At 73.3% G+C, this 213816-nt stretch carries 197 protein-coding genes and 4 tRNA genes (1 of these 201 cut by a window edge); 77 read left to right on the forward strand and 124 right to left on the reverse strand.

Translation table 11 applies throughout. The features are described from left to right. From ygfZ to E7Z53_RS11420, 3 genes are all read right to left on the reverse strand, one after another. Positions 1-1052, reverse strand: partial view of a CAF17-like 4Fe-4S cluster assembly/insertion protein YgfZ gene (gene ygfZ / locus E7Z53_RS11410; RefSeq protein ID WP_017834234.1) — the 5' portion only. The gene continues 37 nt to the left of window position 1, outside the view; the window shows 1052 of its 1089 coding nt (coding positions 1-1052); the start codon lies at positions 1050-1052; its stop codon lies off the left edge, out of view. A 5-nt stretch (positions 1053-1057) separates the two neighbouring features. Further along, positions 1058-1657, reverse strand: coding sequence for an FABP family protein (locus E7Z53_RS11415; RefSeq protein ID WP_017834235.1), 600 nt, complete (start codon positions 1655-1657; stop codon positions 1058-1060). 116 nt (positions 1658-1773) lie between these two features. Continuing rightward, a complete protein-coding gene (locus E7Z53_RS11420; protein ID WP_251355408.1) occupies positions 1774-2379 on the reverse strand; it encodes a hypothetical protein in 606 nt (201 codons plus the stop codon). 242 nt (positions 2380-2621) lie between these two features. Between E7Z53_RS11420 and E7Z53_RS11425 the strand changes: the two genes are divergently transcribed. From E7Z53_RS11425 to E7Z53_RS11465, 9 genes are all read left to right on the forward strand, one after another. After that, complete coding sequence (locus tag E7Z53_RS11425; RefSeq protein WP_017834238.1) at positions 2622-3305, forward strand: response regulator transcription factor; 684 nt, start codon at positions 2622-2624, stop codon at positions 3303-3305. A gap of 51 nt (positions 3306-3356) precedes the next feature. Beyond that, positions 3357-4289, forward strand: a complete 933-nt coding sequence (gene mshD / locus E7Z53_RS11430; RefSeq protein WP_176337779.1) for a mycothiol synthase — start codon at positions 3357-3359, stop codon at positions 4287-4289. A gap of 61 nt (positions 4290-4350) precedes the next feature. After that, positions 4351-6630 (forward strand): RNA degradosome polyphosphate kinase, encoded by a 2280-nt coding sequence (locus E7Z53_RS11435; protein WP_176337780.1) that lies wholly within the window; start codon positions 4351-4353, stop codon positions 6628-6630. A gap of 108 nt (positions 6631-6738) precedes the next feature. Then, on the forward strand, positions 6739-7764 hold the full coding sequence (locus E7Z53_RS11440) for an NUDIX hydrolase (protein WP_017834241.1): 1026 nt from the start codon (positions 6739-6741) through the stop codon (positions 7762-7764). Between the two features lie 129 nt (positions 7765-7893). Next, the gene (locus E7Z53_RS11445; protein WP_017834242.1) at positions 7894-8736 is read left to right on the forward strand and encodes a thymidylate synthase; all 843 of its coding nucleotides are present in this window, start codon (positions 7894-7896) and stop codon (positions 8734-8736) included. Then, positions 8733-9332: a dihydrofolate reductase gene (locus tag E7Z53_RS11450; RefSeq protein WP_017834243.1), complete on the forward strand. Its 600-nt coding sequence runs from the start codon at positions 8733-8735 to the stop codon at positions 9330-9332. The genes E7Z53_RS11445 and E7Z53_RS11450 overlap by 4 nt, the downstream gene beginning before the upstream one ends. A gap of 26 nt (positions 9333-9358) precedes the next feature. Further along, positions 9359-9751: a GNAT family N-acetyltransferase gene (locus E7Z53_RS11455; protein WP_017834244.1), complete on the forward strand. Its 393-nt coding sequence runs from the start codon at positions 9359-9361 to the stop codon at positions 9749-9751. A 10-nt stretch (positions 9752-9761) separates the two neighbouring features. Continuing rightward, the gene (gene asd, locus E7Z53_RS11460) at positions 9762-10904 is read left to right on the forward strand and encodes an aspartate-semialdehyde dehydrogenase (RefSeq protein WP_031283394.1); all 1143 of its coding nucleotides are present in this window, start codon (positions 9762-9764) and stop codon (positions 10902-10904) included. 3 nt (positions 10905-10907) lie between these two features. Beyond that, complete coding sequence (locus E7Z53_RS11465) at positions 10908-11288, forward strand: GntR family transcriptional regulator (RefSeq protein ID WP_017834246.1); 381 nt, start codon at positions 10908-10910, stop codon at positions 11286-11288. Between the two features lie 95 nt (positions 11289-11383). On the opposite strand, the gene E7Z53_RS11470 is transcribed toward E7Z53_RS11465, so the two are convergent. From E7Z53_RS11470 to E7Z53_RS11485, 4 genes are read right to left on the reverse strand one after another with little or no spacing between them, the layout of a single operon-like run. After that, a complete protein-coding gene (locus tag E7Z53_RS11470; RefSeq protein ID WP_176337781.1) occupies positions 11384-11779 on the reverse strand; it encodes a PGPGW domain-containing protein in 396 nt (131 codons plus the stop codon). 10 nt (positions 11780-11789) lie between these two features. Next, complete coding sequence (locus E7Z53_RS11475; RefSeq protein ID WP_017834248.1) at positions 11790-12905, reverse strand: UDP-N-acetylmuramate dehydrogenase; 1116 nt, start codon at positions 12903-12905, stop codon at positions 11790-11792. 43 nt (positions 12906-12948) lie between these two features. Continuing rightward, on the reverse strand, positions 12949-13428 hold the full coding sequence (locus E7Z53_RS11480; protein WP_133409311.1) for a MaoC family dehydratase: 480 nt from the start codon (positions 13426-13428) through the stop codon (positions 12949-12951). 2 nt (positions 13429-13430) lie between these two features. After that, complete coding sequence (locus tag E7Z53_RS11485; RefSeq protein WP_176337782.1) at positions 13431-13880, reverse strand: MaoC family dehydratase N-terminal domain-containing protein; 450 nt, start codon at positions 13878-13880, stop codon at positions 13431-13433. A 110-nt stretch (positions 13881-13990) separates the two neighbouring features. Here E7Z53_RS11485 and E7Z53_RS11490 point away from each other — a divergent pair, with 110 nt between their 5' ends. Beyond that, positions 13991-15136, forward strand: a complete 1146-nt coding sequence (locus tag E7Z53_RS11490) for a calcium/sodium antiporter (RefSeq protein WP_035924927.1) — start codon at positions 13991-13993, stop codon at positions 15134-15136. A 116-nt stretch (positions 15137-15252) separates the two neighbouring features. Here the strand turns inward: E7Z53_RS11490 and E7Z53_RS11495 are convergent. From E7Z53_RS11495 to E7Z53_RS11555, 13 genes are all read right to left on the reverse strand, one after another. After that, positions 15253-15326: transfer RNA gene (locus E7Z53_RS11495), tRNA-Met, on the reverse strand. Between the two features lie 61 nt (positions 15327-15387). Continuing rightward, a tRNA-Thr gene (locus tag E7Z53_RS11500) sits at positions 15388-15459 on the reverse strand. 182 nt (positions 15460-15641) lie between these two features. Then, the gene (locus E7Z53_RS11505) at positions 15642-16058 is read right to left on the reverse strand and encodes a hypothetical protein (RefSeq protein ID WP_176337783.1); all 417 of its coding nucleotides are present in this window, start codon (positions 16056-16058) and stop codon (positions 15642-15644) included. Positions 16059-16112: 54 nt separating this feature from the next. After that, positions 16113-18647 (reverse strand): aminoglycoside phosphotransferase family protein, encoded by a 2535-nt coding sequence (locus tag E7Z53_RS11510; RefSeq protein WP_176337784.1) that lies wholly within the window; start codon positions 18645-18647, stop codon positions 16113-16115. After that, positions 18644-20473, reverse strand: a complete 1830-nt coding sequence (locus E7Z53_RS11515; RefSeq protein ID WP_176337785.1) for an ABC transporter ATP-binding protein — start codon at positions 20471-20473, stop codon at positions 18644-18646. Before E7Z53_RS11515 ends, E7Z53_RS11510 begins: the two co-directional genes overlap by 4 nt. Further along, positions 20470-21741 carry a glycosyltransferase family 4 protein gene (locus E7Z53_RS11520; RefSeq protein WP_176337786.1) on the reverse strand — a complete coding sequence of 424 codons (1272 nt, stop codon included), beginning with the start codon at positions 21739-21741 and terminating at the stop codon, positions 20470-20472. Before E7Z53_RS11520 ends, E7Z53_RS11515 begins: the two co-directional genes overlap by 4 nt. Beyond that, a complete protein-coding gene (locus E7Z53_RS11525; protein WP_017834254.1) occupies positions 21741-23132 on the reverse strand; it encodes a glycosyltransferase in 1392 nt (463 codons plus the stop codon). Before E7Z53_RS11525 ends, E7Z53_RS11520 begins: the two co-directional genes overlap by 1 nt. Next, a complete protein-coding gene (locus E7Z53_RS11530; RefSeq protein WP_176337787.1) occupies positions 23129-24340 on the reverse strand; it encodes a glycosyltransferase family protein in 1212 nt (403 codons plus the stop codon). Before E7Z53_RS11530 ends, E7Z53_RS11525 begins: the two co-directional genes overlap by 4 nt. Positions 24341-24531: 191 nt before the next feature. Beyond that, the gene (locus E7Z53_RS11535) at positions 24532-25833 is read right to left on the reverse strand and encodes an Nramp family divalent metal transporter (protein WP_017834256.1); all 1302 of its coding nucleotides are present in this window, start codon (positions 25831-25833) and stop codon (positions 24532-24534) included. Between the two features lie 74 nt (positions 25834-25907). Then, entirely contained in the window at positions 25908-26576 is a 669-nt protein-coding gene (locus E7Z53_RS11540; protein ID WP_017834257.1) for a response regulator transcription factor, read from the reverse strand. A gap of 9 nt (positions 26577-26585) precedes the next feature. Further along, positions 26586-28190 carry a sensor histidine kinase gene (locus tag E7Z53_RS11545; protein WP_081994267.1) on the reverse strand — a complete coding sequence of 535 codons (1605 nt, stop codon included), beginning with the start codon at positions 28188-28190 and terminating at the stop codon, positions 26586-26588. 96 nt (positions 28191-28286) lie between these two features. Beyond that, the gene (locus E7Z53_RS11550; RefSeq protein ID WP_035924945.1) at positions 28287-30164 is read right to left on the reverse strand and encodes a DEAD/DEAH box helicase; all 1878 of its coding nucleotides are present in this window, start codon (positions 30162-30164) and stop codon (positions 28287-28289) included. A 241-nt stretch (positions 30165-30405) separates the two neighbouring features. Then, the gene (locus E7Z53_RS11555) at positions 30406-31848 is read right to left on the reverse strand and encodes a DUF2079 domain-containing protein (RefSeq protein ID WP_176337788.1); all 1443 of its coding nucleotides are present in this window, start codon (positions 31846-31848) and stop codon (positions 30406-30408) included. A 52-nt stretch (positions 31849-31900) separates the two neighbouring features. Between E7Z53_RS11555 and E7Z53_RS11560 the strand changes: the two genes are divergently transcribed. Both E7Z53_RS11560 and E7Z53_RS11565 read left to right on the forward strand, forming a co-directional pair. Then, positions 31901-32890: a DNA-3-methyladenine glycosylase family protein gene (locus tag E7Z53_RS11560; RefSeq protein WP_017834261.1), complete on the forward strand. Its 990-nt coding sequence runs from the start codon at positions 31901-31903 to the stop codon at positions 32888-32890. Between the two features lie 83 nt (positions 32891-32973). Further along, positions 32974-33693 carry a VIT1/CCC1 transporter family protein gene (locus E7Z53_RS11565; RefSeq protein WP_109221997.1) on the forward strand — a complete coding sequence of 240 codons (720 nt, stop codon included), beginning with the start codon at positions 32974-32976 and terminating at the stop codon, positions 33691-33693. A gap of 115 nt (positions 33694-33808) precedes the next feature. Here E7Z53_RS11565 and trxA read toward each other — a convergent pair whose 3' ends face one another. Next, positions 33809-34186 carry a thioredoxin gene (trxA, locus tag E7Z53_RS11570; RefSeq protein WP_035924949.1) on the reverse strand — a complete coding sequence of 126 codons (378 nt, stop codon included), beginning with the start codon at positions 34184-34186 and terminating at the stop codon, positions 33809-33811. A 168-nt stretch (positions 34187-34354) separates the two neighbouring features. Here trxA and E7Z53_RS11575 point away from each other — a divergent pair, with 168 nt between their 5' ends. Further along, complete coding sequence (locus E7Z53_RS11575) at positions 34355-35392, forward strand: LLM class flavin-dependent oxidoreductase (RefSeq protein WP_109221996.1); 1038 nt, start codon at positions 34355-34357, stop codon at positions 35390-35392. Between the two features lie 43 nt (positions 35393-35435). On the opposite strand, the gene E7Z53_RS11580 is transcribed toward E7Z53_RS11575, so the two are convergent. The 4 genes from E7Z53_RS11580 to E7Z53_RS11595 form a co-directional block, all read right to left on the reverse strand. Continuing rightward, on the reverse strand, positions 35436-36119 hold the full coding sequence (locus E7Z53_RS11580) for a class F sortase (protein ID WP_176337789.1): 684 nt from the start codon (positions 36117-36119) through the stop codon (positions 35436-35438). Between the two features lie 86 nt (positions 36120-36205). Further along, complete coding sequence (locus E7Z53_RS11585; RefSeq protein ID WP_146193867.1) at positions 36206-36889, reverse strand: hypothetical protein; 684 nt, start codon at positions 36887-36889, stop codon at positions 36206-36208. A gap of 470 nt (positions 36890-37359) precedes the next feature. Then, positions 37360-37441: transfer RNA gene (locus E7Z53_RS11590), tRNA-Tyr, on the reverse strand. A gap of 106 nt (positions 37442-37547) precedes the next feature. Further along, a complete protein-coding gene (locus E7Z53_RS11595; protein WP_176337790.1) occupies positions 37548-37868 on the reverse strand; it encodes a hypothetical protein in 321 nt (106 codons plus the stop codon). Positions 37869-38006: 138 nt separating this feature from the next. Between E7Z53_RS11595 and E7Z53_RS11600 the strand changes: the two genes are divergently transcribed. Further along, complete coding sequence (locus tag E7Z53_RS11600; RefSeq protein WP_017832435.1) at positions 38007-38498, forward strand: YajQ family cyclic di-GMP-binding protein; 492 nt, start codon at positions 38007-38009, stop codon at positions 38496-38498. A 30-nt stretch (positions 38499-38528) separates the two neighbouring features. On the opposite strand, the gene E7Z53_RS11605 is transcribed toward E7Z53_RS11600, so the two are convergent. Together E7Z53_RS11605 and E7Z53_RS11610 are read right to left on the reverse strand one after the other, a co-directional pair. Beyond that, on the reverse strand, positions 38529-39626 hold the full coding sequence (locus E7Z53_RS11605) for a tyrosine-type recombinase/integrase (protein ID WP_176337791.1): 1098 nt from the start codon (positions 39624-39626) through the stop codon (positions 38529-38531). Next, the gene (locus E7Z53_RS11610; RefSeq protein WP_176337792.1) at positions 39626-40183 is read right to left on the reverse strand and encodes a helix-turn-helix domain-containing protein; all 558 of its coding nucleotides are present in this window, start codon (positions 40181-40183) and stop codon (positions 39626-39628) included. The genes E7Z53_RS11605 and E7Z53_RS11610 overlap by 1 nt, the downstream gene beginning before the upstream one ends. A 63-nt stretch (positions 40184-40246) precedes the next feature. On the opposite strand from E7Z53_RS11610, the gene E7Z53_RS11615 reads away from it, so the two are divergent. The 16 genes from E7Z53_RS11615 to E7Z53_RS11690 all read left to right on the forward strand — a co-directional run bounded on the left by E7Z53_RS11615 (position 40247) and on the right by E7Z53_RS11690 (position 49773). After that, positions 40247-40435, forward strand: coding sequence for a helix-turn-helix transcriptional regulator (locus tag E7Z53_RS11615; RefSeq protein WP_255219539.1), 189 nt, complete (start codon positions 40247-40249; stop codon positions 40433-40435). Between the two features lie 72 nt (positions 40436-40507). Next, on the forward strand, positions 40508-40801 hold the full coding sequence (locus E7Z53_RS11620; RefSeq protein WP_176337794.1) for a hypothetical protein: 294 nt from the start codon (positions 40508-40510) through the stop codon (positions 40799-40801). A 115-nt stretch (positions 40802-40916) separates the two neighbouring features. Continuing rightward, on the forward strand, positions 40917-41156 hold the full coding sequence (locus tag E7Z53_RS11625) for a hypothetical protein (RefSeq protein ID WP_176337795.1): 240 nt from the start codon (positions 40917-40919) through the stop codon (positions 41154-41156). Continuing rightward, positions 41153-42121 (forward strand): hypothetical protein, encoded by a 969-nt coding sequence (locus tag E7Z53_RS11630; protein WP_176337796.1) that lies wholly within the window; start codon positions 41153-41155, stop codon positions 42119-42121. Before E7Z53_RS11625 ends, E7Z53_RS11630 begins: the two co-directional genes overlap by 4 nt. Further along, entirely contained in the window at positions 42118-42285 is a 168-nt protein-coding gene (locus E7Z53_RS11635; RefSeq protein WP_176337797.1) for a hypothetical protein, read from the forward strand. The genes E7Z53_RS11630 and E7Z53_RS11635 overlap by 4 nt, the downstream gene beginning before the upstream one ends. Next, positions 42282-42599 (forward strand): WhiB family transcriptional regulator, encoded by a 318-nt coding sequence (locus E7Z53_RS11640; RefSeq protein ID WP_176337798.1) that lies wholly within the window; start codon positions 42282-42284, stop codon positions 42597-42599. Before E7Z53_RS11635 ends, E7Z53_RS11640 begins: the two co-directional genes overlap by 4 nt. 126 nt (positions 42600-42725) lie before the next feature. Beyond that, on the forward strand, positions 42726-43322 hold the full coding sequence (locus tag E7Z53_RS11645) for a hypothetical protein (RefSeq protein ID WP_176337799.1): 597 nt from the start codon (positions 42726-42728) through the stop codon (positions 43320-43322). Further along, on the forward strand, positions 43319-43762 hold the full coding sequence (locus tag E7Z53_RS11650) for a helix-turn-helix domain-containing protein (RefSeq protein WP_176337800.1): 444 nt from the start codon (positions 43319-43321) through the stop codon (positions 43760-43762). Before E7Z53_RS11645 ends, E7Z53_RS11650 begins: the two co-directional genes overlap by 4 nt. Positions 43763-43853: 91 nt before the next feature. Then, positions 43854-44783, forward strand: a complete 930-nt coding sequence (locus tag E7Z53_RS11655) for a hypothetical protein (RefSeq protein ID WP_176337801.1) — start codon at positions 43854-43856, stop codon at positions 44781-44783. Beyond that, the gene (locus E7Z53_RS11660) at positions 44783-45664 is read left to right on the forward strand and encodes a hypothetical protein (protein WP_176337802.1); all 882 of its coding nucleotides are present in this window, start codon (positions 44783-44785) and stop codon (positions 45662-45664) included. Before E7Z53_RS11655 ends, E7Z53_RS11660 begins: the two co-directional genes overlap by 1 nt. Positions 45665-45842: 178 nt before the next feature. Beyond that, on the forward strand, positions 45843-46253 hold the full coding sequence (locus E7Z53_RS11665; protein ID WP_176337803.1) for a hypothetical protein: 411 nt from the start codon (positions 45843-45845) through the stop codon (positions 46251-46253). A 2-nt stretch (positions 46254-46255) separates the two neighbouring features. Beyond that, complete coding sequence (locus tag E7Z53_RS11670) at positions 46256-47002, forward strand: hypothetical protein (protein ID WP_176337804.1); 747 nt, start codon at positions 46256-46258, stop codon at positions 47000-47002. Then, positions 46999-47232, forward strand: a complete 234-nt coding sequence (locus tag E7Z53_RS11675; RefSeq protein ID WP_176337805.1) for a hypothetical protein — start codon at positions 46999-47001, stop codon at positions 47230-47232. The genes E7Z53_RS11670 and E7Z53_RS11675 overlap by 4 nt, the downstream gene beginning before the upstream one ends. After that, positions 47223-48302 carry a phage minor head protein gene (locus E7Z53_RS20800; protein ID WP_176337806.1) on the forward strand — a complete coding sequence of 360 codons (1080 nt, stop codon included), beginning with the start codon at positions 47223-47225 and terminating at the stop codon, positions 48300-48302. The genes E7Z53_RS11675 and E7Z53_RS20800 overlap by 10 nt, the downstream gene beginning before the upstream one ends. Continuing rightward, on the forward strand, positions 48299-49327 hold the full coding sequence (locus tag E7Z53_RS11685) for a hypothetical protein (protein WP_176337807.1): 1029 nt from the start codon (positions 48299-48301) through the stop codon (positions 49325-49327). The genes E7Z53_RS20800 and E7Z53_RS11685 overlap by 4 nt, the downstream gene beginning before the upstream one ends. After that, a complete protein-coding gene (locus tag E7Z53_RS11690) occupies positions 49324-49773 on the forward strand; it encodes a GNAT family N-acetyltransferase (RefSeq protein WP_176337808.1) in 450 nt (149 codons plus the stop codon). The genes E7Z53_RS11685 and E7Z53_RS11690 overlap by 4 nt, the downstream gene beginning before the upstream one ends. 60 nt (positions 49774-49833) lie before the next feature. Here the strand turns inward: E7Z53_RS11690 and E7Z53_RS11695 are convergent, their stop codons facing one another. Together E7Z53_RS11695 and E7Z53_RS11700 are read right to left on the reverse strand one after the other, a co-directional pair. Further along, complete coding sequence (locus E7Z53_RS11695) at positions 49834-50031, reverse strand: hypothetical protein (protein WP_176337809.1); 198 nt, start codon at positions 50029-50031, stop codon at positions 49834-49836. 80 nt (positions 50032-50111) lie between these two features. After that, positions 50112-50660 (reverse strand): hypothetical protein, encoded by a 549-nt coding sequence (locus E7Z53_RS11700; RefSeq protein ID WP_176337810.1) that lies wholly within the window; start codon positions 50658-50660, stop codon positions 50112-50114. Between the two features lie 123 nt (positions 50661-50783). Here E7Z53_RS11700 and E7Z53_RS11705 point away from each other — a divergent pair, with 123 nt between their 5' ends. Continuing rightward, complete coding sequence (locus tag E7Z53_RS11705; RefSeq protein ID WP_176337811.1) at positions 50784-51917, forward strand: hypothetical protein; 1134 nt, start codon at positions 50784-50786, stop codon at positions 51915-51917. Between the two features lie 20 nt (positions 51918-51937). Here the strand turns inward: E7Z53_RS11705 and E7Z53_RS11710 are convergent, their stop codons facing one another. From E7Z53_RS11710 to E7Z53_RS11730, 5 genes are all read right to left on the reverse strand, one after another. Continuing rightward, entirely contained in the window at positions 51938-52168 is a 231-nt protein-coding gene (locus E7Z53_RS11710) for a helix-turn-helix domain-containing protein (RefSeq protein WP_176337812.1), read from the reverse strand. 220 nt (positions 52169-52388) lie between these two features. Further along, complete coding sequence (locus E7Z53_RS11715; protein ID WP_176337813.1) at positions 52389-52943, reverse strand: hypothetical protein; 555 nt, start codon at positions 52941-52943, stop codon at positions 52389-52391. A gap of 374 nt (positions 52944-53317) precedes the next feature. Further along, positions 53318-54202, reverse strand: coding sequence for a zinc metalloprotease HtpX (gene htpX / locus E7Z53_RS11720; RefSeq protein WP_017832436.1), 885 nt, complete (start codon positions 54200-54202; stop codon positions 53318-53320). Positions 54203-54352: 150 nt separating this feature from the next. Further along, positions 54353-56089: a zf-HC2 domain-containing protein gene (locus tag E7Z53_RS11725; protein ID WP_176337814.1), complete on the reverse strand. Its 1737-nt coding sequence runs from the start codon at positions 56087-56089 to the stop codon at positions 54353-54355. 289 nt (positions 56090-56378) lie between these two features. Next, positions 56379-58316, reverse strand: coding sequence for a zf-HC2 domain-containing protein (locus E7Z53_RS11730; protein WP_176337815.1), 1938 nt, complete (start codon positions 58314-58316; stop codon positions 56379-56381). 260 nt (positions 58317-58576) lie between these two features. Here E7Z53_RS11730 and E7Z53_RS11735 point away from each other — a divergent pair, with 260 nt between their 5' ends. Beyond that, positions 58577-59095 carry a Fur family transcriptional regulator gene (locus E7Z53_RS11735; protein WP_095651590.1) on the forward strand — a complete coding sequence of 173 codons (519 nt, stop codon included), beginning with the start codon at positions 58577-58579 and terminating at the stop codon, positions 59093-59095. 15 nt (positions 59096-59110) lie between these two features. Here the strand turns inward: E7Z53_RS11735 and E7Z53_RS11740 are convergent, their stop codons facing one another. Further along, positions 59111-60502, reverse strand: a complete 1392-nt coding sequence (locus E7Z53_RS11740; protein ID WP_115162918.1) for an SseB family protein — start codon at positions 60500-60502, stop codon at positions 59111-59113. Between the two features lie 226 nt (positions 60503-60728). Here E7Z53_RS11740 and E7Z53_RS11745 point away from each other — a divergent pair, with 226 nt between their 5' ends. Together E7Z53_RS11745 and rarD are read left to right on the forward strand one after the other, a co-directional pair. Then, positions 60729-62000: a DUF6882 domain-containing protein gene (locus E7Z53_RS11745; protein ID WP_176337816.1), complete on the forward strand. Its 1272-nt coding sequence runs from the start codon at positions 60729-60731 to the stop codon at positions 61998-62000. Positions 62001-62021: 21 nt separating this feature from the next. After that, a complete protein-coding gene (gene rarD / locus E7Z53_RS11750; protein ID WP_241975596.1) occupies positions 62022-62954 on the forward strand; it encodes an EamA family transporter RarD in 933 nt (310 codons plus the stop codon). 77 nt (positions 62955-63031) lie between these two features. Here rarD and E7Z53_RS11755 read toward each other — a convergent pair whose 3' ends face one another. The 5 genes from E7Z53_RS11755 to E7Z53_RS11775 form a co-directional block, all read right to left on the reverse strand. Then, complete coding sequence (locus E7Z53_RS11755) at positions 63032-63181, reverse strand: methionine/alanine import family NSS transporter small subunit (RefSeq protein ID WP_017832443.1); 150 nt, start codon at positions 63179-63181, stop codon at positions 63032-63034. Then, entirely contained in the window at positions 63178-64953 is a 1776-nt protein-coding gene (locus E7Z53_RS11760; protein WP_176337817.1) for a sodium-dependent transporter, read from the reverse strand. The genes E7Z53_RS11755 and E7Z53_RS11760 overlap by 4 nt, the downstream gene beginning before the upstream one ends. Positions 64954-65062: 109 nt before the next feature. Beyond that, positions 65063-66130 (reverse strand): polyprenyl synthetase family protein, encoded by a 1068-nt coding sequence (locus tag E7Z53_RS11765; protein ID WP_440941483.1) that lies wholly within the window; start codon positions 66128-66130, stop codon positions 65063-65065. An 11-nt stretch (positions 66131-66141) separates the two neighbouring features. Continuing rightward, a complete protein-coding gene (locus E7Z53_RS11770) occupies positions 66142-67437 on the reverse strand; it encodes a geranylgeranyl reductase family protein (RefSeq protein WP_176337818.1) in 1296 nt (431 codons plus the stop codon). Further along, a complete protein-coding gene (locus tag E7Z53_RS11775; RefSeq protein WP_176337819.1) occupies positions 67434-68147 on the reverse strand; it encodes a demethylmenaquinone methyltransferase in 714 nt (237 codons plus the stop codon). The genes E7Z53_RS11770 and E7Z53_RS11775 overlap by 4 nt, the downstream gene beginning before the upstream one ends. Before the next feature lie 150 nt (positions 68148-68297). Between E7Z53_RS11775 and E7Z53_RS11780 the strand changes: the two genes are divergently transcribed. The 5 genes from E7Z53_RS11780 (at position 68298) to E7Z53_RS11800 (ending at position 74080) form a co-directional block, all read left to right on the forward strand. Next, the gene (locus tag E7Z53_RS11780; protein WP_176337820.1) at positions 68298-69779 is read left to right on the forward strand and encodes an isochorismate synthase; all 1482 of its coding nucleotides are present in this window, start codon (positions 68298-68300) and stop codon (positions 69777-69779) included. A 124-nt stretch (positions 69780-69903) separates the two neighbouring features. Continuing rightward, positions 69904-70749 (forward strand): ABC transporter substrate-binding protein, encoded by an 846-nt coding sequence (locus tag E7Z53_RS11785; protein ID WP_017832449.1) that lies wholly within the window; start codon positions 69904-69906, stop codon positions 70747-70749. Positions 70750-70825: 76 nt separating this feature from the next. Then, the gene (locus E7Z53_RS11790) at positions 70826-71620 is read left to right on the forward strand and encodes an amino acid ABC transporter permease (RefSeq protein WP_017832450.1); all 795 of its coding nucleotides are present in this window, start codon (positions 70826-70828) and stop codon (positions 71618-71620) included. A 10-nt stretch (positions 71621-71630) separates the two neighbouring features. After that, complete coding sequence (locus E7Z53_RS11795) at positions 71631-72452, forward strand: amino acid ABC transporter ATP-binding protein (protein ID WP_017832451.1); 822 nt, start codon at positions 71631-71633, stop codon at positions 72450-72452. A gap of 239 nt (positions 72453-72691) precedes the next feature. Further along, positions 72692-74080: an MFS transporter gene (locus tag E7Z53_RS11800; protein ID WP_035924983.1), complete on the forward strand. Its 1389-nt coding sequence runs from the start codon at positions 72692-72694 to the stop codon at positions 74078-74080. 113 nt (positions 74081-74193) lie between these two features. Here E7Z53_RS11800 and menD read toward each other — a convergent pair whose 3' ends face one another. Then, positions 74194-75990 carry a 2-succinyl-5-enolpyruvyl-6-hydroxy-3-cyclohexene-1-carboxylic-acid synthase gene (menD, locus tag E7Z53_RS11805; protein ID WP_176337821.1) on the reverse strand — a complete coding sequence of 599 codons (1797 nt, stop codon included), beginning with the start codon at positions 75988-75990 and terminating at the stop codon, positions 74194-74196. A 94-nt stretch (positions 75991-76084) separates the two neighbouring features. Next, positions 76085-78283 carry a PhoX family protein gene (locus E7Z53_RS11810; protein WP_176337822.1) on the reverse strand — a complete coding sequence of 733 codons (2199 nt, stop codon included), beginning with the start codon at positions 78281-78283 and terminating at the stop codon, positions 76085-76087. Between the two features lie 376 nt (positions 78284-78659). On the opposite strand from E7Z53_RS11810, the gene E7Z53_RS11815 reads away from it, so the two are divergent. After that, positions 78660-79070, forward strand: coding sequence for a hypothetical protein (locus E7Z53_RS11815; RefSeq protein WP_035924992.1), 411 nt, complete (start codon positions 78660-78662; stop codon positions 79068-79070). On the opposite strand, the gene E7Z53_RS11820 is transcribed toward E7Z53_RS11815, so the two are convergent. Then, positions 79061-80074, reverse strand: coding sequence for an o-succinylbenzoate synthase (locus tag E7Z53_RS11820; protein ID WP_109243605.1), 1014 nt, complete (start codon positions 80072-80074; stop codon positions 79061-79063). The two genes, E7Z53_RS11815 and E7Z53_RS11820, sit on opposite strands and share 10 nt — an antisense overlap. A 130-nt stretch (positions 80075-80204) precedes the next feature. Between E7Z53_RS11820 and E7Z53_RS11825 the strand changes: the two genes are divergently transcribed. Next, on the forward strand, positions 80205-81053 hold the full coding sequence (locus tag E7Z53_RS11825; protein ID WP_052132806.1) for a phosphatase PAP2 family protein: 849 nt from the start codon (positions 80205-80207) through the stop codon (positions 81051-81053). Here E7Z53_RS11825 and E7Z53_RS11830 read toward each other — a convergent pair. Then, positions 80986-81879, reverse strand: a complete 894-nt coding sequence (locus tag E7Z53_RS11830) for an MBL fold metallo-hydrolase (RefSeq protein ID WP_017832458.1) — start codon at positions 81877-81879, stop codon at positions 80986-80988. The genes E7Z53_RS11825 and E7Z53_RS11830 overlap by 68 nt on opposite strands. A gap of 40 nt (positions 81880-81919) precedes the next feature. Here E7Z53_RS11830 and gluQRS point away from each other — a divergent pair, with 40 nt between their 5' ends. Then, positions 81920-82921, forward strand: a complete 1002-nt coding sequence (gene gluQRS, locus E7Z53_RS11835) for a tRNA glutamyl-Q(34) synthetase GluQRS (RefSeq protein ID WP_176337823.1) — start codon at positions 81920-81922, stop codon at positions 82919-82921. On the opposite strand, the gene aceB is transcribed toward gluQRS, so the two are convergent. Then, positions 82843-84516 (reverse strand): malate synthase A, encoded by a 1674-nt coding sequence (gene aceB, locus E7Z53_RS11840; RefSeq protein ID WP_052132819.1) that lies wholly within the window; start codon positions 84514-84516, stop codon positions 82843-82845. The genes gluQRS and aceB overlap by 79 nt on opposite strands. A gap of 152 nt (positions 84517-84668) precedes the next feature. Then, positions 84669-85952: an isocitrate lyase gene (gene aceA, locus E7Z53_RS11845; RefSeq protein WP_176337824.1), complete on the reverse strand. Its 1284-nt coding sequence runs from the start codon at positions 85950-85952 to the stop codon at positions 84669-84671. 161 nt (positions 85953-86113) lie between these two features. On the opposite strand from aceA, the gene E7Z53_RS11850 reads away from it, so the two are divergent. Next, positions 86114-87595 (forward strand): helix-turn-helix domain-containing protein, encoded by a 1482-nt coding sequence (locus E7Z53_RS11850; RefSeq protein WP_017832462.1) that lies wholly within the window; start codon positions 86114-86116, stop codon positions 87593-87595. Between the two features lie 173 nt (positions 87596-87768). Continuing rightward, positions 87769-89265: a sodium/proline symporter PutP gene (gene putP / locus E7Z53_RS11855; RefSeq protein ID WP_017832463.1), complete on the forward strand. Its 1497-nt coding sequence runs from the start codon at positions 87769-87771 to the stop codon at positions 89263-89265. 64 nt (positions 89266-89329) lie between these two features. Here the strand turns inward: putP and E7Z53_RS11860 are convergent, their stop codons facing one another. The 5 genes from E7Z53_RS11860 to E7Z53_RS11880 all read right to left on the reverse strand — a co-directional run bounded on the left by E7Z53_RS11860 (position 89330) and on the right by E7Z53_RS11880 (position 97294). Next, positions 89330-90298, reverse strand: a complete 969-nt coding sequence (locus tag E7Z53_RS11860) for an L-lactate dehydrogenase (RefSeq protein WP_035924999.1) — start codon at positions 90296-90298, stop codon at positions 89330-89332. Between the two features lie 104 nt (positions 90299-90402). Beyond that, complete coding sequence (locus tag E7Z53_RS11865) at positions 90403-92376, reverse strand: penicillin-binding transpeptidase domain-containing protein (RefSeq protein ID WP_176337825.1); 1974 nt, start codon at positions 92374-92376, stop codon at positions 90403-90405. Between the two features lie 176 nt (positions 92377-92552). Further along, on the reverse strand, positions 92553-93515 hold the full coding sequence (locus tag E7Z53_RS11870) for an HpcH/HpaI aldolase/citrate lyase family protein (RefSeq protein ID WP_255219540.1): 963 nt from the start codon (positions 93513-93515) through the stop codon (positions 92553-92555). A gap of 289 nt (positions 93516-93804) precedes the next feature. Next, on the reverse strand, positions 93805-96381 hold the full coding sequence (gene hrpB, locus E7Z53_RS11875; protein WP_176337826.1) for an ATP-dependent helicase HrpB: 2577 nt from the start codon (positions 96379-96381) through the stop codon (positions 93805-93807). Positions 96382-96484: 103 nt separating this feature from the next. After that, on the reverse strand, positions 96485-97294 hold the full coding sequence (locus E7Z53_RS11880) for an alpha/beta fold hydrolase (protein WP_176337827.1): 810 nt from the start codon (positions 97292-97294) through the stop codon (positions 96485-96487). A gap of 122 nt (positions 97295-97416) precedes the next feature. Between E7Z53_RS11880 and dhaK the strand changes: the two genes are divergently transcribed. The 6 genes from dhaK (at position 97417) to E7Z53_RS11910 (ending at position 104854) form a co-directional block, all read left to right on the forward strand. Continuing rightward, complete coding sequence (gene dhaK, locus E7Z53_RS11885; RefSeq protein WP_031282496.1) at positions 97417-98418, forward strand: dihydroxyacetone kinase subunit DhaK; 1002 nt, start codon at positions 97417-97419, stop codon at positions 98416-98418. Beyond that, positions 98418-99050 (forward strand): dihydroxyacetone kinase subunit DhaL, encoded by a 633-nt coding sequence (gene dhaL / locus E7Z53_RS11890; RefSeq protein ID WP_176337828.1) that lies wholly within the window; start codon positions 98418-98420, stop codon positions 99048-99050. The genes dhaK and dhaL overlap by 1 nt, the downstream gene beginning before the upstream one ends. After that, positions 99047-101524: a phosphoenolpyruvate--protein phosphotransferase gene (gene ptsP, locus E7Z53_RS11895; RefSeq protein WP_176337829.1), complete on the forward strand. Its 2478-nt coding sequence runs from the start codon at positions 99047-99049 to the stop codon at positions 101522-101524. Before dhaL ends, ptsP begins: the two co-directional genes overlap by 4 nt. A gap of 110 nt (positions 101525-101634) precedes the next feature. Further along, positions 101635-102612: a 1,4-dihydroxy-2-naphthoyl-CoA synthase gene (locus E7Z53_RS11900; RefSeq protein WP_176337830.1), complete on the forward strand. Its 978-nt coding sequence runs from the start codon at positions 101635-101637 to the stop codon at positions 102610-102612. Between the two features lie 71 nt (positions 102613-102683). Next, entirely contained in the window at positions 102684-103850 is a 1167-nt protein-coding gene (locus E7Z53_RS11905; RefSeq protein WP_176337831.1) for an AMP-binding protein, read from the forward strand. A gap of 122 nt (positions 103851-103972) precedes the next feature. After that, positions 103973-104854 (forward strand): 1,4-dihydroxy-2-naphthoate polyprenyltransferase, encoded by an 882-nt coding sequence (locus E7Z53_RS11910; RefSeq protein WP_017832474.1) that lies wholly within the window; start codon positions 103973-103975, stop codon positions 104852-104854. A gap of 30 nt (positions 104855-104884) precedes the next feature. Here E7Z53_RS11910 and E7Z53_RS11915 read toward each other — a convergent pair whose 3' ends face one another. Then, positions 104885-105172 carry a DUF4229 domain-containing protein gene (locus E7Z53_RS11915; RefSeq protein WP_017832475.1) on the reverse strand — a complete coding sequence of 96 codons (288 nt, stop codon included), beginning with the start codon at positions 105170-105172 and terminating at the stop codon, positions 104885-104887. Positions 105173-105282: 110 nt separating this feature from the next. Here E7Z53_RS11915 and E7Z53_RS11920 point away from each other — a divergent pair, with 110 nt between their 5' ends. After that, a complete protein-coding gene (locus tag E7Z53_RS11920) occupies positions 105283-105756 on the forward strand; it encodes a PLDc N-terminal domain-containing protein (protein ID WP_017832476.1) in 474 nt (157 codons plus the stop codon). 215 nt (positions 105757-105971) lie between these two features. Here the strand turns inward: E7Z53_RS11920 and ccsB are convergent, their stop codons facing one another. The 13 genes from ccsB to E7Z53_RS11985 all read right to left on the reverse strand — a co-directional run bounded on the left by ccsB (position 105972) and on the right by E7Z53_RS11985 (position 118155). Next, positions 105972-107051, reverse strand: a complete 1080-nt coding sequence (ccsB, locus tag E7Z53_RS11925) for a c-type cytochrome biogenesis protein CcsB (protein WP_176337832.1) — start codon at positions 107049-107051, stop codon at positions 105972-105974. Between the two features lie 13 nt (positions 107052-107064). Further along, positions 107065-108897, reverse strand: a complete 1833-nt coding sequence (resB, locus tag E7Z53_RS11930; RefSeq protein WP_176337833.1) for a cytochrome c biogenesis protein ResB — start codon at positions 108895-108897, stop codon at positions 107065-107067. Between the two features lie 44 nt (positions 108898-108941). Then, positions 108942-109703 (reverse strand): cytochrome c biogenesis CcdA family protein, encoded by a 762-nt coding sequence (locus tag E7Z53_RS11935; RefSeq protein WP_017832479.1) that lies wholly within the window; start codon positions 109701-109703, stop codon positions 108942-108944. Further along, the gene (locus E7Z53_RS11940; protein ID WP_035925018.1) at positions 109700-110320 is read right to left on the reverse strand and encodes a TlpA family protein disulfide reductase; all 621 of its coding nucleotides are present in this window, start codon (positions 110318-110320) and stop codon (positions 109700-109702) included. Before E7Z53_RS11940 ends, E7Z53_RS11935 begins: the two co-directional genes overlap by 4 nt. Positions 110321-110374: 54 nt before the next feature. Further along, positions 110375-111046, reverse strand: a complete 672-nt coding sequence (locus E7Z53_RS11945; RefSeq protein WP_095651134.1) for a histidine phosphatase family protein — start codon at positions 111044-111046, stop codon at positions 110375-110377. A gap of 49 nt (positions 111047-111095) precedes the next feature. Next, complete coding sequence (locus E7Z53_RS11950; RefSeq protein ID WP_031282502.1) at positions 111096-111359, reverse strand: glutaredoxin family protein; 264 nt, start codon at positions 111357-111359, stop codon at positions 111096-111098. Positions 111360-111465: 106 nt separating this feature from the next. Beyond that, the gene (locus E7Z53_RS11955; protein ID WP_005504750.1) at positions 111466-111564 is read right to left on the reverse strand and encodes a 30S ribosomal protein bS22; all 99 of its coding nucleotides are present in this window, start codon (positions 111562-111564) and stop codon (positions 111466-111468) included. Positions 111565-111729: 165 nt separating this feature from the next. Next, positions 111730-112572 carry a FadR/GntR family transcriptional regulator gene (locus E7Z53_RS11960; protein WP_017832484.1) on the reverse strand — a complete coding sequence of 281 codons (843 nt, stop codon included), beginning with the start codon at positions 112570-112572 and terminating at the stop codon, positions 111730-111732. 113 nt (positions 112573-112685) lie between these two features. Beyond that, positions 112686-114026, reverse strand: coding sequence for an NADP-specific glutamate dehydrogenase (gdhA, locus tag E7Z53_RS11965; RefSeq protein WP_017832485.1), 1341 nt, complete (start codon positions 114024-114026; stop codon positions 112686-112688). A gap of 35 nt (positions 114027-114061) precedes the next feature. Beyond that, entirely contained in the window at positions 114062-114655 is a 594-nt protein-coding gene (locus E7Z53_RS19995) for an ArsR/SmtB family transcription factor (protein WP_217905701.1), read from the reverse strand. 101 nt (positions 114656-114756) lie between these two features. Continuing rightward, on the reverse strand, positions 114757-115968 hold the full coding sequence (locus E7Z53_RS11975; RefSeq protein WP_035925024.1) for an acetoin utilization protein AcuC: 1212 nt from the start codon (positions 115966-115968) through the stop codon (positions 114757-114759). 79 nt (positions 115969-116047) lie between these two features. Next, the gene (locus tag E7Z53_RS11980) at positions 116048-116752 is read right to left on the reverse strand and encodes a potassium channel family protein (protein ID WP_217905702.1); all 705 of its coding nucleotides are present in this window, start codon (positions 116750-116752) and stop codon (positions 116048-116050) included. 74 nt (positions 116753-116826) lie between these two features. Then, positions 116827-118155 carry a TrkH family potassium uptake protein gene (locus E7Z53_RS11985; RefSeq protein WP_035925030.1) on the reverse strand — a complete coding sequence of 443 codons (1329 nt, stop codon included), beginning with the start codon at positions 118153-118155 and terminating at the stop codon, positions 116827-116829. Positions 118156-118404: 249 nt separating this feature from the next. Here E7Z53_RS11985 and E7Z53_RS11990 point away from each other — a divergent pair, with 249 nt between their 5' ends. Together E7Z53_RS11990 and E7Z53_RS11995 are read left to right on the forward strand one after the other, a co-directional pair. Beyond that, entirely contained in the window at positions 118405-119808 is a 1404-nt protein-coding gene (locus tag E7Z53_RS11990; RefSeq protein ID WP_217905737.1) for a TrkH family potassium uptake protein, read from the forward strand. Further along, positions 119801-120469 carry a potassium channel family protein gene (locus tag E7Z53_RS11995; RefSeq protein ID WP_017832491.1) on the forward strand — a complete coding sequence of 223 codons (669 nt, stop codon included), beginning with the start codon at positions 119801-119803 and terminating at the stop codon, positions 120467-120469. The genes E7Z53_RS11990 and E7Z53_RS11995 overlap by 8 nt, the downstream gene beginning before the upstream one ends. A gap of 24 nt (positions 120470-120493) precedes the next feature. Here E7Z53_RS11995 and proC read toward each other — a convergent pair whose 3' ends face one another. From proC to E7Z53_RS12055, 12 genes are all read right to left on the reverse strand, one after another. Beyond that, on the reverse strand, positions 120494-121330 hold the full coding sequence (gene proC / locus E7Z53_RS12000) for a pyrroline-5-carboxylate reductase (protein ID WP_035925034.1): 837 nt from the start codon (positions 121328-121330) through the stop codon (positions 120494-120496). Between the two features lie 101 nt (positions 121331-121431). After that, entirely contained in the window at positions 121432-122307 is an 876-nt protein-coding gene (locus E7Z53_RS12005) for a sugar phosphate isomerase/epimerase family protein (RefSeq protein ID WP_176337835.1), read from the reverse strand. Beyond that, positions 122304-123281, reverse strand: coding sequence for a Ppx/GppA phosphatase family protein (locus E7Z53_RS12010; RefSeq protein WP_017832493.1), 978 nt, complete (start codon positions 123279-123281; stop codon positions 122304-122306). Before E7Z53_RS12010 ends, E7Z53_RS12005 begins: the two co-directional genes overlap by 4 nt. A 50-nt stretch (positions 123282-123331) precedes the next feature. After that, positions 123332-126187 (reverse strand): type I DNA topoisomerase, encoded by a 2856-nt coding sequence (gene topA / locus E7Z53_RS12015; protein ID WP_176337836.1) that lies wholly within the window; start codon positions 126185-126187, stop codon positions 123332-123334. Between the two features lie 199 nt (positions 126188-126386). Beyond that, entirely contained in the window at positions 126387-126824 is a 438-nt protein-coding gene (locus E7Z53_RS12020; RefSeq protein ID WP_176337837.1) for a pyridoxamine 5'-phosphate oxidase family protein, read from the reverse strand. 60 nt (positions 126825-126884) lie between these two features. Further along, positions 126885-128543, reverse strand: coding sequence for a DUF7059 domain-containing protein (locus E7Z53_RS12025; protein WP_217905703.1), 1659 nt, complete (start codon positions 128541-128543; stop codon positions 126885-126887). Further along, positions 128540-129514 (reverse strand): oxygen-dependent tRNA uridine(34) hydroxylase TrhO, encoded by a 975-nt coding sequence (trhO, locus tag E7Z53_RS12030; RefSeq protein WP_109221959.1) that lies wholly within the window; start codon positions 129512-129514, stop codon positions 128540-128542. Before trhO ends, E7Z53_RS12025 begins: the two co-directional genes overlap by 4 nt. A 56-nt stretch (positions 129515-129570) precedes the next feature. Continuing rightward, positions 129571-130023: a pyridoxamine 5'-phosphate oxidase family protein gene (locus tag E7Z53_RS12035; protein WP_232035265.1), complete on the reverse strand. Its 453-nt coding sequence runs from the start codon at positions 130021-130023 to the stop codon at positions 129571-129573. Between the two features lie 136 nt (positions 130024-130159). After that, positions 130160-131557: an MFS transporter gene (locus tag E7Z53_RS12040; protein ID WP_176337839.1), complete on the reverse strand. Its 1398-nt coding sequence runs from the start codon at positions 131555-131557 to the stop codon at positions 130160-130162. Between the two features lie 282 nt (positions 131558-131839). Further along, entirely contained in the window at positions 131840-133099 is a 1260-nt protein-coding gene (galK, locus tag E7Z53_RS12045; protein ID WP_176337840.1) for a galactokinase, read from the reverse strand. Continuing rightward, a complete protein-coding gene (gene galT, locus E7Z53_RS12050; protein ID WP_176337841.1) occupies positions 133096-134238 on the reverse strand; it encodes a galactose-1-phosphate uridylyltransferase in 1143 nt (380 codons plus the stop codon). The genes galK and galT overlap by 4 nt, the downstream gene beginning before the upstream one ends. Next, positions 134235-135020, reverse strand: a complete 786-nt coding sequence (locus E7Z53_RS12055; protein ID WP_176337842.1) for a DeoR/GlpR family DNA-binding transcription regulator — start codon at positions 135018-135020, stop codon at positions 134235-134237. Before E7Z53_RS12055 ends, galT begins: the two co-directional genes overlap by 4 nt. A 261-nt stretch (positions 135021-135281) precedes the next feature. On the opposite strand from E7Z53_RS12055, the gene E7Z53_RS12060 reads away from it, so the two are divergent. The 6 genes from E7Z53_RS12060 to E7Z53_RS12085 all read left to right on the forward strand — a co-directional run bounded on the left by E7Z53_RS12060 (position 135282) and on the right by E7Z53_RS12085 (position 145290). After that, positions 135282-137492 (forward strand): alpha-galactosidase, encoded by a 2211-nt coding sequence (locus E7Z53_RS12060; protein WP_176337897.1) that lies wholly within the window; start codon positions 135282-135284, stop codon positions 137490-137492. 8 nt (positions 137493-137500) lie between these two features. Further along, positions 137501-138430 carry a carbohydrate ABC transporter permease gene (locus E7Z53_RS12065; RefSeq protein WP_176337843.1) on the forward strand — a complete coding sequence of 310 codons (930 nt, stop codon included), beginning with the start codon at positions 137501-137503 and terminating at the stop codon, positions 138428-138430. A gap of 15 nt (positions 138431-138445) precedes the next feature. Next, positions 138446-139441, forward strand: a complete 996-nt coding sequence (locus tag E7Z53_RS12070; RefSeq protein ID WP_176337844.1) for a carbohydrate ABC transporter permease — start codon at positions 138446-138448, stop codon at positions 139439-139441. Between the two features lie 9 nt (positions 139442-139450). Then, positions 139451-140863: an ABC transporter substrate-binding protein gene (locus E7Z53_RS12075; RefSeq protein ID WP_176337845.1), complete on the forward strand. Its 1413-nt coding sequence runs from the start codon at positions 139451-139453 to the stop codon at positions 140861-140863. A 117-nt stretch (positions 140864-140980) separates the two neighbouring features. Next, positions 140981-142117 carry an ABC transporter ATP-binding protein gene (locus E7Z53_RS12080; RefSeq protein ID WP_176337846.1) on the forward strand — a complete coding sequence of 379 codons (1137 nt, stop codon included), beginning with the start codon at positions 140981-140983 and terminating at the stop codon, positions 142115-142117. 92 nt (positions 142118-142209) lie between these two features. Next, entirely contained in the window at positions 142210-145290 is a 3081-nt protein-coding gene (locus E7Z53_RS12085) for a glycoside hydrolase family 2 TIM barrel-domain containing protein (protein ID WP_176337847.1), read from the forward strand. Between the two features lie 70 nt (positions 145291-145360). On the opposite strand, the gene E7Z53_RS12090 is transcribed toward E7Z53_RS12085, so the two are convergent. Next, positions 145361-146551: an ROK family protein gene (locus E7Z53_RS12090; RefSeq protein WP_368826764.1), complete on the reverse strand. Its 1191-nt coding sequence runs from the start codon at positions 146549-146551 to the stop codon at positions 145361-145363. Between the two features lie 82 nt (positions 146552-146633). Here E7Z53_RS12090 and E7Z53_RS12095 point away from each other — a divergent pair, with 82 nt between their 5' ends. The 5 genes from E7Z53_RS12095 (at position 146634) to E7Z53_RS12115 (ending at position 154124) form a co-directional block, all read left to right on the forward strand. After that, positions 146634-148004, forward strand: coding sequence for an ABC transporter substrate-binding protein (locus tag E7Z53_RS12095; RefSeq protein WP_176337849.1), 1371 nt, complete (start codon positions 146634-146636; stop codon positions 148002-148004). Continuing rightward, complete coding sequence (locus E7Z53_RS12100; RefSeq protein ID WP_176337850.1) at positions 148001-148936, forward strand: carbohydrate ABC transporter permease; 936 nt, start codon at positions 148001-148003, stop codon at positions 148934-148936. The genes E7Z53_RS12095 and E7Z53_RS12100 overlap by 4 nt, the downstream gene beginning before the upstream one ends. After that, positions 148936-149844 (forward strand): carbohydrate ABC transporter permease, encoded by a 909-nt coding sequence (locus E7Z53_RS12105; RefSeq protein ID WP_176337851.1) that lies wholly within the window; start codon positions 148936-148938, stop codon positions 149842-149844. Before E7Z53_RS12100 ends, E7Z53_RS12105 begins: the two co-directional genes overlap by 1 nt. Then, on the forward strand, positions 149841-151640 hold the full coding sequence (locus E7Z53_RS12110) for a glycoside hydrolase family 13 protein (RefSeq protein ID WP_176337852.1): 1800 nt from the start codon (positions 149841-149843) through the stop codon (positions 151638-151640). The genes E7Z53_RS12105 and E7Z53_RS12110 overlap by 4 nt, the downstream gene beginning before the upstream one ends. A gap of 141 nt (positions 151641-151781) precedes the next feature. Further along, positions 151782-154124 carry a DEAD/DEAH box helicase gene (locus E7Z53_RS12115; protein ID WP_176337853.1) on the forward strand — a complete coding sequence of 781 codons (2343 nt, stop codon included), beginning with the start codon at positions 151782-151784 and terminating at the stop codon, positions 154122-154124. 4 nt (positions 154125-154128) lie between these two features. Here the strand turns inward: E7Z53_RS12115 and E7Z53_RS12120 are convergent, their stop codons facing one another. The 7 genes from E7Z53_RS12120 to ssd all read right to left on the reverse strand — a co-directional run bounded on the left by E7Z53_RS12120 (position 154129) and on the right by ssd (position 159387). Beyond that, positions 154129-154473, reverse strand: coding sequence for an Rv3654c family TadE-like protein (locus E7Z53_RS12120; protein ID WP_035925175.1), 345 nt, complete (start codon positions 154471-154473; stop codon positions 154129-154131). Positions 154474-154546: 73 nt separating this feature from the next. After that, positions 154547-154912 carry a TadE family type IV pilus minor pilin gene (locus E7Z53_RS20645; protein ID WP_017832506.1) on the reverse strand — a complete coding sequence of 122 codons (366 nt, stop codon included), beginning with the start codon at positions 154910-154912 and terminating at the stop codon, positions 154547-154549. Between the two features lie 279 nt (positions 154913-155191). Next, on the reverse strand, positions 155192-155491 hold the full coding sequence (locus tag E7Z53_RS20000; protein ID WP_017832507.1) for a DUF4244 domain-containing protein: 300 nt from the start codon (positions 155489-155491) through the stop codon (positions 155192-155194). A 251-nt stretch (positions 155492-155742) separates the two neighbouring features. Next, positions 155743-156309 carry a type II secretion system F family protein gene (locus E7Z53_RS12135; RefSeq protein ID WP_176337855.1) on the reverse strand — a complete coding sequence of 189 codons (567 nt, stop codon included), beginning with the start codon at positions 156307-156309 and terminating at the stop codon, positions 155743-155745. Next, on the reverse strand, positions 156306-157067 hold the full coding sequence (locus E7Z53_RS12140; RefSeq protein ID WP_017832509.1) for a type II secretion system F family protein: 762 nt from the start codon (positions 157065-157067) through the stop codon (positions 156306-156308). Before E7Z53_RS12140 ends, E7Z53_RS12135 begins: the two co-directional genes overlap by 4 nt. Then, entirely contained in the window at positions 157064-158296 is a 1233-nt protein-coding gene (locus tag E7Z53_RS12145) for a TadA family conjugal transfer-associated ATPase (protein WP_017832510.1), read from the reverse strand. The genes E7Z53_RS12140 and E7Z53_RS12145 overlap by 4 nt, the downstream gene beginning before the upstream one ends. Continuing rightward, positions 158293-159387: a septum site-determining protein Ssd gene (gene ssd, locus E7Z53_RS12150; protein WP_017832511.1), complete on the reverse strand. Its 1095-nt coding sequence runs from the start codon at positions 159385-159387 to the stop codon at positions 158293-158295. The genes E7Z53_RS12145 and ssd overlap by 4 nt, the downstream gene beginning before the upstream one ends. A 143-nt stretch (positions 159388-159530) precedes the next feature. Here ssd and E7Z53_RS12155 point away from each other — a divergent pair, with 143 nt between their 5' ends. Continuing rightward, a complete protein-coding gene (locus tag E7Z53_RS12155; protein WP_176337856.1) occupies positions 159531-161279 on the forward strand; it encodes a bifunctional 3'-5' exonuclease/DNA polymerase in 1749 nt (582 codons plus the stop codon). Between the two features lie 30 nt (positions 161280-161309). Here E7Z53_RS12155 and E7Z53_RS20650 read toward each other — a convergent pair whose 3' ends face one another. The 3 genes from E7Z53_RS20650 to nth form a co-directional block, all read right to left on the reverse strand. Next, positions 161310-165017, reverse strand: a complete 3708-nt coding sequence (locus tag E7Z53_RS20650; RefSeq protein WP_176337857.1) for an nSTAND1 domain-containing NTPase — start codon at positions 165015-165017, stop codon at positions 161310-161312. A gap of 109 nt (positions 165018-165126) precedes the next feature. After that, complete coding sequence (locus E7Z53_RS12165; RefSeq protein WP_176337858.1) at positions 165127-165873, reverse strand: NUDIX hydrolase; 747 nt, start codon at positions 165871-165873, stop codon at positions 165127-165129. Positions 165874-165917: 44 nt separating this feature from the next. Further along, positions 165918-166793: an endonuclease III gene (gene nth, locus E7Z53_RS12170; RefSeq protein WP_176337859.1), complete on the reverse strand. Its 876-nt coding sequence runs from the start codon at positions 166791-166793 to the stop codon at positions 165918-165920. A 174-nt stretch (positions 166794-166967) separates the two neighbouring features. On the opposite strand from nth, the gene acs reads away from it, so the two are divergent. Then, positions 166968-168917, forward strand: coding sequence for an acetate--CoA ligase (acs, locus tag E7Z53_RS12175; protein ID WP_017832516.1), 1950 nt, complete (start codon positions 166968-166970; stop codon positions 168915-168917). Between the two features lie 109 nt (positions 168918-169026). Then, positions 169027-169476, forward strand: a complete 450-nt coding sequence (gene aroQ / locus E7Z53_RS12180; protein ID WP_017832517.1) for a type II 3-dehydroquinate dehydratase — start codon at positions 169027-169029, stop codon at positions 169474-169476. Positions 169477-169480: 4 nt separating this feature from the next. Here the strand turns inward: aroQ and E7Z53_RS12185 are convergent, their stop codons facing one another. Beyond that, entirely contained in the window at positions 169481-170644 is a 1164-nt protein-coding gene (locus E7Z53_RS12185) for a MarP family serine protease (protein ID WP_095651151.1), read from the reverse strand. 251 nt (positions 170645-170895) lie between these two features. Between E7Z53_RS12185 and E7Z53_RS12190 the strand changes: the two genes are divergently transcribed. After that, positions 170896-171573 carry a Crp/Fnr family transcriptional regulator gene (locus tag E7Z53_RS12190; RefSeq protein WP_017832519.1) on the forward strand — a complete coding sequence of 226 codons (678 nt, stop codon included), beginning with the start codon at positions 170896-170898 and terminating at the stop codon, positions 171571-171573. 77 nt (positions 171574-171650) lie between these two features. Here the strand turns inward: E7Z53_RS12190 and E7Z53_RS12195 are convergent, their stop codons facing one another. The 3 genes from E7Z53_RS12195 to E7Z53_RS12205 are packed head-to-tail and all read right to left on the reverse strand — an operon-like array spanning position 171651 to position 173274. Further along, on the reverse strand, positions 171651-172571 hold the full coding sequence (locus tag E7Z53_RS12195; protein ID WP_217905704.1) for an NUDIX hydrolase: 921 nt from the start codon (positions 172569-172571) through the stop codon (positions 171651-171653). Next, positions 172555-173040, reverse strand: coding sequence for a RidA family protein (locus tag E7Z53_RS12200; RefSeq protein ID WP_109243634.1), 486 nt, complete (start codon positions 173038-173040; stop codon positions 172555-172557). The genes E7Z53_RS12195 and E7Z53_RS12200 overlap by 17 nt, the downstream gene beginning before the upstream one ends. A 39-nt stretch (positions 173041-173079) precedes the next feature. Then, positions 173080-173274, reverse strand: a complete 195-nt coding sequence (locus E7Z53_RS12205; protein ID WP_109243635.1) for a hypothetical protein — start codon at positions 173272-173274, stop codon at positions 173080-173082. Between the two features lie 91 nt (positions 173275-173365). On the opposite strand from E7Z53_RS12205, the gene E7Z53_RS12210 reads away from it, so the two are divergent. Beyond that, positions 173366-175522: a transglycosylase domain-containing protein gene (locus tag E7Z53_RS12210; protein WP_176337860.1), complete on the forward strand. Its 2157-nt coding sequence runs from the start codon at positions 173366-173368 to the stop codon at positions 175520-175522. 23 nt (positions 175523-175545) lie between these two features. Next, positions 175546-176460 (forward strand): metallophosphoesterase, encoded by a 915-nt coding sequence (locus E7Z53_RS12215; RefSeq protein ID WP_017832524.1) that lies wholly within the window; start codon positions 175546-175548, stop codon positions 176458-176460. Between the two features lie 38 nt (positions 176461-176498). On the opposite strand, the gene E7Z53_RS12220 is transcribed toward E7Z53_RS12215, so the two are convergent. Together E7Z53_RS12220 and E7Z53_RS12225 are read right to left on the reverse strand one after the other, a co-directional pair. Further along, positions 176499-177077, reverse strand: coding sequence for an RBBP9/YdeN family alpha/beta hydrolase (locus tag E7Z53_RS12220; protein ID WP_176337861.1), 579 nt, complete (start codon positions 177075-177077; stop codon positions 176499-176501). Beyond that, positions 177074-177232 carry a hypothetical protein gene (locus E7Z53_RS12225; RefSeq protein WP_017832526.1) on the reverse strand — a complete coding sequence of 53 codons (159 nt, stop codon included), beginning with the start codon at positions 177230-177232 and terminating at the stop codon, positions 177074-177076. Before E7Z53_RS12225 ends, E7Z53_RS12220 begins: the two co-directional genes overlap by 4 nt. A gap of 237 nt (positions 177233-177469) precedes the next feature. Between E7Z53_RS12225 and E7Z53_RS12230 the strand changes: the two genes are divergently transcribed. The 4 genes from E7Z53_RS12230 to E7Z53_RS12245 all read left to right on the forward strand — a co-directional run bounded on the left by E7Z53_RS12230 (position 177470) and on the right by E7Z53_RS12245 (position 182362). After that, a complete protein-coding gene (locus tag E7Z53_RS12230; protein ID WP_176337862.1) occupies positions 177470-180319 on the forward strand; it encodes an FAD-binding and (Fe-S)-binding domain-containing protein in 2850 nt (949 codons plus the stop codon). 68 nt (positions 180320-180387) lie between these two features. After that, on the forward strand, positions 180388-180882 hold the full coding sequence (locus tag E7Z53_RS12235) for a MarR family winged helix-turn-helix transcriptional regulator (RefSeq protein WP_109221944.1): 495 nt from the start codon (positions 180388-180390) through the stop codon (positions 180880-180882). A 5-nt stretch (positions 180883-180887) separates the two neighbouring features. Next, the gene (locus E7Z53_RS12240; RefSeq protein WP_176337863.1) at positions 180888-181310 is read left to right on the forward strand and encodes an organic hydroperoxide resistance protein; all 423 of its coding nucleotides are present in this window, start codon (positions 180888-180890) and stop codon (positions 181308-181310) included. Between the two features lie 44 nt (positions 181311-181354). Continuing rightward, a complete protein-coding gene (locus E7Z53_RS12245; RefSeq protein ID WP_176337864.1) occupies positions 181355-182362 on the forward strand; it encodes an NADP-dependent oxidoreductase in 1008 nt (335 codons plus the stop codon). A gap of 9 nt (positions 182363-182371) precedes the next feature. Here E7Z53_RS12245 and E7Z53_RS12250 read toward each other — a convergent pair whose 3' ends face one another. From E7Z53_RS12250 to E7Z53_RS12275, 6 genes are all read right to left on the reverse strand, one after another. After that, positions 182372-183070: a haloacid dehalogenase type II gene (locus E7Z53_RS12250; RefSeq protein ID WP_176337865.1), complete on the reverse strand. Its 699-nt coding sequence runs from the start codon at positions 183068-183070 to the stop codon at positions 182372-182374. Positions 183071-183132: 62 nt separating this feature from the next. After that, positions 183133-183843, reverse strand: a complete 711-nt coding sequence (locus E7Z53_RS12255) for an HAD family hydrolase (protein ID WP_176337866.1) — start codon at positions 183841-183843, stop codon at positions 183133-183135. A gap of 64 nt (positions 183844-183907) precedes the next feature. Continuing rightward, positions 183908-185512, reverse strand: coding sequence for a M20/M25/M40 family metallo-hydrolase (locus E7Z53_RS12260; RefSeq protein ID WP_176337867.1), 1605 nt, complete (start codon positions 185510-185512; stop codon positions 183908-183910). Between the two features lie 163 nt (positions 185513-185675). After that, positions 185676-187130 carry a M28 family peptidase gene (locus E7Z53_RS12265; RefSeq protein ID WP_176337868.1) on the reverse strand — a complete coding sequence of 485 codons (1455 nt, stop codon included), beginning with the start codon at positions 187128-187130 and terminating at the stop codon, positions 185676-185678. A 251-nt stretch (positions 187131-187381) separates the two neighbouring features. After that, positions 187382-188971 carry a M20/M25/M40 family metallo-hydrolase gene (locus E7Z53_RS12270; RefSeq protein ID WP_176337869.1) on the reverse strand — a complete coding sequence of 530 codons (1590 nt, stop codon included), beginning with the start codon at positions 188969-188971 and terminating at the stop codon, positions 187382-187384. A 157-nt stretch (positions 188972-189128) separates the two neighbouring features. Then, a complete protein-coding gene (locus E7Z53_RS12275) occupies positions 189129-190382 on the reverse strand; it encodes a M28 family peptidase (protein ID WP_176337870.1) in 1254 nt (417 codons plus the stop codon). A 231-nt stretch (positions 190383-190613) separates the two neighbouring features. On the opposite strand from E7Z53_RS12275, the gene E7Z53_RS12280 reads away from it, so the two are divergent. Both E7Z53_RS12280 and E7Z53_RS12285 read left to right on the forward strand, forming a co-directional pair. Beyond that, positions 190614-190690, forward strand: a tRNA-Pro gene (locus E7Z53_RS12280). A 286-nt stretch (positions 190691-190976) separates the two neighbouring features. Continuing rightward, complete coding sequence (locus E7Z53_RS12285) at positions 190977-191210, forward strand: hypothetical protein (protein ID WP_109221937.1); 234 nt, start codon at positions 190977-190979, stop codon at positions 191208-191210. A 109-nt stretch (positions 191211-191319) separates the two neighbouring features. On the opposite strand, the gene E7Z53_RS12290 is transcribed toward E7Z53_RS12285, so the two are convergent. From E7Z53_RS12290 to E7Z53_RS12365, 16 genes are all read right to left on the reverse strand, one after another. Continuing rightward, positions 191320-192015, reverse strand: a complete 696-nt coding sequence (locus E7Z53_RS12290) for a hypothetical protein (protein ID WP_176337871.1) — start codon at positions 192013-192015, stop codon at positions 191320-191322. Positions 192016-192050: 35 nt separating this feature from the next. Continuing rightward, positions 192051-193481, reverse strand: coding sequence for a hypothetical protein (locus E7Z53_RS12295; protein ID WP_176337872.1), 1431 nt, complete (start codon positions 193479-193481; stop codon positions 192051-192053). Positions 193482-193631: 150 nt separating this feature from the next. Then, positions 193632-194201, reverse strand: coding sequence for a class F sortase (locus tag E7Z53_RS12300; protein WP_176337873.1), 570 nt, complete (start codon positions 194199-194201; stop codon positions 193632-193634). 268 nt (positions 194202-194469) lie between these two features. Continuing rightward, positions 194470-195405 (reverse strand): glycosyltransferase family 87 protein, encoded by a 936-nt coding sequence (locus E7Z53_RS12305; protein WP_176337874.1) that lies wholly within the window; start codon positions 195403-195405, stop codon positions 194470-194472. A gap of 112 nt (positions 195406-195517) precedes the next feature. Continuing rightward, entirely contained in the window at positions 195518-196384 is an 867-nt protein-coding gene (locus E7Z53_RS12310; protein WP_176337875.1) for a type II secretion system F family protein, read from the reverse strand. Between the two features lie 27 nt (positions 196385-196411). Further along, complete coding sequence (locus tag E7Z53_RS12315; protein WP_176337876.1) at positions 196412-197359, reverse strand: type II secretion system F family protein; 948 nt, start codon at positions 197357-197359, stop codon at positions 196412-196414. Then, positions 197359-198876, reverse strand: a complete 1518-nt coding sequence (locus tag E7Z53_RS12320; RefSeq protein WP_176337877.1) for an ATPase, T2SS/T4P/T4SS family — start codon at positions 198874-198876, stop codon at positions 197359-197361. The genes E7Z53_RS12315 and E7Z53_RS12320 overlap by 1 nt, the downstream gene beginning before the upstream one ends. Continuing rightward, complete coding sequence (locus tag E7Z53_RS12325; RefSeq protein WP_176337878.1) at positions 198873-200102, reverse strand: AAA family ATPase; 1230 nt, start codon at positions 200100-200102, stop codon at positions 198873-198875. Before E7Z53_RS12325 ends, E7Z53_RS12320 begins: the two co-directional genes overlap by 4 nt. Further along, positions 200099-200815 (reverse strand): Flp pilus assembly protein CpaB, encoded by a 717-nt coding sequence (cpaB, locus tag E7Z53_RS12330; protein ID WP_217905705.1) that lies wholly within the window; start codon positions 200813-200815, stop codon positions 200099-200101. Before cpaB ends, E7Z53_RS12325 begins: the two co-directional genes overlap by 4 nt. An 87-nt stretch (positions 200816-200902) precedes the next feature. Continuing rightward, positions 200903-201937 (reverse strand): pilus assembly protein TadG-related protein, encoded by a 1035-nt coding sequence (locus E7Z53_RS12335; protein ID WP_176337880.1) that lies wholly within the window; start codon positions 201935-201937, stop codon positions 200903-200905. Further along, the gene (locus E7Z53_RS12340) at positions 201925-202224 is read right to left on the reverse strand and encodes a TadE family protein (protein WP_440941484.1); all 300 of its coding nucleotides are present in this window, start codon (positions 202222-202224) and stop codon (positions 201925-201927) included. Before E7Z53_RS12340 ends, E7Z53_RS12335 begins: the two co-directional genes overlap by 13 nt. A 206-nt stretch (positions 202225-202430) precedes the next feature. Then, a complete protein-coding gene (locus E7Z53_RS12345; RefSeq protein WP_176337882.1) occupies positions 202431-202652 on the reverse strand; it encodes a Flp family type IVb pilin in 222 nt (73 codons plus the stop codon). Between the two features lie 249 nt (positions 202653-202901). Then, entirely contained in the window at positions 202902-203588 is a 687-nt protein-coding gene (locus E7Z53_RS12350; protein ID WP_217905749.1) for a prepilin peptidase, read from the reverse strand. Between the two features lie 264 nt (positions 203589-203852). Beyond that, entirely contained in the window at positions 203853-205052 is a 1200-nt protein-coding gene (locus E7Z53_RS12355) for a glycosyltransferase (RefSeq protein WP_255219541.1), read from the reverse strand. A gap of 40 nt (positions 205053-205092) precedes the next feature. Further along, positions 205093-206292, reverse strand: a complete 1200-nt coding sequence (locus E7Z53_RS12360) for a glycoside hydrolase family 26 protein (protein ID WP_176337884.1) — start codon at positions 206290-206292, stop codon at positions 205093-205095. Between the two features lie 117 nt (positions 206293-206409). Continuing rightward, positions 206410-206967: a CGNR zinc finger domain-containing protein gene (locus E7Z53_RS12365; protein WP_369597980.1), complete on the reverse strand. Its 558-nt coding sequence runs from the start codon at positions 206965-206967 to the stop codon at positions 206410-206412. 114 nt (positions 206968-207081) lie between these two features. Here E7Z53_RS12365 and E7Z53_RS12370 point away from each other — a divergent pair, with 114 nt between their 5' ends. Beyond that, positions 207082-207297, forward strand: a complete 216-nt coding sequence (locus tag E7Z53_RS12370) for a hypothetical protein (RefSeq protein ID WP_109243660.1) — start codon at positions 207082-207084, stop codon at positions 207295-207297. A gap of 108 nt (positions 207298-207405) precedes the next feature. Here the strand turns inward: E7Z53_RS12370 and E7Z53_RS12375 are convergent, their stop codons facing one another. The 8 genes from E7Z53_RS12375 to E7Z53_RS12410 form a co-directional block, all read right to left on the reverse strand. Further along, positions 207406-208572, reverse strand: a complete 1167-nt coding sequence (locus E7Z53_RS12375) for a thiolase family protein (RefSeq protein ID WP_176337885.1) — start codon at positions 208570-208572, stop codon at positions 207406-207408. Beyond that, positions 208553-209962: a class I adenylate-forming enzyme family protein gene (locus E7Z53_RS12380; protein WP_176337886.1), complete on the reverse strand. Its 1410-nt coding sequence runs from the start codon at positions 209960-209962 to the stop codon at positions 208553-208555. The genes E7Z53_RS12375 and E7Z53_RS12380 overlap by 20 nt, the downstream gene beginning before the upstream one ends. 85 nt (positions 209963-210047) lie before the next feature. After that, the gene (locus E7Z53_RS12385) at positions 210048-210659 is read right to left on the reverse strand and encodes a biotin transporter BioY (RefSeq protein ID WP_176337887.1); all 612 of its coding nucleotides are present in this window, start codon (positions 210657-210659) and stop codon (positions 210048-210050) included. Between the two features lie 79 nt (positions 210660-210738). Further along, on the reverse strand, positions 210739-211431 hold the full coding sequence (locus E7Z53_RS12390; RefSeq protein ID WP_176337888.1) for an energy-coupling factor transporter transmembrane component T family protein: 693 nt from the start codon (positions 211429-211431) through the stop codon (positions 210739-210741). Then, entirely contained in the window at positions 211431-212189 is a 759-nt protein-coding gene (locus tag E7Z53_RS12395; protein WP_369597981.1) for an energy-coupling factor ABC transporter ATP-binding protein, read from the reverse strand. Before E7Z53_RS12395 ends, E7Z53_RS12390 begins: the two co-directional genes overlap by 1 nt. Positions 212190-212300: 111 nt before the next feature. After that, entirely contained in the window at positions 212301-212582 is a 282-nt protein-coding gene (locus tag E7Z53_RS12400; protein ID WP_369597982.1) for a CHY zinc finger protein, read from the reverse strand. Between the two features lie 184 nt (positions 212583-212766). Continuing rightward, positions 212767-213408 carry a LutC/YkgG family protein gene (locus E7Z53_RS12405; RefSeq protein ID WP_109243667.1) on the reverse strand — a complete coding sequence of 214 codons (642 nt, stop codon included), beginning with the start codon at positions 213406-213408 and terminating at the stop codon, positions 212767-212769. Further along, the coding region (locus tag E7Z53_RS12410) for a lactate utilisation protein LutB domain-containing protein (RefSeq protein WP_176337890.1) at positions 213405-213816 on the reverse strand (412 nt) is incomplete at its 5' end. The genes E7Z53_RS12405 and E7Z53_RS12410, both read right to left, overlap by 4 nt.

The raw sequence follows: 213816 nt of genomic DNA on the forward strand, positions 1-213816 counted from the left end.
CCGACCACCTGCCCGGCGTCCGGCGGCACGACGACCTGCTGCGCCGCGGCCCACCGCTGCTCGCCGTCGGTGACGACGAGCTCGGCGGCGGGATCGACGGTGCGCTTGAGCACGGCCAGGGCGATGGGACCCTGCTCGTGGTGGAGCTGCACGGAGGTGACGCGCCCCACCGTGCGCTCCCCCGCGACCACCTCGGCCCCGGCGGCGGGCAGCGTGTGCTCCGACCCGTCGAGGTCGAGCAGCACCAGCCGGCGGGGCGGGTGCCCGAGGTTGTGCACCCGTGCGACGGTCTCCTGGCCCTTGTAGCAGCCCTTGGCCAGGTGCACGGCGGTGCGCAGGAGGTCGAGCTCGTGCGGGATCGTCCGTTCGTCCGTCTCGGCGCCCAGGCGGGGGCGCCACGCGGCGATCCGCAGCGCCTCGGCGGCCCACGCGCCGGCGAGGGGGAGGTCGAGGGTCAGGGCGTCGAGCTCGTCGCGGGGCACGAGGTGCTCCCACCAGGTGCGCTCCTCGCCGGGGTGGGGCCCGTCGAGGACGGCGTAGCTCCACCCGCCGGGGGCGACGTGGGGCCAGGGGTCCCGCCACACGACCGTGGCGGGCAGGCCGGGCACGGGGCCCGTGGCGCCGAGCACGGCCCACTGCCCGGTGCGGTCCTCGATCTCGACGCGCAGCGCGAAGCGCATGCGCTCGAGCCACGCCACCAGGGCCGCGGTCTCGTCGGCCTCGGTGATCAGCCAGGTGCTGGTGCCGTCGTCCACCACGTGGGGGGCGTGCTCGATCCGCCCCTGCACGGACAGGAAGAGGGTCTCGGTGCTGCGCCCGGGCTCGAGCCCGGTGAGCACCTGGGAGGAGAGGGTGGTGAGCCAGCTGAGCCGGTCGGGCCCGGTGACGGTCACGACGCCCTTGTGGGAGAGGTCCACCACGGTGCCGGGGGTGCGCACGAGGGAGCGCTGCTCGCGCAGTGGGTCGCCGTAGTGGGCGGCCACCCCGCGGTCCAGGCCCTCGGCCTCGACGGCGCCCGGCCGGTGGAGCAGGGGGGAACGGTGCTCGGTCACGGAACTCAGCCGATCTTCCGCAGCTGCGCGGAGGCGTGGGTGGTCAGGGGCTCGCCGAGGGCGGCCATGTCCCAGGCCCAGAACAGGTCGCCGTGGACCAGGCCGTACATGCGGGTCGAGGAGCTGTACTCCTTGGCCCCGCGGGCGCGGATCACGGCGTCCGTGGCGAGATCGATCCGCGGGCCCTTGATCTGCCCGGCGTAGAGCTCGGCGACGCCGCCGGGGTGGGTCAGGGTCACGAGGACGTCGAAGCCGCCGTCCGCGTTGCGCATCCGCTCCACGTCCTCGGCGCCCTGGAGCACGGGCACGAGGTCCGGCGGGAGCATCCCGGGGCCCACGTCACCGTCCTCGAGGGTGCGGTCGAGCTGCCAGAAGCCCTGTTCCACGGTGGCCGGGCGCATCGGCTGCCCCTCGTCGTCGAGGAGCGTGGTCTGTGCCCGGTAGTCGAGGAACGGCAGCCCGTTCTGCTCGAAGGTCACGCGCTGCCGGAACGGCCGCTGCTCGACCTCGCCGTAGCCCATGAAGCCGTCGCCCTCCCAGGTGCCCAGCAGCCAGGCGAAGGGGACGAGCTCGGGCAGCAGATCCGAAGGGATCTCGATCGGCACGGGACTAGTGCTGTCCCTTGAACAGTCCGAGGACCACCTTCAGGGAGATCCCGGCGATGAACAGGCCCGAGATGCCGAGCAGGGCGAGGTAGAAGATTTCGAGTGCAAGCATGGCCCTAAACTACCACGGTGCTCACCAGCCGGGCAGTGAACACGGCCCCCACCCCGAGGAACGCCACGGGGGTCACGCCGAGGGCCACGACGCCCCGCTTGGGCGAGCTCTTCGGGGCCGCCGCGATGACGCGCCCGCCCACGAGGGCCACCAGCGCGGCCAGGACGGCGCCGACCACCACGAGCAGGGCGGGGTCCGGGCCCGTGGCCCGGTAGTCGCCGGCCAGGGCGATCCAGCCGGAGGAGCTGACCGCCGCCAGCACGCCCGCCGTGGAGGCGATCGCGGACTCGAGCCGGTGCTCGGCGCCCTCGCCGCGCACCAGCTCCGCCGCGAACACCGTCATGAGGGCCACGCCGACGACGGCGGGCAGCCACACGAGCTGCTGGCCGGGCAGGAACTGCACGAGCAGGGCCGCGACGACGCCGGCGGCGGTCATGATCACGTTGTGGCGGTGCCTCGCCGCGATGCCGGTGGCCGCCGGCCAGCCGAAGCCGATGACCACGGACATGCCCAGCGCCAGCACCAGCGGCGCGGGCCCGGCGACCGCGACCGCCACGAGGGCCGCCACCAGCCCGGCCACGCTGCACGCGGCGATCATGGCATATCTCATGGTGATCGGGTTCCTGCACTGTCGGGGGTCGGGACCTGCGCCCGGGCGGACACGAGCAACGATAGCGGCTCGCCGCGGGGCGCGGGCGGAGCGCCGGGACCGGGTGCAGGACCGGGAACCGGGCGCGGGGTGCGGGCGGGCACGGGCCGCGGGACGCTCCGGGCCGGCTAGGTCGCGGAGCCGGTCGCCCGCCCGGACCTATACTGACAGCTCAGTCCGTACGCCAGAGTGGAGAAGCACGAGTGTTCCAGATCCTGATGCTGACCGACGCGGACGGACCTTCGGCATCGGTGCTCCCGGCCCTCGACCTGCTCAACCACAAGGTCTCGGTCGCCCCGACGCGGACCGTGTCCGGCAGCCTCGACGGCCGGTCCCCGGACGTGGTCCTGCTGGACGGGCGCACCGACCTGATCACCGCCCGCAACCTCGCGCAGCTGCTCACCGCCAAGGGCCTGGCCGCGCCGCTGCTGATGGTCCTCACCGAGGGCGGGATGGCGGCCGTGGCCGCGAACTGGATGGTCGACGACGTCGTGCTCGACACCGCCGGCCCCGCGGAGGTCGAGGCGCGGCTGCGCCTGGCCTCCTCCCGCACGGCCGAGGTCCCCGAGGACGACACCCGCATCCGTGCGGGCTCCGTGGTCATCGACGACGCCGCGTACTCCGCGCACGTCAACGGCCAGCCCCTGAACCTCACCTACAAGGAGTTCGAGCTGCTGAAGTACCTGGCCCAGCACTCGGGGCGGGTCTTCACCCGCGCCCAGCTGCTCAGCGAGGTCTGGGGCTACGACTACTACGGCGGCACCCGCACCGTGGACGTGCACGTGCGGCGCCTGCGCGCCAAGCTGGGCGCGGACCACGAGCACCTGATCACCACGGTGCGTAACGTGGGCTACAGCTTCGCCACGACGCGGGCCCGGGAGGGCTGAGCACCTCCCGACCCGGTCCGTGCGCCCCATCCCGTTCCGCAGGAGGTCCCCATGTCCCGTTCCGTGCCGTACGACCTCGACCGCCCGGACGTCCCGCCGGCCGAGGAGATCGTGGCGCTCGCGTCCCGCGCCGCCGCCGCGGACGGCGACCCGCCGTTCTCCGACCAGACCCTGGTGGACCTGCGCTCGGCGCGCGACGGCCGGGTCCGCACCGTCCTGGCGCGCTCGCGCGAGGGGGAGCTCCTCGGCGCCGCCGTGCGCGTGCCCGAGCCCGACGGCGCCCACCTCGTGGAGCTCGTGGTCGGCCCCGCCCACCGCGGCGCCGGGATCGGCGCGGCGCTGGCCGGCGCCGTGGCCGCCGGGACCACCGGCACGGTGCGCGCCTGGGCGCACGGCGGGCACCCCGCCGCCGCCGCGCTCGCCGCCCGGCACGGCCTGGCCCCCGTGCGGGACCTGCACCGGCTGCTGCGCCCGCTGCGCGGCGCGGCGGACCTGCCCCTCCCGGAGGCGATGCCCGAGGGCTTCCGCCTGCGGGCGTTCGAGCCCGGCCGCGACGAGCAGGAGTGGCTGCGGGTCAACGCGGACGCCTTCGCCGAGCACCCGGAGCAGGGCAGGATGACCCTCGACGACCTCCGGCAGCGGGAGGCCGAGCCGTGGTTCGACGCCGCCGGCTTCCTGCTCGCCGTCCGGGAGGACGAGCCCGGGACCGTGGCCGGCTTCCACTGGACCAAGGTGCACGCCGCCGACGCCGAGCGCGGTCCCCTCGGCGAGGTGTACGCCGTGGGCGTGGCCCCCGGGCACCAGGGCACGGGGCTGGGCCGGGCGCTGACCGCCGCCGGCGTCAACCACCTCGCCCGGCAGGGGCTCGACGAGGTCATGCTCTACGTGGACGGGGACAACGCCGCCGCGATGCGGCTGTACGAGGCGCTGGGGTTCCGGCCCTGGCACCTCGACGTGATGTACGCCGGCACCCTCCCCGGCTGACCCGCCACCCGATCCTCCCGCGCCCGGACCGCCGGGGCGGGCACGACGAGACAGGACCGTGATGACCACCCACCAGCAGGACAGCCCGCAGTCCGCGCCGGCCCCGGGCGCCCCCGGGGCCCCGGCCGCCGGGTCCGGCACCGCACCCCCCGGGGGCCCCGACGAGCTCCCCGACTCCGCCCGGAGCCACGGGGACCGGGACCGGATCGACGACCCCGTGCCCGCGGCCCGGCAGGTGCTGGAGGGCCGGCACGGGCCCGAGCGCTTCCTGGACCGCGAGGCCAGCTGGGTGGCGTTCAACTCCCGGGTCCTGGAGCTCGCGGAGGACCCGGACCTCTTCCTCCTGGAGCGGGTGCACTTCCTGTCCATCGTGGCCTCCAACCTGGACGAGTTCTTCATGGTCCGGGTGGCCGGGCTCAAGCGGCGCATCGCCACGGGCATCGCCCGGCCGGCCGCCTCCGGGCACTCCCCCGCGGAGCAGATGGCCACCATCGCCGCGCGCGCCCACGAGCTGCAGGAGCGGCACGCGCGGGCCTTCCACGACCTGGTGCGGCCCGAGCTGACCCGGCAGAACATCCACCTGGTCGGCTGGGAGGACCTGGACGCCGCCACCCGGGAGCGGCTCACCGGGGACTTCCACCGGCAGGTGTTCCCCATCCTCACGCCGCTGGCCGTGGACCCGGCCCACCCGTTCCCCTACATCTCCGGGCTGAGCCTCAACCTGGCCGTGATGGTCCGCAACCCGCAGTCGGGCAAGCGGCTGTTCGCCCGCGTGAAGGTCCCGGACCAGCTGCCCCGGCTGCTGTCGGTGGACGGGTCCCGGGCCTCGCGCCTGCCGAACGGCCAGGCCCGGTTCATCCCGCTCGAGGACGTCATCGCCCAGCACCTGGACGACCTGTTCCCCGGGATGGAGGTCGAGGAGCACCAGGTGTTCCGCGTGACCCGCAACGAGGACCTGGAGGTCGAGGAGGACGACGCCGAGAACCTCCTGCAGGCCCTGGAGAAGGAGCTGCTGCGCCGCCGCTTCGGTCCCGCGGTGCGCCTGGAGGTCACGGACAGCATCAGCACGGAGGTGCTCGAGCTGCTCGTCTCCGAGCTGGGCATCGACGAGTCCGAGATCTACCGGCTGCCCGCCCCGCTGGACCTGCGCGGGCTGGGGGTCATCGCCGGCATCGACCGCCCGGAGCTGCACTACGCCCGCCACGTGGCCCACACCTCCCGCTACCTCAACGCCGCGGAGACCGCCAAGGCGGCGGACGTCTTCGCCGCGACCCGGGCCCGGGACGTGCTGCTGCACCACCCCTACGACTCGTTCGCCACGAGCGTCCAGGCCTTCCTGGAGCAGGCCGCCGCGGACCCGAAGGTCCAGGCCATCAAGCAGACCCTGTACCGGACCTCTGGCGACTCCCCCATCGTGGACGCACTCATCGACGCCGCCGAGGCCGGCAAGCAGGTGCTGGCGCTGGTGGAGATCAAGGCCCGCTTCGACGAGCAGGCCAACATCTCCTGGGCCCGCAAGCTCGAGCAGGCCGGGGTGCACGTGGTCTACGGCATCGTGGGGCTGAAGACCCACTGCAAGCTCTCCCTCGTGGTCCGCCAGGAGGAGCACGGGCTGCGCCGGTACGTGCACATCGGCACCGGCAACTACCATCCCTCCACCGCGCGCTTCTACGAGGACCTGGGGCTGCTCACGTGCGACCCGGAGGTCGGGGAGGACGTCTCCCGGCTCTTCAACCAGCTCTCCGGCTACGCGCCCAAGACCACCTTCCAGCGCCTGCTCGTGGCGCCCCGCTCCGTGCGCTCCGGGCTCGTCGACCTCGTGGAGGCCGAGATCCGCCACCACCGGGCCGGCCGCCCGGCCCGGATCCAGGTCAAGTGCAACTCGATCGTGGACGAGGCCGTGATCGACGCCCTCTACCGGGCCTCGCAGGCCGGGGTGCCCGTGGACGTGGTGGTCCGCGGGATCTGCGCCCTGCGCCCCGGGGTGCCGGGGCTGAGCGAGAACATCCGGGTCCGCTCGGTGCTGGGCCGGTTCCTGGAGCACTCCCGGGTCTTCGCGTTCTGCAACGCCGGCGATCCCCTCGTCTACATCGGCTCGGCGGACATGATGCACCGCAACCTCGACCGCCGGGTGGAGACCCTGGTGCGGATCACGGACCCCCAGCAGGCGGCCGCGCTCGTGCGGCTGCTCGCCCGCTACGTCTCGGACGCCACGGCCAGCTGGCACCTGGACGCCGAGGGCGTGTGGACCCGCCACCACCGGGACGCCGAGGGGAACCCGCTCGTGGACGTCCAGGAGCACCTGCTGCGCAGCCGGGCCCTCGGCCGGCCGACGATCTAGTCGGCGGTGGAACGGGTCAGCGGTAGCATCGTGGGGGTGCCGCCCGACGGTCCGGACCGCGGGCCCCGGCACGCCCGTGCACCACGGACAGGGGACGAAAGAGGGGCCATGCCCAGGACCGCAGAGAAGACCACCGAGCAGCGCCCGGCCGAGAGCCCCGGCCGGGCGGGCGGCAGGACCGGCACGAGCGGCGCGGCCGGGAGCGGGCGGCCCGCCGACGTGCTCGCGGCCGGGTGCCTGTGCTGGCGCCGGACGGGCGGCGGGCTCGAGGTGCTGGTCATCCATCGGCCGCGCTACGACGACTGGTCCTTCCCCAAGGGCAAGCAGGACGACGGCGAGACGCTGCCCGAGACCGCCCACCGGGAGGTCAGCGAGGAGATCGGCCTGCTGCCGCGCCTGGGCGTGCCCCTGCCCACGATCCGCTACGACGTCAAGGACGGGTGCAAGGACGTGCACTACTGGGCCGCGGAGTTCGGCCCCGGCGCACGGCCCGAGCCCGATGGCAAGGAGGTGGACGCCGTCCGCTGGGTCTCGCCCGAGGACGCGCACCGGATGCTGACCAACCCCTCCGACCGGGAGCCGCTGGCGGCCCTGGTGGACCTGCACGAGCGCGGGGACCTCGCCACGCGCCCGGCGATCGTGGTGCGCCACGCCAAGGCGAAGCCGCGCTCGGCCTGGTCCCGGGCCGAGGGCGACCGGCCGCTGGCCGCGACCGGCAAGCGCCAGGCCCTCGCCGTGACCCGGCTGCTCCGGGCGTGGTCCCCCGAGCGGGTCCTCACTTCCCCCTGGCTGCGCTGCCTGTCCACCGTGGTGCCGTACGCGCGCAAGGCCGGGGTCTCCGTGCGGGAGCGCCCGCAGCTCACGGAGGCCTCGCACAAGCGCCACCCCAAGAAGGCGGCCGCCGTGGCCCAGACCATGTTCGACAAGGACACGCCGGTGGCGCTGTGCACGCACCGCCCGGTGCTGCCCACGGTCCTCAAGGTCATCGCCCGGCACGCGAGCCCAGAGCTCGCCGCGCAGCTGCCGGCCAAGGACCCGTACCTCTCCCCCGGCGAGATGATCGTGCTGCAGGTCTCCCGCCGGCACCGCCGGCGGGTGGTCTCCGTGGAGCTCGTGAAGCCCTTCGACGACTGACCCCCGGCCCGGCGCCGCAGGACCCGCGGCGCACCGTCCCGCAACCGCCGGGACCGCAGCGCACCACCCGCCACGAGCCACCCGCCACGGACCGCCCGGCCCGCCCCGACTTCCCCCGAGGAGACCCGCATGACCGCCCCCGACCCCGTGCCCGCCCCGGTGCCGACGCCCTACGAGGACCTCCTGCGCGAGGTCCTGGAGCAGGGGGTGCACAAGTCCGACCGCACGGGCACCGGGACGCGCAGCGTCTTCGGGCGCCAGATCCGCTTCGACCTGGCGGAGTCCTTCCCGCTGCTGACCACCAAGCGGGTGCACTTCCGGTCGGTGGCCCTCGAGCTGCTGTGGTTCCTGCGCGGGGACTCGAACGTGCGGTGGCTGCAGGAGCGCGGTGTGACCATCTGGGACGAGTGGGCGGACCGGGACGGGGAGCTCGGACCCGTCTACGGCGTGCAGTGGAGGTCCTGGCCCACCCCCGGCGGCGGGTCGATCGACCAGATCGCCAAGGTAGTGGAGCAGATCCGCACGAACCCCGACTCCCGGCGCCACGTGGTGACCGCGTGGAACCCCGCCGAGGTGGACGAGATGGCCCTGCCGCCGTGCCACGCCCTGTTCCAGTTCTACGTCGAGCCCCGGAAGGACGGGCCGGGGCGGCTGTCCTGCCAGCTCTACCAGCGCTCCGCGGACATGTTCCTGGGCGTGCCCTTCAACATCGCCTCCTACGCGCTGCTCACCGTCATGATCGCCCAGCAGACCGGCCTGGAGCCCGGGGAGTTCGTCTGGACCGGCGGGGACTGCCACGTCTACGACAACCACGTGGCGCAGGTCCGCGAGCAGCTCTCCCGGGACCCCTACCCCTATCCGCAGCTGCGGCTCGCCCGGCGGCCCGCCACCGTCTTCGACTACGAGCTCGAGGACTTCGAGGTCCTCGACTACCGCCACCACCCCGCGATCAAGGCCCCGGTGGCCGTATGACCGCCGGGACGACCGGGGCGATCGGGGCGATCTGGGCGCAGACCGCCGACGGCGTCATCGGCCGCGCCGGGGCGATGCCCTGGTCGCTGCCGGAGGACATGGCGTTCTTCCGGCGCACGACGACCGGCCACCCCGTGATCATGGGCCGGCGCACGTGGGAGTCCTTCCCGGAGCGCTTCCGGCCCCTGCCCGGACGGACCAACATCGTCATCACCTCCTCCCCCGGCCGGGTGGCCCGGGGCGAGGATCCCGGCGCGGTGCTGACGGCACCCTCGTACGCCGAGGCCGTGCGCCTGGCTCGGACGAGCCCCGGCGCGGAGCGCATCTGGGTGATCGGCGGCGGCGAGGTCTACCGGCAGGCCCTGGCCGACGCCGAGCACCCCGTGACGGAGGCGCTCGTGACCGTCATCGACCTCGACGCGGACGGGGACACACACGCCCCGGTGCTCGACGACGGGTGGGCCACGGAGCCGGTCCTCGGCCCGTCGGTGTCCCGCACGGGCCTGGGCTACCGGATCGAGCGGCGCACGCGCGGCCGGCGGGGACCGGGCGGAGGGACGCCCGGTTCCGGTAGCCCGGCGGCTCCGGTAGCGTGAGCTGCACCACGACCAGGAGGAACACCGTGACCGACCGGCACCCCGACCCCGCGATCCGGGACGACGAGCAGCTGCGCGTCGTGAAGAACACGGACCTCGACCGCTATGAGCTGTGGCGGGGGGAGCAGTTCATCGGCTTCGAGGGCTTCCAGGACCACGAGGACGGCACGGTCGAGCTCCAGCACACCATCATCGGCGAGCAGTTCGGCCGGCAGGGCTACGCGCGCACCCTCGTCACGCTCCTGCTGGACGGCTTCCGGGAGCAGGGCGTCGCGGTGCGCCCCACGTGCACCTACGTCCAGGACTACCTCCACCGCTTCCCGCAGTACGGGGACCTGGTGGTGCCCGGCCTCGAGCTCCCGCCGGCGCAGAAGGTGAAGGAGAAGCGCCGGCGCTGGGCCCTGCACCGCGCCCACTAGACTGGGGGCCATGACTTTTAGCTCTGGTGATTCGGTAGGGTTCGTCGGCTGGCGGGGCATGGTGGGTTCCGTGCTCATGCAGCGCATGCAGGAGGAGGGGGACTTCGGGGGCATCACCCCGGTGTTCTTCTCCACCTCCAGCGCCGGCCGGCCCGCCCCGTCCTTCGCCGGGGACGCCGGCACGCTGCAGGACGCCTACGACCTCGAGACCCTGGCGAAGCTCCCGATCGTCGTCACCGCCCAGGGCGGGGACTACACCAAGGACGTGCACGGGAGGTTGCGCGCCGCCGGCTGGGACGGTCTGTGGATCGACGCGGCGTCGACCCTGCGGATGAACGACGACGCGATCATCGTCCTGGACCCCGTCAACCGGGACGTCATCGACCGCGGTCTCGCGAGCGGCGTCAAGGACTTCGTGGGCGGCAACTGCACGGTCTCCTGCCTGCTCGTGGGTCTCGGCGGGCTGTTCCGCAACGACCTCGTGGAGTGGGCCACGTCGATGACCTACCAGGCCGCCTCCGGCGGCGGGGCCCGGCACATGCGCGAGGTGCTGGCGCAGTTCGGCGCCCTCCACGGCGTCGTCGCGGACGAGCTGGCCGATCCCGCCTCGGCGATCCTGGACATCGACCGCAAGGTGCTCGCCGCCCAGCGCGGCGACGCCCTCGACACCTCGATGTTCGGCGCGCCCCTGTCCGGCTCCCTCATCCCCTGGATCGACGCCGACCTCGGCAACGGACAGTCCCGCGAGGAGTGGAAGTCCGCGGCCGAGACCAACAAGATCCTCGGCCGCACGGACCGGTACGCCCAGGACTGGGTGCCCATGGACGGGCTGTGCGTGCGGATCGCCACGATGCGCTCGCACTCCCAGGCCCTCACGATCAAGCTGCGGGAGGACCTGCCCGTGGACGAGATCGAGCGGATCGTCGACGCCGACAACGAGTGGGCCACCGTGGTGCCCAACACCAAGGAGGACTCGATGCGGGACCTCACCCCCGTGGCGACCTCCGGCACCCTGGACATCCCCGTGGGCCGGATCCGCAAGCTCGCCATGGGGCCGGGCTACATCAGCGCCTTCACGATCGGCGACCAGCTGCTGTGGGGCGCGGCCGAGCCGCTGCGCCGCATGCTGCGCATCGCCACCGGCACCCTGTAGCCGGTGGAGGAGATCTCGATCCCGCCGGGGCTGTCGCTCGACGCGGGCGACGACCGCCCGCCCTCCGAGCAGCTCAGGCACCGCGTCCAGCAGGGCCGCGCGGACGGCACCCTGCCGGCGGGCACCCGGCTCCCACCGGTGCGCCGGCTCGCCGAGGCGCTCGGCCTCGCGGCCGGGACCGTGGCCAAGGCCTACCGCGAGCTCGAGGCCGCCGGCGTGATCGAGACCCGGGGCCGCCGGGGCAGCTTCGTGCGCGCCGCCGACCGGACCGAGGACCTGGCGGTGCAGGCCGCCCGGCGCTTCGCCGACGAGATCGCGGACCTCGGGATCCCGGCCGAGCACGCGCTGGAGCTGGTGGCCGCGCAGCTCGGCCGCTCCCGCTGACCGGGAGGGCCCGTCCGGAGGCGTCATCGCGCGCACCGGCGCGGGCCCGTGCGACCGCGGCCGCGGGGGGCTCCCCGGCAGGAGGCCGTCCCGGCTCAGGCTCCCGGGGACCGCAGGTGCCGGGGGCCCGGCACGAGGTTGCCCGTCCCGGCGAGGGCCCGGCGGTGCCGCCCCTCGGCGGTGCGCGCCAGCCACCACCGCCAGCCGCGCATCACCTGGCCCTTCGCCCACTGGTTGAGCCGGTGCGCCCAGTGGAACTCGGTGCCCCAGATGCCGAGCCCCAGGAAGATGGCGAGCCACCCCGGGCCGGGCGTCACGAGCATGATCAGGCCCGCCAGCACGAAGACGCCCCCGAGGACCGTCACGAGCGTCCGGTAGGCCACGAACAGCAGGGGGTGGCCGCGGGACCAGCGGCGCAGCCGGACGAGGGCCTGCCGCACACGGCTGTCGGAGCTCTCCCCCTGGGCGATCTCCTCCTCGAGGCTGCTCACGGCCGCCGCCTCAGACCGCCGTGCCCACGATGACGGGCTCGGCGACGAGGTCCACCCCGTAGACGGACGCGACGCCGTCGCGCACCGTCCGGGCCAGCGCCATGAGGTCCTGGGCGGAGGCGCCGCCGCGGTTGGTGAGGGCGAGCGTGTGCTTGGTGGACAGTGAGGCGCGGCCCCCGGCGACGGCGGCGCCGTCGAGGTCCAGGAGCTCGTTGCGGGTCCCGGGCAGGCCGAAGCCCTTGCCGAAGCCGGCGTGGTCGATGAGCCACGCGGCGGAGAGCTTGACCCGGTCCTCGAGCGGGCGCCCCGCGGCGTCCACCACGGGGAAGCGGGGGGCGTCGGCGGGCAGCCGCTCCCCCAGGGCGTCGGCCGGGAGGATGGGGTTCGTGAAGAAGGACCCGGTGCTGTAGGTGTCGCGGTCCTCCGGGTCGAGGACCATGCCCTTGCCCGCGCGCAGGGCCAGGACCGTCTCCCGCACCCGCTCCAGCGGGGCGCGCTCCCCCACCTGGACGCCGAGCCGGCGGGCGAGCTCGCCGTAGCGCACCGGGGCGCTCTCGGTGCCGCGCTCGAGCCGGAACCGCACGGCGAGCACCACGTGGCGCGGGGAGCCGGCCACCGTGCTGCGCTTGAGGGCCGAGTCCCGGTAGGAGAACGCCAGGTCGGCCGGGGCGAAGTCCCGCACGCGCCGCTCCCGGCGGTCCCAGACCCGCACCAGCTCGACGGTCTGGGCCACCTCCTGGCCGTAGGCCCCCACGTTCTGCACCGGGGTGGCACCCGTGGTGCCGGGGATCCCGGCCAGGGCCTCGATGCCGACCAGCCCCTCGGCCACGGCCTGCGCCACGAGCTCGTCCCACGGGTGGCCGGCCTGGACCTCGAGGAGGGCGCCGGCGGGATCCTCGGCGAGGACCTCGACGCCGCGCGAGAGCACGTGCACCACGGTGCCCGCGAACCCGGCGTCGGCCGCGATGAGGTTGGAGCCGCCGCCGACCACGAGCACGTCCCGCCCGGCGGCGTCGGCCGCCGCCACGGCGTCGACGACCGCCTGCTCGGACTCCGCCCGCACGTAGTCGCGGGCGGGCCCGCCCACGGCGGCGGTCGTGAGGTCTGCGATGCGAGGGGACGTCATGGCGACCACCCTATCGGGCGGCCCGCGGTGCCCCGGCCCGGACTCACGCCAGCCGCACCACGGCCTGGGCCTTGACCAGCACCTTCAGCGCCGCGGCGGTCGCCGGGTCGGCTCCCGCCGCGGAGAGGTCGGGGGCGGTCACGGTGAGGTCGACGCGCACGGTGCGGGCGGCGTCGTCGAGGGCGCCGATCTTCCCGGACACCGTGAGGGCCGTGGAGGCCTCGACCGCGGTCCCGAACCGGTTGGGGACGACCACCGGCTTGGTGAAGCGCGTCTGGTAGTCGACCACGGCGCCGGGGTCACCGGCCCAGTCGGTCACGAGCTGCACGGCCGCGCCCATCGTGAGCATCCCGTGGGCGATGACGTCGGGCAGGTCCACGGAGCGGGCGAACTCCTCGTTCCAGTGGATGGGGTTGAGGTCCCCGGAGGCCCCCGCGTACCGGACCAGGTCCGCGCGGGAGAGCTCGATCCGGCGCTGCCCGATCTCCTGGCCCTTCTCGAGGCTGTCGAAGGCGATGCTCACGGTCACTGGTCCTCTCCGCGCATGAGCAGGGACGAGACGGTGGTGGCGACGTGCTCGCCGTCCGCGGCGCGGATCTCGGCGCGGGACGTCACCATCGCCCCGGAGCCCATGGCCCGGACCTGGTCGACGTGCAGCTCGGCCACGAGCTCGTCCCCGGCGACGATCGGGCGGTAGTGGGTGAAGCGCTGGTCGGCGTGGACCACGCGGGAGAAGTCGATGCCGGCCTCGGGGTCGGCGATCAGGGCGGCGTCGGCGCGCTGGGCCACCACGATGGCGAAGGTGGGGGGCGCCACGAGGTCGGGGTGGCCGAGGGACCGGGCCGCCTCGACGTCGTGGTGGGCGGGGTGGGCGGCCTGGACGGCGCGGGCGAAGTCGCGGATCGCCTCCCGTCCGACGCTGTAGGGCTCGGCCGGCGGGTAGGTCCGCCCGACGAGATCGGGGTTCACGGGCATGGCAGCTCCTCGCTGGACGGGCCGCGCGCGGGCGGCGGGACCCGTCCAGTCTACGGCGGCGCGCCCCGCCCCGCCGGGCGCCGCCGTCCGGGGCATGTACACTCCTGCCCATGGATCTCCTGGACGTCGGCCGGATCGTCGCAGGACTGGCGCTGCTGGTCCTCGGCGGAGAACTCCTGGTGCGGGGGGCGTCCGCGCTCGCCCGGCGGGTGGGGATCTCCTCCCTCGTGGTCGGGCTCACCGTGGTCTCGGCCGCCACGTCGGCGCCGGAGCTCGCCGTCACCGTCGGCGCCGTGCTGCGCGACGAGCCGGGCCTGGCCGTCGGGAACGTGGTCGGCAGCAACATCGTCAACGTCCTGCTCATCCTCGGGCTCTCCGCCCTCGTCGTTCCCCTCGCGGTGAAGCAGCGGCTGGTGCGCTTCGACCTCCCCTGGATGGTCGTGCTGTCGATCGGGCTGCTGCTCGTGTCCCTCGACGGGCGGATCGGCGCGGTGGACGGAGTGGTCCTCCTCGCCGCCGTGGTGCTGCACACGGTGCTGACCGTCGTGATCGGCCGCCGCGGTGCCCCCGTCCCCGCGGCGGCGCCGTCCGGGGACCGCGGAGCCGGCGGCGGCACCGGCGGTGCCGAGGACGTCAGGACCGAGGAGGAGCCGCCCCCGGCCTCGGTCCCCCGGTCCGTGCTGCTCGTGGTGCTGGGGATCGCCCTGCTGGTCGCCGGCGCGACCCTGCTCGTCGAGGGGGCGGTGAGCATCGCCACGTCGCTGGGGGTCAGCAGCCTGGTGGTCGGGCTGACCGTGGTGGCCGTCGGGACATCGCTGCCCGAGCTGGCGACCTCCGTCATCGCGGTGCGCCGCGGTGAGCGCGACCTGGCCGTGGGCAACGTGGTGGGCAGCAACATCTTCAACATCGGGGTGGTGCTCGGCCTGCCGGCGCTGATCTCCCCCGGGGGCATCCCGGTGTCCGGTGCCGCGGTGGCCCTCGACATCCCGGTGATGCTGGCCGCCGCGGTCGCCCTGCTCCCCATCGCGTTCACCGGGTTCGCGGTGGCCCGCTGGGAGGGCGCCCTGTTCGTGGCCCTGTACGCCGCCTACACCGGCTATGTGGTGCTCGCGGCCACCGAGCACGACGCCCTGGAGGGGTTCACGTGGACCATGGCGTGGTTCGTCCTGCCGCTGGTCGCGCTGACGCTCGCCGTCTTCACCGCCTACGAGATCGGCCTGCGCCGGGGCCGCCGGGATCCGCTGCGCTCGCCGTGACCGGTCCGCCCGGACCTGCGTCGGGTCCTGGACGGGGTGCCGGATCGAGGGGCCGGTGCCGGACCGGCCCGGGGACGACAAAAGCCCGTGACCGGAGGGTCACGGGCTTTTCGCCGTAGCGGTGGACGGGCTCGATCCGTCGACCTCACGATTATGAGTCGTGCGCTCTAACCAGCTGAGCTACACCGCCAGAGGGATGGGACACCGCGGCTGACGGCCTTGACGGCCGGGCCACGGGATCTCATCACGAGAGCCCCGACCGGGAATCGATCCCGGGACCTCCATCTTACCAAGATGGCGCTCTACCACTGAGCTATCGGGGCAACGACGAAGACTCTACCAGCACGTTTCGGGAGAACCAAAATCGCCGGGCACCCCTCTCCAGCACCTCCGGAGCCGTCCTGCCGGCCCTGGATCGGACAGGGTTCTCCGGCCCATCGGTGCCGTCCCGCCCGCCCGGGCCGGGGCGCCCCGACACGGCCGGCAGGCGCCCCGGACCCGGCGCTCAGTCGTCCACGTCGTCGTCCCGGTCGTCGTCCCGGTCGTCGTCCCAGTCGTCGTCGAGCGGGGCGGGCTGCACGGGCAGCGGGACCTGGGCCGGGGGTGCGGGGGCGGCCGGCGGGGCAGGCGGGGCCGGCGGCGGCTCGACCGGAGGGACCGGCACCGCGGAGCCCCCCGCGTCCCCGCGGTCCGGTCCCGGGGCGTCTCCCCCGTCCTGCGCGGGGCCGGTGGGGGACGGCGACGACGACGGGTCCCCGGCCGGCGGCGCCGTGCCGGCCGACGGTCCCGGAGGGGGGCTGCCGCTCACGGAGACACCGCCGCGCACGACCTCCACGCGGTCCGTGCCGCTCGCCGCGTTCCACAGCAGGAGCGCCAGGCCCGCGACGACCAGGAGGGAGACTGCCGACCAGAGGATCCTCATGCCCACCAGTGTCCCGGAACCGGTTGAGGGGGGCATGAGAACATGAGAGCCCTCTCAGGAACGCAGCCCGTCGAGCAGGTCCTGCGCCACACCGCGCCACCGCGGGCGGAACGCGTAGACGCAGGCGAGCCGCAGCCGGGTCGCCTCGGCGTGCACGGCGAGACGGCCGGGGTCGGCGCCCAGCACCCGGGCCACCGCGGTCACGGCCTCCTGTCCCGCCGCCCGGAGCGCAGGCTCGAGCAGGCCCTGCGCCGCGCGCAGCTCCAGGTGCACGGAGAGGTTCGCGAGGTCGAGCTCGGGCTCGCCGAGGGCCGCGGTGTCGAAGTCCAGGAGCCCCAGCCGTGCGCCGTCGAAGAGCAGCTGCTGGTCGTGCAGGTCCCGGTGCAGCACGACCCGGCCCCGCCGGTCGGCGGGCAGGGCCGAGAGCTCCGCCCCGATCCGCCGTGCCCGTGCGGCGACCGCCCCCGGCGGGGCCTCGAGCAGACCCGGGAACGCCTCGAGCCGGCCGGCCCAGCGGGCCAGCGTGCGGGCCTCGTCCTCGGCCGTGTGCGCGGGCAGCGGCTCCGTGCCCGGCGCGGCGGTGGCCAGGGCCGGCCAGCACCGCGCCCACTCCGCCCAGGCGGCACGGTAGGCGTCGTTCCGTCCCGCGGCCCCCAGCTCGTGCAGGCTCCGGCCGGGCAGGACGGAGAACTCGACCCGGTCCTCGGCCCGGGCCAGGACGGCGGGCACGGCGAAGCCCGCCGCCGTGCCCAGCGCGTGGAGCCGGTCGGACAGCTCGGCGACCCGGGCGGCCCGGCCGCGGGCCAGGAACTTGACGAAGCGGTCCGGGGTGCCGACCACCGCCCGCCGGCGGTGCCGGTGCACGACCACCCGGCCGCCGGCCGCGGCAGCCGCGGCGAGTCCCGGGAGGCGGGGGTCCTCGCCGTGGGGCAGGACGCGGACGGCCCACGGCCGTCCCGCGCCGGGGGCCGCCTCGCCCGCGCGGACGCGTCCGTGCTCGTCCTCGAGCTCGAGCACGAGCCGGGTGCCGTCCGCCGGCCAGGCGCGGCGCACCCGCAGCGGCCGCCCGTCGGCGTCCGGCACGGTCTCCGGCACGCGCACGGGGCGGGTCCGCGGGACGTGCCCACTGCCGGAGTCCACGACGTGCACCGGATCCCCGCCGGCGGGCACGGGGCCGGCGGGCACACGGTCGGCGGGCACGGCGCCGCGCGGCACGGACGGCGGGGCGCCCGGCGCGGACGGCACGGGCTCCGGCGCGAGTGTGGGGGTCACCGGCGCCCGCTGCGCCTGATCCACCAGCCGCTGCGCGAGCTCGATCCGCCGGTCCGTGCGCTCCCGCCAGTCGGCGGCGGCCGAGCGGAAGGGCTCCATGCTCCGGGCGAGGACGTGGAACGCGGCCCAGGCCAGGATCTCGGGCCACGGCGGCAGCGCCGCCCCGGACCCGTACCCGCGCAGCAGGGCGCCCGTCAGGGACAGCTCCTCGGCTGCGGCGGGGGGCTGTTCGGCGCCCGGGCCGAGGAGCTCCACGGCGAGGAAGCTGCCGAGGTCGTCGGCCGCCGTGCCGGTGCGGATCCGGTCGAGGTCGGCGAGCCGGAGCTCCGGCGCCCCCGGGCCCCCGTCGCCGCGCACGAGCACCTGGTCCGCGGAGAAGTCCCCGTGCAGCAGCCGCTCGGGGGCCCCGGTGCGGTCCGCCAGGGCCTCGGCCACGGCCCGGCCGGTCCGGGCGCAGCGGACGCCCGACCGCCGGTCGAGGGCGGACAGGTCGGCGGCCAGCGAGCGCAGCTTCCGGCCTGCGTCCAGGGGGGCGCCGACCCGTGCGGAGCCGAGGAGCGCCGGTCCGCGCTCGTGCAGCTGCGCCAGTGCGGCGCCCGCGGCGGCGGCCTGGAGCACGGGCCCTCCGGGTCCGGTGCCGGGGCCTGGGCCGTCCGGGGCCGCGGCGCGGGCTGCGAGGTCGCCGTCCCCGAACCAGGGGTAGTGCAGCACGTGCGGTGACACGGGGAGGCCGGGGACGGGCACCGGGGCGAGCACCGGGATCCCGGCGGCGGCGAGCCGGGTCAGCAGCACCGGGTCCGCGGGGGCGGGGCCGGCGGTGAGCTTCGTGACCCGGCCGGCCCCGCCGCTGTCGGCGCCCGTGAGGACCGCGCGGCGGCGGGGGTTGTAGCGCAGCAGCCGGGCGGGGTCCCCCGGCTGCCCGAGCCGCCGGGCCCGGTCCGGCCCGAGCACGGCGAGCGCGCGCCGCAGCTCGGGGTCCGTGCCGATCGTCCCCACGGCCAGACGGTGACCGGGGCGTCCCGGCACGTCCGCGACCAGCACGGGCGCCGGCCGGCCGTCCCGCGCGGCGCGGGCCAGGACCTTCTCGAGCTTGTCCCGCCCGTCCCCGGCGGGGGCGTAGGCGGCGACCCAGTGCACCGCGCCCGTGGTCCCGGCGTCCACGCGGGCCACGACCGAGACGCCGGGCTTGTAGCGCAGGTGGCTGGTGCGCAGCGGGCCGCCGAGCTGGTGGCCGAAGAGCTCGGTGAGCCGGCCGGGGTCGAGGACCGCGGCGAGCGCGGGCAGGCTCTCCCAGGAGTCGGGCAGGTGCCGCGTCACGAGCGGACCTCCCGGCGGTCCTGCGCCCGCTGCTGCTCGACCCACGCGGCGAACACGCCGTCCGGCCGGGCGAGCAGCTCCTCGGGGGCGCCGTCGAGCAGGATGCGCCCGTCCTGGACCCACAGCACGCGGTCGGCGGCGAGCGCGAGGGCGGCGTCGTGGGTCACCGCCAGGGACGTGCGGCCGCGGACCAGGCGCCCGAGGGCGTCCAGCACGTCCCGGGCGGACCGGGGGTCGAGTCCGGTGGTGGCCTCGTCGAGCAGCACGACGGGTGCGTCGCGCAGCAGGGCGCGCGCGATGGCCAGCCGCTGGCGCTGCCCGCCCGAGACGGTCGAGCCGCGCTCCCCCACCGGGGTGTCGTAGCCCTGCGGGAACGCCGTCACGAACTCGTGGGCCTGGGCGGCGGACGCGGCGGCCTCGACCTCGGCGTCGGTGGCCCCCGGGCGGCCGAGCCGGATGTTCTCCCGCACGGTGCCGTGGAAGAGGACGGAGTCCTGCAGCAGCAGGGCGGTGCTGCCGCGCACCGTGCCGAGGCTCAGGGCGCGCAGGTCGTGGCCGTCGAGGGTCACGGACCCGGCGACCGGGTCCATCATCCGCACCAGCAGGGAGACGAGGGTCGACTTCCCGGAGCCGGACGGGCCGACGACGGCGACGTGCTGGCCCGCCGGGATCACGAGGTCGACGTCGCGCAGCACGGTGCGCCCGCCGTGCTCCGGGTCCCCGTACGCGGCGTCCACGTGGTGGAGGGCGATCTCCCCGCGCACCCCGGGCAGGACCAGGGCGCCCGGGGCCTCCCGCACGTCCACGGGCTCCGCCACGAGGTCGGCCACCCGCTCCCCGGAGGCCGCGGCGCGGGCGATGCGCCCGGTGTACTTGGCCATGTCCCGCAGGGGCTTCATGCACGTCTTGAGATAGGTCGTGAACAGGACCAGGTCGCCCAGGCTCATGGCGCCCTCGAGCACCCGCAGGCCGCCGCCGAAGATCACGGCCGCGGTGGCCACGCCCACGATCACGTCCGTGGCCCGCTCGAGCGCGGCGGCCAGACGGCGGGACTGCACGCCCTGGGTGAGAGCCTGCCGGTTGGCGCGGCCGAAGGAGCCGGCCATGTGCTCCTCCAGCCCGTAGGCCTGGACGGTGCGGATCGCGCCGAGGGACTCGTGGGCGGTGTTCGCCAGCGCGCCCTCCCCCTGCCGGGTCCGGCGCGAGGCCTCGGTGATCCGCCCGGAGGACCCTCGGCCCACCAGCAGGAAGGCCAGGATCGCCACGACCACCACGAGGGCCAGGAGCCAGTCGAGGAAGAGCATCACCGTGCACATGACCACGAGGGTGATGACGTTGGCCAGCAGCGGCAGGCCCGCGGTGACGGCCACCTCCTGGAGCTTGCCGATGTCCGAGACGAGGCGCTGGACCGTGTCCCCGGCCCGGGAGACCGAGTGGTAGCGGTCCGACAGCGCCTGGACGTGCGCGAACACCCGTTCGCGCAGGGCGGTGGAGACCCGGGAGCCGACGAGGGCGAACGCGACCGTGGCGAGGTAGTTGGCGAGCGCGCGGAACCCCACCACCGCGACCGTGGCCAGCCCGGCGGCCGCGAGCAGCTGCCACGAGGCCTCCGGGATCCACGGGTCGACGTTGTCGGCGCCGAGGGAGAGGGACACGGCGTCGACGACGATCTTCAGCGGCCACGGCTCGAGCACGCGGAAGGCCACCTCGGCCAGGAGCACCACGACGCCGCCCGCGGCGAGCAGCCGGTGCTCGCGCAGGTGCGGGGTGAGCAGCCCGAGGGTGCGCCGGAGGGCCCTGCGGTCGAGCCGCCTGCCCCCGCTCACCGCGGCGCTCCCTGCAGTGCTCCCGGTGCGGCCGGGCGCGGTGCGGCGCCGCTGCGGGGTCGCGTTCCGGTGGGATCCGGAGGGGCGAGGTCCGTGCCGGCGAGGATGCCGTCGAGCACCGCGGTCCAGGAGCGCCGGGCGACCGCGTCGCGGCGGCCGGCGCGTCCCAGGGCACGCCGCCGGCCGGGATCGGCCACCAGCGCGTCGACGGCGCCGGCCAGCGCGGTGGGGTCCGAGGGCGCCACGAGCAGCCCGGTCACCCCGTCCTCGACCGCGGCCGGCACCTGGCCCACGCGGGACGCGACGACCGGCAGGGCCGCGGCGGCGTACTCGTAGATCTTCAGCGGCGAGAAGTACTGGTCCGCGGCGTCCTCCGTGGCGGGATAGGGCGCGACGGCCACGGCGCAGTCGGCCAGCAGCCCGGGCACCGCGGCGGGGGGCACCGCGCCGGTGAACTCGGCGTCGACGCCCAGCTCGGCGGCCAGCTCCTCGAGGGACGCCCGCTGGGGGCCGTCCCCCACCACGCGCAGGCGCCAGTCGGCGGCGGCCTCCGCGCGGGCCCGGATCAGGTGCTCCACGCCGTGCCAGGGCTTGAGCGTGCCGACGAACACGACGACCGGCGACACGGGGTCCGGTCCCCGGGCGGCGGAGTCGCGGCACGGACGGATGCGCTCCACGTTCACCCCGTTGGGGGCGACCAGGACCCGGCCGGCCGGCCCGCCGGTGTCGGCCACGGTCCGCTCCACCCAGCGGGCGACCGGCTCGGAGACGCAGGCCGTGCGCTCGGCGGCGGCGACCTGCGCGGCGAGCGCGGCGCGGGCGGCCGCCCCGTCCACGAGGTCGCGGTGGGTCCGCTGCTCGTCGATCAGCGGCGAGTTCACCTCGAGGACGCCCGGGACGCCGAGCGCGCCGGTGATCCCGGCCAGGGCGGTCGAGAACAGGGAGTGCCGCTCGTGCACCGCGTCGGCGCCGTCGGCGACGACCCGCTCCGTGATCCGGCGGGCGGCGTCCGCCTGGGCCCGCTCCCGGGCCGCGACGCGCGCGGCGCGGCCGGGAGCGGCGGACGCGGGGGCCGCCGGGACCGGGACGTGGACGACCGGGACGTCGGCGAGGTCGGCGGGGACGTCGTCGCCGACCCGGGTGACGTAGAGGCGGACCTCGGCGCCGCGGGCGCGCCAGGCGCGCAGGATCTCCTGGACGTGGACGGAGGCGCCCTTGGTGCCGAACACGGGGACGCCGGGGTCGGCGCAGACGTAGGCGAGACGCATCAGCGGTCGGCTCCTTCGCGGAGGGGGACGGGTCCTGGGACGGGGTCGGCGGCTCGGGCAGGGGCCGGGGCGGGCTCTCGGGTCCGGCCCCGGGGCGGCAGCAGGCTCGGGGCCTCCGGGGGGCGTGCGGCGTGCCGGACAGGGCCCCGGACCGGGTCGGGCTCCGCCCGGTCCGGGACCGGCGGGGGCAGCAGCGCCTGCAGGGCGGCGGCCTGGCCGGTCGAGTCGTAGTCCCGGGTCACGAGGGCGCGGGCGGCCCGGGCGGCGCCCACCCGGTCGAATCCGGGGTCGGCGACCGCGGCGAGCGCGCCGAGCAGGGCGTCGTCGTCGTCGGCGGGGACGAGGACCCCGGTGCGCGGGGCCGCGTTGCGGACCACCTCGGGGATGCCGGTGACGTCGCTCGCGATCACGGGCACGCCCATGGCCATCGCCTCGAGCAGCACGGTGGGCAGGCCGTCGGCGTTGCCGTCGGCGCCCACCGTGCACGGGGCCGCGAAGACGTCCGCGGCGCGCAGCAGCCGGCCGACCTCGGCCTGGGTGCGGGGCCCGACGAGGTCGACGACGTCCCCGGCGCCGAGCTCCGCGACCAGGGCGCGCAGCGGCCGCTCCAGCTCGCCGCCGCCGGCGACGGTGACGGACAGCCGCCCGCCCTGCTCCCGGTACCGGGCGGCCGCCCGCACGAGGCGGTCGAAGCCCTTCTTCTCCACGAGCCGCCCCACGGCCACGACCCGCAGGGTCTCCCCCACGGGCGCGGGGTCCCGGTAGGGGAAGCGGGCGAGCTCCAGGCCGTTGCGCACGAGCCGCAGCCGGTGCGCGTGCGCGGGGAACGCGGAGGCCAGGTGCCGCCGGTTGTACTCGGAGATCGCCACCACGTGCTCCGCCCGCTCGAGGGTGCGGCGCAGCCGGGCGGGGTCCACGGACTCGTGGAAGATGTCCTTCGCGTGGGTCGTCACGGAGAACGGCACCCCCGTGAGCCGGGAGGCGATCTCGGCGACGTGCGCGGCGAGGGTCGCGAAGTGCGCGTGCAGGTGCGTGATGCCCTGCTCCACGACCCGGGTGGCCAGCGCCACCCCCTGGTGGACCTCGGAGGCCTCCGTGCCGGCCAGCTCCGGGAGCAGGGCGGCGAAGCGGGGGCCGAAGCCGGGGACCACCTCCGCCGCGCGGGCCAGGACGGCCCAGCCGGCGGAGGCCCGCTCGGGGCGCTCCACGTGGTGGACCGGTGCCTGGACGCGGGCCAGCTCGGGGTGGAAGCGCGGGTCGGTGCTGTGCCGGAGGGCGAAGATCGTGAGGTCCTCGCCCTGGGCCTCCCGGGCCAGGACCTCGGTGACCACGAAGGTCTCCGAGAAGCGGGGGTAGACCTTCAGCACGTAGCCGATGCGGTGGTCGCTCACCGGAGGCCTCCGGCACGGGCCGGCACGGCCTGCGCGGGCTCCGGCGGCGGGCCCGCGGGCAGGAGCCGCGCCGCGAGGACGGGCACGGCGTGCAGCCCGTCGAGCGCCAGGTGCCGGCGCAGGCGCACGGTGCCGACCACGCGGTGCAGCCAGCCGCTGAGCGCGGCGCCGGTGAGGGCGTCGGCGGTCAGCACGTCCACCGCGCCGTGGGCCTGGAGGGCGCGGGCCCGGATCAGCTGCTCCTGCCGGGGCCGGTCGCGCGGGACCAGGAGCGCGGGGGTGTTCGTGGTGAGGATCTCGGCGACCGAGTTGTAGCCGCCCATCGACACCACCGCGCTCGCGTCCACCACCTCCGCGAGCGCGTCGGGCACGGACGGCAGGACGAGGGTGCCCGGAACGGCGGCGGCGCGCACCTGCTCGGCGTGCTCCTCCGGCATCTGCGGACCCGTGATCACCACGTGCCGGTGGCCGTGGGGCACCTGGGCGCGCGCCGCCGCGAGGGTCAAGCGGTGGCCGTCGGAGCCCCCGCCGGCCATGGTGAGGACGTAGGGGCGGTCCACGCCGCTCGTGCGCCGTCCGGCGGCCCGGCCGGTGGCGAGGTAGCCGGTGTGGCGGACCAGGTCGGCGAGCTCGGCGGGGATCTCGCCGGAGGCCACCGGGTCGTGCACCGCGCGGTCGCCGTACACCCAGATCTGGTCGTAGACCTCCCGCACGGGGTCCAGGTCCCCGAGCGCGGCCCACTCGCGGGCCGCGGCCGCGGGCTCGTCGAGGACCTCGCGCAGGCCGAGGACCACCGCCGTGCCGGGGCTCCGGTCCCGGAGCCTGCGCAGCGGCTCCAGCAGCTCCCGGTCCACCCCCCAGGCGTGGCGGTCGACGACGACGAGGTGCGGGCGGAAGGCCGTGAGCGCGGCGTCCACCATCCCGGAGCGCAGGGCGGTCAGGTGGCGCATGTCCACGGAGAGGTTGCGGGGCGCGTAGCCGCCCGCGCCCTTGCGGATCCCGGGCAGCACCACCCAGTCGAAGCCGTCGGGGCGCCCGTAGGACGTGGCGGCGTCGATGCCGGTCAGCAGCATGCCCGTCACCGGGCGCCCCGTCAGCGCCGGCAGGTGCTGGGCGAGGGACCGGGCGAGGGCCAGGTTCCGGCGGGTGTGGCCCAGGCCCTGGGAGTCGTGCGAGTACAGCACCACCCGCAGCTCGTCGTCGCTCATCGTGTCCTCCTCGGGGGATCAGCGCCGGTGGGTCCGGCGCCGGTGCGGCTGCCGCCCACTGTGGCCGAGGGACATGATGAGAACATGAGCCGTCGATGAAAAGGTTCTCATCTGCGGACGCCCGGCCCGCCGGGACCGGCCCGGAGGCCCCGGCGGGCCGGTCCGCCCGCGTGGACCGGCCGCGGGCCGGCTCAGCCGCCGAAGACCGGCGCGACCGCCTTGACCAGCTGCTGGCCGCCCAGGACGGCGAAGAGCAGGGCCGTGATGCCCAGGGCGATGTTGGTGTGGAGCTTGTTGGCCCACTCCTTCGGGATCCGGCTGCCGTTGAGCAGGCCCAGCAGCGTGAGGGCGAGGAACGGCATGAACAGCGAGCCGAGGACGCCGTAGGCCAGGATCAGGCCGATCGGCTGCCCCAGGGCGAAGAGGACCATGGGCGGGAACGTCAGCCACAGCACGTAGAAGCGGAAGTACTTGCCGCCCACCCGGGTGTCGGGGTGGCCGGACTCCTTGCCGCGGATGTTGCCCCAGAAGTCCGCGAACATGAGGGAGACGCCGTTCCAGACGCCGATGATCGAGGAGAAGGACGCGGCCCAGAAGCCGATGAGGAAGCCGGTGCCGACCACGTCGCCGTACTCCGCGCGCAGCACGGCGTAGAGGTCGAGCAGGCCCTCGTCACCGGAGCTGAGCGCCACCCCGGCGGAGCGGACCACCTCGGCGCCCACCACGAGCATGGCGATGACGAAGACCCCCGTCACGACGTAGGCCATGGAGTTGTCGATCCGCATGACGCGCATCCACTTGGGCGTGTACCACCCCTTCTCGCGCAGCCAGTAGCCGTAGGCCGCCAGCGTGATGGTGCCGCCCACGCCCCCGGCGAGCGCCAGCGTGTAGAGCACGCCGCCCTCCGGGATGACGGGCACCAGGCCCGTCAGCATCTCGGGGATGTTGGGGGCGGCGATGACCGCCAGCCCCACCACGGTGACGAACATCAGGCCGACCAGGGCGGCGGTGACCTTCTCGAAGAAGGAGTACTTCCCGAACCACACCATGACGAAGCCGAGCAGCCCCATGATGATCGCCCAGGCCCACAGGGGCAGGACGGGGAACACCGCCGCGAGGGGCAGCGCCGCCGAGGACATCGCGGTGGCGCCGTAGACGAAGCCCCAGATCATGATGTACGGGCCGAAGTACCAGGTGGTCCACCGGCCCAGTGACCGCCAGCCCTCGAAGATCGTCCTGCCGGTGGCCAGGGTGAAGCGCCCGGCGCCCTCCACGAGGATGATCTTGAGGATCACGCCGAGGATCACCGCCCACAGCAGTCCGTACCCGTACCGGGACCCGGCGACCAGGGTGGCGACCATGTCGGCGGCGCCGACGCCCGTGGCGGCGACCACCAGGCCTGGGCCGACGATCTTCCACTTGGCGGGCGCCCCGCCGTCGTCGTCCGTGCGGGCGCGGTGGGCCGCGAAAGACTTCTCGTTCGCTTCGCTCATGCTGGTTCCTCGTCAGATCGGTCCGTCGGGTGGCCAGGGCCGTGCCCCGGATCACCCTACCGGGCCGGTGCCGATCAGAGCTTGGCGAGGCGGTAGCCGGCTCCGCGCACGGTGACGATGCGCTCCGCGCCGAGCTTGTTGCGCAGGTAGCGGACGTAGACGTCCACCACGTTGGACGAGCCGTCGAAGTCGTAGCCCCAGACCTTGTTCAGCAGCTGCTCGCGCGTGAGCACCTGACCGGGGCTCTCGAGGAACGCCCTGGCCATGGCGAACTCCCGGGCGGAGAGCTCGACCTGCCGGTCCTCGAGCACCGCGCACCGGGTCCCGACGTCGAGGGCGAGCCCGCCGTAGCGCAGCCCGTCGTCGGTCTGCTCGGCCACCGCGCGGTCCCGGAGCCGGGCCCGGACGCGCGCCAGCAGCTCCTGGAACCGGAACGGCTTCGCGAGGTAGTCGTCGGCCCCCTGCTCCAGCCCCGCGACGGTGTCCTCGACCGAGTCGCGGGCGGTGCACATGATCACGGGGATCGAGAAGCCCAGGGACCGCAGCACCGAGAGCACCTGGAAGCCGTCCATGCCCGGCAGACCCACGTCGAGGACGAGCAGGTCGAACTCCCCGGTGCTCGCGTAGTCGAGGGCGCTCGTGCCGTCCTCGACCACGGTGGTCGTGTAGCCCGCGGCGCGCAGGCCCTTCTGGATGAAGCGCGCGATGCGCTCCTCGTCCTCGGCGATGAGGATGCTGGCCATGGGGTGCCTCTACTTCCTGGAAGGTGCGGGGCTGAGGTCGGGACCGGGCACGGGGGCGGGAGGCACCGCTGCACCGGACCCGGCGGCACCGGACGGGGGGACCGGGGCCGCGGCGGGCGGGGACTCCGGCAGCCGGAGCGTGAACGTGGCGCCGCGGCCGGGGCTCGACCGCAGCCCCACGGTCCCGCCGTGCCCGTGGGCGATGGCGGCCACGATCGCGAGGCCGAGCCCGGAGCCCTCCACGGTGCGCCCGGTCTCGGCCCGGCCGAAGCGCTCGAAGATCCGCTGCTGGTCCTCCGGGGCCACGCCCACGCCGGTGTCCCGGACCCACACCTCGAGGCTGCGCGCGGGGGTGTCCTCGCCGGGCGCGGCGGGCCCGGTGGCCCAGGCGGCGCCGAGGGCCACGAGGTCCCCGGGGGCGGAGAACTTCACCGCGTTGGCGGCGAGCTGCACGACCGCCTGGGTGAGCCGCTGCGCGTCGGCCACGACCTGCCCCTCGGCCCGCGCCTCGAGCTCCCAGCGCCGGTCCCCCAGCGCGCGCAGCCGGTCCATCGTGTCGTCGAGCCAGGCGGGGACGTCCACGGGGCCGGGGCGGATGAAGTCGGCGCGCTGGGCCTTGGCGAGCAGCAGCAGGTCCTCCACGAGGCGGTTCATCCGCTCGATCTCGTCGAGGAGCATCGCCCGGGTCTCCTCGACGTCGGCGGGGTCGTGCTCGTCCATCAGCTCGAGGTTGCCGTGCAGGATGGTCAGGGGGGTGCGCAGCTCGTGCGCGGCGTCGTCGAGGAACTGGCGCTGCTGGACGAAGGCCGCCTCGATCCGGCTGAGCATGCCGTTGAAGTTCACGGCGAGCTGGCCCACGTCCGAGTCGTCCTGCGTGACGGGAACGCGTCGCCCCAGGTCGTCCGGGCTGATCTGCTCCGTGGCCCGGCGCAGGCGGGTGATCGGTGCGGTGACCCGGCCCACCAGGACGTAGGCCACCAGCCCCGCCACGACCGTCGTGAGGGCGGCGATGCCGAGGTAGCGCCACAGCGAGTCCAGCACGATCCGGCGCTGGGCGCTCATGTCGAAGCCGACCACGAGGTAGCCCTGGCGCGGGTCCTCGTCCAGGACCACCGAGATGACGCCGAGACGGAGCGTCCGGCCGTCCTGCTCGAGGTCGAAGACGACGGTCTGCCCGGGCCGGGCCCGCTCCACGGCCGCGGCGAGCGTGGCGGGGGCGTCGAGCTGGAACCGTGACCGGTCGGCGTGCTCGAACGCCGGCTCGCCGCCGACGAGCGCGAGGATGCTCTCGTGCTCCCCGGGCACCGTGGTGGTCATGAAGGTGTAGAAGAGCTGCGGCAGGTCCGTGAACGGCTCCTCGGCCGTGGCGTCCAGGTCCTCCGAGAGGGAGGCGTCCGGGCCGAGCGGTCCGCGCTGCGCGAGCCGCTGCAGCTCCCCCGCCTCCTGGACGATGTCCTGGCGCACGGACTCGTCGAGGTCCACCAGGCGCAGGTAGTGGGTGATCCCGCCCACGGCGAGGAGGGCGACCGCCAGGAAGGCGATGGTCGTGGCGAGCACCCGGCTGCGCACGGACCGCAGCTCCGTCCGCACCCTCTCCCACCGCGCGCCCGACATGCGCCCCAGCCTATCGACGGCACGTGAGAGGCAGATGAAGGAGGGACGGGCCGTGCGGCCCGTCCCTCCTCCCGGTCCGGGGTCCTGCCCCCGGGCTCAGTACTTCTTGCTGCGCGGCTTGCGGAACGGCTTCTCGCCGTCCCGGTCGCCCGCGGAGTACCCGGAGCGCTTGCCCTGGTAGCCGCCGCGGGAGTCGTCGCCCCGGGCGCCGCCGCCGCGGCGGGGGCGGTCCTGGTAGGAGGACGAGGTGCTGCGGGGCCGGGTCCGGCCGCCGGCGCCCGGGCCGCGGTCGGCCTCGAGCTGGATGAGCTCACCGTTGATGCGCGTGCGGGAGAGCCGGTCCAGGGTGGAGGCGGGCAGGTTCTCGGGCAGGCCCACGAGGGTGTGGGTCGAGCGGATGTCGATCGCCCCGATCTGCTCGCCGCTCAGCCCGCCCTCGTTGGTGAGGGCCCCCACCACGGAGCCCGGCGAGACGCGGTGCCGGTGGCCGACGGACATCCGGTAGGTGGCCATGCCCTTCTCGGTGCGCGGCTCGCGGCGCGGACGGTCGTCGCCGTCCCGCCCCGGACGGTCCCGGTCGCGGGTGCGCTGCACCGGCTCGGGCAGCTCCTCCACGAAGAAGGGCCGCCCGTCCTGGGCCATCACGGCGATCGCGGCGGCGATCTCCACGGCGTCGACGTCGTGCTCCGCCTGGTACTGCTCGACGAGCTCGCGGAACTGGCCGAGGTCCTCGGACTCCATGGTGTCCGTGATCTGCTGGGCGAACTTGTCCTTGCGGGTCTGGTTCACGTCCTCCGTGGAGGGCATGCGCATGAGCTCCACCGGCTGGCGGGTGGCCTTCTCGATCGCGCGCAGCAGGTACTTCTCCCGCGGGGTCATGAACAGGATCGCCTCGCCGGAGCGCCCGGCGCGGCCGGTGCGCCCGATCCGGTGCACGTAGGACTCGGTGTCGTGCGGGATGTCGTAGTTGACCACGAGCGAGATGCGCTCGACGTCGAGCCCGCGGGCCGCGACGTCCGTGGCCACGAGGACGTCGATCTTGCCCTCGCGCAGGGCCTCGACCGTGCGCTCGCGCATGTTCTGCGGGATGTCGCCGTTGATCGCGGCGGCCGCGTAGCCGCGGGCCTTGAGCCGGTCGGCGACCTCCTCGGTGGCGGCCTTGGTGCGCACGAAGACGATGACGCCGTCGTAGTCCCCGACCTCGAGGATGCGGGTCATGGCCTCCATCTTGTGGGAGCCCATGACCTGCAGGTACCGCTGGCGGGTGTTGGTGCCCGTGGTGGTCTTGCCCTTGACGGCGATCTCCTGCGGGTCCCGCAGGTACTGCTTGGCGATCTTGCGGATCGCGGGGGGCATGGTCGCGGAGAACAGGGCGACCTGCTTCTCGACGGGCGTCTGCGAGAGGATCTGCTCGACGTCCTCGGCGAAGCCCATGCGCAGCATCTCGTCGGCCTCGTCGAGGACCACGTACTGCAGGTGGGACAGGTCGAGGGACCCCTTCTTGAGGTGGTCGATCACGCGGCCGGGCGTGCCGACGACCACCTGGGCGCCGCGGCGCAGCCCGGCCAGCTGCGGACCGTAGGGGGAGCCGCCGTAGACCGGCAGGACGGTGAAGTCCTCGAGGTGGGTGGCGTAGGAGGAGAACGCCTCGCCGACCTGGAGGGCGAGCTCGCGGGTCGGGGCGAGCACCAGGACCTGGGTGTCGCGGGAGACGCCGTTGACGTCGGAGAGCTCGGCGAGCCGGGACAGCGCGGGCACGGCGAAGGCCGCGGTCTTGCCGGTGCCGGTCTGGGCCAGGCCCACCACGTCCTTGCCCTGCAGCAGCACCGGGATGGTGGCGGCCTGGATGGGCGTGGGGTTCTCGTAGCCGACCTCGTCCAGGGTGGCGAGCACCCGGGAGTCGATGCCGAGCTCGGCGAAGGTGATGGTGTGCTCCTCGGCGGTGCCGGGGGTGCTGGGGGTGTCGACGGTCATGGAGAAGTGCCTCGTTATCTGTGCGGGTGGCGGCCCGGGAGCATGCCCAGGGGCGTCGGCCACGGTCGTGGTGTCCGGACGTCCCTGCCAACCACTTGGAGCCCTGCACGGGGCGGGAGCGTCGGACTCGGCGCGGCACGGGCCGCGACCGAACACGATGCACGGACGGCATCGCGTTGCACGAGAAAGTGAGGGAGTGACCGGATTCGGTCCGTCCAGTCTAGCGCACGCGACGGCGCGGTCAGCCCCGGCGGCGCACCAGCACGAGGTGCTTCTCGTCACGCACCTCGGTGTAGCCGGCGCCGTAGCGCTGCCGGGCCCAGCCGGCCACGTCCACCGGCGGGTTCCCGCCCCACGCGGCCCCGAGCCGGTCGACCACCACGTAGTCGGGGGCGGGATCACCCTCCGACCCCAGCCAGTGCACCTGCGCGCCGGGCACTAGGTGGTGCAGGAGGGTCAGGTCCGTGGCCACGCTCGCCCCCTCGGGGACGGCCGCGACGACCGCGGCCTTGGCGCCCGCCCGGGGGTCCGGACGGTAGGCGGCGGGGTCCACGAGGTCGGCCAGCGGGCGCCCCGGGACCATCAGGAGCGCGACGACGAGCGCCAGTGCCGGCGCGGCCCGGGCGAGCCGCCGGAGGCGTCCGCCGCGCAGCCGCAGCACGGCGTCGAGCAGGGCGACGAAGACAATGGGCATGAGGACGGCGCTGTAGTGCCAGCCCGTGCCCCAGTAGCCGTGGTTCGGCGAGAGCATCCGCCAGAGCAACGTGGGCAGCGCCACGAGCGCCAGCGGCGAGCGCACGGCGACCACCACGCCCACCGCCAGCACGGCCAGCCAGGTGAGCGCCTTCTGGCCCGGCAGCGCCAGGGAGACCAGGGCCCCGGCGGGGTCGGCCGCCACCGCCGCGAGGTCCAGCCGGTCCGCGTACGCGAACCGGCCGTCCGGGCTCAGGGCGGGCAGCACCACGGTCACCGCGAGCGCCGACCAGGCCGCGCCCCACGCGGCGAGGGCGAGCCCCAGCGCCACCGGGCGCCGGTCCCCGTCCGCCTCGCGGTGCGCCCGCCAGGCGAGCACCAGGCCGAGCACCGCGACCGTGACGCCCAGGTCCTCCTTGACGAACGCGACGGGGGCGGCCCACAGCGCGGCCGCCGTCCACCGCCGCTCCACCAGGCAGCCGAGGGCGAGGACCAGCAGCGGCAGGGCGAAGGCCACCTCGTGGAACTGCACCGCGACGGCGGCCTGCAGCCCGAAGCTGATCCCGTAGGCGAGCCCCAGGGCCGCGCCCGGGCCCGGGCCCAGCGCCCGGACCGCGAAGCCCGTCAGTGCCCCCGCGGAGACGGCCACGAGGACGTCCTGGACCACGAGGAGGGTCAGCGCGGACGGGAACAGCGCGTAGACCGGCCCCAGCAGCACCAGGATCGGGTGGAAGTGGTCGCCCAGCAGGTTCGCGCCGTGGCCCTTGATGTGCACGACCGGGCCGTCCCCGGCGGCGTAGGACTTGGCGAGCTGGGTGAAGATCCCCAGGTCCCAGGACGGGACCTCCCAGCGGTGCCACTGGAGCAGGGACCACCACACGTACAGGACGAGCACGAGGAGCCCCACGCCCAGCGGCACCAGCCGCGCCCGCCCGGTCAGCGGCGCGGGACGGGCCGGCGGGGCGGCGCGGCGGAGCGCGGTGGCGGGCATGGCCTCCTCGGTGGCGGGGGGCGCCGTCGGACAGGACTGCCATCATGGTCTCATGGCCGTCACCGCTCCCCCGCCCGCCCGCCGGCTCCCGGTGGCCCCGGACGCCGAGCTCGTGTGGGACCCCGAGGGCGCGCTGCACCTGGGCCAGACGCTCGGCGTGCTGGGCCGCGGCAGCGCCGATCCCCTGGTCCGGGTCGCGGCGCCCGACGCCGTGTGGGTCACCGCCCGGACGCCGGCGGGCCCGGTCACGGCGCTGTTCTCCCGCACCGGCGCCGGCCGGCCCCTGCAGCGGCCCGTGCGCGTGCGCGCGTGGGGACCGGGCGCCGAGCAGTTCCTGCTGGAGGCCCCGCGCTGGGCGGGCGCGGAGGACGCGTGGGAGCGGTTCGAGGCCTCGGACGCCTTCGGCGCGCTCCCCCACCGGCTGCGCGTCGCCCGGCACCACCACCCGGGGCTGCGGCTGCCCTCGACCGGCCGGGTGCTGGACCGCGCCGTGCTCTCGGTGCTCGAGCAGCGCGTCACCGTCCGCGAGGCCGTGGCGGCCCACCGGCAGCTCGTCCGGCGCCACGGCGAACCCGCCCCCGGTCCGGCGCCGGAGGGGATGCGGATCGCCCCGACCGCCGAGGCGTGGTGCCGGGTGCCCGTGTGGGAGTGGCACCGGGCGGGGGTCGACGGCGCCCGGGCCGCCACCGTCCGCCGCGTGGCCGGACGGGCCGCCGCCCTGGAGCGCCTGGGCCGGGCCCCGCTGGACGCCGAGCTGCACCGGGGGCTGCGCTCGATCCCCGGCCTGGGGCCCTGGACGGTCGCGGAGATCGTCCAGTGCACGCACGGGGACCCGGACTCGGTCAGCGTCTTCGACTTCCACCTCGCGGACACCGTGTGCTGGTTCTTCGACCGGCGTCCCGGCGACGACCGCCGGATGCTGGAGCTGCTGGAGCCGTGGCGGGGCGACCGGCAGCGGGTCGTGCGCCTGCTGCGGGCCTCCGGCTTCCGCAAGCCCTCGTTCGCTCCGCGGCTGCACCCGGAGGACCACCGGCGCCGGTGAGCGCCGGTGGCCCTCCGACGCGTGCCGGTGAGGACATCCTGTCCTTGCTGGCACGGCTGCACCGGCGGGCGTTCAATGGAGCCATGACCACCGAACACGTGATCCAGGAGCCCCACGGCGTGGGCTACACCGAGCGGATGAACAAGCTGCGGGCCGGGGTGCTGGGCGCCAACGACGGCATCGTCTCGGTCGCCGCGACGGTCGTCGGCGTCGCGGGCGCCACCGCCAGCTCGAGCGCGATCCTCACCGCGGGCGCCGCCGCGCTCGTGGGCGGGGCCCTGTCCATGGCCCTGGGCGAGTACGTCTCCGTCTCCAGCCAGTCGGACTCGCACCGGGCCCTGATCGAGAAGGAGGAGCGGGAGCTCGCCGAGATGCCCGAGGCGGAGCTGCAGGAGCTCGCCGAGATCTACCAGGCCAAGGGACTCTCCGAGGACACCGCACGGCGGGTCGCGGAGGAGCTGACCGAGCACGACGCCCTGGCCGCGCACCTCGACGCCGAGCTCAACATCGACGCGGAGGACATCGTCAGCCCCTGGAACGCGGCGGTCGCCTCCGCGCTGTCCTTCCTGCTCGGCGCCCTGCTGCCGCTCCTGGCGATCCTGCTGCCGCCGGAGGAGTGGCGGCTCCCCGTGACGTTCGTCGCCGTGCTCGCGGCGCTCGCCCTGACCGGCTGGCTCGGGGCCCGTCTCGGGGGCACGCCGCAGACAGGTCGCGCGGCCCTGCGCGTCGTCGTCGGCGGCGCCCTCGCCCTCGTCGCCACGTTCGCCGTGGGCTCCCTGCTCGGCGTCACGGGCCTCGTCTGAGCTGCCCCGGCACCCCCGGTGCCCCCGCGCCCGGGGGCACCGGGCGGTCCGGGCACGACGACGCCGGGCCCCGCCTCACGGAGAGGCGGGGCCCGGCGCGGTGGTGCGGGAGGGGTCAGGCGTTGGGCGCGTCCTGGGACTGCTTGGCGACCTCGGCGCGGACCTCTTCCATGTCGAGGCCCTTGACGGCGTCGATGACCTGGTCGAGGGCGGAGGCGGGCAGGGCGCCCGGCTGGGAGAAGACCAGGATGCCCTCGCGGAAGGCCATGAGCGTGGGGATCGACGAGATCTGGGCCGACGCGGCGAGCATCTGCTGCTCCTCGGTGTCGACCTTCCCGAAGACGATGTCCTCGTGCTTCTCCGAGGCGGCCTCGTAGGTCGGTGCGAACTGCTTGCAGGGTCCGCACCACTCGGCCCACCAGTCGAGCAGGACGATGTCGTTCTCGGCGATGGTCTGGCCCAGGGTGTCCTGGGTGATGTCAACAGTAGCCATGCCCTCCAGCGTAGAGGCAGAGCCGTCCGGGGGCACAGGATTTCACTGCCGGCTCAAGACCGGACCGCGGGCGCGCACTAGACTGGGCGTCCGGGCCGGGCCTCCGGCGCGGGCTCCGGGACCGGGACGCCGGTCCGGGGACAGACCCCGTGCACGCCGAGGTGCGCCATGAACTTCGAGATCGGCATCTTCTCGCTGGGCGAGGTGGTCCCGGACCCCGTCACGGGCACCCGGCCCGACAGCCGCCAGCGCCTGCGGGACATCATCGAGCAGGCCGAGGCCGCGGAGCGTGCCGGGCTCACCGTGATCGGCGTCGGGGAGAACCACGGGACGGACGTGGTGGCGGCCTCCCCCGTGGTGCTGCTCTCCGCCATCGCCGGCCGCACCCACCTCCTGCGGCTCACCACGGCCGTCTCCGTGCTCACGGCCGGGGACCCGGTGCGGCTCTACGAGCAGATCGCCATGCTGGACAACATCTCCGGCGGCCGGGCCGAGATGATCGTGGGCCGCGGCGCCTCGCAGCGCGTGCTGCGCGCCCTCGGGCTGGAGCAGCAGGACCACGACGCACTGTTCGAGGAGAAGCTGCGCCGGCTCCTCACGCTGCGGGAGACCAGTCCCCCGACCTTCGCCGGTCCGCTCGCCCGGGACGGCGTCGAGCTCGAGCTCGAGCCGCGCCCGCTGCAGCCGTGCCTGCCGATCTGGCTGGGCAGCTCCGGCACGCCGGCCTCCGTGGCCCGCGCCGGCGCCCTCGGGCTGCCCCTCGCCCTGCTGCGCACGCACGGCCCCTTCACCGGGGCGGTGCCCGTCGTCGAGGCCTACCGGCGGGCCCTCGAGGCGTCCGGCCGGGACGTCGGCACCCCGGTGGGCCTGAACGTGCCGGGCTTCGTCGCGCGCACCCCGGCGCAGGCCCGGGAGCTCAGCCACCCCTACTTCGCGGCGGGGGCCCGCAGCCACGGGCCTGTCGGGCCGGCGGATCCCCGCTGGTCCCGGGAGGAGTACGACCGGGAGTGCGGCCCGGACGGGACCCTCGTGGTGGGGGACGTGGACGAGGTGGTCGCCAAGATCGTGGCGCAGCAGCGCGCGCTCGGCCACCAGCGCCTCCTGCTCCGGATGGACGCGGGAGGCGTCCCGCACCACCTGGTGCTCGAGTCGATCACGCTGCTGGGCGCCGAGGTGGTGCCGCGGGTCCGCGCCGCCCTGGGCTGACGCCCGGTGCCGGGACCCGGAGCTCGGGGCCGGGGACTCCGGCTCAGGCCGGCGCGGGGGACGCCGTGAGCACCACGTTCTTCCCCCAGAGGTCCTCGGTGTAGCAGCTGACGATGACCAGCCGGTCCGGGACGATGCGCCAGATGTCGCTGTCCTTCAGGGTGTTCTTGTCGTGGGTGACCACCGAGTCCACCACGTACTCCAGCGTCCCGGACCCGGTCTCCAGCTCGATCTCGCTGCCCACGAGCCCGGGATCGCTCAGCCGGTTGAACGGGGCGTCCCGGTCCTCCCAGCTGTGGCCGGTGATGTAGGTGGTGTTCTCCGAGCCCTCGCCCGGCATGCCGTACGGGGTGAGCCAGTAGCCGTCCAGGGTGTCCGGGGGGACCAGCAGCTCCGTGGCCAGCTCCTGCTCGCTCGGCGTCAGCGGCAGGACGGTCACCTCGAACCGGGCGTCCTCGACGGTCAGCCGCACGGGCGCCGCCGCGGGCGGCCGGTCGGCGGCGGGCGCGGCCGAGGGGGTGCCCGTGGGCGCCGGGGTGGCGGGGGCCGCCGAGACGGCCTCCGCCGGGGCGGTCGCCGTCGCGGCCGGGGAGCCGGCGTCCTCCGCGCCCCAGGGGCCCGTCAGCAGGACCGCGGACAGGGCGGCCACGGCGCCGAGACCGCCGACGGCGGCCCAGCGCGTGCCCGCACGAGGTCGCGGCGCGGTCTGCTGCTCGGGTGCGTCCATGCTGGCGTCCTCCGGGGATCGGCTGGGGAAATGGCTGCGCCCTGGTGCCGCGCGAGCGCGGCACCAGGGCGGTCAGCGGTTCGGGATCAGGCGCGGGCGCGGCGCACCCGGAGCGCCACGGCCCCGGACACGGCCGCACCGGCGGCCAGCAGGCCGGCCAGCAGGCCGGTGCTGAGCCCGCCCTCCTCGGCGGTCTGCATGTTGATGCCCTGGTTCACGCCGGAGTCGGTGCCGGTGCCGGCCCAGTCGTCCGAGTCGCTCCAGTCGTCGGAGCCGCCCCCGATGCCCAGGACGTCGCAGTTGCCCTGGAAGAGCGCCACGAGATCCGCGCCGTCCTCCATGAAGACCTCGCCCTGGGCGCGGGCCTCGACGGCGGCGGACTGGAAGTTCGCCGCGGCGGCGGAGGTGGCCGCGTAGGCCTCGGCCACGGCGGGATCGCTGCTCGAGGCCGCGTAGGACTCCTGCAGGCGCAGGATCTCGTTCCAGGCGGCCTGCGCCCGGTCGACGGTGTCGTCGTTCACGATGGCGTCCTCCAGCACGGCCTGCTGGGTCTGGAGCTGGCCCAGGACCGCCTGGTCGGTGACGAGGGAGTTGAAGTGCGTGCCCGCGTCGTAGAGGTGGTCGGCGGCGGTGACCAGGTTGGTCACCGCGGTGCTGGCGGCGGGGGCCACACAGGTGTCGGCGTGGGCGGCGGGGGCGCCCAGGAACAGGCCTCCGGCCAGGACGGCAGCCGACGAACCCGCGGCCACCCACTTCTTCACAGCAGTCATATCGGTCTGTCTCCTCAATCGTTCAGAACCCCGGGCCTGCCCCTGGGGTACCAGCGCGCGGCACAGTCCTTCCCAGCGTCCTCGGCGTGGCACGCCGGCGGGAGCGCTGCGGGGTCGGTCGTGCTGCTGGTCATCCGGAGTAGGGAGTCCCGACGTGCCGGCTCGGGGAGTGCTGGCACGTGGCCGGATGATGCTGTCATCTCAAGCTACAAGGATATTCATGTTCTTAGCAATTGTTAAGGCTGGAACGGCGCGGCGGCCTCTCCGGCGTGTCCCCGGACCAGGGGACTCGGGCGCGGAATTCCGCGCGAGCCGGAGGTCCTCCGGCCGCCACCCGGGGACCACCCCGGCGGCCTGCGGCCGACCGGGGCGACGGGCGCGTCCCGGCGGCGGGGGACGAGCTGTTCCCGCCGTGACGTGGGACGACGAAGGCCCCGGTCCGCGGACCGGGGCCTTCGTGGTGGAACTCGTGGCAGATGAGGGATTCGAACCCCCGTAGGCATTGCCAGCTGATTTACAGTCAGCCCCCTTTGGCCGCTCGGGTAATCTGCCGGGGTGCTGCCGCCGGCCCTTCCGGACCGGTGGTGTCCGCCCCCGCGTGCGGGAGCAGTTCAACAGTACAGAAGATCCGGCGCGATGCGAAATTGCCGGGGACGGCTCAGGCGGCGAGCCGCTCGCACACCTGCTGGAGGAACCTCTCCGCCTGCTCCGCGGTGATCTCCCCGTGGGTCACGGCCTCCGCGAGGTCCTCGGCGACCCCGATCAGCCGCTGCGCCGCCTGGGGGTCGAGCCGTTCGGTGGCCGAGGCCCCCGTGCCCGGTCGGGCCGGCGGCGCCGTCCCGTCGGCGGTCGCGGCCGCCGGTCCCAGCCCGATGCCCATCAGCAGGACCGCCGCCAGCGCGGTGGCCGCCACGGCGCTTCCGCGCCGGGTCCGCCCCGGGCCGGGCGTCACGTCGTCGTGACCCTCGGATGTGCTCATGCCGCCATCCTTGGAGACCGACCTGGACGGATCCTTGGGCGCAGGTCACGAAACGGTGACGGGGCCCTCCCCGGTAGGCTGGGGCACAGTCCTGCGGGCCGCACGCCGCCCGTCCACCGTCCCAGCCCAGGAGGCAGCATGGCCAGCGATTCCTCGTTCGACGTCGTCAGCAAGGTCGACAAGCAGGAGGTGTCCAACGCCCTGAACCAGGCCCAGAAGGAGATCGCGCAGCGCTACGACTTCAAGGGCGTGGGCGCCGAGATCGACTTCTCCGGCGAGAAGATCCTCATGAAGGCGAACTCCGAGGAGCGCGTCAACGCCGTCCTCGACGTCTTCCAGTCGAAGCTGGTCAAGCGCGGCATCTCCCTGAAGTCCCTCGACGCCGGGGAGCCCTTCGCCTCCGGCAAGGAGTACCGGATCGAGGCCTCCGTGAAGGAGGGCATCGCCCAGGACCAGGCGAAGAAGATCACCAAGCTCATCCGCGACGAGGGCCCCAAGGGCGTGAAGGCCACCATCCAGGGCGACGAGCTGCGGGTGTCGTCGAAGTCCCGCGACGACCTCCAGGACGTCATCACGCTGCTCAAGGGCTCGGATCTCGAGGTGGACCTGCAGTTCATCAACTACCGCTGAGGTGGCGCATAGCCCCTAGTCAAGCCCCGTTCAGCCCTCCGCGGTCCGCCCAGAGTCCGCAGGAGGGCTGAACACTTGGCCCATCAGCCCGGCGGCGGCCCGCCTTGTGGTGTCCTCCGCGGTCGGCCAGAGGTGCGAGTAGACCGAGAGCGTGATCGATGCATTCGAGTGACCGAGCGCCCGCTGCACAGTCACCACGTCGCAGCCGGCCGCGATCAGCCCGGAGGCATAGAAGTGTCTGAGGTCGTGCAGGTGGAAATCGACGTCCGCCGCCTTGGTCGCCTTCCGCCACCAGTAGCCCACCGCAGCGCGGTCCGGCGGGTTGCCATGTGGGCCTCGGAACAGCCACTCCGCGTCGCCGATGACCCCGCGCTCGATGTGGCCACTGAGTGTCTGCAGCAGGGCGTCCGGCAGATAGACGTCTCGCTCGGACCCGTACTTGGGCGCACGGATTTCGACAGCCCCAGCTCCGGCGCGCTGGACTTGTCGCTCGATGTGAAGCATCCGCCGGAGGAAGTTGATGTCGGCGAGTTGCACACCGGCAGCCTCCCCCAGACGTAGACCACCGAAGGCACAGAGGGCGAAGAGGGTGGCGTAGTGCTCGTCTGCGGCCTTGAGGACGTCCCGCACCTGCTCGGGGGTGGGGATCACCATGGCGTGCTCGCGCTTCCGAGAGGCAGGTAGCCGGACGCCGGCGGTCACGTCCTCGGCGAGACGCCGGTCGGCAACGGCGGCTCGGATCACGATCTTCACGTAGTTGAACCGAGTCCGCACCGTCGAGGGCGCCAGATGCTCCGACATGCCCTTGACCCACGCCTCGACATGGGAGCGACGGAGCTTCCCAAACGGGACATCGGAGAACGAGCAAGATCCGACAGCGGTGTCCGCGGCCGCCCTTGTGCCAGCCGTCCATACCTGTCGAACCCGGAACGTCGGGTAGTACTCCCCCAGCGTCTCCCGACCGTGAGCAGGATCCACGTACCGGCCCGTCTTCACCGCGGTCGTGACCTCGTCCAACCAATTCTGGGCGTCAATCTTCCGTGGGAAGTGCCGAGCATGCTCCTTGCCCGCGCCATCTCGGTAGCGGGCCCGCCAGACGCCGTCCGGGCGCTTCTTGATGGATGCCATCAGAGCATCCGCGGCTTTCGGCGCCCGGTGTACGGGAGGAGGATGCCATCGGCCTGTGTGTCCGACATATCCGTCTCGACGCGATTCTTCTCCTCCTCGACCACGGACACCGGGTCTTGCCCGAGCAGCGATCGGTGCGCGTCCCCAGCCAAGTCGGACGCGTCGATTGAGAGGACTTCTCCGAAGCGGATGAGGTTATGGCGACCGGCCACCATCACGCGTGTCGCCTCCTGGAGATCACGGGTGGCCCAGTGGATCGCCGAGGAGGCGACGTCGTAGGCCTGTTCCGCAAGTGCCGCCTGCTCTTCGCCCACGAGCGACCGAATGTCAGTCCCGAGCACTTCCGCCAGCGCTGCGCCTTCCGTCAGCTTGAGGGACCGCTCCCCCTTCTCCACAGAAGACACCGTGCCCTGGGTCCACTTGAAGCCTTGCCTGGTCATCTTGGCCGCAAGGTTCTGCTGCGAAGTCTGGCCCCGTAGCGCCGCCACGATCGCCCCAATGTCTTTGTCTGTCTTTGGCATGATGCCAGCGTAGCGGAAAATCCAGTTGTCAGTCATAGCGAATGCCTGTACAGTGGATTTTACGATGAACAATCATCGGAAATGACTGTAGGAGGAGACATGGCGGACAAGTTGCTCACCGTCGAAGAAGTCGCCGAGATGCTGCGGAAGACCCCCACGGCTCTGCGGTACCAGATCCACAAGGGCACCGCCCCGCGGTCCGCGAAGATCGGCGGCCGGCGCATGTTCCGCGAGTCCGACGTCATCGCGTACATCGACGCGGCGTTCGACATGGCCGCTGCGGCCTGATCACCCCACACCTCAGTTAGACCACCCCCAAGGTTCCCCCCGAGCTCCTACTCCCCCCGAAAGGACACCCCCATGTCCACGCTCACCCCCACCCGTCCCGCTCCCACGTCGACCCGATACCACCGTGACCAGAACGGCTTCGAGATCGACTATCTCCAGGAGTACGACGAGGGCAAGGCATACCTCCACTACATCGAGGAGTGGTCCCCGTCTCAAGACGAAGCGATCCTCACAGGCGCCGCAATCACCTCCCTCTGCGGCAAGAGCTGGGTCCCCGCGGCAACGGACTACATCGGGCCCCACAGCAACGAGAACAGCCGGCTGGTCTGCCCGAAGTGCTACCAGCAGACGCTCCTCCGCCGCTAGATCAACCGCCTAACCGAATACTCCCCCACACCGAAGGGCCGTCCGGTCCCCCCACGGGCGGCCCTTCGCATACCTGCAACACCCAGCTGACCGCTGGAGAGAAGAGGACCGACGCGTGAGCCAGGCAAGGCGCAGCACCCCCGCCCCCCGCGGCTTCCGGCTCGCCGTCGCCCAGGTGCTCGTGCTCGTCGTCCAGACCAGCGCAGACCAGTACCGGCGCCGCGTGTTCCTGTCCCTCGCCGCAGCCCAACGAGCCGCAGACAGGGCCGAAGCCAAGGGCCACGACGCCCACGTCATCCTCTGCCGCCTTGTGCCCGTGACCGGGCCTGATCACGCCGGCGGTGATGCTGCGTGACCAAGCAGGCCAAGACGCCCGGAGACAAGGGCTTCAAGTTCTGGTGGCACAAGATGGCCACCCGCGACGCTGAGCTGACCCCTGCCCAGTACCGGGTGCTCATGGCGGTGTGGGACTACACCGACGAGCTTGGCCGCAATGCCTTCCCCGGCCGTGACGGGATCGCCCGCGGATCCGCCTGCGGCCCCCGCACTGTGGACCGTGCACTACCTGTCCTCACCGCTGGCGGCTACCTGACAGTCATGGATGAGGGCGGCAGAGGGAAGGGCGGACGTGGCCTCGCCACCGTCTACGCGCTCGGGATCGCGGCCCACTGGCGAGAGGAAACCCCCGCCAACGTGACGGGTGTTTCTGAGGTGGCTCCTGTGGATAACGAGGCAGGAAACCCCCGCCAACCTGACGGGGGTATTGGTGAGGAAACCCCCGCCAACGAGTCAGAAACCCCCGCCATCCTGACCGAAACCCCCGCCAACGAGTCACTAAACCCCCGTCACGATGGCGGACCCATCAGATCCTCATCAATTCCTTCCTTCAAATCAGAAAAACAAATCCGGCCGACGTCTCCCAGCCCATCGTCACCTGCGCCTGTGGACAACTCTTGCTTGCTCGAAGGATCGGACGAATCGGGAGAACCGGACACGGCCGAGGCCTACGACGAGCTCGACCGGCTGCAGGCCAACGAGTCCACACCGGAGACCCCGGACTACCTCGCCGGCCTTGATGCCTTCGCACCCCTCGAGCCCACCGACGAAGAGGAGTGGGACGACGGGGAAGAGCCCATCGACGGCTCAGAGCCCGACCAGTCAGACAACGTCGGCCGGATCAATGAATTCCAAGGGGAGAACAACCAGGAGCACCAGGAGGCGCCGGTAGTGGCGCTGGCCCGCTTCCGTAACCGAGGGCACCCTGCCCGGGCCCAGGAGCTCGCGTCCGCCATCGCTGACGGCTGGAGGGTCCCCGAGTGACCGACCACGACGAGCGACGCGTGGAGCAGATGCTCCGCACCGCCAAGACCAAAGCGGACCTCGAGGACCTCGTCCGCATGCTCGACCGCCGCAACGTCCAGCTGCAGCGCGTCCGCGACCGACTCGCCCACCTCCTCCACCAGGCACGACAGGAGCAACCGTGAACAACATCCCCGCGCCCCCTCCCCCGCTCCCTCGCGACCAGGAAACCGCGCACACGAGGCTCATGGTCGAGATCGAACAGCACAAGGAAGACGGCCTACGCATCCCCTGCCACGGCCGCGACTCAGCCCTGTGGATCTCACCCAAAGCCCCAGAGCAACGCAACGCCGCAGAAGCCTGCAACGACTGCCCAGCACTCCGCACCTGCCGCACCTACGCCATCGCCCACAACGAACCCACCGGCGTCTGGGGCGGCATGAACACCACAGCACGCGAACAGCACCGCAAGAACCAGACCCTTAGGAGCGCAGCATGAGGCCCACCCCCCAACCCACCCACCGTGTCAAAGCCCGCGATCGCCGCGCAGCAAAGCGCAGGTCCATCAAGCGAGCCCGCGCCACGCGCCGGCACCTCATGGAACCCCAGGAGTTGATCTGACCCCATGGAAACCACCACCCTGCCCCCGGATGACCGGCGGTGCACGAAGAAGTCCAAGCAGTCCGGGAACCGGTGCCGCCGGTGGGCCGCCCCCGGACAGGATTGCTGCGTGATGCACGGCGCGAACAGCCCCGGCGCCCGAGCCAAGGCTGAGCGGCGAATCCTCACCGAGCAGGCCCTCGCCGAAGCCGAGGCAGTCCTCGCCCACGAGGGCATCGCACCGATCGGCAACCCGCTCGAGGAAATGGGGAAAGTCGCCGCGGAGGTGATCGCACTCAAGGACGCTCTTGCCCGCCGAGTGAACGCTCTGCAGTACGGGCTCGGCACCATGAACAGCCTCGGCACCGAACAGCTGCGCGTGGAAGTGGAGCTGTACGAGCGGGCCCTCGACCGATCCGGGCGCTTCCTCGACCTGCTGGTGAAGAACGGGTTCGAGGCCAAGCGCATCCGGCTCGCCGAGGAACAGGCGCAACTACTCGCAGGCGTGGTGCAAAGAGTCCTCGCCGCGGCCCGTCTTACCCCCGAACAGTGGGAGCTCGCACGGGCAGCTGCCGCTGAGGAGTTTCGAGCGCTCGCCGCCATCGAGGGGAAAGCCGCATGACCGCCTACCAGCCGCCCCGGCGGACACCCTTCCACGCCGTGGTTACCGGGCTCCCTGCTGGCGTGATCCTCCGTCACCTGAACCACGGGGAGATCAACGCTGTCCGCCGCACCTGGCAGCTGCAAGGACTGGACTCCTACGTCCGGGTACTCGATGACGCCCTCGACCAGCTCAAAGCCTCCAACGAGGACTACAACAGTCGGGTCAACGTCGGCATGAACCCTGAGCCGGCGCAACGCCCTCGGGAGAAGGAGCCCATCACAGACCCCATCAACACGGAACAGGCCGCGGCGCTGCTCGGCCGCTCTGCCGAGTGGGTGAGGCGCCTCATCAGAGAGGAACACCTGATCGCCGAGCGGTTCGGCAAGGGCTGGATCCTCTCCCGGGCCAGCGTCCTCGCCTACCGCGACGCCCGGACGGGAGAGGCAGAAGCCGCGTAGTTCCGGGCGCGGAAGCCCGGAAGTTCCGCCAGTGGGCCGGTAGCGAGCATGAACCTACCGGCCCACACTGCTGCTTAAGAGCGGAGAACCCATGACCAAGACACTCATCCCCAACATCGACGAGCAAGGCAACTTCACCAGCCCCCAAGTGCTCCAACAGCTCGACGCGAGGTACGCCAGCGCAGGGACCACGACCACCACCGTGGACTCCGTGGTAGCTGCGCAAGGCGCCCACTACATCTACGGAACAACCGAACCCGCTGAGACCACCTACACGACCGCCGAGGGCGCCACATACCCCGTGGTGTGGGTGGCCCCAGGCGCGGGCACAGCCCCCTCGACGGTGCCACTGGTGTCCCCACTCGACACGGACAGCGACCTCATGGCCCGGTGGGAGATCGCCCGCCACAACGGCACCGCCGGCACCCCCGTCACCAGCCTGAACCGCACCGCCGGAACATGGGCCGCCGCAGCGCTGACCGGCGCCAACGGCCCGACGTTCACCACCGGGGCCATCAACGGACGACCCGCCCTTAGGTTCGACGGTATCGACGACCACCTCGACCTTGACCACGCCGACCTCACCGGCCCAACCACGTTCATCGCGGTGGCCAAGCTCAACACCTACGGCACCGGCCGCCTGGTGTCCTCCATCAGCGGCACCAGCTACCGCATGATCCGCACCTCATCCAGCGCCGACCAGCTCGGTATCCTCACCAACGGCACGAACACCAGCCTCTACGCCCCGTGGAACCTCAGCACCGGGTGGATGATCGTCGTGGCCGTCGTCGACACCACCAGCCGCCTCTACCTGAACACGCGCACCCCGCTGACCGGGGCAGGACCGGCCCTGACCACCCAGGCCGACCTCCGCCTCGGCCGCGGGTCCGGGACCTCCACCCAGTACACGGACATGGAACTGGCGGACCTGGCCATCCTCAACCGCGGCATCAGCGACTACGACGCCCAGCGCTTCATCGACGAGCTCACCGCCAAGTACAAGATCAGCATGGGGGCGTAATGGCCTGGCCCGACGAAACGACCGCCGACCAGCTCACGACCGCCAACGGCACTCCCTTTAGGCGAGCCCGTCTCTACCCCAATGGGGTCCCCGACCGGGCCACGATCCACGCCCCGACCGCCATCGCCGAGGGTGGCCCCGCAAGACTGGTGATCGCCTTCCATGGCACTGATGGTTTCGACTCCACCATGGACGGCAGCTTCCAAGTGCCCACCCGGGACGCGTTGCTAGACGCCGGCTACGTGATCGTGTCCGGCCAGCTCGGCACGAACACCTGGGGCAACGCCACCGGCATCGAACGGCTGGTCAACCTCTACGCCTGGTGCCAATCGGTGTGGGAAGTGACCGACACCCTGTTCTACGGGCAGTCACAGGGCGGCGGCGTGGCCATGGCCGCAACCAGGCTAGGCGTCGTGCCCACGCTCCGCGCCGTTGCCCTGCTTGCCCCGGCCGTGAACTTCCAATGGGTCGCCACCCAAGGCGGGTCCTCCACCGCGATCCTCGACGCCTACGGCGCGACCGTCGACAACTTCGCGCAGCTCTCCGCCGACCGAGCACCACTGGCAGGCACAACCGCGGACTACGCCGGTCTGCGCGTGCAAGCGTGGGCGTCCTACGCCGACACGACCACGCCGAAGAGCGAGCACATCGACCAGTTCCCGGCCCTCGGGCTCACCGCGAGCATGGCGTCCTTCTCCTCGGTCACGGTGGCCGGCGGGCACCTGTCCACGGATCACTACCGCCCCCAGGACGTCGTCAGCTTCTACAGCGGGGCGCTGAACTCGCAGCCCCAGTCAACGCCGGCCACCCTTAGGCGCTGGACCGGCGACCAGTGGGCACCCACCACGCTGCAGATCTGGGCAGGAAACGCATGGGGTTAGGCCGCCCCAAGGTGGCTTAGTTCCGAGAGCGGAACCACGGAAGTTCCGGTGGCGGCCGTACGAGGACAGTGGGACATGTGACCGGTTGGGCCCCGCCCTCCTGGAGCCGGTCAAACGGGGCGGTGGCGTGGTGGCCACCGCCCCGCCCCATACCTGGAAACACCAGTAGGAGACCGACATGAACGCCACAGACGCCCGCATCCTCGCAGCGCTGAGGGGTGAACCCGCCCTCAAGACCATCACCCCCGCTCCCAGCCCCGCCTCCAACATCCTCACGTCCCTCCCCGGCCTCGTCGCCGAGTGCCTCGAGACCTCGGCCCGGACCCACGTGACCGAGATGCAGCTCAAGGACGGCGCCGACCCCGCCGACGCCCGGGCCACCACCGACATCGAGATCCGCATCGCCTACGAGGCCGCGGTCAAGGCCGGCCACAACGACCTCGACGCCCTGCAGCACGTCACCCGGCACCTCGACAAGCGCAACGCCTACTACAAGGGCCGCACCACCCTCAGCAGCACCCGGGTGTTCGCCGAAGCCCAGGCCAACGCCTACACCCCCCGCATCCTCCGACAGATCCAGGAGTCCTGACCATGGCCGCCACCCCCGTCCAGAAGGCCGAGAAGGCCCTCGAGACCGCACGCACCACCGTCCGCCAGTGGCAGGACAAGGCCGCCGGCGCCCGCGCCGAAGCCGCAGAGCTCGACGCCAACAGTGGGGCCCTGATCCTCGCCGACCCGGCCGTCGCCGAGGAGATCTCCATCAAGGTGGACGCCTGCCACCGCCGTGCCCGGGCGTTCGAGGGAGCCGCGCAGGCGGCCCGGGAGCAGGTCCAAGAGGCCCGCACGGCGCTCCTCGAGGCGTGGGCCGCCCAGTACGACAAGGACGCCGCCACGGCCAAGCAGGCGCACGACGAGCACAAGGTGAAGATCAACGAGCTCCTCGCCCAACTCAAGGACCTCGACGGCTGGGAGTACAAGCCCGCCGATGCCCCCACGGAGCCGGGGTCCTCCTACACCATCGGCCGCTCCGCGCACCTCCACCAGGTGTGGCGCAGGGCGCTCAACCGTGCGGCCTACTGCCGGTTCGCCCTCGCCGAAGGGATGCACCCCGCGGGAGCGTCGAGTCTGCGGCAGTACGGCGGTGACGTCGCCTGGTCCGAGGACATGGGTAGCGTGGTGGGTCCGACCCCGGAGGCGGCCCTGCAGTACCTCGCCGAACTCGACCGGGAACGTACCGGCCAGTCCATCCCCGGCTCGGAGCCTGCTGACGGGCCTGACGACGAGTTCGACCCGGTGGAGGACGCCGACCTCATCTCGGCCATGGGCGGCAACCGGTGAGCGCCGAGATCGAGCGGATCAAGGCTCTCAGCGGGCCCGAGCGCACCGCAGCGATCATCCGCGCCAGCCTCACCCCCGAGCAGCAGCCCCACGCCGAGGCCATCATCGAGGCATACGAGGACGCCCTGCACCAGCTCAGCCTCACCGCCGAGGAGCGCATCGGGACGTCCCTCACGGACGCCCACAGGGCCGGTCGGGACCCCGGGGAGGTGGCCCGCCGGTGGCTGTGAACGACGACGCCCTAGCCCACGTCCGGGACGCGTCCGCCCTCACGAAGCGGATCCAGGACGAGTACGTGCGGGACATTGTCGCCGCATGGGTCGGCGCTTGGAACGACCTCCGCCCCCAGTTCGAGGATGCCCTGTCCGACGTGATGCTCGGCGCCGAAGACGGGTACGTCACCCACGCGCAGATGTCCAAGGCCACCCGCCTCGCGAAGGCTCTCAAGGCGGCTCACACGCAGCTCACGTTCCTGTCGGAGGAGAACGAGCGGCTCATCGTCCGTGACCTCGATGACGCCATCAGTGCCGTCGTGGACGCCAACGCCGCCGCCATCGCATCCCAGCTCCCCGCCGGCCAAGCCGGGCTCGTCGTGACTTGGGACCGCATGAGCGACGACGCGTTGGCCGCGATCGTCACCCGCACCACGCAACAGGTGCAGTCCGCCCGGTGGCACCTCGCGGACGACGCCGTGGCCGCGATGAAGAAGAACCTGATCCGCGGTATCGCCGTCGGGGACAACCCGCGCAAGGTCCGCGGGAAGATGGTCAAGGACACCGAGACGGCCTTCAACGGCGGCCTCTCCCGGACGCTCAACCTCGCGAGGACCGAGATGATGGACGCCCACCGGTTCGCGTCCCAGGCCTCCGACGAGGCCAACAAGGACATCGTGAAGGGCTGGACCTGGATCACCGAGCTCTCATCCCGCACCTGCATCGCCTGCGCGGTCATGCACGGCACCGAGCACCCGATGACCGAGATGGGACCGAAGGGCCACCAGTCGTGCCGCTGCACCCGGGCACCCATCACGAAGTCCTGGGCTGAGCTCGGCATCCCCGGGATCGAGGACGACAAGCCGACCCTGCAGGACCCGGAAGCCTGGTTCAACAACCTCACCGCCGACAGCCAGCTCGACGTCATGGGCAAGTCCCAGAAACGCCTCGACGCCTACTTGAACGGCGACGTCACCTGGTCCGAGCTCGCCTCCACCAAGAAGACACCCGCCTGGCGGGACTCCATCGTCCCCATCCCCGTCAGGGACCTCCCTACTCCCTCCAAGGCTAGGAGAGTCGCAGCATGACTGAGATCGCCCCCACCTGCCACATCAACGACCTGCCCAGGAAGCCGGCCGCACTGAAAGGGTGCCCTGAGTGCCCATGGTCGGAAAGCAACCGCGGCCGCGAATACATCACCGACCTGTTCACCGACGAGGGCTACTCCCAGATCTGGAGGTCCGTGGCCAAGGACGGCGAATTCTTCGGCTGCCACATGTTCGACGGTGACCTGGTCCACGTACCGCCGGAGGGCGAAGCCATGGGCATCAAGAAGTCCGTCGACATCGGCGGCCGCAAGGAATGCGCCGGCGCCGTGGCCACGATCCACCAAGAGCTGCAGATCCTCATGGGTTACAACGACTACGAGTCCTACATCAAGGACCGCCCCGTGGGCTTCTCGAAGAAAGCCCTCTCTATCCTGCAGGCCCGGGCTAACGGGGAGCTGGAGCCCGAGCTCCGGTTCAACACGAGCGACAGCGCGGAGACGGTGTCGGACCCCATGGAACGGGTCGTCCGGCCCTCGTGGGAGTGGCAGCTGGGCCGGCACGGCCAAACCAACGTCATGATCACCGCGGAGGCGCTCGGGGCGCCCTGCACTTGCAAGTTCTGCGCCGAGCACGCCAACCTTCACCCGGCCAAGACGCTCACCACGGTGACCGGTGAGCAGGTGCAGGTGGACGAGGAGTTGCACGGGCTGCTGAGCGCCATGAACGCCACGGGGATCCGCACCACCGGCAGTTGCATCAACTTCTCGGACGGCCTCGATCAGTTCGAACCGCATCGGATACCGATCTTCATGAAGGCACCCGAGGGAGCCCTCAACTACCGGGACGTCCTCATGGACAAGGCCGCCTACATCCGCATGAACAACCAAGACGTTCCGACGCAGGCGTTCCTGCAGTTCGCGGCCAAACTCCCCGGAGTTAAGGTCACCGAGTACCACATCATGAGTCAGGTCGTGTTTCCACAGGAGAGGATCCTCCAGCTCACTGTCCTGGCCCGCAACGTCAAGAGGGCCGCAGATAAGACCAGGGCCAAGAGGGCAGCGTGAGCACTGACCTCCGGGTGCGCGTGGCCACCGCCGCGGACGACGTGGCGGTGGCCACGCTCCTCACCGACGCCTACCAGGGCACCGGAGTGCCGTTGCTGGAGCGGGCCGAGGACGTCGCTGCACGGCGCCAGCAGGGGCTCGTGATTGTCGTCGAGCGGCTCGGCTGGCTGGTCGCCACCTGTACACTCGCACCACGCCAGGCCACCCCTGGGGCCATGCTTCTGTCCCGCTTCGCCGTGCACCCCACCGCGCAACGCCAGGGAATCGGAAACGACGTCCTCAAGGAGTTGGTGGCCTTGCTCGTCGCCCGCGGTGTCACCACGGTGGCAGGCTTTTCCCTCCACCAGATGCAGACCGCTCACCGGCTCTACCAGCGCCTCGGCGCCCACCCCACCCACTACGCCCACGGCACCCACTACGAGCTGAACCTCATCGCACGGCCATAGGCCTCGTGCGTAGAAAGACGAGGGCCCGGACACCTGGTGGTGTCCGGGCCCTTCTGGCCATCAGACGAACGTCACGCCGCCATCCTCGTAGGCACTCTTCGGTTCCACCGGCGGAAGGTTGGCGGCAACCGCGGCATAGGCCCTACAGAGCTTCTCGAGGTGCTCCGGACGTTCCCCAGGCATCCACTGCTGGAGGCCAGAGATCTCTGCCTTGATCTCTGCGAACAATGCGTCGGCGGTCTCCTGCTGCTTGGACATGGTGCTCTCCCTCTCCTATGCGGTGCGGGATGGGGGCCCGCTCGTTTCAGCCTACTGGTGGCCGAAGACGCCGCTGGGGATCAGACGTCGCCCCACTCCATGAGCTTGGTTTCGAGGTCCTCCATGGCGCTGGCGAGCCGTCGCCCGTCGACCTGGCACGCGGCGAGTTCCGTGGTGCAGTCGAGTTCTTGCCATCCTTCCGCCAGGGTGTGCGCCTCGTCCGCCTTCTCGATCGTCGTCTCGGTCAGCCATTCCCCCTCGTCGGGGACATCGCCGATGTAGGCCGGCACCCCGGGCTTGCTTGCGCCCTCGAAGCTGGCGCTTACCGTCTGGCTGATGAAGTTGGCCGTCGTGATGTTGGCCATGCAGAACGGGCTCTGGCCGACCTGTGAGAAGCAGTTGTTCTCGTCCCAGTCAGCTCGCCATTCGGTGACCGAGCGCTCCTGCTCAGAGGCGATCTCGCCGTAGTCCCGGATGTCTCCCTCGTACTGGCCATCCTTCGTGGCCGTAGCCGCGGTGGGAGACGGACTTGCCGTCTCAAGCTCACTCGCGGCCGTGGACGTGTCCTCCGCGCAGCCGGCCAGGAAGAGGGGCAACACGAGCAGAGGGACAAGGTGAGGGCGACGCATGGGTACTCCTGAGCACTGGGGGTGTTCACTATCGTAACGACGCCTGTCGATCCGCCGCCCTCTGATCCCCATCGTTACGCATCGAGCCAGCCACAATGGAGAGACATCCACGAGGAGGACGCGATGACAGAGACCCCTGAGACCCCGGAAGACCATCCCGGAGTCGACAAGCCGACGAGAGACGATGTCCGCAGACGTCTCCGTGAGAAGTTCCCAGGATGGGAGGGCTCCGAGGACCGACCTATGTCCTTGGAGCGATTTGAGGAGCTTGCTTCCCTCTCCAACGAGGAGCGCGCTGAGCTGCTTGCGCCAGAGGAACTCGCGGAGTTTGATGAGCTGAAGGAGATCACGGGAAGAGCGGGCGCGAGATTAGCGTCTCTTTATGGAAAGTCGGTTCTACCAAGCTTCGACAACTCTGCGATTGCCCGCGCAATCGGACAAAGTTCCATGTTCAAAGGCCTCAACGCCGGATCCGGCATGGCGAGCCTCATCAACCAGGGTTCAGCCAGCAAGTTCCTCGGCGCTGCGTCCGTCACGGATGGCCTTCTCACCAGTTTTCTGCCGAAGATGGATTTCGCGTCCGCCGGCGGAGCGCTAAACGTCCGCTACCCGGCCATCACCGGCCCAGCCATAGAAGGTCTCACTCGGTCCATCCTGGCCAATTCTGGATGGTCTGATGTCTCCAAGCTGATCAGCACTTCGGCGGTGGCCAGCTTCCAGTCCCCCGAGCTCAAGCGACTCATCTCACCCACCTCGACACTCGCAGTCTCACGGCTGCTTGTGTCGACGCCAGCGATCGGCAGATTGCTCAGCGACGTCGCGTGGCGACTTGAGGCAGATGCAGTCCGGGAGGAGTCCGACGAGGACACGCGGGCCCTCCAGGTGGAAGAGCTCATGCGCGATGAGCAGCTCTTGGACGACGCCTGGCAAGACATCGAACGCGTGCTGTTCTCGGACAAGCACCTACGACGGCGAATCAAGGCCGACGCCAAACGACTCGCTCCGCAAGCGAAGACGAGCCGCAAGACGATCCGGAAACTTCTCGTGGTCATTATCTGGCTCTGTGTCGTCGTTGCTCCATGGACGGATGGAGAACGGTCAATTGAGGACATCTCGGCGCCTATGGAAGAGGTGGCAAACACCCTTCTCGCCTACCTTGCAGCACATCCGGACGGTCGAAAGAACTCACAGCACAAGAACCCTCTGCGGAAGAACGGGCCTCGCCGCAGGCGCCACCGGAGGAAGAGGAAGAAGTAGCAACCGGGGAGTCACCCCTGTCACCGGGCCCAGGGAGAGTACTCGTTCCGCTTCTTCCATTCCTCGATGGCCGAGGCGGGGATGAGGTACTTAGCGGCCTTGTTGGTGCCCGGGCGGACCGTGCGCAGCCCGCCGAGGGCAGGCCCTTTCCGGCATAGCTGCCGGATCGTGTCGGCGTGGTACGGGATCAGGCCGAGCTCGGCGACCTGGGCGACGGTGTACAGCTTCTCGAGCTCAGGAGATTTAGCCATAACGGAAGAATACGAATGAACCGCCGTTAGTGCCAATTAAGGAAATGGCAATTGATACCGCTTTCACCTTTCACTGTGAATTATCCGCGGCAGGGACGATAAGAAGCAACGCCCCGGTCACTATCCGGCGACCGGGGCTGTGCTTCGCCAAGCTGGGATTACTATCAGCGAAGAAGCCGTGTCACTTGAACTTCCAAGACCCACGGCAAACGGGCACTTACTATTCGGTCGGCTCCGGCCACCGCTCCTCGTACGAGGCAGGCGTGAGTGCCTTCCGGAGCGCTGAGAGTGCAGCCTGCAGCTCGTCGAACGCCGGCTCGGTGGCCCCCGGCGTAACCGGCAGGTGGAAAGCGCCGCCATTGGAGAGCTCCGCCTCCACTTCAACCATGTACGGGGCGGAGTTGAACGCACCGTCGTAGCTCCCCTGCACCTGAGTGACGGCGAGGCTGCGGAGGGCGAGCGGGTAGGCGGTTGTGGTCAGATCACGCTCGGTAGCCACTGCCCGGTAGAACACCGTTTCCGAGAAGGCAATCACCACGCCGCCGAGATAGCCGTTGTTGAGCTGCTCCTGAGCGTCATCACCCTTCCGCGGGTGGGTCATCGTGGCGCCGATGTACAGGATCGGCTCGTCGTGGTCGTGAATGGCCGCGATTTGGAAGATGGCGTTGCCCAGCCACGTGCCGCTGGCGTTGCTGCGGAAGTTCCGGGGAAGCTCGTCGTTGCTGTTCAGGGCTCGTCGAACGAGCTTGATGGAGAAGTCCTTGTAGTCGGGCATCGGGGGTCCTTTCCTGGGGGAATTTCCATCGTCCCTCGTTCCAGGCAGGCGCGGGTGGACCGCGCACCGTGTCGCGATAGAGCGCCAGGTCTACACCGTGATGGCCTTTCCACGGGTCGTGGTCTCGGGCCCTGTAGTCCGCAAGAAGTCCGCAGAAAGCCCGCAAGCGGTCGAACAGGAACCATCAGGCGCTACGAGATGTCCCCGGAAATACGCGGGAGTTAGCTGCCTGCAACCACTGGCAAAGACCCCGGCTCAGTTCATCAACTACCGCTGAGCTCGTCCCGCGGCGCGGCTCGCGCCGCTCCCCCCGTGCGACGACGGAGCCGCCCACCTCGCGAGGTGGGCGGCTCCGTCGTCGTCGGCGGGCGGGCTCAGCGGCGGCCGATCCCCGCCATGCCCTCGAGCCGGGCCACGCGGTCCGCGGTCGGCGGATGGGTCCGGAACAGGCTGGAGGCGCCGCCGCCGCGGAACGGGTTGGCGATCATCAGGTGCGAGGTGTTGACGAGCTTCTGGTCGGCGGGGTTCAGCGGCCGGGCGTTCGTGCCCATCTCGATCTTGCGCAGGGCGGAGGCCAGCGCGAGCGGATCGCCCGTGAGCTGCGCGCCGTCCTCGTCGGCGTCGTACTCGCGGGTGCGGGAGACCGCGAGCTGGATGACGGTCGCGGCGAGCGGCGCCAGGAAGGCCAGGAGCAGCCCCACGAGAGGGTTGCCGCGGTCACCGCCCCGCCCCCCGCCGAAGATGGCCGAGAACTGGAGGAACTGCGCGGCCGAGGTGATGATGCCGGCCACGGCCGCGGCGATCGAGGACGTGAGGATGTCCCGGTTGTAGACGTGCATCAGCTCGTGGCCCAGCACGCCCCGCAGCTCGCGCTCGTCGAGCAGCTGGAGGATGCCCTCGGTCACGCACACCGCCGAGTTCTCCGGGTTCCGTCCGGTGGCGAAGGCGTTGGGGCTCATCGTCGGGGCGATGAACAGACGGGGCATCGGCTGGTTCGCCCGCTGCGACAGCTCCCGCACGATCCGGTAGTAGCCCGGCGCCTGCTGCTCGGTGATCGGGATGGCGCGCATGGAGCGCAGGGCGAGCTTGTCGCTGTTCCAGTAGCTGTACGCCGTGGACGCCAGGCCGATCAGCGCGAAGACCCAGATGAAGACGCTGCTGCCCGTCCCGCTCGCCACGACCCACCCGATGGCCAGCAGCACCGCCCACAGGCCGCCGAGCAGCAGGACGGTCTTGAGCCCGTTGTTGTGGCTGTGCATCGCGGGTGCGGCTCCTTCATCGGGAACGGGGGTCTTCCGTTGGGCACAACGGCGCCGGCGGCGCCGGTCTTCCCGGGCCGGGCGACGCCCAGGGTTCTCCCAGCCGGCGCCGGGCGTGCTCGTCGCCCGGTGCCGGAGGGATCGCCGCGGTCACCCGCCGGGGGTGGGAGGAGTGGCACCGCCGGCACCGGGCTCCGAGGACGGGGTCCCCGGCCCGGTTGCTCCGGTCGACGGGAGCTCCTCGGCCGGAGGCACCGTTGCCGCGGGCGCCGTTGCCGCGGGCTCTGACGCCGGGGCCTCGGGGGCCTCCGGAGCCGGGGACTCTGCCGGGGGCTGTTCCGCGCCCGGGGTCTCCGGGGCCGGGACCTCCTCCGCGGGTGGCTCGGTGCCCGGGCTCTCGGTCACCGGCGTCCTGGGCTCGGTCGGCCCGGCGGCCGGGGGTTGCTCGACAGGGGCCTCCCCGGCCGGGCTGCCGTCGTCGTCGGCCGCGGGCAGCGGCGCAGGAGTGCCGCCGCCGGCCGCCGAGGAGCCGCCGGGGGTGCCGCTGTCCGAGGGCCGTCCACCCGCCGCCGCGGGCCGGGGCGCTCGGCCGTCGTCCTGGACGCTCCCCCGGGTGGAGGGGGCCGCCTCGGTGCGACGCCCGGTCGACGCGCCGGCATCGGTGGCGGCCTCCCGTGAGCCGGCGGCCGGTCCGTCCGTCGTGGCCGCGGTGGTGATCGTTCCGCCGCCCGCCCCGGCGGTCCGTGCCTCGGCCGCGGCCTCGGTCAGGGGGCCGGGGGACGGCTCGGAGGTCGGCAGCGACAGCACCCCGCCGGCACCACCGGGCACCGCTGCACCGGCGCCGCGGGCCATGGTGGCCGCGCCGTCGTCCCCGGCGGAGGCCGCGGGTGCGGAGGCCTCCGGCGCGGAGGGGCCCGTCGCGCCGGAGCCGCCGAGGCGCCCCGTGGCCTGTGTCGTCCCGTCGCCGGGACCGCCGGAGCCGGTCACGACGATCCCGGCCAGCGCCGCCGCGGCCGCCAGGGCCCCGGCGCCGAGCAGCACCTTCCGGCCCCGCCGGGTGACGTGGACGGCGGCGAGGGCCCCGCCGGCCACGTCGGTGCCCGGGGCCGCGCCGAGTCGCCCGGCGCTCATCCGTCCCGCGGCCCGGACCAGCTCCACGAGCTCGTCGGTCCGGACGTCCCACAGCGGCACCCCGGCGAGCACGGGCAGCAGCCAGCCGCGCAGGCCTGCTTCGGTGTCCTGCAGGTACAGGTGGTCGGCGGTGCAGCGCGGGCACTCGTCGAGGTGGTCCTGCACGGCCTGCGTCCGCTCGGCGGACAGGCCGCCGTCGGCGAAGGCGCCGAGGTCGGCCGCGCAGTCCGCGCACCCGGCGAGGGTCGGCAGGTCCTGCCTGGCCCGGCGGTAGGCGGCCCGCAGCCCGGCGCGCGCCTCGAGGTGCAGCGCGGTGGTGGCGGCGGGGCTCAGCCCGAGCACCGCGGCCGTCCGCTCGAGCCCGAGGGCCTCGACCTCCAGGTGCCACAGCACGGCCTGCCACGACGCGGGGAGACCGAGATAGATGCCGGTGACCGTCCCGGCCGCGCTCGCCCGCTCCACGCCGGCCCGGCCCACGACGGCGACCAGCCGTGCCCGCAGGAAGACCCCCGGCCCGTCCTCGTCCTGCGTCTCCTCGCCGAGCTCCGCGAGGACCTGGTCGAAGGCCGTGCCCGCCAGCTGCTCCGCGTCCTGGCGGCTCGGCGTGTGGAGCCTGGCCACGACCACGGCGGTGTGCCAGTGCCGGTCCCGCAGGTCCGGGAAGGCGTCGGGCTGCTGCGCCCGCACCGCGGCGAGCAGCTCCTCGTCGGTGCGCGGGGTGCGCCCCTGGGCGAGCGGCTCGGTCGTGCGCATCATGGGGTCTCCGTCGGTCTCGGGAACGCTCGGTCACCTTGCGGTGCGGGCGACCCGGGAGCGGTGCCGCAGGGCCGTGCCCCCGGCGAAGACGATGACGGCGCACGCCGACGGCGCGCGGTTCCAGCACTGTGGACCCCCCGGTCCCCCGAGCCCATGGTAGAGCGCCCCGGTGGAGGGCGGCACGCCGCTCCTGTCACGAGCCGTTCCCGTTCGTAACACAGTGCCGCCGGGAGCCGCGGGGTCGCCGGGTGACGCCAGGCCTCCGGGAGGGGCGGGCGGGGCTGGGCGCTCAGCGGTGGGGGCGGCCCTCCCTCTGGTCGGCGTGGCCGCCGGAGCGGCCGGGCGCCCCGTCCGACCCCCGCTGGTGCTCGCGGCCGTGGCGCCCCGAGTGCTTCCGCTCGCGGGACCCGTCCTCGTCCCAGCTCGTCCCGCGGTGCCGGGGCCCGCGCTCGGCGTACCGCACCCCGGGGGCGCCGGCCCCCTGCTGCCCGTGCCGGCGTCCGGGAGCGGCGTCCGAGCCCGTGCGGTCGCTCGGCGGTCCGGCCGTCCGGGCCGGGGGCGCCGGCGCCTTGAACGGCGCGGGGCTCGCGTCCACGACCGGCTGCGGGGTCAGCACCGACGGGACGGGCGAGGGGGTGCCCGCCTCCCGTGCCGGTGTGGGAGCGGTCGCGGGGTCGTCGGCCCTGCGGGCCGGCGGCGCGCTCGTCGGCGCGTCCCCGGACGACGCGTCCCGGGCAGCTCCGGCTCCATCGCCCGACGCCGCGCCGGGCGTCCCGGTCTCCGGGGCACGGTCCCCGCCCGGCACGGACGCCGGCCGCTCCGCACCGGACCGCGGCGGGGTGGCACCCCCGTCCCCGGACGGTCCCGGCACGCCGCCGGCGGCCGCCGCAGCGCCCGCGTCGTCACCGCTGCGGCCGGCACCGGCCACAGCGTCACCGGCCAGGTCGTCATCGCTGCGGTCGGCGTCGGCCACGAGGGCCGCGGCCTCCGGCCCAGCACCGTCCTGGGTCGCGCCGGCCGGGGCGTCGCCCGGCGCCTGCCCGGCCGCGGTCTCGTCCGACCCGGACGGGCTCCCGTCGCGCTCCGGCGCGGAGACCCCGGCACCGGACTCGTCGTCGTCCTGCTCCGCTCCGGCCGCAGGACCGTCCGCGCGAGGCTTCTCCAGGTCCTCGGCGGTGCGCGGCGCCCGCTCGGCGGCGAGGCTGTCGGCGGCCGGGACCGGGTCGCCCCCGCCGGACACGCCCACCGCGGCGACCGCCACGGCGGTCGCCAGGGCCCCTGCGCCCAGGAGGACCTTCGTCCTGCGGCTCGACCACGGCGAGGTTCCCGGCGCGTCCTCCGGACGGGCACGGGAGGCCCCCGCGCCGACGGCGGCGACCCCTGCGGGGGCACCGGCCGCGGCGGCGCCCGTTGCGGCCCCTGCTCCGGCGGCCGCGCCGGTCCCCGCGCCCGCGGCGGCGATGAGGTTGGTGAGCTCGAGGGACTCGGTGCCCCACAGCGGCAGACCGGCCAGCACGGGCAGCGTCCACGTGCGCAGGCCCGTCCCGATGTCCTGTCGGCTCAGGTACTCGGCGGTGCAGCGGGCGCACCCGTCGAGGTGCGCCTTGACGTCCCGCCGGCTCCGCTGCCCGCGGGTGCCCCGGACGAAGTGGGGCAGCTCGGCGGAGAACTCCGCGCAGTCCGGTCCCGCCGCCCGGTCCGCCGCGGCCTGGCCGTAGAGCCCGCGGAGACCCCGGACCATGTCACGGTGCAGACCGGCGGCCGCGACCGCGCCGAGCCCCAGCGCCGCCGAGGCCCGGCGGGCGCTCTGGCCCAGCACCTCGGTGCGCCAGAGGAAGCCCTGCCACTCGGCGGGCAGGCCGCTGAAGACCCGGACCAGGGACGCGGGGTCGGCGGGATCGTCCGGCAGCGCGACCGGCCGCGTGCCGCCGTCGGCCTCCCGCCCGACCATCCACACGACGAAAGCGCCGAGGAAGGCGCGGGGGCCGCCGCCCTCGCCGACGATCTGCTCGATCCGTCCGAGAGCCGCCGCGGCGACGCCCTCCGCCTCCTCCGTGCTGCCGGTCCGCGACCGCGCCACGGCGAGGGCCGTGCCGTGGTACCGCTCCCGCAGCACCCCGAAGGCGTCGGCGTCCCCGGAGTGGGCGGCGCCGAGGAGGACGTCGTCACGGAGCGCCTCCGGATCGCCGGCGTGGCCGTTCGGACGGGCGTGGGCAGGACGCGTCATGTCTGTCTCCGTGGTGGTCGCGGTCGTTCGGGAAGAAAGAGCTCCGGGAACGTCCCGTCCGACCCGCGGGCGCGCACGCCACGACGACGTTGCCGGACCCCCATCCCCCGCGCACATCGTAAGCGCAGGTCAGAGGCGGGTGAAAGCCCGTGCCCGCCGGTGCGACCAGAACTGTCACGAGGGATCGACCATGGCGCACACGGGCGGAGCGGATGCGTCCCGCTATTGTGAGTCCATCGTGATAACGCTACGGTAGAAGGATGCAGACAACGGAACGCCCCGCACCGGACACCGCCCGGGCCGCCGCGTGGTCGGACCTGTTGCGCTCCCACGGCCGCCGGGTCACCAAGCAGCGGCTGGCCGTCCTCGACGCGGTGGACCGCCGCCCGCACTCCACCGCCGACGAGGTCCTCGCGGACGTCCGCACGGTGCTGCCGGCGATCACCCTGCAGTCCGTCTACGTGGTCCTCTCCGACCTCACGGCCGTCGGCATGCTCCGCAAGTTCGAGCCGCCCGCGTCCCCGGCCCGGTACGAGACCCGCACCGGTGACAACCACCACCACGCGTACTGCGTGCGCTGCGGAACGGTGGCCGACGTCGACTGCGCCGTCGGCCACGCCCCGTGCCTCACGCCCTCCGAGCACCACGGCATGCAGCTGCTCACCGCCGACGTCGTCTACCAGGGCATCTGCGCCGACTGCCTCGCGGCCGGGGCCTCCCCCGAGCAGGCCGCCCCGGAGCAGCCCTCCGCAGAGCAGCCCCTCCCCGCCGCGGGCTGACCCGCCCGCCGGGACTCAGCTCCGCCCGGTGCCGTCCCCGGCCGGACCCGGCCCGGCCTCGGCGCCCCCAGCCTGCCCCGGCTCCTTCTCCACGAGGGCCAGGAGCTCCCGGAGCTGGTCGGCGGTCAGCGTGGCCACCGGGGGGTGCGCGTTGATGCTGACCTTCCGCGCCCCGGCGTCGAGGGCGAAGCGCAGCGCCTGGCGGGCCGGCGCGGAGCGGACCTCCAGGGTGGTGTCCAGCACGGCGACCTCGGGCGCGGATGTGAACAGCAGGAGGGTGTCCGGCGCGGCGCCCTCCTCCTGCGGCTTCGCGTAGACCGGCACGGCGCGCCCGTCCTGCACGCGCGCACCGAGCAGCAGCACTGCGTCCGGGGCCAGGAGCCCTGCGAGCAGCTGCGACATGTTGTTCTCGAGCATCGCGGCCTTCACGGCGTCGTTGCGCGGCGCCCGCATCGCCCACTCCACCTGGGGGCGGCTGATCCGGCAGCCGCGGTGGGCCGGGTCGATGACCAGGTGGTCGTGCTGCGGGTCGTCGGCGAGCATCTTCAGGACCTTCACGGCGGACTCGCGCAGCAGCACGGGCTTGCCGCCGTCCGGGTGGTGGCGGTCGAACATGGCCTGGGCCTCCGCCGCCGATGTGTAGGCGGCGAGGGACCGCGTGCCGTCCGGCTCCCCCAGGGTCTGGACGCGCAGGGTGGACTCCGGGCCCACGGCCTCCCCGCCCGGGCCCGCCACGAGGTCGCTGGCCGTGACGTCCAGCAGCAGGGAGCCCGCCATGCACTGCCGGACGACCTCGATCATCGCCTTGTTGTCGGGGGCGCCCACGAACCGGTCGACGGCCGCCCGCACGAGGGGGTTGACGACCCCCTCGGGGTCGGCCTGCTGCTCGGCGCCCGGGGCGAGGACCGGCAGCTCGACGCCGTCCCGCCGGGCGAGCTCGAGGGCCCACGCGGGGATCCGGGCGCGGGTGCGAGGGAAGCGCTCGAGGTGCGCCAGGACGTCCTGGGCCGTGAACGGCCCCTCCGTCCCCCACTGGCGGGGCTCGCCGTCGAGGTCGTAGGTCCCTCCGATCCGGTGGGTCGGCTCGGGCCAGCCCTCGGCGAGGATCACGACCGTGGCCGTGAACCACGTCCCGCGCCCCGGGACGTGGACGTTCTCCCGCAGCTGCTCGACGGCGGGGATGACGGCGCTGTCCTCCTTGATGGGCCCGGCGGTGCCGGGCACCACCTCGTCGCCCCGCTGCTCGCGCACGCGCAGGTGCACGCGCCCGCCCTGGACCTTGAGGTCCACGACCATCCGGTCCCATCCCGGCTCCGTGCGCAGCACGGAGAGCACCCACGAGCCGATCGTGTTCAGCAGCTCCTGCCGGGCCGGTCCGGGGGTCGGAGTGGCGGGGGTCTCGCTCATGCGGTGGCTCGTTCCCGGCCCGCGAGGGGGCCTGCTCTGATCGTGTGGTCACGGGACGGGCGCGGGGCCGGGCGCGGCACCCGCGGGGCCCCGAGGGTCTCGCCCCACCCTACCCAAGCGGTCCCCGGCCGCCGCGGGCGGAGCGGCCGTCCGGCGCCCCCGCCGACGCACCGGGCGGCGCCCGCCGTGACGCTCCCGCACCCGCGAGGGTTGCTAGCCTGGACGCATGACGAAAACGCTGCAGGAACTGATCGACGAGTCGATCTTCATCTCCACCGAGTACCAGGCCAGGCTGGCCGAGCTGACCCAGGGCGCCGGGTGGGACGTCGACTTCTCCGCGCCGGCGTTCACCCTGCAGACCGAGCCCCCCGTGACCCTGACGCCCTATCTGCTGGGCACCGAGTCCGCCTCCCGCGGCTCCTGGATCTGGTCCTGGCAGGAGCTGGGCCACTTCCCGGCCGCGGTGGTCTCCGCCGCGGTCCAGGCCCGCGAGGCCGGGGAACGGCTGGGCGTGGACGAGCTGTCCACCGACGAGCTGCCCGTGGCGGAGGGCCTCGCCCGCCGGCTGACGCTGGCGGCCAAGGCCGTGACGGGCGTGTACGCGCACTACCCCGCGGGAGCGGGCGGCGGCGTCACCGCGTGGCTGCTGCTGGACGGACCCGAGTTCGAGCTCCCCGAGCTCACCGTGGAGCGGATGATGCGGGTCATCGCCGAGGCGCTGACCACGGACACCGCGGTGGACCACAACCTCGCCGTGGACTCCTACGCCAAGCTGCGCGGCGCCCACATCGAGTGGGACACCGAGGCCACGTGCGTGGTGACCGTGCGGGACGGCGCGCAGCGGTTCTGGTTCGACGACCACCAGATCTCCGGTGTCGAGCCCGCCGAGCCGTCCGTGGGCCCCGAGATCCTGGTGGACCTGGCCGCCGACGCCCGGGAGCGCGCTGCCATCCTGCGCGAGGACCGTGCCGCCGCCGAGGCCACGGCCGCCCGGCAGGAGGCCGAGCCGCACCGCGCCGCGGCCCCGGTGGCTCCCGCGGAGACCCCGGTGCCCGAGGAGGCCCCCCGGGAGCAGCCCGAGCCGATCGAGGTGCCCGACTTCGTCGAGACGGAGCACGTCCGGCCCGAACCGGCCGAGGAGTCCCGGCCGGCCGAGGAGCCGGCCGCCGCGCACGCCGGTGCCGCCGAGACCGACCTCCCGTTCGACCAGGAGCCCTCGGACCGGGAGGTGCGCCCGGGCCGCGTGAGCACCACGGTGGTGCCCGGCCCCGAGCCCGTCCGCCCGGCCCGCGAGGAGGTGCCCGAGCCCGCCGCCGCGCAGCACCGGGAGCCCGTCGCGGAGCCGCAGGTGGAGCGCGAGGTCGAGCGCGAGGTCGTGGCCGGCCCCGGCGTCCCGGGCAGCGCCGGGACGGAGCCCGTGGTGGAGGGCGAGGAGACCGCCGAGGAGGAGCAGGGCGATCGGAAGAAGGGCTTCTTCAGCCGATTCTTCGGCCTCTGACCCCCGGCGGTACCCTCGAGCGTGACCGCCTACAACACCGCACCCGGCCCGGATCCCGACGAACAGTCGAGGACCCGGGCCGGAGTGCTCTCCGGATTCGCCGCCTACGGGATCTGGGGCCTGCTCCCGCTGTACTTCGTGGCCCTGGAGCCGGCCACGCCGGTGGAGATCGTGGCGATGCGCGTGCTCTTCTCCCTGGTCTTCTGCCTGGCGCTGCTGGCGCTCACCGGGCAGCTGCACCCCCTGGGCCGGGCGCTGCGCGCTCCGCGCACTCTCGGGACCCTGGCCGTGGCCGGCCTGCTGATCGGGGTCAACTGGTGGCTCTACACGGTCGCCACGACCACGGGGAACACCCTGGAGGCCTCCCTCGGCTACTTCATCAACCCCCTCGTGGCCATCCTGCTCGGCGTGCTGGTGCTGCGGGAGCGGATGCGGGCCCTGCAGTGGACGGCCGTGGGGATCGGGTTCGTGGCGGTCGTGGTCATGGCCGTCTTCTACGGGCGGGTGCCGTGGCTCTCGCTGGGCCTGGCCTTCTCCTTCGGCTTCTACGGCCTCGTGAAGAACCGGATGGGCGGGTCCTACCCGGCGATCGTGACGCTGACCGTGGAGACGATGGCGCTGACCCCGGTGGCCGCGATCGTCGTGGCGCTGCTCGGGGCGGACGGCAGGCTGACCCTGGGCAGCGAGGGCACCGGCCACCTCCTGCTGATGCTGTCCTCGGGCGTGATCACGGCCGTGCCGCTGATCCTGTTCGGGGTCGCCGCGACCCGCCTGCCGCTGAGCACCGTGGGCATGATCCAGTACGTGGCGCCCATCGGGCAGTTCCTGCTGGCCGTGCTCGTGTTCGGCGAGCAGATGCCCCTGGAGCGCTGGGTCAGCTTCTGCTTCGTGTGGCTCGCGGTGCTGCTCCTCGTGCTGGACGCGGTGCGCGCCCCGCGGGCGCGCCGCGCCTGAGCACCACGCGCAGGAGGGCTCCCGGCGCCGCGCGGCGCCGGGAGCCCTCCTGCTGGTCCCGGGGGTGCGGGACGGGGTCAGGTGGTGCGGACGTAGTCGTCGCCGCCGAAGCCCTGGTCGTTGTCCGGGACCTCGGGGGTGCGCCGCAGGTGGAGCACGGCGGCGATGAAGCCGCCCCACACCGTGCACACGGCCACGATGAGCATGATGATGGCGGGAGTGGTCATCGGGGGTCCTCCTGGGATCCGGTGGTGCTGGACGTGGTGCCGGAGCTCCAGGGCGCCGTGCCGGTCGCCGCGGCGGGGGCCTCCGCGTGCCGGCCCGTGGACCCGGCCGTGCCCTCGGCGAGGGCGCGGTAGGAGAAGTCCTGGTCGAGGGCCGGGGTGCGCAGGGCGGTGTCCGACCAGTGGGAGAGGTGCCGGTCCCCCTCCATCCGGTTCCGGTCCGTGAAGGCGTCCAGGATCGCGGGGGACGGGCTGAGCTCGTTCGCCCGGGAGGCTCCTGGCCACGGGAGCTTCGAGAGCACGTAGGCGATCACGATGAGCCCGATCGCCATGCCCCAGCCGAACGTGTTGACGAACCAGGTGGGCATCTCGCCGTAGCCCTCCGCCACGGTGGTGGTGAGCGTGTCGATGAGGATGTAGCCCAGCACGATCGGGGTGAGCCCGCCGGCCACGACCATCCAGGTGCGCCCCAGCTTGAAGGAGGACACCGAGTTGAGGTGGTCCCGCAGGGTCGGCAGCGCGGAGAAGCCGGCCGTCAGGAGCATCACGGACACGAGTGCCGCGGCCACGATGCCGAACTGGTTGACGAAGTTGTCCGTGACGTCGAGCAGGTTCAGCCCCGTGGTGGTCGTGAACAGGGCCAGGGAGATCAGCGCCATGGGCACCACGACAGCCACCACGGCGGTGCGCCGGCGCAGGCCGAGCTTGTCCTGGACCGCCGCGACGACGACCTCGACGATGGACACGAGCGAGGTGAACCCGGCGAAGGTCAGCGACGCGAAGAACAGCACCCCGATGAGGGTGCCGAGGGGCGCCTGGGAGATGATCGTCGGGAACGCGATGAACGCGAGGCCGATGCCCGAGGTGGCGACCTCGTCGACGCCCACCCCGGCGACCCCGGCCATGAAGCCCAGTGCCGCGAAGACGCCGATGCCGGCGAGGATCTCGAAGCTGGAGTTGCCGAAGCCCACCACGAGACCGGAGCTGGTGAGGTCCGTCTTGGGCTTGAGGTAGGACGAGTAGGTGATCATGATGCCGAAGCCGACCGAGAGCGAGAAGAAGATCTGGCCGTAGGCGGCGACCCACACGGCGCTGTTGCCCAGTGCGGCCCAGTCCGGGGTGAACAGCGCGTTCAGGCCGTCCGTTGCACCGGGCAGCGTCAGGGCGATGACGACGATCACGAGGAACATCAGCACCAGCAGCGGGATGAGCACGAGGTTGACCCGGCCGATGCCCTTCTGCACGCCCAGCAGCAGGACCACCAGCAGCGCCACCCAGGCCACGGCGGTGGTGCCCAGGACGCTGGGGACGAAGTCGAACGCGACGGTCACCTCGTCGGAGGTCTGCAGGACGTCCGCGAGGAAGAACGTGCCGGGGTCCTCGCCCCAGGCCTTGCTGAACGAGAAGAACGTGTAGAGCATCGCCCAGCCGAGGATGACGGCGTAGTACACGGCGATCACGAAGCTGATGCCCATCTGCCACCAGCCGATCCACTCGGTCTTGGGGTGCAGGCGGCGGTAGGCCAGCGGCGCGGAGGCGCGGAAGCGGTGGCCGATGCCGTACTCGAGCATCAGCAGCGGCAGACCGGCCGTGAGCAGCGCGACGAGGTACGGGATCAGGAACGCCCCGCCGCCGTTCTCGTAGGCGATGTAGGGGAAGCGCCAGATGTTGCCGAGGCCGACGGCGGAGCCGATCGCGGCCAGGATGAAGACGGTGCGGCTGGAGAACGCCTCGCGTGGCGCGGCGGCACGGCCGGGTGGGGACTGAGGGGTCATGGTCGTCCTCGGGTGCGGGAAGTGGTCTGCGGACGGCTACAGGCTAGCCCGTGGGACCGCGGGAACCACACCCGGCGCCACGGCCCGGGACGCACGGTGCAGAGCTTGCTCAGGCCTCGCGGTGGACGACGGCGTGCGCGAACGCCACGAGCGCGCGCTTGGCCACCGTGTCCGGCAGCGGCTCCAGCGACGCGATGGCCTCGTCGGCCCACTGCCGGGCGATCCGCCACGCCTCCTCGGTGGCCCGGTGCCCCGAGACGGCGGTCACCGCCCGGGCCAGGGCCTCGTCCGAGGTGAGGTCGGAGTCGAGGTGCTCGAGGGCGCGCACCGCCTCGGCGTCGCCCTCTCCCGCCATCCGGCGCAGGATGAGCACCGGCAGGGTGGGCACCCCCTCGCGCAGGTCGGTGCCGGGGGACTTCCCGGAGACCTCGTCCTCGCCGGTCACGTCGATCACGTCGTCGGCGAGCTGGAAGGCGATGCCGACCTTCTCCCCGTACTCGACCATGACGTCCACGACGTCCTGGTCGGCCCCGGCCAGGACCGCGCCGAAGTGCCCGCACGCCGCGATGAGGGAGCCGGTCTTGCCCGAGAGGACGTCGAGGTAGTGCTCCAGCGGGTCCTGCCCCTCGCGGGGGCCGACCGTCTCGTGCAGCTGGCCGAGCACGAGCCGCTCGAACGTGTCCGCCTGGATCTTGAGGGCCCGCTGGCCGAGCTCGGAGACCATCGAGGAGGCGCGGGCGAAGATGAGGTCGCCGGTGAGGATGGCCACCGAGTTGCCCCACACGGTCTGCGCGGTCGCGACGCCGCGGCGCAGCGGCGCGGAGTCCATGACGTCGTCGTGGTAGAGGGTCGCCAGGTGCGTGAGCTCCACGACGGCCGCGGACTCGAGGACGGCGTCGTTGATGCCGCCGCCGATCTCCCCGGCCAGCACGGTCAGCAGGGGCCGCACGCGCTTGCCCCCGGCCTGGAGCAGGTGGCGGGAGGTGACGTCGGCCAGGTGGTCGGCGCTGCGCACCGCCTCGTCGAGCCGCTCCTCGATCCGGGCCAGGGACCCGAGCACGACCGGGCCCAGCCGGTCGTCGGACGCGATGAGGTCGAAGCCGGCGGGCAGCCTCACCTGATCGGTGCCGAGACCTGCGGCGGGGCCGTCGGCGCTCGGGGAGGAGGATTCAGTCACGGTCCACCACTCTAGCGAGTTTTCGGGGGGCGGGTGTTGCCGGTCGCGGGCGTCAGGGCGTCCAGGAGGGAGACCACCCGGTCCTCCCACGTGGCGGCGGGGCGGTCGGAGAGCTCCGTCATGACCCGGACCACGAAGCGCATCAGCGCGGGCACGGCCATGCCGGTGCGCACGGCCGCCTTCATCACGGCGGGGCTGCCGATGAGCTGGGCCAGGACCCGGCCCTGGGTGAAGTGCGCGCCCCACTCCTGCCGGACCCGGTCGGGGTAGCCGGCGAGCACGAGCTCGCGCTGGGCGGGGCCGTTGGCGGCCGCGGCCGCCACGACGTGCTCGGCGGCGTAGCGGGCGGACTCCATCGCGTTGGAGATGCCCTCCCCGTTGAACGGGGAGACGAGGCCCGCGGCGTCGCCCAGCAGCAGCATCCCCGGGACGTGGTGCGGCGTGCGGTTGAAGGCCATCGGCAGGGCCGCGCCGAGCACGCGGCCGCGGCGGTGCTCCTCGTCGAACGTCCACTCGGCGGGCATGGACGCGGTCCAGTCCGCGAGCACCTTCCGGTAGTCCAGGGCCCCGAACGCCGGGGAGGTGTCCAGGATCCCGAGTCCCACGTTGGCGGTGCCGTCCCCGACGCCGAAGACCCAGCCGTAGCCCGGCAGCAGCGCCCGCTGCGGGTCGGTGCCGTCGGTGAGCTCGAGCCAGCCCTCCATCCAGTCCAGGTCCGAGCGCGGGGACTCGAAGTAGGCGCGCACCGCCACCCCCATCGGGCGGTCGTCCCGCTTGTGCAGCCCGGCGGACACCGCGGTGCGGGAGGAGTTGCCGTCGGCGGCGAGCACGACGTCCGCCCGGTGCTCCTCGGTCTCGCCGGTGCGCCGCCCGGCGGCGTCGAGGACGTTGGCGCGGGCGCCGACGACCCGGCCGGAGCCGTCGCGGAGCACCCCGGTCACGGCCCGGCGCTCGAGCACCCGGGCCCCGGCGGCGCGGGCGTGCCCGGCCAGGTGCTCGTCGAAGCCCAGCCGGGTGCGCACGAGCCCGTAGGGCGGGAAGTCGCTCAGCTCGGGCCACGGCACGTCGACGCTGCGCTCGCGGGCCACGAGCCGCAGCCCCCGGTTGCGGGCGTAGCCGAGCTCGGGACCGTGCGGGAGGCCCATGAGTCGCATCTCGCGCACGGCGCGCGGGGTCAGCCCGTCGCCGCAGACCTTCTCCCGCGGGAACGCGGTCTTCTCCAGGACGGTGACCTCGATCCCGTGCGCCGCGAGCCAGTACCCGGCCGTGGCGCCGGCGGGGCCGCCGCCGAGGACGAGGGCCCTCATCGGGCGGGGGCGTCCGCGGCGGGCTTGACGGCCCGGTGCACGGCCACGATGCCGCCGGTGAGGTTGCGGTACTGCACGCCCGTCCAGCCGGCCGCGAGGATCTCGGCGGCGAGGTCCTCCTGGTCGGGCCACGCCGCGATGGACTCGGCGAGGTACCGGTAGGCCTCCGGGTTGGACGCCGCGCGCGCGGCGATGCCGGGTAGCGCCTTCATGAGGTACTCCGTGTAGACGGTGCGCAGCGGGGCTGCCGTGGGGGTCGAGAACTCGCAGATCACGAGCCGGCCGCCCGGCCGGGCGACCCGCAGCATCTCGGCGAGCGCGCGGCGGTAGTCCTGGATGTTGCGCAGCCCGAAGGAGATGGTCACGGCGTCGAAGGACGCGTCCGCGAACGGCAGCCGGGTGGCGTCGGCCTGGACGAACTCGATGTCGGGGCGGCGGGCGCGGCCCACCTCGAGCATCCCGAGCGAGAGGTCCGCGGCCACGACGTCGACGCCCGCGTCCGCGTACGGCTCGGACGAGGTCCCGGTCCCGGCGGCGAGGTCGAGGACCTTCTCCCCCGGGGCGGCGCCGACGGCCTCCGCGACGACCCTGCGCCAGCCGCGGGTCCGCCCCAGCGAGAGGATGTCGTTGACGAGGTCGTAGCGGGGCGCCACGTCGTCGAACATGGCGGAGACTTCGTGCGGCTGCTTGGACAGGTCTGCTCGGTTCACCCGGTCATTGTCGCACCTCGCTCCGACGCCCCCGCCCGGGCCCCTCCCCCGGCGTCCGCCCCGGACGCCCGCCCCGGACGCCCTCCCGGCGGCCCCGCCCGCGGGAGCGGGGCCAGGGGCTGTCCGGCGGTCGGCCTAGACTGGGGGGCGATGTCTCCCACCGCCCCCGCCGCCGACCCCGCACCCGTCCCGCCGGTCCCCGTGCTGCATGCCCTGACGGTGCCGCTGTCCGCGCTGGGCGCGGACCCCGCGCCCGCCCCGGACCTGCGGGACCTGCTCGCCGGACCGGAGCTGCTCACCTGGACGGTGGACGGGCGCGGACTCGTGGCCTGGGGCCGGGCCGCCGAGCACACGGTGCGCGGCGCGGACCGGTTCACGGCGGCCCGCGTGTGGTGGGACGACCTGGTCGGCGCGGCCGTGGTCGAGGACCGCGTGGGTGCGCCCGGGACCGGGCTGGCCGCCTTCGGCGCGTTCACGTTCGCGACCGCCTCCGCCGTGGACTCCGGGCTCGTGGTCCCGGAGCTGCTCGTGGGCCGCCGGGGCGACGTCGCGTGGGCGACCCTCGTGGTGGCCGTGGCCCCCGGGACCCCCTTCGCGCTGGGCGCCGACGACGTCGCGGCCGCCTGGCTGCGCCGGATCGGCTCCGCCCCGGGGCGCCCGCCCGCCCCGGGGCGCCCGCCCGCCGCGGGCGGGCCGCCCGGGGCGGCGGCCGTGGTCCGGCTGTCCTCCGGGACCCTGGGCGAGCACGAGTGGACGGAGGCGGTGCGCGAGGGCGTCGAGCGCATCCGCTCCGGCCGGATGGAGAAGCTGGTCCTGGCCCGGGACGTCGTGGCGCGCACGGACGCCCCGCTGGACGCCGTGGCCGTGGTGCGGGACCTCGCCCGGCGCTACGAGCAGTGCTGGACGTACTGCGTGGGCCTCGGCGGGGACCCTGCGGGCGCGGGCCGGCTCATGGGGGCCACCCCCGAGATGCTGGTGCGGGTCCTCGACGGCGTGGCCCACGCCCGGGTCCTCGCCGGCACCCTGGACCGGGACGCCGCGCCCCCGGACGAGGACCCGCACGAGTACGCCGCGCGGGTGCTCGGCGAGTCGGAGAAGCAGCAGCACGAGCACGGGTTCGCGATCGACTCCCTCGAGGCGTCGCTGGCCCCCTACACCGACGCCGTCACGACCTCCCCGGATCCGTTCATCCTCGAGCTGCCCAACGTGTGGCACCTCGCCTCGGACGTCACCGCCGCGCTGCGCCCGGGCCCGGCCGGGGACCCGCCGTCCTCCCTCGAGCTCGCCGAGGCCCTGCACCCCACCGCCGCGGTGTGCGGGACGCCCACGGCGGTGGCCGCCGCCGCGATCCCGGAGCTGGAGCAGATGGACCGGGGACTCTACGCGGGCCCGGTCGGCTGGCTCGACGCGGCCGGCAACGGGGACTGGGGCATCGCCCTGCGCGGCGCGGTGCAGGAGGACGAGCGCACGGTGCGGCTCTACGCCGGGTGCGGCATCGTGGCCGCCTCCGACCCCGAGTCCGAGCTGGCCGAGACCTGGGCGAAGCTGCGGCCGATGCTCCAGGCCCTGGGGCAGCGGGCCGGCGGGGCCCCGGAGCGCCTCGTGCCCGCCCCGGGCCTGTCCGCCGGCTGAGCCGGAGCCGGGCTCGCACCGTATCCTGGTGCCCGAACACGCGCGGGGCCACCGCCCCGCAGGGCCGGCCCCGCGCCCGGCCCGTCCGCGCCGACGACCACTGCTCCCACCGGAGGAACCCCGCATGCCCCGTCCGACGACCCGCCCGTCCCGCGCGCACGCGCTGGCGGCGCTGTCCGCGATCGCCGCCCTCGCCCTGACCGCCTGCACGTCCGAGAGCCCCTCCGGGGAGGCCGCGGACGGCGGCGGGGAGACCGCGGGGGCCACCGCGTCCTCGGCCGTGGCCCTGGTGGAGCCCGGGTTCCTCACCGTGTGCTCGGAGTCCAACTACCCGCCGTTCGAGATGGAGGAGGGCGGCGAGATGGTCGGCCTCGACATGGACCTCGGCCGGGAGATCGCCGAGGACCTCGGCGTGGAGATGAAGAACGTCACGCTCGCCTTCGAGTCGATCCAGTCCGGCGCGGCCCTCGAGACCGACCAGTGCGACGTCGCGATCTCCGCCCTGTCCATCACCGAGGAGCGGCGGACGGTGATGGACTTCTCCGACCCCTACTACGACAACGAGGTCGGCCTCGTGACCGACGGGGAGGACGGGGTCGACTCCATCGACGCCGCCCGCGAGGAGCAGGTGCGGGTCGGGGTCATGCAGGGCACGGTCGGCGAGACCCAGGCCCGGGAGCTCGGCCTCAACGCCGTCCAGTTCGAGGACGCCACCACGCTGTTCACCGGGCTCAGCACCGGGAGCGTGGACGCGGTGCTCGACGACGTCACGGCGATCGCCCAGCACGCCCAGGACGACCCGGACTTCGTGGTGCAGGAGACCGCCGACCTCGACGACCAGCTCGGCGTGGCCGTGGCGAAGGGCGACGAGGCGATGCTCGGCGCGGTCGACGCCACCCTGGACCGCATCGAGGAGGACGGCACGCTCGAGAAGATCGTCGAGACGTGGATCCCCGTCCAGGAGAACTGACCCGGGGCCGGCGACCCGCACCCGGGACGCCGGCCCCGTCACCGTCCCACCCGTACCACCCAGAACGGACCAACCCATGGCCATGACCATGCACCAGAGAGCACGGCTCTCCCGCGGCGTCCAGTACGCCGTCCTGATCCTCGTCGTCCTCGCCCTCATCGCGGTCGCCGACTGGCCGCTGCTGGTCGAGAAGGTGTTCAACCCGGCCATCGCGGCCCAGCAGTTCCCCGGCATCATCGTGGTCGCGCTGAAGAACACGCTCATCTACACGCTCCTCGGCTTCGCGGTCGGCCTCACCGGCGGTGTGGTGCTCGCGCTCATGAAGCTCTCGTCCGTGGCGCCCTACCGGTGGCTGGCCACGATCTACATCGAGTTCTTCCGCGGCGTGCCCGCCCTGCTGGTCTTCCTCGCCTTCGGCTACGGCATCCCGCTGGCCTTCGGCTTCCGCTTCAACCACTACGTCACGGTGATGATCGCCCTGGGCCTCGTGGCCGCCGCCTACATCGCGGAGTCCCTGCGGGCGGGTCTGCAGGCCGTGCCGAAGGGCCAGTACGAGGCCGCGCGCTCCCTGGGCATGTCCCACGCCCGGGCCATGGTCACGATCGTCATCCCGCAGGCGCTGCGGATCGTGCTGCCCCCGCTGACCAACGAGGTGATCCTGCTGACCAAGGACTCGTCGCTGGTCTACCTGCTGGGCATGGGCGTGGGCCAGTACGAGCTCACCAAGTACGGCCGCGAGGCCATCTCCGGTGCCGGGGCGGGGCTCACGCCGCTGGTGGTGGCGGGTGTCTGCTACCTCATCATCACGGTGCCCCTGGGCATCCTGACCCGCCGCTTCGAGTCCAAGACCGACCGCATGAAGAAGTCCTAGGAGCCTGACTGTGAGCACTGCATCCTCCCCCACTCCCCGGTCCGGGCCCGGCGGCGCCGACGGCCTCGCGGACGCGGCCTCCGTCGTCGTCGAGGGCCTGCACAAGTCCTACGGCTCCCTCGAGGTCCTCAAGGGCATCTCCCTCAGCGTCGGCGCCGGCCAGGTGGTCTGCCTCATCGGCCCCTCCGGCTCCGGCAAGTCCACGCTGCTGCGCTGCGTCAACCTGCTCGAGACCCCCCAGCAGGGGCGGATCACGATCGGCGACTTCGAGGTCACCGACCCCGAGGCCGACGTCGACCGGATGCGCCGGCACGTGGGCATGGTCTTCCAGCAGTTCAACCTGTTCCCGCACCTGAACGTGCTCGAGAACTGCACCGTGGCCCAGCTCAAGGTGCTCAAGCGGGACCGGGCCGAGGCCGAGCGGATCGCCCGCGGCAACCTGGAGCGCGTGGGCCTGGCCGAGAAGGCGGACAACTACCCCGACCAGCTCTCCGGCGGGCAGCAGCAGCGCGTGGCCATCGCCCGGGCCCTGTCGATGGACCCGTCCCTCATGCTCTTCGACGAGCCGACCTCCGCCCTCGACCCCGAGACGGTGGGCGACGTCCTGGCCATCATGCGCAACCTCGCCGCCGAGGGCATGACCATGCTCGTGGTCACCCACGAGATGGAGTTCGCCCGCGACGTCGCCGACAAGGTGGTGTTCATGGACGGCGGGGTGGTCGTCGAGGAGGGCCCCGCCGCCGAGGTGATCCGCCACCCCCGCGAGCCCCGCACCCAGGCGTTCCTCTCCCGCGTGCTCAACCCCACGCAGGTGCAGGCCCCGGAGCAGTGACCCGGCGCGGTCCGGGCCCGCCGTCTGCGGACGACGGGCCCGGACTCATATCCACGACAGACCCGGTCGAGGACATCAATACCTCAGGCATGTGAATCACCCCCTGGTGGATCCCTGGGTCTTTGCCTCATATGACCCGGATCACAGCTCTGCCAGGCTGGACGCAGCCAGGGGACGCACTGCCGGTCTCCCCCGCTTCCTGCCTTGTCCACGCGCTGCCCAGAGAGGTCCCGGGGAACATGAACCGACCACACACCATCATCGCGGAGAACCCGCTGCTCGAGCAGAGGACCGCCCGCTTCGTGGCGTTCATCATCTGCCTCGCCCTGCTCTTCGACGGCTACGACCTCGTCATCTACGGCGTGGTCCTGCCGGGCCTGCTCGCCGACCCCACCCAGATCGGGACCCTGGAGCCGGCCGTCGCCGGCCTGGTGGGCTCCTACGCCCTCATCGGCGTGCTCATCGGCTCGCTCGTCTGCGGGGCCATCGGCGACTTCTTCGGCCGCCGCCGGCTGCTGATCACCGGTGTCGCCTGGTTCTCCGTGGGCATGTTCGTCACCGCGCTCACCACCAGCGTGCTGGCCTTCGGCGCGATGCGCTTCCTCACCGGCATCGGCCTCGGCCTCGTGATCGCCACCGCCGGCGCCACCATGGCCGAGTTCGCCCCCGCCGGCCGCCGCCAGTTCTACAACGGCATCGTCTACTCCGGCATCCCCGCCGGCGGCGTCTTCGCCGCCCTCGTGGGCATCGCCTTCCTCGCCGACCTGAGCTGGCGCGGGCTCTTCATGATCGGGGCCCTCCCCCTCCTCCTGCTCGTCCCGCTCATGCTGTGGAAGCTCCCCGAGTCCCCGCGCTGGCTGCTCACCCGCGGCGAGACCGAGCGGGCCGAGGCCGTCGCCCTCCGGACCGGCGTCCCGCTGATCGAGGAGCAGGTCATCCAGACGGTGGGGGCCGCACCGCGCAGGACCGGCTACGCGGCCGTGTTCTCCAGGCAGTTCGCCCTGGCCTCGATCCTGCTGGGCTTCATGTCCTTCTGCGGCCTGCTGCTCACCTACGGGCTGAACACCTGGCTCGCCGTCATCATGAACGGCTACGGCCACAGCATCAGCCCGCTGTACTTCGTCCTCGTGCTCAACGGCTCCGCCCTGGTCGGCGGTCTGCTGGCCTCCCGCCTCGCGGACCGCACCGGGCCGCAGCGGATGATCGCCACGACCTTCGCGCTGGCCGCGATCGCCCTGGTCCTGATGACCTTCAGCTTCCCGCTGCCGCTGCTGTTCCTCTTCATCGCCGTGGCCGGCGTGGGCACCATCGGCACCCAGGTCCTGGTCTACGGGTTCCAGTCGAACTACTACACCACCAACGCCCGGGCCGCCGGCGTGGCGTTCTGCGCGAGCATGGGCCGGTTCGGCGGCATCTTCGGCCCGATCATCGGCGGCTGGCTCGCCGCGGCCGGCTTCGGCGGCCCCCAGGCGTTCTACGTCTTCGCCGGCGTGGCCCTGCTCGGTGCGCTGGTCACCCTCGTGGTGCCCCACCAGCGCGGGCTGGAGGAGGCCGAGCACCGGGTGGAGGAGCTCGCCGGGCACCCGCAGGCGCCCGCCGAGCAGGAGGCGCCCACCGTGCGCGGCTGACCCCGCGGCACCGCCTCCGGGCCCCGTCCCCCTCGCCGGGGGGCGGGGCCCGTCCGCGTCCCCGGCCCCGGGGCGCCGGCCGGCGCAGGGCACCCGGCGCACCTCGAGACCCCTCAGCGGCCGGTGCGGCCTCCCGCACGGTTGTCCGGAGCCGTGTCCTGCGCGGTGTCCTGAGCCGTGTCCTGCGCGGCGGCCTCCGCGGCGGCCCGGGCGACGGCGGCCCGGATCCGCGCGTGGAGGTCCCGCAGCCCGCGCCGGTCCACCACGACCTCCAGGACCGAGCGCCCCCGCACGGGCGCGGCGAGCGCCTGCTCGAGCTCGGCGACGCCGGCCGCACGCCGGTGGGCCACGCCGTAGCCGGCGCACAGCGCGTCGAGCCGGGCCTCGTGCGGGGTGCCGAAGAACCGCTCCACGACCGCCCGGTACTCCTCCTGCTCCCCCAGCGCGCCGTGCTCCAGGGTCGTGAAGATCCCCCCGCCGCCGTCGTTGAGGACCACGAGCTGGAGGTCGGGCTCGCGCTCGCCCGGGCCCAGCAGCAGGGACGAGACGTCGTGCAGGAACGTCAGGTCGCCCAGGAGGGCACGGACCGGCCGGCCGCCGCCGAGCGCCGCGCCGGCGGCCGTGGCCACCGTCCCGTCGATCCCGGCGAGCCCCCGGTTGGCGAGCACGAGCGGGGAGTCGGGGCCGGGCCGTGCGGCCAGGTCGAGGTCGCGCACGGGGTTGGAGGAGCCCGCCAGCAGCACGGCCCCGTCCCGCCGGCAGGCCTCCCACACCGCGGCGGCCACGGCCGGGCCCGTGGCCCGCCCCGGCGGCTCGGCGGCGAGCAGCCCGGCGACGGCGCCGTCCGCGGCGGCGCCCGCCTCCCGCCAGGCCTGCGCCCAGCCGGGGGCGCCGCGGCCGGTGAAGGCGGCCGCCTCGGCCCAGCTCGTGAGCACCCGCTCACGGCGCCGCCCGGGCTCGTACCAGGCCACGGGTGCCGGCCGCACGGCCGCGGTGGCGACGTCCTCCCGGGCGAGCAGGGCCCCGACCGGGCGGGAGAGCGTGGGCCGGCCCACGAGCAGGACCCGCTCGATCCGCCGGCCCAGCGGGGAGTCCAGCAGCAGCCGGTAGGCCCCCACGGCGTGCGGGCCGCTGCGCGCGTTCGAGGAGGGCTCCGCGAGCAGCGGCAGTCCGCACGCCTCGGCGAAGCGTGCCGCGTCCGGTCCGGCGCCGTCCCCGGCGACGACGACGGAGCGCGCCGTCCCGGCGTCCGGCGGCGGGACCGCGACGGGTCCGGCCGCCACCGCGGCCGGCCCCGGGTCCGGCCGTGCTCCCGTCCGGGCGGCCAGCAGCCGGGCCCGGGCCGCGAGCACCGGGCCGTCCTCCGGCGCGGGGTGCAGCGGCTCGCGCAGGGCCACGTTGAGCTGGACCGGTCCCGCCGGCCGGGGCCCCTGCGGTCCACGGCCGGCCAGGGCGGCGAGGACCTCCTCGAGCCGGGCGGGCACGTCGTCGTCCGGGAGGAGGTCCACGGCGGCGCGCACGTGGTCGCCGAAGATCCCCGGCTGGCGGGTGGTCTGGTTGGCGCCGGTGCCCCGCAGCTCCGGCGGGCGGTCGGCGGAGAGCACCACGAGGGGCACCTCGGCGTGGTCGGCCTCCAGCACCGCGGGGAGCAGGTTGCCCACGGCCGTGCCCGAGGTGGTGAGCACCCCGGCCGGCCGGCCGGTGGCCCGTGCGATGCCGAGGGCGGTGAACGCCGCGCTCCGCTCGTCCACCCGCACGTGGACCTCGAGGGCCCCGGCGGCCTGGGCGGCCGCCGCGGCGTAGGCCAGCGGCGCGGACCGGGAGCCGGGGGCCACGACGAGGTGCCGCATCCCGGCGGCGACGAGCTCCTCCAGGACGGTGCGGGCGGTGTCGAGAGAGGGTGTGGTCACAGGAGACCAGGGTAGTCCGGGAACGCAGCGGTCCCCGGCACGCCGCGGGGCGGGCCGGGGACCGGTGGGCTCCGGACGCCTCCGGAGGCGGGGCTCAGTAGGAGCGGGACGCGGTCCTCGCGGCCGCCTTCGTCTCCGCGGTGGCCTTGCCCTTGTAGCCGCGGTAGCGGGGCCCGCGCTCGCCGTTCTTGCGCCGCTTGTGCTGGTTGCGGCCGTGGCCCGGCCGGTCGTGGATCGCGCCGGGGAACTCGGGCTCCCCGGCCCGGTCCACGGCGAAGACCTGGGCCACGGACGGCCGCGGCAGGGACCACTCGCCCTCGCCCTGGCGGGTCTCCACCACGTAGTCCGGGAAGTAGGAGCGGGGCTCCTCGAAGGAGCCGTCCTCGCCCGGGTGCTGCACGGCCACGTAGACCATGCGCTCGCGGTCGCGGATCACGGGCCCGCAGGTCTCGGCGTCCTGCGGCACGGCGAGGAACTGCTCGACGTTGCCGCGCTCGCGCCCGGACAGCCCCACCTTGAACAGTCCGTCGTTGTAGCCGATGGTCCCCGGGGCGCCGTCCGTGGAGATCCACAGGTTGCCCTCCGAGTCGAAGGCCAGGTTGTCCGGGCAGGAGATCGGGGAGACCTTCTCCACCGGGTAGCCGGAGAAGTAGGTGGAGGCGTTCTTCGCCGGGTCCCCGGCGACGAGGAGGATGTTCCAGCCGAACTCGGTGGCGTCGGCACGGTGGTGGCGCTCCGTGATCTCGATGACGTGCCCGTCGCGGTTCTGGGTGCGCGGGTTGGCCTCGTCCGGGCCGGCCTTGCCCGGGGTGCCGCGGTCGGTGTTGTTGGTCAGCGCCACGTAGACCTTGCCGGTGTGCGGGGAGGGCTCGACGTCCTCGGGGCGGTCCATCTTGGTGGCGCCGACCTGGTCCGCGGCCAGGCGGGTGAAGACGAGGACCTCCTCCACGGACATGCCGGCCACGGCCGACTCCCCGTCCACCACCAGGGGCAACCACTCGCCGGAGCCGTCGAACGCGCCGTCGGAGGGCAGCCGGCCGGAGCCGTCGATCTCGGCCGCGGTGTCCCCGGTGAACTTCGCGACGTACAGGTTGCCCTCGGAGAGCAGCGTCATGTTGTGGGCGCGGTCGCCCTCGACGTACTTCTGGGCGGAGACGAACTTGTAGAGGTAGTCGAAGCGCTCGTCGTCGCCGGAGTAGGCCACCACGGTGCCGTCCTCGGCCACGCGCACGTTGGCGCCCTCGTGCTTGAAGCGGCCCAGTGCGGTGTGCTTGACCGGGGTGGAGGCGGGATCCTGGGGGTCGAGCTCCACGATCCAGCCGAACCGGTTCGGCTCGTTCCCGTAGCCCGGCAGGGTCGAGTCGAAGCGGGGGTCCACCTCGTGCCAGCGCCGGCTCGGGGCCTCGGCGGCGATCCCGTAGCGCTTCTGCTCGGCGGAGCCGTTGCCCTTGAAGTACTGGTTGAAGTTCTCCTCGCCGGACAGGACGGTGCCCCACGGGGTGGTGCCGCCGGCGCAGTTGTTCTGCGTGCCGAGGACCACGGTGCCGGTCGGGTCGTCCTGCGTCCTCAGCAGCGCGGAGCCGGCGGCCGGGCCGTCCACGGTGAAGGGCGTGCTCAGGGTGATGCGCCGGTTGCGGGCGCCGCCGCGGACGTAGGACCAGGGCCGGCCGGGGCCGGTGCGGGCGATCTCCACGACGGACATGCCGTGGGCGGCCATGGCCACCCGGGCCACACGCTGGAGGTCGTCCTGCTGCTCGGCGGGGAACATGAGGTTCTCGTTGGTGTACTCGTGGTTGTTCACAAGCACTCCGCTGCGTTCGCCGCGGTCCTGGAGGATGTCCAGGTAGTCGCTGTTGTAGCCGAACTGGCCCGCCTGGGACTCCGGGGTCTGCTGGAGGGGGTCGAACTCCGGGGAGTCCGCGAACAAGGGGTCGCCCCAGCGGATGATCGGAGACCAGTCGAAGCCCTCGGGGACCGTGAGGTCGTCCACGGTGTTCGGGACGGGGGCGATGGGCGCGAAGGACAGCCCGGAGCGTCCGCGGCCGTGGGCCTGGGCGGCCTCCGGGGTGGCGCCGACGACGCCGACGGTCACGGCCGCCGCGGCGCCCAGGCCCAGGGCGGAGCGGCGGGACAGCGCCGCGCTCGCGATGTCGCGGAAGTAGCCGTTGCCGGAGGTGTTGCACTCCGGTCCGGCGCAGGCGCTGCCGCACTTGAGCTGGCACGTGACGGGGCTGCGCTTGCCGCGCGTGTGGCCGAGCAGGGGCAGGACGGTGCGCTTGGCGGTGTCGGTCATGGCTCTCCCAGGGGACGGGGCCCGCGGCGGACCGCGGTCGGGGAACGGGTGCTCCGCCACTGCACCACCGCCCGGTGAGGCCCCGGGGGCGGCCGTGCGAACCGCAGGTGAACGGGCAGTGACCGGCCGGGGACCCATCCGCCTCTGATCAGCGGGTCCGTCCCGGGTCGAGTTCACTCAAAGAAACAATGCGCCGGCGGATTCCGCGGCCGTCCCGGTTCTGGGATGCTCGAGGCGTCAGACCGTCCCATCCGTCCAGCGCCCCGGACCGTGACCGGGAACGTCCGGAAGACCCCCCTCCTTCTGCTCGATCCGCCCACGGGCCGTGCCGCCGCGGCGGCGGAGCCGGCCGGGACACCGGCGGAGGAGGCGCGCGATGCACACCGAACCAGAGGGGGGACTGCTGTCCCCGCGGGAGCACGGGGGGAACGTTCCGCACGAGCACGGCGCGCACGGGTACCGGCGTGCGGCCGTGGACTGCCTGAGCATCCACCGCGCGTGGGACCTCCACCCGGGGGACTGCCTGCACGGACGGATCATCGCCTCCGTCCGCGGGGTGGTGGGGCTCGCCTGCAGCCCCGTGGCGGTCTTCTCCTTCACGGGCGACGACCCCGAGCACACGGCCCAGACCCGGATCGGCGCCGCCCACCCCGACATGGAGCTCGGCTGCGACGACGTGTGGCGCGCCGCCCGGGCCTGGGTCCGGGGCCACGGGCTGCACGAGGGCGAGCCGGTGGACCTGGACCGGCTCCGGGCCGAGGTCCTGGGGGTCGCGGCTCAGGGGTGAGGCGCGACCCCGGCCAGGGCGTGCACGCGGCGCAGCCGCTCCAGCCACCACCGGCGCCGGTCGGCGGGCACGGCGTGGCGCGCCAGCAGCTCGGGGTCCGGGACCGCGTCCCGCAGCTCGAGCATCCCGCCCACCGGCCGCAGCGGCTCCCGCAGGACGTCCGCCCGCATGAGGGACACCGTCCCGAGCCCGCAGGCGTACGGGAGCTCGGGCAGGGCGGCGGCGAGCGCGAGACCCGCCCGGATGCCCACGGAGGTGTCCAGGGCGGAGCTGACCACCGCCGGCAGGCCGGCCTGGGCGACCACGTCCAGGGCGCGGCGCACCCCGCCCAGCGGGGCCGCCTTGACCACGAGCAGGTCGGCGGCGCCCGCCCGGGCCACCGCCAGGGGGTCGTCCTCCTTGCGCACGGACTCGTCCGCGGCCACCAGCACCGCCACGCCCCGGTCGGCGAGGCCCTCCCGGACGGCGGCGAGGCCCTCGATCGTGGGCACGGGCTGCTCCGCGTACGCGAGCCCGTGCCGCCCGAGCCGCTCCAGGGCCGCGAGGGCCGTGGGCACGTCCCACCCGCCGTTGGCGTCCACCCGCAGCTCGGCCTCCGGCAGCAGGGCCCGCACGGCCGCGACCCGGGCGTCGTCGTCCCCCGGCCCCTGGCCGCGCTCGGCGACCTTGATCTTCACGGCACGCACCCCGCCCCCGAACCCGGCGAGGACCTCCCGGACCCGGGCCGCCGGCACGGCGGGCACGGTCGCGTTCACGGGGATGCGCGTGCGCCGGGGCGCCGGGAAGCCGTGCCACGCGGCGTCGACCGCGGCGCGGAGCCAGGCGCCCGCCTCGGCGTCCCCGTACTCGGGGAACGGGCCGAACTCCCCCCACCCCGCCGGGCCGCGCAGGAGCACCGACTCGCGCACGTCGACGCCCCGGAAGCGCACCCGCATCGGCAGGGCGACGACGTGCGCGTGCGCGAGCAGGTCGTCGAGCGGGGGCAGGACCACGGCGGGGAGCATGCTCCCCAGCCTAGGCGGCGCCTCTCAGCCCGCTCCGATCCGTGCGTGGAATGATGAGGGCTCCGCGGGTGCCCGCACGGCCGCGGTCGTGCCCGCGCCCCGACGATCCGCACCACCGCCCAGGAGCTCGATGACCACGACCGCCCGCCGCCCCGCCCCCACCGTCCTGCAGGTCCTGGGCCACCTGCTCGGCGCCGCCGCCCTGTGGGCGTCGGCCGCGCTGGTCGGGGTCGTGGCCCTCACCACCGCGACCGGGCAGTGGCTCGACGAACTGGCCCTGCGCCAGGCGAGCGGCGCCTTCCCCGACCTCTCCGACCGCGCCGCCCAGCTGCTCGACTCGGTCCCGTGGGTGGTGGGCGCCGTCTCCGCCCTGTGCCTCGCGGTCCTGGCCGTGCGCTCCCGGCGCCTCGCCCCGGCGGTGGTCGGGGCGGCGGTGGTCGTGCTCTCCAACCTCACGGTCCAGCTGCTCAAGCGGGTGCTGCTGGAGAAGCCGGACCTGGGGATCCAGGAGGCCGCCGTCAACTCCTTCCCGTCCGGGCACACGGCCGCCGCGGCCGCCGCCGTGGCGGTGGTGCTGCTCGCGGCCCCCGCCTCCTCCCGGCCGGTGGTCGGGCTGCTGGGGGCGGCCGCCACGACCGCGACCGGGGTGGCCACGCTGCTGAACGGCTGGCACCGGCCTTCAGACGTCGTGGCGTCCCTGCTGGTCGTGGCGGGCTGGGCCGCCCTGGGCGGGCTCGTGCTGCGCCTGACCGGGCCCGTGGAACGCCCCGTGCCCGGCGGGGGCCTGACCGCCCTGCTGGCCGTCTCCGGCGCGGGGGCTCTGCTGGTCGGCCTGCTGCCGCTGTGGGCGGCCCTGCGCGTGCCGGGCGGGGGCTGGGCTGCGGTCGCGGCGTGCGCGGCGATCCTCGGGGTCAGTCTCCTGGCGGCAGCGGCGCTGACAGCGCTGCAAGCTCCTCGGTCGCGGCGTCCTCGGCCCTGATCCGCTCGAGCCGGTCCAGGAGGATCCGCGCCGCCCCCGGGTTGTAGGGCAGGCGGAACATCGAGGCCGTCACGGGCCGCATGCCGTCCGGCTGCGCCGCGGCGGCCTCGCTCGCGTCCACCCGCTCGATCGCGGTGCGCATGAGCCGGGCCTGCTGGAGCACGAAGCCGCGCTCCACCGGGTTGCCGTGGCCGGGGACGAAGACCTGGTACCGGTCGAGGGCGGCCAGGCTCTCGAGGGCCGTGGCCCAGCCCCGCGGGTAGGAGTCGTCGAAGCTGGGGTCGGCGCCCTGCTCCACGAGGTCCCCGGTGAACACGACGTCGTCGACGCCCACGCAGAGGTCGTTGTCGGTGTGGCCCGGGCCGAAGGAGAAGAGCACCGCCGCCCGCTCCCCCAGGTCCACCCGGGTCAGGGCGGGGCGCCGGCCCGTGCCCGGCAGGTGCCGGTTGGGCACGACGAGACGGGTGTCCGGCCCCTCGGCGGCGGCCATCTCGGGCTCGTGGGTGCCCACGAAGGAGCGCTGGAAGTCGCCGTGCGCCTGGATCGCCGCCGCGCAGCCGCGGTGCGCCCAGAAGTCCTCGGCCCCGGCGCGCTGGAACACGGCGTTGCCCAGGAAGTGGTCGTAGTGGGCGTGGGTGTTCACCACCGTCAGCGGCAGGCCCGTGAGCGACCGGACGGCCTCGAGGATCTCGCGGGCCTGGCGCGGGCCCGCGCCCGTGTCGATCACGAGGGCGCGACGGGACCCGAGCACGACCCCGGAGTTCAGCCTCCAGTTGTCCGTGCTCACGGCGAAGACGCCGTCGCGGATTTCGTTGATGCGCGCCACCCGACCAGGGTACCGACCGCCGCTGGCTATCCTGGCAACCATGACCGCTCCGTCCTCGGGCCGTGCGGCCGGAGGCGCCGGCCGCTATGCTCCGTCCCCCTCGGGGGACCTCCACCTCGGCAACCTCCGCACGGCGCTGCTCGCGTGGGCCCTCGCGCGCTCCACGGGCCGGGGCTTCGTCCTGCGCGTCGAGGACATCGACCGGGTGCGGCCGGGGGCGGCCGAGCGGCAGCTCGCGGACCTCGCCCGGCTGGGCCTCGACTGGGACGGCCCGCCCCTGCTGCAGTCCTCGCGGGAGGCCGAGCACCGGGCCGTGGTGGAGCGTCTCACCGCGGCGGGGCGCACCTACGAGTGCTACTGCACGCGCCGGGAGGTGCAGGCGGCCGCGAGCGCGCCGCACGGGGCCCCGGGCGCCTATCCGGGCACGTGCCGGGACCTCGGCGACGCCGAGCGGGCGCGGCGCCGCCGGGAGCGGCCCCCGGCGGTGCGGCTGCGCGCGGACGTGCGCTCCCGCACGGTCGTGGACCGCTGGGCCGGGGCGTTCACGGGGCTCGTCGACGACTTCGTGCTGCTGCGCAACGACGGCCGCCCCGCCTACAACCTCGCGGTGGTCCTCGACGACGCCCACCAGGGCGTGGACCAGGTGGTCCGGGGCGACGACCTGCTGCCCTCGACCCCCCGGCAGGCGTACCTGGCCTCGGTGCTCGGTCTGGACGAGCCGGAGTGGGTGCACGTGCCGCTCGTGCTCAACGCGCACGCGCAGCGCCTCGCCAAGCGGGACGGCGCCGTGACCCTCGCCGAGCTCGCCGCGGCGGGGCACGGCGCCGAGGAGGTGCTGGGCTGGATGGCCGCGTCGCTGGGCCTCCCCGGCCCGGTCCGGTCGGCGCAGGACGTCCTCGCCGTGTTCGACGAGGACGTCCTGCCCCGGGCGCCCTGGGTAGTGGACCCCGCCCGGTGGGCCGCTCAGGCGCGCGAGGACGCGGAGGTGCCGGCCTCCTCCGGGGCGTGCGGGTCCTCGGGCTCGGCCAGGAACCGCTCGTAGGCGGGGGTGGTCAGGAACGCGGGGTAGTCGTCGCCCAGGGCCACCTCCTCGAAGATGGCGCGGGCGTCGTCGAAGCGGTCGCCGTCGGCGCGCTCGATCCTCGCGAACTCCTCCTCCAGCAGCTCCTGCACCCAGTCCCGGGTGATCTCCTCGCCCTCGTCCGTGATGGCGCGGGTGTTCACCCACTGCCAGATCTGGGAGCGGGAGATCTCCGCGGTCGCGGCGTCCTCCATCAGGTTGTGGATGCCCACGGCGCCGTTGCCGCGCAGCCACGCCTCGATGTAGCGGATCCCCACCTCCACGTTGTTGCGGATCCCCACCTCGGTGATCCTCCCCTCGGCCGAGGCGATGTCGATGAGCGCCTTGTCGTCGGGCACCACGTCCTCGCGGAGCCGGTCCAGCTGGTTCGGGCGGTCGCCGAGCACCGCGTCGAAGACCTCGCGGCACACGGGGACCAGGTCGGGGTGGGCCACCCAGGACCCGTCGAACCCGTCCTCGGCCTCGCGGGTCTTGTCCGCCTGCACCTTCTCGATCGCGGTGCGGTTGACCTCCTCGTCCCGGCGGGAGGGGATGAACGCGGCCATCCCGCCGATGGCCATCGCCCCGCGGCGGTGGCAGGCCCGCACGAGCTGCTCGGTGTAGGCCCGCATGAACGGCTGCGTCATGGTCACCGCGTTGCGGTCCGGGAGGATGAAGCGGGGCCCGCGGGTCCGGAAGTTCTTGATGATGGAGAAGATGTAGTCCCAGCGGCCGGCGTTGAGCCCCGCGGCGTGCTCCCCGAGCTCGTGGAGGATCTCCTCCATCTCGAAGGCCGCGGTGATCGTCTCGATCAGCACGGTGGCGCGGATGGTGCCGCGGTCCGTCCCCAGCATGGACTCCGCCCGGCTGAAGATGTCGTGCCACAGCCGCGCCTCCTGGTGGGACTCGGTCTTGGGCAGGTAGAAGTAGGGGCCCAGGCCGAGCTTCTTGAGCCGGCGCGCGTTGTGGAAGAAGTACAGGCCGAAGTCCACGATGGCGCCCGCGATGGGCTCGTCCCGCACGGACAGGTGCCTCTCCTCGAAGTGCCACCCGCGGGGCCGCACCACGATGGTCGGGTTGGCCCGGGCGTCCCTGTTCTTCAGCGCGTACTTCTTGCCGTCCGGGTTGGTGAACTCGATGGTCCCCTCGAGCGCGTCGATGAGGTTGAGCTGGTTGGTGACCACGTTCGTCCAGTGCGGGGTGTTGGCGTCCTCCATGTCCGCGAGCCACACCTTCGCCCCGGAGTTGAGGGCGTTGATGGTCATCTTCCGCTCGGTGGGACCGGTGATCTCCACGCGGCGGTCCTCGAGCCCGGGCGGGGGCGGGGGCACGCGCCAGGAGTCGTCCTCGCGGATCCTCCGCGTCTCGGGCAGGAACGTGGGGTCGGTGCCGCGGGCGATCGCCTTGCGCCGCTCCTCGCGGGCGGCCAGCAGCTCGCGCCGGCGGGGCTCGAACTCGCGGTGCAGCGCCGCGAGGAAGCCGAGCGCGTCGGGGGTGAGCACACTGTTCTGCCGGGGCACGTGGTGACCGGTGAGGGTCACGCCGTTGATCGTCACGGGGTTGCTGGTCATGGTCATCATGGCTGGGTCCTCGCCTGAAGAGTGTCCTGGGGAGTTCGGGTGGGGCGGCCCCGAAGGGCGCCGGAGCGGGTCGTCGTCGGATGCGGCGCGGCCGGGGACCCTGTCGGGCCCCCGGCCGGTCACGGCCGTTCGGCTCAGGGCCGTTCGGCTCAGAACTGGGCGGTCTCGGTGGACCCGGCCAGCGCCGTGGTGGAGGACTGCGGGTTGAGGACGGTGGAGACCAGGTCGAAGTAGCCGGTGCCGACCTCGCGCTGGTGGCGGGTGGCGGTGTAGCCGCGCTCCTCGGCCGCGAACTCCCGCTCCTGCAGCTCCACGTAGGCCGTCATCTGGTTGCGGGCGTAGCCGTGGGCGAGGTCGAACATCGAGTAGTTCAGGGCGTGGAAGCCGGCCAGGGTGATGAACTGGAACTTGAAGCCCATCGCGCCCAGCTCGCGCTGGAACTTGGCGATCGTGGCGTCGTCCAGGTGCTTCTTCCAGTTGAAGGACGGCGAGCAGTTGTAGGCGAGCATCTGGTCGGGGTGCTCCGCGTGGATGCCGTCGGCGAACTTCTTGGCCAACTCGAGGTCCGGGGTGCCCGTCTCCATCCACAGCAGGTCGGCGTACGGGGCGTACGCGTTGCCGCGGGCGATGCAGGCCTCGAGGCCGTTGCGGACCTTGTAGTAGCCCTCCGCGGTGCGCTCGCCGGTGACGAACGGCTTGTCGCGGTCGTCCACGTCCGAGGTGATCAGGGTGGCCGCCTCCGCGTCGGTGCGGGCGATGATCAGCGAGGGGACGTCGGCGACGTCGGCCGCGAGCCGAGCCGCGCTCAGGGTGCGGACGTGCTGCTGGGTGGGGATGAGCACCTTGCCGCCCAGGTGGCCGCACTTCTTCTCGGAGGCCAGCTGGTCCTCCCAGTGCACGCCGGCCGCGCCGGCCGCGATCATGGACTTCATGAGCTCGTAGGCGTTGAGCGGGCCGCCGAAGCCGGCCTCGGCGTCGGCCACGATCGGGACCAGCCAGTCCTCGACCGTGCTCGTGCCCTCGGAGTGCTCGATCTGGTCGGCGCGCATCAGCGCGTTGTTGATCCGCCGCACGACCGCCGGGACGGAGTTGGCGGGGTAGATCGACTGGTCGGGGTAGGTCTGGCCCGCGAGGTTCGCGTCGCCGGCGACCTGCCAGCCGGAGAGGTAGATGGCCTTGAGACCGGCCTTGACCTGCTGGACCGCCTGGTTGCCGGTCAGGGCGCCCAGGGAGTTGACGAAGTCCTCGGTGTGCAGCTTCTCCCACAGCTGCTCCGCGCCGCGGCGGGCCAGGGTCATCTCCTCCTGCACCGTGCCGCGCAGGCGGACGACCTCCTCCGCCGTGTAGTCGCGGGTGATCTGCGCCCAGCGGGGATCGGCGTCCCACTCCTGGCGGATCTCGTCGGCGGTCTTGGGGGCGTAGGGGTAGGACATGTCGGCTCCTCGTTGAGTGGTCCGAGAACGGGTGCTTCGGCTTCGGGGTCACCGGGAAGTTCGCTCTTCCGTGGTGACACATCCCACTTTGCCCCAGTTCAAGGCGGATCAACCCCACATTTCTCGTCGAACTTTCGCCATTTTTCGTCTATCGTGAAGAAATGACGACCAGCGCTTGGGGCACCGAGGAACCGACGACGGCGGAGCCGGCCGGCAGCACCGACCTGATCGGTCTCGGCCGGCGCATCCGCTCGCTGCGCAAGGACCGCGGCATGACGCTCGCGGAGCTCGCGGACCGGGCGGGCACCGCCACCTCGCAGCTGTCCGTGATCGAGAACGGGCGCCGCGAGCCCCGGCTCAGCCTGCTGCGGCGCCTCGCCGAGGTCCTGGGCACGAGCGTGGACGCCCTGCTCGGGGCCGAGCCCGGCACCCGGCGGGAGGCGCTCGAGATCCAGCTCGAGCGCGCCCAGCGCTCCCCGTTCTACGAGCAGCTGGGGCTGCCGACCGTCCGGGTCAGCTCCGCGCTGTCCACCGAGGTGCTCGAGGCGCTCGTGGCCCTGCAGGAGCGGCTGGCCGAGGCCCTCGAGAAGAACTCGGCCACCCCGGAGGAGGCTCGCCGGGCCAACGTGCAGCTGCGCCGGCTCATGCGGGCGCAGGACAACTACTTCCCGGACCTGGAGCAGGCCGCCAAGGAGCTGCTGACCCTGGGCGGCTACTCCTCGGGCCCCGTGTCCAACTCCGTGATCTCCGAGATGGTGGGCAGGCTCGGCTACAGCATCCACCACGTCACCGACCTCCCGCACTCGACCCGCTCGGTGACCGACCTGCTCAACCGGCGGATCTACCTGGTGCAGAGCCCCCGGGCGGACCACGACCCCCGCGCGGTGCTGCTCCAGGCCGTGGGGCACCAGGTGCTGGGCCACGAGCCGCCCAAGGACTACGCCGAGTTCCTCGCCCAGCGCGTGCAGACCAACTACTTCGCCGCCGCGGTGATGCTCCCGGAGGACAAGACCGTCCCGTTCCTGCTCGAGGCGAAGAAGGACCGGGACCTCTTCCTGGAGGACCTCAAGGACCGCTTCGCCGTCTCCCACGAGACGGCGGGCCACCGCTTCACGAACCTGGCCACCCGGCACCTGGGGATCCGCACCCACTTCCACAAGGTGCACTCGTCCGGGGTGATCCACAAGGCCTACGAGAACAACGGGCTGGCGTTCCCGACGGACCACACCGGGGCGATCGAGGGCCAGATCTCCTGCCGCAAGTGGTCCGGGCGCACCGTCTTCGACCAGCCCAACCAGTTCACGGCGTTCGCCCAGTACACGGACACCCCCTCCGGCACGTACTGGTGCTCCACGCGCACGGAGCTCTCGAGCCAGGGCGCGTTCTCCATCGGCGTGGGCGTCGCGTTCACCGACGCCCGCTGGTTCCGCGGCCGCGACACCCCGCACCGCACGGTGTCGACCTGCCCGGACCCCTCGTGCTGCCGGCGCCCGCCCGAGGAGCTCAGCCGGGTGTGGGCGGGCCACGCCTGGCCCAACACCCGGGCCCACTCGCACGTGCTCGCCGCCCTCCCGGAGGGGGCCTTCCCCGGCGTCGACGAGCGGGAGGTCTACGAGTTCCTGCAGGCGCACGACGACGCCTGAGCCGGCCCCGCGGGCCGCCGGCGCGGTCTCCCCGCACCCCCGGGACCGCCTCCCTATACCCGTAGTGGCTGGCCACTGCCTGGGAGCGGGCGTAAAGTTCTGTGGGACCTCTGCTCCACCCACCCCCCTGGACGTTGCGCTCCACCGGGCCGGCTCCGGGCGGAAAGGACACCATGCCCCAAGAGATAGCCCAGACGATCGCGATCGTCATCTACTTCGCCGCCATGATCGGGATCGGCCTCTACGCCAACAGCAGGACGAAGAACCTCGACGACTACATGCTCGGCGGGCGCAACCTCAAGCCCGGGACCGCCGCCCTCAGCGCCGGTGCCTCCGACATGTCCGGCTGGCTGCTGCTCGGCCTGCCCGGCGCGGTGTTCCTCTCCGGTCTGGTCGAGGCGTGGATCGCCGTCGGCCTGATCGTCGGCGCGTGGGTCAACTGGAAGTTCATCGCGCCCCGGCTGCGCTCCTACACCGAGGTCTCGCACAACTCGATCACGATCCCGTCCTTCCTGGACAACCGGCTCAAGGGCGGCAGCCGGCTGCTGCGCATCGTCTCCGGGCTCATCATCCTGGTGTTCTTCACGTTCTACGTCTCCTCCGGCATGGTGGCCGGCGGGCTGTTCTTCCAGTCGTCCTTCGGCTCGACGTACCACGCCGGGCTGCTCCTCGTCGTCGGCGTCACCATCGCCTACACGCTCTTCGGCGGCTTCCTCGGTGCGACCTACACGGACGTGGCCCAGGGCCTCCTGATGTTCGCGGCCCTGCTCCTCGTCCCCGTCGTGGGCGTGATCAACGTGGGCGGCTTCGGCCAGATGGCGGAGAACATCCGCGCCGTCCAGCCCGACGCCCTCTCCATGGTGTCCGGGGCCACGGCCATCGGCGTCATCTCGGCCCTGGCGTGGGGCCTCGGCTACTTCGGCCAGCCGCACATCATCGTCCGCTTCATGGCCATGCGCTCCCCCGCCGACGCCAAGACCGGCCGCCGGATCGGCCTGACCTGGATGGTGCTCAGCGTCATCGGGGCGATCGCCACCGCCCTGGTCGGCGTCGCCTACTACGGCAACCGCCCGGACGAGAGCCCGACCGACCCGGAGTCCGTGTTCCTGGACCTCGCGCAGGTCTTCTTCCACCCCGTGATCGCCGGCTTCGTGCTGGCGGCCGTGCTCGCGGCGATCATGTCCACGGTCTCCTCCCAGCTCATCGTCTCCTCCTCCGCCCTGGTGGAGGACCTGTACAAGCTGACGGTCAAGGAGTCCCCCTCCGAGCGCAAGCAGGTGTGGATGGGCCGCGCGGGCGTGGCCCTCGTCGCCCTCGTCGCCACGTTCCTGGCCTGGGAGCAGAACAACACGATCCTCGGCCTCGTGGCGTTCGCGTGGGCCGGCTTCGGCGCCTCGTTCGGCCCGATCGTCATCCTGTCCCTGTTCTGGCGCAAGCTCACGAACCTGGGCGCGATCACCGGAATGCTCCTGGGCGCGGTCACCGTGTTCGCGTGGACCGTGACCCCGTGGGCCGACCTCTACGAGATCATCCCCGGCTTCCTCGTGAGCCTCGTCTCCGCCGTGCTGGTCTCGAAGGCCACCTATCGGCGCGACGAGGAGATCGAGCGCGAGTTCGACGACGCCGTGCGCCTCGCCCACGCGGCGGAGGACGAGATGGCCGCCCGCTGACCTCTCGCACCGCTCCGCCGGGGCCCGTTCCGCACGCCGGAACGGGCCCCGGCGCCGTCCGGGGTCAGTACCCGATCGAGGCCAGGGTGGCCCGGATCGCCTCGGCGGAGCGGTGCAGCATGGCCAGCTCCTGCTCGTCCATGGGCACGGCCAGCCGCTCGACGACGCCCCGCCGCGCGACGATCGACGGCACGGACAGGGCGACCCCGCTGATCCCCCGGTAGTCGTCGAGGACCGTGGAGACGGGCAGCACGGCGTGCTCGTCCCGCAGCACGGCCTCCGCCACGCGCGCCCCGGCCAGGCCGATCGCGTAGTTGGTGGCGCCCTTGCCCTGGATCACCGTGTACGCCGCGTTGATCGTCCGGTGCGTGATCTCGTCCAGCCGCTCGTCGGTGAAGGGCCGCCGCCCCTCGACGGTCCAGTCCCGCAGCGGGATCTGCCCGATGTTCGCGTTCGACCACAGGGGGAACTCGGTGTCCCCGTGCTCGCCGACGATCGTGGCGTGCACGCTCGTGGTGGACACCCCGCCCTCCTCGGCCAGCAGCCACCGCAGCCGGGACGTGTCCAGCACGGTCCCGGAGGACATCACCCGCTCCGTGGGCAGGCCGGTGAGCTTCTGCGCGATGACCGTGAGCACGTCGCACGGATTGGTCACCAGCACGTACACGGCCTCGGGCGCCTGCTCCACCAGCCGCGGCATCAGCTGCTCGAGGATCGCGGCGTTGGCGCCCGCCAGCTCCATCCGGGTCTGGCCGGGCCGCTGCTTGGCCCCGGCGGTCACGAAGACGACGTCCGAGCCCGCCAGCACGGCGACGTCGTCGGAGCCGGTCACCCGGGAGCTGGGGGTGAACATGGCCCCGTGGGCGAGGTCCAGGCCCTCGGCGCGGACCCGGTCCCCGGCGAGGTCGTAGAGGGCCACCTCCTGGGCGACGCCCTTGATGAGGACCGCGTAGGCCAGGGACGAGCCGACGGAGCCGGCGCCGACCACGCCGATCTTGGTTCTCGCGGGAGTGGTGGGCACGGTCTCGGGCACGGGGAACTCCTCGGTGGTCCGGTGGTCCGCGGCTGCGGACGGTGTGCTCCCATCCTGGGCCAGCGGCGCGGGCCGCGGAAGGGCCCGGGCCACCGTGTCGCGGCTCAGCCGGCGGTGGACGCGGAGGCCGCGGCCAGGAAGTCCCGCATGATGGGTCCGCCGGTGACCGAGCCCAGGCCGCCGTCCTCCACGAAGACCGCCACGGCGAGGTCCTCGTGCTCGGCGATCACCCACGAGTGGGTCCGGGGCGGGTCCTCGTCGCCGAACTCGGCCGTGCCGGTCTTGCCGATCGCGGTGTCCGGCTCGAGCCCCTGCAGCACGCCCAGGTGCCCGGACGAGACGACGGCCCGCATCATGGTGCGCAGCTGCTCCGCCTCCTCAGCGGTCAGGGGCTCCTCCGGTCCGGGCCGAGTCGCGGCGTCCTCGTCGAGCAGTCCCTCGGTGCTGACCAGCCGGGGGGTGACGAGCTCTCCGGCGGCGACCGAGGCGGTGAGCCCGGCCATGCTCAGCGGGGACACGAGCGTGCGGCCCTGCCCGAACATCGCGGCGGCGTGCTGGGCCGGCGGCTCCTCCCGCGGGACCTCACCCCAGAACGCGGGCACGGACAGCTCCGCGGGCACCCCGATCCCGAGCGCGGCCGCGGCCTCGGCCAGCTCTACCTGGTCGATACGGTCGTGCTGGTCCACGAAGGTGGTGTTGCAGGAGTGGGCGAGCGCCTCGGTGAGGGTGATCGAGCCGGTGAACTCGGCCGGATAGGACTCGACGTTGTCGACCCGCACGCCCGCGGCGGTCGTGGACGGCGGGCACTGCACGACCGTCCCGGGGGTGTCGCCCTGCCGGAGCATCCCGAGGGCCGTGACCACCTTGAAGGTGGAGCCGGGCGCGTACCGGCCCAGCAGCGCGGTGGAGTAGCCCTCGGAGCCCGGCCCGTTGGCCGAGGCGACGAGCTCGCCCGTGGAGGGCCGGACGGCCACGACCGCCGAGGGGGACTCGATCCCGGCCAGCAGCTCACCGGCGGTGGCCTGGAGCCCGCGGTCCAGGGTCACCGCGACCGGCTCGCCGGCCTGCGCCGGGACCTCGAACAGCGGCTCGCCGGCCGCGGACTCGTCCCCGACCTCCTCGACGACGACGCCGGGCGTGCCGCGCAACCGGTCGTCGAAGCGCTCCTGCACTCCCCCGCGGCCGATCGCCGTCCCGGGGGCGAGCTCCCCGCCGGAGTCCGCCACGTCCTCGGCCGTCGCCTCGGCCACCCCGCCCAGCAGGTCGGCGGCGAAGCCGCGGGAGGGCGCCAGCGGCAGCTCGTCCTCGACCACGAGCAGGCCCGGGACCGCCTCCATCTCCGCCGCGTCCAGCTCCCGGAAGTCCTCCAGCCGCAGCGGGACGGCCTCGACGAACGCCTCGGGCCCGGCCTGTCCGACGGCCTCGGCGTAGGCGTCGGCGTCGATGTCCACGGCCTCGGCGAGCCGGCGGGCCGCCTCCTCGGGGTCCGCCCCCTCGAGCTGCGACCGGTCGATGCCCACCCGCCGGATCGGGCGCTCCGTCACCAGCGTCTCGCCGTCCGCCCCGAGGATGTCCCCGCGGTCCGCGGCCACCGTCCGGGCGCGCAGGGCCTCCCCCTCCGCCAGGCCCGGGTGCACCACGGCCGGGGACCACTCGGCGGACCAGTCCCCGGACCCGGTCCGGACCAGCGGGAGGACCGAGTCGTACGCCCAGTCCTGCGCCACGCCCGGGAGGTCCCACGACCAGGACAGGGTGGCCTCGCGGCGGTCCTCCTGCCCGGTGTCCTCGACCGCGGAGACCTCGACGGCCGGGGCGGCCTCCCCGAGCGGCGCGGTGATCCGCTCGTACTGCTCCTGGGCGGAGGGACCCTCGACGTCGCCGAAGGACAGCTCCTGGACGCTGCCCGCGCCCAGGGCCGCGGCGACCCGGTCGGCGGTCTCCCGCCCGCCGTCGGGGGCGAGCGCCGAGCAGCCGGTGACGAGGAGGGCCGCGGAGAGGGCGACCGGGAGGGCCGCCCTCGGCCGCCGGGGGCGGGGCCGGGACGCCGGGGGCTGCGGGGCGGGGCGGGGAGTCTGCACGGTGTCGAATCTAGTCCGTCCCGCCCCGGACGGGACAGGCCGGGGCGGAGGGATCCGGACACGGAAGAACCGGTGGGCGCCGTGTCTGCACGGCACCCACCGGTCCGTCGGACGCGCGGGGAGGGGGTGCGCTCCCGCGCGGGGGCGGGGCCGGGTGCCGGCCCCTCACCACCGGATCAGCAGTGGTACGTGTCGGTCGGCGCCTCGAAGTGGACGTCGTAGCCCTCGGGGATGCTCAGGCCGAAGGCGCCGGCCAGGCCCAGGATCTTCTTGGCGCGGGCGAGGCGCGGCAGGTCGGAGCCGTTGCGGATCTCCCCGCCGTCGGCGTCGAACTCCTGGAGGAACTCGGTGGCCCAGGACAGCTCGGACAGGGACGGGCTCAGGCCCTCGTTGACCGTGGCGGTCTGCTCAGGCATCAGGCACAGCTTGCCCGTCATGCCGAACTCCAGGGTCACGGACGTGGCCTCGGCCAGCTTCGGCCCGAGCGCGCCGACGGCGGGCCCGTCGATGGGGCCGGGCAGGTTGGCCGCCCGGGAGGCGATCGTGAACTGCGAGCGCGTGTAGGCCAGCGTCATGGGGTTCTCCCCGAAGCCCGTGTCGCGCCGGAAGTCGCCCAGGCCGAAGCCGAGGCGGTACGTGGAGCGGGCGCCGGCGATGGCCTGCAGGTGCTGCACGCCGCGGGCCGTCTCGACGAGCGCCACGATCCGCGTGTCCTTGAGCAGCTCCGCGGTGCGGGTGACGTGCTCCGGGGACTCGACCATGGCCAGCATGACGCCGTCCAGGCTGCGGACGCCGGCGAGGGCCCGGAGGTCCTCCTCCCACCACTGGGTGCCGAAGCCGTTGACCCGCACCCACGCGTGGTGCTGCTCGCCGTGCTCGTCCCGGGCGTCCAGCCAGCTGATGACGTTGCGGCGGGCGCGCTCCTTGTCCTTGGGCGCCACGGAGTCCTCGATGTCCAGGACGACGACGTCGGCCGCGCTCGCCCGGGCCGCCGCGAACCGCTCGGCCTGGGCGCCGTTGACGAGCAGCCAGGAGCGGGCGAGCTCCGGGCCGACCGCGGGAGCGGCGACCTGGGGAACCAGCGGCAGGGACGAGGTGGTCGGGGTCGTCGGCGTGGTCTCGATCGAGGTGGCAGTCATGAGGGCGTACCCGTTCTCCGTGAGGTGCAGCGAGCTGCGGTGTGACAGATGTGCCGGGGCACCCGTGCTGGGAGGGCAGGTGCTGCCCGGCGGAACCGTGACCGGTGCCGGGCCCGCGGGAACGATCGCGTCGCGGGGGTCCGGCCGGTGCGTGCCCCGGACCGGGGATCGCGAGGTGGGCGAGCCGGTCCGTGCGCGCTGGATCAACGCGCTCGGCAGGTGCGGTGACTCCACCGTAACCCAGATCACACCGGGACGCCACCCGCCGTGCCCGGGCACGGGTCCGGGCTCAGGAGCGGCGCGCGGTGCGGGCGGTCGCGGGCGCGGTCCAGGGGTCCTCGGGCCAGGGGTGCCGGGGGTAGCGGCCGCGCATCTCGGCGCGCACCTGGGCGTAGGGGCCGGACCAGAAGGAGGCGAGGTCGTCGGTCACGGCCAGCGGCCGCCCCGCCGGGGAGAGCAGGTGGAAGAGGACCGGGACCCGGCCGCCGGCCACGGCCGGGGACGCCGCCCACCCGAAGCACTCCTGGAGCTTGACGCTGACCACGGGCCGGCCGGCGGGGTCGTCGGCGGCCGGGTAGTCGATCCGGGCCCGGGAGCCGCTGGCCACGGTCAGCCGCTCGGGCGCGAGCTCGTCGAGGCGGGCGGCCTCCGGCCACGGGAGCAGCCGCCGCAGGGGCGCGGCGAGGTCGACCCGGCGGCCGGCGGCGAGGGCGTCGAGCTCGGGGGCGAGCCACTCGTCGAGCCGGTCGAGCAGGGCGGCGTCGGACACGTCGGGCCACGGGTCCCCGAGCCGGTGGTGGAGCAGCGCGAGCCGGCGCCTCAGCCGGTCGGCGCCGTCCGACCAGCCGAGCAGGCCGAGGCCCTGCTCGGCCAGGGCGGCGCGCACCGCCTCGCGGGCCGCCGCCGGGGTGGGCCGCACCGGGGTCGAGGACAGCTCGATCGCCCCGAGCGCGCGGACGCGGCGGGCGCTCGCCCGCCCGTCCTCGAAGCGGGTGCGGACCTCGTCGGTGAGCAGGTGCTCGGCGCAGCGCTCGGCGAGGGGCCGGTCGAGCGCCGCCGCGGCGCGCACGACCGCCCCGGTCCCGGCGGCGGCCTGGCCGGACGCCCGGGTGACGTCCGCGACGGCGAGCCACTCGTGGCCCGCCAGGCCGCTCCCCGGGGCCAGTCCCGCACGGGTCCCGGAGGCGAGCAGGTAGGTGTCCCCCACCTTCCGGGCGACCCGCTCCGGCAGGGCCAGCGCCACGACGGCACCGGTCACGGAATCGACCGGGACGTCCCCGGCCGCCGGCGGCGCGGGCGCTGCGGAGAACGCGGGGTCCGTGGCGATCCGCTCCAGCCGGCGGGCCTCGTCGGTCCAGCGGCGGGCCTCCGGGGCCCGCCCGGCGCGCAGCTCGGCGAGCAGGCGGGTCAGGTCCCCGCCGGGCGGACGGTGGTCGTCCGAGACCATCGCGACGACCTCGGCCGCCGGCCGGGCGCCCACCGCGCGGGCGCCGTCCAGCAGGCCGCGGGCCAGACGCGGGTCCACGGGCACCGCCGCGAGCAGCCGGCCGGTGGCGGTGGCCCGGCCGTCCTCGTCGAGCGCGCCGAGCCCGTGCAGCACGGCGACGGCGTCGGCCAGGGCCGGCGCGGGCAGGGGGTCCGGCAGGGGCAGGCCCCGTCCGCCGGGGGCGCCCCAGCAGGCGAGCAGCAGCGCGGCGCCCGTGAGGTCGGCGGCCGCGAGCTCGGGGGTGAGGTGGCGGGGCATCGCGGCCCAGGTCCGCTCGTCGTAGCAGCGCACGACCTCCCCGGGCCCGAGCCGGGCGGCACGGCCCGCCCGCTGCTCGGCCGAGGCCCGGGAGGCCGCCACCGTGACCAGGCCCGTCATGCCGCGGCCGGCGTCCCGCCGGGGCTCGCGGGAGAGCCCGGAGTCGACCACGAGGCGCACGCCCGGCACCGTCAGGGAGGACTCGGCCAGGGACGTGGAGACGACCACGCGGGGCGGGTCCCCGGGCCGGCGTCCCGAGGTCGCCCGGTCCTGCTCGGCGGCCCCGACCCGGCCGTGCAGCTCCAGCACCTCGGTCCCGCGGCAGGTCTCCCGCAGCCGCCGGGCGACCTGGGCGACCTCCCACGCCCCGGGGACGAACACGAGCGCGTCCGCGGCGCCGTCCCGGGCCAGGGCCCGCGCGTGGGCGTCGGCCGCGGTCCGGGCGACGTGGTCGAGGAACGGGCGGGTGACCCCGCGCTCGTCGGTGCGCCGGCCGGGGGCCGGGGCCCACCGGACCGTGAGGGAGTGGAGGGCGGCCGGGCAGTCGACCACGGGGGCCGGGACGCCCTCGCCCAGCAGCCCGGCGAAGCGCGGGGCGTCGAGGGTCGCGGACATCGCGACGAGCACCAGGTCCTCGCGCAGCTGCCGGACCTCGGCCAGCATGCCGACGAGCAGGTCGGACTCGAGACCGCGCTCGTGGACCTCGTCGAGGACCACGGCGCCCACCCCGGGCAGCCCGGGGTCCTGCAGCAGCCGGCGCAGGAGCACGCCGGGCGTGACGAACTCGACGAGGGTGCCGGCCCCGGTGCGCCGGTCGCCGCGCACCGTGTGGCCCACGAGCGCGCCCACCCGGGTCCCGGCCAGGTGCGCCAGCCGCCGGGCCGCCGCGCGGGCGGCGACCCGGCGGGGCTGGGTGACGACCACCCGGCCGGGCCCGGGACCCGTGGCGCGCTCGTGCAGCAGGTCGGCGACCAGCGGGGGCACCAGGGTGGTCTTGCCGGTGCCGGGCGGGGCCTGCACCACGGCGACGCCGCCGGCGAGGGCCGCGCGGAGCTCGCCGAGCACCCCGGCGACCGGCAGGCCGGCGCCGATCCGGGCGAGGTCGAAGGGGACGGGGCTCATCGCCCCAGTCTCCCACCGCCGCGGGGGCCGGCCGCGGCGGACGGCGGCCGCCGCACCCGGCGCGCACCGTCCGGGGCGGCCGCGCCCCGGGCGGGGAGGGCGGTCAGGGCCCGGTGCGGGCCAGGAACCCGCGCAGCACCGCGGCGAACTTCTCCGGCTCCTGCGAGTGGACCCAGTGGCCGGCCTCGCGGATCGTCACCCGGTGCGCCCGGGGGAACAGCCGGCGCATGACCGGCGCGTGCTCGTCGCGGACGTAGTCCGAGCGCCCGCCGGCGACCCAGAGCACCGGCCCCTCGTACACGGCGTCCCCGGTGTCCGGGAAGCCGCCGATGGTGTCCAGGCTCGACCGCAGCAGCTCGAGGTTCGGCTCCCAGGAGAGGCCCTCCGGGCCCCTGCGCAGGTTCTGCAGCAGGAAGCTCCGGGTGGTGTCCCACGGGATGGGCCCCCGGAGGGCCTCGTCCGCGTCCGAGCGGCGCTCGACGGCCGTGAGGTCCACGGCCGCGAGGCTGTCCAGCAGGTGGGCGAACTCGCCCTCGCCGCCCCCGGCCCGGGCGGGGGCGATGTCCACCACGACGAGCCGGGAGACGAGCTCCGGGTGCCGCAGCGCCAGCACCATCGCCACCTTGCCGCCGAGGGAGTGCCCGACGACGGCGACCGGCCCCGCCGCGGCGAAGTCGTCGTGCAGGGTCTCGGCCACGGAGTCCGCCATCTGCTCGTAGTCCACCCGGTCCGTCCACGCGGACCCGCCGTGGTTGGGCAGGTCCACGAGCAGGCTCCGGAAGTCCGGCTGGAGGTCCTTGGCGATCCGGGTGAAGTTCTTGCCCCGGCCGAACAGACCGTGCAGGAAGACGACGCGGTCGCCGTCGTCCCCGACAGCGGTGGTGTGCAGGGTGCTCGTCCGGATCTCAGCCATCCTCCGAGCTTAGGGTCTCGGCCGCCGGGGGACGGCGCTCTCGTCGCGCGCCGAGGACTCAATGCCCCACAGTCGTCCGGAACTGTTGTCACGACCACCGGCGGAGTGGTCGGATGGGGCACATGAAGAAGCTCATCAACGACCCGGCCGACGTCGTCCGGGAGGCCCTGCTCGGCATGCAGGCGGCGCACGGGGACCGCCTGCGCGTCGACCACTCCAACCGCGTCGTCTTCCGCGCCGACGCGCCCCGGCGCGGCAAGGTGGGCCTGGTGTCCGGCGGCGGCTCCGGACACGAGCCGATGCACGGCGGGTTCGTGGGCCCGGGGATGCTGGACGCGGCCTGCGCCGGCGAGGTGTTCACCTCCCCGGTGCCGGACCAGATGCTCGCCGCGACCCTCGGCGTCGACGGCGGCGCCGGCGTCCTGCACATCGTGAAGAACTACACCGGCGACGTCATGAACTTCGAGATGGCCGCCGAGCTCGCCGCCGAGAACGGTGTCGAGGTGGTCTCGGTCGTCACCGACGACGACGTCGCCGTGCAGGACAGCCTGTACACCGCCGGACGTCGCGGCGTGGGGGTCACCGTGCTGCTGGAGAAGATCGCCGGTGCGGCCGCCGAGGAGGGCCGTCCGCTCGCCGAGGTCGCCGACATCGCGCGGCGGGTCGACGAGCAGGGGCGCAGCATGGGCATGGCGCTCACCTCGTGCACGGTCCCGGCCGCGGGCAGGCCGACGTTCGAGCTCGGCGAGAACGAGATCGAGGTCGGCATCGGCATCCACGGCGAGCCCGGACGCGAACGGCGGCCGATCGCTCCCGCGCGGGAGGTCGCGGCCATGCTCGTCGAGCCGGTCCTGGCCGACCTGCCCGCGGCCGACGGCGCCCCGGTGATCGCGTTCCTCAACGGCATGGGCGGCACGCCGCTGATCGAGCTGTACATCATGTACTCCGAGGTGCAGCAGCTGCTGCAGAAGGCCGGCATCCCGGTCGCCCGCAGCCTGGTCGGCAACTACATCACCTCGCTGGACATGGCCGGCTGCTCCGTGACCCTGCTGCGCGCGGACGACGAGGTCGTCCGCCTGTGGGACGCGCCGGTCAACACCCCCGGCCTGCGCTGGGGCACGTGATGCCGGAGGTCACCGCCGAGGGTCTCGACCGCTGGCTGCGGAGGTTCGCGGAGGTCGTCCACGACCACGCCGCCGAGCTCACGGAGCTCGACTCCGCCATCGGCGACGCCGACCACGGGAGCAACATGGACCGTGGCATGCGGGCGGTCGTCGGCGCGCTGGACGCGGGCGGTGCCGGGGACGCCGGCGCGATGCTGAAGAAGGCCGGCATGACCCTGGTCAGCACCGTCGGCGGGGCCAGCGGCCCGCTGTACGGCACGTTCTTCCTGCGGGTCGGCGGCGGGCTGGCCGATGGGCGGGCCGTCGACGCCGCCGCGCTGGGCGGGGCGCTGCGGGCCGGGCTGGAGGGCGTGGTCGCCCGGGGCAAGGCCCAGCAGGGCGACAAGACGATGGTGGACGCCCTGGTCCCGGCGATCGACGCGTACGACGCGGCGGTGGCCCGGGGCGCCGGCATCGGCGACGCGCTGTCCGCCGCGGCCGACGCGGCGGAGGCGGGCTGCGCCGCGACGATCCCGCTCGTGGCCCGCAAGGGCCGGGCCAGCTACCTGGGCCAGCGCAGCGCCGGGCACCAGGACCCGGGCGCCACCAGCACGGCGCTGCTGCTGCGGTCCGCCGCCGACAGCCTGCCGTGATCGGCATCGTCGTCGTCTCGCACAGCCGCGCGCTGGCCGAGGCGGCCGTCGAGCTGGCCTGCGAGATGGTCGCGGAGCGCCCGCCGATCGCCGTGGCGGCGGGTGCCGGCGCCGGGTTCGGCACGGACGCCGTCGCGGTCGCCGATGCCATCACCGCCGTCGACTCACCGGACGGCGTGCTGGTGCTCCTCGACCTCGGCAGCGCCGTGCTCAGCGCGGAGATGGCGCGGGAACTCGTGCCGCCCGACGTCGCCGAGCGGGTGCGCCTGTCGCCCGCTCCGCTCGTCGAGGGGCTGGTCGCCGCCGTGGTGACGGCCGCGACCGGCGCGCCGCTGGACGCGGTGCTCGAGGAGGCCGGCCGCGGACTGGCCGCCAAGCTGGATCACCTGGGGGAGGCGGTGGACCCGCCGGCGACGGGCACGACGGCGCAGCCCGCGGCACCCGAGGTCGTCGCCGAGCTGCCCGTGGACACCCCGCACGGCCTGCACGCGCGCCCGGCCGCCCGGCTGGTCGGCCTCGTACGGGCCGCCGACGCGGCCGCCGTGGTCACGAACCTGCGCACGGGCCGCGGTCCGGTCGACGCCCGCAGCCTCTCCGGGCTCGTGACGCTCGCCGTCCGGCAGGGCGACCGGCTGCGCTTCGAGGCGTCCGGACCCGGCGCCGAGTCGTTGACCGAGGCGGTGCGGGCGCTGGCCGCGGACTCCTGGGGCGACCGGCCCTCCGATCAGGCGCCCCCGGCGGCCCCCGGGTCGGCCGGTCCGACGGTCGTGCCCGTGCCGCCCGCCGCCGGACCGGGCGGCGACGTCGCCCTCGGCCCGGCGGTGGTGCGGGGCGGCGCGATCGACCTCTCCGGCTACCGGCCGGGCGGGCCTGCCGAGGAGCAGCGGCGCTCGGACGCGGCCGTCGCCCGCGCACTCGCCGAGCTGGCCGCACTGCGCCGTTCCGCCACCGGGGGCCCCGGCCCGGTGGGCGCCGTCCTCGAGGCCCACGAGGCCCTGCTCGTCGACCCCGGCCTGATCGAGGCGGTCTCCGCCGGCATCGCCGCCGGCGCGCCCGCGCCCACGGCGTGGGAGGACCGGCTCTCCGCGCTGGGCGGAGAGCTCGAGGCGATGGACGACCCCTACCTGCGGGCCCGCGCCGAGGACGTCCGCAGCGTGCGGCAGCGGGTGCTCGCCGCACTGGCCGGAGCCGGCGCGCCCGAGGACGCCGTCCCGGCCGAGGGTCCGCCCGCGGTCCTCGTCGTGCGGGAGCTCGACGCCGCGACGGCGGCGACGCTGGACCCGCACCGGGTCGCGGGCGTGGTCACGCTGGCGGGCGGGGACACCGGCCACGGCGTCCTCGTCGCCCGCTCGCGCGGCATCCCGGTGTACCACGACGCCGGGCCGGCCGCGGCCGCTGTGGCACCCGGCACCGTCGTCGGCTTCGACGCGCGGGCCCGGCGGTTCGTCGTCGACCCCGACGAGAGCACCCGGCGCTCCCTCCGCGAGCTGTCGGCCGCCCGGGCCGTCGAGGCCGAGCGCGTCCTGGCCACCGCCCGCGAACCGGGCGCGACGGCGGACGGCCACCCGGTGCCGGTGCTCGCCAACGTCACGACGCCCGCCGACGCCGGCCGGGCCGTCGCGTTCGGCGCGCAGGGGTGCGGGCTGCTGCGCACCGAGGTCCTGTTCGGCCACCTGGACGACGCCCCGTCGGTCGAGGCGCAGGCGGCCGCGTTCGCCGGGATCGCCGAGGCGTTCGCCGGGCGGCCGGTGACCGTCCGCACCTGGGACGTCGGCGGCGACAAGCCGCTGTCCTTCCTGCCGGCGCCCGACGAGGCGAACCCGTTCCTCGGCGAGCGCGGGCTCCGGCTCATGCGGCGGGCACCGGAGGTGCTCCGCGACCAGCTGACCGCGATCTGTCTGGTGGCCCGGGACCACCCGGTGCACGTCATGTTCCCCATGGTCAGCACCGCCGAGGAGGTGGCGTGGGCGCTGGAGCGGCTCGACGAGGCCTCCTCGGCGATCGGCGGCCGCCCGGCGGGCATGAGGGTCGGTGTCATGATCGAGGTCCCGGCCGCGGCCCTGGCCGTCCGCCGCGTGGCGCAGGGGCTCGACTTCGTGAGCATCGGCACCAACGACCTCGCGCAGTACACGATGGCCGCCGAGCGGGGCAACACCGCGGTCTCGGCGCTGGCGGACGCCCGGCAGCCCGCCGTGCTCGACCTGGTGTCCCGGGTGTGCGCCGAGGTGCCCGAGGGCACGCACGTCGCGGTGTGCGGCGACCTCGCCGGTGACCCGGCCGCGGCGGTGGTGCTCGCCGGGCTGGGCGTCGAGGAGCTCAGCGTGGTGCCCACCCGGGTGGCCCTCGTCAAGGCGCGGCTGCGGGACGTGACGCTGGCCGGTGCGCAGGACCTCGCGCGGCGGGCCCTGGCGTGCGGGTCCGCCGCGGAGGTGCGGGCGCTGCTGGCGGGCGCCGCTGGCGCGATCCCGGGCTGACAGGCGGTGGCTGTCGTGGGGCGTTCTCCTCCCGCCCTCCACCGCACCGTTGCTGACGGTCCGGGGGGCGGTCTCGAGGCCGGCGGAGAAGTCCCCGTAGACTCGGACCCGTGACCGACGCGACCCCGACCCCCGCCAGCAACCACCTCCCCGAGCAGGTCTCGGAGCTCTTCGACCCCGTGCAGTGGCGGACGGTCGAGGGCTTCCAGGACCTGCAGGACCTCACCTACCACCGCAGTGTGGAGCGGGACGCGGACGGCGCGGTGCTCCGGGACCTGCCGTGGGTGCGGATCGCCTTCGACCGCCCGGAGGTGCGCAACGCCTTCCGGCCGGGCACCGTCGACGAGCTCTACCGCGCGCTCGACCACGCGCGGATGAGCTCGGACGTGGGCGCCGTGGTCCTCACCGGCAACGGGCCCTCCGCCAAGGACGGCGGCTGGGCGTTCTGCTCCGGCGGGGACCAGCGCATCCGCGGCCGCGACGGCTACCGCTATGCCGGGGGCGAGACCGCCGAGAGCATCGACCCGGCCCGCGCCGGGCGGCTGCACATCCTCGAGGTGCAGCGCCTGATCCGCACCATGCCCAAGGTGGTCATCGCCGCCGTCCCCGGGTGGGCCGCGGGCGGCGGGCACTCCCTGCACGTGGTCTGCGACCTCACGATCGCGTCCCGGGAGCACGGGCGGTTCAAGCAGACGGACGCCACCGTCGGCTCCTTCGACGCCGGCTACGGCTCCGCGCTGCTCGCCCGGCAGGTGGGGCAGAAGGCGGCCCGCGAGATCTTCTTCCTCGCCCGGGAGTACGACGCGCAGCGGATGCTCGAGATGGGCGCGGTCAACGAGGTCGTCCCGCACGCGGAGCTGGAGGACGCGGCGATCGCCGCCGCCCGGGACGTGGCGGCCCAGTCCCCGCAGGCGATCCGGATGCTGAAGTTCGCCTTCAACCTGCCCGACGACGGGATGGTCGGCCAGCAGGTCTTCGCCGGCGAGGCGACCCGCATGGCGTACATGACCGACGAGGCCGTCGAGGGCCGGGACGCGTTCCTGGGCAAGCGCGACCCGGACTGGTCCGGCTTCCCCTACTACTTCTAGGCCGGCTGCCGCCGGTGCACGACCCGTCCCCGGGTCGGGAGCCGACCGGCGGCGCGAGGAGGAGACCCGCGATGGCCGAACTGATCGTCCCCGGCGACGCCGTGGTCCTCGACGGGCCCGTGCCCGGCGACCCCCTGCGGCTGCTGTCCCCTCTGACCCGCGCGCTGGGCCGGGAGGGCCCCGCCGTCGTCGTGCGGACCTCCGGCTCCACGGGCCGGGCCAAGCGCACGGTCCTCACCCGGGACGCGCTCGCGGCGTCCTCGATGGCCACCGCGGTGCGCACCGGCGGGGTGGGCCAGTGGCTGCTCGCGCTGCCCGTCCACTACGTGGCCGGGCTCCAGGTGCTCGTGCGCTCCCTCTACGCCGGGACGGACCCCGTGGTCCTCGACCCCGCGGCCCGCTTCACCCCCGAGGCCTTCGCGGCGGCGGCCGAGGAGCTGGAGGACCCCGTGCGCTTCACCTCGCTCGTGCCCACCCAGCTGCAGCGGATCCTGGAACCGGCCTCCGGGGTGCGCAACGGGGACGCGGTCTCCGCGCTGAAGAGCTTCTCCGCGGTCCTGCTCGGCGGCTCGGCCGCTCCCCCGCGGCTGCTGGCGGCCGCCCTGGCCGCCGACGTCCGGGTGGTCGTCACCTACGGGATGTCGGAGACGTGCGGGGGCTGCGTCTACGACGGCGTGCCCCTGGACGGCGTCTCCGTGCACGTGGGGACGGAGGGGGCCGAGGACGACGCCCCGCGACCCGGGGTCACCGGCGGGTCCGGGCCGGGCCGGATCTGGCTCGGCGGGGACGTCGTCGCCGCCGGCTACGCCGGGGACCCGGAGCAGACCGCACGGCACTTCCGGGAGGCCGCCGGGACCCGCTGGTACCGCACGGACGACCTCGGCGAGATCTCCGCCGACGGCGTGCTCACGGTGCACGGGCGGGTCGACGACGTGGTGAACACCGGCGGGGTCAAGGTCGCCGCGGGGCTCGTGAGCGCCGCGCTCACGGAGCACCCGGGGGTGCGCCAGGCCCTGGTGCTCGGCGTGCCCGACCCCGAGTGGGGGCAGGCGGTCGGGGCGGCGGTCGTCGCGGCCCCCGGCGCGGACCGCCGGCGGCTGCGCGCCGAGCTCGAGGAGTCGGTGCGCGCCCGGCACGGCGCCGCCGCGGTGCCCCGGCGCTGGGCCTGGCCGGACGAGCTGCCCCTGCTGCCCACCGGGAAGCCGGACCGCGCCGCCGTGGGCCGTCTGCTGGGCTGAGCCCCCGCCCGAGCCGGGTCCGGGGCCGGGCCGTGACACAATGGTTCGCGGCCACGGACCCCCACCGCGGCTCGCATCCCGCACCCCGCACCCGCGCGGGTCGTTCCCGACGGAGGTAGCCCGTGGCCACGCCAGCACAGTGGATCGAGGGGGCCCGGCTCCGGACGCTGCCGATGGCCCTCGCCCCCGTGGTGGCCGGCTCCGCCGCGGCCCAGGCCCTGCACTCGTTCGACCCCGTCCGCGCGCTGCTCGCGCTGCTGGTCGCCCTCCTCCTGCAGATCGGCGTGAACTACGCCAACGACTACTCCGACGGCATCCGGGGCACCGACGACGACCGTGTGGGCCCCCTGCGCCTCACGGGTTCCGGGGCCGCCGCGCCGGGGCAGGTGCGGGCGGCGGCGCTGCTGTGCTTCGGCCTCGCCGCGCTCGCCGGCGCGGCCCTGGTGGTGCTGAGCCGTCAGTGGTGGTTCATCCCCGTGGGCCTCTCTGCCGTGCTCGCCGCGTGGGGGTACACCGGCGGGCGCAGCCCGTACGGGTACCGCGGGCTCGGGGACGTGTTCGTGTTCGTGTACTTCGGGCTCGTGGCCGTGCTCGGCACCACGCTCACCCAGGCGGGCACCCTCAACCTCGAGGCCTTCGTCGCGGCCCTGTCCACCGGTCTGATCGCCACCGCCCTGCTGATGGCCAACAACATCCGGGACCTGCCCGGGGACCGGGAGGTCGGCAAGCGGACCCTGGCCGTGCGGCTGGGCGACCCGCTGGCGCGGGTGGTGTTCACCGCGGAGATCGCCGTGGCGTTCGCGCTCGTGCTGTTCCTGGTGCCCGACAACCCGTGGATGCTGCTCGTGCTGCTGCTCCTGCCCCTGGCGTGGGCGCCCGTGGCCACGGTGCTGCGGGTGCAGGACCGGCGCCAGCTCATCCCCGTGCTCCGGCAGTGCGGGGTGCTCAACGTGGGCTGGGCCGTGCTCTTCCTGCTGGCGGTGCTGCTGCGGCAGTGGTGGTGAGCACCCGGTGAGGAGGCGACGGCAGGCGGCTCAGACCTCGCGGCCGTCCTCGCGCAGCCGCCGGTCCACGTAGGCGTCCTCGACCTCCTGGTCCTCGAGCGCCACCCGGTTGCGGGGCTTCGGCGCCCGCGCGAACCACCGGTGGAATTCCTCCCCCGCGGCGCTGTGCAGGCGCGGGAAGAACAGGTAGGAGACCGCGAAGGAGATGACCACCGCGGCGACCCCGGACAGGACCAGCCCCACGCCCAGCCACATGCTGAGCAGGAAGGCCAGCACGAGCAGCGCGAACCGGAGCAGGGAGTACTTCAGGAAATTCACGCGCCCAGTCTAGCCGGAGCTCCTGACAGGTTCCCCGGGCCGGCGGAGCGGCCGACAGGGCTTCCGGAGCGCTGAGCTGGCGTCCAGGCAACTCCCCTACGATTGTCGGCATGGGCAGAGCCATCCTCATCATCGGCGCGGCCGCTTTGGCGGTGGGCGTGATCGTCTACTCCCTCATCGAGTGCGCCCGGACCGACAGCACCGACATGCGCGGTCTCCGCAAGGGAGGCTGGATCGCGGTGATCCTCCTCCTCCCCCTCCTCGGCGCCCTCCTGTGGCTGTTCCTCGGGCGGCCCAAGGGCACCGCGGAGTCCTCGCGTCCCGCGCGCGGCAGGGGGCCCGACGACGACCCCCAGTTCCTGCGCAACCTCGAGGAGCGCCGCCGGCAGCAGGAGAAGGCCGAGAAGCTCCGGCAGTGGGAGGAGGAGCTGCGACGCAACGGCGGACCGGGAGCGTCCGGCGGCACCGGGCCGGACGGGGCTCCCGGCGAGCGCCCCGACGACGGGCCCTCCGGCGGCTCGTCCGCCGGCCGCAGCGACGGACCGACGGACGGCTCCCCCGGCAGCCGGCCCCCGCGCGGCTGATCCGCCCGGCAGGACTGCCCGGCAGGACCGCACGGCGGGACCACCCGGCAGGGCCCCACGGCAGGACCGCTCAGAGCGGGACCACGCGCCGGAGCCGCCCCGCCGCGGACCCGACCGGGCCGGACGCCCCGGCCACGACCGCTTCGACCACGACGAACGGCCCGCACCTGCCGGTGCGGGCCGTTCCGGTGTCGTCGCCCGGCGGGGCGGCCGGGTCAGACCCCGGAGTAGGAGTGCAGGCCGGGGAAGACGGTGTTGACCACGGTGAAGTTGAAGATCACGCAGAGGTAGCCGACGATCGACAGCCAGGCCGACCGGTTGCCGGTCCAGCCCCGGGTGGCTCGGGCGTGCATGTAGGCGGCGTAGACCACCCAGATCACGAAGGTCCAGACCTCCTTGGTGTCCCAGCCCCAGTAGCGGCCCCAGGCCTGCTCCGCCCAGATGGCGCCGGCGGCGAGGGTGAAGGTCCAGAACGCGAACCCGACCGCGTTGAGCCGGAAGGACAGGTTCTCGAGCGCCTGGGAGGACGGGACCATCGCCAGGAACCCCACGCCGGGCCGCTCGCCGGACAGGATGATCTGCTCCCGCCGGGCCTGCAGCAGCTGCAGGACGGCCATGGCGAACGTGATGGTGAAGATCCCGGAGGCGGCCACGGCGATGGACACGTGGATCACCAGCCACCAGGACTGCAGGGCGGGCTGCAGCGGTCCCACCGGGGTGGGGAAGCCGATGGTGGCCGCGCAGAGCATGATCACCACGAGCCCGGAGACCAGGGAGCCCACGAAGCGCAGGTCCCGGGCCAGCAGGGCCAGCAGGAACACGCCCGCGACGACCAGGGCGCCCGTGGTGCAGAACTCGTACATGTTGCCCCACGGCACCCGCCCGGCCGCGAAGGCCCGGCTGAGCACGGCGGCGGCGTGCACGGCGAAGCCCAGGACCATGACGGCCACGGCCACGCGGGCGGCGGGCCGGCGCTCGCCGGTGTAGCGCATCTCCTCGTCCGCCACGTGGCCGGACAGGGCGGAGCGCGCGCTCGTGCGGTAGCCGCGCCCGCGGTGGCCCGCGCCGTGGCCGGCCCGGGAGTCCGCGGGCTCGGCGGCGTCCCCCGAGGTCGCCGCGGAGGCTCCCGCGGCGGCGCCCACGAGCTCGCGCTCGCCGCTGCCCTCGGCCCCGCGCAGGGTCTTGGAGTGGGACGCCACGTCCCACGCGAAGGCCACGAAGGCGACCAGGTAGGTCATGGCCGCCAGGAGCATGAAGAGCTCGCTCCAGGCGCCCAGTGTCTCGTTGACGGTCATGCCGCCCATCCTCTCACTCGTGGTCCGGCCGGGCGTCCGGCACGGAGTCCGTCCGGCCGTCCGGCCGGCCGGCGGCGTGCCCGGTGCTCCCGGCCGTCGCCGCGGTCGCTGTTGCTGTCGCTGGTGCCGGCGTCGGCGTGGTCGCCGTCCCGGACGTGGTCGTGGTGTCGTTGTCCCGCACGCCGGCGTCCTGCCACTGCTCGGTCCAGAGCCGGTCCAGCCGCTCGGCCTCCGCGGCGAGCCGGGGGTCCTCGCCGCGGGCCAGCAGCCCGTACTCCAGCACCGTGCAGGGCCGTCCGTCCGCGTCGACGCCCTCCGCCGCGCGCACCCAGACGCGGCGGCGGGCGATGAACAGGGACATGAGCAGGCCGGCGAAGGCCGCGACGAAGGAGACGAAGGCACCCGTCTTGCCGGGGTCGTAGTGGACGTCCAGACCCACGTAGCGCTTGACGTCCAGGAACTCCACGGTGCCCTTGCCGTCGGGCAGCTCGTGCACGGGGTTCGCGGCGTCGAGCGTGATGGCGCCGTTCTCGTTGGTCATGGCGTTGAGCTCGGTGAGCGGCTCGACGTCGAGCACGTACACGTTCTGCGGTTCGCCGCTGTCCAGGCCGAGGTCCCCGTGGTACGCGGAGAGGATCAGCCGGGGGTTGGCGAGGCCGGGGTCCACGGAGCGGGGCATCTCGCCCTCGCCGCCCACGGCGGTGGGCAGCAGCAGCCCCACGAGGCCGAGCTGGTCGGGACGGGCGTCCGGGATCTTGAGCACGAGCGAGGACGTGTAGACGCCGTCGGAGGGGATGGTCACGACCGGCCCCTCGAAGGCGACGTCCCCGTTGCCGTCGGTCACCCGCACCACCGGGGCGTAGCCGTTGCCCACGAGGTAGCTCTTCACGCCGTTCACGTTGAGCGGCTGGTTCACCTTCAGGACCTCCTGCCGCGGCTCGGCGCCGGGCTCGTCCTGCACGGTGACCTCCGCGGTGAAGTCGAGCGGCGCCCCGTAGCTGCGCGGGTTCGTGGTGTCCCGGTTGAACACGGCCTCGAAGCGGTCCAGCCGCACCGAGAAGGGGTCGAGCCAGTCGGCATCGTGGTTGGGGCCGGGGGTGAAGGAGTCGTAGCCGATGAGGGTGTTGACGAAGGACTCGCCCTCCACGACCACCCGCTGGCCCTTGTAGCCGAAGAGGGAGCCGACGGCCACGGACACCAGCACGCCCAGCAGGGCCAGGTGGAAGACGATGTTGCCGACCTCCTTCCACATGCCGCGCTCGGCGGCCACCGACGGGGCGGCCGTGCCGGCGTCCCGGACCGCCACCCGGTAGCCGCGCTTCTTCAGCAGCCGGGCGGCGTCGGCCACGACGTCGTCCGGGGCCGGCGCCCCGGCCCCGTCACGGCCGCCCAGGGCCAGGGAGCGGTGCTCCGGCAGCCGCTCGAGCCGGCGCGGGGTGCGCGGGGGCTCGGCCCGCCACGCCCGCCAGTGCTTGGCCGCGCGCGGCAGGACGCACCCCACGAGGGAGACGAACAGCAGGATGTAGATCGCGGAGAACCACGCCGACGAGAAGACGTCGAACAGCTGCACCCGGTCCAGCCACTCCCCCAGGACGGGGTTGTTGTCGATGTAGTCCTGGACCGCCGCCGGGTCCTGGATCCGCTGCGGGAAGATCGATCCCGGCACCGCGGCGACCGCCAGGAGCAGCAGCAGGAACAGGGCGGTGTTCATCTTGGTCAGCTGCGTCCAGGCCCACCGGGCCATGCCGAGGGGCCCCAGGGCGGGGAGCTCGACGTCCGGGGTGCGCTGTCCGGACGGGTCCGGGGACGCGGGGCCCGACGACGACGGGGGCGCTGCGGTGCTCATGGCGGCCTTTCTGCTGTCGGTGCGGGCTCGCGGGTCGGAGGTGCTCAGATCGGCATCACCCAGTCGGTGACGAGCTCGGCCTGCACCCAGGAGACGAACGCGGTCCACGCGCCCGTCATCATGAGCAGGCCGACGAGCACGAGCAGGCCGCCGCCGGCGCGCTGGATGCCGAGGCGGTGCCGGCGGAAGAAGCCCATGGCGCCCATGCCCCGGCGCAGGGCGAGGGCGAGCAGCAGGAACGGCACGCCCAGGCCCAGGCAGTAGGCGACCGTGAGGACGGCCGCCTTGCCGGTCGAGGCGCCGTCCACGTAGACGAGCGCCTGCACGGCCGCGAAGGTGGGGCCGATGCAGGGGGCCCAGCCGAGGCCGAAGGTCACGCCGAGCAGCGGGGCGCCCCAGAGCCCGGGCGGTGGGCGGTGCTCGATCTTGCGGTCCCGCTGGAAGAAGGACACCCCGCCGAGGAACACGACGCCCATGAGCACCACGAGCCCGCCGAGGACCACGGTGATCCAGTTCTGGCCCAGGAACCAGGCGTAGGCGCCCAGCTGGGCCAGCAGCACGGACATCAGCAGGAACACGGCGGAGAAGCCGAGGACGAACAGCGTGATCCCCGCGAGCACGCGGCCGCGCCGCTGCTCCTGCAGGTCCGCGCCGGTCAGGCCGGTGACGTAGCCGAGGTAGCCGGGCACGAGGGGCAGCACGCACGGGGAGGCGAAGGAGACGAGGCCGGCGAGCAGCGCCACGGGCAGCGCGACGAGGAGGGAGCCGTCGAGGACGATCTCGGCGAAGGGGTTGCCAGCCGTCATGCCGCTTCGGCCACCGTGTCCTCGAGGAGGGTCTCGAGCACGGAGCGGTCCGCGATGCCGAGGATGCGGGCGGCCACCCGCCCCTGGGCGTCGAGCACGAGCGTGGTCGGCACGGCCTGCGGCGGCACGTACGCGCTCAGCGCCATGAGCACGCCCCCGTCCTTGTCCGCGACGGAGGGGTACGGGATCTCGAAGGTGCGCTCGAACGCCTCGGCGGTGGCCCGCTCGTCGCGCAGGTTCACACCGTAGAAGGCGGCCTGCCCCTCGAACCGCTCGGCGAGCTCGCGGAGGTCGGGGGCCTCCACGCGGCACGGGGCGCAGCCCGCGTACCAGAAGTTCAGCAGCGCGGGCCGCCCGCGCAGGTCCTCGGCGGCGAGGGGCGTGCCGTCGAACAGCGTGCCGGCGAACTGCACCGGCTCCCCGCGCTCGGCGGCCGGGTACTCGGAGACCGTGCCGTCCCCGGCGATGTAGCCCTTCTGGTCCCCCGAGTTCGCCTGCTGGGCGAGGGAGTCCTCCTCCGTGCACCCGGCGAGGGCGAGTCCGAGGACGCCGAGGCCCGCGAGCGAGAGCACGCGGCGGCGGGACGGACGGGGGGCGGGCGAGGGGCGGGAGGTCACGGACGGATCACCTGGTGCTCTGGACGGGACGGGGAGGGCGGCGGCGCCCGGCCATTATGAACCGGGAAGCTGGTTGACCCCTGGGTAGAGGTCGGCGGCGGGCTCGCTGTAGACGACCCGGGGCGGGCGCCCGGAGTCGAGGTCGTCGAAGACCAGCGAGGTGATGGAGGCGAGGTTGCACTGCCGCCGCCGCGGGTCGTGCGGCAGGGGGCGCCCCTCGGCGGAGAGCCGGGTGAGCCAGATCGGCAGCTGGTGGGACACGAGCACGGCCTCGGCGCCGTCCCCGCCGCGCTCCACGGCGGCGCGCCCGGCGTCCAGCACCGCCTCCGCCATGCGCGCGACCTGGTGCCGGTAGGGCTCGCCCCAGGAGGGCCGCAGCGGGTTGCGCAGGTGCGGCCAGTGCCGGGGCCTCAGCAGCTCGGGGAGGTCCACGTGCAGGCCCTCGAAGTGGTTGTGCGCCTCGATGATCCGCTCGTCCGGGTGCACCGGCAGGTGCAGCTCCCGGGCCACGGGCGCGGCCGTCTCCCGGGCGCGCTGCAGCGGCGAGGAGACGAGGTGGACGATGCGCGAGCCGGTGTTCACGCGGCGGGCGAGCTCCGCGGCGGCGGCCTCCGCCATCCGCGCACCGAGCTCGGTGAGGCCGTAGCTGGGCATCCTCCCGTAGACGATGCGGTCCGGGTTGAGGACCTGGCCGTGGCGCAGCAGGTGGACGGTCGAGGAGGGCATGCCCCCATGGTCCCAGACCGGGCGCACCGGCCCCAAAACGGGGGGCGGTTCAGCCGGCCAGGCGCTCGCGCAGCAGCCGGGCGAGGCGGCGCTCGTCGATCTGCCAGAAGTCGCGCGGGACGCCGTCCACGAGGACCACGGGGATCTCCTCGGCGTGCCGGCGGGCCAGCTCGGGGTCGGTGTCGACGTCGACGTCCTCCCACTCCAGCCCCAGCGCGGAGGCGACCCGGTCCACGGACTCCCGGGCGGCCTCGCAGAGGTGGCACCCCGGGCGGGTGAGGAGGGTCACGGCGGGCGGCGGAGGAGGAGTCATGGAGCCCATGCTACGGGCCCGCCGCGCGGTGCGGACGGGCCCGGGAACGCACCGGGGGCCGCCGTCCTGGATCGGACGGCGGCCCCCGGTGGCGCTCAGCGCAGGGTCACTTCTTGTTGCGGCGCTGGTGACGGGTCTTGCGGAGCAGCTTGCGGTGCTTCTTCTTGGACATCCGCTTGCGGCGCTTCTTGATCACTGAACCCATAGGATCCCTCGCATCTTCATGTCTCGGTGGTGTGCCCCCGGGGACTCCGCGCGACAGGCGGGAACCAGGGGTGCCGGCCTGCGGACGGTGACGGCCGGGCAAACGTTCACTGACACCCTACCGTCTTGTGGGGAGATTGCTGTACTCGGTCCGGCCGCGGCCGGCTCAGGCGCTGCGGGACACCGGTGCGGGCCCGTCCCCGGGCTCCTCCTCGAAGGCGTCCGCGAGCTCGTGCGCGCCGGTGTCCGGCTGCGCCGCGGCGCCGGGCGGGTTGAGCTCGGCGGGCGCGTCCGGGGCCGGACCGGGGGTGCGCTGCTCCTGGTCCGGGTCCACGCCGGCCTCGCGGTACTGGTACTCGATGTGCTCCGCCACCAGCCGGGACGCCAGCCGGCGGTCACCGGCCGCCACGGCGGAGTAGATGGCGTGGTGCTCCGCGCGCAGCCGGTCCGCGGTGGTGCTCCACAGGGGCACGTGGCCCACCAGGGCCATCGTGTACTCGTAGATCGAGTCCCGCAGGGAGGACATCAGGGCGGAGACCACCGAGTTGCCGGCGGTCTTGCACAGGGCGATGTGGAAGCTCACCTCGAGGTGGTGGAACTCCTTGAGCGACAGGTCGTCCCGGGCCATCTGCTCGAGCAGCGCCCGCAGCTCGGCCATCGCCGGGTGCTCCGGGTCCGAGCGCTCCAGGGCCCACGTCTCGAGCAGCACCCGGGTCTGGACGATGTCCCGCAGGGGGTAGTCCGAGGTGGCCATGTGCAGCTGCAGCGCGGGCCCCGCGGACGCGGCGGGCTCCCGCACCAGCATGGGCAGGATCGACTTGCGCGGCCCGTCGAACAGCCGCACGATGCCCTGGGCCTCCAGGGTCTTGAGCGCCTCCCGCATGGTGTTGCGGGACACGCGGTGGATGGCCGCGAGGTCGCGGTCCGAGGGCAGTTGTTGGCCCAGCACGAGGTGGCCGTCGAACAGCTCGTTCTCCAGCCACTGCAGGACCTGCCGATGCGTTGCCATAGTCTCCAGGGTAGGACCACCGCGGCCCTCCGTGGGACGAACGCGGGTCCGGACGTGTCGGAAGTGCGGACGGGGAACCCCTGCCGGGCCCGGCGGACCGGACCCGGCACGGGTCAGATGAGGCCCTGCGCCATCATGGCGCCGGCGACCTTCATGAACCCGGCGATGTTCGCGCCGGCCACGTAGTTGCCGGGCATGCCGTAGTCCTCGGCGGTCTCGGCGCAGGTGTCGTGGATCGACTTCATGATCTGGCCGAGCCGCTCCTCCGTGTACTCGAAGGTCCACGAGTCGCGGGAGGCGTTCTGCTGCATCTCGAGCGCGGACGTGGCCACGCCCCCGGCGTTGGCCGCCTTGCCCGGGCCGAAGAGCACGTCCGCCTCCTGGAACAGGCGGGTGGCCTCGCCCGTGGTGGGCATGTTCGCGCCCTCCGCCACGGCGAGCACGCCGTGGCCGAGCAGCTTCTTGGCGTGGGAGCCGTCCAGCTCGTTCTGGGTGGCGCACGGCAGGGCCACGGTGCCGGGGACGTCCCAGACGGAGCCCTTGGCGATGAACCGGGCGCGTCCGCCGCGGCGCTCGGCGTACTCGGAGATCCGGCCGCGCTCCACCTCCTTGACCTCGCGGAGCAGGTCCAGCTCGATGCCGTCCGGGTCCACCACGTAGCCGCTGGAGTCCGAGGCGGTGACCACGGTGGCCCCGAGCTGCTGCGCCCGGTGGATCGCGAAGGTCGCCACGTTGCCCGAGCCGGAGACCAGCACGGTCTGACCGTCGAAGGACTGCCCGCGGGTCTGCAGCATCTCCTCGGCGAACATCACGGTGCCGAAGCCGGTGGCCTCGGTGCGCACCAGGGAACCGCCCCAGCTGAGGCCCTTGCCGGTGAGCACGCTGGACTCGTAGCGGTTGGTGATCCGCTTGTACTGGCCGAACAGGTAGCCGATCTCGCGTCCGCCCACCCCGATGTCACCGGCGGGGACGTCCGTGTACTCGCCGATGTGGCGGTAGAGCTCGGTCATGAAGGACTGGCAGAAGCGCATGATCTCGCCGTCGGAGCGCCCGCTCGGGTCGAAGTCCGACCCGCCCTTGCCCCCGCCGATCGGCATGCCCGTGAGGGCGTTCTTGAAGATCTGCTCGAAGCCCAGGAACTTCACGATGCCCAGGTACACGGAGGGGTGGAAGCGCAGCCCGCCCTTGTAGGGCCCGAGCGCGGAGTTGAACTCCACGCGGAAGCCGCGGTTGATGTGCACGCGGCCCTCGTCGTCGGTCCACGGCACGCGGAAGATGATCTGCCGCTCCGGCTCGCAGATCCGCTCGAGCACGGCGGCGTCGAGCAGCTCGGGGTGGCGTGCGACCACGGGGCCCAGGGAGTCGAAGACCTCGTCCACGGCCTGGTGGAACTCCACCTCTCCGGGATTGCGGGCGAGTACGGCCTGGCGGATCGGGTACAGGTCCTCGTGCATGGTGCTCCTCGTTCGGATCGATTGGGCCCGGCCGGTCACCGCCGCGGATTCCTGGTGCGGCGGCGCAGGCCGGAGAGGCTGGACAGGATGTCCACCGCACGAGCCCCCGCGCCCCTGCCCGGGCGCGCGGGGATGCCGCCGACCGCCGGCGCCGGGCCGGTCTCGACCGCCGGCTCAGGGCTGGGGACGACGGCCGGCTCCGGAACGGTCACCGCCGCGGCGTCCAGCACGTCCGTCCCGGGCGTCGCCTCCAGAGCCGTCCCGGCCCCATCGGCCCCCGCGGTCACGACCACGTCAGGTCCGGCGACGCCGGCCCCGGCAGCGCCGCTGTCCGCGGCGTCCCCCGGGGCGGTCGGCTGGTGCGCCGCACCGCCCACGACCTCGTGGACCCAAGCGGTGACCTCGGCCAGCGGCTCCGGCTGCACGGCGTAGAGACGTCGTTGCCCCTGTGCCTCCATGGACACCATACCGGCCTCGCGCAGGATCTTCAGATGCTTCGAGACGGTCGGCTGGGAGACCCCCAGCTCTGCCACGAGGTCGCCCACGGGTCGTTCGCCGTCCTTGAGCGCGGCGAGGATCCCCCGCCGGGTCTTGTCGGCGATCACCGCGAACACGTCGTTGTTGCCCATCCGATCACTGTAAACGGGTTGCCGCGCGGCTCCCGGCACCGGCACGTCCGTGCCGCCCCCGTGGCTGCCCCCGCCGCTGCCGGAGCCCGCGGGCGGCGGGCTCAGTCGAACCACGGGTCCAGCCCCCACTGGGGGAAGACCTCCTTGCGGGTGGCCATGATCGTGCGGTCCGTCTCGTCGTTGGGGTCGAAGCCCACCTCCCAGGAGCGCCACCACAGGTCCACCTCGTCGCCCATGACCCGCGGCGCGTCGGCGCCGTAGCGCTCTTGCACGTAGTCGCGCCACGGCTGCGGCACCGCGGTGCCCACGTCGATCGGGTGGCCGGCGGCGACTCCCACCAGGTGCGTCCAGGAGCGGGGCACCACGTCGTAGCAGTTGTACCCGCCCCCGCCCGTGGCGATCCACCGGCCCTCGCACAGCTCGTGGGCCAGCCCTGCCAGGGCCACGGCGGTCTGCCGCTGCGCGTCGACGCTGACGCGCAGGTGGGTGAGCTCGTCGGCGAAGTGCGAGTCGCAGCCGTGCTGGCTCACGATCACCTCGGGCCGGAACTGGCGCAGCAGGGGCGGGACCACGGCGTCGAACGCGCGCAGCCACATGGAGTCGTCGGAGGCCGTGGGCATCGCCACGTTCACGGAGTGCCCCTCGGCCTCCCCGCGGCCGGTCTCGTTGGCGAAGCCCGTGCCCGGGAACAGCGTCAGGCCCGTCTCGTGCAACGAGACGGTGAGCACGCGGGGGTCGTCGTAGAAGATCGACTGGGTGCCGTCGCCGTGGTGGCCGTCGACGTCCACGTAGGCCACGCGCCGGACACCCTGGTCCAGCAGGTGCTGGACCGCCACGGCGCAGTCGTTGTAGATGCAGAATCCGCTGGCCTTCTCCGCGTGGGCGTGGTGCATCCCGCCCCCGAAGTTCACGGCGTGCACCGCGTCCCCCGCGAGAACGGCCACGGCGCCCTGGTAGGTGCCGCCCACGAGCCGGGCGCTCGCCTCGTGCACCCCCGGGTACCCGGGGGTGTCCTCGGTGCCGAGACCGCACTCGGGGACCTCCACGGTGGGGTCGGCGCTGACGGCCCGGACCGAGTCCACGTAGTGCTGCGGGTGGACGAGGTTGAGCACCTCGTCCGGGGCCACCTCGGGCGCCTCCACCGTGACGTTGTCCCGGCGGTCCAGGCCGAACTCCTGGACCAGCCGGTAGGTGGCCTCGAGCCGGGACGGGTGCATGGGGTGGTGGTCCCCGAAGTTGTACTCGAGCAGGGCGGGGTCCCAGAACAGTCGCGTGGGGTATGGGGCGCCGGGCCCGGACGTAGCAGGGGTCACACCGCCATTAGACCACTCGGGGCCGGGGCCCGCCGTCGCGGGCGTGGCGCCGGCGCCCTTTGTGTCACCCCGGCGCGGCTCAGTCGAGGTCGCTGAAGGCCTCGACCGCACGGGTGGGTCCCGTCACGAGGATCTGGTCGTTCTCGTAGAGGACCGGGCCGGGCTCGGTGGCCTCCCACCCCTGGCCCAGGCGGCGGACCGCGACGATCGAGACCCCGTGGGTGCGCCGGATGCTGAGGGTGTCCAGCGGCCGCTGCTGGACGGCCTCCGGGGCCGGGCAGCGGATGAGGGCGAACCCCTCGTCGATCGTCACGAAGTCGAGGACCCGGCCCTGGATCAGGTGGGCGGAGCGCACGCCCATGTCGTGCTCGGGGCTGATGACGTGGTGGACCCCGAGCTGCTCGAGGATCTCGGCGTGGGGCGTGGTGATGGCCTTCGCCCAGATCTCGGGGTGGGCGAACTTCAGCAGCCGGGAGGCGACCAGGATGCTGGCCTGGACGTCGGAGCCGATGCCGACCACCACCTTGTCGAACTCGTCGACGCCGAGCTGGCGCAGCACCTGTTCCTGGGTGGCGTCGGCGCGCACCACGGTGGTCAGCTGCCCGTTGAGCTCCTGGACGACGTCCTCGTCGACGTCGATGCCCAGCACCTCGGCGCCGTTGCGCATCAGCTCGAGGGCCAGGGCGGCGCCGAAGCGGCCGAGGCCGATCACGGCCACCGTGCCCGGTGGCCGGCGGCGGCCGGAGTGGTGGTGCGAGTCGGTGCCGGGGCGGGAGGGGAACATGTGGGGACCTCCAGGAGGTGTCGGGGTGGGCCGCGGGGCCCCGTGGGGTGGTGTGCCGGGCGGGCGCGGTGGACTCAGCCGATCAGCGGGCGTTCCTTGGGCAGTTCGTACAGGGCCTTCCGGGGACGGGCCGCCATGGCGGTGGCCACGGTGATGGGCCCCAGCCGGCCCAGGAACATCAGGGCGATGAGCACCCCCTGGGCCGCCGGCGAGAGATCCGCGGTGATGCCCGTGGACAGGCCCACGGTGGCGAACGCGGAGATCGTCTCGAACAGGATCCGGTCCAGGCCGATGTCCTCGTGCAGCAGCATCAGCACCATCGTGGCGGTGGTCACCGCGCCCAGCGCCAGGACGACCACCGTGATCGCCTGGCGCTGCACCGACCGGGAGAGGCGCCTGCCGAGGACGTGCACGGCCGTTCCCCCGGTGATCTCGGTCCAGGCGATGAAGCCGAGGACGGCGACGGTGGTGACCTTCAGCCCGCCGGCCGTCCCGGCGGGGCCGCCGCCGATGAGCATCAGGAGGTCCAGCCCCAGCCAGGACACCGGGTGCATCGCCGAGATGGCGATGCTGTTGAACCCGGCCGTGCGGGCGATGGTGGACTGGAAGAACCCGGCCAGCAGCTTCTCGTCGGCCCGCATCGGCCCGAGGGTGGCGGGGTTGGACCACTCCACCGCGCACAGGAACACCGTGCCGGCGCCGAGCAGGACCGCGGTGGCGAACAGCACGATCCGGGTGTTCATGCTCCACCGCCGGGGCCGGCGCCACTCCCGGCGCAGCTGGTAGAGCACCGGGAAGCCCAGCCCGCCCAGGACCACGGCGACGACGATCGGCAGGTTGACCCAGGGGTCGGCGGCGAAGTCCATCATCGACAGGGTGTACAGGGCGAAGCCGGCGTTGTTGAACGCCGAGACCGCGTGGAACACGCCGTGCCACACCGCCTGCCCCGGTCCGTACCCGTAGCCGGCGAAGAAGCGCAGGGCGAGCGCCGCGGCCACGATCGTCTCGATCACCAGCGTGGTGGCGAGGATGCGCAGCAGCACCCGGCGCATGTCCCCGTAGCCGGGGTTCTTCGTCTCGGTCGAGCTCATGATCCGGGCCGTCAGGCCCAGCCGGCGGGCCAGGAGGATCCCCAGCACGGTGGCGAAGGACATCACCCCGAACCCGCCGATCTGGATCAACGCCAGGATCACCGCCTGCCCGAACGGCGTCCAGTAGGTCGGCGTGTCCACCACGATCAGCCCGGTCACGCAGATCGCCGAGGTCGCGGTGAAGAACGCCTCCATGAACGACGCCCCGCCGGGGCCCGACCTCGCGATCGGGAGCATCAGCAGGACGGTGCCGACGGCCAGGGCGGTCGCGAACGCGCCGATGATCAGCTGCGCCGTGCGCGCCGCGGTCACCTCCCGCGGATCGGTGCTCCGCCGTTGTCCCGGCCGGCGGCCGTGGGGGGAGCGGATCCCGTGCCGTCGGGTCAGTCGACGGACCCGGGCGCGCAGCAGGGCCTCTTCCAGGGCATGGGCGACAACCTACACCCGCGGCTGCCCGCCGCGGACGGGCTCGGGTGGAATACTGTCTCGGGTCGAGGCGAACGCCGCGGCCGCCGCCCCGTCCGGGCGGTCAGGACACCAGGAGGAGAGCCCGTGAGCCACCTGCAGCGCGCGCCCTGGGCCCGTCCGGAGGAGCGCGGCCGGTTCTGGCTGCTGACCTCGCTGCGCGACCTCGTGGACCGGATCGCGGCGGGCTCCCCCGCCCGGCTCGCCGTCATCTCCTTCGCCGCGGTCGTGTCCGTGTTCTCCTTCCTGCTGTGGCTGCCCGTGGCCTCGGCCCCCGGCGTCGTGACACCGGTCGAGGACGCCGTGTTCACGGCCACCTCCGCGGTCACCGTGACGGGCCTGACCACGGTGTCGACGGCGGCCAACTGGTCGTTCTTCGGCCAGTTCGTGATCCTGGTCGCGATGCAGATCGGCGGTCTGGGCACCCTCACCATGACCTCGATCCTGGCCCTGGCCATCGGTCGCAAGCTCGGCCTGAAGTCCCGGCTGATCACCCAGGAGGCCCTGAACATCGGGCGCCTGGGCGAGGTGGGCTCGCTCCTGCAGATCATCGTGCTGATGTCCGTGACGATCGAGGCGATCCTGGCCACGGTGCTGACGATCGGCTTCCTGGTGGTCGGGGAGCCGTTCCTCACCGCGCTCTGGCACGGGGTGTTCTACGCGGTCTCCGCGTTCAACAACGGGGGGTTCACCCCGCACTCGGACGGCCTCGTCCCGTACACGGACGCGGTGCTGATCCTCCTGCCGATCGCCCTGGGGGTCCTCCTGGGCTCCCTCGGCTTCCCCGTGGTCCTCGTGCTGCGGCAGACCGGGCTGCGCTTCTCGCGGTGGAACCTCAACACGAAGCTGGTGATCGTGACCACCACGATCCTGCTGTTCGTGGGGTGGGCCCTGTTCCTGGCCTTCGAGTGGACCAATCCGGACACCCTGCGGGACCGGCCCGTGCACGAGAAGATCTTCGAGGGCTTCTTCCACTCCGTCATGGTCCGCTCCGGGGGCTTCAACCTCGTGGACATGAACAGCCTGGAGCCGGTGACCCTGCTGATGACCGACGCGCTGATGTTCGCGGGCGGCGGCCCGGCCTCCGTGGCCGGCGGCATCAAGGTCACCACCCTCGCCGTGGTCTTCCTGGCGATCCTGGCCGAGGCCCGGGGCGACCGGTCCGTGATCGCGTTCTACCGGACCATCCCCGAGGACGCCCTCCGCATCGCGATCTCGGTGATCATGATGGGGGCGACCGTCGTCCTGGTGGGCTGCGGGATCCTCGTCGAGATCTCCGAGGAGCCGCTGGACCGGGTCCTGTTCGAGGTGATCTCCGCGTACGCGACGTGCGGTCTCAGCGTGGGGCTCTCCGGCGAGCTGCCCCCCGCCGGCAAGTACGTCCTGGCCCTGATCATGCTCATCGGGCGCATCGGCACGACCACCGTGGCCGCCGCCCTGGCGCTGCGCTCACGCCGGCGCCTCTACCGGTACCCCGAGGAAAGGCCCATCATTGGCTGACCGTTCGTCCCACAGCGTCCCCGTCCTGGTGATCGGCCTCGGCCGCTTCGGCACCGCCACCGCGCTCCAGCTCGCCCGGCAGGGCCGGGAGGTCCTGGGCGTGGAGCGGGACGCCCAGCTGGTCCAGAAGCTCTCCGGGCAGCTCACCCACGTGGTCGAGGCGGAGGCCACGGACATCGACGCCCTGCGCCAGCTGGGGGCGGCCGAGTTCGACTCCGCCGTGGTGGGCGTCGGCACGTCCATCGAGTCGAGCGTGCTCATCACGGCGAACCTCGTGGACCTCGGCGTGAGCCGGATCTGGGCGAAGGCCATCACGCCCTCGCACGGCAAGATCCTCTCCCGCATCGGGGCGCACCACGTGATCTTCCCCGAGGCGGACGCCGGGCGGCGCACCGCGCACCTGGTCTCGGGCCGGCTGCTGGACTACATCGAGTTCGACGACGACTTCGCGATCGTCAAGATGTATCCGCCGCGGGAGGTGCAGGGCTTCACGCTGGGCGACTCCAACGTCCGCTCCAAGTACGGCGTGACCGTGGTGGGCGTGAAGTCCCCGGGCGAGGACTTCACGTACGCCCGCCCCGACACCAAGGTCACCTCCCGCGACCTGCTGATCGTCTCGGGGCACGTGGACCTGCTCGAGCGCTTCGCGGCCCGCCCCTGACCCGGGGACCTCCCGGTCCGCGGCTCAGTCGCCGCTGAACTCGCGCGTGAGCTCCGCGGAGCGGTCCGCCGAGGCGCGGGCCGCGGAGGCCACGAGGTCCTCGAAGCCGTTCTCCTGGAAGGTCGTGATCGCCCGGTCCGTGGTGCCCTTGGGGCTGGTGACCGCCTTGCGCAGCGCCGCGGGGTCGGCCTCCGCCGGGCGCAGCAGCTCACCGGCGCCGGAGACGGTCTCCTTGGCCAGCACCCGGGCGACGTCGGCCGGCAGCCCCATCCGCTCCCCCGCCTGCTGCATGGCCTCGGCCAGCAGGAACACGTAGGCGGGCCCGGAGCCCGAGACGCCTGTCACGGCGTCCACCTGCTCCTCGGGGACCTCGACCACGGTGCCCACGGCCTCGAGCACCTGGCGCACGGCCTCCGTCTGCTCGGGGCCGGTGGCGGCCCCCGGGGTCACCGAGACCACCCCGCGGCCCACGCTGGAGGGTGTGTTCGGCATCGTGCGCACGACCGGCTGGCCGGCGGGGAGGGCGCGCTCGAGGGCGCCGACGGAGATCCCCGCCGCCACCGAGGCCACGACCGTGCCGGGGCGCAGGGCGGGGGCGATCTCGCGGGCGAGGTCGAGGATGCCGACGGGCTTGACGCCGAGCAGCACGACGTCCGCCTCGCGGGCGGCCCGCCGGTTGGCCTCGGGATCGTCCCCGGTGACGTAGGGCCGCACGCCCGTCTCGTCCTCGAGCCGGCGGGCGCTCTCCGCGGAGCGGACGGTGGCCCGGACCTGCTCGACGGGCACGCCGGAGGCCAGCACCCCCCGCAGGATGGATCCGTTCATGGAGCCGCAGCCCAGGAAGGCGAGCACAGGGGTCATGGTCGGTGAGGTCCTCTCATCGGTGGGATCGGAAAGGTGGAATCGGAACGGTGGGAACAGGACGGTGGGAACGGCGCCGGCGGGCCGGGTGCGCCCGGGCCTCAGCCCCGGCTGCCGTCCGCGCCCTCCGTGCCGTCGGAGCCGCCGGCGCTCGGGGCGCCGTCGGAGCGGCTCGTGTGCCGGCGGGCGAACTCGAGGGACTCCGCGAGCCACTGGGTGCGCTCGTCGGCGTTCTTCGAGCGGCGGGTCGAGACCTCGACCCCGATGATGCCCTGCCACCGGGTGGAGGCGAGGAACTCGAGGGACTCGGCCACCGGCTGCACCCCGTGGCCGGGCAGCAGGTGCTCGTCCGCCGTGGTCTCCCCCGACCCGTCGGTCAGGTGGACGTGGCCCAGCCGGGGGCCCAGTTCCCGGATGGCGGCCAGGGAGTCCATCCGGGCGGTGGCGGCGTGCGAGAAGTCCCACGTCACCCAGTCGTAGTCCAGGCCCAGCGGGCTGTAGTGCGGGGCGTAGACCACGGTGTCGCGGCCGCGGACCCGCCAGGGGTACATGTTCTCCACGGAGATCTTCACGCCGGTGGCCTGGGAGACCACCCGCACCCCCTCCACGAAGTTCGCGGCGTACCGGCGCTGCCACCGGAAGGGCGGGTGGACCACGACGACCTCCGCGCCCACCTGTTCGGTGAGCGCGGCCGCCATCTGGATCTTGGTCCACGACTTGCCCCACACCTGCTGGGTCAGCAGCAGGGTCGGGGCGTGGATGGTCGAGATGGGGAGCTGGTGGCGCTGCACGAGGTCCTGCAGCTGGTGGGTGAGCTGGCTCATCCGCTCGTGCGTGACGAGCACCTCCACGCTGTCGTAGCCCAGCTCCACGGCCGCCTCGAAGGTCTCCGGCACCCCGAGCGGATAGAGGGAGCTGGTGGACAGCGCCACGTGCGGACGGTACGGCTCCGGGGCGGCGCCCTGCTGCTCGCTCATGCCGCACCCACCAGGTGCCGGGGGTCCACGGTGCGGACGTCGGAGTGGCTGCTCAGCTGGTCCAGGCGGCGCAGGATCAGTCCCTCGCGGAGCGCCCACGGGCAGATCCGGATCGACTCGACGCCGTAGGCGTCCATCGCCGACTCCGCCACCACGGCGCCGGCGAGGATCTGCCGGGCCCGTGCGGCGGAGACCCCCGGCAGCTCGGCGCGCTCCTCCGGGGACATGGCCTCCATCCGGCGGGTCCACAGCCGCAGGTCCTCGAGGTGGAGGGTGCGGGGCACGTACGGGCCCATCTCGTACGGCGCCGCCCCGCAGATCCGGGCCAGGGAGCGGAACGTCTTGGAGGTGCCGGCCACGCAGGTGGGCGCCCCGGCCGCGCGGACCCGGTCGACCGCGGGCCGGAGCTCCTGGCGCACGTGCTTGCGCAGGGCCTTCATCTCCTTCGGGGTCGCGACGTCCCCGGCGACGAAGGTGCGGGTGAGCCGCCCCGCGCCGAGCGGCACCGAGGTCGCCACGGTGGGCAGCGCGTTGTCCCCCAGGGCCATCTCGAAGGACCCGCCGCCGATGTCGAGGTCGAGAACGGTCCCCGCGCCCCAGCCGAACCAGCGGCGCACCGCGAAGAACGTCACGGCCGCCTCCTGGTCCCCGGCCAGCTCCGTGAGGGTCACGCCGGAGCGGGACTGCACGTGGTCCAGCACCTGCGCCCCGTTGCCGGCCTCGCGGATCGCGGAGGTCGCGAAGGCGAGGAAGTCCTCGGCCCGGTTGTCCACGGCGAAGTCCCGGGCCTCGACCACGAACGCGGTGAGGGCGTCCCGGCCGGCGTCGGAGATGTTGCCGTCGGCGTCGAGGTACTGCACCAGCCGCAGGGCGAGCTTGTGGGACGCGTACGGCTCGGGCCGGGAGCCCGGGTAGACGTCCAGCAGGAGGAGGTGGACGGTGTTCGACCCCACGTCGAGGACTCCGAGACGCATGCCGTGGTGCTCCTTCGAGTTCCGTGTCCGTCCCGCGCGTGCGGAGCGGATCAGCCCTTGGACCCGGCGCGGGCGGGCTTGGCCGCCGCGGGCTTCTTGGCCGTGCTCTTCTTCGCCGTGCTGCTCCTGGCCGTCGTCCCCTTGGTCGTCGTCCCCTTGGCCGTGGACCGGGCCGTCTTCTTCGGGGCGGGGCCCTGGGCGCGCTTCTCCGCGAGCAGCTGGCTGGCGCGCGCCGGCGTGATCTGCTCCACGGTCTCGCCGCGCGGGACCGTCACGTTGGTCTCGCCGTCGGTGATGTAGGGGCCGAAGCGCCCGTCCTTGATGACCATGGGCCGTTCCGTGATCTGGTCGGTGCCGAGGTCCGCGAGCGGAGGCTTGGCGGCGCCGCGGCCGCGCTGCTTGGGCTGGGCGTAGATCGCCAGGGCCTCCTCGAGGGTGACCGTGAACAGCTGCTCCTCGGACTGCAGGGAGCGCGAGTCGCCGCCCTTCTTCAGGTAGGGGCCGAAGCGGCCGTTCTGCACCGTGATCTCGTTGCCCTCGGCGTCCGTGCCCAGCGTGCGCGGCAGGGACAGGATCTTGAGCGCGTCCTCGAGGGTCACGTCCTGCAGGGTCATCGTGGAGAGCAGGGAGCCCGTGCGGGGCTTCTCCTTGACCGGCTTCTTCGGAGGCTTGGGCTTGCCGTTCTTGTAGTACTCGACGGGCTGGGCCGCGAGCTCCTCGGCGGTGGGCTCGGGGATCACCTCGGTGACGTAGGGCCCGTAGCGGCCGTCCTTGGCCACGATGGCGCGCCCGGTCACGGGGTCGCGGCCGAGCTCCCGGCCGTCGGCCTTGCCCGTCTCGATGAGCTCGCGCGCCTTGTCCGGCGTGAGCTCGTCGGGGGCGAGGTCCTCCGGCACGTTGGCCCGGATCGGGTCGGTGATCTCCCCGGTCTCCGGGTCGACGGCGCCGGCCACCTCCAGGTAGGGGCCGAACTTGCCGACCCGCAGGGTGATGTCCTCGGTCACGGGGATGGAGTTCACCGCGCGGGCGTCGATCTCGCCGAGGTCGTCGACGATGGGCTTGAGCCCGTTCTCGTGGCCCTGGGAGCCGAAGTAGAAGTCCTGCAGCCAGTCGGTGCTGTCCTCCTCGCCGCGGGCGATCCGGTCGAGGCCCTCCTCCATCTCCGCCGTGAAGTCGTAGTCCACGTAGTCGGAGAAGTGCTCCTCGAGCAGGCGCACCACGGAGAACGCGGTCCACGAGGGGATGAGCGCGGAGCCCCGCACGCGGACGTAGCCGCGGTCCATGATCGTGGAGATGGTCGCCGCGTAGGTCGAGGGCCGGCCGATGCCGAGCTCGTCGAGGACCTTCACGAGGGACGCCTCGGTGTAGCGCGGCGGCGGCGAGGTGCGGTGCCCGTCCGCCTCGACCTCGGTGGCGTCCAGGAGGTCGCCCTCGGCCATCCGCGGGAGCCGCTTGTCGCCGTCCTTGCCGTCCTTGGCGCCGTCCTTGTCCGTGGCGGGGTCCTCGTCCCGGCCCTCCTCGTAGGCGGCCAGGAAGCCGCGGAACGTGATGACGGTGCCGGACGCGGAGAACTCGGCGTCCCGGCCGGCGGAGGACGTCGCCCCGAGCCGGACGGTCGCCGTCGACCCCTTGGCGTCGGCCATCTGGGAGGCCACGGTGCGCTTCCAGATCAGCTCGTAGAGCCGGAACGCGTCCGCTGAGAGCTCGCCGCGGACCTGGTTCGGGGTGCGGAAGGAGTCCCCCGCGGGGCGCACGGCCTCGTGCGCCTCCTGCGCGTTCTTCGACTTGGAGCTGTAGAGCCGCGGGGAGCCGGGCACGAAGTCGGCGCCGTAGAGCTCCGTGGCCTGGCGCCGGGCGGCCGTGACCGCCTGGTCGGACAGCGCCACGGAGTCGGTGCGCATGTAGGTGATGTAGCCGTTCTCGTACAGCTTCTGCGCCACCTGCATGGTGGTGCGGGAGGTGAAGCGCAGCTTGCGCGCCGCCTCCTGCTGCAGCGTGGAGGTGGTGAACGGGGCGGCCGGGCGGCGTGTGTAGGGCTTGGTCTCCAGGGACCGGACCGTGAACGCCGCGTCCTCGAGACCGGCGGCCAGTTCGCGGGCGGCCTGCTCGTCCAGGTGCGCGAGCTTGTCCGCGGCGCCCTTGAGCACGCCGTCGTCGCCGAAGTCGCGGCCGCCCGCCACCCGCTTGCCGTCCACGGAGGAGAGCCGGGCGCTGAAGGCGGTGCCGGCGTCCTCGCCGTCGGTGCGCGCGAACGTCCCGCTGAGGTCCCAGTAGTCGGCGGGCACGAACGCCATGCGCTTGCGCTCCCGCTCCACGACCAGGCGGGTGGCCACGGACTGCACGCGCCCGGCGGACAGGCCCGAGGCGATCTTGCGCCACAGCACCGGGGAGATCTCGTAGCCGTAGAGCCGGTCGAGGATGCGCCGGGTCTCCTGCGCGTCGACCAGGTCCTGGTCGAGCTCGCGCAGCTCCCCGAAGGCCCGCTCGATGGCCTCGCGGGTGATCTCGGAGAAGGTCAGCCGGTAGACGGGGATCTTGGGCTTGAGCACCTCCAGGAGGTGCCACGCGATGGCCTCCCCCTCGCGGTCGCCGTCGGTGGCGAGGTAGAGGGCGTCCGCGTCCTTGAGCTTGCGCCGGAGCTCGGTGACCTTCTTCTTCTTGTCCGGGTTCACCACGTAGTACGGCTCGAAGCCGTGCTCCACGTCCACCGCGAACTTGCCGTAGGGACCCTTCTTGAGCTCCGCCGGCAGCTCCGAGGGCTGCGGGAGGTCGCGGATGTGCCCCATCGAGGACTCGACCTCGTAGGCGTCGCCGAGGTACCCGGCGATGGTCTTGACCTTGGAGGGGGACTCCACGATGAGCAGGCTCTTGCCCGTTCCCGGGCTCTGGGTGGCCTTCGTTGGCACGGTACTCCTTGCTGCGGTCCGCGGTGCCGCGGGCCGCGGCGCTGCTGGACGTCGGGTCGAACGGGCGGGCGTCGGCCCGCCGTTGCGCTCCACCATAACGCCTCACCGCCGTCAACCCCCGCGCGGCGGGGACCCGGAGGACATCGGCGTCCCCGGGCGGGTCGCGCGGGCCGCCCGGCCCGGGCGGCCCGGACCGGTCTCAGGAGGGGTAGCGCCCGGGCTCGTCGCCGATCGTGAACTCGCGGCCCGTGGCGTGCTCCACGTCGATGACCACGAAGTTGTACTTCAGCGTGGGCGCCCACGGCCTGAGCGGCAGCTCCTCCGCGGCGTCGATCTCGGCGCGCGTCTCGAGCCGGCGGGCCCGGCCGTGGACCACCACGGAGCGCACGACGTGCTCCTCCGAGACCTCGTCGATCTCGAACGCCACCTGGTCGTTGACGATGAGGCTCGAGAGCTTGGAGCCCTGGGCCGTGCGGAAGTACAGCTTGCGCTGGTGGACCACGTAGTTCACCGGGAAGATGTCCACGAGACCGGCGGCCTCGACGGCCAGCCGGCCGAAGGGGTGCTGCTCGAGGAGCTGCCAGACGGTGTCCTTGTCGAGGGTCTTGATGGGGTTCAGGTTGTCTCCGATGCTCATGCTCCCATCCTCCCACCCCCACCGTCGCGGCGCCGCCTGCTCATCCGCCCACAACGTCGCTCAGGCGGCGGGCGGCACCGGCTCCTGCGGCACGAGGAAGCCGTCGAGCACGAGGTGCCGGACCTCCTCGGTCAGCCGCTGCCGCTCCTCGCCCGCCCAGTCCAGCAGGGCGGCGAGCGCCCCGAGGATCTGCCGGGCGCTCAGCTCGCCGTCGCAGGCCCCGGCGAAGCCCGCGGCCTCGCTCGAGAGCACCGCGGTCCGGCGCAGCCCGGCCCCCTGCCGGAGCAGGATCACGCCGGGGTGCTCCGCGCCGGGGCGCTGGTGGCGCTCCTCGGTGACGTCCTCGGCGGCCACGAGGTGGGCGTCCAGCCAGTCCTGCGGGTGCGCGGCGAGCCAGTCGGCCCGTTCCCACGTGGCGGCGAGCGCGGGCGCGAGCGGCTGCTGGACCGGGTGGGGGACGTGCTCGAAGCGGCGGAGCGCGCCCCCGGGCCGGGCCCGGGACGGGCGGCGGAGGCGGATCATCCCGAAGCCCACGGCCTCGACGCCGCGGGCGGCGAAGTCGTCGAGATAGGCGCGGTAGGCGCGTTCGTAGTGCTCGAGGTCGCGGGACTCCGCCGCGTCCCGCAGCCACGTCTCGGCGTACTCCTCCGGGCCGGCCAGCTCCCGCTGGACGAACCAGGCGTCGACGCCCTCGGGCACCCACTGCTCGGGCCGCTGCGCCCAGCGCTCGGCGGCCGGCCGCGCGTCCCCGGGCGGCGGGGCGACGACCTCCCAGTTGCCGAGCAGGTGGGCAGTGGCCCCGGGGGCCATGACCCCGGGCAGCCCCCGCACCAGGTCGGCCACGATCCGGTCCCCCGGCAGACCGCCGTCCCGGTAGGTGTAGCGGTCGAGAGGGGTCTCCCCGGCGGGGCGCGGGGTGATGACGAACGGCGGGTTGGACACCACGAGGTCGAACCGCTCACCGCGCACGGGCTCCAGGAGGGATCCCGCCCGCAGGCTCACGCGGTCCTCGAGCCGGTCGGGGTCGATCCCGAGCGCCTGCGCGTTGAGCAGCAGGTTGAACCGGGTGAAGCCCAGGGCCCGGTCCGAGACGTCGGTGGCGGTCACGTGCCCCGCGTGCGCGAGCAGGTGGAACGTCTGGATGCCGCACCCGGTCCCCAGGTCCAGCGCCCGGTCCACCCGGCGGCGGTCGGTCGTCTGGGCCAGCGTCAGGGAGGCCTGGCCGATGCCCAGCACGTGGTCGCGGCGCAGCACGCCGGGGCGCTGGGACTCCCCCAGGTCGCTCGCCACGTACAGCTCCGTCCCGTCGTCGGAGGCGTGGGGGCGCAGGTCCACGGTGGAGCGCAGCCCGCCCTCCGTCTCCTCGGCGAGGCCCAGGCCCACGAGCTGCTCCGGGCGCACCGGGGCGGGCGCGAGCGTCTCCGCGGGGACGGTGCGGCCGAGCAGGAAGAGCGAGACGACCCCGGCGAGGCACCGGTCCGGGTGCCCGGGCGTGCGGAGGGCCGGCTCGAGGACCCGCAGGGCGGGCACCGCCTGGTCCCGTGCGAGCGCGTCCATGGCGGCCTCCCCCAGCAGCTCCGCCACGCGGTCGTGGGTGAAGCCCGTCCGGCGGAGGGCGTCGTGCAGCTCGGCCGGCGCCCGCGGGTCGTCGGAGGCGGGGGTCCCCGGGACCCGGGAGAAGGCCGGCGCCGCGGAGGGGCCGGGGGCGGCGGGGCTCATGCGGCGCCCGTCGGCACGGGCACGGGCACGGGGGCGGGGGCGGGTGCGACGGCGACCGGGGCGCCGTCGCCGGCCCCCGGTGCCGTGGCGGTGCCGCACCCGGCCGGGCAGGTGAGCCGCGGCCGCTCCTCGAGGCAGGCCGGGCACGCGAGCACGAGGGCGCGGCAGGTGCCGTCCGCGCAGTTGACGAAGCGGTTCGCGGGGCCGGCGCACCGGTCGCAGCGCCCGATCGTGACCGCGGCCGGGGTGAACCGCACGTGCATGCGCCGGTCGAAGACGTACAGGGACCCCTCCCACAGCCCACGGTCCCCGCGCTCGCGGCCGTACTCGGCGATGCCGCCGTCGAGCTGGTAGACCTCCTGGAAGCCGCGGTTGCGCATCAGTGCGGAGAGCACCTCGCACCGGATCCCGCCGGTGCAGTAGGTGACCACGGGCCGGGTCTTGAGGTGGTCGTACTTCCCGGAGTCCAGCTCGGCCACGAAGTCGCGGGTGTGCGCCACGTCCGGGACCACGGCCCCGCGGAAGCGCCCGATCCGGGCCTCGTGGGCGTTGCGCCCGTCGAAGAACACGACGTCCTCGCCGCGGCGGGCCACGAGCTCGTCCACGGCGTCGGGCGCCAGGCGGGTGCCGCCGCCGACCACTCCGTGCTCGTCGACCGCGAGCTCGCCGGGCGCGCCGAAGGACACGAGCTCGTCCCGGACCTTGACCGACAGCCGCGGGAAGTCCTCGGCCGAGCCGTCCGACCACTTGAACACCGTGTCCCGGAGACCGGGGTGGGAGCGGGTGGTGCGGGCGTACTGCTTGAGCGCCCCGACCTCACCGCCCACGGTGGCGTTGAGCCCGTGCGGGGAGACGATGATCCGCCCGCGCAGGCCCAGCCCCTCGCACAGGGCGCGCTGCCAGAGCATCACGGCCGTGGGGTCGGGGAGCGGGGTGAAGACGTAGTGCAGGACGATCCGGTGCTGTGCCACGGGTCCAGGCTACAAGCGCGGCGGGGCGTCCGGCGCCGAGCGGTCCGGGCGCCGGGTCAGTGGCCCAGGTGGAACACGCGGCCGGTGACCTTCGTGGGGGCCACCTCCACGTACTCGAGCTTGGTGGTCCCGACCCACGGCCGCAGCGGCAGCTCGTCCACCCGGTCGGTCTCCTCCGGGTCGGTCAGCTGGCGGGCCGTGCCGCGCACGATCACGGACCAGGCCTCCCCGCCCTGTGCCTGGTCGACCTGCACGGCGACGTGCTCGTTGAGCACCAGGTGCAGCAGCTTGGTGCCCTTGGCGGTGCGGAAGTAGATCTTCCCGTCGTCGGCCACGAGGTTGATGGGGGTGATCTCGATCTCGTCGCCGTCCATGGTGGCGATCCGGCCGAAGCGTGCGCTGTAGAGGTGCTCCCAGCACTGCTCCGGGGTCAGCTCCGTGACCGGCGGCCGGTGCGCCCGGGCCTCCTTGTCGGGATTGTGCCCGGAGATGTTCATGGGGTTGCTCATGCGGTCATTCTGGCACGGGGCCTCCGCGGGCGTGACCCGTGTCATGTTCGTGACCGGGGCCCGGTCCGGGACGGGCGGACGCCCCGGCCGGGGTGACCGGCCGGGGCGTCCGCCATCGTCAGCGCTTCCGGAGCGTTCAGCGGCCGGAGGCGGTGCCCGCCCCCTGCAGCCGCTCCAGATCGGCCGCCTCGGTGCGGGTGGTGTGCAGGTCGTCGATCTGGCCCAGGGTCCTGTCCTTGGTCTCCTTGGCCGTCAGGGCGGCGGCCACGGCGACCAGGCAGGCGCCGGTGACGAACCCCGCCACGCCCAGCCAGTTGTTCCCCTCGGCCCCGGCCAGGGAGCTGGCCAGGACGGGGGCGAAGCCGCCGGAGATCGCGAAGCCGATCTGGGTGCCCAGGGCCAGCCCCGTCACGCGCACCCGGGTGGGGAACATCTCCGCGTAGAAGGAGGGCCAGATGCCGTTGGCCATGGAGTAGAAGAAGCCGGACATGACGGCGCCGAGGAGGAAGATCAGCGTCCAGTTCCCGGCGTGGACGGCGGCCAGGTAGGGATACATCATCGCGGCCGCGCCGGCCGCCCCGGTGATGAACACCGGCTTGCGCCCGACCCGGTCGGCGACCGTGGCCGCCACGGGGATCACGAGCAGGGCCACGGCGTTGGCGATGACGGAGACCCAGAGCATGGTCGAGCGGTCCAGGCCCACCACGGAGGTGGCGAAGGACAGCGACCACACCAGGAAGACCACGTTGACGGTGTTGATCATCGCGGCCGCGGCCACGCGCAGCACCGCGGTCTTGTGGTGCTTGAACATCAGGGCGAGGGGGGTGGCCGGCTTCTCGCCGGGCAGCACGGCCCGGGCCTGCTCGAAGGCGGGCGGCTCCTCCAGGTGGCGGCGGATCAGATAGGCCACGACCACCACGACGGCGGAGAGCCAGAACGGGACCCGCCAGCCCCAGCTGAACAGCTGCTCCTCGGTGAGCACGAGCGTGAAGGGGATGAAGACGGCGGTGGCGAGGAGGGTGCCGAACTGGGTGCCCTGCAGCGTCCAGCTCGTGGTGAAGGCCCGCCGGTGCTCCTCGGAGTGCTCCAGCGAGACCGAGATCGCGCTGGCCTGCTCGCCGGAGGCCGACAGCCCCTGGATGACACGGCAGGTCACGAGCAGGGCCGGGGCCAGCAGCCCGGCCTGGTCGTAGGTCGGCAGGCAGCCGACGGCGAAGGTGCCGGCGCCCATCATGAACAGGGTCAGCATCAGCACGAACTTGCGCCCGAACCGGTCGCCGAGGGGGCCCATGATGAGGGCCCCCAGGGGCCGGACGACATAGGCGACGCCCACGGTGCCCATCGACAGCAGGATCGCCACCCCGGGGGACGTGTCGGCCGGGAAGAACAGGTGGTTGAGCACCAGGGCGGCGGCCGTCCCGTAGACGGCGAAGTCGTAGTACTCCAGGGCGGAGCCGATCCAGCTGGCCAGGGCCGCCTTCTTCGGGGTCTTGCCGTGGGTCGCGGCCGCGGCCGGTGGAGGAGCGTTGTGCATGGGAGGTCCTTCGCTGAGGGCACCCCGGACGGCGGGGGCAGGGACGTGAGCGGAGCTGGAGAGAGGTGCACCGGCGGGTGGACGGGTTCGCGAGGAGCCCGGCCGGCCGGACCGTTGCCATATGTTGGCAACTGTGTTTATATCTTGAACACAAGGATGATCCAGATCACACTGCACGTCAAGAGTGCGCCCTGCGATGACGCCGGCCCCGGGCCCAGTGGGCCCGGGGCCGAGGAGCAGTGGCGCGGTGCCACCGACGTCGTCCTGCGGAGGATCCGCGCCTCACCGCACCCGGCCGGCACCCTCCCCCGGCACGACGACGAAGACGTCCGGCGCCCGGTGACCCCGGTCCGCGAAGGCCTCGGCGACCGCGTTCCCGACCTGCTCCGCCCGCGCCGCGGGCACGAGGGCGATCGCGGAGCCGCCGAAGCCCCCGCCGGTCATCCGTGCGCCGGCGGCCCCGGCGGCCAGGGCCGCGTCGACGGCGAGGTCGAGCTCGGGGCAGGAGATCTCGTAGTCGTCCCGCATCGAGGCGTGGGAGGCGACCAGCAGCTCCCCGATGCCCCGGACGTCCCCGGCCCGCAGCCGCCGGACCGTCTCCAGGACCCGGCGGTTCTCGCTGAGCACGTGCCGGACCCGGCGGGCGGTCTCCTCGTCCAGTCCGCTCAGGTCGGTCCCGTCCGGGACGTCGCGCAGGGAGGCCGCTCCGAGGGCGGCGGCCCCGCGCTCGCAGGAGGCGCGCCGGGCGGCGTAGCCGCCGTCGGCGTGGGAGTGGGCGACCTTCGTGTCGACCACCAGGACGGCGAGCCCGTGCCGGGCCACCGGCAGCGGCACGAGCTCGGCCTCCTGGGTGCGGCAGTCCAGGAACAGCGCCGCGCCGGCCCGGCCGCGCAGGGAGGCCGACTGGTCCATGATCCCGGTCGGGGCGCCGACGAACTCGTTCTCCGCCCGCTGCGTCAGCCGCGCCATCGCCGGCCGGTCCAGATCCAGTCCGAGCAGGTCGTTCAGGGCCACGATCGTGGCGACCTCCACGGCGTGCGAGGAGGACAGGCCCGCACCCACGGGGACGGTCGAGTCCAACAGCAGCTCGAACCCGGGCACCTCCACCCCGTCGAGGCCGGCGAGCACGTGCACCACGCCGGCCGGGTACGCCCCCCAGCCGCCGACTGCCCCGGGGGCGAGCCCGGGGATCCGGAACCGGGCCCGGGACAGCCCCCCGCCGTCGGGGGCGTACGTGGAGGCCAGGTCGACGACGTCGTGCCGGGTCGCGTCCTCGCCCTGCCCGGTCCGCCGCCCCTGCTCCGCGTCCCGGCGCAGCCGGACGGCGACCATCGCCGAGCGGTCGATGGCGAAGGGCAGCACGAAGCCGTCGTTGTAGTCGGTGTGCTCCCCGATGAGGTTCACCCGCCCCGGGGCACGCCACACCCCGTCCGGGGCGTGCCCGTAGACCTCGGCGAAGCGGCGGGAGAGCTCCTCCGCCCGGGCGGCGTCGTCCTGGCCTGCCTGCCGAGCGGCCGGCTGGGGGGTGTGCTGTCCGGTCATCGTGCGGCCTCCCTCAGGCGTGCGGCGGTCTGCTCGGCGGTGACGTCGTTGATGAACGCCCCCATGGCGGCCTCGGAGCCGGCCAGGAACTTCAGCTTGTCCTCGGCCCGGCGCGGGCTGGTGAGCTGCAGGTGCAGCCGGCCGGCCTCCCGGTCCGCGGTCGTGACGGGGGTCTGGTGCCAGGCGGCGATGTAGGGGGTCGGCGTGTCGTAGAGCCGGTCCACCCGCTGCACCAGATCGCGGTAGAGGACCGCCAGCTCGTCCCGCTCGGCCCCGGTCAGCGCCGCCAGGTCGGGGACCTGCCGGTGCGGCACCAGGTGGACCTCCAGCGGCCACCGCCCGGCGTAGGGCACGTAGGCGGAGAAGTGCTCGCCCGCCAGCACCATCCGGTCCCCGGCGGCGGTCTCGTCGGCCAGGACCTCGCCCATCAGGGCCCGCCCCGTGGCAGCCAGGTGGGCCCGGGAGCGGGCGGCCAGTCGGGCGGCGTGCGGGGCGGGGTAGGGGTAGGCGTAGATCTGCCCGTGCGGGTGGTGCAGGGTCACCCCGATCTGCTCGCCCCGGTTCTCGAAGGGGAAGACGTGCCGGATCCCGGGCATGGCCGAGAGCGCCTCGGTGCGCTGGGCCCAGGCCTCCACCACGGTGCGCGCCCGCTCGAACGGAAGGGACGCGAAGGACCCTTGGTGCTCGGGCGTGAACACGACCACCTCGCACCGCCCGTAGGCGGGGGCGGGTGTGCCCCACAGCTCCCGTTCCTCCGTGGGCCCGGGTGCCGGGAGCTCGCCGAGCTCCGGGCCCAGGGAGGGGAAGCGGTTCTCGAAGACGACGACGTCGAAGTCCTCGACGGGGATCTCGGACTCCCGCCCGCCCGTGCTCGGGCACAGCGGGCACTGGTCGGCCGGAGGCAGATAGGTACGCGCCTGCCGGTGGGCGGCCACCGCCACCCACTCCCCCGTCAGCCGGTCGAAGCGGAGCTCTCCGCCACCGGAGCGGGCGTCCAGGGGCCGGCGGTCCACCACGTGCTCCACCGGCGGGGTGCCGCGGTCGGAGAAGAACACGGCCTCCCGCCCGTCGGCGAGGTGGTGGGTCCGGTGGGCGATCAGTAGTGCGGCGGCGCGCTCGGCGGGGGCGGGAGAGATCATCGGACGGGCTCCAGTCGCAGGTCGGGGACGTGCTGGCTCAGGGTCTCGCGGTCAGCGGCGGCCAGGCCGTCGTCGGTCACGACGGTGTCGACCTCCTCGAGACCGGCGATGCGGTACAGGCCGGACAGGCCCCACTTCGTGGAGTCGGCCAGCACCACGCTGCGGTCGCAGCGCTGGAGGAAGAGCCGGTTGATCTCGGCCTCCATCATGTTCGGGGTGGTCAGACCCTCGCGCTCGGACAGACCGTGCACGCCCAGGAAGCACAGGTCCACGTGCAGGGTGCGCAGCGCCGCGGTGGCCAGCGGACCCACCAGGGCGTCCGAGGGCGTCCGCACCCCGCCCAACAGGACCACCGTCTGGCCCGTGGCAGGCGCGTCCTGGAGCACGTCGGCGATCCGCGGGGAGTTCGTCACCACCGTGATGTCGCTGACGCGGCGCAGGGCGCGAGCCAGCGCAAAGGTCGTGGTCCCGGAGTTCAGGGAGACGGACATGCCCGGGGCCACCATGGCCTCGGCGGCGGCGGCGATCGCCGCCTTCTCCGGCAGCTGCAGCTCGGACTTGTGCGTGAATCCCGGCTCGGTCGCGGAGGATCCCGCCGGCAGCTTCGCCCCGCCGTGGACCTTCTGCAGCTCCCCGTCCCGGGCCAGCCGGTTCAGGTCCCGGCGCACGGTCATGTCGGACACGCCCAGCTCGGCAACCAGGTCGGCCACCCGCACCGCACCGGCCGCGCGCACGCGGTCGAGGATCTCCCGCCGCCGGCGATCGGGAAGCATCTCGGACATCGATTCTCCTGGCTCGGTGAAAGGTTCTGTCGTCACTGAAGAGTGACTAGGACCACAATACAAACATGTCACTGTTTTTTTCAACAGGCTTGATGTTCGGTTCTGTCGCTTCTAGTATGACGTGGAACACATCGATCGATCGCGTCGATCGAGTGCCCGGATCCACCACTCCCCGATGACCACCCAGGAGCCGACGTGACTGCTGTGACCCTCGAGCCGACCACCACCCTTGACCCGACCGGACCGTGCCGTGTCCACCTCATGAGTGGAGGCGTCTCGGTCCTGGTCGACCTCTCCGAGGCGCTGCTGCCCTCGGTGGTGCACTGGGGGGCGGAGCTGCCCGGGCTTGGCGCCGCCGAAGCCGCTGTGCTCGTGGAGGCCACGGTGGCCCACCGCACGGCCAATGACCAGGACGTCCCGATGCGCACCGATGTGCTGGGCAGTCTGCACACCGGCTGGTCCGGGCGGCCGGGCCTGGTGGGCGACCGTGACGGCACCGCGTGGACGCCGTTCTTCCGGGTGTCAGAGGCCCGGCTGGAGCCGGCGGGCTCGCAGGAGGTCGTCACCGACGGTGCCCTGGTGAGCGCCGGCGCGGCCCGCCTGCTCGTGGCGGCGGAAGACACCACGGCGGGTCTGCGCGTGGCGATCGAGCTGGAGCTGACGCCCTCGGGGCTGCTCCGGGGCCGGGCTACGCTGACGAACACCGCCGCGGGCTCCTACCGTGTCCAGGAACTGGGTCTGATCTTCCCGCTGCCCACCCACGCGCGAGAGATCCTGGACTTCGCCGGGCACTGGAGCAAGGAGCGGGTGCCTCAGCGCGGGGAGCTCACTGTCGGCACGCACCTGCGCGAGGGCCGCAAGGGACGCACCGGCGCCGACGCCGCCTACGTCCTGTCCGTGGGCGAACCGGGCTTCGGCTTCGCCGACGGCGAGGTCTGGGGCCTGCACACCGGGTTCTCCGGCAACCACCGCACGTGGGCGGAGCGGCTGTTCAACGGCCACCAGGTGCTGGGCGGCTCCGAGCTGCTGCTGCCGGGCGAGGTCTCACTCGGACAGGGCGAGAGCTACTCCACCCCGTGGCTGTACGGGGTGTACGGGCGGGGGCTGGACGAGCAGGCCGGGCGCTTCCACGACTGGCTCCGGGCCCGCCCCCAGCACCCGTCCCGGCCCCGTCCGGTGACGCTGAACGTGTGGGAGGCCGTCTACTTCGACCACCGCCTCGAGAAGCTGACCGAGCTGGCCGACCGGGCGGCCGCCGCCGGGGTGGAGCGCTACGTGCTCGACGACGGGTGGTTCGGCGCCCGCCGCGACGACAGCGCCGGACTGGGCGACTGGGTGGTCTCCCCCGAGGTGTGGCCGCAGGGCCTGTCCCCACTGATCGACCACGTCACCGGCCTCGGCATGGAGTTCGGCCTGTGGTTCGAGCCCGAGATGGTCAACCCCGACTCCGACGTGGCCCGCGCCCACCCCGAGTGGATTATGGGCCCGGGCGGCCGTCTGCCCACCGAGACCCGCCGGCAGCAGGTGCTCAACCTCGGCATCCCGGAGGCCTACGCGCACGTGCGCGACCAGATGGTGGCCCTGCTGGAGGAGTACCCGATCGCCTACATCAAGTGGGACCACAACCGCGACCTGCTCGAGGCCGGCAGCCACCCCGACGGCCGCCCCGGGGTGCACGCCCAGACCCTGGCGACCTACCGGCTGATGGCCGAGCTCAAGGAGCGGTTCCCGGAGCTGGAGATCGAGTCCTGCTCCTCCGGCGGCGCCCGGATCGACCTGGGGGTCCTGGAGCACACCGACCGGGTGTGGACCTCCGACGACATCGACCCCTTCGAGCGCCAGCAGATGCACCGGTGGACCCAGCAGCTCATCCCGGCCGAACTCATGGGATCGCACATCGCCTCCGGCGCCTCGCACACCACCGGGCGCGTGCACACCCTGCACTTCCGCGCCGGCACCGCCGTGTGGGGCCACCTCGGTATCGAGTGGGACCTCACCCAGGCCACCGAGCAGGAATCGGCCGAGCTCGCCCAGTGGGTCGCCTTCCACAAGGATCACCGCGCGCTGTTGCACTCCGGCCGGATGATCCGGCTGGACGCCTTCGACCCGGCCCTGCAGATCCACGGCGTCGCCGCCGCCGACGGCTCGGAGGCTCTGTTCGCCGTCGTCGCCACCGCCCTGCCCGACGTCGAGCCGGTGGGCCGGTTCCGGCTCCGTGGCCTCGACCCGGACCGGCACTACCGCGTGCGCGACGTCACTCCCGGGGCCGAGCTGCGCGTGCGGGAGGACACCCCTGGGACCGACCCGCACGGCTTCCGCCGCCCGCCGTGGTGGCCCGGGGAGGAGGGCATCGTGCTCTCCGGCCGGTCCCTGCAGACGGCCGGTGTCCACGCCCCCGGTCTGTGGCCGGAGACCCTGCGCATCCTCCACCTGGAGGCCCAGCCCACCGTCGAGACCTCTTCCCAGAAGTGAGGTAGACCATGTCCACCAGCACCCTCACCCGCCGGCGCAGCCCGAGCGAGCCCGGAGGATCCCGTCGGCGCGGCAGGCAGGACACCCGGATCGCCCTGTTGTTCATCGCCCCGGCGGCCCTGGGCTTCCTCGTCTTCCTCGCCTGGCCCACCGTGCGCGGGATCTGGCTGAGCTTCACCAGCTTCAACCTGCTGACCCCCTCGGAGTTCGTGGGCCTGGCCAACTACCGTCGCCTCGTGCAGGACCCCATCTTCTGGGACTCGCTGCTGGTCACGGTGGAGTACGTCTTGCTGAACATCGGGATCCAGACCACGTTCGCCCTGCTCATCGCGCTGATGATGCACCACCTCACCCAGTCCACCTTCCTGCGCGGGGTGGTGCTCGCCCCCTACCTGGTCTCCAACGTGGTCGCGGCCATCGTGTGGCTGTGGATCCTCGACACCCAGTTCGGTGTGGCCAACCAGGTCATCTCGTGGGTGGGGCTGGACCGGATCGGGTTCCTCTCCGACGAGACCTGGGCGATCCCCACGATCGCGCTGATCAACGTGTGGCGGCACATGGGCTACACCGCCCTGCTGATCTTCGCGGGTCTGCAGACCCTGCCCCAGACCGTCTACGAGGCGGCGCGCATCGACGGGGCCGGGGAGGTCCGGACGTTCTTCACCATCACCCTGCCCCTGCTGCGTCCGATCCTGGCGCTGGTGCTGATCATGACGGTGATCGGGTCCTTCCAGGTGTTCGACACCGTCGCCGTGACCACGGCCGGTGGGCCGGCCAACGCCACCAACGTGCTCCAACTCTACATCTACGACATGGCCTTCGGCCGCTTCCAGTTCGGCTACGCCTCGGCGATGTCCGTGGCCCTGCTCGTGGTCCTGGCCGTCATCACCTTCCTCCAGTTCCGTCTGACCCGCGCCGGGTCCACGGACCTGGCCTGATCCCGAGGAGCTCCGATGAACCCGACCCCAGCCCCCGCGCAGCCCGGAAGCGCCGCGCCCAGCCCCTCCGGCGCGGCAGCCCCGGTGGCCGCGGACCCCACGGACACCGGCCCCGCCCGCCCGGGCGCATCGCGCCGGCGGATCGCCCCCGGCAAGGTGCTCGCCTGGGCCTTCCTGATCGCCGTCGTCCTGGTGACACTGTTCCCGTTCTACTGGATGCTGCGCACCGCGCTGTCCACGAACCCGGGGCTCCAGGCCGACCCGTCCTCCTGGTTGCCGCCGGAGTTCACCTTCGGTGCCTTCGAACGCGTGCTGGGGATGCAGTCCACCGAGGAGGCCCTGGCCGAGGGCGGCTCCGGCACGTCGCTGAACTTCTGGCGCTACCTGCTGAACTCCGTGGTGGTGGCCACGCTCATCACCGCGGGCCAGCTGTTGTTCTCGGCCATGGCCGCCTACGCCTTCTCCCGGCTGAAGTGGCCCGGGCGGGACAAGGTGTTCGGCCTGTTCCTGGCCGGGCTGATGGTGCCGGCCATCTTCACCCTGCTGCCCAACTTCGTGCTCATCAAGGAGCTGGGACTGGTGGACTCCATGCTCGGCATCGCGCTGCCCACGATGTTCATGACCCCGTTCGCGGTGTTCTTCCTGCGGCAGTTCTTCATGAACGTCCCCGCCGAGATCGAGGAGGCCGCCCTGCTGGACGGGGTGTCGAAGGTCGGGGTGTTCTTCCGGGTGGTCCTGCCGATGTCGGCGGCGCCGATGGCGACCCTGGGCATCCTCACGTACATGACGGCCTGGAACGACTACTTCTGGCCGCTGATGGTCTCCTACACGGACGCCTCCCGCGTGCTCACCGTGGCCCTGGGCGTCTTCCGGGCACAGTCCCCGCAGACCGGCACCGACTGGGCGGGCCTGATGGCCGCCACCCTCATCGCCGCGCTGCCGATGATCCTGCTCTTCGCGGTCTTCGCCAAGCGCGTCGTCAACTCCATCGGCTTCAGCGGCATCAAGTAGGAGCTCACCATGACACGCAACCCCGCACTCTCCCACCACCCCCGGCGCACGCCACGCACCCGCACGCGCCTGGCCCTGGCCGCGTCCGCCGTCCCGCTGCTCGCCCTCACCGGGTGCGGGGCGGGCGCCGACGCCGAGGCCACGGCCACCGGCGTCATCGACTACTGGATGTGGGACACCAACCAGCTGCCCGCCTACCAGAAGTGCGCCGAGATGTTCGAGGCCGAGCACCCCGACCAGGACGTGCGCATCACCCAGACCGGGTGGGGCGACTACTGGACCAAGCTCACCGCCGGGTTCATCGCCGACACCGGCCCGGACGTGTTCACCAACCACGTGTCCAAGTACCCGCAGTTCGCCGAGCTCGAGGTCCTGGCCCCGCTGGAGGAGCACCCGGCCACCGCGGCGCTGGACCCCGAGGACTACCAGGACGGCCTCGTGGACCTGTGGACCGGACCGGACGGCCACCAGTACGGCGTGCCCAAGGACTGGGACACCGTCGCGGCCTTCTACAACGAGGAGCTGCTCGCCGAGGCGGGCCTGACCCCCGCGGACCTCGAGGGCTGGAGCTGGAACCCCGAGGACGGCGGCAGCTTCGAGGACCTCGTGGCGCACCTGACCGTGGACGAGAACGGCGTCCGCGGCGACGAGCCGGGCTTCGACAAGGATCACGTCGCCGTCTACGGCCTGGGCATCTCCGAGGCCGGCGGGAGCACCGCCGGCCAGGGACAGTGGTCGGCCTTCGCCGCCTCCAACGGCTGGCGGGTCACCGACGAGCCGCTGTGGGGAGACCACTACAACCTGGACGATCCCGCCCTGCACGAGACCCTCGACTGGTACTTCGGACTGGCCGACAAGGGATACATGCCCGACTACGGGCAGTTCAACGCCGCCGAGGGCGTCAACGCCCAGCTGGCCTCGGGATCGGCGGCCATGGTGCTGGACGGGGCCTGGATGATCAGCACCTACGCCGGCATCGACGACTTCCCCGTGGGGACCGCCCGCACCCCGGTGGGACCCGACGGCACCGCCACGACCATGCTGAACGGTCTGGCCGACTCGATCGTCAAGGACACCGACAACCCCGAGGGGGCGGCCCAGTGGGCGGCGTTCATGGGCTCGGCCCAGTGCCAGCAGGAGGTCGCCCGCGCCGGCGTGGTCTTCCCCTCCCGCCAGGACGCCACGCCCCTCGCCGCGGAGGCCTACCGGCAGATGGGCATCGACCCCGAGCCGTTCATCGCCCCGGTCGAAGAAGGCAACACCGTCTACTTCCCCGTCACCAAGTTCGGCGCGGACGTGTCGGCCCTGATGAACCCGGCCCTGGAGGACATCTACGCCAACCGGGTACCGGCCTCGACGCTCACCGAGATCAATGACGCCGTCAATGTCCTCTTCGAGACCGACGAAACCAACGACTCCTGACCCGCTCGGGCGCCGGGACCAGGCGTCCCGGCGCCCTGCCTCCTCCGGCACCACCCGGTGCCGCCCCACCCTCGCCGGCAGCAGTCCCTGCGGGCACTCCGAAAGGAACCACCCACCATGTCCTCTGTGCGCTACGCCAACGTGACCTGTCAGTACCCCGGGGCCGAGCGCCCCTCGGTCACCGACCTGAACCTGGACATCGCCGACGGGGAGTTCCTCGTCCTGGTCGGCCCCTCCGGGTGCGGCAAATCCACCACCCTGCGGATGCTCGCCGGCCTCGAGGAGGTCACCGGCGGCAACATCTACATCGGCGACCGCGACGTCACCGACGTCCCCTCCCGGGACCGCGACATCGCCATGGTCTTCCAGAACTACGCCCTCTACCCCCACATGACCGTGGCCGAGAACATGGGCTTCGCCCTGAAGATCGCCAAGATCAGTGCTGAGGAGAGAAGGCGCCGGGTCGAAGATGCCGCCAAGATACTGGACCTCACCGACTACCTGGACCGCAAGCCCAAGGCCCTGTCCGGCGGGCAGCGCCAGCGCGTGGCCATGGGCCGGGCCATCGTGCGGTCCCCGCAGGTGTTCCTGATGGACGAGCCGCTGTCGAACCTCGACGCGAAGCTCCGCGTGCAGACCCGCACCCAGATCGCCTCCCTCACCCGCCGGCTCGGCGTCACCACGGTCTACGTGACCCACGACCAGGTCGAGGCGATGACCATGGGCGACCGGGTCGCGGTGCTCAAGGACGGGCACCTGATGCAGGTCGACACCCCGCGCAAGCTTTACGACCGGCCGGCCACCGAGTTCGTGGCCGGGTTCATCGGGTCCCCGGCGATGAACCTCTTCCGGGTGCCCGTCACCGAGGCCGGGGCCCAGCTGGGCACGGTGCGGGTCCCGTTGAGCCCCGCCCAGCGTTCCGCCCTGAGGGGGTCCCAGGTCACGGTCGGGATCCGCCCCGAGGACCTCGCCCCGGCCGCCGAGGGCACCGGTCTGCCGATCGTCGCCGATGTCGTTGAAGAGCTTGGCGCCGACGCGTTCGTCTACGGTCACCTCGCCCCGGTGACCGCCGCCAACGCGATCGTGCCCGTGGACCCCACCACCGGGACGGCCGATGACCCCACCACGCACGAGTTCATCGTCCGGGCCGAGGGCCGCACCCCGCCCAGGGCTGGAGCCACGATCTGGGTCGCCCCGAACCTGGACCACGTCCACCTCTTCGACACCACCACCGGCACCCGCCTCCCCGACTGACCGCGGGTCGGACCGACCGCGGGTCCCGCCGATCCGCGCCATCCCGCACACGACATCGTCCGCGTCCGATCCGATCCGGAGCACCGAGGCCCATGCATTCCTGCACCACCGGCAGCACCACCGGCAGCACCGCCGATGCCCGCGTGGACCCGTGGTGGTTCACCCACCCCGACGGATCCCGCGGGTCCCTTCCCCCGCGGGCGCACCTCACCTCCGACCGGCCGGAGCTCTCCCTGGCGGGCGCGTGGGACTTCCGCTGGTTCCCCTCGGCGTCCGACGCCGTCTCGGCCTGCCCCGACCCGACAGCACCGGACACCGCCTGGCCGGACCGGATCCCCGTCCCCGGCCACTGGGTGCTCGAGCACCTCGACGGGGACCGGCGGTTCGGCACCCCCTGGTACACCAACGTCGTCTACCCCTTCCCCGTGGACCCGCCGCACGTCCCGGACGCCAACCCGACGGGCGACCACCGCACGCGCTTCGTGCTCGCCGATCTCACCGGCGGCGCGAGGACGGACCTGCGTGCCGTGCTGCTGCGCTTCGAGGGCGTCGAGTCCGCCTTCCGGGTGTGGGTGAACGGACGGTGGGCCGGCCAGGCGATGGGCTCCCGGCTCACCCACGAGTTCGACGTCACCGACCTCGTTTGGGACGGGGAGAACACCGTGGTGGTGCGGGTCCACCAGTTCAGCGCGGGGTCCTACCTCGAGGACCAGGACCAGTGGTGGCTCCCTGGGATCTTCCGCGACGTTCGCGTGCTCGGCGAGGTGCACGGCGGGATCGACGACGTCCACCTCACCGCGGACCGGGACCCGGCCACCGGTGAGGGCGTCCTGGGCTGCCGGATCACGGCCCCCGCGGACGCGTTCCCGGTGCACGTGGAGATCCCGGAGCTCGGCCTTTCCACCACCGTGGACGGCCCCGACCGGGTGGAGCTGCCCGTCGGGGTCGTGCGCGCCTGGACCGCCGAGGACCCGCACCTCCACGGCGTCGTCCTGCGCGCCCGGGGGCAGACGGTCACCCACCGCGCCGGATTCCGCCGCGTCGCCATCTCCACCGACGGCGTGCTGGAGATCGACGGCGCCCCGGTGCGCTTCCGCGGCGTCAACCGGCACGAGTTCCACCCGCGCCGGGGCCGCGCCGTGGATGCCGACTTCACCCGGCGCGAGTACGGGCTCATGCAGGACCATCACGTCAACGCGGTGCGCACCAGCCACTATCCACCGGCGCACCACGCCCTCGACCTGGCCGACGAGATGGGGCTGTGGGTCGTCCTCGAGGGCGACCTCGAAACCCACGGATTCGTCCACCAGGGCTGGGCGCGCAACCCCTCGGACGACCCCGCGTGGCGGGAGGCCTACCTGGACCGCACGGCCCGGATGTGGCACCGGGACAAGAACCATGCGAGCGTCGTGATGCTGTCCCTGGGCAACGAATCAGGCACCGGGGCGAACCTGGCCGCGGCCGCGGAGTGGCTGCGCCGGCACGACGACCGCCCCGTGCACTACGAGGGCGACCACGACGCGGCCTACACCGACGTCTACTCCCGCATGTACCCGACGCCGCGCGAGACCCGCAGCATCGCCGCCGGCGAGCCCGTGCCCTCCACGGATGCCGCCGGGTCAAACCGGATCGCCCGGATGCCCTTCGTGCTGTGCGAGTACGCCCATGCCATGGGCACCGGCCCCGGTGGCCTGGCCGACTACGAGGAGATCTTCCGGACCCACCCCCGCGCGTGCGGCGGTTTCGTCTGGGAGTGGAAGGACCACGGCATCACCACCGTCACACCCGACGGCGTCCCGTTCCTCGCCTACGGCGGCGACTTCGGGGAGCCCCTGCACGACGGCAGCTTCGTGCTCGACGGACTGTGCACCGCCGACGGCCTCCCCGGCCCGGGACTGCTCGAGTACGCGGCGGTGATCGACCCGCTGCGCCTCGAGCTCGGCCCCGGGCACGCGGTGGTCGGCAACGGGTACGACCACACCGTGCTCACAGGCCTGCGGCTGCACTGGACGCTGCGCGGCACCGCTGTGGAGACGCTCAGGACGGGCACGGTGGAGGCGGGCAACCTGCCGCCCCGCCGCAGCAGCCGTGTGCCCCTGCCCCTGGTCCCTGGGCCCGGTGAGCACCTCGAGGTGACCGTGGAGGCCCGCAGTCCTGTGGCCGGGTCACGACGGCGTGACGCCCAGCTCACCGGCCCGCCGGCCGTCGCCTCCGGGACACCAGGGCCGGCCGCGACGGCACCGTCCGGGGTCCGCGGTCCCGTGCTCTGCGTGTTCCGCGCGCCCACGGACAACGACGCCGGCACCATCGAGCCGACCCGCGAACTGTGGCGGCCGTCCCCGGACGGGGACGACACGGACTGGCACGGCTACACCGGGACCGACCCCCGCGACGCCACGGCGACGCCGGGCATCGTGGTCTCCACGGCCCGGCGCTGGCTGGACCACGGTCTGCACCGTCTCCAGCCACGCACTCTGCCTCACGATCCCGGCGCGCCGGCGGGCACGGTCCGCACCCTGTGGGCCGCACCGGGCGCCGATCTGCGCACCGCGCCGTTCGGGCTCACCCACCGCTGGAGCGCCACGGACCGCCCCGGCGCCCGGCGCCTGGAACTGTCCTGGCAGCTCCCCGAACTGGACGTCCCCCTCGCGCGGGTGGGCTGTGTCCTGTCCCTGCCCGTGGATCCCGACGGGGAGGTGAAGTTCGACGGCGACGGCCCGCACCAGTCCTATCCCGATGCCTGCGCCGCCGCGCGGTACGGCACGCACCGCCTTCCGGCCCGGGGCCTGGCCGATCCCGGCGCCCGCCCGCAGGCCTCGGGCAACCGCGCCCGCGCGCACCGGCTCAGCATTCCACTGGCCGACGGCACCCGCCTGCGGCTGCAGACCCTGAGCACCGAACTGGACGGAGCGCCCGCTCCCCGGGGGTTGCAGTGGACGCTCACTCCATACCGGGATGAGGAGCTCATGGCTGCGGCCCACCCGCACGAGCTGCCGGACACCGCCGGACGCGACTGGTTCCTGCACCTCGACGTCGGCCACCACGGTCTCGGCAGCCGCTCCTGCGGCGTCGACATCGCACGCTCGGCGCGGCTGCACGCCCGCAGCGCCCGGCTCGACCTGGTCCTCGAGCCCGAGGCACCCGACACCGTGCGGAGACGGCCTGCCCGGTGAGCACGCTGCGGGGCCTCGCGACAGTCCTCGGGCGCGCCGGGGACGGCGGACCTCGGCCGCCACCTGAGCCTCAGCGGCCGGCGAGCTCCAGGTCCAGGGCGTGGCGCTCCACGTGGTCCAGGGCCAGACGGACTGCCCCCACGGAGACCACCGATTCCCCGAGCACCGAGACCGCCACCCGCGGGGGCGTGGCGGTGAAGCGGGGCAGCAGGTCCTCGATCCGTCCCAGCAGCGCGCCCGCGGACTCGGCCACGGCACCGGCGATGACCACCAGTTCCGGGTCGAAGAGCGTGCCCAGCAGGCCGATGACCCGCGCGAGCCGCTCGGCGAGGCGATCGAGGATCTGCTGCGCGACCTCGTCGCCGCCCGCGGCGGCACGGAACACCGCCTCCGCCTCGACGGCCCCGGACGGCCCGGCCAGCTCCCGGAGCGCGGTCTCCGGCGCCCCGGGCCGCACCGCCTCGGCACCCCACGCCCGACACAGCGCGGCGATGCCGTCCGGGCTGCCGACCCCTTCGACCAGGGTCAGGCTGCCGAGCTCGCCCGCCGCGCCGGAGCGGCCGTGCAGGAGACGGCCGGCCTCCATCACCCCGGTGCCGATCCGCTCCCCCGCCAGCATCACCACGAGGTCGTCCACCCCGGCAGCAGCCCCGCGCCAGCGCTCGGCCATCGCCGCGAGGTTGGCGTCGTTGGCCAGCAGGGCGGGCCACCCGCGGCGCTCTTCCAGCCGGGTCTCGAGCCCGAGGTCGAAGGCCGCCCAGAACGGCTGGCCGTGGGAGATCCTGCCGCCGCGGTCAACGGGCGCGGCGATCCCCACCGCGGCGGCCAGCACCGACCCCGGGACGACGGACGCGTCCGCGAGCGCGCCGTCGACGGCGTCGTCCACGGTGGCCAGGCGCCGTGCCGGGGCGGGGTCGGCGAAGGCACGGGTCGTGCGCCCCAGGACGCGGCCCCGCAGGTCCGCCACCACGGCGGTGGTCTTGGCCTCGCCGACGTCCACGCCCACCACGAAGCCCGCCCGGTCCCGGAACCGGAAGCGGCGGGCGGGCCGGCCGACCTGGGCGTCGGAGGCCCCCTCGAGCTCCTCGATCCAGCCCATCCGCAGCAGGTCGTCGCACACGGCGATGACGGTGGTGCGCACCAGGCCGGTGGCGGCGATGAGCTCCGTGACGGTGACGACGCCCGCCTCGCGCATCACCTCCAGGACCGCGACCGTGTTGGTCCGGCGCAGCAGCTGCGGCGATGTTCCCGTACGACCCACCTGAACCCCTTGACTCTCCCGAACTGTGATCCACATAATAGTCCAGATAATAAATCTAAGCCGTGTATTTATAGAACGCGCAGTGCAGGACCGCCTGTCGCCCGTCGTCGCCCCGCCCGAGGAGAACCATGAGCGAGAACCCCGCCCCGCCGCCCCCGCCCGCCCGCCCGGCACCGGTGCGGCCGTGATCGCGCCACGGCGCCGCTCCGCGCGGAGATGGACCGCGACGGCCGTGTGCGCCCTGCTGCTGACCGGCTGCGCCGCGGACGCCGACGCCCCCACCACGATCACCTTCTTCCAGTTCAAGCCCGAGGCCGTCGCCTACTTCGAGGACCTCGCCCGGCAGTTCGAGGCCGAGAACCCGGACGTGCGCGTGGTCGTGGACAACGTCCCGGACCCCGAGACGGCCCTGCGCACCCGCCTGGTCAAGGAGGACGTGCCCGACGTCCTGACCCTCAACGCCAACTCGACCTTCGGCGAGCTCGCCTCCGCCGGGATCTTTGCCGACTTCGCCGGCACCCCCGCGCTCGAGGACGTCAACCCGGCGTACGTGGACGTCGTCCGGGACCTGGGCGCGAGCACGCCGGATGCCGTCAACGGGGTGCCCTTCGCCGCCAACGCCTCCGGGGTGCTCTACAACGAGGAGCTCTTCGCCGAGCACGGCGTGGAGGTGCCCCGCACGTGGGACGAGCTGATCGCCGCCGCGGAGACCTTCGAGGCCGCCGGGGTCACCCCCTTCTACGGGATGCTCGCCGACGCCTGGACCGCCCAGGCGCCGCTCGCGCCGCTCGTCCCGCAGACCGTCCCGGAGGACTTCTGGGAGCAGCGCTTCGCGGGCGGGAGCTCCTTCCGGGAGGAGTGGCCGGAGGCCGCGCAGAAGCTGGCGACCCTCTTCGACCACACCCAGCCCGACCCGGTGGCCACCGGCTACGAGGACGGCACCGCCGCCTTCGCCCGGGGCGAGTCGGCGATGCTGCTGCTGGGCAACTACGCCGTACCCCAGATCCGCTCGTTCGAGCCCGAGTTCACCATCGGCAGCTTCGCGCTGCCCGCCACGAACGACCCCGCCGAGACCGTCCTGGTCTCGGGGGTGGACGTGGTCGTCACCGCCGGCGCGGACACCGAGCACCCCGAAGAGGTCCGGCGCTTCGTCGACTTCCTCATGCAGCCGGAGGTCGTCCAGGCCTACGCCGAGGAGCAGACGGCCATCCCGACCCTCGAGGGCATGTCCAACGACGACCCCGCGCTCGCCGGGGTCCAGCCCTACATCGACCAGGAGCGCATCGTGGGTTTCTTCGACCACCAGTTCATCCCCGCCGTCCCCCTGGGGTCGCTGCTGCAGCAGTACCTCATCGACCGCGACCAGGAGGCCTTCCTGGGGAACCTCGACGAGAGCTGGGACAGGGTCGCCGACCGGCGCACCTGGGGCCTCGGGGCGGTGGAGTCACGATGACCACGGCACCCGCCCGCGCGCAGGGCGCACCGTCCACGGGCACGTCCGCCGCCGCGCCCGCCCGGCGCCGGAAGGGACCCGGCCGCGCCTTCTACTGGATGGTGCTGCCCGCCCTCGTGCTCTTCCTCCTCTTCCACACCGTGCCCGTGCTGCAGGGTGTCTTCTACAGCTTCACGGACTCCCCGGGCTACGGCGAGTGGGACTTCGTGGGCCTGTCCAACTACACGGCGCTGTTCACCGACGAGCGGGTCCGCTCCGCGTACCTGTTCACCTTCCAATTCGCGCTCGTGGCGACCGTGCTGGTGAACGTCATCGCCCTGGCCCTGGCCGTGGGCCTGACGGGGCGGATCAAGTTCAAGAACACCCTGCGCGGGATCTACTTCGTGCCCAACATCCTGGCCGTCCTGGTGATCGGCTACGTGTTCAACTACCTGCTCACCAACTCCCTGCCGAGCATCGGGGCGGCCCTGGGGATCGACCGGCTGTCGACGTCGATCCTGGCCGACCCCGAGCTGGCCTGGGTCGGCATCGTGGTGCTCGCCGTGTGGCAGGCCGTCGCGTTCAACATCATCATCTACATCGCCGGGCTGCAGACCATCCCGGCCGAGCTCTACGAGGCCGCCGCCATCGACGGCGCCGGGCCGTGGCGGCGGTTCTGGTCCATCACGTTCCCCATGATCGGGGCGTTCTTCACGCTCAACATGGTGCTCTCGCTCAAGAACTTCCTGCAGGTCTTCGACCACATCATCGCCATGACCAACGGCGGGCCGGGAACGGCGACCGAGTCCGTCTCCGTCCTCATCTACCGGGGCGGGTTCCAGGGCGGCGAGTACGGCTACCAGATCGCCAACGCGGTCGTGTTCATGATCGTGCTGGTGGTCTTCGCCGTCGTCCAGCTCCGAGTCCTCCAGCGCGAAGAGGTGTCCGCCTGATGTCCTCCACCAACGTCTCCGCCCCGCCCAGCGGCACCGCCGCAACCACCCTCCCGGCCCGGTCCCGGCGGTCCGGCCGCCGGCGGCCCGAAGGAGGCCGGGTGAACTGGTGGCTGACCGCGCTGCTGGTCGTCCTGGCCCTGACCGTCTTCGTGCCGCTGTACTTCACGGTGATCACCGCCCTGAAGACCCCCGACCAGCTCGGCGGCAGCGGCTTCGCCCTCCCCACGGAGGTGCGGTGGGCGAACTTCGCCGACGCGTGGACGCTGACGGACTTCCCGCGGGCCGCACTCAACAGCGCCCTGATCACCGTCTCCGCGGTGGTGCTCACGCTCCTGACGAACTCGATGGTGGCGTACGCGATCGCCCGCAACATGCACCGGCGCTTCTTCAAGGGCCTGTTCTTCTACTTCATCTCCGCGCTGTTCGTGCCCTTCCCGATCCTCATGCTGCCCGTGGCGAAGCAGACCGCCGCCCTGGGCCTCGACAATCCCGCCGGCCTGGTCCTGCTCTACGTGGTCTACGGCCTGTCCTTCAACATCTTCATCTTCACCGCCTACATCCGCTCCATCCCCGTCGAGCTCGAGGAGGCGGCGAGGATGGACGGTGCGGGCACGTGGGGAGTCTTCTGGCGGGTCGTCTTCCCGCTGCTCACGCCCATGAACGCCACGGTCGGCATCCTGACCTGCCTGTGGGCGTGGAACGACTTCCTGCTCCCCCTCATCATCGTCTCCGACCCGCAGCAGGCGACCCTGCCGCTCGTCCAGTACGTCTTCCAGTCCCAGTTCCAGACCAACTACACCGTCGCGTTCGCGTCCTACCTGATGGCGATGGCACCGCTGCTCGTGGTCTACGTCTTCGCCCAGCGGTGGGTCATCTCCGGCGTCACCCGAGGAGCAGTCAAATGAGCACCCGCACCCAGCAGCAGGACATCACCGCCCAACGGCCCGGCACCGGCAGCGGCCCCGGGGGCACCCCCGCGTGGTGGAACGACGCGGTCGTCTACCAGATCTACCCCCGCTCCTTCGCGGACTCCGACGGCGACGGGATCGGCGACCTCGGGGGCATCATCGCCCACCTCGACCACCTGCAGGACCTGGGCGTGGACGTCGTCTGGCTGTCCCCGATCTACTCCTCCCCGCAGGACGACAACGGCTACGACATCAGCGACTACCAGGACATCGACCCGGTCTTCGGCACCCTCGAGCAGTTCGACGAGCTGCTCGGGGCGGTGCACGCCCGCGGCATGAAACTGGTGATGGACCTCGTGGTCAACCACACCTCCGACGAGCACCCGTGGTTCGTCGAGTCCCGCTCCTCGCCGGACTCGCCCAAACGGGACTGGTACTGGTGGCGCGCTCCCCGCCGGGGGATGGAGGCCGGCGCGCCGGGCGCGGAGCCGACGAACTGGCAGAGCTTCTTCTCGGGTTCCACCTGGGAGCTGGACGAGGCCTCCGGGGAGTACTACCTGCACCTGTTCTCCCGCAAGCAGCCGGACCTGAACTGGGAGAACCCCGAGGTGCGGCAGGCCGTCCACGCCATGATGCGCTGGTGGCTGGACCGCGGCGTGGACGGCTTCCGCATGGACGTCATCAACATGATCAGCAAGGACGTCGCCGAGGACGGCCACCTGCACGACGGGCCCCCGGTGGACGGGACGCCCTGGGGCGACGGCTCCGCGTCCTACCTGTGCGGTCCCCGGATCCACGAGTTCCTCCAGGAGATGCACCGCGAGGTCTTCGCCGGTCGGGACGCCGAGCTCATCACGGTGGGCGAGATGCCCGGCGTCACCGTGGAGCAGGCCCAGCTCTTCACCGATCCGGCCCGCGCCGAGGTGGACATGGTCTTCCAGTTCGAGCACGTGGGCCTCGACCACGGGCCCGGCGGGAAGTTCGACCCCGAGCCGCTGCGCCTGACGGACCTGAAGGCCTCGCTGGGCCGCTGGCAGGAGGGCCTGGAGGAGGTCGGCTGGAACTCCCTGTACTGGAACAACCACGACCAGCCCCGCGCGGTCTCCCGCTTCGGCGACGACAGCCCCGAGCACCGGGTGGCCTCCGCGACCTGCCTGGCCACCCTGCTGCACCTGCACCGCGGCACGCCCTACGTGTACCAGGGCGAGGAGCTGGGCATGACCAACGCACCGTTCGAGACGATCGAGGACTTCCGCGACATCGAGTCGGTCAACCACTACCGCCACGCCGTGGCCGCCGGCGCGGACCCCGCCGGGGTGCTGCGCGGACTGCGCTGGTCGAGCCGGGACAACGCCCGCACCCCGGTCCAGTGGACCGCGGGCGCGAACGCCGGGTTCACCACCGGCACCCCGTGGATCGCGGTCAACCCGAACCACGACGAGGTCAACGCCGAGGCCGCCCGGGCCGAGCCGCACTCGGTGTTCCACCACTACCGGCGACTCATCGAGCTGCGGCACACCGAGCCCGTGGTCGCCCTGGGCGACTTCACCATGCTGGCCCCCCACCACGAGCAGCTCTACGCCTTCACCCGGCGGCTCGGGGACGTCGAGCTGCTGGTGCTCGCCAACGTCTCGGGCGAGGAGGTCCGCACCGAACTGCCCGAGGGCTGGGCCGGCGCCGAGCTGCTGATCGGCAACCGCCCCGACGGCGTGGTCCCCGGCGACGAGGGGCTGCTGCGGCCGTGGGAGGCCCGCGTGCACCGGCGGACCCGGGGCGCGGCGACGCAGGGCTGAGACGCGCCGCAGCGGCAGGGCGCCACCGCGCAGCGGCGCCGCACGGAGCCGCCGGGGCAGCACCGCGCGCCTTTGCCCTGGCGGCTCCCGGCGGCCGCCCCGCCGGTGGGGCCGCCGGGGCGGCGGTGGCACAATGAACCGGTGCCGTCCTCCGACCACGTCTCCCTGATCCCACTGCTCGGCCGCGGCGACGCGCCGGAGCAGGTGCGGCACGTCCGGGAGATCCCCGACCGGGACGCCGTGACGGCGCCGTGGCCCGAGCACCTGCACCCGGACGTGGTCGCGGCCTGGGAACGGCTCGGCGTGCACGCGCCGTACCTGCACCAGGTCCAGGCGGTGCTGGCCCCCCGGCACGTGGTGGTCGCCACGGGGACCGCGTCCGGGAAGTCCCTCGCCTACCAGGCGCCCGTGGCCGACGCCGTGCACCGCGGCCGGCTCGCGGCGCTGGCGAACCCGGGCATGATCCACCACCCGGACGAGGCCACGGCCCTGTACCTGTCCCCCACCAAGGCCCTGGCCGCCGACCAGCTCAAGGGCCTGGACGCCCTCGGCCTGCCGACCCTGCGTGCCGCGACCTACGACGGCGACACCGACCCCGCGGAGCGCCGGTGGGTCCGGGACCACGCCGACGTGGTGCTGTGCAACCCGGACATGCTGCACTACGGGGTGCTGCCCAACCACGCGCGCTGGTCCCGGTTCTTCCGCCGCCTGAAGTACGTCGTGGTGGACGAGGCCCACTCCTACCGGGGTGTCTTCGGCTCGCACGTGGCCAACCTCATGCGGCGGCTGCGCCGGATCTGCCGTCTCTACGGCGCGGACCCCGTCTTCATCGGGGCGTCCGCGACCTCCTTCGAGCCGCACGCCTCCTTCGCCCGCCTCGTCGGCGTCCCCGAGGCCGAGGTGACGCCGGTGACCACGGACTTCTCCCCGCACGGACCGGTCACCGTGGTGCTCTGGGAGCCGGAGCAGACGGACGGCGGCGGCGAGAACGACGCCCCGGTGCGCCGCACCGCCCTGGCCGAGACCGCCGACATGCTCACCGACCTGGTGCTCCGCCAGGTCCGCACCATCGCGTTCATCAAGTCCCGCCGCGGCGCGGAGACGATCGCCCAGATCGCCCACCGGCAGCTGGAGGAGGTCGACCCCTCGCTGGCCCACCGGGTGGCGGCCTACCGCTCCGGGTTCCTCCCCGAGGAGCGCCGGGAGCTCGAGGAGGCGCTGCGGGACGGGCGGCTGCTCGGGATCGCGAGCACGTCCGCGCTCGAGCTCGGCATCGACGTGGCCGGGCTGGACGCCGTGGTCGTGGCCGGGTGGCCCGGCACCCGGGCGTCGTTCTTCCAGCAGATCGGCCGGGCGGGCCGGGCCGGGCAGGAGGCCCTGGCCGCCTTCGTGGCCGGGGACGACCCCCTCGACACGTACCTCGTGAACCATCCGGAGGCGATCTTCGACGTCGACGTCGAGGCCACGGTGTTCGACCCCTCCAACCCCTACGTGCTGGCCCCGCACCTGTGCGCGGCCGCGGCCGAGCAGCCGCTGCGCGCGGAGGAGATCGACAGCTTCGGACCCACCGCGCCGGAGGTGCTCGGCTCGCTCGTGGCCAGCGGGCACCTGCGCCGCCGGCCGAACGGCTGGTTCTGGACGCACCCCCAGTCCGCGGCCGGGATGGTGTCGCTGCGCTCGGACGGCGGCGGGCCGATCCGGATCATCGAGACGGACACCGGCGCGGTGCTCGGCACGATGGACTCCCCCCAGTCCCACTACCAGGCCCACCCGGGGGCCGTGTACGTGCACCAGGGCCGGACCTACATCGTGGACGAGCTCGACGAGGCGGGCTCGGTGGCCGCCGTGACGCGGGCGAACCCCGACTTCTACACCACCGCGCGGGACATCACGCAGGTGGGCGTGGTCGCCGAGGAGCGCTCGGAGCGCTGGGGGCCGGTGACCGTCCACTTCGGCCAGGTGCAGGTCACCACGAAGGTGGTCTCGTTCCAGCGCAAGGCCGTGATCTCCAACGAGGTGCTGGGCGAGGAGCCCCTGGACCTCGCGGCCCGCGACCTGTTCACGAAGTCCGTGTGGTTCACCGTGCCGGGCCCCGTGCTGACCGGCGCGGGGATCGAGGAGCCCGACGTCCCCGGGGCGCTGCACGCGGCCGAGCACGCCGCGATCGGCCTGCTGCCGCTCGTGGCCTCGTGCGACCGCTGGGACGTGGGCGGGCTCTCGACCGCGCTGCACGCCGACACGGAGCTGCCCACGGTGTTCGTCTACGACGGCCATCCGGGCGGGGCGGGGTTCGCGGAGCGCGGCTACGCCACGGCCGTCGCGTGGCTGGGCGCCACCCGGGAGGCGATCTCCTCGTGCGAGTGCGAGCACGGGTGCCCGTCCTGCGTGCAGTCGCCGAAGTGCGGCAACCGCAACAACCCGCTGGACAAGGCCGGCGCCGTGCGGCTGATCGACGCGGTGCTGCACGACGCCCCCCGCGCCTGAGTCCTCACGGCGCACGGGCGGCCTCCGGGGGCCCGGCCCGGGACACGCCGCGGGCGGCCCCGAAGCGGGCGAGCGGCCCGTCCAGGGCCACGGCGGTGCGCACGTCCACGACGACCCGCTCCGGCTCCACGAGCGCGCACCGCTCGAGCCGCGCCCCGTTGTCCCGGGCCACGCGCTCGGCGGCGCCGCACGGGTCGCCGGCCACGAGGCCCCGGGCGGTGTCGGCGGCGGCGAGCGCCGCGAGGTCGGCGGCCTTGCCGGCACGGTGGGTCGCGATCCCCGCCTGGGCCAGCAGCAGCACGGCCACCAGCAGCACGCCGAGCACCAGGGTGAGCGTCAGCGCGTGCACGGTGCCGCTCCCCCGGTCGCCGTCGCGGTCCGGACAGCGGTCGGGCCGCCCCGAGAGGCCTCGAGCCGCGGGCTCAGCCACCGTGCCCATCGGCCGCTCCGGCCCCCTCCGTCTCGGCGGAGGCGTCCGCGCGCAGCTCCCAGCCGCCCCAGGTCCCGAGGATGCCGGGGGCGGGGCCGGTGACGGTGACCGTGGCCGTCCCCGCGTTCCCGCCCAGGCGGATCGCGGCGTCCTCCCCGGCCACGCGCAGCGCCGTGGAGCGGACCACGGCGGCGCTCTCGCCGCGGGCGGCGGCCCGGGCCGAGGCCCGCGCGGCCTCCTCGTAGCGGATCAGGGTCATCCCGGCCGCGGCGGCCGCGAGGAGCACGGCCAGGAGCAGCACGAGGGCGGGCAGCAGCACGGCCGTCTCGGCGGTGACGGCGCCGCGGTCCGGCGGCACCGGCCGCGGCGCGGACCGGGACCTGGGGCCGCGCGGCGACCACGGACGGAGGCGGGAACCGACACGCCACCGGGAAGCACGGGAACGGGGTCGGGACGGCGGACGAGACCGACCACGGGATGAGCATCGGGGGCGGTGGGCGGGCATGGTGGACTCCTCACGGGCAGGGCGCACGGCGGCTCGGGTTGCTGGGACCGGCGGCCAGGACGGACGGGGAGGACGCTCCCGCGGGGTCCGCGGCGCCGGGGACGGCACCACGGACCCCGCGGGAGCAGCCGCTCAGACGCCGAGCGCCTTCTCGATGATCGCGGTCAGGAGCTCGCGCACCTGGCCGGAGGAGAGGACCGCGGCCATGACCCCGCCGAAGGCCGCCGCGGCGAGCACGACCATGGCGTACTCCACGGTGGTCGCACCGAGGTCCGGGTCCCCGGCCCGGACGAGCGGGCGGGGCGGGGCGCCGGTGGCCCGGCGGGCGGACGGTGCGACCGGGCGGCCCCCGGCGGCGACCTCCAGGCCGGGCCCGGAGGGGCTGCGGCGCTTCCGGGCGGGACGGGAGGCGGTGATCTGGTGCTGGGACATGATGGTTCCTTTCGGTGCGGAGCGAACTGGTGCGGGGTGAGCAGGTGCCGGACGGCCGGCACTGGCCGGGCAGCACGGGCCGGGCAGCACTGGGCGAGCAGCACTCGCCGAGCCGGTGCCGGACGGGCGGCAGGGCCCGCCGGAGGACGGCGGACGGCGCAGCGCAGCGGCGCCGGGCCGGTCCTCGAGGGCGCAGGGGCGGACGGGGAACGCCCCGGCGGCCGGGGGCCCGCGGCTCCGGGCGCGGCGGGTCATCCGAACACCTCGGGCACGAGCCCCATCACGACCGGCAGGACGCCCCAGCAGACGAAGGCCGGCAGGGAGCACAGGCCCAGGGGCAGCACGAGCTGGACGGACAGCGACTCCGCGGCGCGCTCGGCCCGCCGGTAGGCGGCACGCCGGACCTGGGCGGCCTGCGAGCGCAGGCTCCGGGCCGACGGCGCCCCGGACGTCGCGGTGAACGTGAGCGCCTCGCGGTAGTCGGCCAGGTGCGTGGGCAGCTCGCCCGCCGAGGTCCACGCCGTGTGCCAGGGCAGCCCGAGCCGCAGCCGGGAGCCCACGCCTTCGAGGGCGGCGCCGGTGGCGTCCGTCCGGCACCCGCCCAGCACCGCCACGGCCTCCGCGAGCGGCAGACCGGCGTCCAGCATGGCGGCGGTGAGCTCCACGAGGACGCCGGCGGAGACGTGCGGTCCCGGCGGGCAGCGGCGGGCCGCGGCCGGACGGGGCGTTCCCGGCAGCCGGGCCCGGGACGGGAGCGCCGCCAGCGCCAGGGCGGCCACCAGGAGCAGCCCGGCGGCGGGCGCTGCGAGGGCGGTCATCGCGCACCCACCGCCTCGGCGCGGCTGATCAGGGTGCGCGTCCACACCCGGCCGAGGCCCGTGAGCGCAGCGCCGGCCACGAGGGCGGCCAGCCCCCACGGGGTGGTGAGCAGCGTGCGCAGCGGGTCGACGCCCATGAGCATGCCCAGTCCGATGCCGAGCACCGGGAGCCAGGTCAGGATCCGGACGGTGGAGCGGGGGCCGGCCAGGGCGGTGCCGCGTGCGGCCTCGGCGTCGAGCTCCGCCTCGAGGGCGTCGGCGAGACCGCCGAGCAGGGCGGCGAGGGGCGCGCCGGTGCGCTCGGAGACCTCCCAGCACAGGGAGAGCTCGGCGGTGGTGGCGACGGCCCGCCGCTCCAGCGCGCGGTGGCCCAGCTCCGGGGCCGGCACCCCCGCCAGGGCGGTCGAGACGCTCAGCCCCAGGCGGGCGGCGGCCGCCACGGACGTGCACAGCAGTTCGAGGTGCCGGCCGGTGCCCGTGCGGGCGGCGCGGCCCCCGGGCCCCGCTCCCTCGAACGCGGCCGCCGGGGACCGGCCCGCCTCCAGCAGCGCCGCGAGCCGGCGCAGCAGCGCGATCCACTCGGCGGCCTCCGTCTCGGCGTCCCGGGCGAACCGGGCCCACCACCGGACCGGGACGACGGTGCCGGCGCCCGCCCTCGCGGCCGACCGGACGCGGTGGCCCGGACCCGCGACCAGCACCGCGGCGCCCCCGGCGAGGCACAGGCAGAGGGCGAGGCAGAGGACGAGGACCGTGCTCACGGCCGGCCTCCCGCGAGGTCCCCGCCGGGGTGGGGCGAACGGTCGGGCGAGCGGTCGGACGCGTCGCCGGGCGTTCGGTCGGGCCGGTGGTCGAGCAGGGCGCACAGCCCGTCCCAGCCCGGGCCGCGGCGCACGCCGTCGTGGGACCGGACCGCCGCGGGCACGGAGACGAGGGCGCCGGCCCGGTCCTCGAGCAGGGACACCGCCCGGATCTCTCGGCGCCCGCCCGCCCGGGCCACGTGGACGACCAGGTCCAGGGCGCTCGCGGCCTGCAGCGTCACGGCCTCCCGGCTCATCCCGGCCAGGGCGCCCAGGGCCGAGAGCCGGGCGGGGACCGCCTCGGCGGAGTTGGCGTGCACGGTGCCCGCCCCCGCGTGGCCGGTGTTCAGGGCCGTGAGGAGCTCGCGCACCTCGGCGCCGCGGCACTCGCCCACCACGAGCCGGTCGGGCCGCATCCGCAGGGCCTGCCGGACGAGCTCCGCCAGGTCGATGCTGCCCGCGCCCTCGGTGTTGGCGTGCCGCGCCTGGAGACCGACCACGTGGGGGTGCTCGGGCCGAAGCTCGGCGGCGTCCTCGATGAGCACGATCCGCTCGTGCGCCGGGGAGCAGGAGAGCAGGGCGTTGAGGACGGTCGTCTTCCCCGCCCCGGTGGCGCCGCTGACCAGGAAGTTGGCGCCCGAGCGCACGGCGCCCACGAGGAGCTCGGCGGTGCCGGGATGGACGGTCCCCGCCGCCACGAGGTCCTGCAGGGACAGGGTCCTCGTGCTGCGGAAGCGGACGGAGAGCAGGGTCCCGCCCGTGGAGATCGGCGGGAGGACGGCGTGCACCCGGTAGCCGGCGGCCGTCTGGACGTCCACGCACGGGTGGGCGGCGTCGAGGCGGCGTCCTGCGGCGGTGACCAGGCGCACGGCCAGGGCGCGCACCTCGGCGTCGGTGCGGAAGGGGGACGGGACGCGGCGCACCCCGGCCTCGGTCTCGAGCCAGACCTGGTCCGGCCCGTTGACGTAGACGTCGGTGAGACCCCGGTGCGGCAGCAGCGGCTCGAGCGGACCGAGACCGGTCAGCTCGGCGCGCACGGCCTGCACCGCCCGCAGGGTGCCGGCGGCCCCGAGCACCCGGCCGCTCGCGCGCACGGCCGCGGCGATGTCGGTGTCCGTGACCGGCCCGGGGGCGGCCAGCAGCCGGTCCCGCACGTCGTCGAGCAGGGCGGCCGGCAGCGCGGCGCTCACGGGGCGGCCCCCACGGCCTCGAGCAGGCCCGCCACGTCCCGGGCGAGCCGCCGGGAGCGGCCCGCCTCGAGCAGCCGGCCCGTCTCGGCGGCCTCCGGCACCGCGCCGGAGAAGCGCAGGGAGCCGGCGACGGGCAGACCGGTCGTGGCGGCGGCGAGGGCGTCGTCCACGTCGGCCACGTTGAGCCCGGCCGGCACCAGGCGGGCACTGGCGCCCGCCAGGGAACCGGCGGCCCACCGCGCGGCCAGCACGCCGCGCACCGTCCGGGGCGTGAGCACGAGGACCTCGTCGCACAGGGCCGCGGTGTCCGCCGTGCCCGCCCCCGCCCGGCCCAGGTCCACGACGACGAGGGCGGCCGCCCGGCGCAGCGCCTCGAGCACGCCGGCGTACGGCGCGGCGGCTCCGTCCGGCTGGGAGCGGTCCCAGGAGAGCCAGCGCAGCTGTCCGGTCCGGGCCATGGCCGGCCACAGCTGCTCGGCGTGCACCGTCCCGGCGATCCGGAGCAGGTCCGGCCAGCGCAGACCGTCCTGGTCCTCGAGGCCCAGCAGGACGTCGATGCCGCAGCCGGCGCGGTCCGCGTCCACGAGGACGGCCGGCCGGTCCTCGTGCGCGGCGCGGTCGGCGAGCCAGCACGCCAGCGTGGACGTGCCGGCCCCGCCCACGGCGCCCAGCACGCCCAGCACCCGGCCCGTGCCGCCGGGACCGGCGGGGCCGCCGGGCCGGGCGGTGAGCAGGTCGGCGAGCCATCCGGCGGCGTCGGGCAGCACGGCCACGGCGCAGCCGCCGAGGTCGGCCGCCCGGTCCCAGATCCCGGGGTCCTCGGGCCGGCCCACGAGCACCGTGCCCGGACGGACCCGCCCCCGCACGGCGTGGCGCACGTCCACGAGCTCGGTGTCCGCGAGCGTGCCCGGCGCGGTGGCCGCCGCCGCGCCGGGCGGATCGGCCAGCAGGTCGGCGCCGGCGGCCGCGCAGACGCGCTCGACCGTGGCGCGCAGCCCGGCGTCCTCGCTGACGAGGCGCACGGTGCGCGCGCGGACCGCGGTGCCCGGATGCGGCGGGGCCGGGGCGGAGAGGTGGGCGGCGGTGCTCATGGCCCCACTGTCCGGGCGGGCGGCACCGGGCCGGCCCGGCGGGGGCGCCGGTGTGGACGGGCGGCGGGCTTCCGGCGGCCCCGCGGGCGTGTGCAGTCCGGGCACCGGCGTAGCGTGACGGACCCGTGCAGGACAATGGCCGGATGCACATCGTGGTGGGACCAGCACAGGACGGCCGGGGCGGGCACCGGGTCCAGGACCTGACGGGCTCCGGGGACCCGGACGGGCCCGGCGTCGACGTGCCCGCCGGGGAGCTGGCCGCGTTCGTCGCCGACCGCGAGGAGGCCGCCCGGCGCGCCGGGTCCACGCCGCCGCGCTGGACCTGGGAGCGCACGGGCACCGTCTACCCGCAGCTGCTGGCCGCCGGCGTCCGGGTGGAGCGCTGCCACGACCTGCGGCTGTGCCAGGCAATCCTCGCCACGGCCGCCACCGCCCACGGGTCCGGCGTCGACGGCCCGCTGCCCTACGAACCGGTGCTGCCGCCGCTGCCCGCCGACGAGGCGCCCGGGCTGCTCCCGCCGCCCTCCCCCGCCGCGGACCAGTCGAGCCTGTTCGACCTCCCCCGCGCCACGGGTCCCGACGCGACCGTGCTGGTCGCCGAGCTGCGGGCACAGCTCGCCGCGGTGGCCGGCGCGGTGGACGCCCGCCGGCTGACCCTGCTGCTGGCCGCGGAGTCCCAGGGCGCGCTGATCGCCGCGGAGATGCAGCACGCCGGGGTGCCCTGGCGGGAGGACGTCCACCGGGCCCTGCTGGAGGACGCCCTGGGCCCCGAGCCGGCGCCCGGGGAGCGCCCCCCGCGGATGGAGGAGACCGTGGCCCGGCTGCGGGAGACGCTGCACGCGCCGGGGCTGAACCCGGACTCCCCGCAGGAGCTGCTCAAGGCGATGCGGGCGGCGGGGATCGACGTGACGAGCACCCGGCAGTGGGAGCTCGTCGAGTGGGCGCGGGCCGTGCCCGGTCTGGCGGCCCGGCGCCAGGCCCTGATCGAGCCCGTCCTGGAGCACAAGAAGCAGGCGCGGCTGCTCAGCGCCAACGGGTGGCACTGGCTGGCCACGTGGGTGCGGGACGGCCGCTTCCGTCCGGAGTACGTGGTGGGCGGGGTGGTCACCGGCCGCTGGTCGGCCCGCGGCGGGGGCGCCCTGCAGATCCCGCACGTGGTGCGGGACGCCGTGCGGTCGGATCCCGGGCGCGTGCTCGTGGTGGCGGACGCGGCCCAGCTCGAGCCGCGCGTGCTGGCGGCGCTGGCCCACGACGACGCCCTGGCCGCCGCGTCCCGCGGCAGGGACCTCTACCAGGCCATCGCCGACCTCGGCGAGGAGCGGGGCTCGGAGCTGACCGAGCGCCCCCAGGCGAAGGTGGCCATGCTGGGCGCGATGTACGGGGCCACCACGGGCCAGTCGGGCCGGCTCATGCCGCACCTGGCGCGGATGTTCCCCCGCGCCGTGGACTACATGGAGCAGGCCGCCCGGGTGGGTGAGACGGGCGGACAGGTCCGCACGCACCTGGGCCGCTGGTCCCCGCTGCCGGGCCCGGCGTGGGACGCGGCGCAGCGGGACACCGCCACCGAGGAGGCCGAGCGGCGCGCCGGGGCGATGGCCCGAGGGCAGGGCCGGTTCACCCGCAACTTCGTGGTCCAGGGCACGGCCGCCGAGTGGGCCGTGTGCTGGATGGGCGCCATCCGCTCGGCGCTGGCGCGGGAGGCGGTCGACGCCGAGCTCGTGTTCTTCCTGCACGACGAGGTCGTGCTGCACTGCGCGCGGGAGGACGCCGAGCGGGCCGCCGAGCTGGTCCGCGAGTGCGCGGAGCGGGCGGCCCGGCTGGTGTTCGGGCGGATCCCGGTGGAGTTCCCCGTCAGCGTGGCCGTGGTGGAGTCCTACGCGGACGCCAAGTAGGCCGCCCCGGCCCAGGTCACAGCAGGGGCCTCAGCACAGGTCCCGGTAGGGGGCGCCCGTCACGTGCCGGCGCCACTCGTCCTCCGTGATCGGGTCGCCCCGGTTGGCGCAGACCGCCTCGACCGCGTCCTCGGCCCGGACCAGCCAGCTGCGCACCACGCCGTCGTCGCCGGTGGCGACCAGCCGGTCCCCCACGAACCGCACGTCGTTCATCCGGTCGCCGGAGGCGGACAGGGCCGCGTAGACGTCGAGGTCCGCGGCGCCCACGGTCCACATCCACACGAACTTGTCGCCGGAGGCCCCGGCCAGCAGGGTGCCGTCCGCGGAGAACTGCAGGCCCTTGACGGAGGACAGGGCGTCCGAGGTCTCGCCCACGGGGTGGGGGTCGGACGGGTCCGCGACGTCCCAGAGCCGCACCCGGCCCGCCTCCGTGCCCACGGCCAGGAGGTCGGCCACCGGGGAGAACGCGATCGAGGTGGCCACGGAGTCGAGGGCCAGCCCCGCGGCCCGCCGCGGGGCGGCGGGGTCGGACACGTCCCACAGCTCCACGCCGTTGGTGTCGTCCGCGGCGGCGAACAGGGTGCCGTCCGCGTCGAACCGGGCCGCCTCCGTGCCGGGGACGGGGATCGTGGCCACCCGCCGGAGCGGCGCATCGGGGCCGCGGCGCAGGAGGGCGATCTCGGAGCCCACCTCGGACCACGCCGCGATCGTGCCGGCGTCCGTCGTGACGTCCGCGCCCGTGATGCCCGCCTCGATGGCCGCGGCGCGCTCCGGCTCCTCCGGGCGGCCCCCGTCCAGGGGCCACACGAGGACGTCCCCGTCCTCGGTGCCCCCCGCGACGAGCGACGCGTCGGGGGCCACGGCCCCCGCGTACCAGAGGGTCTCCCCGGGCGGGGCCTCCGGGGACGGCAGCGGCCGGGGGTCCTCGCCCGAGAGGTCGAAGAGGGACACGACGTCGGGGCCGACGCCGACGGCGCTCAGCACGGTGTGCTGCCGGTCCACCGAGAGCTGGTACACGGGCCCGCCCTGCCGGTGGATGACGGGCCCGCGCCGGTCCCACGAGCGGGTGGTGCCGTCCTGGGAGGTGGTGAGCACCCGCTCGCCCACGCGCAGCGCGCTGGTGACCCGGGCGGCGGTCGGGAAGGAGTCGGTGCGGGCGAGGTCGGAGAGCCGGTGCACGTAGGCGTTCTGGTCGAAGCTGGCGACCACGACGGCCTCGCCGTCCGGGGTGAAGGAGACGTCGCTGATCCAGCTGCCGAAGTCCGTGAGCGTCCCGGAGCGGGAGACCCGCTCCCCCTCGACGTCGTAGAGGCGCAGCTCGCGGGCGCTCAGCCCGGCGGCGAGGCGCGCGCCGTCGTCGGCGAGGTCCAGGGCCCGGACGACCCGCCCGGTCGGCACCGGGTCGAGGCGCTGCGCGCGGGCGCCGTCGGTGGCGTACCGGGTGATCTCCCCGGACGTCCCGCCCGCGTAGACCGTTCCGTCGGGGGCGGCCGCCAGGGCCAGGACGTCTGCGTCCTCCCCCAGCGCCAGGGCCGGCAGCTGCGCCGGGGCGCCGGGGTCCTCGATCGACCAGCGCAGCACCTCGCCCCGCCCCCCGGCCAGCAGCTGCCGGCCGTCGGGCGAGAGGACGACCGCGTTGACCGGGGTCCCCGCCCCCACGTCGAGCCCGGCCAGCCGCCGGGCCGGCGCCCCGGTGACGTCCCACAGGCTCACGTGCCCGAGCCCGCCCACCGCCGCGAGCACCCGCCCGTCCACCGCCAGGAGGTCCACGTCGCTCAGTCCGGGGGCGCCGTCGACCACGGCGAGGTCCTCCCGGTTCTCGGCGAGCCGGTCGCTGTCCCGCCACACGGACAGCAGGCCGTCCCCGGCGGCGCGCGCGACGACGGAGCCGTCGTCCAACGCCGCGAGCCGGGACGCGCCGTCCGGGCCGAGCCACCGCTCCGGGGCGTTCACCGCGGTGGCGTCGATCAGGGCCGAGGTGCCCTCCCGGGTGGGGGCCATCCGGTAGGCCGCGAGGCTCAGCTGCGAGGCGAGGTTGGGCGACTCGCCCCGGATCCGGGAGGCCTCCAGCGCGGTCTGGCGGGAGAGCGCCTCGTCGCGGGCGGTCTCCGCGACGGTCTGGAAGCGCTCCGCACGGACGCCCAGCGCCCCGGCCACCACGGCCGCGCAGACGGCCAGGGCGAGCAGGACGAGGGCCACGTGGCCGCGCCGCTCGATCTCCCGGGCACTGCGCTTCTGCCGCTCCAGCGCGTCCTCGTAGTGGCGCTCGCTCTCCGCCAGGTACTCGCGCTCGGCCGGGCTCAGGAGCGCCTGCTGGCGCGGGTCCCCGGTCCAGTCCCGGAAGGAGGCGAGCTGGCCCAGCGGGATCAGGGCGAGGGGGTCGCGGTCGTTGGCGAGCCACATCTGGGTGGCCCGCTGCAGCTGCTGGCGGACGTAGAGGTCGCGGCGGCTGTCCTCGATCCAGCGGCTGAGCCGGGACCAGTGGTCCAGCAGGGCCTCGTGGCTGAGCTGGATCTCGTCCCGGTCGATGGTCAGCAGCCGGGCGCGGGCGAACTCCTCGACCACGGCCGCCCCGCCCTCCGGCAGCTCCTCCCGGAGCACCGGGGTGCGCACGACCGTGGCGGAGGTCCCGGTGCCGACCACGCGCACGAGCCGCAGGAACACCGCGCGGGCCACCTCCCGCTCGCGCGGGCCCAGCCGGGCGTGCACCTCCTCGGCCCGCCGCTCCACGGCCTCCGTGATGCCGCCCGCCGCGTGGTAGTCGGCCACCGTCAGCTCGCGGGTGCGGGCGTGCTCCCAGGTGCCGAGCATCGCCTGGGAGAGCATCGGCAGCAGGCCCACGCCGGCCTCCGTGCCCCGGGGGGCGACGTCCCGCAGGATCACCCCGACCAGGTCCGGGGAGACGCGGGCGCCGACGGCCTCGGCGGGGCCCACCACGATCCGTTCCAGCTGCTCGCGGGTCAGCGCGCCCAGCAGCACCGGGCGCTCCAGGGCGGTGCGCAGCTCGGCGTGCCGACTCGCGGTGCCGAAGAAGTCCGCCCGGAGGCCGACGACGACCACCCGGTCCCGGCTCGCCGCGGCGAGCCGGTCCAGGAACCGCCCGGGCTCCTCGGCCTCCCGGGCGCCCGTCCAGAGCTCCTCCAGCTGGTCGACGACGAGCAGGTCCGGAGCCGCCGCGACGGCGTCCTCGAGCCGACGCACCGGGTCGAGGCCCGGGGTCGTGGCCACGGCGCTCCACCCGTGCAGGGGCCCGCCCTCGGCCCGCAGCCGGCCGAGGAGCCCGGCGCCCAGCAGCGAGGACTTGCCCGCGCCGGAGGCTCCCACCACGGCCAGGATGCGGGGTCCGCCGGCGTCCGCCAGCCGCACCACCCGCTCGCCGAGCACGGCGACCTCGGCGGTCCGGCCGAAGAAGTGCGTCTCGTCCTCGGGGCGGTAGGAGCGCAGGCCCACGTACGGGGTGGAGTCCGGCCTGACCGGGGTGCGGGAACGGTTGACGTCCTCCCACCACAGCTCCGCGGGGCGCTCGTCCGTCAGCCCGAGGGCGTCCAGCAGGGCCGTGAACTCCTCGCGCAGGGCCGGGCCGGGCAGGTGCGCCCCGCTGAGCCAGCCCTGGATGGTGCTGGCCGGCAGCCGGCAGGAGGCCGCGAGCGCCCGGACCGACAGGCCGCGGCGGCGGCGCGCGGCGCTGAGCTGCTCGGCGAGCCGGGGCCGCTCGGGGCCGGGCGGGGGCGAGGCCACCGGGAGCCTCCTCGGGGGGTCGTGGGCACGGGGGACCCTGGAATGGTAAGTCCGCTTGCCGCGGCGCCGGCAATGTTGCGTCCGGGGCGGCGTCATGCCCCCGGGCGTGCTACAGCGGTGCGGGCAGGTCCCGGCCGGTGTCCCAGGGCACGGCCCAGCCCAGCGCCGTGAGCACCCGGTCCAGGAGCACTCCGGTGAACCCCCAGACGGTCACGGTGGACGCGGTGCCCGGCACGGGGACCGTGAAGGCGGGCGAGCGGTAGGTCTGCCGGCCGCGCGTGACGGTCGCGGAGTGCCGGTTGGCCGGGTCGATGAGATCCAGCACGGGGACGCGGAACACGAGGGAGGACTCGGCGTGGTCCACGACGTCCACCGGCGAGACGTCCCGCCACCAGCCCAGCACCGGGGTGACGAGGTGGTTGGAGACCGGCAGGGGCACCGGGGCCAGGGCGCCGAGCACCTCCACCCCGTGCGGGTCCAGCCCGGTCTCCTCCTCGGCCTCGCGGACGGCCGCGCGCACGTGGGCGGCGCTGACCTCACCGCCGGGCACGGACAGCACCTCGTGCAGGTCCCCGTCCTCGGGGTCCAGGCGCCCGCCCGGGAAGGCGACCTGGCCGGGGTGGGAGCGCAGCGTCGCGGCCCGCTGGACCAGGAGGACGTCGAGGTCCCGGCCCACGCCCTCCGCGTGCTCGGCGGCGCGCGAGGGCAGGTCGTCGAGCGCGCCGAAGAGGATGAGCACGGCCGAGCGGCGGTAGTTCTCGTCGATCTGCCCGATCCGCCACGGCTCGCGGTCCTCCATCTGCAGCTGCCGGCCGCTGCGGGCCACGCGCAGCAGGTCCTGGTAGGCGTCGCCCACGGGCCGTCCTCCTCGGTGGTCGCGTCGTCGGTGGTCGGTGCCGCTCACGAGCTCAGGGGCCAGCCGTCGGCCTGCAGCTGGGCCCGGCTGCGCCCGGCGAGGAACAGCTCCAGCAGCTCCTCGCGGCCCGGGGCGAACTCGTACTTGAGCAGGGCCGCCGCCTGGACGGTGTCCGTGGGGCCCTCGCCGTAGGACGGGCACAGGTCCGCGACGGGGCACACCCCGCACGCGGGCCGCCGGGAGTGGCAGATGCGCCGCCCGTGGTAGACGAGCCGCTGGGACAGGTCGGTCCAGTCGCGGGGCTCGAACAGGGCGCCGACGTCCCGCTCGACCTTGACCGGGTCCTCCTCCGCGGTCCAGCCGAAGCGGCGGGCGAGCCGGCCGAAGTGGGTGTCCACGGTGATCCCGGGGATCCCGAAGGCGTTGCCGAGCACCACGTTGGCGGTCTTGCGGCCCACGCCGGGCAGGGTGACGAGGTCCTCCAGCCGCCCGGGCACCTCGCCGTCGTGGTCGTCCACGATCTTCTGGGCCAGGGTCCGGATGGCCCGGGTCTTGGCCCGGTAGAAGCCGAGCGGGCGGATGATCTCCTGGATCTCGGCCTCGTCCGCCTCGGCGAGCGCCCGCGGCGTGGGACAGGCGGCGAAGAGCCGCGGCGTGGTCGCGTTCACGCGCACGTCAGTGGTCTGGGCGGAGAGCACCGTGGCCACGAGCAGCTCGTACGGGGAGCGGAAGTCCAGCTCGGCGACCGCGTACGGGTAGGCCTCCGCGAGCACCGCGTTGATCCGGCGGGCCCGCCGCTTGAGCGCCAGCGGGGACTCGGGGGAGCCCGTCCGGCGGCGCCGTGCGGCGCCGGCGCGCGCCTTCGCGGGGTCCACGACGCGCAGATGGGCGGGCGGGCGGGGCACGGCAGTCGGGACCATGCCCCGATTCTAGGCGGCGCGCCCGGAGGGGTTCCGTGACTCGGTGCGGCGTGGCCCCTGTGGAACCGGGTGCACCGATCGTCTAGGGTGAAAACGACACTATGTGAGCTGTGACACGGACGTCCGGTGCCGCCGGGGGTCCGTGCGCGGTGTGCGACGAGAAGGGAAGACCACATGGCTTCAGAGACCACGTCCGCCGAGGGCAGGACCTTCGCCCCGAGCCCGGAGTTCGCGGCCCAGGCCAATGCCACCGCCGAGCTCTACCGCCAGGCGGAGGAGGAGGGCGTCGACTTCTGGGGCCGCCAGGCACGGGAGCTGCTGACCTGGAACAAGGAGTTCACCGAGGTCCTCGACTGGTCGAACCCCCCGTTCGCCAAGTGGTTCCAGGACGGCACCCTCAACGCGTGCTACAACGCCGTGGACCGCCACGTGGAGGCCGGCAACGGGGACCGGGTCGCCATCCACTTCGAGGGTGAGCCCGGCGACAGCCGCAGCTACACCTACGCCCAGCTCAAGGACGAGGTGTCGAAGGCCGCCAACGCCATGGAGAGCCTCGGCGTGACCAAGGGCGACCGCGTGGCCCTCTACCTGCCGATGATCGCCGAGGCGGTCATCGCGATGCTGGCCTGCGCCCGCATCGGCGCGATCCACTCCGTGGTCTTCGGCGGGTTCTCCGCCGACGCGCTGCGCTCGCGCGTCGAGGACGGCGAGGCGAAGCTCGTGGTCACCGCGGACGGGACCTTCCGCCGCGGCAAGCCCTCCATGCTCAAGCCGGCCGTCGACGACGCCCTCTCCCGCGGCGGCGCCACCGTGGAGCACGTCCTCGTGGTCCGCCGCAACGAGGCCGACATCGAGATGACCGAGGGCCGGGACGTGTGGTGGCACGACGCCGTCGAGGCCGCCTCCCCGGAGCACACCCCGTCCGAGCAGGGCGCCGAGGACCCGCTGTTCATCCTCTACACCTCCGGGACCACCGGCAAGCCCAAGGGCATCATGCACACCACGGGCGGCTACCTCACCCAGGGTGCCTTCACCCACAAGAACGTCTTCGACCTCAAGCCGGAGACGGACGTCTACTGGTGCACCGCCGACGTCGGGTGGGTCACCGGCCACTCCTACGTCGCCTACGCCCCCCTGGTCAACGGCTCCACCCAGGTGATCTACGAGGGCACCCCGGACTCCCCGCACCGCGGCCGGTTCTGGGAGATCGTGCAGAAGTACGGTGTGACGATCATGTACACCTCCCCCACCGCGATCCGCACCATGATGAAGTGGGGCGAGGAGATCCCGGCGGAGTACGACCTCTCGTCCCTGCGGGTGCTCGGCACCGTGGGCGAGGCCATCAACCCCGAGGCGTGGACCTGGTTCCACCGGGTCATCGGCGGCGGCCGCTGCCCGATCGTCGACACCTGGTGGCAGACCGAGACCGGCGCCATCATGATCTCCCAGCTGCCGGGCGTGACGACCGCCAAGCCGGGCTCCGCGCAGGTGCCGATCCCCGGCATCAAGGTCGACGTCGTGGACGACACCGGGCAGTCCGTGCCCAACGAGACCTCGGGCTTCCTGGTGCTGCGCGAGCCGTGGCCCGCGATGCTGCGGACCATCTGGGGCGACGACGACCGCTACGTGGACACGTACTGGTCCCGGTTCGGCGAGATGTACTTCGCCGGCGACGGCGCCAAGCGCGACGCCGACGGGGACGTGTGGATCCTCGGCCGCGTCGACGACGTCATGAACGTCTCCGGCCACCGCCTGTCCACCCCGGAGATCGAGTCCGCGCTCGTGTCCCACCCGTCCGTGGCCGAGGCCGCGGTGGTGGGCGCCACGGACGAGACCACCGGCCAGGCCGTGATCGCGTTCGTCATCCTCTCCGACCAGGCCGACGCCGAGGGCCGGGACAAGGCCGAGCTGGCCGAGGAGATGCGGGCCCACGTGGGCAAGGAGATCTCCCCGATCGCCAAGCCCAAGAAGGTGCTCATCGTCCCCGAGCTGCCCAAGACCCGGTCCGGGAAGATCATGCGCCGGCTGCTCAAGGACGTGGCGGAGGACCGGGAGGTCGGCGACGTCTCGACCCTCGCGGACCAGACCGTGATGCAGCAGATCGTGGACTCGCTCGCCAAGTAGTCCGCGCCCCAGCTCCGCAGCGCCCCCTCGCCCCTGCCGTGCGAGGGGGCGCTGCGGCGTCCGGGGGCCGCGCCCGGACCGGCGGGCGCCGGAGTGAGAGGATGCGGGCATGACCAGCACGCGCAGACCGATCTACGTCCTCAACGGCCCCAACCTCAACCTGCTCGGCGTCCGGCGCCCGGAGGTGTACGGCACCACGACGCTCGCGGACATCGAGGAGGCCGTGCGCGCCCGGGCCGCCGCGGGCGGGTGGGACGTCGAGTTCCACCAGTCCAACCACGAGGGCGTCCTGGTGGACCGGATCCAGGAGGCCCGCACGGAGGGCGCGGCGATCGTGATCAACCCCGCGGCCTTCACGCACTACTCGATCGCGATCCACGACGCGCTCGAGGCGGCGGAGCTGCCCGTGGTGGAGGTGCACCTGTCCAACGTGCACCGGCGCGAGGCGTTCCGGCACACGTCCTACGTGTCCCTGCAGGCGGACGTGGTGATCGCCGGGGCGGGGGCCTTCGGCTACGAGATGGCGGTCGAGCACCTGCTGCGGACCCTGGAGGGGTAGCCGCTCAGGCGGCGCAGGAGCCGGAGTCCACGGCCTGGGTGGCGCCCGCGGCGGCGCCCAGCGCCCCGCGCAGCTCGTCCAGGGTGAGGGCGTAGCCGACCTGCCCCTCGAGGGCCTTGGCGAAGACGACGCCGACGACGGAGCCGTCCTGCGCCACGAGCGGGCCGCCGGAGTTGCCCTGCTGCACCTGACCGGCCAGCTGGATGATCTCCATCGTCCCACCGGTCCCCTCCACGGGCGCGAGCGCGGTGCCCTGCACGGTGGCGGGCCCGGCGGCGAACGGCCCGCCCAGGGGGTAGCCCATGAAGGCGACCGAGTCCCCGGCCGCGGGGTCCGCCCCGAGCGGCAGCGCGGCCAGCGGCAGGGACGGCGCGGAGAGGACGGCGAGGTCGGAGCCCGGGTCGTAGTGGACGACGGCGGCGGCGTGCACCTGCCCGTCCCGGGTCTGCACCACCGGCTCGTCCACCCCGGCCACCACGTGCGCGTTGGTCACCACCTGCCCGGCGCCGGTCACGAAGCCCGAGCCGGTCTGGTTCTGGCGGCACTCCACCGCCATGCCGTAGACCTGCACCACGGACTGCCCGGCCGCCTGCAGCGCGGGCGTGCTCGTGCTCTCGTCGGGGGCCTCCTCGGCGGGGAAGAGCAGCTCGTCGAGCTGACGGATGCCGGTGGCCCCGCCCACGGCGTCCCGGGCCTCGGTCACCGCGGCGCGCACCGGTCCCGGGGTGTGCTCGTCGATCGTGCGCAGCACGGTCGAGGACGCCACCTGCTGGGACACGGCCGGGATGCCCAGCTGGCCGACGAGCGAGGCGAGCAGCGAGAGCACGAGCGCGGCGACGGCCACGTCGAGGGCCGCCCCGGCGATCCGGTTGAGCGCGCCCAGGCGCATGCGCTCGGTCACGGCGGACAGGGCGCGGCCCAGCAGCCCGCCCAGCATCTGCCCCGCCACCAGCAGGACCAGAACCGTGGCGAGCACGGCGCCCACGCGGTACTGCGGGTCCACCTGCGCACTCACCCACGGGGCGGCCGAGAACGCCGCCACCCCGCCGAGCACGAGCCCGGCCAGGGAGAACAGGGAGTTGAAGAAGCCGCGGCTGAACCCGTAGAAGAGGTAGCCCAGGAGCACGACGGCCAGGAGGACGTCGAGCAGGTTGAAGGACGGAGACATCGGGTTCCTCTGCGGGTTCTTCGGGGCCGGGGGCCGGGGAGCGAGCCACCAGCATAGGGAGCGTGGCTGGGAGATCCGTGGAGCGGGCCTGCCGTCCCGCCCGGGCCGCCGCGCCCGTCCTTGGGATTCGCGGGCCGGAGACACTACAGTGAACGTCAGGTACGTTAGGTCGCTCACACACCGGTGCGGGCGACTCCCGCTGACATCGGCCGCCACGGGCAACGGCCCGGCGGCACATCTTGAGGAGAACCATGGATATCGACGTCCTCCGCCGCGCTCCCCTGTTCGCGTCCCTGGACGACCAGGCCTTCGCCGCCCTCACCGAGGAGCTCACCGAGGTCGACCTCTCGCGCGGCTCCACGCTGTTCCACGAGGGCGATCCGGGCGACCAGTTGTACTTCATCATCTCGGGCAAGATCAAGCTCGGCCGCACCGCCCCGGACGGCCGCGAGAGCCTCGTGGCGATCATGGGCCCGGGCGAGCTGTTCGGCGAGATGGCGCTGTTCGACCCGAGCCCGCGCTCCACGTCCGCGACCGCCGTGTCCGAGACGCGCCTGGCCGGGCTCAAGCACGAGAACCTCAAGAAGGTCATCGAGCGCTCCCCCGACGTCTCCGCGCAGCTGCTGCAGGCCCTGGCCCGCCGGCTGCGGCGTACCAACGAGAGCCTCGCCGACCTGGTCTTCTCCGACGTGCCCGGCCGGGTGGCGAAGGCGCTGCTGGACCTGGCCGACCGGTTCGGCCGGCCCGCCACCGACGGCATCCTCGTGGCGCACGAGCTCACCCAGGAGGAGCTGGCCCAGCTCGTCGGCGCGTCCCGCGAGACCGTGAACAAGGCCCTGGCCGAGTTCGTCCAGCGCGGCTGGATCCGGCTCGAGGCGCGCGCCGTGGTGATCCTCGACCTGCAGCGGCTCAAGCAGCGCAGCCGCTGAGTCCCGCCCCGATACGGGAACGGCCCGGTCACCCTCGCGGGTGACCGGGCCGTTCCCGTGTCCGGGTGCAGAATGGCTCAGGTCAGGTCGAGGCGCAGCACGGGCCGGCCGTCGTGCACCTCGAGCACCGGGTTGCGGGCCACCACGGCCCGCTTCCTGGCCAGGAACGCGATCGCCGACGTGCACTCGGCGACCGACTCGAGCACGCACTGCACGCCGGGCGAGGAGAGGTCGTCGATCGTGCGGCCCACGGTGTCCTCCTGCCCCACGAGGTCCCCGAGCCAGCTGCCCGCCGGGTCGGCCACGGCCTGCGCGGCGTCCACCCAGCGGCCCCAGACGCCCTTCGACTCGAGCACGGACGGGGCCTGCCCATCGGGGACCACCGCGGTGAAGTAGTGGATGTCGTACCGGCGGTGGGCGAAGTCGGAGGTGATCCAGTGCGCGAGGGGCTTGAGCAGGTCGGAGCGCAGCACGAGCCGGCGCCGGCCGAGGACCTGGGCGAGGGACACGTCCCCCACGGCGAGCGCCTCCCGGGAGCGCATCCACTCGGCGCCCTCCACGGACTCGATGGTGCTCATCGTGTCCGACCCGGCCAGCAGGACGCCGGCCTCCTCGAACGCCTTGCGGACCGCGGCGACCACGGTGCGCCGCGCCCGGCCGAGGTCGTCCTCGACGCCGAGCCTGCGCGCCCAGTCCGCGGGGCTGGGCCCGGCCCAGTCGAGGGGCTCGTCGTCGTGGGGCTCGAGGGTCCCGCCGGGGAATCCGACGGTGCCGAGCGGTGAGTTGCCCGGGCGATACTTGAGGTAGGTCTCCACGCCGTGCTCGCCGTCCCGCACGAAGACCACCGCGGCGGCCGGTGAGGGCGCGCTGCCGGGGATGCCGGCACCCCGCTCGAGCCAGGCCTGCGCGGCCCCGCGCTGGCCCTCCGGGATCTCGAACCAGCGCACGGCCGGCGGACGGCCCTGCCGCGGGGGCTGCGAATCAGCGGAACTCGGCAACGAGCTCCACCTCGACCGGCGCGTCGAGCGGCAGGACCGCGACGCCCACCGCGGAGCGGGCGTGCACCCCGGCGTCGCCGAAGATCCGGCCCAGCAGCTCGGAGGCGCCGTTGATCACGCCGGGCTGGCCGGTGAAGCCGGGATCGGAGGCCACGAAGCCGACGACCTTCACGATCCGGACCACCCGGTCCAGGTCCCCGACGGCCTCCTTGACCGCGGCCACGGCGTTGAGGGCGGCGCGGGCCGCGAGCTCGTGGGCGTCCTCGGGGGAGACGGTGCCCGCCGCCCCGGACGCGGACACCTTGCCGGTGGCGGGCAGCTGCCCGTCCACGAAGGGCAGCTGGCCCGAGGTGTGCACCCACGAGCCGGTGACCACGGCGGGCACGTAGGCGGCCACGGGGGCCGCGACGGCCGGGAGCTCGAGGCCGAGCTCGGCGATGCGGGATTCGACGGCGGAGCCGTTGCTCATGGAAGTCCTCCGGTGTGGTGGGGCTGCGGTGTCCGGGCGTCAGCCCCTGGGGCGCTTGAAGTAGGCGATGGGGTTGGTCTGGACGGGGGCGTTCACGTTGCCCGCCGGGACGTCGGCGGGGGTGCTGCCGGGGAGCACGGTGACGAGCTCCCACCCGTCGTCGCCCCAGTTGTCGAGGATCTGCTTGGTGGCGTGGATCATGAGCGGCACGGTGGCGTATTCCCAGGTAGTCATGGCCCCAGCGTAGCCACGAACGCGGGGACGCGCTCCGCCGTGACGGGCCGCACACCGGCTGCGGCCAGGTTCGCGCTTGTAGACTGTCCGAATGGCTTCCCGCAAGAACCCTGCCACGCAGGCACCGTCAGCCCTGGGCAACGTCGTGGCGTTCATCGCCACGAGCGTCGTTGCCGGCATCGTGGCCGCCGGTCTCCTGGTCCCCCCCGCAGCCGCCACCGGTCTCGCCGCCAACGCCTCCATCGGGTGGTTCAAGGACCTCCCGGCCCAGATGGAGGCGGGGCCGATGTCGCGCGCCTCCACCGTGGTGGCGCGGGACGGGACCGAGATCGCCACGTTCTACGCGCAGAACCGCACCCCTGTGTCCCTGGACGAGATGTCCCCGCACATGAGTGCCGCGATCCTCGCGATCGAGGACCGCGACTTCTACGAGCACGGCGGCGTGGACCTCGGCGGCATCCTGCGCGCCCTGGGCAACAACATCATCCGCCCGGACGCCCGCCAGGGCGCGTCGACCATCACGCAGCAGTACGTGAACAACCTGCTCATCGACTCCCAGGTCCGCGCCGGCGAGGAGGCCACCACCATCGGCGCCGACAAGGGCTACACGGACAAGATCAAGGAGATCAAGCTCGCCCTGTCCATGGAGCAGGAGCTGAGCAAGGACGAGATCCTCGAGGGCTACCTCAACATGGTGCTCTTCGGCGGGCAGAACTACGGCGTGGAGGCGGCGGCCCAGTACTACTGGGGCATCCCGGCGTCCGACCTGAGCGTCTCCCAGTCCGCCGTCCTGGCCGGGATGGTGCAGTCCCCCAACTACTACGACCCGGCCGCGAACCCGGAGGCGGCCACCGAGCGGCGCAACATCGTGCTGGACACGATGCTCACCACCGGGGCCATCACCCAGGAGGAGCACGCGGCCGCGGCCGCCGAGCCCATCGAGGTGGACCCCAACCCCACGAACTCCGGGTGCACGGCCGCCGAGATCGCCCCCTACTTCTGCGACTACGTGGAGAACTCCATCCTCCAGGACTCGGCGTTCGGCGAGACCCCCGAGGAGCGGCTCAAGACCCTGCAGCTCGGCGGGCTCACCATCACCACCACGCTCGACGTCGAGGCCCAGCGGGTGGCCGAGGAGTCGGTCAACGAGACCCAGCCGCGGGACGACAACCCGGACAACGTCTCCACCGCGCTCGTCTCCCTCGAGCCGACCAACGGCGACATCGTGGCGATGGCGCAGAACACCTACTACTCCACCGGCGAGGGCGCCTCCAACACCACGTACAACTTCAACGTGGACTCGTGGATGGGCGGGGCCGGCGGCTTCCAGGTCGGCTCGACCTACAAGCCGCTGACGTACGCCGCGTGGATCGACGCCGGCAACGGCGCGGAGGACGAGATCGACGCGACCCGCACCCGGTGGCCCGCAGACCACCGGTGGAAGGCCTCGTGCCTGGAGCGCGGGTACAAGATCGAGCCCGGCAACAACGGCGAGGGCTTCGAGATCCAGAACGCCGAGTCCGGCTACACCCGCGAGATGGAGGCCGACTTCGGCCTGTACAACTCGATCAACACCGCGATCTACGCGATGGCCGAGGACCTCGACCTGTGCGACATCGGGGAGATCTCCGAGTCCCTGGGCATCGTCAACGGCAAGAACGGCGAGCCCGTGGACACCACGGTCCTCGCGTCCCTGCTGGGCGGCTCCGTGGACATCTCCCCCATGACCATGGCCCGGGCGTACTCGGCGTTCGCCAACCGCGGCGAGATGTGCGAGCCCCGCGCCCTCGAGCGGGTCGTGGACTACACCGGCAAGGAGTACGACATCCCCGAGACGTCCTGCGAGCGCGTGATCAGCGAGGACGTGGCCGACGGCGTGAACTTCGCGCTCAACCAGACCCTGATCCGCGGCTCCGGCTGGCAGCGGGAGATCGGCCTGCCGGGCGCCTCCGCCGCCAAGACCGGCACCACCGACAACTCGACCCAGACGTGGATGATCGGCTACACCCGCGGCCTGGCCACCGCGTCCTGGGTCGGCAACTACGAGTTCGGCTCCCGGTCCCTGAACGGGCTGTCGATCGGCGGGGAGCGCACCGAGGGCGACGACTGGGTGGACGGCTCCACCTACGCCGGCGGCCAGTGGCAGCGGTTCATGGAGGAGGTGGCCCGGGACTACGACACGGACGAGTTCGAGGAGCCCTCCGACCGCGTGCTCGAGGGCCGCAACGGCACCTCGGAGCCCGGCTGAGGCCGGGAGCGGGAGTGGATCGCGTGCACACCCCCCGGGGCGCCGTCGCGCCCGCCCTGCGGACCGCCGCCGCCGTGACGGCGGCCGGTGCCGGGGCGGCGGCGGGCCTCGGCGCGTGGGGCGTCGTCGTCGAGCGCCGCCGGTTCCAGCTGCGCACGGAACGGCTCCGGCTGCTGCCCGAGGGCAGCGCGCCGCTGCGGATCCTGCACCTGTCGGACCTGCACGTCTGGCCCGGCCAGCGCGCTGTGCGGGAGTTCGTGCACTCGCTCGCGGCGCTGGAGCCGGACCTCGTGGTGGACACCGGGGACAACCTCTCCCACCCCGGGGCGCTGCCGTGGCTGCTGGAGATCCTGGAGCCGCTGTTCCGCTTCCCCGGGGCCTACGTCCCGGGGTCCAACTGCTACTTCGCGCCGCGGCCCAAGAACCCGTTCCGCTACCTGTGGCGGGACACCTCCGGGGAGGGCCGGGACGAGGCGCCCCGGCTGCCCACCCAGGACATGCACGACGCGTTCGACGCCGCGGGCTGGACGCCGCTGATCAACCGCTCCGCCCGGATGGAGGTCGCGGGCCTCACCCTGGACCTGTCCGGGGTGGACGACCCGCACCTCGGCTACGACCGGCACCCCGGCTTCGGTGACCCCGCGACGGCGGATCTGCGCCTCGGGGTGGCCCACGCCCCCTACCTGCGGACCCTCGACCGCTTCGCGGCGGACGGCGCGCAGCTGGTGCTGGCAGGGCACACGCACGGCGGGCAGGTCTGCCTGCCGGGCGGGCGGGCGCTGGTCAGCAACTGCGACCTCGAGCCGGAGCGCTGCAAGGGGCTCATCACCCAGGGCGGGGTGCCGGTCAACGTGTCGGCGGGCCTGGGGACGTCCCGCTTCGCCCCGATCCGGCTGTTCTGCCCGCCCGAGGCCGTGCTGCTGACGCTCACGGACTGAGCGGGCCGCCCGCACGCCGGCCGTCCGCGCAGGCGCTTTCAGCCGCCGCGCGGCACCAGGGCCTCGAGCACCGCGGGCAGGCGGGTGACGCCGTCGGAGCCGCAGAAGTGTCCCGCCCGCGGCACCACCCGCACGGGGGCGTCGAGCCGCGCGGCGAGCGCCTCGGTGGCGGCCGCCGGCACGGTCGGGTCGTCGTCCGAGCGCAGCACCAGGCGGCGCCGGGCGTTGGCGCGCACGGCGGAGACGTCCACGTCCTCGGCGAGGAACTCGTCGAGGAGCGGCACGGCCTCGAGCCGTCCCGTGAAGCCGGCCACGAGCACCAGCCCGCCCAGCGTCCACGGCTGGGGCAGACCGGCGAGGTGGCGCAGGAGGGTGATGCAGCCCAGGCTGTGGCCCACCAGGTGGGTGTGCGGGTCCGGCTCGCCGACCGCCCGTGCCACGGCGGCCAGCCACGCCCCGGCTTCCGGGAAGGACGGCTCCGGCAGCTCCACGACCTCGGTCCGCACGCCCTCGGCGGCGAGCCGGTCGCGCAGCCACGGGAACCAGTGCTGGTCGGGGGCGGCGTCGTAGCCGTGCACCACCACCACCCGGCGGACCTCCGGCTCGGGCTCGCTCACCCGGAGATCTCGGGGACCGCCACGATGATCCGGTGGTTGGTCCTGTCGCACAGGTACATCTCGACCGTGCCCTCCGGCACCGGGCCGCCTTCGGGCCACTGGTCCTCGGGGATCTGGCGCAGGGGCCCGCCGCAGGACGGGCAGATGGGGTCCATGGTGATCTCCTCCAGGGGTCGGCTCCCGGGCCGGCGGGCCCGTGGCCCGAGCTTCCCCCAAAACGGCGCCGCCCACAATCCCCCCGCACCGCCCGGGGCCGGCGGACCGGAACGAACAGGCCCGGTCGGCCGGGCCCCGGCGGCCCCCGCCGGGCGGACCGGTGCGGCGCCTGTGGTCACACCATAGGATATGGCGTGGACCACCCCGGCTGCCCCGCCTCCCCGTCAGGAGATCCCATGACCGCCCCCAGCACGCACCCCGCCCCCGCCCCCGAGGCCCTGCTGGAGGAGCTGCGGGCCGGGTGCGGCCGCGACGCGGTGGTGGCCTCGGAGCTCGAGCACCGCGCGCTGGCCCACGACGCCTCCCACTACCTGCTGCAGCCCGCGGCGGTGGTGCGCCCCCGCTCGGCCGCGGACATGGGCCACCTCTTCCGCGCGGTCGCCCGCCACGGCCTGGGCCTGACCTTCCGCTCCGGCGGGACGTCCCTGTCCGGGCAGTCCGTGACGGACCAGGTGCTGGTCGACGTCCGGCGGAACTTCCGGGAGGTCGAGGTGCTGGACGGCGGCCGGCGGGTCCGTGTGCAGCCCGGGGCCACGGTGCGGCAGGTCAACGCCCGGCTGGCCCCGTACGGCCACAAGCTGGGGCCGGACCCGGCGAGCGAGGCCGCGTGCACGATCGGCGGTGTGGTGGCCAACAACTCCTCGGGCATGGCCTGCGGGACCGACGCCAACACCTACCGGACGCTGGAGTCCCTGGTGTTCGTCCTGCCCTCCGGGACCCGGGTGGACACCGCGGACCCGGACGCCGACCGGCGGCTGCGGGAGCTCGAGCCCGCCCTGCACGAGGGTCTGCTGCGGCTGCGGGACCGGGTGCGCGGCGACCCGGCGTCGGTGCGCACGATCGAGCGGCAGTTCTCGATGAAGAACACCATGGGCTACGGCCTCAACTCCTTCCTGGACCACGACGAGCCGGTGCGGATCCTCGAGCACCTGATGGTCGGCAGCGAGGGCACCCTGGGCTTCGTGGCCCAGGCGGTCTTCCGGACGGTGGAGATCCTGCCGTTCGCCTCCACGGGACTGCTGGTGTTCCCGGATCTGGCCGCGGCCACCCGCACGGTCCCCGCCCTGGTGGCGGCCCGCTCGGCCACGGTCGAGCTGCTGGACGCCACGTCCCTGAAGGTCTCCCAGCGCACGGGACTGGCCCCGGCGCAGATCCTGGACATCGACGTCCGCGACCACGCGGCGCTGCTCGTCGAGTACCAGGGCCGCACGCCCGAGGAGGAGCAGGAGCTCTCGGCGGGCGCCGCCGGGCTGTTCCGCACCCTGGACCTCGCAGTACCGCCCGCCCTGACGGACGACCCCGCGGCCCGGGCGGCGCTGTGGACCGTGCGCAAGGGCCTCTACACCACCGTGGCGGGGGCCCGGCCGAGCGGGTCCAACGCGCTGCTCGAGGACGTCGTCGTCCCCGTCGCGGAGCTCGGCGAGACCTGCGAGCAGCTCACGGGGCTCTTCGACGCCCACGGCTACCGGGACTCGGTGATCTTCGGGCACGCCAAGGACGGCAACGTCCACTTCATGCTCAACGAGCAGTTCGACCGCCCGGACCTGCTGGCCCGCTACGAGCGCTTCACCGAGGACATGGTCGCCCTGGTCCTCGACCACCACGGCTCGCTCAAGGCCGAACACGGCACGGGCCGCAACATGGCGCCGTTCGTGCGCCGGCAGTACGGGGACGAGCTCTACGACGTCATGGTGGCGCTCAAGCGGCTCGTCGACCCGGGCGCGCTGCTGAACCCGGGCGTGCTGCTCAACGAGGACCCCACGGTCTACGTGCGGGACCTCAAGACCGCGCCCACGGTGGAGCAGGAGGTGGACCGGTGCGTGGAGTGCGGCTACTGCGAGCCGGTCTGCCCGTCCAAGGACCTCACCCTCACGCCGCGGCAGCGGATCGTGGGCCGCCGGGAGATCGCGGCGGCCGAGGAGCGGGGGGACACGGAGCTCGCCGGCCGGCTGCGCGCCGAGTACGACTACGAGGGCCTGCAGACGTGCGCCGTGGACGGGATGTGCGTGACGGCCTGCCCCGTGCTCATCAACACGGGGGACCTCGTGCGCCGGCTGCGCGCCGAGGACCACAACCGGGTCGCGGACGCCGGCTGGGGCGCCGCCGCGCGGGCGTGGGGGGCGACGACGACGGGCGCCGGGCTCGGCCTGACCGCCGCGAAGGCCCTGCCCGCCGCGCTGCCGGCCGCCGCGACCGCCGCGGCCCGGGCCGTCCTCGGCGCCGAGCACGTGCCGCAGTACAAGGCGGAGCTGCCCGCGGGCGGCCCGCCCCGGCCGCACCGGCGGGACCCGGCCGCGGAGGCCGTGTTCTTCCCGGCGTGCATCAACTCGATGTTCGGCACGGCCGCCCGCCCCGGGGGCGGCACGGGCCTGACCGCCTCGGAGGCGTTCCTGGCGCTGTGCGACCGCGCCGGGGTGCACGTCACCGTCCCCGAGGGCATCGGGAACCTGTGCTGCGGGACGCCGTGGAAGTCGAAGGGGCTGCCCACCGGGTACGCCACGATGTCGGAGCGGACGCTGGCCGGGCTGTGGGAGGCGACCCGCCAGGGCGAGCTGCCGGTCGTCTGCGACGCCGCGTCCTGCACCGAGGGCCTGGAGACCATGTCCGAGCTGGCGGCGGCGTCCAGCGAGTACCACGCGCTGCGGTTCGTGGACGCGGTGGAGTTCGTGGCGGACCGGGTGCTGGAGCGACTGGCCGTCTCCCGCCCGATCGGGTCCATGGCCCTGCACCCCACCTGCTCGAGCGTGCACCTGGGCATCACCGGCGCCCTCGAGACGCTGGCCCGGGCGATCAGCGAGGACGTGGTCGTGCCGAAGGACTGGGGCTGCTGCGCCTACGCCGGGGACCGCGGGATGCTGCACCCCGAGTTCACGGCCTCCGCCACCGCGGCCGAGGCCCGTGAGGTCACCGGCCGCCGCTTCGACGCCTACGCGTCCCTGAACCGCACGTGCGAGCAGGGCATGACGGAGGCCACCGGCCACCCGTACCGGCACGTGCTCGAGCACCTGGAGGAGGCGACCCGCTGATCCGCGCGCCGCTTTAGGTTGTGCACAACTGAGTTGTGCCCAACTGATTCCCGTGCCACCATGGGGTCATGGACGCAGACCTCCGGCTCGACGCGCAGCTGTGCTTCGCGCTCTACGCCGCCTCACGGGCCACGACCGCGGCCTACCGCGAGCCGCTGGCGGAGCTCGGCCTGACCTATCCGCAGTACCTCGCGCTGCTCGCACTGTGGGAGGCGGACGGCCAGACCGTCTCGGCGCTGGGCTCCCGCCTCCGCCTGGACAGCGGCACCCTCTCCCCGCTGCTCAAGCGGATGGAGACCGGCGGCCTCCTCGAGCGCCGCCGGGGGCACGACGACGAGCGGCGGGTCACCGTCCACCTCACGCCGTCCGGCCACCGGCTGCGCGAGCGCGCCCCGGCCGTGCAGCAGCGCGTCCTGGAGGCCTCGGGGCTGACCGCCGCCGAGATGGAGACGCTGCGGGCACTGGCCCGGCGGATCGGCGCCCCCGCCGATCCGGACGCAGCGGACCGCCCCGGTGCGGACAGCACCGGAACCCGAACCACCACCACCGACACCCAGGAGTGACCAGCATGGACACCGTCTACACCGCCGAGGCCCTCGCCACCGGCGCCGGCCGCAACGGCCGCACCCGCACCACCGACGGCCGGATCGACCTTGGCCTGGCCGTCCCGCAGGAGATGGGCGGCTCCGGCGACGGCGCCAACCCCGAGCAGCTCTTCGCCGCGGGCTACGCCGCATGCTTCCACTCCGCGCTGCAGATGGTGGCCCGGCAGGAGCAGGTGAAGCTCGGCGACTCCAGCGTCGGGGCCCGCGTGGGCATCGGCGGCAACGGCCAGGGCGGCTTCGGCCTCGAGGTCGACCTCGAGGTCGTGCTCCCCGACCTCGACCCGGCCACCGCGCAGGCCCTGGCGGACAAGGCCCACCAGGTGTGCCCGTACTCGAACGCCACCCGCGGCAACGTCGACGTCCGCGTGACCGTCGCCGACGACTGATCCCCGCTCCCCCAACCCCCTTCCCTCGACCCCCAGGAGAACCGATGACATCCCCCACCAGCACCCGCCAGGTCGTGCTCGCCTCCCGCCCCGACGGCACCCCCACCCCCGAGAACTTCCGGCTCGAGGAGGCCACGCTGCCCGCGCCCGGCCCCGGCCAGGTCGTGGTCGCCAACCGCTGGATGTCCGTGGACCCGTACATGCGCGGCCGGATGAACGACGTGAAGTCCTACGTCCCGCCGTTCCAAGTGGACTGCCCGCTCGACGGCGGCGCCGTGGGCGAGGTCATCGCCTCCTCCGCGCCCGAGCTGCCCGTGGGCGCCACGGTGCTGCACGGGGCCGGGTGGCGGGAGCACGCGCTCGTCGAGGCCTCCTCCGCCACCGTGGTGGATCCCGCCCTCGCCCCGGAGTCGGCCTACCTGGGGGTGCTCGGCATGCCGGGGCTCACCGCGTACGCCGGCCTCATGGCGGCCGCACGGTTCCGGCCCGGGGACACGGTCTTCGTCTCCGGCGCCGCCGGGGCCGTGGGCTCGCTCGTCGGCCAGATCGCGAAGCTCAGCGGCGCCGCCCGCGTGATCGGCAGCGCCGGCTCGCCCGAGAAGGTCGCCCGCCTGCTGGAGCTCGGCTTCGACGCCGCCTTCGACTACCACGACGGCCCGGTGCTCCCCCAGCTGCGGCGCGCGGCGCCCGAGGGCATCGACGTCTACTTCGACAACGTGGGCGGCGAGCACCTGGAGGCCGCGATCTCCGCGCTGAACGTCCACGGCCGCGTGTGCCTGTGCGGGGCGATCTCGCAGTACAACGCGACCGAGCCCCCGGCGGCGCCGCGGAACCTGGCGCTGGCGATCGGCAAGCAGCTGAGCCTGCAGGGCTTCCTGGTGAGCGGTCACCAGGACCTGGGCCCGGAGTTCCGCGAGAAGATGGCCGGCTGGCTCGCGGCCGGCGACATCCGGTGGGACGAGACCGTGCGCGAGGGGCTGGACGACGCCCCGCAGGCGTTCATCGACCTGCTCGCCGGGGCCAACACCGGCAAGATGGTCGTCAAGCTGTGAGCTGAGCCGTCAGGCGGTCAGCTCGGCGCCGCCGGCGGCCAGCCGCGCGGCGAGCTCCCGCACCCCGGACACCCTGAGGTCCGGGGTGCGCGCGTACGCCGGCCAGGGCGAGCCGTGCCGGTCGATCCAGGCCGTACGCAACCCCGCCCGGGCGGCGCCGTGCAGGTCCCACGGGTGCACCGCGACCATGAGCATCTGCTCCGGCGGCACGCCCCACGCCCCGCTCGCCCAGGTGTAGGCCTCGGAGGCCGGCTTCCAGCAGGGGGCGTCCTCGACGGAGCAGACCTGCTCGAAGTGCTGCCGCACGCCCGCCCGCTCCAGCAGGCCCTCGGCGGTGGCCGCGGAGCCGTTGGTGAGGGCCGTGAGCCGGAACCCGGCGTCGGCCAGGGAGCGCACCCCGTCCGGGACGTCGGCGTGGACGGGCAGCTGCTGCACGGCGTCCATGACCCGGGCCACGGCGTCCGCCACGTCCCCGGCCGGCGGGTGCAGGGTGAAGAGCGCGCGCGCCGTCTCCTGCCCCAGCACGGAGAACGGCTGGGCCTCGCCGTGGACAGCCAGCGCGAAGCCCTCCCGCAGGACGGAGGCGAACCACGTGGGCGCCAGCTCCCCCGGCACCCCGACCTCCTCGAAGGCGTGGCGCAGGGGGCGCATGTCGGAGAGGGTCTCGTTCACGTCGAACACGAGGACGGGTCTGTCGTCGGTGGTCATTCCGGGGCCTTTCGTTCGCGGTGGTGCGCGGCGCGGTCCGCGCGGGAGCCGGCGGGGAGCGTTCAGCCCGCCGGGACGAGCCGGCCCAGGGGGCTGTTCTCGAAGTCGTCCAGGAGGGCCTGCGGGTCCGCGTAGACGGCCACGGCCCCGGCCTCGCGCAGCTCCGTCTCGCTGATCCCGCCGCTGGTCAGGCACACGGCGTCGAGGCCGAGCTTCCACGCGGACTCGACGTCCCAGCGGGCGTCCCCCACCACGATCGCGTCCTCGGGGCGCAGGTTCCCGGCCTCCAGGGCTGCGGCGAAGATGTCCGGGGCGGGCTTGCTGTGCTCGGCGTCCGTGGCGGTCGTGACCGCCGTGAGCAGGTCGTCCGAGCCGAGGGCCTCCCGCATGGCGGCCACCTCGGTGACGTTCGACGACGACGCCAGCACCACCACGAGCCCCGCGTCGGTGCAGCGGCGCAGCAGCTCCGCGGCGCCGCGGGTGGGCTTGAGCCCCGGCCAGTGCACGGAGAACAGGGCCCCGTGGGCCGCGCCGATGGCGTCGTCCCCGTCCCGGTCCCGGTCCGCGGGCAGCAGCTCCTCGATCAGCTGTTCCGAGCCCATGCCGATGAGCCGGTGGATGCGGTGCATGGGGACGTCGTGCCCGGCCTGGTTGAAGGCGTGCCACCAGGCGACGGTGTGCAGGTAGCTCGAGTCGATGAGGGTGCCGTCGACGTCGAACAGGACGCCGCGCCGGCTCGGCGCCGAGCGGTCGGGGGTCCGGGGAGGAGTCATGGCCTCACCCTCCCACCCGGTGGCCGGGTGAGCAATGGCCAACGCCGAGCCGGGGACCGTCCGTTCACTGGGCCGATGGGACCTCGGCGGCGCTGTGCGGGCCGCTCCCCTGGTCCGCGGTGGCCGGACCGAGCGGGAGCCCGCCCCCGCCCTGCTGCGCGCCCTCGTCCGCCCCCGCGCCGTCGACGTCCCGGGTGGAGGCCGCGAAGCGCTGGATCACGGCTGCCGCCGCGTCGGTCATCTCGCCCAGCCCCCGGGCGTCGACGTTGGCGAGGTCGTCGCACGCGCCGTGGTAGCAGAAGTCGTAGGCGACCCCGGCCCGGCCGCCGAACAGCGCGGCCTGCTCCGCGGTCTTGATCCCCTCGGCGCCGGTGAACAGGCCGCCGGAGGGGACGCCCTCGGCGACGAAGGGCCCGTAGTCGCTGCGGCCGCTGAACTCGGTCTCGCCGGAGGCCAGGCCCACGGAGCCGAAGTGCTCGTGGAAGGCCGCCTCGATCGCGGCCGAGCCCGCCGGGGCGGTCACGGGCCCATCGGGGCCCTGCACGGGCGGGAACGCGGAGTGGTCGCCGTCGTAGACGAAGCGCCCGTAATTCGGGGAGCCGATCATGTCGAAGTTCAGGTACACCGCGATGTCCTCCAGCGCGGCGGGGTCGTTGGCCTTCAGGTCCGCGACGTAGTGCCGGGAGCCGCGCAGGCCGAACTCCTCCGCGCCCCACCAAGCGAAGCGCACGGTGTTCGCGGTCTCCGTGCCCGCGAGCGCCTCGGCGATGGCCAGGATCCCCGCGGAGCCCGAGCCGTTGTCGTTGATGCCCGCGCCCTCGGGGACGCTGTCCAGGTGGGCGCCGACCATCACCGTGCTCCCGGGATCGCCCGAGCCCGTCTCGGCGAGGACGTTGAACGTCTCACGGTTCTCGGAGACGGTCTGCGCCGTCACGGTCACCTCGCCCCCGCCCAGCAGGGCGGTCCCGGCCGCATGACTGAGGCCGACCACCGGGAGGGTCGTGGCACCGGGCTCCCCGAGCGTGCCGGCGACCACGCCCTCCTCGCCGGGGAGACCCGTGTTGAAGATCAGCACCGCGGACGCCCCGGCGGCCTGGGCGTTGGCGGCCTTCACCCCGAAGGTGCACGTGCCTCGCTGGAGCAGGGCCACGCTGCCCGCCGTGAAGCCGGCGAAGTCCTCGGCCTCGCAGCCGCTGGTGCTCGCGGCCGGGGCGCCGGTGGTGTCCACGGCCTGCACCGGGGCGGTCACCGTGCCGGACCCGGAGTAGACCATGACGGCAGCCTCCGCCGCGGTCAGGGTCCGCGGCACACCGCCCGGGCCGGGCACGGCCACGGTGGTCGGGACGACCTCCTGGAAGAACGGGAAGGAGAAGCTCTGGACCCGCGGGGCGTAGCCGGCGGCGCGCAGCCGGCCGACCACGTAGTCCGCGCTGCCGCGGTAGCCCGGGGTGCCCGAGGCCCGGTTGCCGCCGTTGGCGTGGGCGACGGCCTGGAACACCTCGAGGTGGTCCAGCACCTGCTGCACGGGCACGGCCGCAGCGGTGGTGGCGCGCGTTCCGGCGTCGCCGGCCTCTCCCGGAGCCGCCGTGACGGCGCTCGGCACAGTGAGCGCGAGGGCGCCGGCCAGGGCGGCGGCCACGGTCCATCGGCGGGGTGTGGGGTGCGGCATGGGTCCTCCCGGGGCCTGAGGCCGATCGGGGGCTCGACCGTGTCCGTCATGGGCCCCATCGGGCGGGTGGAGTCCTGCGCACAGGATCTCAGCTCCAGGTCAGAGGCACAATGACCGGACGGATTGTGGCACGGGGAACCGCATCGGCCTCAGTGCGGCCGCCTCACTCGGCCTGCCTCTGCGCGGCGGCGTTGCTCGGGCCGCGGCCCTGGTCGACAGCGGCGGGGGGAACGGGAGCCACGATGCCGAGCAGCCGCCGGCCCTCCGTCTCGAGGTCCTCGCTGGAGTTCGCGAAGCGCAGGACGACGGCGGAGGCCGCGCCGGTCATCTCCTCCAGCGTCCGGAGGTCGACGTTGCTGAGGTCGTCGCAGGACGCGTGGTAGCAGAAGTCGTAGCCGATGCCGGCCCGGCCGCCGAACAGCGCCGCCTGCTCCACGGTCTTGATCCCCTCCGCCCCGGTGAACAGGCCGCCGGAGGCGATGCCCTCGGCGATGAACGGGCCGTAGTCGCTGCGGCCGCTGAACTCGGTCTCGCCCGAGGCCAGGCCCACGGAGCCGAAGTGCTCGTGGAAGGCCGCCTCGATCGCGGCCGAGCCCGCCGGGGCGGCCACCGAGCCGTCCTCCGGGCCGAACGCCGAGGCGTCGCCGTCGTAGACGAAGCGCCCGTGGTTCGGGGAGCCGATCATGTCGAAGTTCAGGTACAGCGCGATGTTCCCGAGCATCCCGGCGTCGTTGGTCTTGAGGTCCGTGACGTAGTGGCGGGACCCGAGCAGGCCGAACTCCTCAGCACCCCACCAGGCGAAGCGCACCGCGTTGGCGGTCTCCGTGCCCGCGAGCGCCTCGGCGATGGCCAGGATGCCCGCGGAGCCGGACGCGTTGTCGTTGATCCCGGGGCCCTCCGGGACGCTGTCCAGGTGGGCCCCGACCATGACCGTGCGCTCCCCGTCGCCGGAGCCCGTCTCGGCGAGGACGTTGAACGTCTCCCGGCTCTCGGAGACGGTCTGCGTGCTGACCGTCACCTCGCCCCCGCCCAGCAGGGCCACGCCGGCCGCGTAGCTCAGCCCGACCACGGGGACAGTCACCCCGCCGGGTTCGCCCAGGGTGCCGGCGACCACACCCTCCGCCCCGTCCAGTCCCGTGTTGAAGATCAGCACCGCGGAGGCCCCGGCGGCCTGGGCGTTGGCGGCCTTCACCCCGAAGGCGCACGTGCCCCGCTGGAGCAGCGCGATGTTCCCCGGCACGAAGTCGGCGAAGTCCCCGGCCTCGCACCCGCTGGTGCTCGCGGCCTTCTCGCCGGTCGTTCCCACGGCCTGCACCGGCGCCGTCACGGTCCCGGAGCCGGAGTAGGTCATGACCGCCACGTCCGCCGCGGGAAGCTGCCGCCCGCCCGCGCTGACCGTGGCCGGGGCGGTCTCCTGGAAGAAGGGGAAGGTGAACTTCTGGACCTGCGGGGCGTAGCCGGCGGCCCGCAGCCGGCCGACCACGTAGTCCACGCTGCCCCGGTAGCCGGGCGTGCCCGAGGCGCGGTTGGCGTTGTTCGCGTTGGCGATGGCCTGGAACACCTCGAGGTGCTCCAGCACCTTCCCGACGGGCACGCCCGCCGCGGTCACCGGGACCACCCCGTCGTGGTCGGGGTGGCGGCGGCCACGGTCCGGTGGTGGTGGGTGCGGTGGCGCATGGGATCTCCCGGGGCAGGGGCCGATCGGGGGCTCGACCGTGGGGTCGGCTCCATCGTGCTGGTGGAGCCCTGTGCCCAGAATCTCAACTGCACGTCGGCGGCACAACGGTTGGGCGGATTGTGGCGCAGCGAACGGCCCCGCCCCCGGCAGTTCGCGCCGGGGACGGGGCCGCTCCCTGTGCCTCGGGACCGTCAGGCGGCCGCCTTGTCGTGGCCGTGCCCGTGGCCGCGACCGTGCTCGGAGTGCGGGCCGTGGCCGCGGTCGTCGCCCTTGGGGTGGCCGACGGCGCCCTTGCCCTTCTGCCGGTAGGGCTTGCCCTCGCCGTTGACGTCGTGGGTGGACATCGCGTAGCGCAGGACGACGGCCGCGGCGGCGTCGGACATCTCCTCCATGCCCTGGAGGTTCACGTTCGAGATGTCGTCGCAGGCCGAGTGGTAGCAGGAGTCGTAGGCGACACCGGCCTGGCCGCCGTACAGTGCGGCCTGCTCCTCGGTCTTCACGCCCTCGGCGCCCGTGAAGAGACCGCCGGAGGGGATGTCGGCCTCGATGAACGGCCCGTAGTCGCTGCGGCCGCTGAACTCGGTGTCGCCGGAGGCCAGCCCCACCGAGGCGAAGTGTTCGTGGAACGCCGCCTCGATCGCCGCGGAGCCCTCGGGGACGTTTGTGTCGCCGGGGTCGAAGGTGGAGGCGTCCCCGTCGTAGACGAAGCGCCCGTAGTTCGGGGAGCCGATCATGTCGAAGTTCAGGTACATCGCGATGTCCTCGAACGCCTCCGGGTCGTTCTTCCGCAGATCGGTCACGTAGTGCTCGGCTCCCAGCAGGCCGAGCTCCTCCGCGCCCCACCAGGCGAAGCGCACGGTGTTCTCGGTCTTCGTCTTGGCCATCGCCTCCGCGATGGCCAGGATGCCGGCCGACCCGGTGCCGTTGTCGCTGATGCCCGCGCCCTCGAGCACGCCGTCCAGGTGCGCGCCGACCATCACCGTGTTCTCGGGGTCGCCTGAGCCGGTCTCGGCGAGGACGTTGTAGGTGGTGCGGGTCGCCGAGACGGTGTCCGTGGCGACCGTGACCTCCTGGGCGTCCAGCAGGTCCACGCCGGCCTGGTAGCTGAGCCCGACCGTCGGCAGGGACGTGGCCTCCGGGGAGCCCAGGGTGCCGGCGACGGTGTCCTCCGCGTTCGGCAGGCCCGTGTTGAAGATCAGCACGGCGGAGGCGCCCGCGGCCTCCGCGTTGGCGGCCTTAATCCCGAAGGAGCAGGTGCCGCGCTGCAAGAGGGCCACATTGCCCGCCTCGAAGCCGGCGAAGTCGCTCGCCTCGCAGCCGCTGGTGCTGCCCACCCGGGCTCCGGTGGTGTCCACGGCCTGCACGGGGGCGGTGACGGTGCCCGTGCCGGAGTAGGTCATCACCGCGACGTCCCCGGCGGCGAGCTGCGTGCCGTCCGCGGCGACCGTGGCGGGGGTGCGCTCCTGGAAGAACGGGAAGTCGAACTCCTGGACCTCCGGGGTGTAGCCGGCGGCGCGCAGCCTCTCGACCACGTAGTCGACGCTGGCCTGGTAGCCGGAGGTGCCGGAGGCGCGGTTGCCGTCGTTGGCCTCCGCGATCGACTGGAAGGCGTTCAGGTGCTCCGTGAGCTTCTGCTGGGAGACGGCCTGGGTGATCTTGTGGGTGGTGTTGTTGTTGCTGGTGTCGCGGGTGGGGGCCGCGACGGCACTGGTCGCCGTCAGGGTCAGGGCGCCGGCCAGGGCGGCTGCGGTGATCCAGTGGCTGGAATTGCGAACGGGCATGGAACCTCCAGGTGAGCGGCGGCCGGGAGGTAGCCCGGCCGTGACGCGGTTCACAGTCATCGAGGGATGACTCGGATTTGCACATGCTCACAAATGAGTTACCGACCGGTCAATAACTTTTGTCCACTAGTTGGGGGACAACTCCAGCCGGCCCGACTCACCGGCGCCCGCGGGCGCGGCGCCGCACGGCGACGGCCGCCGCGACGGCTGCCGCGACGAGCACGCTCACGGCGGCGAGACCGACGAGGACCGGCCCGAGCTCCTCGAGCGCCCCGCGGCGTGGCCACCCGTCCGGCGGCCGGAGGGGCGCCCCGTCGTCGATCGTGGAGGACGCGAAGCCCAGGACGACCGCGGCCGTGGCGTCGCTCATCTCCTCCAGGACCTGGAGGTCTACGTTGTCCAGGTCGTCGCAGGCGGAGTGGTAGCAGGGGTCGTAGTCCACGCCGGCCTCGCCGCCGTACCGGGCGGCCTCCCTGCGCGTCTTCTCGCCCGTGTCGCCGGTGAAGAGACCACCCACGGGGATCCCGGCCCCGGCGAACACGAGGTGGTCGCTGCCGTCGTCGAGCGGCACCTCGTCGGCGGCGATCCCCACGGACTCGAAGTAGCCCTCGAACGCCGCCTCGATGGCGTCCGATCCGTCCGGAGCCTCGACGGAGTCGCCGTGCCAGCTGCTCCCGGACGCGTCGCCGTCGTAGACGAAACGCCCGTAGTTGGGAGAACCGATCATGTCGAAGTTCAGGTACATCGCGATGTCCTCGAACGCCCCGGGGTCGTTGGCCCGGAGGTCGGAGACGTAGTGGTCGGCGCCGTTGAGGTTCAGTTCCTCCGCGCCCCACCAGGCGAAGCGCACCCTGTTCTGCACGTCGGTGCCGGCCAGGGCCTCGGCCACCGCGAGGACGCCCGCTGCGCCGGAGCCGTTGTCGTTGAGGCCGGGGCCCTCCGGCACGCTGTCCAGGTGCGCGCCGACCAGCACGGTGCTGTCCGGGTCGCCCGTGGCCGTGTCCGCCAGCACGTTGTACGTCACACGGCGCTCCGTGGCCGAGTCCTCGTCGTGGTCGTCGTCGTGGTAGTCGTCGTGGTAGTCGTCGTGGTCCTCGTCACCCGGGACCGTGAAGACCTGCACCCGGGGGTCGTAGCCGGCGGCCTGCAGCCGTTCGACGACGTAGTCGACGCTCGCTCGGTAACCGTCGGTACCGACGGCGCGGTTGCCGCCGTGGGCGTCCGCGGCGTCCTGGAACGCCTGGAGGTGGCCCTCCAGCTGCTCGGCGGTGACGGCCTCGGTGATCTCCTCCGTCGAGGTGGCGCCGTCGGGCCCTGCCGGGAGAGCCGCAGCGGGGCCACCGGCTGTGAGCGACAGGACCACCGCCAGCACGACCGAGGCGAATCCTCTGCTGAATGCTCGTCGACGCACGATCCCTCCCCCGAGACATGGCGCCGCGAATGTTCCGGCAGGACGTCCCCCGCGACGTCCGCCGTGGACCGACGGTACTGTGCGATCACAGAAGCACAAGCAGGGCCTCCGGTCAACGGTCCACAGGTCATGCACCACCCCTGCGACACAGCCGCGGGCACCCGATTTCCCACCCGCCCGGCCGGATGGCTATGATGGAGCAGTTGTTTCCGGCCGAGACCGGATGCTTCACGGGATGTGGCGCAGCTTGGTAGCGCGCGTCGTTCGGGACGACGAGGTCGCAGGTTCAAATCCTGTCATCCCGACCATTGTGATCCCGACCACCAGCGAACGGCCCCGGACCAGTCGGTCCGGGGCCTTTCGCATGTCCCGACGACGACGCGCGGGGCCGGCTGTCCCCGCAAGAAGCGACGCCCTCCGCCGATGCATTTGCAAATTCATCGAATAGGCTCGGCACTGTCAGGGCGTGCCCGCCCCGGCTGCCCAGGGACCGGCTGATCCTCCGCTTCCCCGCCGCCGGTGTCGCGCCCCTGTCGTCGCGGGCGTCATGGGGGCGCCCGGAACGTTCGTCAGCTCCGGGGGGGAGTTCTCACCATGAATCTCGACATCGACCGTGTCCTCGACGACGCCGGCACCGGCGTGCTGGGCGCCGTCCTCCAGCTGTTCACCGACTGGTCCCTGTGGCTGGGCATCGGACTGATCGTCGCCGCGGTCATCAGCTCCGCCATGACCAAGAAGATCCCGTGGACCCGCGAGGCCTCCGTGTGGCTGTACTCGATGGCCGCCACGGCGTGCTTCGCCGTGCACTGGGCGGCCGTGCCCGCCTGAGCGACGTCGACGCACCCGGCCCTGGTCAAGGGCCGGGTGCGTCGTCGTGCGCTGCGGCAGCGCGGACCGCGCCGACCCGCCGGATGACCCCGCTCCGGACGGCGTGAATCTACTTCCGAGCCGAGGAGAAGACCAGCTTCTCGTCCCCGCCCTCGAGATCCCGCTCGGCCAGAGCCCACTGACCCTGCATGAGCTGCTCGAGCAGGTCGTCGGTCAGCTGCTGCTGGTCTCCGCCCTGACCACCCAGCTCCTCCTCGAGTGCCTGCCGCAGGAGGTCCTCGGAGAACGCTCCGTCCTGCCCGGTCAGCTCCGGCGCGGCGAGGTCGGCCAGCAAGCACAGCCCCTCGCAGGTGATCACGAGCTTGAGACCGGCCTCGATCGTCGTCGACGTGGTCGTCGTGGTGCTGGTCGACGTCCGCTCCGTCGCCTGGACCGGCATGCCTCCACCCACGGGCCCTGCCGCAGCAGCGGGTGCCTGCCCGAGGGCGGATGACGACCCGGCGGCAGGTGTCTGACCGGGGATGCCCGTGCCCGCCGTGCCACCGACGGGGGCGGCGACCTGAGCCGTCCCTGCGGCAGAGGCGGCAGTGTCTGCGGAGGCCTCGGCCGTCGGCGCGGGAGTGGACTCGGGCGCCGCCGGTGACGTCGGCTGCGGCGCCGGGCTGGCGGTCGGCGTCGCCGTGCTGAGCGGCGGCAGGGGTTCGTAGGTGTGCGCACCCTTCGCCTCGGCCGCGGCACCGCCGCAGCCGGTGAGGACGGCGAGCGCGAGGGACGCGACGACGACGGTGCGAGTGGTGCGGTTCATCGAGATCTCCCGGAGAACTGGGACGGAGGTGAACATCAGGCGGACCGGTCCGAGGTGTCGGCCGGGCGTCGGCGCAGCAGCCAGGCGCCGAGACCGGCGCCGATGGCGACCACGACGAGGATCACCGAGGTCATGGCGCTGCGCTCACCGGCCGCAGGGGCTGCGCCCATGCCGGTGTTGGCCATGGCCGATTCGGCGTAGGCCGCTCCCCCGGCCGTCATGGTGGTCTCCGTGACGACCTCCGTGGAGGTGGTGGCCTGCTCGTCGAACAGGACGAAGGCCTCGAGGGTCGCCGTGAGCCGCTGCTCGGCGTCGGCGTCCGTCACGATCTCGAGGACAGGGGCACCGCCATTGCGGACCGCCGGCTCGGCGTCCGGTCCGGTCGCGGCGTCGCCGGAGCCCGTGTCACTGCCGGGGCCGCCGTCGACGTCGTCATCGATGTCATTGGTCGTGGGCGTGTCCTGGTCGACCGGCGCGTCCCCGGTGCCGTCGTCGTCCAGGGGCGTGGTCTCCTCGTCGGAGATCTCCTCGTCCGGCGCGGTCGGGGCGTCGATCTCGAAACCGGCGCTCGCGGTCCAGTCGACCGTGCGCTCCTGGCCCGCGATGAGCAGGTCGCGGTACTGGTCGTCGGTCAGGACGGTGAGCTCGGTCGAGGGCATGGTCGCCGCCAGGTCGGCGGTGAGCTCTCCCGCGGTGACCCCGGCGGGCACGGCCAGTTCGAGGTGCTTGTCCCGGTCCCCGCCGGTGAAGGTCTGCGTCCTCGTCCCGTCGGCGAAGGTGACGGGCCCGGTCAGGGTGACGGTCGTGGCGTCGTAGACCTCCGGCATGGTGACGAGCAGCGTGCCGGGCCGGCCGTCCGGCGCGAAGGACACGGAGACCGGATAGTCCTCCTGCGGGGCGAGCGCCGGGACGTTGTGGCGCGCGTCCCGCAGGAGGAACTCGGCCCGGTCCAGGTGCGACTGCTCGATGCCGGCCGGCTGCGGCAGCTCCGCGGTCGACAGGGAGCGCACGGCCCACTGCACCGCCAGGGCCTCATCCGGATCGTCGGTGGGACCGAAGACCGAGAGGATGTATCCCGCCAGGGCGGCGTTCTCCGGCTCCCAGTAGACCGGGCTGTCGCCGACCTTCTCGCCCACCACGTCCTCCCACCCGGTCTTGGGGTCGTCGAAGGGTTCGGCCACTTCATAGCCCTCGTCGTCGTGCACGAGCTCTCCGACAGGGGCCAGGGGCTGGTCCTCGTGGATGCCGTAGGCGGTATCGGTGTTGGTCAGCGTCACCGGGGTGTGGAACGACTCCGCGCCAGTGCTCGGGCTCCCCTCTGCGACCTCGATGAGGTACTCCGCGATCGCCACGGGCACGGCTGCGGCCGGCGTCGCGGCGACCAGCGTCCCGGTCACCGCGGTGGTGCCGGCCAGAGCCGCCACCGCGAGCAGCGGCGCGCGGCGGACGGGGCGGGGGGAGGGCATGGGAACTCCTGGGGATCGTGGGGGGATCGGCAGGCCGGTGGGCGGCCGACCGATCTTTACTAATGTAATTGCATGAAGGGGGTGCTGTCCGGGGAAGTCACTGTGCGACGCCGGGTGTGCGCACAAGAGGGGACGGACAGCGCGGCGGCGTCACGGGACGGGGGCGGTCTCGGGATCGAGGGCCAGGTCGACGACGAGGTTGTTCGTGTACGACCAGGACGGCGCGCCGTCCGGCTGGACGTAGTCGCCCGAGCAGGTGACCAGGGACAGTCCCGGGTCTCCGGTCAGCTCGAAGATGTCCCGCGGCGGGGCGTCCCGTGGCGTCGGCTCCCGCACCGCGGTCACGGTGTAGGAGAACACTCCCCCGGTCCCGTTGGAGACCCAGAGCTTCTGCCCGGGCTGCGCCGTGTAGAGCGTGGCCAGCGCGGGAGCGTCGTAGGGATAGTCCACGTGACCGGCCAGCACCGCGTTGCCCTGCTCACCGCCGATCGGGGCGGAGGCCGAGTACCAGCCGATTGCCGCACGGTCCTCGTGGGTGGGCACCGCCATGTTCCCGGCGTCGTCCTGTCCCATGGACTCGAGCGCCGCGTCGATGCCGATCGACGGGGAGCAGACCCGGGCCCGGGCGGACAGGTTCCCGCAGGTCTTCGGTCCCCGCACCGCGGAGTGGGACCCCGGGTCACCGGCGGCCCGGGCGTCGTCCGGATCAAGTGACGACACACCGATAGGACCCGGAGCTCTAACAGACCCTGGGGCGTCGTGCTGGATGACGCCTCCCAAGCCGACGGCCTGAGCGCCTACGGTCCACTGGTGTGCGGCCAGGCCTGCGGCCGAAAGCGAAACTATCGCCAGGACGGTGACCAGCACGGGGCGTCGGCGTCTCGACTCGTAAATTTCGCGAGTAGGGGCGGTCACTGTACAAGACCCGTTCCGTGGGCGTGACAGCGTTCTGTGGAGCCGTCCTGGAAGGGGACAACAACTCTTGTCATCAGGCCCCCAGAGGGGACTTCGAAATAGACATATCTTCTCCAGTATTCAGGAACTGAATGGGAGGCGGCCCTGCACTGTTCAACATCGCCAGCCGAGGAATCGCGGCGAGCAAAGCAGCAGGCACGATGGAGACGAGGACGGGAGAGGCCAGAAGCATGGCCGGGGCAACCAGCCAGGGCCAGTTCAGCCGGGCGCCGACGACCACCAACACGACGGCGCCCAGGCAACGCAGTGCGAACAGTGCCAGTCCATCCTTTGTGCCGTCACGATTGCTGAGCAGGAAGTGGACCCAGGCCTGCCAGGAAAGTGGATCCACAGCGTACGCAACTGCCACGATCAGCGCTGTCACGCCAATGCCCTTGATCAGGCTCCACCATTCACCGCGAGCGGCAAACCATAGAAGCCCCACTCCCATTGTCACTTTCGTCAGGATTGGGAATGCCCACAAAGCTGGCCAACGCATGCCCACCACCGCTGCTAGAGCCAAGAGCAAGAATATGTTGTTCACCAAGACTTCCGGCAGGCAGCACACGGCCAGAGGAACGGCCCACTCCCATGGCAGGGGCCGCACCAGCCAGACGACTATCGCCAGCAACAAGACCGTCCACGCCGCGAGGAAGACCGGCCAAGGCAGCCACGTGAGCGGCTTGATGAGCGTCAGGAACACTGGGGAGTAGAGATAGGCGTCCAGCGTGCCAGCGGGTCTGCTGTATACGAGTTCGGCCTGCGCCGCGAGCCAGTACGCATGTGAATCCTGGCCGAAGACCCTCGGCTCGGCCATAACAGATCGGACGATCTGAACAATGACGAGGGCCGACATGAACCACAATCCTGAGAGCGCGGCCTTCATGAAGAGTGGAAAATTCTCAGCAAATGCTTTGCCTGCGGGAACTGGCCATCGATTGCCTGCCGAATTGATTGATGTAACGCCCATGAAGTTTATCTACTTTCTGGCTTGCGAGTCACGCGCCATACCTTTGACAATACGGCTGACATAACTCATCGCGACCACCACAAGGTCGAAGTGATGTACTCGCGCGGGCTCCTCAGCTAACGAAGCTCAGCACAACCGGACCTAGCACTGTGAGGAAAAGTACCGGGAGCACAAAAAGCATGAGTGGTATGAGGATCTTGGTGGGGATCTTTTGCGCCGCCTCTTCCGCCCGTTGCCGACGCTTGATGCGCATTTCGTCGGCTTGCGTCCGCAGCACCGTGGAGATGGAAATTCCGTATGCATCGGCCTGAATTACCGCGCGCGTGAACTGCCGCAGGTCGGGCACATCAGTTCGTTGCTCGAGCGCCAGGTAGGCGTCACGGCGCGGAATGCCCACACGCATTTCCTGAAGCGTGCGCACGAGTTCCTCGGCGAGTGGGCCTTTGCCATTGTGGCCGGCGCGGGCCATTGCGGACTCGAAGCCGAGGCCGGCCTCCACAGCGATCATCATCTGGTCAAGGGTGTCCGCAAGTTCGAGTCCGATGGCCTTCTGCCGCTCGATGCCTTGGCTGTACAGCAACAGCTCGGGCAGGAAGTAACCCACCGGCACCATGACCACCACGATGAGCAGAATCATGCCGTTGCCCCCGGTCATGGCTAGGAGCAGCAGGCCCACCAAGAGGGCGGCGCCCAGGGCATAGACCTTGTAAGCCATCAGGCGGGCGACCGGCCAGCTTGCAGGCCGGCCCGCCTTCGAATAAAGGGTTTCAAGCCGCTCCTGGCCGTTACCGGTGGTGAACCGGCTGGCCCAGCCGAAGTCCGGTGCGTCGCGGATCATTTCGGCCTCGGTGGCACCGAAGCCGACTCTCAGGTTTTGGCGCACCAACCGGTCGCCGCCCCAGCGCACACCCACCGCGAGCCAGATGGCCAGGCCCGCGGCACCGGCGAGAAGCAGCATGCCGAGGAAAAGGGGGGTCATGGAACGTCCTTCGAGAAAGGGGGAGAATCAGAACTTGATTTTGACGATCCGCGACATCCAGAAGCCACCGATCGCGAACATAAATAGGGCAACGACGATCATTGCGTAGCCGAGGAAGCCGCTCGTGAGAAATTGGGAAATGTACTCGGGAGAGATCAAGGACAGGATTCCCGCGATCAGCACGGGCAGAGCCATCAGAATGTAGGCGGACATCTTCCCCTCGGCCGAAAGTGTCTTGACCTGTCGCCGGATTTGATTGCGTTCACGGATGGTGCCTGCCACACGATCGAGGACCTCCGCGAGGTCGCCGCCGACCTCGCGGTGGATGCCGATCGCCTGGGCGACCCAGGAAAAGTCCTGGGAGTCCATGCGCTTGGCGGCTTGATCGAGAGAAGCGTCCAGGTCCATGCCAAGACGGGTCTCGTTGACGATTCGCGTCAACTCCTCCGAGGTCGGAGCCTGGGACTCCTTGGCTACCGCGTCGACAGCGCGCAGCAGGGAGTGGCCAGCTCGTAGCGATCCGGAGAAGAGCTGCAGTGTGTTGTCGAGCTGGTCGGCGAAGTTCCGCTTGCGCCGATTCGTGAGGAAGCCGACCACGAGCTTGGCCGCGAATGGAGCCGTCAGGAAGAACACCAGTCCGAGCAGCAGTCCCCCAGCGAGCGTCCCGGCCGCCGCCGCGACCACCGCCCCGATGATGACCAGCACGAGGAAGTCGGCCGGCGAGGACTTGATGCCTGCGTTCTCCAGAGCGGCGGCAACCTTGCGCGTCCACCCCCGGCGCTCCAGGAACTCGGAGACAGCCTCGGTGGTCACACCCGAAAGCCGGGACAGCTGCGATGACTCGAGTTCCTGGGGTCCGCGCGGCGGCCGGCGCCGGTCCATGGGCAGTCGCGGCGTGCGTGAGCGGAAGACCACGAAAAGCCCGAGCAACCCGGCGAGGCAGAGCAGCCCGACGCCGATCAGCAGCGGTGCCATCAGCGCCGCCCCGGATCGAAGACGGAGGAGTGGAGCTTGATGCCGTAGTCCTCGAACTTGTCCACGAACCGCGGGCGCACCCCCGTGGAGCGGGTCGTGCCACGGAACCGGCCGGTGCGGGGATCCACTCCGGCGTCCCAGTCGAAGAGGAAGGCGTCCTGCAGGGTGACGGTCTCACCCTCCATGCCCTGGATCTCGGTGATGTGGGTGACGCGGCGCGTGCCGTCCCGGAGCCGTGACAGCTGGACAACCACGTGGATGGCGGAAGCAATCTGTTCACGGATCGCTCGCTGCGGCAGATCCATGCCGGCCATCATGACCAAGGTTTCCAGTCGCGAGATGGTGTCGCGCGGAGAATTGGCGTGGATGGTGGACAGAGATCCGTCGTGTCCGGTGTTCATCGCCTGAAGCATGTCCAGGGCCTCGCCGCCACGGCACTCCCCGACCACGATCCGGTCCGGCCGCATGCGGAGGGAATTCTTGAGCAGGTCTCGAATGGTGATCTCCCCCCGCCCCTCGATGTTCGCCGGGCGAGACTCGAGCTGAACCACGTGCTCCTGCTGCAGCTGCAGCTCCACGGCGTCCTCGATGGTCACGATGCGCTCGCCGTGCGGGATGAACGAGGACATCACGTTGAGCATCGTGGTCTTGCCGGTACCGGTACCGCCTGCCACCAGGATGTTGAGGTGCGCCTCGACGCACGCACGCAGCAGCTCTGCCATCTGGGGGGACACCGACCCGAAGCGGATGAGGTCCTCGACGGTAAGCGGGTCCTTGGCGAATTTGCGGATCGTCAGGGAAGAGCCTTTGACCGCGAGCGGCGGGATGACCGCGTTGACGCGCGAGCCGTCTGGGAGACGCGCGTCAACGAGGGGCGAGGACTCGTCGATGCGCCGTCCCACCTGGGTGACTATCTTCTCGATGACGTGGCGCAGGTCCTGCTCCGAGGCAAAGGTCGAGTCCGAGAGGGTCACCTTGCCCTTCTGTTCGATGAAAATCTGGTCGGGGCCGTTGACCATAATTTCGGTGACGGAGTCGTCGTCGAGCAACTCCTGGAGGGGACCGTAGCCCAGCACGTCGTCGCTGACGGATCGGATCAGCCGGAGCCGCTCCTCGGAGGACATCGGCACCTGTTCCTCGGCGACGATGCGCGTGAGTTCTTTCGTGGCGAAGTTCTTGAGCTGCACGTCTGACAGGCTGGAGTCCGACTGCCGGGAGCCGATGCGGTCCAGTAGTTCCTGCTTGACCCGGTGCTTGAGTCCGGCCAGCGCATCGAACTTCCCGGCCTGGACGCGTGGTGCCGGATCGGGCGGCACCTCCGCGACGGATGCGGGGAGCACGAGCGAACCGGGGGACGGCGAGTCGTCATCTGCAGGAGGAGAGACTTCGCTGCCCGCGAGGTCCGTGCTCGGTTCGCTCGGACGGTCGGCAACGGGTTGAGGGGTCGTGCCAGAAGCCGCCGCAGGCGTGGGAGGGGCTTCACCGCGTGCGGCAGCGAGACGTTCGGCAAGTTTCACGAGCGGACCATGGCCTTCCGGTGCAGGCCTCGCCGAGCGGCGGGGCGTTCGGGGGCGAAGGAATTGACGAGGGCTTGCAACTGTCGTGCGGCCTTGTCCTTCGGTGCGTGCAGCAGTAGGGGTTCACCCCGGTTGGTGGCGTAGGCGGCCATCCGGGAGCGGGGGACCACATGGTCCACCGAGGCCCGGACGGTCGCTTCGACGTCCTGCACCGACAGCCCGGTGTTGCGGTCGGCGGCGTTGACCACGACCTGGGCGTTCGGCGGCACGAGGTCGATCTCCCCGAGAAGGTCCATTTGCTTGCGCAGCCCACGTATCCCCGGGACGTCCATGCCGGTGACGAAGACGACGTCTGTGGCCGCCTCGAGGGCGGCGAGCGCATGCTCGCCCATGCCCGGTGCGGTGTCGACGACGACGTACTGGAACTGTCCCGAGAGCTGCTCCAGGAGATGGGCCACTTGAGCGCCGCCTATCAGTTCGCCTTCTGCCGGGTTGGCCGGTGTGCACAGGGCGTAGATCGGAGCGGGGTGGACGGTGAGGAAGGTCTTGAGCACCAGGGCGTCGTCAATTGCGGGGCCGGTCACCGCCTCGGTCAGCGAGTGCTCTGGGGCGAGTCGCAGGGCGGCGGCGACGTCACCGAACTGGACGTCGAGGTCGACGATCACGGTGTTCATGGGCGCGAGCCGCCCCAAGCCCACGGCCAGGTTGGTGGCCATGGTCGTCTTGCCCACCCCACCCTTGGGAGAGGTCACGACGATCGTGCGGGAGTCGTCGCGAGGAGCCGATGGCACAGCGTGCAAGCTACCGGTGGCGGGACCGCCCGATGGCATCAGCCGGCGGCGGGACTCGGTCGCGTCGAGGACGCGGGAGAGGGTGCCGAGGACAGCGTCGGGATCGGCCTCGAGGTCCAACACGTCACGGAAGCCGGCGCGCATGGCGGCCATGGCAAGCGGCATGTCCGAGGGCACCACCAGGACGAGGGAGATCTCGGGACGTTGGATGTCGAAGACGCCGCCCAGGCGAAGGGCCTCGTACAGGTCCAGGCCGGGCCCGATGACGACCACGGTGGGCAGCTCGCCCACGGAGCGGCCGAGCAGTTCGTCCGGTGTGGCCGGCAGGGCGGTGCCGAGAACGGTCTGCACCTCGCCGGGTATCCGGCCCTGGACGGCTTGGCGGAAACGGGTGTCGTAGCCGGGGTCACCGGTGACCAGCAGAAGGCGGCTCACGAGAAGTCCTCCCGCGTGGCGCCGTTGGCGTTCTCCTCGGCGTCCTTGCCCTCGAGCGAGAGCCAAATCCGGCCGAACTCGGAGGCATAGACGATCTTCTCCGCGGTGTCAGCGTTGACAGCGAAGGTGACGAGCATCGAGCCCTCCGGGACAGCAGGTGCCTCGTTGCCCGTGGCATCCGTGCCGCTCTCCCCCTCTGCAGGCGCGGCCGAAGAGGGAGCACCTTGCACCGAGGTGACGAGGACTTTGTCCAAATCCTTGGACGTGCGGGAGCTGCGGTTCTCGTCCTCCTCGAAGGACACGAAGAAGCCGACCCGGTCCCCGGCTGTGAGCTGACCACCGACCACACGGGGCGCATCCAGCTGGATGGTGACCTCCTGCAGACCGTCCGGGACGGGCACGGTACCGGGGGCTTCCAGGGCCGCGGGGTCGACCAGCCGGGATTCGAGGACCTGTTCCCCCGGTTGCAGGTCGACACCGGCGACCTTTCCGCTCTGGCCCTCAAAAGAGGGCAGCGCGCCGTCCGGGACAACGGCAGCAGGCACAGTGTGGAGGGCGACGGACTCGCCGAACTCCTCCACAGGGGTGCCCTTGAGGATCGGGGCGGTAACGAGGTAGACCTCTCGGGGCTCCTGGTCATCCAGGGCGCGTGCGTCAGCGGTGCCGACGTAGGTGGTGACGAGGACCAGGCCGGCGATGGCAAGAATCGCCATCACAAAGCCAGCGAGAATACGGGTCTTCACGGGAGTGTCGTCCTCACAGATGAGAAATGCAGATGGGGCTGGGAATGGTAGTGGTCATCAGTCGTTGAGTTTCACGACCGCTGCTCCGTAGGTGAGCGGACCGTCGTCGGTGTACAGCTCGTCAAGGCTGGCGTAGCGCACGAAGGTTCCGATGATGCCGCGGCAGTTGCCGGTACACAGGCCTTGGTTCGCGTACTCCCGGACGTTGACGTTGTTGTCGTCCTTGGCACTACCGCCGAAGTGCCACCCGGTGACTTTGAAGGCGATCCACCCAGAGATGTAGTACTTGGCGTTGTTGCCGCTGTCCGCGGTGCTGTCATACACGGGAAGCAGAAGGACATCACCAATGGACTTGTGGAGCAGCCCCTTCAGCACGTCGTCACAGGATTCCGCGAAATCGTTACCGGGGTCACTGAAGACGATGTCGTCGTGAGATGTCTCCTGACCGCACTCAGCCTTTGCTCCTTGACGGAACCACCCGAAGCCCCCCGGCACCGGACTGCCCTCATGAGTGCACCCCGGCAGGTTCGATTTGCCCGTGATGTCGAGGACCACCGTGGAGCCGGACTGCTCGAAGGCCTTCGTGGCTTGGCAGTGGGACACCGCAATGGGCAGAGTCGCCGGCCCGGTTCCGGGTCCGCCCCACGACGCGGAGGCGGACGCAGAAATTGAGGGATCTTTGACACCCAGCACCGGTGCGATGGAGAGAGCGAGCTTTCCTGCCCCAGCCTTGCCATCATTTGCCTGCGTCTGCACGCGGACCGAGGTGGACGAGGGAAAAGTCAGTGACGCGATGTCCGACAGCCCATCGCGGGTGTTGTCGAGGGCAATTTTGCTGCTGATGTGCGGTGCAGAGGACGAGCACGTGGACGGGACTTCAATGCAATTTTGCGCCACAGCCAGGGCCGCCGAGTCGGCTCCGTTCTGAAGTTGCGCTCTTTCCTCGTACATCAGCCCGAAGTCGATCACGATGGCGGCGAAGCCGAGAAGGACGATAAGGGTCAGCGCAGTTGTCACGGCGATCGCACCGCGTTCGCCGTCTGCTCGGTGACGCACTCGAGCCCGTCCGAAAACGTCGATCAGCCGCCGCATCGCATGGCCGCCTTGCCGGACAGACTCATCTTGCCTCCGCCAACACCGGTGATCGTCTTCAGGTCGTAGTTCACGGTGATGTGCACGTCGGTTTCCTTGGGACATGTGGTGGTCGACGTGGAGAAATTGGCGGCCTGCAGATCGACTGAGGAAGCAGAAGCAACGCCCTTGGCGGCCGCTGCGCTCCAGTCCTTGTCGATTGCCATGTGCCGCGCTGTCTCCCGTGCCGCGTGGGTTAAGCTGATCTGGGTGTTGTAGGCCCGGCCGAATTCGATGATGGCCAGCATGATCAAAAGTAGGACCGGAAGCACCAGTGCGAACTCGACGGCTGCGGCTCCCCGCTCCGAGCGCCAACGATTCATGAGTCGATTCCTTCCCGTGCATCGTCCTAATTGCGGCTCAATGATGAGTACAGATGATCGGACGCTCGGTGCCGCGGCGTCCAGGAGGGACGCCGCGGCACCGAAGAGAAGACCAATAACGACAATCGCTTTTAGCCGCCGGACGGAGTCTTGGAGGTCAGGCTGACATCACTGAAGAGCGTGTTGATCTTAGGGCCCAGAATGGCGAACGCTGTGACGATAATGACCGCCATCAGCCCCACGATCAGGCCGTACTCGACGGCGGTGGCGCCCTTCTCCTCACGGGTGAGGCGGTCCACGATGGAGTTCTTGGCGTCGGCGACGTACTGGAGGGTGACGAGAATGGGCAGCATGGTGAGTCCTCACGATGAGAGATAAACAAGGGGGTTGAGTCGGAGAACGAGCCCTGGCATTCGCGTCTTGCGGGATCTGTCTGCCACTTGCCTACCGACCTGTAGAAAAGATAGCCGTCGCGATCGCAAACACACAAGCATTCAGATGCATGCACTTTGGGGGACGTCAAAAACGGACGTAATGCCTAGTGGCGGACTCCATTCATCTGCATGGAAGTGCACGGCTGGGAGCTTGTCCCCCAAACAGTGTCAGGCCAAGCCCGGGAGGAGGTACTCCCGGGCGAGAATCTCACCCCACACGACGGCCACCAGCGCGCCGGCGAGCATCGATGGGCCGAAAGGGACCTCACTGCGCAGTCCGCCGCGGCGGGACGTCAGCACGGCCAGCCCCACGAGTGCACCGAAGACCGAGGCCAGAACGGATCCGACGAAGAGCGCCCCCCACCCCTGGAAGCCGAGGAACAGTCCCAGCACTGCGGCGAGCTTGACGTCGCCCATGCCGAGCCCGGCTGGCGAGATGAGTGCCAGCACGAGATAGAGGACGAAGAGCGCGAGGGCTCCCAGTACAGCACGCAGCAGTGCACCCCAGGCGTTCTCCCCTGTGGCGGCGAGCGCGAGCAGCACGAAGCCGAAGACCAGGGCAGGCAGTACCACGGCATTGGGAAGCAGGTGGTGCCGCAGGTCGATCACTGTGAGAACCACGGCGACGGACACGAAGAAGAAGTACGCCGGGGTCTGCCAACTGAGACCGAAGAACGAGGCTACGAAGACGAAGAGTGCCGCGGTCAACACCATGAGTACCGGACGAGACAGAGCAGGGTCGAGCTCGTCCGTGATGGGGCTGTACCGCAGGACGGCATGGGGCAGGAACCCGCCCACCGCAGCGCCCCCGAGGCCGGCGGTCAGCACCCACCAGAGAGGGGCTGTTCCGAGCATGGACTCCACGAAAGCGCCCCTCCGGTCCGTGGGCGCTTCGGCTGACGCCCGGGTGAGTGTCCGTCCCCCATTCGGGGTTCCGTCCGGGACAGAGACTAACCGAATGGGCAGCCTTTCCGGTGTTTGAGCACGTCACGGCGCATTTCGTAAATGCAGGACAGTCGAGGGCGGAAATACTCAGTCCGCAAGCGGGAATCGAATAAATGCAGAGAAAAAGCGGACAGAGACGATGCGATTACCGTCAGTATCCTGTGCTTGTTCAAATCAGCAAGCGGTGAGCACGGACAGCGCGGCCTCCAGTCCGCGTTCCTTCCGCATTTCGACGCCCACCCGAGCCGCAGCGGAGCGACACAACAGCGCGTCGCCGATCGCCGCGGTGAGCCGCTCGGTCGTCAGCTTCTTATGCGGGATCGGCGCGGCGGCTAGGCCGATGCTGTGGAGCTGCCGGCCCCAGAACGGCTGGTCGGCCAGGAACGGGACCACCACGTGCGGGACGCCGGCGCGGGCGACGGTGTGGACGGTCCCGGCCCCGCCGTGGTGGATGGCCAGTTCCGCACCGGGCAGCACCGCGTCGAGCGGCAGGGACGGCACGGCGAGCACGTCGTCCCGGAGGGAGCCCCGGAGGTCGTCCGGCAGCGCCAGGCCGCCCCACCCGGTGAGCAGCAGGGTGCGCAGACCGTGGGCGCGGGCGCTCTCCACCACCACCCTCCCCCGACTCAGTGGGTCCCCCGACGCCATGGAGCCGAAGGTCGCCACGAGGTAGGGCCCGCCCCGGAGGAACTCGCGCACGGCGGGATCGGGCTCCGGCACCGGGGCGTCGGCGTGCCAGGACCCGGTGAGGTGCACGGAGGCCGGCCAGTCGTCCGGGCGCGGCAGGAGCTGCGGGCTGATGGGCAGCAGGGTGGCCGCCGGGACGGGAACGGCGGCCGGCCGGCCGCCGGGGAGCGGGGCGCAGGCCCGGTCGATGTCGCGGCGGAACATCCGCTCGGCGCCGCGGGCCACCGCGTAGGTGGCGCGGTTGAACCGGCCGAGGTCCCGGTTCACCACGCCGGGCGCCGGGAACTGCCGGGTCGGGGTGAGCACGGGAACGGCCTCGACCACCACGTGCGGGGCGCCGAGGGCCTGCGCCACCGCCGGCGCCGTGAGCACCTTGGGGTGGTGGACCACCACGTCCGGCGCGAAGGCGAGCGTCTCCCGCACGGCGGCGGCCAGCATCCGGCGCATGCCGGGGCCCACCTCGGTGCGGAAGTGCCGCACGGCCGTCCACGGCGAGATCCCGTGCTCCTGGACCAGCCGGTGGAAGTCCACCTCCAGGCTGACGGTGTCCAGCCCGGACAGGTCCACGCCGGAGGACTCGGGGAGGCCCAGGCGGACCTCGTGGCCGTGGCCGGCGGCGAAGCGGGCGAGGGCGGCGAACGGCTCCACGTCGCCGCGGGTGCCCGCGGTCAGCAGCATCATCCTCATGGACCCAGTGTGCTCCTGCAGCGCCCCGACCGCAGACGGGTCAGGAACCGGCCGGGGTGCAGCTCTCCTCCGGGCCCCAGTGCAGCCAGTCGGGCAGATCCGCGGTGAAGGCGTCCCGGACGGCGTCGGTGTTGGTGGTCGTCCAGTCCACCGGCCCGTCGATCTCCACCTCGTGCTTGTCCCACTCGAACCAGCTGATCATCTTCAGCTGCGGGAAGTCCTCCGGCATCGACTCGTCGAAGACCTGGCCCCACCACGCCTGCTTGACCGCCAGCTCGTCGGCGCCGCCCACCGCCGGGTTGTACAGGGCGGCGGTCTCCGGGATGCCCACGGGCTTGCCGCGCCGCTGCCCGTACTCGGCGTAGAAGTCGGGGACGGCGCTGTCGTCGCCGCCGGCGCCGTCGTAGGTGCCGGTGAGCTGAGCGGCGAACTTGCCGGGCTCGGGCAGCTCGTTCTCGCCCCAGGGGTGGGCGTCGCCCCAGTGGTACAGGGACATTCCCACCCAGTCCACGGCGTCGTCGCCCGGGTAGTAGGGGGCGTACGGGTCGTCGGCCATGGTCAGTGCGCCGTCCCCGTCGGTGTCGAGGGCCGCGAAGTCGGCGCTGCCGGGCTCGGCCTCGTGCTGCCCGCCGGCGAAGGGGTAGCCGCCCCCGTAGTTCGGGGCCCACATCATCGCCGAGCCGGGGGCGTGCTCGTGCACCGCGTCCGCCACCCGCCGATAGGCCTCCACGTAGGCGGTCGGCTGGTGGCCCCAGGCGTACCAGGAGCCGTTCATCTCGTGGGCGAAGCGCACGACCACCGGCACCCCGGAGTCGTTGATTGCCGCGAGGTCGGCGGTCAGCTGCCGCACGGCGTCGTCGGTGACCTCGGCGAGCCCACCCTCGGGCTCGAGGGTCAGCAGCATCATCCGGCCGTCGGACCGGATCTGGTCGGCGGCCATCCGCAGGTAGTCGTGCCCGCGTTCGTCGTAGGGGAACCCCGTGAAGGACACGGACACGGCGGGCCGGTGGCCGAGCCGGTCGGCGTAGTCGCCCAGCGGCTTGTCGTCCCAGTCGAGGTTCACGCCGTAGAGGGCGCCGGTCTCCGGCTCCAGCTCGGACCGGTCCAGCACGGTGCACATCGGCAGCGGCGCGGCCTGGACCTCCTCGTCGGGCTGGGAGGAGATCTGGGCCGCGAGGGTGCCGCCGCCCAGGGCGAGGGCGGCGACGAACACGACGGCGACGAGCGAGGATTCCTTCACCCCGTCAGCTTAGGAAGGACTCGATAGGAAATCATGGAAATAGGCGTCCGGCGGCGCGGTCCGTGACGAACGACGACGACGCTCCGCCCGCCGCGCCGGCCCGTCAGCCGGGCCGGCTCACGCCCCGGCGGCGGAGTCCGGGCGCTCGTCGATGTCGCCGGCCTGGCGCCGGCGGTAGGCGGTCATGTTGGTGCGGTTGGCGCACCGCTGGCTGCAGAAGCGCTTGGATCGGTTGCGGGAGAGGTCCAGGAGCACCCCGTCGCAGTCCTCGGCCCCGCACTCCCGCAGCCGCTCCGTCTCGTCGGCCCGGATCACGTCCACGAGGGCGAACGCCGTCTCCAGACGCAGCCGGGCGGCCAGGGGCGCGTCCGAGGGCGAGGCGTGCAGGTGCCAGTCCTTCCCGTCGTGCCGGGCCAGGTGCGGGGCGAGCTCGGTGGTATCGAGCACGGCGTTGACCGCGTCCACCATGGCGTCCCGCTCCAGGGCCCAGACCCGCCGCAGCTCGCCGCGGACGTCGCGCACCTCGGCCAGCTCGTGCTCGTCACGGTCGAAGCGCCCCGGCCAGCCGTGCTCCTCGAGGAGGGCCCGCAGCTGCGCGGTGGTCACCAGCTCGTCCTCCCCGGAGCGGGAGGCCCCCGGCGCGGTGTTCATCAGCGCCACGTCGGACTCGAGCACGTCTTCAGTGTCATAGGCAAAATGCACTTGACTACTTATCCCTTCCACGGCTAGCGTGAGTGTCATCAACAGTTTAGACCCTTACGCGACGATGGTCGCGAGAAGGAGCTCCTCATGGTCGGCGGACTCTACCTCCTGGCGCTGCTCTTCGTGTTCGCCACCGTGGGCCGGCAGTCCGTCCCGCGGCGCGAGCGCACGGACCTGCGCAGCTGGACGCTGCGGGACGTGTACTACAACGTGCGGCGCGGCGTGACCGTGCTCGGCGAGCACGGCCCGTCCTACCCCGCCCTGGACGACGCGGAGCTCGCGGCGGCGCAGCGCTCGCGCTGAGCGGCACACGGTAAGCAGGGCCTCTCGCCCGGGGCCGGCCACCGTCCCAGCCGGAGGGACAGTTCTCGACCGGGGCACGGAGTGTCCTCCGCGGCGCACCCGCTCCGGTCAGAGCGCGACCTTCTCGAACAGGGCAGCCGTGCCGATGCCGCCGGCGGAGCTGATCATCGCCAGCAGCAGGCTCCCGGTGGGCAGGGCCCGTGACCGGGACAGCAGGCGCACCACGGACACCGCCCCGGAGGCGCCGTAGGCGTGGCCCAGGGCCAGGGCGCCGCCCTCGGCGTTGAGCACCTCCTCGTCGAGACCGAGCAGGTCCGTGCAGGCCAGCACCTGTCCGGCGAAGGCCTCGTTGAACTCGGCCGCCGCCAGCTCCTCCACCGCCACACCCTGCTCCGCCAGCAGCTGCCGGGCGGCCACGGCGGCGCCGATGCCCAGCCGCGCCGGGTCCACCCCGACCGTCACCGCACCGCGGATGGCCAGCCCGTCCCGCCGGCCCAGAGTTCGGGCCGTGGCCGGGTCGGCGACGAGCACGGCGGCCGCGCCGTCGGCGTCCCCGCAGGAGTTCCCGGCCGTGACCGTCCCGCCGGCCGCGAACACGGCCGGGAAGCGTGCCAGCAGCTTGGCGTTCAGCGCCCGGCGCGGGCCGTTGTCGGACCGCACCTCACCACGGGGTCCGGTGACCGGCACCAGCTCGTCCTCGAAGGCCCCCGCCTCCGCGGCGGCCAGCGCCCGCCGGTGGCTGCGCAGGGCGTAGCCGTCCTGGCGTTCCCGGCCGATCCCGTGCTCGCGGGCGACCGTCTCGGCGGCCTCGCCCATGTCGGGATCGCCCAGGTGCTCCGGGGCGAACTGGGCGCGGCGGTAGAACTCGACCTCTCCGTCTTCGCGTCGTCGTCCGCGCAGCGGTGCGGTGCTGATGCTCTCCGCCCCGCCGGCGAGGAAGACCCGGCCGGCCCCGGCCTGGGCGAGCCGGCAGGCCAGCACCACGGCGTCCAGGCCCGAGCCGCACTGCCGGTCGACCGTCAGGCCCGGCACGGACAGCGGCAGACCGGCCTCGAGGGCGGCGAGCCGGGCCAGGTTGCCGCCGGCGCCCACGGCGTTGCCCACGACCACGTCGGCGAGCCGGGCAGGGTCCAGGCCCGAGTCCGCCAGCAGGGAGCGGAACACCGGGGCCAGCAGCCGGTGCACGGGCACGCCCTCGAGCAGGGTCCCGGCGCGCGCCAGGGGCGTGCGCCGGCCCAGCACCAGCACGGGGGCCTCAGCCGAGCGGTCGGACACGGGCGTCTCCTTCGCGGATCCAGTCGCGGAACACCGCGCGGCTGAGCTTGCCGTTCGCGGTCACCGGCAGCTCCCGGAGCTCCCAGTACTGCTGCGGGCACTTGGCCGTGGGCAGCCGCCCGTCCAGCCCGGCCCGGATCCGAGCACGGTCCGGCCGGTCGGCCGTGGGCACGATCCCGGCCACGATCCGCTGACCGCGGGCGTCGTCGGGAAGGCCGGCGACGACGACGTCGGCCACTCCGGGCACCAGGGCCAGGGCTGCCTCGACCTCGTGCGGATAGACGTTGAGCCCGCCGGTGTTGATCATCTCGGCCGCCCGCCCCAGCACGTGCAGCTGCCCGTTGCGGAGGAAGCCCTGGTCCCGCACCGTGTGCAGGCCGCCGAGCCGGCCGAAGCCCTGGCCGTCGTCGCCCCAGAGGCAGCCGTCGCAGACCAGGTCCGAGCGCACGCAGATCGTGCCCGTCACGCCCTCCGGCACGGGGTTCCCGGCGTCGTCCAGGACGGCCACCTCCACGCCGGGGAACGCCGTCCCCACCGCGGTGCCGGAGTTCTCGGCCGACATCTCGGCGGGTTCGTCCGGGCGGTGGCAGCGCGCGGCGACGAAGCCGAGCTCGGCGGCACCGTAGTACTCCCAGATCGTGGCCTGCGGGGCCCAGCGGCGGGCCGCCGCGAACGTGGTGGGGTCCAGCTTCTGCCCGGCGCACACGATCGCCGTGACACCGCTCGCGTCGGCACCGGAGGCCAGGCCGCGCTCGGCGAGGACGCGCAGCACGGTGGGCACGAGCACCAGGCGGGTGACGCCGTGCCCGGTGATCGCGGCGTGGGCGGCGGCCACGTCGAAGCCCGGCAGGGTCACGAAGCCGGCCCCGGCGTACAGGCACTCGGAGAGGGCGTACAGGTTCAGGCTCGCCGCCAGCGGGCCGGGGGCCAGCACACGGTCCCGTGGTCCCAGACCGAAGTGCTCCGCGGACGCCTCGAACGAGCGCCGCCAGGAGCCGCGGCTGCGCTGGAAGCCCTTGGGCAGGGCCGTGGTGCCCGAGGTCAGGCCGATCAGGAACGCCGAGGCGGGATCGCCGTCGCGCAGCTGCGCCGGGGCGAGATCGGCGGGGAGGCGCGCGGCGCAGCGCTCCCGCACCTGCTCGGTCATGTCCTCCGGCCAGGACGGGTCCAGGACGGCGCATACGCGTTCCTCGGCCACTCCGGCGGCCCACCGGACGGCGAAGTCCGTGCCGTTGGTCTGCCGCAGGATCCCCGTGGGCTCGCCCGAGGCGGCCAGGGCCGCAGCCGCGGCACGCAGATCGCCCCAGCTCAGCCGGTCGTTTCCGCAGGCGACGGCGAGCTCCTGCGGGCGCTCCTCGGCCCAGCGGGTCACGCGGTCCAGAAAGGGCATGTTCTCGTCCTCGGTGCAGGTCTCACGCTGCGGGTGCGGCAGTGGGTCGTGGATGACGGTTGCCGGCGAGTGGCGCTCCCCGTGGTCAGCGGGCGGCGGGCGTCCCGCCCAGGAGCCGGCGGTAGCTGCGGTGGACGTTGATCGCGGCCAGGGTCGCCACGACCGCCTTCAGCAGGTCCCCGGGAATGAACACGAGCGCGCCCAGCGCGGAGGTGGACAGCGGCAGCCCGGTGACCACGGCCGTCCACGGGATGCCGAAGGCGTAGATCACCGCGATGCCGCCCACGACCACGCTCAGCAGCACCGCGGCGAAGCGGGCAGTACGGCCGGTGCGCCGGATCGCCCAGTACTGCACCAGCGCCCCGATGACCAGGGCCGCGGGGATCCAGCCCACCAGGTAGCCGCCGGTCGGGCCCAGGAACACCCCGAGCCCGCCCCGGCCCCCGGCCAGCAGCGGCAGCCCGGCCAGCACCAGGGCGTGCAGGACGACGACGGAGAGCATCCCGCGCACCGGCCCGAGCAGCGCACCGGCGAGCATCACCCCGAGGGTCTGCAGCGTGATGGGCACCGGGATGATGCCGACCGTGATCGGGGGCACCAGCCCCAGGGCGGCGATGAGGGCGGCGAACACGGCCACCAGGACGGTGTTCTGGGTGGTCCGGGAGCTGTCGGCGGTCCGGGAGGTCATGGTGGTCATGGGGTCCTTCGATCGGGGACGAGCGGCGGGGCTCGAGCAGGCGGGGCGGTGACGTCTGGAACGGTCGGGGGGCCGGGGGTCAGTCGGTGGCGGTCCGGGACGTGGCCCGTGGTGGGGGCGCGGAGTCGTAGCAGCGGGCGTCGAGGGCGGAGGCGATCTCCTGGGCCGACTCCAGGGTCCGCACCAGCAGGGGCACCAGCACGGCCACCGGGCTGTTGTGCAGCCCGCGGGCGAACTGGGCCTCGCGGACCTCGAGGTACTGGGTGCGGATCTGCGGGATGAACCGGATCGTCATCGACAGGGCCAGGCTCATCTGGGCCGGGTTCAGCCCCAGGTGCCGGGTCGGGGCCAGCAGCCGCTCGAAGAGGGCCAGCATCTGGGCGAAGGTGGTGGACAGGCTCACCGCCCAGGCGAGCAGGCACAGGCTCAGCAGCCGCAGCGCCGCCACCGCCGCCGCCTCCCAGGTTGTGGTGAACCCCAGCGTGAGGAAGACGACGCCGACGATGAGCAGCAGCCCGGCCAGCAGCCGTGCCAGGCGGGCGGCCGGAGTGCGGGTCGCCCAGGCGGCGGCCACGGCCAGGCCGAAGACCGCGAGCTGGACGCCCAGGTGCGTCACGGCGTAGATGCCGAGACTGGCGGCGAACAGGAACGCGAACTTGTGACCGGCCGGGATCCGGGCCAGCACACCGGTGGGCCCGGCACGGTGGAACCCACCGGCACCGTGGGGGCGGGCGGCGCTGTTGCGGACGTCCTGCTGCCGGGCGGCGCCCATCAGTCGCTGATCCCGCAGTAGAACGCGACGGCCGGTCCGGGGGCGCCGTCGAAGGCGATCCGGCCCTCGTGCACCACCAGCACCCGGTCGTAGCCGCCGATCAGCTCCAGGTCGTGGGTCACCACGACGGCTCGCTGGTCGAGCTCGTCGATGGTGGCCTGCAGGCGGCGCCGGTTGCGCCGGTCGAGCATGGTGGTCGGCTCGTCGAAGACGATCGTGGACGGCTCCATCACCAGCACCGAGGCCAGGGCCACCAGCTGCTTCTCGCCCCCGGACAGGGCGTAGGACTCCCGCTCGGCCAGGTGGGGAATGCCCAGCCGCTCCAGGACCCCGTCCACCCGGGCGGAGAGCTCGGCCCCGCGCAGGCCCAGGTTCTTCGCCCCGAAGGCGAGGTCCTCGGCCACCAGCGGCATCACGATCTGGTTCTCCGGGTTCTGGAACACGAAGCCCACCTGGCGCCGGATGCGCTTGGCGTCGGTCGCGGTGGACAGCCCACCGATCTGCACGGTGCCCCGGGTGGGCAGCAGCAGCCCATTGAGCAGGCGCACCAGGGTGGACTTGCCCGATCCGTTGAGCCCGATCACCGCGATGCGCTGTTCGTCCAGGCACAGGTCGACGTCGCGCAGGACGTCCTGGCCCTCCCGGGTGACCGTGACCCCGGTCAGCCGGATCGCCGAGGACCGGGTCCCCGGCGGCCCCGTCGGGACGGAGGACTCCGCCCGGCGGGACCGGTCCCGCAGCGGATGCTTGATCGACACCGTGGAAGCCGTCCTCTCCTCGTCCTGGTCAGCGGCGGGCGGCCGCTGCCGCGCCCCGGTGCGTCCAGAAGGCGCTGCCGCTGCCCCGGGATGGCTGAGTCCCGGGGCGTCTCAGTCCCGGGGTGCCGGCTCGAAGTACAGATCGGCGTGCAGGGCGCAGCCCGGGTTGAACCGGGCCGCGCACCGCGGACAGCCGTCCGCGGCCAGGTACTCCCGCACGGAGAGCTCGTGGCCGCAGACCCCGCAGAGCACGGCCTCGGCGTCCTGCTCCTCGACCGGCCACTGCGCCGCCGGATGGCCGGCGGTCTCCTCATGGCACAGATGACAAGGGTAGTACGCCTGGCAGCACCAGAACTTGATCGCGATCACGTCCAGCGGCGTGCGGTAGTGCACGCACCGCGTCTGCTCGTCGACAGGACGTCCCAGAACCCGTCTCACCGCTGCCCCTCCCGTGCCGCGGCCGGTCCGGCCCCTCCCGCGGGAGGACCCGGACCGGCCGCTCGTGACGTCCGACGACGTCCACTGTACGGAGCCGCAGCCGCGCGGCGGGAGACCACCGTGCGGTGGGTGCGGGAGCTCAGCCGAGCAGGATCACGTCCAGCGTCCGGGGCCCGTGCACGCCCTCCACGCGCTCGAGCTCGATGTCCGAGGTCGCGGACGGCCCGGAGATCATGGTGACCGGGGCCGTGGGCTCCACCAGGGCGAGGGCCTCGGGGATCAGCTCGACCACCGAGTCCAGCGGCACCACGCAGATGTGGTGGTCGGGGACCAGGCTGATCGCCCGGCGGCCCTCGTCGGGGCGGCCGGTGAGGAAGATGGTGCCGGTCTCGGCGCAGGAGACGGTCGAGGACGTCACCACGGCATCCACGGCGTTGAGCTCCCGCACCCCGAGCGCGGAGGCCGCCCGGGCGTCGTTGGGGTCCACGATGACCCGCCGCATGCCCGATTCTTCGGGCAGCCAGGCGCGGTCCAGGCCCTCGGGCACCACGTAGCGGGCGGACGCGCCCAGCAACTCGGCGATCCGTCCCGGCAGGGTGGCGGGGGTCTCGTGGTGCACCGAGGCCTTGTAGTCGACCAGCCGGTCCTCGAGCATCTCGACGACCTCCTCGTGCGGCCGGTCCGAGGCGCGGCGGTAGGTGCGCTCCGCCGGTGCGGGCGCGGGCGTGTCGTGCAGCGCCCCGCGGATCCGGTTGAGGATCTCGGTCCTGGCGTCGGTCATCGCTCTCCCCCGTCGTGCTGGGTGTCGTCCGCGGTCCCGTCGTGCGGGCCGCCGTCGGCGGCCACCCGCTGCTGCGTCTCGTCGGCGTGCTTGGCCCACCAGTTGCGGAAGGACTCCTTCGGCGGGGCGGGGATGTCCCGCTCGTCGGTCCAGCCTCCGGCCGTGCCGGGCAGCCAGCTGATCGCGCGGTCCCTGCCCGCCACGGCCCGGCCCAGCGGGAGGGCCTTCTCGGCGAGCGCCATGCGCTTGCCGGAGGACATCACGAAGGACGCCCCCTTCATCATGAGGTCCATCTCGGACGGGGCCTGCGGCAGGCGCCGGGTCCGGGCCGGTGCCGCGGCGGCGCCGTCGTCGGAGCGTTCGCCGTGCTGGGTGCGCACGTCCTCGTCGCGCAGGTGCACGAGGATC

This window comes from Kocuria salina, assembly GCF_013368965.1.
Taxonomy (GTDB): Bacteria; Actinomycetota; Actinomycetes; order Actinomycetales; family Micrococcaceae; genus Kocuria; species Kocuria rosea.

What these genes read in the sequence shown, in the direction of transcription:
- E7Z53_RS11420 (WP_251355408.1), bottom strand. Translation starts at nt 2,379, where the DNA reads ATGAGATATGCCATGATCGCCGCGTGCAGCGTGGCCGGGCTGGTGGCG.
- mshD (WP_176337779.1), top strand. Translation starts at nt 3,357, where the DNA reads ATGTCCCGTTCCGTGCCGTACGACCTCGACCGCCCGGACGTCCCGCCG.
- E7Z53_RS11435 (WP_176337780.1), top strand. Translation starts at nt 4,351, where the DNA reads ATGACCACCCACCAGCAGGACAGCCCGCAGTCCGCGCCGGCCCCGGGC.
- E7Z53_RS11440 (WP_017834241.1), top strand. Translation starts at nt 6,739, where the DNA reads ATGCCCAGGACCGCAGAGAAGACCACCGAGCAGCGCCCGGCCGAGAGC.
- E7Z53_RS11445 (WP_017834242.1), top strand. Translation starts at nt 7,894, where the DNA reads ATGACCGCCCCCGACCCCGTGCCCGCCCCGGTGCCGACGCCCTACGAG.
- E7Z53_RS11450 (WP_017834243.1), top strand. Translation starts at nt 8,733, where the DNA reads ATGACCGCCGGGACGACCGGGGCGATCGGGGCGATCTGGGCGCAGACC.
- asd (WP_031283394.1), top strand. Translation starts at nt 9,762, where the DNA reads ATGACTTTTAGCTCTGGTGATTCGGTAGGGTTCGTCGGCTGGCGGGGC.
- E7Z53_RS11475 (WP_017834248.1), bottom strand. Translation starts at nt 12,905, where the DNA reads ATGACGTCCCCTCGCATCGCAGACCTCACGACCGCCGCCGTGGGCGGG.
- E7Z53_RS11485 (WP_176337782.1), bottom strand. Translation starts at nt 13,880, where the DNA reads ATGCCCGTGAACCCCGATCTCGTCGGGCGGACCTACCCGCCGGCCGAG.
- E7Z53_RS11490 (WP_035924927.1), top strand. Translation starts at nt 13,991, where the DNA reads ATGGATCTCCTGGACGTCGGCCGGATCGTCGCAGGACTGGCGCTGCTG.
- E7Z53_RS11505 (WP_176337783.1), bottom strand. Translation starts at nt 16,058, where the DNA reads ATGAGGATCCTCTGGTCGGCAGTCTCCCTCCTGGTCGTCGCGGGCCTG.
- E7Z53_RS11520 (WP_176337786.1), bottom strand. Translation starts at nt 21,741, where the DNA reads ATGCGTCTCGCCTACGTCTGCGCCGACCCCGGCGTCCCCGTGTTCGGC.
- E7Z53_RS11530 (WP_176337787.1), bottom strand. Translation starts at nt 24,340, where the DNA reads ATGAGCGACGACGAGCTGCGGGTGGTGCTGTACTCGCACGACTCCCAG.
- E7Z53_RS11535 (WP_017834256.1), bottom strand. Translation starts at nt 25,833, where the DNA reads ATGAGCGAAGCGAACGAGAAGTCTTTCGCGGCCCACCGCGCCCGCACG.
- E7Z53_RS11540 (WP_017834257.1), bottom strand. Translation starts at nt 26,576, where the DNA reads ATGGCCAGCATCCTCATCGCCGAGGACGAGGAGCGCATCGCGCGCTTC.
- E7Z53_RS11545 (WP_081994267.1), bottom strand. Translation starts at nt 28,190, where the DNA reads ATGTCGGGCGCGCGGTGGGAGAGGGTGCGGACGGAGCTGCGGTCCGTG.
- E7Z53_RS11550 (WP_035924945.1), bottom strand. Translation starts at nt 30,164, where the DNA reads ATGACCGTCGACACCCCCAGCACCCCCGGCACCGCCGAGGAGCACACC.
- E7Z53_RS11555 (WP_176337788.1), bottom strand. Translation starts at nt 31,848, where the DNA reads ATGCCCGCCACCGCGCTCCGCCGCGCCGCCCCGCCGGCCCGTCCCGCG.
- E7Z53_RS11560 (WP_017834261.1), top strand. Translation starts at nt 31,901, where the DNA reads ATGGCCGTCACCGCTCCCCCGCCCGCCCGCCGGCTCCCGGTGGCCCCG.
- E7Z53_RS11565 (WP_109221997.1), top strand. Translation starts at nt 32,974, where the DNA reads ATGACCACCGAACACGTGATCCAGGAGCCCCACGGCGTGGGCTACACC.
- trxA (WP_035924949.1), bottom strand. Translation starts at nt 34,186, where the DNA reads ATGGCTACTGTTGACATCACCCAGGACACCCTGGGCCAGACCATCGCC.
- E7Z53_RS11575 (WP_109221996.1), top strand. Translation starts at nt 34,355, where the DNA reads ATGAACTTCGAGATCGGCATCTTCTCGCTGGGCGAGGTGGTCCCGGAC.
- E7Z53_RS11580 (WP_176337789.1), bottom strand. Translation starts at nt 36,119, where the DNA reads ATGGACGCACCCGAGCAGCAGACCGCGCCGCGACCTCGTGCGGGCACG.
- E7Z53_RS11585 (WP_146193867.1), bottom strand. Translation starts at nt 36,889, where the DNA reads ATGACTGCTGTGAAGAAGTGGGTGGCCGCGGGTTCGTCGGCTGCCGTC.
- E7Z53_RS11595 (WP_176337790.1), bottom strand. Translation starts at nt 37,868, where the DNA reads ATGAGCACATCCGAGGGTCACGACGACGTGACGCCCGGCCCGGGGCGG.
- E7Z53_RS11600 (WP_017832435.1), top strand. Translation starts at nt 38,007, where the DNA reads ATGGCCAGCGATTCCTCGTTCGACGTCGTCAGCAAGGTCGACAAGCAG.
- E7Z53_RS11605 (WP_176337791.1), bottom strand. Translation starts at nt 39,626, where the DNA reads ATGGCATCCATCAAGAAGCGCCCGGACGGCGTCTGGCGGGCCCGCTAC.
- E7Z53_RS11610 (WP_176337792.1), bottom strand. Translation starts at nt 40,183, where the DNA reads ATGACTGACAACTGGATTTTCCGCTACGCTGGCATCATGCCAAAGACA.
- E7Z53_RS11615 (WP_255219539.1), top strand. Translation starts at nt 40,247, where the DNA reads ATGGCGGACAAGTTGCTCACCGTCGAAGAAGTCGCCGAGATGCTGCGG.
- E7Z53_RS11620 (WP_176337794.1), top strand. Translation starts at nt 40,508, where the DNA reads ATGTCCACGCTCACCCCCACCCGTCCCGCTCCCACGTCGACCCGATAC.
- E7Z53_RS11645 (WP_176337799.1), top strand. Translation starts at nt 42,726, where the DNA reads ATGGAAACCACCACCCTGCCCCCGGATGACCGGCGGTGCACGAAGAAG.
- E7Z53_RS11650 (WP_176337800.1), top strand. Translation starts at nt 43,319, where the DNA reads ATGACCGCCTACCAGCCGCCCCGGCGGACACCCTTCCACGCCGTGGTT.
- E7Z53_RS11655 (WP_176337801.1), top strand. Translation starts at nt 43,854, where the DNA reads ATGACCAAGACACTCATCCCCAACATCGACGAGCAAGGCAACTTCACC.
- E7Z53_RS11660 (WP_176337802.1), top strand. Translation starts at nt 44,783, where the DNA reads ATGGCCTGGCCCGACGAAACGACCGCCGACCAGCTCACGACCGCCAAC.
- E7Z53_RS11665 (WP_176337803.1), top strand. Translation starts at nt 45,843, where the DNA reads ATGAACGCCACAGACGCCCGCATCCTCGCAGCGCTGAGGGGTGAACCC.
- E7Z53_RS11670 (WP_176337804.1), top strand. Translation starts at nt 46,256, where the DNA reads ATGGCCGCCACCCCCGTCCAGAAGGCCGAGAAGGCCCTCGAGACCGCA.
- E7Z53_RS11685 (WP_176337807.1), top strand. Translation starts at nt 48,299, where the DNA reads ATGACTGAGATCGCCCCCACCTGCCACATCAACGACCTGCCCAGGAAG.
- E7Z53_RS11695 (WP_176337809.1), bottom strand. Translation starts at nt 50,031, where the DNA reads ATGTCCAAGCAGCAGGAGACCGCCGACGCATTGTTCGCAGAGATCAAG.
- E7Z53_RS11700 (WP_176337810.1), bottom strand. Translation starts at nt 50,660, where the DNA reads ATGCGTCGCCCTCACCTTGTCCCTCTGCTCGTGTTGCCCCTCTTCCTG.
- E7Z53_RS11705 (WP_176337811.1), top strand. Translation starts at nt 50,784, where the DNA reads ATGACAGAGACCCCTGAGACCCCGGAAGACCATCCCGGAGTCGACAAG.
- E7Z53_RS11710 (WP_176337812.1), bottom strand. Translation starts at nt 52,168, where the DNA reads ATGGCTAAATCTCCTGAGCTCGAGAAGCTGTACACCGTCGCCCAGGTC.
- E7Z53_RS11715 (WP_176337813.1), bottom strand. Translation starts at nt 52,943, where the DNA reads ATGCCCGACTACAAGGACTTCTCCATCAAGCTCGTTCGACGAGCCCTG.
- htpX (WP_017832436.1), bottom strand. Translation starts at nt 54,202, where the DNA reads ATGCACAGCCACAACAACGGGCTCAAGACCGTCCTGCTGCTCGGCGGC.
- E7Z53_RS11725 (WP_176337814.1), bottom strand. Translation starts at nt 56,089, where the DNA reads ATGATGCGCACGACCGAGCCGCTCGCCCAGGGGCGCACCCCGCGCACC.
- E7Z53_RS11730 (WP_176337815.1), bottom strand. Translation starts at nt 58,316, where the DNA reads ATGACGCGTCCTGCCCACGCCCGTCCGAACGGCCACGCCGGCGATCCG.
- E7Z53_RS11735 (WP_095651590.1), top strand. Translation starts at nt 58,577, where the DNA reads ATGCAGACAACGGAACGCCCCGCACCGGACACCGCCCGGGCCGCCGCG.
- E7Z53_RS11740 (WP_115162918.1), bottom strand. Translation starts at nt 60,502, where the DNA reads ATGAGCGAGACCCCCGCCACTCCGACCCCCGGACCGGCCCGGCAGGAG.
- E7Z53_RS11745 (WP_176337816.1), top strand. Translation starts at nt 60,729, where the DNA reads ATGACGAAAACGCTGCAGGAACTGATCGACGAGTCGATCTTCATCTCC.
- E7Z53_RS11755 (WP_017832443.1), bottom strand. Translation starts at nt 63,181, where the DNA reads ATGACCACTCCCGCCATCATCATGCTCATCGTGGCCGTGTGCACGGTG.
- E7Z53_RS11760 (WP_176337817.1), bottom strand. Translation starts at nt 64,953, where the DNA reads ATGACCCCTCAGTCCCCACCCGGCCGTGCCGCCGCGCCACGCGAGGCG.
- E7Z53_RS11770 (WP_176337818.1), bottom strand. Translation starts at nt 67,437, where the DNA reads ATGAGGGCCCTCGTCCTCGGCGGCGGCCCCGCCGGCGCCACGGCCGGG.
- E7Z53_RS11780 (WP_176337820.1), top strand. Translation starts at nt 68,298, where the DNA reads ATGTCTCCCACCGCCCCCGCCGCCGACCCCGCACCCGTCCCGCCGGTC.
- E7Z53_RS11785 (WP_017832449.1), top strand. Translation starts at nt 69,904, where the DNA reads ATGCCCCGTCCGACGACCCGCCCGTCCCGCGCGCACGCGCTGGCGGCG.
- E7Z53_RS11790 (WP_017832450.1), top strand. Translation starts at nt 70,826, where the DNA reads ATGGCCATGACCATGCACCAGAGAGCACGGCTCTCCCGCGGCGTCCAG.
- E7Z53_RS11800 (WP_035924983.1), top strand. Translation starts at nt 72,692, where the DNA reads ATGAACCGACCACACACCATCATCGCGGAGAACCCGCTGCTCGAGCAG.
- E7Z53_RS11810 (WP_176337822.1), bottom strand. Translation starts at nt 78,283, where the DNA reads ATGACCGACACCGCCAAGCGCACCGTCCTGCCCCTGCTCGGCCACACG.
- E7Z53_RS11815 (WP_035924992.1), top strand. Translation starts at nt 78,660, where the DNA reads ATGCACACCGAACCAGAGGGGGGACTGCTGTCCCCGCGGGAGCACGGG.
- E7Z53_RS11820 (WP_109243605.1), bottom strand. Translation starts at nt 80,074, where the DNA reads ATGCTCCCCGCCGTGGTCCTGCCCCCGCTCGACGACCTGCTCGCGCAC.
- E7Z53_RS11825 (WP_052132806.1), top strand. Translation starts at nt 80,205, where the DNA reads ATGACCACGACCGCCCGCCGCCCCGCCCCCACCGTCCTGCAGGTCCTG.
- gluQRS (WP_176337823.1), top strand. Translation starts at nt 81,920, where the DNA reads ATGACCGCTCCGTCCTCGGGCCGTGCGGCCGGAGGCGCCGGCCGCTAT.
- aceB (WP_052132819.1), bottom strand. Translation starts at nt 84,516, where the DNA reads ATGACCATGACCAGCAACCCCGTGACGATCAACGGCGTGACCCTCACC.
- aceA (WP_176337824.1), bottom strand. Translation starts at nt 85,952, where the DNA reads ATGTCCTACCCCTACGCCCCCAAGACCGCCGACGAGATCCGCCAGGAG.
- E7Z53_RS11850 (WP_017832462.1), top strand. Translation starts at nt 86,114, where the DNA reads ATGACGACCAGCGCTTGGGGCACCGAGGAACCGACGACGGCGGAGCCG.
- putP (WP_017832463.1), top strand. Translation starts at nt 87,769, where the DNA reads ATGCCCCAAGAGATAGCCCAGACGATCGCGATCGTCATCTACTTCGCC.
- E7Z53_RS11870 (WP_255219540.1), bottom strand. Translation starts at nt 93,515, where the DNA reads ATGACTGCCACCTCGATCGAGACCACGCCGACGACCCCGACCACCTCG.
- hrpB (WP_176337826.1), bottom strand. Translation starts at nt 96,381, where the DNA reads ATGAGCCCCGTCCCCTTCGACCTCGCCCGGATCGGCGCCGGCCTGCCG.
- E7Z53_RS11880 (WP_176337827.1), bottom strand. Translation starts at nt 97,294, where the DNA reads ATGGCTGAGATCCGGACGAGCACCCTGCACACCACCGCTGTCGGGGAC.
- dhaK (WP_031282496.1), top strand. Translation starts at nt 97,417, where the DNA reads ATGAAGAAGCTCATCAACGACCCGGCCGACGTCGTCCGGGAGGCCCTG.
- dhaL (WP_176337828.1), top strand. Translation starts at nt 98,418, where the DNA reads ATGCCGGAGGTCACCGCCGAGGGTCTCGACCGCTGGCTGCGGAGGTTC.
- E7Z53_RS11905 (WP_176337831.1), top strand. Translation starts at nt 102,684, where the DNA reads ATGGCCGAACTGATCGTCCCCGGCGACGCCGTGGTCCTCGACGGGCCC.
- E7Z53_RS11920 (WP_017832476.1), top strand. Translation starts at nt 105,283, where the DNA reads ATGGGCAGAGCCATCCTCATCATCGGCGCGGCCGCTTTGGCGGTGGGC.
- ccsB (WP_176337832.1), bottom strand. Translation starts at nt 107,051, where the DNA reads ATGACCGTCAACGAGACACTGGGCGCCTGGAGCGAGCTCTTCATGCTC.
- resB (WP_176337833.1), bottom strand. Translation starts at nt 108,897, where the DNA reads ATGAGCACCGCAGCGCCCCCGTCGTCGTCGGGCCCCGCGTCCCCGGAC.
- E7Z53_RS11935 (WP_017832479.1), bottom strand. Translation starts at nt 109,703, where the DNA reads ATGACGGCTGGCAACCCCTTCGCCGAGATCGTCCTCGACGGCTCCCTC.
- E7Z53_RS11945 (WP_095651134.1), bottom strand. Translation starts at nt 111,046, where the DNA reads ATGCCCTCCTCGACCGTCCACCTGCTGCGCCACGGCCAGGTCCTCAAC.
- E7Z53_RS11950 (WP_031282502.1), bottom strand. Translation starts at nt 111,359, where the DNA reads ATGACTCCTCCTCCGCCGCCCGCCGTGACCCTCCTCACCCGCCCGGGG.
- E7Z53_RS11955 (WP_005504750.1), bottom strand. Translation starts at nt 111,564, where the DNA reads ATGGGTTCAGTGATCAAGAAGCGCCGCAAGCGGATGTCCAAGAAGAAG.
- E7Z53_RS11960 (WP_017832484.1), bottom strand. Translation starts at nt 112,572, where the DNA reads ATGGCAACGCATCGGCAGGTCCTGCAGTGGCTGGAGAACGAGCTGTTC.
- gdhA (WP_017832485.1), bottom strand. Translation starts at nt 114,026, where the DNA reads ATGCACGAGGACCTGTACCCGATCCGCCAGGCCGTACTCGCCCGCAAT.
- E7Z53_RS19995 (WP_217905701.1), bottom strand. Translation starts at nt 114,655, where the DNA reads ATGGGCAACAACGACGTGTTCGCGGTGATCGCCGACAAGACCCGGCGG.
- E7Z53_RS11980 (WP_217905702.1), bottom strand. Translation starts at nt 116,752, where the DNA reads ATGTTCCCCTCCCGCCCCGGCACCGACTCGCACCACCACTCCGGCCGC.
- proC (WP_035925034.1), bottom strand. Translation starts at nt 121,330, where the DNA reads ATGACCCCTGTGCTCGCCTTCCTGGGCTGCGGCTCCATGAACGGATCC.
- E7Z53_RS12005 (WP_176337835.1), bottom strand. Translation starts at nt 122,307, where the DNA reads ATGAGCGAGCAGCAGGGCGCCGCCCCGGAGCCGTACCGTCCGCACGTG.
- E7Z53_RS12010 (WP_017832493.1), bottom strand. Translation starts at nt 123,281, where the DNA reads ATGCGTCTCGGAGTCCTCGACGTGGGGTCGAACACCGTCCACCTCCTC.
- E7Z53_RS12020 (WP_176337837.1), bottom strand. Translation starts at nt 126,824, where the DNA reads ATGAGCATCGGAGACAACCTGAACCCCATCAAGACCCTCGACAAGGAC.
- E7Z53_RS12025 (WP_217905703.1), bottom strand. Translation starts at nt 128,543, where the DNA reads ATGAGCCCCGCCGCCCCCGGCCCCTCCGCGGCGCCGGCCTTCTCCCGG.
- E7Z53_RS12035 (WP_232035265.1), bottom strand. Translation starts at nt 130,023, where the DNA reads ATGAGCAACCCCATGAACATCTCCGGGCACAATCCCGACAAGGAGGCC.
- E7Z53_RS12040 (WP_176337839.1), bottom strand. Translation starts at nt 131,557, where the DNA reads ATGCACAACGCTCCTCCACCGGCCGCGGCCGCGACCCACGGCAAGACC.
- galK (WP_176337840.1), bottom strand. Translation starts at nt 133,099, where the DNA reads ATGACCGGACAGCACACCCCCCAGCCGGCCGCTCGGCAGGCAGGCCAG.
- galT (WP_176337841.1), bottom strand. Translation starts at nt 134,238, where the DNA reads ATGATCTCTCCCGCCCCCGCCGAGCGCGCCGCCGCACTACTGATCGCC.
- E7Z53_RS12055 (WP_176337842.1), bottom strand. Translation starts at nt 135,020, where the DNA reads ATGTCCGAGATGCTTCCCGATCGCCGGCGGCGGGAGATCCTCGACCGC.
- E7Z53_RS12060 (WP_176337897.1), top strand. Translation starts at nt 135,282, where the DNA reads ATGAGTGGAGGCGTCTCGGTCCTGGTCGACCTCTCCGAGGCGCTGCTG.
- E7Z53_RS12065 (WP_176337843.1), top strand. Translation starts at nt 137,501, where the DNA reads ATGTCCACCAGCACCCTCACCCGCCGGCGCAGCCCGAGCGAGCCCGGA.
- E7Z53_RS12070 (WP_176337844.1), top strand. Translation starts at nt 138,446, where the DNA reads ATGAACCCGACCCCAGCCCCCGCGCAGCCCGGAAGCGCCGCGCCCAGC.
- E7Z53_RS12075 (WP_176337845.1), top strand. Translation starts at nt 139,451, where the DNA reads ATGACACGCAACCCCGCACTCTCCCACCACCCCCGGCGCACGCCACGC.
- E7Z53_RS12080 (WP_176337846.1), top strand. Translation starts at nt 140,981, where the DNA reads ATGTCCTCTGTGCGCTACGCCAACGTGACCTGTCAGTACCCCGGGGCC.
- E7Z53_RS12085 (WP_176337847.1), top strand. Translation starts at nt 142,210, where the DNA reads ATGCATTCCTGCACCACCGGCAGCACCACCGGCAGCACCGCCGATGCC.
- E7Z53_RS12100 (WP_176337850.1), top strand. Translation starts at nt 148,001, where the DNA reads ATGACCACGGCACCCGCCCGCGCGCAGGGCGCACCGTCCACGGGCACG.
- E7Z53_RS12105 (WP_176337851.1), top strand. Translation starts at nt 148,936, where the DNA reads ATGTCCTCCACCAACGTCTCCGCCCCGCCCAGCGGCACCGCCGCAACC.
- E7Z53_RS12110 (WP_176337852.1), top strand. Translation starts at nt 149,841, where the DNA reads ATGAGCACCCGCACCCAGCAGCAGGACATCACCGCCCAACGGCCCGGC.
- E7Z53_RS20000 (WP_017832507.1), bottom strand. Translation starts at nt 155,491, where the DNA reads ATGTCCCAGCACCAGATCACCGCCTCCCGTCCCGCCCGGAAGCGCCGC.
- E7Z53_RS12135 (WP_176337855.1), bottom strand. Translation starts at nt 156,309, where the DNA reads ATGACCGCCCTCGCAGCGCCCGCCGCCGGGCTGCTCCTGGTGGCCGCC.
- ssd (WP_017832511.1), bottom strand. Translation starts at nt 159,387, where the DNA reads ATGAGCACCGCCGCCCACCTCTCCGCCCCGGCCCCGCCGCATCCGGGC.
- E7Z53_RS12155 (WP_176337856.1), top strand. Translation starts at nt 159,531, where the DNA reads ATGCACATCGTGGTGGGACCAGCACAGGACGGCCGGGGCGGGCACCGG.
- nth (WP_176337859.1), bottom strand. Translation starts at nt 166,793, where the DNA reads ATGGTCCCGACTGCCGTGCCCCGCCCGCCCGCCCATCTGCGCGTCGTG.
- acs (WP_017832516.1), top strand. Translation starts at nt 166,968, where the DNA reads ATGGCTTCAGAGACCACGTCCGCCGAGGGCAGGACCTTCGCCCCGAGC.
- aroQ (WP_017832517.1), top strand. Translation starts at nt 169,027, where the DNA reads ATGACCAGCACGCGCAGACCGATCTACGTCCTCAACGGCCCCAACCTC.
- E7Z53_RS12185 (WP_095651151.1), bottom strand. Translation starts at nt 170,644, where the DNA reads ATGTCTCCGTCCTTCAACCTGCTCGACGTCCTCCTGGCCGTCGTGCTC.
- E7Z53_RS12190 (WP_017832519.1), top strand. Translation starts at nt 170,896, where the DNA reads ATGGATATCGACGTCCTCCGCCGCGCTCCCCTGTTCGCGTCCCTGGAC.
- E7Z53_RS12200 (WP_109243634.1), bottom strand. Translation starts at nt 173,040, where the DNA reads ATGAGCAACGGCTCCGCCGTCGAATCCCGCATCGCCGAGCTCGGCCTC.
- E7Z53_RS12205 (WP_109243635.1), bottom strand. Translation starts at nt 173,274, where the DNA reads ATGACTACCTGGGAATACGCCACCGTGCCGCTCATGATCCACGCCACC.
- E7Z53_RS12210 (WP_176337860.1), top strand. Translation starts at nt 173,366, where the DNA reads ATGGCTTCCCGCAAGAACCCTGCCACGCAGGCACCGTCAGCCCTGGGC.
- E7Z53_RS12225 (WP_017832526.1), bottom strand. Translation starts at nt 177,232, where the DNA reads ATGGACCCCATCTGCCCGTCCTGCGGCGGGCCCCTGCGCCAGATCCCC.
- E7Z53_RS12230 (WP_176337862.1), top strand. Translation starts at nt 177,470, where the DNA reads ATGACCGCCCCCAGCACGCACCCCGCCCCCGCCCCCGAGGCCCTGCTG.
- E7Z53_RS12235 (WP_109221944.1), top strand. Translation starts at nt 180,388, where the DNA reads ATGGACGCAGACCTCCGGCTCGACGCGCAGCTGTGCTTCGCGCTCTAC.
- E7Z53_RS12240 (WP_176337863.1), top strand. Translation starts at nt 180,888, where the DNA reads ATGGACACCGTCTACACCGCCGAGGCCCTCGCCACCGGCGCCGGCCGC.
- E7Z53_RS12245 (WP_176337864.1), top strand. Translation starts at nt 181,355, where the DNA reads ATGACATCCCCCACCAGCACCCGCCAGGTCGTGCTCGCCTCCCGCCCC.
- E7Z53_RS12250 (WP_176337865.1), bottom strand. Translation starts at nt 183,070, where the DNA reads ATGACCACCGACGACAGACCCGTCCTCGTGTTCGACGTGAACGAGACC.
- E7Z53_RS12255 (WP_176337866.1), bottom strand. Translation starts at nt 183,843, where the DNA reads ATGACTCCTCCCCGGACCCCCGACCGCTCGGCGCCGAGCCGGCGCGGC.
- E7Z53_RS12260 (WP_176337867.1), bottom strand. Translation starts at nt 185,512, where the DNA reads ATGCCGCACCCCACACCCCGCCGATGGACCGTGGCCGCCGCCCTGGCC.
- E7Z53_RS12270 (WP_176337869.1), bottom strand. Translation starts at nt 188,971, where the DNA reads ATGCCCGTTCGCAATTCCAGCCACTGGATCACCGCAGCCGCCCTGGCC.
- E7Z53_RS12285 (WP_109221937.1), top strand. Translation starts at nt 190,977, where the DNA reads ATGAATCTCGACATCGACCGTGTCCTCGACGACGCCGGCACCGGCGTG.
- E7Z53_RS12290 (WP_176337871.1), bottom strand. Translation starts at nt 192,015, where the DNA reads ATGAACCGCACCACTCGCACCGTCGTCGTCGCGTCCCTCGCGCTCGCC.
- E7Z53_RS12295 (WP_176337872.1), bottom strand. Translation starts at nt 193,481, where the DNA reads ATGCCCTCCCCCCGCCCCGTCCGCCGCGCGCCGCTGCTCGCGGTGGCG.
- E7Z53_RS12305 (WP_176337874.1), bottom strand. Translation starts at nt 195,405, where the DNA reads ATGGGCGTTACATCAATCAATTCGGCAGGCAATCGATGGCCAGTTCCC.
- E7Z53_RS12310 (WP_176337875.1), bottom strand. Translation starts at nt 196,384, where the DNA reads ATGACCCCCCTTTTCCTCGGCATGCTGCTTCTCGCCGGTGCCGCGGGC.
- E7Z53_RS12315 (WP_176337876.1), bottom strand. Translation starts at nt 197,359, where the DNA reads ATGGCACCGCTGCTGATCGGCGTCGGGCTGCTCTGCCTCGCCGGGTTG.
- cpaB (WP_217905705.1), bottom strand. Translation starts at nt 200,815, where the DNA reads ATGGCGATTCTTGCCATCGCCGGCCTGGTCCTCGTCACCACCTACGTC.
- E7Z53_RS12335 (WP_176337880.1), bottom strand. Translation starts at nt 201,937, where the DNA reads ATGCGGCGGCTGATCGACGTTTTCGGACGGGCTCGAGTGCGTCACCGA.
- E7Z53_RS12340 (WP_440941484.1), bottom strand. Translation starts at nt 202,224, where the DNA reads ATGCTGGCCATCATCGAATTCGGCCGGGCCTACAACACCCAGATCAGC.
- E7Z53_RS12345 (WP_176337882.1), bottom strand. Translation starts at nt 202,652, where the DNA reads ATGCTGCCCATTCTCGTCACCCTCCAGTACGTCGCCGACGCCAAGAAC.
- E7Z53_RS12350 (WP_217905749.1), bottom strand. Translation starts at nt 203,588, where the DNA reads ATGCTCGGAACAGCCCCTCTCTGGTGGGTGCTGACCGCCGGCCTCGGG.
- E7Z53_RS12355 (WP_255219541.1), bottom strand. Translation starts at nt 205,052, where the DNA reads ATGAGGATGATGCTGCTGACCGCGGGCACCCGCGGCGACGTGGAGCCG.
- E7Z53_RS12370 (WP_109243660.1), top strand. Translation starts at nt 207,082, where the DNA reads ATGGTCGGCGGACTCTACCTCCTGGCGCTGCTCTTCGTGTTCGCCACC.
- E7Z53_RS12380 (WP_176337886.1), bottom strand. Translation starts at nt 209,962, where the DNA reads ATGCCCTTTCTGGACCGCGTGACCCGCTGGGCCGAGGAGCGCCCGCAG.
- E7Z53_RS12385 (WP_176337887.1), bottom strand. Translation starts at nt 210,659, where the DNA reads ATGACCACCATGACCTCCCGGACCGCCGACAGCTCCCGGACCACCCAG.
- E7Z53_RS12390 (WP_176337888.1), bottom strand. Translation starts at nt 211,431, where the DNA reads ATGGGCGCCGCCCGGCAGCAGGACGTCCGCAACAGCGCCGCCCGCCCC.
- E7Z53_RS12405 (WP_109243667.1), bottom strand. Translation starts at nt 213,408, where the DNA reads ATGACCGACGCCAGGACCGAGATCCTCAACCGGATCCGCGGGGCGCTG.